Annotated in this window: 178 protein-coding genes and 1 tRNA gene; 102 read left to right on the top strand and 77 right to left on the bottom strand. The window is 68.2% G+C overall.

Translation table 11 applies throughout. The annotated features are described in order from the left end of the window. Together RAN53_RS13390 and RAN53_RS13385 are read left to right on the top strand one after the other, a co-directional pair. Positions 1–1,963 (top strand): type I secretion C-terminal target domain-containing protein (locus RAN53_RS13390; RefSeq protein WP_305797315.1); only part of this gene is annotated, 1,963 nt, incomplete at its 5' end. Positions 1,964–2,083: 120 nt separating this feature from the next. Continuing rightward, the gene (locus RAN53_RS13385; RefSeq protein WP_305797314.1) at positions 2,084–2,422 is read left to right on the top strand and encodes a tryptophan synthase subunit beta like protein; all 339 of its coding nucleotides are present in this window, start codon (positions 2,084–2,086) and stop codon (positions 2,420–2,422) included. A gap of 177 nt (positions 2,423–2,599) precedes the next feature. Here the strand turns inward: RAN53_RS13385 and RAN53_RS13380 are convergent, their stop codons facing one another. From RAN53_RS13380 to RAN53_RS13365, 4 genes are all read right to left on the bottom strand, one after another. Beyond that, positions 2,600–4,519, bottom strand: coding sequence for an EAL domain-containing protein (locus tag RAN53_RS13380; RefSeq protein WP_305797313.1), 1,920 nt, complete (start codon positions 4,517–4,519; stop codon positions 2,600–2,602). Between the two features lie 34 nt (positions 4,520–4,553). Then, positions 4,554–5,270: a transglutaminase-like cysteine peptidase gene (locus RAN53_RS13375; protein WP_305797312.1), complete on the bottom strand. Its 717-nt coding sequence runs from the start codon at positions 5,268–5,270 to the stop codon at positions 4,554–4,556. Positions 5,271–5,373: 103 nt separating this feature from the next. Next, the gene (locus RAN53_RS13370) at positions 5,374–6,582 is read right to left on the bottom strand and encodes a 1-acyl-sn-glycerol-3-phosphate acyltransferase (protein WP_305797311.1); all 1,209 of its coding nucleotides are present in this window, start codon (positions 6,580–6,582) and stop codon (positions 5,374–5,376) included. A gap of 5 nt (positions 6,583–6,587) precedes the next feature. After that, positions 6,588–7,511, bottom strand: a complete 924-nt coding sequence (locus RAN53_RS13365) for a recombination-associated protein RdgC (protein ID WP_305797310.1) — start codon at positions 7,509–7,511, stop codon at positions 6,588–6,590. A 153-nt stretch (positions 7,512–7,664) separates the two neighbouring features. On the opposite strand from RAN53_RS13365, the gene RAN53_RS13360 reads away from it, so the two are divergent. The 8 genes from RAN53_RS13360 (at position 7,665) to RAN53_RS13325 (ending at position 18,705) form a co-directional block, all read left to right on the top strand. Further along, on the top strand, positions 7,665–8,084 hold the full coding sequence (locus RAN53_RS13360) for an acyl-CoA thioesterase (protein ID WP_414842987.1): 420 nt from the start codon (positions 7,665–7,667) through the stop codon (positions 8,082–8,084). 135 nt (positions 8,085–8,219) lie between these two features. Next, positions 8,220–10,913, top strand: coding sequence for a DNA gyrase subunit A (gene gyrA / locus RAN53_RS13355; RefSeq protein ID WP_305797308.1), 2,694 nt, complete (start codon positions 8,220–8,222; stop codon positions 10,911–10,913). Next, positions 10,903–12,036 carry a 3-phosphoserine/phosphohydroxythreonine transaminase gene (serC, locus tag RAN53_RS13350; protein WP_305797307.1) on the top strand — a complete coding sequence of 378 codons (1,134 nt, stop codon included), beginning with the start codon at positions 10,903–10,905 and terminating at the stop codon, positions 12,034–12,036. Before gyrA ends, serC begins: the two co-directional genes overlap by 11 nt. 7 nt (positions 12,037–12,043) lie before the next feature. Further along, complete coding sequence (gene pheA, locus RAN53_RS13345; protein ID WP_305797306.1) at positions 12,044–13,135, top strand: prephenate dehydratase; 1,092 nt, start codon at positions 12,044–12,046, stop codon at positions 13,133–13,135. 2 nt (positions 13,136–13,137) lie between these two features. After that, positions 13,138–15,447, top strand: coding sequence for a bifunctional prephenate dehydrogenase/3-phosphoshikimate 1-carboxyvinyltransferase (locus RAN53_RS13340; protein WP_305797305.1), 2,310 nt, complete (start codon positions 13,138–13,140; stop codon positions 15,445–15,447). Then, a complete protein-coding gene (gene cmk / locus RAN53_RS13335; RefSeq protein ID WP_305797304.1) occupies positions 15,444–16,148 on the top strand; it encodes a (d)CMP kinase in 705 nt (234 codons plus the stop codon). The genes RAN53_RS13340 and cmk overlap by 4 nt, the downstream gene beginning before the upstream one ends. 180 nt (positions 16,149–16,328) lie before the next feature. Beyond that, positions 16,329–18,005: a 30S ribosomal protein S1 gene (gene rpsA / locus RAN53_RS13330; protein WP_305797303.1), complete on the top strand. Its 1,677-nt coding sequence runs from the start codon at positions 16,329–16,331 to the stop codon at positions 18,003–18,005. Between the two features lie 319 nt (positions 18,006–18,324). Further along, on the top strand, positions 18,325–18,705 hold the full coding sequence (locus RAN53_RS13325) for a histone-like nucleoid-structuring protein, MvaT/MvaU family (RefSeq protein ID WP_305797302.1): 381 nt from the start codon (positions 18,325–18,327) through the stop codon (positions 18,703–18,705). A gap of 92 nt (positions 18,706–18,797) precedes the next feature. Here the strand turns inward: RAN53_RS13325 and RAN53_RS13320 are convergent, their stop codons facing one another. After that, complete coding sequence (locus RAN53_RS13320; RefSeq protein WP_305797301.1) at positions 18,798–19,616, bottom strand: helix-turn-helix transcriptional regulator; 819 nt, start codon at positions 19,614–19,616, stop codon at positions 18,798–18,800. 351 nt (positions 19,617–19,967) lie between these two features. Here RAN53_RS13320 and RAN53_RS13315 point away from each other — a divergent pair, with 351 nt between their 5' ends. After that, positions 19,968–20,261, top strand: coding sequence for a hypothetical protein (locus RAN53_RS13315; protein WP_305797300.1), 294 nt, complete (start codon positions 19,968–19,970; stop codon positions 20,259–20,261). A gap of 11 nt (positions 20,262–20,272) precedes the next feature. Here RAN53_RS13315 and RAN53_RS13310 read toward each other — a convergent pair whose 3' ends face one another. From RAN53_RS13310 to queC, 4 genes are read right to left on the bottom strand one after another with little or no spacing between them, the layout of a single operon-like run. Further along, the gene (locus RAN53_RS13310) at positions 20,273–20,587 is read right to left on the bottom strand and encodes a YkgJ family cysteine cluster protein (RefSeq protein ID WP_305797299.1); all 315 of its coding nucleotides are present in this window, start codon (positions 20,585–20,587) and stop codon (positions 20,273–20,275) included. Beyond that, positions 20,584–21,429 carry a 6-pyruvoyl trahydropterin synthase family protein gene (locus RAN53_RS13305; RefSeq protein ID WP_305797298.1) on the bottom strand — a complete coding sequence of 282 codons (846 nt, stop codon included), beginning with the start codon at positions 21,427–21,429 and terminating at the stop codon, positions 20,584–20,586. The genes RAN53_RS13310 and RAN53_RS13305 overlap by 4 nt, the downstream gene beginning before the upstream one ends. Continuing rightward, positions 21,429–22,133, bottom strand: coding sequence for a 7-carboxy-7-deazaguanine synthase (gene queE / locus RAN53_RS13300; protein WP_305797297.1), 705 nt, complete (start codon positions 22,131–22,133; stop codon positions 21,429–21,431). The genes RAN53_RS13305 and queE overlap by 1 nt, the downstream gene beginning before the upstream one ends. Then, positions 22,133–22,960, bottom strand: a complete 828-nt coding sequence (gene queC / locus RAN53_RS13295) for a 7-cyano-7-deazaguanine synthase QueC (RefSeq protein WP_305797296.1) — start codon at positions 22,958–22,960, stop codon at positions 22,133–22,135. Before queC ends, queE begins: the two co-directional genes overlap by 1 nt. Positions 22,961–23,184: 224 nt before the next feature. On the opposite strand from queC, the gene yegQ reads away from it, so the two are divergent. Together yegQ and RAN53_RS13285 are read left to right on the top strand one after the other, a co-directional pair. After that, positions 23,185–24,609 (top strand): tRNA 5-hydroxyuridine modification protein YegQ, encoded by a 1,425-nt coding sequence (gene yegQ, locus RAN53_RS13290; RefSeq protein ID WP_305797295.1) that lies wholly within the window; start codon positions 23,185–23,187, stop codon positions 24,607–24,609. 125 nt (positions 24,610–24,734) lie between these two features. Continuing rightward, the gene (locus RAN53_RS13285) at positions 24,735–25,355 is read left to right on the top strand and encodes an anti-virulence regulator CigR family protein (RefSeq protein ID WP_305797294.1); all 621 of its coding nucleotides are present in this window, start codon (positions 24,735–24,737) and stop codon (positions 25,353–25,355) included. Between the two features lie 132 nt (positions 25,356–25,487). Here the strand turns inward: RAN53_RS13285 and RAN53_RS13280 are convergent, their stop codons facing one another. From RAN53_RS13280 to RAN53_RS13230, 11 genes are all read right to left on the bottom strand, one after another. Then, entirely contained in the window at positions 25,488–25,724 is a 237-nt protein-coding gene (locus RAN53_RS13280; RefSeq protein ID WP_305797293.1) for a DUF2789 domain-containing protein, read from the bottom strand. Between the two features lie 126 nt (positions 25,725–25,850). Next, positions 25,851–26,909 carry an asparaginase gene (locus RAN53_RS13275; RefSeq protein WP_305797292.1) on the bottom strand — a complete coding sequence of 353 codons (1,059 nt, stop codon included), beginning with the start codon at positions 26,907–26,909 and terminating at the stop codon, positions 25,851–25,853. A gap of 82 nt (positions 26,910–26,991) precedes the next feature. Then, positions 26,992–28,203: an efflux RND transporter periplasmic adaptor subunit gene (locus RAN53_RS13270; protein WP_305797291.1), complete on the bottom strand. Its 1,212-nt coding sequence runs from the start codon at positions 28,201–28,203 to the stop codon at positions 26,992–26,994. Positions 28,204–28,218: 15 nt separating this feature from the next. Then, complete coding sequence (locus RAN53_RS13265; protein WP_305797290.1) at positions 28,219–30,585, bottom strand: ABC transporter permease; 2,367 nt, start codon at positions 30,583–30,585, stop codon at positions 28,219–28,221. 4 nt (positions 30,586–30,589) lie between these two features. Then, positions 30,590–31,321 carry an ABC transporter ATP-binding protein gene (locus tag RAN53_RS13260; RefSeq protein ID WP_305797289.1) on the bottom strand — a complete coding sequence of 244 codons (732 nt, stop codon included), beginning with the start codon at positions 31,319–31,321 and terminating at the stop codon, positions 30,590–30,592. An 83-nt stretch (positions 31,322–31,404) separates the two neighbouring features. Then, the gene (locus tag RAN53_RS13255; protein ID WP_305797288.1) at positions 31,405–32,613 is read right to left on the bottom strand and encodes an MFS transporter; all 1,209 of its coding nucleotides are present in this window, start codon (positions 32,611–32,613) and stop codon (positions 31,405–31,407) included. Then, entirely contained in the window at positions 32,603–33,154 is a 552-nt protein-coding gene (locus tag RAN53_RS13250; RefSeq protein WP_305797287.1) for a hypothetical protein, read from the bottom strand. The genes RAN53_RS13255 and RAN53_RS13250 overlap by 11 nt, the downstream gene beginning before the upstream one ends. A gap of 69 nt (positions 33,155–33,223) precedes the next feature. After that, positions 33,224–34,546, bottom strand: coding sequence for a DEAD/DEAH box helicase (locus RAN53_RS13245; protein ID WP_305797286.1), 1,323 nt, complete (start codon positions 34,544–34,546; stop codon positions 33,224–33,226). Between the two features lie 152 nt (positions 34,547–34,698). Further along, positions 34,699–35,292, bottom strand: a complete 594-nt coding sequence (locus RAN53_RS13240) for a membrane integrity-associated transporter subunit PqiC (RefSeq protein WP_305797285.1) — start codon at positions 35,290–35,292, stop codon at positions 34,699–34,701. Positions 35,293–35,324: 32 nt separating this feature from the next. After that, the gene (pqiB, locus tag RAN53_RS13235) at positions 35,325–37,001 is read right to left on the bottom strand and encodes an intermembrane transport protein PqiB (protein ID WP_305797284.1); all 1,677 of its coding nucleotides are present in this window, start codon (positions 36,999–37,001) and stop codon (positions 35,325–35,327) included. Then, on the bottom strand, positions 36,998–38,362 hold the full coding sequence (locus RAN53_RS13230; RefSeq protein WP_414842988.1) for a PqiA/YebS family transporter subunit: 1,365 nt from the start codon (positions 38,360–38,362) through the stop codon (positions 36,998–37,000). The genes pqiB and RAN53_RS13230 overlap by 4 nt, the downstream gene beginning before the upstream one ends. 182 nt (positions 38,363–38,544) lie before the next feature. Here RAN53_RS13230 and RAN53_RS13225 point away from each other — a divergent pair, with 182 nt between their 5' ends. The 7 genes from RAN53_RS13225 to RAN53_RS13195 all read left to right on the top strand — a co-directional run bounded on the left by RAN53_RS13225 (position 38,545) and on the right by RAN53_RS13195 (position 48,703). Beyond that, a complete protein-coding gene (locus RAN53_RS13225) occupies positions 38,545–39,528 on the top strand; it encodes a calcium/sodium antiporter (protein WP_305797283.1) in 984 nt (327 codons plus the stop codon). 219 nt (positions 39,529–39,747) lie between these two features. After that, positions 39,748–41,160 (top strand): cytochrome ubiquinol oxidase subunit I, encoded by a 1,413-nt coding sequence (locus RAN53_RS13220; protein ID WP_305797282.1) that lies wholly within the window; start codon positions 39,748–39,750, stop codon positions 41,158–41,160. A 1-nt stretch (position 41,161) separates the two neighbouring features. Then, positions 41,162–42,163 carry a cytochrome d ubiquinol oxidase subunit II gene (gene cydB, locus RAN53_RS13215; RefSeq protein ID WP_305797281.1) on the top strand — a complete coding sequence of 334 codons (1,002 nt, stop codon included), beginning with the start codon at positions 41,162–41,164 and terminating at the stop codon, positions 42,161–42,163. Between the two features lie 3 nt (positions 42,164–42,166). Beyond that, positions 42,167–43,840 carry a thiol reductant ABC exporter subunit CydD gene (gene cydD, locus RAN53_RS13210; RefSeq protein WP_305797280.1) on the top strand — a complete coding sequence of 558 codons (1,674 nt, stop codon included), beginning with the start codon at positions 42,167–42,169 and terminating at the stop codon, positions 43,838–43,840. Next, complete coding sequence (gene cydC / locus RAN53_RS13205; RefSeq protein WP_305797279.1) at positions 43,837–45,564, top strand: thiol reductant ABC exporter subunit CydC; 1,728 nt, start codon at positions 43,837–43,839, stop codon at positions 45,562–45,564. Before cydD ends, cydC begins: the two co-directional genes overlap by 4 nt. A gap of 43 nt (positions 45,565–45,607) precedes the next feature. Continuing rightward, a complete protein-coding gene (locus tag RAN53_RS13200; protein WP_305797278.1) occupies positions 45,608–47,587 on the top strand; it encodes a DUF4139 domain-containing protein in 1,980 nt (659 codons plus the stop codon). Between the two features lie 123 nt (positions 47,588–47,710). Beyond that, positions 47,711–48,703 carry an adenosine deaminase gene (locus RAN53_RS13195; RefSeq protein WP_305797277.1) on the top strand — a complete coding sequence of 331 codons (993 nt, stop codon included), beginning with the start codon at positions 47,711–47,713 and terminating at the stop codon, positions 48,701–48,703. A gap of 150 nt (positions 48,704–48,853) precedes the next feature. On the opposite strand, the gene guaD is transcribed toward RAN53_RS13195, so the two are convergent. From guaD to xdhA, 4 genes are all read right to left on the bottom strand, one after another. After that, positions 48,854–50,170 carry a guanine deaminase gene (gene guaD / locus RAN53_RS13190; RefSeq protein ID WP_305797276.1) on the bottom strand — a complete coding sequence of 439 codons (1,317 nt, stop codon included), beginning with the start codon at positions 50,168–50,170 and terminating at the stop codon, positions 48,854–48,856. Positions 50,171–50,253: 83 nt separating this feature from the next. Further along, on the bottom strand, positions 50,254–51,135 hold the full coding sequence (gene xdhC / locus RAN53_RS13185; RefSeq protein WP_305797275.1) for a xanthine dehydrogenase accessory protein XdhC: 882 nt from the start codon (positions 51,133–51,135) through the stop codon (positions 50,254–50,256). Beyond that, positions 51,132–53,624 carry a xanthine dehydrogenase molybdopterin binding subunit gene (xdhB, locus tag RAN53_RS13180; RefSeq protein ID WP_305797274.1) on the bottom strand — a complete coding sequence of 831 codons (2,493 nt, stop codon included), beginning with the start codon at positions 53,622–53,624 and terminating at the stop codon, positions 51,132–51,134. Before xdhB ends, xdhC begins: the two co-directional genes overlap by 4 nt. Continuing rightward, positions 53,608–55,104 carry a xanthine dehydrogenase small subunit gene (gene xdhA / locus RAN53_RS13175; RefSeq protein ID WP_305797273.1) on the bottom strand — a complete coding sequence of 499 codons (1,497 nt, stop codon included), beginning with the start codon at positions 55,102–55,104 and terminating at the stop codon, positions 53,608–53,610. The genes xdhB and xdhA overlap by 17 nt, the downstream gene beginning before the upstream one ends. Positions 55,105–55,380: 276 nt before the next feature. On the opposite strand from xdhA, the gene RAN53_RS13170 reads away from it, so the two are divergent. Together RAN53_RS13170 and hrpB are read left to right on the top strand one after the other, a co-directional pair. Beyond that, complete coding sequence (locus RAN53_RS13170; RefSeq protein ID WP_305797272.1) at positions 55,381–56,055, top strand: TetR/AcrR family transcriptional regulator; 675 nt, start codon at positions 55,381–55,383, stop codon at positions 56,053–56,055. Between the two features lie 7 nt (positions 56,056–56,062). After that, positions 56,063–58,492, top strand: a complete 2,430-nt coding sequence (gene hrpB / locus RAN53_RS13165; RefSeq protein ID WP_305797271.1) for an ATP-dependent helicase HrpB — start codon at positions 56,063–56,065, stop codon at positions 58,490–58,492. A 154-nt stretch (positions 58,493–58,646) separates the two neighbouring features. Here the strand turns inward: hrpB and RAN53_RS13160 are convergent, their stop codons facing one another. The 3 genes from RAN53_RS13160 to RAN53_RS13150 form a co-directional block, all read right to left on the bottom strand. Further along, complete coding sequence (locus RAN53_RS13160; RefSeq protein ID WP_305797270.1) at positions 58,647–59,996, bottom strand: DUF3999 family protein; 1,350 nt, start codon at positions 59,994–59,996, stop codon at positions 58,647–58,649. Continuing rightward, on the bottom strand, positions 59,993–62,668 hold the full coding sequence (locus RAN53_RS13155; protein WP_305797269.1) for a DUF2339 domain-containing protein: 2,676 nt from the start codon (positions 62,666–62,668) through the stop codon (positions 59,993–59,995). Before RAN53_RS13155 ends, RAN53_RS13160 begins: the two co-directional genes overlap by 4 nt. Positions 62,669–62,757: 89 nt before the next feature. Next, positions 62,758–65,475 carry a cation-translocating P-type ATPase gene (locus RAN53_RS13150; protein ID WP_305797268.1) on the bottom strand — a complete coding sequence of 906 codons (2,718 nt, stop codon included), beginning with the start codon at positions 65,473–65,475 and terminating at the stop codon, positions 62,758–62,760. A gap of 428 nt (positions 65,476–65,903) precedes the next feature. On the opposite strand from RAN53_RS13150, the gene rluF reads away from it, so the two are divergent. Together rluF and RAN53_RS13140 are read left to right on the top strand one after the other, a co-directional pair. After that, positions 65,904–67,007: a 23S rRNA pseudouridine(2604) synthase RluF gene (rluF, locus tag RAN53_RS13145; protein WP_305797267.1), complete on the top strand. Its 1,104-nt coding sequence runs from the start codon at positions 65,904–65,906 to the stop codon at positions 67,005–67,007. A 29-nt stretch (positions 67,008–67,036) separates the two neighbouring features. Next, positions 67,037–67,642 (top strand): DUF938 domain-containing protein, encoded by a 606-nt coding sequence (locus tag RAN53_RS13140; RefSeq protein ID WP_305797266.1) that lies wholly within the window; start codon positions 67,037–67,039, stop codon positions 67,640–67,642. A gap of 140 nt (positions 67,643–67,782) precedes the next feature. Here the strand turns inward: RAN53_RS13140 and RAN53_RS13135 are convergent, their stop codons facing one another. The 6 genes from RAN53_RS13135 to nfo form a co-directional block, all read right to left on the bottom strand. After that, a complete protein-coding gene (locus RAN53_RS13135; RefSeq protein ID WP_305797265.1) occupies positions 67,783–67,995 on the bottom strand; it encodes a hypothetical protein in 213 nt (70 codons plus the stop codon). Positions 67,996–68,067: 72 nt separating this feature from the next. Further along, entirely contained in the window at positions 68,068–69,327 is a 1,260-nt protein-coding gene (locus RAN53_RS13130) for a TRAP transporter large permease (protein WP_305797264.1), read from the bottom strand. Next, positions 69,324–69,851, bottom strand: coding sequence for a TRAP transporter small permease (locus RAN53_RS13125; protein ID WP_305797263.1), 528 nt, complete (start codon positions 69,849–69,851; stop codon positions 69,324–69,326). The genes RAN53_RS13130 and RAN53_RS13125 overlap by 4 nt, the downstream gene beginning before the upstream one ends. Beyond that, positions 69,852–70,847, bottom strand: a complete 996-nt coding sequence (locus tag RAN53_RS13120; RefSeq protein ID WP_305797262.1) for a TRAP transporter substrate-binding protein — start codon at positions 70,845–70,847, stop codon at positions 69,852–69,854. A gap of 184 nt (positions 70,848–71,031) precedes the next feature. Beyond that, complete coding sequence (locus RAN53_RS13115; protein WP_305797261.1) at positions 71,032–71,535, bottom strand: GNAT family N-acetyltransferase; 504 nt, start codon at positions 71,533–71,535, stop codon at positions 71,032–71,034. After that, positions 71,532–72,380, bottom strand: a complete 849-nt coding sequence (nfo, locus tag RAN53_RS13110; RefSeq protein ID WP_305797260.1) for a deoxyribonuclease IV — start codon at positions 72,378–72,380, stop codon at positions 71,532–71,534. The genes RAN53_RS13115 and nfo overlap by 4 nt, the downstream gene beginning before the upstream one ends. A 177-nt stretch (positions 72,381–72,557) precedes the next feature. On the opposite strand from nfo, the gene RAN53_RS13105 reads away from it, so the two are divergent. Continuing rightward, positions 72,558–73,025 carry a hypothetical protein gene (locus tag RAN53_RS13105; protein WP_305797259.1) on the top strand — a complete coding sequence of 156 codons (468 nt, stop codon included), beginning with the start codon at positions 72,558–72,560 and terminating at the stop codon, positions 73,023–73,025. Positions 73,026–73,103: 78 nt separating this feature from the next. Here RAN53_RS13105 and RAN53_RS13100 read toward each other — a convergent pair whose 3' ends face one another. After that, positions 73,104–74,069 carry a zinc metalloprotease HtpX gene (locus tag RAN53_RS13100; RefSeq protein WP_305797258.1) on the bottom strand — a complete coding sequence of 322 codons (966 nt, stop codon included), beginning with the start codon at positions 74,067–74,069 and terminating at the stop codon, positions 73,104–73,106. A gap of 654 nt (positions 74,070–74,723) precedes the next feature. On the opposite strand from RAN53_RS13100, the gene RAN53_RS13095 reads away from it, so the two are divergent. The 6 genes from RAN53_RS13095 (at position 74,724) to RAN53_RS13070 (ending at position 84,103) form a co-directional block, all read left to right on the top strand. Beyond that, the gene (locus tag RAN53_RS13095) at positions 74,724–78,398 is read left to right on the top strand and encodes an ATP-binding protein (protein WP_305797257.1); all 3,675 of its coding nucleotides are present in this window, start codon (positions 74,724–74,726) and stop codon (positions 78,396–78,398) included. A gap of 56 nt (positions 78,399–78,454) precedes the next feature. Beyond that, the gene (locus RAN53_RS13090) at positions 78,455–79,081 is read left to right on the top strand and encodes a condensin complex protein MksE (RefSeq protein WP_321169825.1); all 627 of its coding nucleotides are present in this window, start codon (positions 78,455–78,457) and stop codon (positions 79,079–79,081) included. Beyond that, positions 79,078–80,313 (top strand): hypothetical protein, encoded by a 1,236-nt coding sequence (locus RAN53_RS13085; protein ID WP_305797255.1) that lies wholly within the window; start codon positions 79,078–79,080, stop codon positions 80,311–80,313. Before RAN53_RS13090 ends, RAN53_RS13085 begins: the two co-directional genes overlap by 4 nt. Before the next feature lie 112 nt (positions 80,314–80,425). Then, positions 80,426–81,328, top strand: a complete 903-nt coding sequence (locus RAN53_RS13080; RefSeq protein ID WP_305797254.1) for a hypothetical protein — start codon at positions 80,426–80,428, stop codon at positions 81,326–81,328. Positions 81,329–81,345: 17 nt separating this feature from the next. Continuing rightward, positions 81,346–82,779, top strand: coding sequence for a DNA recombination protein RmuC (gene rmuC, locus RAN53_RS13075; RefSeq protein ID WP_305797253.1), 1,434 nt, complete (start codon positions 81,346–81,348; stop codon positions 82,777–82,779). A 100-nt stretch (positions 82,780–82,879) separates the two neighbouring features. Next, positions 82,880–84,103, top strand: a complete 1,224-nt coding sequence (locus RAN53_RS13070; RefSeq protein WP_305797252.1) for a DUF4236 domain-containing protein — start codon at positions 82,880–82,882, stop codon at positions 84,101–84,103. A 9-nt stretch (positions 84,104–84,112) separates the two neighbouring features. Here RAN53_RS13070 and RAN53_RS13065 read toward each other — a convergent pair whose 3' ends face one another. Then, complete coding sequence (locus RAN53_RS13065) at positions 84,113–84,790, bottom strand: L,D-transpeptidase family protein (protein ID WP_305797251.1); 678 nt, start codon at positions 84,788–84,790, stop codon at positions 84,113–84,115. 238 nt (positions 84,791–85,028) lie between these two features. Here RAN53_RS13065 and RAN53_RS13060 point away from each other — a divergent pair, with 238 nt between their 5' ends. Together RAN53_RS13060 and RAN53_RS13055 are read left to right on the top strand one after the other, a co-directional pair. After that, positions 85,029–86,555, top strand: coding sequence for a Fic family protein (locus RAN53_RS13060; protein WP_305797250.1), 1,527 nt, complete (start codon positions 85,029–85,031; stop codon positions 86,553–86,555). A gap of 439 nt (positions 86,556–86,994) precedes the next feature. After that, positions 86,995–87,858, top strand: a complete 864-nt coding sequence (locus RAN53_RS13055) for a tyrosine-type recombinase/integrase (RefSeq protein ID WP_305797249.1) — start codon at positions 86,995–86,997, stop codon at positions 87,856–87,858. A 12-nt stretch (positions 87,859–87,870) separates the two neighbouring features. Here the strand turns inward: RAN53_RS13055 and RAN53_RS13050 are convergent, their stop codons facing one another. Next, complete coding sequence (locus RAN53_RS13050; protein WP_305797248.1) at positions 87,871–88,353, bottom strand: hypothetical protein; 483 nt, start codon at positions 88,351–88,353, stop codon at positions 87,871–87,873. 214 nt (positions 88,354–88,567) lie between these two features. Then, positions 88,568–88,644, bottom strand: a tRNA-Pro gene (locus RAN53_RS13045). 295 nt (positions 88,645–88,939) lie between these two features. Between RAN53_RS13045 and RAN53_RS13040 the strand changes: the two genes are divergently transcribed. The 3 genes from RAN53_RS13040 (at position 88,940) to RAN53_RS13030 (ending at position 90,399) form a co-directional block, all read left to right on the top strand. Then, the gene (locus RAN53_RS13040) at positions 88,940–89,206 is read left to right on the top strand and encodes a DksA/TraR family C4-type zinc finger protein (protein ID WP_305797247.1); all 267 of its coding nucleotides are present in this window, start codon (positions 88,940–88,942) and stop codon (positions 89,204–89,206) included. Between the two features lie 102 nt (positions 89,207–89,308). Further along, positions 89,309–89,668 (top strand): CidA/LrgA family protein, encoded by a 360-nt coding sequence (locus RAN53_RS13035; RefSeq protein ID WP_305797246.1) that lies wholly within the window; start codon positions 89,309–89,311, stop codon positions 89,666–89,668. Beyond that, positions 89,665–90,399, top strand: coding sequence for an LrgB family protein (locus RAN53_RS13030; protein ID WP_305797245.1), 735 nt, complete (start codon positions 89,665–89,667; stop codon positions 90,397–90,399). The genes RAN53_RS13035 and RAN53_RS13030 overlap by 4 nt, the downstream gene beginning before the upstream one ends. 100 nt (positions 90,400–90,499) lie before the next feature. On the opposite strand, the gene RAN53_RS13025 is transcribed toward RAN53_RS13030, so the two are convergent. Continuing rightward, a complete protein-coding gene (locus tag RAN53_RS13025) occupies positions 90,500–90,829 on the bottom strand; it encodes a hypothetical protein (protein WP_305797244.1) in 330 nt (109 codons plus the stop codon). 140 nt (positions 90,830–90,969) lie between these two features. On the opposite strand from RAN53_RS13025, the gene RAN53_RS13020 reads away from it, so the two are divergent. The 5 genes from RAN53_RS13020 to RAN53_RS13000 all read left to right on the top strand — a co-directional run bounded on the left by RAN53_RS13020 (position 90,970) and on the right by RAN53_RS13000 (position 95,605). Beyond that, the gene (locus RAN53_RS13020) at positions 90,970–91,143 is read left to right on the top strand and encodes a DUF2970 domain-containing protein (protein ID WP_305797243.1); all 174 of its coding nucleotides are present in this window, start codon (positions 90,970–90,972) and stop codon (positions 91,141–91,143) included. A 168-nt stretch (positions 91,144–91,311) separates the two neighbouring features. Next, positions 91,312–92,430, top strand: coding sequence for a cytochrome c oxidase subunit II (gene coxB, locus RAN53_RS13015; RefSeq protein WP_305797242.1), 1,119 nt, complete (start codon positions 91,312–91,314; stop codon positions 92,428–92,430). 59 nt (positions 92,431–92,489) lie between these two features. Further along, positions 92,490–94,124: a cytochrome c oxidase subunit I gene (ctaD, locus tag RAN53_RS13010; protein ID WP_305797241.1), complete on the top strand. Its 1,635-nt coding sequence runs from the start codon at positions 92,490–92,492 to the stop codon at positions 94,122–94,124. Between the two features lie 27 nt (positions 94,125–94,151). After that, complete coding sequence (locus tag RAN53_RS13005) at positions 94,152–94,751, top strand: cytochrome c oxidase assembly protein (RefSeq protein WP_305797240.1); 600 nt, start codon at positions 94,152–94,154, stop codon at positions 94,749–94,751. Continuing rightward, complete coding sequence (locus RAN53_RS13000; protein WP_305797239.1) at positions 94,748–95,605, top strand: cytochrome c oxidase subunit 3; 858 nt, start codon at positions 94,748–94,750, stop codon at positions 95,603–95,605. Before RAN53_RS13005 ends, RAN53_RS13000 begins: the two co-directional genes overlap by 4 nt. A 47-nt stretch (positions 95,606–95,652) precedes the next feature. Here RAN53_RS13000 and RAN53_RS12995 read toward each other — a convergent pair whose 3' ends face one another. Continuing rightward, the gene (locus RAN53_RS12995) at positions 95,653–95,844 is read right to left on the bottom strand and encodes a DUF2909 family protein (protein WP_305797238.1); all 192 of its coding nucleotides are present in this window, start codon (positions 95,842–95,844) and stop codon (positions 95,653–95,655) included. Between RAN53_RS12995 and RAN53_RS12990 the strand changes: the two genes are divergently transcribed. The 4 genes from RAN53_RS12990 to cyoE are packed head-to-tail and all read left to right on the top strand — an operon-like array spanning position 95,843 to position 99,178. Beyond that, positions 95,843–96,571: an SURF1 family protein gene (locus RAN53_RS12990; RefSeq protein WP_305797237.1), complete on the top strand. Its 729-nt coding sequence runs from the start codon at positions 95,843–95,845 to the stop codon at positions 96,569–96,571. The genes RAN53_RS12995 and RAN53_RS12990 overlap by 2 nt on opposite strands. Next, positions 96,568–97,137, top strand: a complete 570-nt coding sequence (locus RAN53_RS12985; protein ID WP_305797236.1) for a hypothetical protein — start codon at positions 96,568–96,570, stop codon at positions 97,135–97,137. Before RAN53_RS12990 ends, RAN53_RS12985 begins: the two co-directional genes overlap by 4 nt. A 27-nt stretch (positions 97,138–97,164) precedes the next feature. Continuing rightward, complete coding sequence (locus tag RAN53_RS12980; protein WP_305797235.1) at positions 97,165–98,232, top strand: COX15/CtaA family protein; 1,068 nt, start codon at positions 97,165–97,167, stop codon at positions 98,230–98,232. Further along, positions 98,225–99,178 (top strand): heme o synthase, encoded by a 954-nt coding sequence (gene cyoE, locus RAN53_RS12975; RefSeq protein ID WP_305797234.1) that lies wholly within the window; start codon positions 98,225–98,227, stop codon positions 99,176–99,178. Before RAN53_RS12980 ends, cyoE begins: the two co-directional genes overlap by 8 nt. A gap of 69 nt (positions 99,179–99,247) precedes the next feature. Here the strand turns inward: cyoE and RAN53_RS12970 are convergent, their stop codons facing one another. Continuing rightward, on the bottom strand, positions 99,248–100,708 hold the full coding sequence (locus RAN53_RS12970) for an SLC13 family permease (protein ID WP_305797233.1): 1,461 nt from the start codon (positions 100,706–100,708) through the stop codon (positions 99,248–99,250). A gap of 209 nt (positions 100,709–100,917) precedes the next feature. Here RAN53_RS12970 and RAN53_RS12965 point away from each other — a divergent pair, with 209 nt between their 5' ends. The 9 genes from RAN53_RS12965 to ihfA all read left to right on the top strand — a co-directional run bounded on the left by RAN53_RS12965 (position 100,918) and on the right by ihfA (position 109,711). Continuing rightward, a complete protein-coding gene (locus RAN53_RS12965) occupies positions 100,918–101,385 on the top strand; it encodes a DUF2489 domain-containing protein (RefSeq protein ID WP_305797232.1) in 468 nt (155 codons plus the stop codon). Between the two features lie 265 nt (positions 101,386–101,650). After that, positions 101,651–102,304: an OmpA family protein gene (locus RAN53_RS12960; RefSeq protein ID WP_305797231.1), complete on the top strand. Its 654-nt coding sequence runs from the start codon at positions 101,651–101,653 to the stop codon at positions 102,302–102,304. A 262-nt stretch (positions 102,305–102,566) separates the two neighbouring features. Continuing rightward, entirely contained in the window at positions 102,567–104,486 is a 1,920-nt protein-coding gene (thrS, locus tag RAN53_RS12955; protein ID WP_305797230.1) for a threonine--tRNA ligase, read from the top strand. 11 nt (positions 104,487–104,497) lie between these two features. Next, positions 104,498–105,040 (top strand): translation initiation factor IF-3, encoded by a 543-nt coding sequence (infC, locus tag RAN53_RS12950; RefSeq protein ID WP_305797317.1) that lies wholly within the window; start codon positions 104,498–104,500, stop codon positions 105,038–105,040. A 114-nt stretch (positions 105,041–105,154) separates the two neighbouring features. Further along, positions 105,155–105,349 carry a 50S ribosomal protein L35 gene (gene rpmI, locus RAN53_RS12945; protein WP_089725334.1) on the top strand — a complete coding sequence of 65 codons (195 nt, stop codon included), beginning with the start codon at positions 105,155–105,157 and terminating at the stop codon, positions 105,347–105,349. Positions 105,350–105,386: 37 nt separating this feature from the next. Beyond that, entirely contained in the window at positions 105,387–105,740 is a 354-nt protein-coding gene (gene rplT, locus RAN53_RS12940; RefSeq protein ID WP_013332273.1) for a 50S ribosomal protein L20, read from the top strand. A gap of 127 nt (positions 105,741–105,867) precedes the next feature. Continuing rightward, the gene (gene pheS / locus RAN53_RS12935) at positions 105,868–106,887 is read left to right on the top strand and encodes a phenylalanine--tRNA ligase subunit alpha (RefSeq protein WP_305797229.1); all 1,020 of its coding nucleotides are present in this window, start codon (positions 105,868–105,870) and stop codon (positions 106,885–106,887) included. A 40-nt stretch (positions 106,888–106,927) separates the two neighbouring features. Then, on the top strand, positions 106,928–109,309 hold the full coding sequence (gene pheT / locus RAN53_RS12930; protein ID WP_305797228.1) for a phenylalanine--tRNA ligase subunit beta: 2,382 nt from the start codon (positions 106,928–106,930) through the stop codon (positions 109,307–109,309). Positions 109,310–109,408: 99 nt separating this feature from the next. After that, a complete protein-coding gene (gene ihfA / locus RAN53_RS12925; RefSeq protein WP_132041108.1) occupies positions 109,409–109,711 on the top strand; it encodes an integration host factor subunit alpha in 303 nt (100 codons plus the stop codon). A 79-nt stretch (positions 109,712–109,790) separates the two neighbouring features. On the opposite strand, the gene RAN53_RS12920 is transcribed toward ihfA, so the two are convergent. After that, complete coding sequence (locus RAN53_RS12920) at positions 109,791–110,000, bottom strand: DUF2788 domain-containing protein (protein WP_305797227.1); 210 nt, start codon at positions 109,998–110,000, stop codon at positions 109,791–109,793. A gap of 191 nt (positions 110,001–110,191) precedes the next feature. On the opposite strand from RAN53_RS12920, the gene RAN53_RS12915 reads away from it, so the two are divergent. Together RAN53_RS12915 and RAN53_RS12910 are read left to right on the top strand one after the other, a co-directional pair. Continuing rightward, the gene (locus tag RAN53_RS12915; protein WP_305797226.1) at positions 110,192–110,656 is read left to right on the top strand and encodes a flavodoxin domain-containing protein; all 465 of its coding nucleotides are present in this window, start codon (positions 110,192–110,194) and stop codon (positions 110,654–110,656) included. A gap of 1 nt (position 110,657) precedes the next feature. Beyond that, on the top strand, positions 110,658–111,029 hold the full coding sequence (locus RAN53_RS12910; protein ID WP_305797225.1) for a hypothetical protein: 372 nt from the start codon (positions 110,658–110,660) through the stop codon (positions 111,027–111,029). A gap of 137 nt (positions 111,030–111,166) precedes the next feature. Here the strand turns inward: RAN53_RS12910 and ppnN are convergent, their stop codons facing one another. Next, positions 111,167–112,528, bottom strand: coding sequence for a nucleotide 5'-monophosphate nucleosidase PpnN (gene ppnN / locus RAN53_RS12905; protein WP_305797224.1), 1,362 nt, complete (start codon positions 112,526–112,528; stop codon positions 111,167–111,169). 171 nt (positions 112,529–112,699) lie between these two features. On the opposite strand from ppnN, the gene RAN53_RS12900 reads away from it, so the two are divergent. Beyond that, positions 112,700–113,623, top strand: a complete 924-nt coding sequence (locus RAN53_RS12900; protein WP_305797223.1) for a LysR family transcriptional regulator — start codon at positions 112,700–112,702, stop codon at positions 113,621–113,623. A gap of 90 nt (positions 113,624–113,713) precedes the next feature. Here the strand turns inward: RAN53_RS12900 and gcvP are convergent, their stop codons facing one another. After that, positions 113,714–116,608, bottom strand: coding sequence for an aminomethyl-transferring glycine dehydrogenase (gene gcvP / locus RAN53_RS12895; protein WP_305797222.1), 2,895 nt, complete (start codon positions 116,606–116,608; stop codon positions 113,714–113,716). Positions 116,609–116,713: 105 nt separating this feature from the next. Next, positions 116,714–117,106, bottom strand: a complete 393-nt coding sequence (gene gcvH, locus RAN53_RS12890; protein ID WP_305797221.1) for a glycine cleavage system protein GcvH — start codon at positions 117,104–117,106, stop codon at positions 116,714–116,716. Between the two features lie 556 nt (positions 117,107–117,662). Here gcvH and RAN53_RS12885 point away from each other — a divergent pair. Continuing rightward, positions 117,663–119,069, top strand: coding sequence for an alanine/glycine:cation symporter family protein (locus RAN53_RS12885; protein WP_305797220.1), 1,407 nt, complete (start codon positions 117,663–117,665; stop codon positions 119,067–119,069). Between the two features lie 201 nt (positions 119,070–119,270). On the opposite strand, the gene RAN53_RS12880 is transcribed toward RAN53_RS12885, so the two are convergent. The 6 genes from RAN53_RS12880 to RAN53_RS12855 form a co-directional block, all read right to left on the bottom strand. Further along, the gene (locus RAN53_RS12880; protein ID WP_305797219.1) at positions 119,271–119,885 is read right to left on the bottom strand and encodes an alpha-ketoglutarate-dependent dioxygenase AlkB family protein; all 615 of its coding nucleotides are present in this window, start codon (positions 119,883–119,885) and stop codon (positions 119,271–119,273) included. A gap of 24 nt (positions 119,886–119,909) precedes the next feature. Beyond that, positions 119,910–120,452: a phosphatase PAP2 family protein gene (locus RAN53_RS12875; RefSeq protein ID WP_305797218.1), complete on the bottom strand. Its 543-nt coding sequence runs from the start codon at positions 120,450–120,452 to the stop codon at positions 119,910–119,912. Further along, positions 120,424–121,578 (bottom strand): glycosyltransferase family 4 protein, encoded by a 1,155-nt coding sequence (locus RAN53_RS12870; protein ID WP_305797217.1) that lies wholly within the window; start codon positions 121,576–121,578, stop codon positions 120,424–120,426. The genes RAN53_RS12875 and RAN53_RS12870 overlap by 29 nt, the downstream gene beginning before the upstream one ends. A 94-nt stretch (positions 121,579–121,672) precedes the next feature. After that, positions 121,673–122,611: a LysM peptidoglycan-binding domain-containing protein gene (locus tag RAN53_RS12865; RefSeq protein ID WP_305797216.1), complete on the bottom strand. Its 939-nt coding sequence runs from the start codon at positions 122,609–122,611 to the stop codon at positions 121,673–121,675. Then, positions 122,560–123,429: an acyltransferase gene (locus RAN53_RS12860; protein ID WP_305797215.1), complete on the bottom strand. Its 870-nt coding sequence runs from the start codon at positions 123,427–123,429 to the stop codon at positions 122,560–122,562. The genes RAN53_RS12865 and RAN53_RS12860 overlap by 52 nt, the downstream gene beginning before the upstream one ends. An 88-nt stretch (positions 123,430–123,517) precedes the next feature. Continuing rightward, positions 123,518–124,420 (bottom strand): LysR family transcriptional regulator, encoded by a 903-nt coding sequence (locus RAN53_RS12855; RefSeq protein ID WP_305797214.1) that lies wholly within the window; start codon positions 124,418–124,420, stop codon positions 123,518–123,520. Between the two features lie 176 nt (positions 124,421–124,596). Between RAN53_RS12855 and RAN53_RS12850 the strand changes: the two genes are divergently transcribed. Both RAN53_RS12850 and RAN53_RS12845 read left to right on the top strand, forming a co-directional pair. Then, positions 124,597–125,298, top strand: a complete 702-nt coding sequence (locus RAN53_RS12850; RefSeq protein ID WP_305797213.1) for a CoA transferase subunit A — start codon at positions 124,597–124,599, stop codon at positions 125,296–125,298. Between the two features lie 58 nt (positions 125,299–125,356). Beyond that, positions 125,357–126,016 carry a CoA transferase subunit B gene (locus RAN53_RS12845; RefSeq protein ID WP_305797212.1) on the top strand — a complete coding sequence of 220 codons (660 nt, stop codon included), beginning with the start codon at positions 125,357–125,359 and terminating at the stop codon, positions 126,014–126,016. A 161-nt stretch (positions 126,017–126,177) separates the two neighbouring features. Here the strand turns inward: RAN53_RS12845 and RAN53_RS12840 are convergent, their stop codons facing one another. The 3 genes from RAN53_RS12840 to RAN53_RS12830 all read right to left on the bottom strand — a co-directional run bounded on the left by RAN53_RS12840 (position 126,178) and on the right by RAN53_RS12830 (position 128,288). After that, a complete protein-coding gene (locus tag RAN53_RS12840; protein WP_305797211.1) occupies positions 126,178–126,945 on the bottom strand; it encodes a DUF1338 family protein in 768 nt (255 codons plus the stop codon). Between the two features lie 112 nt (positions 126,946–127,057). Beyond that, positions 127,058–127,333, bottom strand: coding sequence for a GrxA family glutaredoxin (locus RAN53_RS12835; RefSeq protein WP_305797210.1), 276 nt, complete (start codon positions 127,331–127,333; stop codon positions 127,058–127,060). A 133-nt stretch (positions 127,334–127,466) separates the two neighbouring features. Then, the gene (locus RAN53_RS12830) at positions 127,467–128,288 is read right to left on the bottom strand and encodes an inositol monophosphatase family protein (protein WP_305797209.1); all 822 of its coding nucleotides are present in this window, start codon (positions 128,286–128,288) and stop codon (positions 127,467–127,469) included. 150 nt (positions 128,289–128,438) lie between these two features. Between RAN53_RS12830 and hybE the strand changes: the two genes are divergently transcribed. After that, complete coding sequence (gene hybE / locus RAN53_RS12825) at positions 128,439–128,897, top strand: [NiFe]-hydrogenase assembly chaperone HybE (RefSeq protein ID WP_305797208.1); 459 nt, start codon at positions 128,439–128,441, stop codon at positions 128,895–128,897. A gap of 293 nt (positions 128,898–129,190) precedes the next feature. Continuing rightward, entirely contained in the window at positions 129,191–129,958 is a 768-nt protein-coding gene (locus tag RAN53_RS12820) for a 3-hydroxybutyrate dehydrogenase (protein WP_305797207.1), read from the top strand. Positions 129,959–129,962: 4 nt separating this feature from the next. Here RAN53_RS12820 and RAN53_RS12815 read toward each other — a convergent pair whose 3' ends face one another. After that, positions 129,963–130,502 carry a response regulator transcription factor gene (locus tag RAN53_RS12815; protein WP_305797206.1) on the bottom strand — a complete coding sequence of 180 codons (540 nt, stop codon included), beginning with the start codon at positions 130,500–130,502 and terminating at the stop codon, positions 129,963–129,965. A gap of 28 nt (positions 130,503–130,530) precedes the next feature. Beyond that, positions 130,531–131,805 (bottom strand): ATP-binding protein, encoded by a 1,275-nt coding sequence (locus tag RAN53_RS12810; RefSeq protein WP_305797205.1) that lies wholly within the window; start codon positions 131,803–131,805, stop codon positions 130,531–130,533. Positions 131,806–131,974: 169 nt separating this feature from the next. On the opposite strand from RAN53_RS12810, the gene RAN53_RS12805 reads away from it, so the two are divergent. Continuing rightward, a complete protein-coding gene (locus RAN53_RS12805; protein WP_305797204.1) occupies positions 131,975–133,564 on the top strand; it encodes a peptide chain release factor 3 in 1,590 nt (529 codons plus the stop codon). A 211-nt stretch (positions 133,565–133,775) separates the two neighbouring features. Next, positions 133,776–134,549 carry a TatD family hydrolase gene (locus RAN53_RS12800; protein WP_305797203.1) on the top strand — a complete coding sequence of 258 codons (774 nt, stop codon included), beginning with the start codon at positions 133,776–133,778 and terminating at the stop codon, positions 134,547–134,549. Here the strand turns inward: RAN53_RS12800 and RAN53_RS12795 are convergent. Then, a complete protein-coding gene (locus RAN53_RS12795) occupies positions 134,544–135,578 on the bottom strand; it encodes a YgfZ/GcvT domain-containing protein (RefSeq protein WP_305797202.1) in 1,035 nt (344 codons plus the stop codon). The genes RAN53_RS12800 and RAN53_RS12795 overlap by 6 nt on opposite strands. Before the next feature lie 142 nt (positions 135,579–135,720). Between RAN53_RS12795 and RAN53_RS12790 the strand changes: the two genes are divergently transcribed. The 6 genes from RAN53_RS12790 to RAN53_RS12765 all read left to right on the top strand — a co-directional run bounded on the left by RAN53_RS12790 (position 135,721) and on the right by RAN53_RS12765 (position 142,631). After that, positions 135,721–135,918 (top strand): hypothetical protein, encoded by a 198-nt coding sequence (locus RAN53_RS12790; RefSeq protein ID WP_305797201.1) that lies wholly within the window; start codon positions 135,721–135,723, stop codon positions 135,916–135,918. 15 nt (positions 135,919–135,933) lie between these two features. After that, positions 135,934–136,350: an OsmC family protein gene (locus RAN53_RS12785; RefSeq protein ID WP_305797200.1), complete on the top strand. Its 417-nt coding sequence runs from the start codon at positions 135,934–135,936 to the stop codon at positions 136,348–136,350. A gap of 58 nt (positions 136,351–136,408) precedes the next feature. Continuing rightward, a complete protein-coding gene (gene uvrB / locus RAN53_RS12780; RefSeq protein ID WP_305797199.1) occupies positions 136,409–138,436 on the top strand; it encodes an excinuclease ABC subunit UvrB in 2,028 nt (675 codons plus the stop codon). Positions 138,437–138,629: 193 nt separating this feature from the next. Next, on the top strand, positions 138,630–140,135 hold the full coding sequence (locus RAN53_RS12775; protein ID WP_305797198.1) for a fumarate hydratase: 1,506 nt from the start codon (positions 138,630–138,632) through the stop codon (positions 140,133–140,135). 94 nt (positions 140,136–140,229) lie between these two features. Then, the gene (gene cls, locus RAN53_RS12770; RefSeq protein ID WP_305797197.1) at positions 140,230–141,648 is read left to right on the top strand and encodes a cardiolipin synthase; all 1,419 of its coding nucleotides are present in this window, start codon (positions 140,230–140,232) and stop codon (positions 141,646–141,648) included. 65 nt (positions 141,649–141,713) lie between these two features. Continuing rightward, positions 141,714–142,631: a LysR substrate-binding domain-containing protein gene (locus RAN53_RS12765; protein WP_305797196.1), complete on the top strand. Its 918-nt coding sequence runs from the start codon at positions 141,714–141,716 to the stop codon at positions 142,629–142,631. Between the two features lie 76 nt (positions 142,632–142,707). Here RAN53_RS12765 and RAN53_RS12760 read toward each other — a convergent pair whose 3' ends face one another. Next, positions 142,708–143,802 carry a bifunctional nicotinamide-nucleotide adenylyltransferase/Nudix hydroxylase gene (locus RAN53_RS12760; RefSeq protein ID WP_305797195.1) on the bottom strand — a complete coding sequence of 365 codons (1,095 nt, stop codon included), beginning with the start codon at positions 143,800–143,802 and terminating at the stop codon, positions 142,708–142,710. Between the two features lie 151 nt (positions 143,803–143,953). Here RAN53_RS12760 and RAN53_RS12755 point away from each other — a divergent pair, with 151 nt between their 5' ends. After that, entirely contained in the window at positions 143,954–144,988 is a 1,035-nt protein-coding gene (locus tag RAN53_RS12755; RefSeq protein WP_305797194.1) for a YihY/virulence factor BrkB family protein, read from the top strand. Positions 144,989–145,015: 27 nt separating this feature from the next. Then, positions 145,016–145,288, top strand: a complete 273-nt coding sequence (locus RAN53_RS12750) for an acylphosphatase (protein WP_305797193.1) — start codon at positions 145,016–145,018, stop codon at positions 145,286–145,288. A 10-nt stretch (positions 145,289–145,298) separates the two neighbouring features. Here RAN53_RS12750 and RAN53_RS12745 read toward each other — a convergent pair whose 3' ends face one another. The 3 genes from RAN53_RS12745 to RAN53_RS12735 are packed head-to-tail and all read right to left on the bottom strand — an operon-like array spanning position 145,299 to position 148,218. Beyond that, a complete protein-coding gene (locus tag RAN53_RS12745) occupies positions 145,299–146,270 on the bottom strand; it encodes a nucleoside hydrolase (protein ID WP_305797192.1) in 972 nt (323 codons plus the stop codon). 14 nt (positions 146,271–146,284) lie between these two features. Beyond that, positions 146,285–147,277 carry a ribokinase gene (locus RAN53_RS12740; protein WP_305797191.1) on the bottom strand — a complete coding sequence of 331 codons (993 nt, stop codon included), beginning with the start codon at positions 147,275–147,277 and terminating at the stop codon, positions 146,285–146,287. Between the two features lie 2 nt (positions 147,278–147,279). Then, complete coding sequence (locus RAN53_RS12735; RefSeq protein ID WP_305797190.1) at positions 147,280–148,218, bottom strand: D-2-hydroxyacid dehydrogenase; 939 nt, start codon at positions 148,216–148,218, stop codon at positions 147,280–147,282. A 173-nt stretch (positions 148,219–148,391) separates the two neighbouring features. Between RAN53_RS12735 and RAN53_RS12730 the strand changes: the two genes are divergently transcribed. The 14 genes from RAN53_RS12730 (at position 148,392) to RAN53_RS12665 (ending at position 160,034) form a co-directional block, all read left to right on the top strand. Then, positions 148,392–148,655, top strand: coding sequence for an FmdB family zinc ribbon protein (locus tag RAN53_RS12730; protein ID WP_305797189.1), 264 nt, complete (start codon positions 148,392–148,394; stop codon positions 148,653–148,655). Between the two features lie 61 nt (positions 148,656–148,716). After that, positions 148,717–150,498, top strand: a complete 1,782-nt coding sequence (gene aspS, locus RAN53_RS12725; protein ID WP_305797188.1) for an aspartate--tRNA ligase — start codon at positions 148,717–148,719, stop codon at positions 150,496–150,498. A gap of 246 nt (positions 150,499–150,744) precedes the next feature. Continuing rightward, a complete protein-coding gene (locus RAN53_RS12720; RefSeq protein ID WP_305797187.1) occupies positions 150,745–151,494 on the top strand; it encodes a YebC/PmpR family DNA-binding transcriptional regulator in 750 nt (249 codons plus the stop codon). 9 nt (positions 151,495–151,503) lie between these two features. Next, a complete protein-coding gene (ruvC, locus tag RAN53_RS12715; protein WP_305797316.1) occupies positions 151,504–152,043 on the top strand; it encodes a crossover junction endodeoxyribonuclease RuvC in 540 nt (179 codons plus the stop codon). Positions 152,044–152,179: 136 nt separating this feature from the next. Then, positions 152,180–152,791 carry a Holliday junction branch migration protein RuvA gene (ruvA, locus tag RAN53_RS12710; RefSeq protein ID WP_305797186.1) on the top strand — a complete coding sequence of 204 codons (612 nt, stop codon included), beginning with the start codon at positions 152,180–152,182 and terminating at the stop codon, positions 152,789–152,791. A 4-nt stretch (positions 152,792–152,795) separates the two neighbouring features. Next, entirely contained in the window at positions 152,796–153,833 is a 1,038-nt protein-coding gene (ruvB, locus tag RAN53_RS12705; RefSeq protein WP_305797185.1) for a Holliday junction branch migration DNA helicase RuvB, read from the top strand. Then, entirely contained in the window at positions 153,830–154,246 is a 417-nt protein-coding gene (gene ybgC, locus RAN53_RS12700) for a tol-pal system-associated acyl-CoA thioesterase (RefSeq protein ID WP_305797184.1), read from the top strand. The genes ruvB and ybgC overlap by 4 nt, the downstream gene beginning before the upstream one ends. An 11-nt stretch (positions 154,247–154,257) precedes the next feature. Continuing rightward, on the top strand, positions 154,258–154,947 hold the full coding sequence (gene tolQ / locus RAN53_RS12695; protein ID WP_305797183.1) for a protein TolQ: 690 nt from the start codon (positions 154,258–154,260) through the stop codon (positions 154,945–154,947). Positions 154,948–154,959: 12 nt separating this feature from the next. After that, positions 154,960–155,400, top strand: a complete 441-nt coding sequence (gene tolR, locus RAN53_RS12690; protein ID WP_305797182.1) for a protein TolR — start codon at positions 154,960–154,962, stop codon at positions 155,398–155,400. Between the two features lie 7 nt (positions 155,401–155,407). After that, on the top strand, positions 155,408–156,574 hold the full coding sequence (gene tolA / locus RAN53_RS12685) for a cell envelope integrity protein TolA (protein ID WP_305797181.1): 1,167 nt from the start codon (positions 155,408–155,410) through the stop codon (positions 156,572–156,574). After that, complete coding sequence (tolB, locus tag RAN53_RS12680; protein ID WP_305797180.1) at positions 156,574–157,860, top strand: Tol-Pal system beta propeller repeat protein TolB; 1,287 nt, start codon at positions 156,574–156,576, stop codon at positions 157,858–157,860. The genes tolA and tolB overlap by 1 nt, the downstream gene beginning before the upstream one ends. A 20-nt stretch (positions 157,861–157,880) precedes the next feature. Beyond that, a complete protein-coding gene (gene pal / locus RAN53_RS12675; protein WP_305797179.1) occupies positions 157,881–158,423 on the top strand; it encodes a peptidoglycan-associated lipoprotein Pal in 543 nt (180 codons plus the stop codon). Positions 158,424–158,452: 29 nt separating this feature from the next. Beyond that, a complete protein-coding gene (gene ybgF, locus RAN53_RS12670) occupies positions 158,453–159,253 on the top strand; it encodes a tol-pal system protein YbgF (RefSeq protein ID WP_305797178.1) in 801 nt (266 codons plus the stop codon). A 16-nt stretch (positions 159,254–159,269) separates the two neighbouring features. Beyond that, on the top strand, positions 159,270–160,034 hold the full coding sequence (locus tag RAN53_RS12665) for a YciK family oxidoreductase (protein ID WP_305797177.1): 765 nt from the start codon (positions 159,270–159,272) through the stop codon (positions 160,032–160,034). A gap of 127 nt (positions 160,035–160,161) precedes the next feature. Here RAN53_RS12665 and RAN53_RS12660 read toward each other — a convergent pair whose 3' ends face one another. Both RAN53_RS12660 and ubiG read right to left on the bottom strand, forming a co-directional pair. After that, positions 160,162–160,812 carry an HAD-IA family hydrolase gene (locus RAN53_RS12660; RefSeq protein WP_305797176.1) on the bottom strand — a complete coding sequence of 217 codons (651 nt, stop codon included), beginning with the start codon at positions 160,810–160,812 and terminating at the stop codon, positions 160,162–160,164. Between the two features lie 5 nt (positions 160,813–160,817). Then, positions 160,818–161,543, bottom strand: coding sequence for a bifunctional 2-polyprenyl-6-hydroxyphenol methylase/3-demethylubiquinol 3-O-methyltransferase UbiG (ubiG, locus tag RAN53_RS12655; protein ID WP_305797175.1), 726 nt, complete (start codon positions 161,541–161,543; stop codon positions 160,818–160,820). 224 nt (positions 161,544–161,767) lie between these two features. Between ubiG and galU the strand changes: the two genes are divergently transcribed. Both galU and RAN53_RS12645 read left to right on the top strand, forming a co-directional pair. Further along, positions 161,768–162,658 (top strand): UTP--glucose-1-phosphate uridylyltransferase GalU, encoded by an 891-nt coding sequence (galU, locus tag RAN53_RS12650; protein WP_305797174.1) that lies wholly within the window; start codon positions 161,768–161,770, stop codon positions 162,656–162,658. A 3-nt stretch (positions 162,659–162,661) separates the two neighbouring features. Then, on the top strand, positions 162,662–163,951 hold the full coding sequence (locus tag RAN53_RS12645; protein WP_305797173.1) for a nucleotide sugar dehydrogenase: 1,290 nt from the start codon (positions 162,662–162,664) through the stop codon (positions 163,949–163,951). A gap of 7 nt (positions 163,952–163,958) precedes the next feature. Here the strand turns inward: RAN53_RS12645 and RAN53_RS12640 are convergent, their stop codons facing one another. Beyond that, positions 163,959–164,540: a Fe-Mn family superoxide dismutase gene (locus tag RAN53_RS12640; protein ID WP_305797172.1), complete on the bottom strand. Its 582-nt coding sequence runs from the start codon at positions 164,538–164,540 to the stop codon at positions 163,959–163,961. Positions 164,541–164,725: 185 nt separating this feature from the next. Here RAN53_RS12640 and RAN53_RS12635 point away from each other — a divergent pair, with 185 nt between their 5' ends. Genes RAN53_RS12635 through msrA form a run of 4 tightly spaced genes read left to right on the top strand, consistent with a single transcriptional unit; the run spans position 164,726 to position 172,115 of the window. Further along, the gene (locus RAN53_RS12635; RefSeq protein WP_305797171.1) at positions 164,726–165,595 is read left to right on the top strand and encodes a hypothetical protein; all 870 of its coding nucleotides are present in this window, start codon (positions 164,726–164,728) and stop codon (positions 165,593–165,595) included. 53 nt (positions 165,596–165,648) lie between these two features. After that, positions 165,649–167,511, top strand: coding sequence for an autotransporter assembly complex protein TamA (locus tag RAN53_RS12630; RefSeq protein ID WP_305797170.1), 1,863 nt, complete (start codon positions 165,649–165,651; stop codon positions 167,509–167,511). Beyond that, the gene (locus RAN53_RS12625; protein WP_305797169.1) at positions 167,475–171,485 is read left to right on the top strand and encodes a translocation/assembly module TamB domain-containing protein; all 4,011 of its coding nucleotides are present in this window, start codon (positions 167,475–167,477) and stop codon (positions 171,483–171,485) included. The genes RAN53_RS12630 and RAN53_RS12625 overlap by 37 nt, the downstream gene beginning before the upstream one ends. A 15-nt stretch (positions 171,486–171,500) precedes the next feature. Next, on the top strand, positions 171,501–172,115 hold the full coding sequence (gene msrA, locus RAN53_RS12620) for a peptide-methionine (S)-S-oxide reductase MsrA (protein WP_305797168.1): 615 nt from the start codon (positions 171,501–171,503) through the stop codon (positions 172,113–172,115). An 18-nt stretch (positions 172,116–172,133) separates the two neighbouring features. Here the strand turns inward: msrA and pepQ are convergent, their stop codons facing one another. The 8 genes from pepQ to can all read right to left on the bottom strand — a co-directional run bounded on the left by pepQ (position 172,134) and on the right by can (position 181,037). Continuing rightward, a complete protein-coding gene (gene pepQ, locus RAN53_RS12615) occupies positions 172,134–173,414 on the bottom strand; it encodes a Xaa-Pro dipeptidase (protein ID WP_305797167.1) in 1,281 nt (426 codons plus the stop codon). Between the two features lie 21 nt (positions 173,415–173,435). Beyond that, positions 173,436–174,365 (bottom strand): LysR family transcriptional regulator, encoded by a 930-nt coding sequence (locus tag RAN53_RS12610; RefSeq protein ID WP_305797166.1) that lies wholly within the window; start codon positions 174,363–174,365, stop codon positions 173,436–173,438. A gap of 64 nt (positions 174,366–174,429) precedes the next feature. Beyond that, positions 174,430–175,476: an ABC transporter ATP-binding protein gene (locus RAN53_RS12605; RefSeq protein ID WP_305797165.1), complete on the bottom strand. Its 1,047-nt coding sequence runs from the start codon at positions 175,474–175,476 to the stop codon at positions 174,430–174,432. After that, a complete protein-coding gene (locus RAN53_RS12600) occupies positions 175,476–176,495 on the bottom strand; it encodes an ABC transporter ATP-binding protein (RefSeq protein WP_305797164.1) in 1,020 nt (339 codons plus the stop codon). Before RAN53_RS12600 ends, RAN53_RS12605 begins: the two co-directional genes overlap by 1 nt. Positions 176,496–176,500: 5 nt before the next feature. Next, positions 176,501–177,457 carry an ABC transporter permease gene (locus tag RAN53_RS12595; protein ID WP_305797163.1) on the bottom strand — a complete coding sequence of 319 codons (957 nt, stop codon included), beginning with the start codon at positions 177,455–177,457 and terminating at the stop codon, positions 176,501–176,503. After that, positions 177,454–178,500, bottom strand: coding sequence for an ABC transporter permease (locus RAN53_RS12590; RefSeq protein WP_305797162.1), 1,047 nt, complete (start codon positions 178,498–178,500; stop codon positions 177,454–177,456). Before RAN53_RS12590 ends, RAN53_RS12595 begins: the two co-directional genes overlap by 4 nt. Before the next feature lie 108 nt (positions 178,501–178,608). Next, positions 178,609–180,183 (bottom strand): ABC transporter substrate-binding protein, encoded by a 1,575-nt coding sequence (locus RAN53_RS12585; protein WP_305797161.1) that lies wholly within the window; start codon positions 180,181–180,183, stop codon positions 178,609–178,611. 206 nt (positions 180,184–180,389) lie between these two features. Next, positions 180,390–181,037 (bottom strand): carbonate dehydratase, encoded by a 648-nt coding sequence (can, locus tag RAN53_RS12580; protein WP_305797160.1) that lies wholly within the window; start codon positions 181,035–181,037, stop codon positions 180,390–180,392. Between the two features lie 185 nt (positions 181,038–181,222). Between can and gorA the strand changes: the two genes are divergently transcribed. The 4 genes from gorA (at position 181,223) to RAN53_RS12560 (ending at position 185,316) form a co-directional block, all read left to right on the top strand. Further along, positions 181,223–182,602: a glutathione-disulfide reductase gene (gorA, locus tag RAN53_RS12575; RefSeq protein ID WP_305797159.1), complete on the top strand. Its 1,380-nt coding sequence runs from the start codon at positions 181,223–181,225 to the stop codon at positions 182,600–182,602. A 297-nt stretch (positions 182,603–182,899) separates the two neighbouring features. Then, a complete protein-coding gene (gene ectA / locus RAN53_RS12570) occupies positions 182,900–183,478 on the top strand; it encodes a diaminobutyrate acetyltransferase (RefSeq protein WP_305797158.1) in 579 nt (192 codons plus the stop codon). Between the two features lie 91 nt (positions 183,479–183,569). Continuing rightward, positions 183,570–184,835: a diaminobutyrate--2-oxoglutarate transaminase gene (gene ectB / locus RAN53_RS12565; protein ID WP_305797157.1), complete on the top strand. Its 1,266-nt coding sequence runs from the start codon at positions 183,570–183,572 to the stop codon at positions 184,833–184,835. Between the two features lie 91 nt (positions 184,836–184,926). Next, positions 184,927–185,316: an ectoine synthase gene (locus tag RAN53_RS12560; protein ID WP_305797156.1), complete on the top strand. Its 390-nt coding sequence runs from the start codon at positions 184,927–184,929 to the stop codon at positions 185,314–185,316. An 88-nt stretch (positions 185,317–185,404) separates the two neighbouring features. On the opposite strand, the gene RAN53_RS12555 is transcribed toward RAN53_RS12560, so the two are convergent. From RAN53_RS12555 to RAN53_RS12540, 4 genes are all read right to left on the bottom strand, one after another. Further along, entirely contained in the window at positions 185,405–185,944 is a 540-nt protein-coding gene (locus tag RAN53_RS12555; protein ID WP_305797155.1) for a DUF3833 domain-containing protein, read from the bottom strand. A gap of 149 nt (positions 185,945–186,093) precedes the next feature. Next, positions 186,094–186,549: a hypothetical protein gene (locus RAN53_RS12550; RefSeq protein ID WP_305797154.1), complete on the bottom strand. Its 456-nt coding sequence runs from the start codon at positions 186,547–186,549 to the stop codon at positions 186,094–186,096. A 72-nt stretch (positions 186,550–186,621) separates the two neighbouring features. Continuing rightward, complete coding sequence (locus tag RAN53_RS12545; protein ID WP_305797153.1) at positions 186,622–187,908, bottom strand: hypothetical protein; 1,287 nt, start codon at positions 187,906–187,908, stop codon at positions 186,622–186,624. A gap of 163 nt (positions 187,909–188,071) precedes the next feature. After that, positions 188,072–190,474 (bottom strand): outer membrane beta-barrel protein, encoded by a 2,403-nt coding sequence (locus tag RAN53_RS12540; protein WP_305797152.1) that lies wholly within the window; start codon positions 190,472–190,474, stop codon positions 188,072–188,074. Positions 190,475–190,865: 391 nt separating this feature from the next. Between RAN53_RS12540 and RAN53_RS12535 the strand changes: the two genes are divergently transcribed. The 6 genes from RAN53_RS12535 to yidD all read left to right on the top strand — a co-directional run bounded on the left by RAN53_RS12535 (position 190,866) and on the right by yidD (position 195,578). Further along, positions 190,866–191,720: an ATP-dependent zinc protease gene (locus tag RAN53_RS12535; protein WP_305797151.1), complete on the top strand. Its 855-nt coding sequence runs from the start codon at positions 190,866–190,868 to the stop codon at positions 191,718–191,720. A 44-nt stretch (positions 191,721–191,764) separates the two neighbouring features. Further along, positions 191,765–193,270, top strand: coding sequence for a UUP1 family membrane protein (locus tag RAN53_RS12530; protein ID WP_305797150.1), 1,506 nt, complete (start codon positions 191,765–191,767; stop codon positions 193,268–193,270). 3 nt (positions 193,271–193,273) lie between these two features. Beyond that, positions 193,274–194,248, top strand: coding sequence for an alpha-L-glutamate ligase-like protein (locus RAN53_RS12525; RefSeq protein ID WP_305797149.1), 975 nt, complete (start codon positions 193,274–193,276; stop codon positions 194,246–194,248). A 66-nt stretch (positions 194,249–194,314) separates the two neighbouring features. Then, entirely contained in the window at positions 194,315–194,761 is a 447-nt protein-coding gene (locus RAN53_RS12520) for a transcriptional repressor (RefSeq protein WP_305797148.1), read from the top strand. Positions 194,762–194,784: 23 nt separating this feature from the next. Next, positions 194,785–195,225 carry a phosphoribosyl-AMP cyclohydrolase gene (gene hisI / locus RAN53_RS12515; protein WP_305797147.1) on the top strand — a complete coding sequence of 147 codons (441 nt, stop codon included), beginning with the start codon at positions 194,785–194,787 and terminating at the stop codon, positions 195,223–195,225. Then, complete coding sequence (gene yidD / locus RAN53_RS12510) at positions 195,225–195,578, top strand: membrane protein insertion efficiency factor YidD (protein WP_305797146.1); 354 nt, start codon at positions 195,225–195,227, stop codon at positions 195,576–195,578. Before hisI ends, yidD begins: the two co-directional genes overlap by 1 nt. A gap of 13 nt (positions 195,579–195,591) precedes the next feature. On the opposite strand, the gene RAN53_RS12505 is transcribed toward yidD, so the two are convergent. Both RAN53_RS12505 and RAN53_RS12500 read right to left on the bottom strand, forming a co-directional pair. After that, complete coding sequence (locus RAN53_RS12505; protein WP_305797145.1) at positions 195,592–196,017, bottom strand: SufE family protein; 426 nt, start codon at positions 196,015–196,017, stop codon at positions 195,592–195,594. 27 nt (positions 196,018–196,044) lie between these two features. Further along, entirely contained in the window at positions 196,045–197,184 is a 1,140-nt protein-coding gene (locus RAN53_RS12500) for a tyrosine-type recombinase/integrase (protein WP_305797144.1), read from the bottom strand. Positions 197,185–197,322: the final 138 nt, after the last annotated feature.

Raw genomic sequence — 197,322 nt, 5'->3', positions numbered from 1 at the left:
TGCGTTGCCCGACGGTGATGACCTGGCGGTGGGCACAGTGACCGGCAGCCTGCCGGGCAGCCCGGCCGAGACCGCCAGCGACAGCGTCACCGCCACGGGTGGCGTGGGCACGCTGACCTACAGCCTGGTGGGCTCTGCCACCGGCACCTACGGCCAGATCCAGGTCAACAGTGACGGCAGCTACACCTACACGCTGACCAGTCCGGTGACCGACACCACCGGGAATGATGGCACCAACGTCGTCGACAACGCCGACAGCTTCACCTACCAGGTGGCAGACGCCAACGGCAACACCGACACCGGCACGATCTACATCAACATCCAGGACGACGTGCCTTACGCGGTCGATCCAGACAAGGCATATCTCGTTAACTTAGCCGGTCAAGCTGTAACCGCTATCCCTCTCGATATCGATGGAAATATCGATGACAACTATGGGGCGGATCAGGCTGGAACGATCAGCTTTGCCGGAATCGCCGCTAGTGGAACACTATCAGAGCTCACTGCGTCTGGTTCTCTGATTTACCTATACACCGATGGGCTTACACTCATCGGCTCGACACTGGCTAATAGCAGCTTTAGTGCTGTTTCAGCTGCGATAAATTCAGGTGATAAGGTTTTCACTGTTGAGCTAAATCCCGATGCCGATGTGAATGATTCGAGCGATACGTACTCGTTTACTCTGCATCAGCAGATTGATGGTGGAGCATCATCGTTCTCTGTGGCGGATGGTGGCTATACGCCTGATGGTGGTAACTCACCGTATTTCTTCTTCGATGACACAACAGGTGATGATCGAGATATCTTGTTAACCCCGACAGAAGTTGGTTCCACCGTAAATACGAGCAATAATGATTTTGCTACGGGTACGGGAATGACGATTGGAGGTAACGAGGGTATCCGAATTGATTTCGTCCAAGGTCTGGCTGGGGATGCCAAACAAGGTCCCATTACCTACGATAGCCACTACACTGTGCAGGGAGCTGGGGCGATCATAGGCGTGAAGTCGGGAACCAGCACGGTTCGTCTTGCAGCCTATGACGATTATGATGACGGTACCAGTGCAGACCCAGATGATATTTCGATTGGTAATGGGGATGTGGATCCAATCACAGCAGTGGTGATCCAATACAATAACCAAAGTCTGACCGTCTATGCTGGTACTGAGTCTGCAACGGTGGGTGGCCAGTCGTTCACCCTCGATTGGGATAACCCCGGTTACGATGGCCAGGTTCTTATCGGTGGTGTTGTCGATGGTGCTGCCCTTGCGGCCGTGACCGATGATGGGTTCAGCAGCCTTGAGTTTCACTATGATGCTGGCACCGCTTTCACGGTCAACAGCTTCAGTGGCGTCGCCGTCACACCGGGAGAAGCGGTAGACTTCGTCCTTGATCTGAACCTGATCGACGGCGATGGTGATACGGTACTGGTAAAGGATGCCATCGATATTTACCTCAGTCCCGATGATCATGTGGTTCTTATGGGTGATGAAGGTGACAACAGTCTGTCGGCTGGTACTGATCAGGCTAGTACTCTGGTTGGATTGGGAGGTGAGGATGCTCTGACCGGTGACTCTGGTGAAGATATTCTTATCGGTGGTGCTGGCAATGACTCCCTGACAGGAGGTTTAGGAGCCGATACCTTCGTATGGAACTTCGGCGACCAGGGTACTGCGGCCGATCCAGCCGAGGACACGGTTACCGATTTCTCCGCTACAGAAGGTGATGTGCTGAACCTCATCGATCTGCTCAGCGAGATGCCGGCTGGTTCGCAGGATGCTTACATCCTGGCTGAGGATGCCGGAAGTGGTGATACGATCTTGCATATCAGTACTTCCGGTGGCTTGACCTCAGATGGAAGCGGGGTCAGTGGTGCCGACCAGACCATCCTGCTGGAAGGTATTGCCTACACCGCTACCCTAATTGAGGACCTGATCGACAGCGGCCAGCTCGACATCGAGTAAACCGTCACCACCCAACCAGCGCCCGGCCCAGCCGGGCGCTGCCTTTTCTGAAGCAGCCGCCTTGCCGTCTTATACCCCGAAGGCCTAAGCTGCCTTCATAGTCTCTTCAGGAGCTCATCCATGTACATCAAGCGCGACGGTGACGGACGCATCGAGCTGGTCAGCCGGGATAAGACGCCGGAGTGCGACGAGTTCCTGGCGGCGGATTCGCCGGAGCTTCTGGCGTTCCTGACCGAGGAGGAGGCGAGCCACGGGCGGGCCTACTTCCAGGCGACGGATCTGGCCTTCGTGCGGGTGCTGGAGGACGTGATCGAGCTGTTGATGGACAAGGGGGTGATCAGCTTCACGGAGCTTCCCGAGGCGGCCCAGGAGAAGGTGATGGAGCGCCAGTCCTTGCGTCGTCGGCTCAATGGGTTGCATCTGGTGGGGTCGGAAGACGAGGAGAGTGGGGTGATCTGAGAGGGGAAGGGAGGAGCCAGCCGGGGCGCCTGTCGGCGCCATTCGCCCGGGGGACCCGGCCTCCCACAAGGCGCCATTCGTAGAGGCGTCGAACAGCAAGGTAACCCGGCCTTCCACAACCAAAAACGCCGCCGGGTTTGTTTGCCAGGCGGCGCTTCTCGTCGTAGGGGCTGTTTCTCAGCCGCCGGGGCGGTCGAGCTGGCGGATGCCGGGGCCGGTGACGCCGTCGATGCCGAGCTCGTGGACCAGCTCGGACTCCTGCAGGCTGTCGACGCCCTCGGCGATGGCCAGGATGCCGATGGAGTGGCAGAGGGTGGCCATGCCGCGCAGCAGGGTCTGGCGTTCGGGGCTCTCGGCGATGCCCTTGACCAGCGAGGCGTCGATCTTGAGGTAGGCGAGCCCCAGGTCCTTGAGGTCGGAGATACGGCGGAACTCGCGACCGACGTGCTCGAGGCCGAGCTTGCAGCCGAACGGCTGCAGCTGGCGGCACAGGCTGCGGAAGCTCTCCAGGTCGTGGATCACCATGGCCTCGGGGACCTCGATCCACAGCTGGCGGGCGGCCTCGCGGTTGCTCTGCAGCAGGCCGCTCAGGTCCATCACGAAGCGGCCGTCGCGCACCGAGGCGGGGGAGAGGTTGATGCCCAGCGGCTTGCCGTGGCGGTTGATCTCGCGCAGCGTCTCCCGGGCAACCGCCAGGTCGAGGCGGGCGTCCAGGCCGAGGCGCGAGATCCACGGCATGAAGATGCCGGCGGGCCGCCATTCCCCCTTGAGGCGCAGGCGCGAGGGGCACTCCAGGTGCAGCAGCGTGCCCTCGGCGTCGAGCACCGGGAAGCGGCCGAGGTAGACGCCATCCTCCAGCGCCTGGGTCAGGGCCTGACGCCACTCGGTATGACTCTGGTAGAGAGGCACGCGCTGGGTACCCTCGGCCACCAGCTGGGCGAGGTCGCCGCGGTTCTCGGCGGTGGAGAGGGCGCCGTCCAGGCTTGCCAGCAGGGCACGGGGGCGGTCGCCCTGAGCGTAGGCGATCAGCGCAGAGGGCAGGGCCAGGCGGAAGCCCTGCCGCTCCTGCTTGAGGGTGGCCAGCCGTTGGGTCAGCTCCTGGCCAATGGCGGTGGTATCGGTGTCGGCCGGCAGCAGCAGGGCGAAGTCGGTGCCGGAGAGGCGCCCTGCGATGCCCTCGCCGCGGATATCACCGAGCTGCTCGAGGTCCTGGGCCAGGGCGTGCAGCAGCTTGTCGGTCTCGGCGTGGCCGAGGTGTTCGCTGACTTCGCCCAGCTGCGCGACACGCACCATCAACAGGGTGCCGGTGGCGCGGCGGCCGCTGCTCTCCAGCATGATGCGCAGCTGATGCATGAAGGTCTCGCGGTTGAGTACGCCGGAGACCGGGTCGTGCTGCAGCCGCTTGCGCAGCAGGTCGAGGCGCTCGCTCTCGCGGCCCAGCATCTCGGCCACCGAGCCGGAGAGCTGGTTCATGGCCTGCACCACCTCCTTGAGCTCGCGGGTGCGCGGTTCCGGGGAGGTGGTGAAGCGACGGTCGCCGATGTCTCGGGCCTGCTCGACCACCTGGCGCAGCGGGCGGCGGATGGTGCGCACGATCCAGGCCGCCAGCGCCAGGCTGATCACGCCGGCCAGGGCGAACCAGCCCATCAGCTCCAGGGTGCTGCGCCACAGGGAGCGATAGGCGAAGCTGTGCTGGCTCTCCAGGGTTAGAGTGCCGTACTGGTTCCAGCGATCCTGGATCACGGCGCGACCGGCGGGCACCTCGAAGCTGACCAGGTTGACGAACCATCCCGGCACGTCGGCGACCTCCTCGGGGCCCTCGCGCAGGTCGATGATATCGCCTTCGGGATCGCGCAGCTCGATGCGCCGGTAGTGGCCGGTATCGAACTGCGCTGCCAGCAGCAGGCCGATGGTGACCGGGTCCTTCTCCATCTGGCTCATGGTCAGCGCCAGGGCGTTGGCGTTGTCGCGGTTCTTGATCTCGACTTCCTGCTCGATGTAGCCACGGCTGGTGGTCACGCCGATGAACAGGCTGCCACCGAAGGCGAGCAGCAGCAGGATGATGACGGTGAGCCAGAGCTGCTTGATTAGCGACATGGTCGTTGTTCTCCCCACGGGTGTGGCACCCGGTTCAGATGAATCCCTGGTCACGCATGCGGTCGATGACCCCGCGCCAGCGCGAGAGTCGGGCCAGCGGGTCGGCGCGTGACTGGCTGCTGCCGCCGGCCCATAGCCCCTGGCTATTGAAACTGAACAGCGGGTCGAGGTCCGTGCGCTGCTCGGCGGGGGTGATCGACGGCACCAGGTTGTCGAGGACCAGCGGCTGGGCCGAGGGTGTCTCGTACCAGCCCAGCACCATGTGCGCCTGGGTGATGTTGCTGCGGCCGATACGCGCCTTTACATAGATCATGCGCAGCTGGTTGCCCGGCACCCCAAGCTGCTTGAGGGTGACGTATTTGGCGATGGAATAGTCCTCGCAGTCGCCCTTGCCCTGGCCCAGGGTCTCCAGCGGTGTGGCCCAGTGATCCACCGGCCCCCAGTTCTTGTCGTCGTCCACCCAGCGCACCCGGCGGTTGAAGAAGTCGTTGACCCCCTTGAGCTGGCTCCGCAGGTCGGCACCGGCCAGGCGGTCGAGCAGCGCGAACCACTCCTCGAGCACGGCCAGGCCGCCTTGGCCATACAGCCGCTGCATGCTCTGGCGCAGGCGGGAAGGGTCGAGGTTGGCGTCCACCGCCGGTATCCGCAGGCCAAGCCCCGCGGCCAGCACCATGCCACCCAGACCCGCCAGGAAGCGGCGGCGCGCCTGCGAGGCGAGCGGGCGGGGCGAGGCGGGCAGGGTGTCGGACATGAAGGTCTCTGGGGTGAATCAGGGTTTGCTGAAGTCTAGGTGGCCAGGCACACCATTGCGAGCCTCATGCCGGGGCTGACTCGGCACCCTCGGCGCAATTGGTCTATTCGGCTCGCTCGCTTCGCTCGGCCTCGGCAGGATCGAAGGGCTCGCGACCCGCCCTGTTGAGCACCGGATTGGCGTACTGGGCCAGCCACCAGTGGCGCAGTGTTTCGGGCACCTGCTGCAGGCGGGCCTGGAAGCGGGCTCGGTCGGCGTCGCTCACCTCGGCGAGGTCCACGAGCTCGGGGGCCACACCCAGTGTCTCCAGCGCCAGGTAGTGGCTGGGGAAGAGGTGATAGCCCTCGAGCACCTGGCGGTCGATCTCGGCGGCGACGGCGTCTGGTGCGCCGAAGGAGGCATCGAGCGGCGTCCCGAAGCTGAGCCTGACGCGGCCCTTGTGGCCGGTGATGCCGGCGACGATGGACTGGATATCCTCGTACTGCCCCTTCTCGTAGGCGCCGCTGGAGTGCACCGCATGCAGTTCGCGGGCCTTCTGCACGTCGCAGGGGTCGTACTCGTAGCTGATCGCCACCGGCACCAGGCGCAGCTCGGCGATCGCCTCGCCCAGACTCGCCTGGCGATCCTCGGCGCGCCGCGCCATGGTCATCATCTTGATGATCGCCGGGTCGGTGCGGTCGATGCCATCCTTGGCGCGCCCCTCACGCTGGGCCATCCAGATCGAGTGGTTGTCGGCGGTGATGGAGTGGCGGATATAACTGGAGAGCTTCTGGTAGGCGGCCAGCATGGCGCGCTTGCCGCGGGCGCTGCGTGGCACGATGAAGCTCTTGTTGAGGCGCATCAGGTCGGTGACGTAGGGCTTCTTGAGCAGGTTGTCGCCGATGGCGATGCGCACCGTGTCGCGCCCGGCCAGGTAGAGGGCGTAGTTGACGAAGGCCGGGTCCAGGGAGATGTCGCGGTGGTTGCCGATGAACAGGTAGGCGGTATCGTCGTCCAGGGCATCCAGGCCCTCGGTCTCGAACGCGTCGGTAGAGGTGCGGATCATCCGCTCCATGTAGCTGGCGATGCGCTGCTGGAAGTCCTTGACGCTCGCCACGCCGCGCGCCTGGCGGCGCAGCGCCAGGCTGGCCAGGGTGCGTGAGAGGCCAGGCATGACGCGCGAGAGGCGCGGCAGGCGGAAGCGGGTCAGCGCATCGAGCAGTTCCGGCTCATGGGTCAGGCGCGCCAGTACTCCGGCGACCTCGTCGTCGTTGTAGGGACGGATCTCGGCCCAGGGGTCCTGGGCGTCGCTGTGGGGTCGATTCTCGGTCATGGTGGTCAGGCGTCGCTTGAGGTGCCGGCCTCGCCGCCCAGCCAGGCGATGAGGCGCTCGGTGTTCTCGCCCAGGGCCTGGGCCATCAGCACGAAGTCGGTGTCCAGGCGCAGCAGGGCATCGTCGCCGTCGTCGCTGGCGTTGGCCTCGTCGATCAGGGCATCGCCGAAGCGCAGCGACTTAAGCGCCAGGTCGTCATGCAGCACGAAGCTTAGTCGCCCCTCGACCTCCACGGCCAGCTTGCTGGCCTGGCGGCCGCTCTCGAGCAGTTGCTGGATCTCGTCGCTGTCGAGGTCCACCTGGCGGGCCCGCAGCACGCCGTCGTCGCCCTTGGCCTTGAGCTCCACCTGGTCGCCCATCACCAGGTCGGCGGGACGCGAGGCGGGGTCGGTGAGCCACTGGGTCATGGCCCGCATGGGCAGCACCTGGGTCGCCAGCGGCGTGACCTTGAGGCTGCCCAGGGTCTCGCGCAGCAGGTCGAGGAGTTCCTCGGCGCGGGTGCGAGAGCTTGCGTTGATGCCGATCAGCCGCCGCCGGGTGTCCCACCACAGGTCGATCTTCTGGCTGCGCACGAAGGCACGCGGCAGCAGTTCCTCGACCACCTGCTCCTTGATGGCGATCTTCTCCTGGCGACGTAACTTGCGGCCCTCGCGGGCCTCCACCTCGGCGGCGCGCTCATCGACCTCCTCCTTGACCACGCTGGCGGGCAGCAGGCGCTCCTGGCGCAGTGCGCTGAGCAGGCGTTGGCCCTGCAGCTCGTGCAGGCGGGCGGTGTCGGCGCGACCGCCGGGGAAGGTCCAGCCCAGGCGGCGGGGATCCTGGCCACCCAGCGGGCGGGCGGCCTGCTCGGCCAGGGCCTCTTCCAGGGTGGCGGCGTCCAGCTCGGGCGCGTCGTGCAGCCGATAAAGGTGTAAGTGCTTGAACCACATGAAGCATTTTTCCCGGAGAAAAGGGTCGCCATTATCACCGAAGGGGCGCGGAGGTACCAGCGTCGATCCCGGGCGAGATGTAAAACGTGTGTTTGAAATCGGGGCGCGTCGATGCCTAGAATCGAGGCTTTCCCCCTGCAGGAGCGATACTCCATGGACAGCCAGATTTCCCGAACCTCGCTGCGCGTGCGCGGCTATCACCTCGACGGCTATGGCCACGTCAACAACGCCCGCTACCTGGAGTTCTTGGAGGAGGGGCGCTGGGCCTACTTCGACGATCGCCCCGAGCTGTTTCGCCGCCTGCAACGCGGCGACGTGGCCTTCGTGGCGGTGAACGTCAATATCGACTACTGCGCCGCGGCGGTGGCCGGTGACGACCTCGAGGTCGCCAGCCGGATCTGCGAGCTGGGCAGGCGCAGCGCGCGCATGGCCCAGGAGATCCGCCGGCGGGGCGATGATGCCCTGGTGAGTCGCGCCACCATCACCTTCGTGCTGCTCGACGTGGCCGCCAACCGAGCCATCCCCATTGAGGGCGAGCTGCACGACCTGCTGGCTCCGCTCGTCGTGGAGTAGGTCGATGGGCTCCAGGCTGGAACAGCCAGCTCCCTTTGCCCGTGCCGGAGTGGTATGATGTGAGGCTGTTATGGCGCCCCGGGCAACGCCACGGCGGGCGGCCAACCTCCTGCAGTGCAAAGGATTCGACGACCCATGGGTGACATCGCCAGAGAGATTCTGCCAGTCAATATCGAGGACGAACTGAAACAGTCGTACCTCGATTACGCGATGAGCGTGATCATCGGCCGGGCGCTGCCGGATGTGCGCGATGGCCTCAAGCCGGTACACCGGCGCGTGCTGTTCGCGATGCACGAACTCGGCAACGACTGGAACAAGCCCTACAAGAAGTCGGCCCGCGTGGTGGGCGATGTCATCGGTAAATATCACCCCCACGGTGACAGTGCCGTCTATGACACCATCGTGCGCATGGCCCAGGACTTCTCCATGCGCCACGTGCTGGTCGACGGCCAGGGCAACTTCGGTTCCATCGACGGCGACAGCGCCGCGGCGATGCGTTACACCGAGGTGCGCATGTCGCGCCTGGCCCACGAGCTGCTGGCCGACCTGGAGAAGGAGACCGTCGACTGGGTCGACAACTACGATGGTACCGAGCGCATCCCCGATGTGCTGCCGACCAAGGTGCCCAACCTGCTGATCAACGGCTCCTCGGGCATCGCCGTGGGCATGGCGACCAATATCCCGCCCCACAACATGGGTGAGATCATCAATGGTTGCCTGGCGCTGATCGACGACTACACCCTCTCCGTCGACGACCTGATGGAGCATATCACCGGGCCGGACTTCCCCACCGGGGCCATCATCAATGGCCGTGCCGGCATCCTCGAGGCCTACCGTACCGGCCGCGGGCGCATCTACGTGCGCGCCTGCCACACCATCGAGCATGACGACAAGAGTGGTCGCGACCATATCATCGTCAACGAGCTTCCCTACCAGGTGAACAAGGCGCGTCTGATCGAGAAGATCGCCGAGCTGGTCAAGGACAAGAAAATCGAGGGCATCGCCGAGCTGCGCGACGAGTCCGACAAGGACGGCCTGCGGGTGGTGATCGAGGTCAAGCGCGGCGAATCCGGCGAGGTGGTGGTCAACAACCTCTTCGCCCAGACGCAGCTGCAGACCGTGTTCGGCATCAATATGGTGGCCATCGATAACGGTCAGCCGAAGATCCTCAATCTCAAGGAGATCCTCGAGGCGTTCATTCGCCACCGCCGTGAAGTGGTCACCCGGCGCACCCTCTATGAACTGCGCAAGGCGCGCGAGCGGGGCCATATCCTCGAGGGCCTCACCGTCGCCATCTCCAATATCGACGAGGTCATCGAGCTGATCAAGGCCTCGCCCAACGCCGCCGAGGCCAAGGAGAAGCTGCTCGCCCGCACCTGGCCGCCGGGGCAGGTCACCGGCATGCTCGAGCGTGCCGGCGCCACCTCCTGCAAGCCCGAGGATCTCGAGGAGGGCTTCGGCCTCGACCAGGCCGGCAGCCAGTACCGGCTCTCCCCGGCCCAGGCCCAGGCCATCCTCGAGCTGCGCCTGCACCGCCTGACCGGCCTGGAGACCGAGAAGCTGCTCGATGAGTACCTGGGCATCCTCGAGAAGATCGCCGAGCTGATGGCGATCCTGGCCTCCGCCGAGCGCCTGCTCGAGGTGATTCGCGAGGAGCTGATCGCGGTGCGCGACCAGTTCGGCAACCCGCGCAAGACCGAGATCCAGGCCAGCCATCTCGACCTCTCCATGGAGGACCTGATCGCCGAGGAGGACATGGTGGTCACCGTGTCGCGCACCGGCTACGCCAAGACCCAGCCGCTGTCCGACTACCAGGCCCAGCGCCGCGGCGGGCGCGGCAAGTCGGCCACGGCCATGAAGGACGAGGACGTCATCGAGCACCTGCTGGTGGCGTCCACCCACGACACCGTGCTGCTGTTCTCCAACCGCGGCAAGGTCTACTGGCTCAAGGTCTACGAGATGCCGGTGGCCAGTCGCGGCTCGCGGGGCAAGCCGCTGGTCAACATGCTGCCGCTGGACGAGGGTGAGGCGATCAACGCCATCCTGCCGGTGCGCCACTATGACCCTGAGAACTACATCTTCTTCGCCACCGCCCGCGGTACCGTCAAGCGCACCAGCCTCGAGCAGTTCTCGCGGCCGCGCAGTGTGGGCCTGATCGCCATCGATCTGGAGGAGGGCGATCGCCTGATCGGCGCCGCCATCACCTCGGGCTCCGACCACGTCATGCTGCTCTCGTCCAACGGCAAGGCGATCCGCTTCGAGGAGGGCAATGTGCGCGCCATGGGCCGCACCGCCCGAGGGGTGCGCGGCATGCGCCTGCTCGACGATGCCGAGGTGATCAGCCTGATCATCCCCCAGAGCCAGCTGATCGATGCCGAGGCGGGCTTTGAGGGAGAGGCGGAGAGCGAGGACGAGGAGGGCACCGTCGTCGAGCACGCCAACGGTGGCCAGATCTATATCCTCACCGCCTCCGAGAACGGCTACGGCAAGCGCTCACGCCTGGAGGAGTTCCCGCTGCGCGGTCGCGGCGGCCAGGGCGTGATCGCCATGCAGACCAGCGAGCGTAATGGCGCCCTCGTCGCCGCGATGCAGGTCTACTCCTCCGACGAGATGATGCTGATCACCGACCGCGGCACCCTGGTGCGCACTCGGGTCGAGGAGGTCTCGACCACTTCGCGCAACACCCAGGGCGTGATGCTTATCCGCCTGGGCAACGACGAGAAGCTGGTCAAGACGGTGCGCATCGACGAGCCCGAGGAATCGGAGGAATCGGGGACAGACCCCCATTTCGATGGGAAGGGCAATGAAGGGGAGCAAGATGGGGAATAAGGGAAATGGGGGTCTGTCCCCGATTCGCCACCACAACTTCTGCGCCGGCCCGGCGGCGCTGCCTACCGCGGTGCTGGAGCGGGCCCGCGACGAGATGCTCGACTACCGTGGCCACGGCCTGTCGGTGATGGAGATGAGCCACCGCTCGCCGGAGTATGTCGCCATCGCCGAGAAGGCCGAGGCCGACCTGCGCGAGCTGCTGGCGATTCCCGCCAACTACAAGGTGCTCTTCACCCAGGGCGGGGCGACCCAGCAGTTCGCCGCGGTGCCCTTCAACCTGCTCGGCCAGGGGGGCAGCGCCAACTTCGTCGATACCGGCATCTGGAGCCGCAAGGCCATCGCCGAGGCGCGCCACCTGTTCGGCGACGTCCATGTGGCGGCTTCCAGCGAGGCCGGCGGCAACACCGCGGTACCGCGCCCGGAGCAGCTGGAGCTCTCCGGTGATGCCGGCTACCTGCACTACACCGCTAACGAGACCATCGGCGGGCTGGCCTTCGACTATACCCCCCGGGCGATGCGTCCGGACGGCCGCGAGGTGCCGCTGGTCTGCGACATGTCCTCGTCGATCCTCTCGGGCCCGCTGGATGTCTCGCGGTTCGGTGTCATCTACGCCGGGGCCCAGAAGAACATCGGCCCCGCCGGCCTGGTGGTGGTGATCGTGCGCGACGACCTGCTCGATCGCGCGCGGGCCGACATGCCCTCGCTGTTCGGCTACAAGGCCCTGGCCGAGGCCGGCTCCATGGTCAATACCCCGGCCACCTACAGCTGGTACCTGGCGGGGCTGGTGTTCGAGTGGCTCAAGGATGACATCGGTGGGCTCTCGGCCATGGAGGCGATCAACGCCCGCAAGGCCGAGAAGCTCTACGCGGCCATCGACGGCAGCGGGCTCTACTCGAACCCCATCGCGACGGCCAACCGCTCGCGCATGAACGTGCCTTTCGTGCTGGCGGACGACCGCCTGGACAAGCCGTTCCTGGCGGAGGCTGAAGAGGCCGGGCTGCTCAACCTCAAGGGCCACCGCAGCGTGGGCGGGATGCGGGCGAGCCTCTACAACGCCGTGCCCGAGGCCGCCGTGGATGCGCTGATCGACTTCATGGCCGATTTCGAAAACAGAAGGGGCTGATAAAACCATGAGTGACACCCCCATCGACCTCGATGCACTGCGCGACCGCATCGACGACCTGGACAGCCAGCTGCTGACGCTGATGAACGAGCGCGCCGAGTGCGCCCAGCGGGTCGCCCAGGTCAAGACCGCCGCCGACGCCGGGGCGGTGTTCTATCGCCCCGAGCGCGAGGCCCAGGTGCTGCGCCGGATCATGGCGCTCAACAAGGGGCCACTGGACAGCGAGGAGGTGGCGCGGCTGTTCCGCGAGATCATGTCCGCCTGCCTGGCCCTGGAGCAGCCCATCAAGGTCGCCTACCTGGGGCCGGAGGGCACCTTCACCCAGCAGGCCACCCTCAAGCACTTCGGCGAGAGCGCGGTCAGCCTGCCCATGGCGGCCATCGATGAGGTGTTCCGCGAGGTGGAGGCCGGTGCGGTCAACTACGGCGTGGTGCCGGTGGAGAACTCTACCGAGGGCGTGATCAACCACACCCTGGACTCCTTCATGGACTCCGGTCTGCGCATCTGCGGCGAGGTGGTGCTGCGTATCCACCATCACCTGCTGGTGGCCGAGACCACCCGCCGGGACAAGGTCTCGCGCATCTACTCGCATCCGCAGTCCTTCGCCCAGTGCCGCAAGTGGCTCGACGCCCACTATCCCCAGGCCGAGCGGGTGCCGGTCTCCTCCAACGGCGAGGCGGCGCGCCTGGTCAAGACCGAGTGGCACAGTGCGGCCATCGCCGGCGACATGTCGGCCAAGCTCTACGGCCTGACCCGCCTCGCCGAGAAGATCGAGGATCGTCCGGACAACTCCACGCGCTTCTTGATCATCGGCAACCAGGACGTGCCCATGTCCGGGGAGGACAAGACCTCCATCGTGGTGGCCATGCGCAACCAGCCGGGTGCGCTGCACGACCTGCTCGAACCCTTCCATCGCCACCAGATCGACATGACCCGCCTGGAGACGCGCCCGTCGCGCAGCGGCGTGTGGAATTACGTCTTCTTCATCGACTTCAAGGGGCACCGCGACGAGCCGCGTGTCGCCGCGGTGCTGGAGGAGGTGCGTCTGCGTGCCGCCGAGGTCAAGGTGCTGGGCTCCTACCCGGTCGGCGTACTCTAGGCATGGCGGAGAGCGTGAACCGCGAGGTCGACGAGACCCGCATCCTGATCGTCGGCCTGGGCCTGATCGGCGGCTCCCTGGCCGCGGCCCTGCGCGCCGCCGGCTTCGGGGCGAATCAAGAGAGCGCCGCCGGCTTTGGGGGCACCATTCTCTCTTGTGACCCGGACCCGGACGAGATCGCCCGCGGCATCGAGATGGGGCTGATCGACGGCGGCGACACTCGCCTCGAGAACGTCATCGACGGCGTCACCCTGGTGGTGCTGGCGGTGCCGGTGCTGGCCATGCGCGGCGTGATGACCGAGCTCGCCGGCCTGCTCGAGCGCGCCGCCCCCGGCGTGGTGATCACCGACGTGGGCAGCACCAAGGCCGCCATTCGCGACTGCGCCATCGCCGCCTTCGGCCGGGTACCGCCAAACCTGGTGCTCGGCCACCCCATCGCCGGCTCCGAGAAGAGCGGCGTGGCGGCGGCCAACCCCCGGCTCTATGTCGACCACAAGGTGATCCTCACGCCCGAGCCGGATACCGATCCGGGGGCGCTTGCCCGCGTGCGCGCCCTGTGGACGGCATGCGGTGCCGAGGTGCTGGAGATGGACGTGGCACGCCACGACCAGGTGCTGGCCCGGACCAGTCACCTGCCACACCTGCTGGCCTTCTCGCTGGTGGACACCCTGGCACGCCAGGACGAGCGGCTCGAGATCTTCCGCTACGCCGCCGGCGGCTTTCGCGACTTCACCCGCATCGCCGGCAGCGACCCGGTGATGTGGCGCGATATCTTCACCGCCAACCGCGACGCCGTGCTGGCCTCTCTCGATGACTTCGAGGCCGGCGTGGCGCGGCTGCGCGACGCCGTGGAGCGCGGCGACGGCGACGCCATGCTGGCGACCTTCGATCGCGCCAGCCACGCCCGGCACTACTTCGAATCCCTGCTCAACAAGACCAGTTATCAGGCGGAATACCAGATGCAACAGCAAGGCAAGCTGCGTTACCGGGTGAGCCCCGGCGGCGCCGTGGTCGGACGCATCCGCGTGCCCGGCGACAAGTCGATCTCCCACCGCTCCATCATGCTCGGCGCCCTGGCCGAGGGGATCACCGAGATCAAGGGCTTCCTGGAGGGCGAGGACAGCCTGGCGACCCTGCAGGCGTTCCGCGAGATGGGCGTGGCCATCGAGGGCCCCCATCAGGGCCGCGTGACCGTACACGGCGTGGGCATGCACGGCCTCAAGGCGCCCTCCGGCCCCCTCTATGTGGGCAATGCTGGCACCGCCATGCGGCTGTTCGCCGGGCTGCTCGCCGGCCAGGCGTTCGACACCGAGCTCACCGGTGACGCCTCGCTGACCAAGCGCCCCATGAACCGGGTGGCCGACCCGTTGCGCCTGATGGGGGCCGAGATCGACACCGCCGAGGGCGGCCGCCCGCCGCTGCATCTCCATGGCGGTCGTGTGCTCAAGGGCCTCACCTACGACATGCCCATGGCCAGCGCCCAGGTGAAGTCCTGCCTGCTGCTCGCCGGCCTCTACGCCGAAGGCGAGACCCGGGTGCGCGAGCCGGCACCGACCCGCGACCATACCGAGCGAATGCTGACCGGGTTCGGCTACGCGGTCCACCGCGAAGGCGACACCTGCTGGCTCGAGGGGGGCGGCAAGCTGACTGCCGCGCCCATCGACGTGCCCAGCGACATCTCCTCGGCCACCTTCTTCCTGGTGGCGGCGGCGATCACCCCCGGGTCCGACCTGGTGCTGGAGCACGTCGGCATCAACCCGACCCGCATCGGCGTGATCAATATCCTCACGCTGATGGGCGCCGACCTGCGCCTTGCGAACGAGCGCGAGGTGGGCGGCGAGCCGGTGGCCGACCTGCATATCCGCTACGCCCCCCTCAAGGGCATCGAGATCCCGGTGGATCAGGTGCCGCTGGCCATCGACGAGTTTCCCGCGCTGTTCATCGCCGCCGCGAATGCCGAGGGCACTACCCGGCTGCGCGGGGCCGAGGAGCTCAGGGTCAAGGAGTCCGACCGGCTGCAGGCCATGGCCGACGGCCTGGCCGCCATCGGCGTCGAGCACAGCCTGTATCCCGACGGCATCGATATCGCGGGAGGGGGCCGACTCGAGGGATCCAACTACGGCGGCGGTCGTATCGATAGCCTCGAGGATCACCGCATCGCCATGGCGTTCACCATCGCCGGCCTGCGGGCGAGCGCAGAGATCGTCATCGATGACTGCGCCAACGTGGCCACCTCCTTCCCCGGGTTCGTGGACCTGGCGCGCAAGGTGGGGCTGACACTGCAGGAAGAGTCGAGCGAGGAGGGCGCATGAGTGAACCCCGGACACTGACTCAGGCGCCGGTGCTGGCCATCGATGGCCCCGGCGGCGCCGGCAAGGGCACCATCAGTCGCCTGGTCGCCGAGCGGCTGGGCTGGCACCTGCTCGACAGCGGCGCCCTCTATCGCCTGACCGCCCTGGCCGCCGGCAAGCATGGCGTGGCCCTGGATGACGAGGCCGGCCTCGCCGAGGTGGCCCGCCACCTCGACGTGGTGTTCGTCGCCGAGGACGTGGCCACCCGGGTGATGCTCGAGGGGGATGACGCCACCACCACCATCCGCACCGAGCAGGTGGGCGATGCCGCCTCGCGGGTCGCCGCGCTGCGGTCGGTGCGCGAGGCGCTGCTGAGCCGCCAGCGCGACTTCCGCAAGCCCCCCGGGCTGGTGGCCGACGGGCGCGACATGGGTACCGTGGTCTTCATCGATGCGCCACTGAAGATATTTCTCACGGCGAGTGCCGAGGAACGCGCCCATCGCCGCCAGCGCCAGTTGCGAGAAGCGGGGGTGGATGCTAGTCTATCGAGTCTTTTGAAGGAGATTCAGGCGCGCGACGCCCGCGATATGCAGCGCAGCGTGGCGCCACTCAAGCCGGCCGATGACGCCATCATGCTTGATACCACGCGCCTGACGATACCGGAAGTGGTGGATCGGCTGACGGAGCTTCTGACCCAACGCGGTCTGCTCCGGGACGCCTGAAACTCCCTTGCGGCGCCTCCGGCAGCATGTGATGACGTGGCTCGGCACCGTAAGCCGAGAGCCGAGCCAGGTCGAACCAGCGCCAACATCTCCGGGGGTTTGGTGAATAAGGCCCGCACTCGCTGGTGGTGCGGAGGAAGCGGCTCCGCCGCACTTTAACGTTGATCACGTAGGAACATCATGAGCGAAAGCTTTGCTGAACTTTTTGAACAGTCTCTCCAGGACATCAACATGGAGCCCGGCGCCATCGTCGTGGCTACCGTCGTCGACATCGAGGGTGACTGGGTCACCGTCAATGCCGGCCTGAAGTCCGAAGGTCAGATCCCCTCGGCCCAGTTCCGTGACGAGAACGGCGAACTGGCCATCGCAGTCGGTGACGAAGTCCACGTCGCCCTGGAAGCCGTCGAGGACGGTTTCGGCGAGACCCGCCTCTCCCGCGAGAAGGCCAAGCGTGCCGAAGCGTGGAAGGTGCTGGAAGCCGCCTTCGAGAAGGACGAGATCGTCAAGGGCGTGATCAACGGCAAGGTCAAGGGCGGCTTCACCGTCGACGTCGACTCCATCCGTGCCTTCCTGCCGGGTTCCCTGGTCGACGTGCGTCCGGTGCGCGACACCACGCACCTCGAGAACAAGGAACTCGACTTCAAGGTCATCAAGCTCGACCCGAAGCGCAACAACGTTGTCGTTTCCCGTCGTGCCGTGCTCGAGGCCGAGAACAGCGCCGAGCGTGAGGCCCTGCTCGCCACCCTGCAGGAAGGCCAGCAGATCATCGGTATCGTCAAGAACCTTACCGATTACGGCGCCTTCGTCGACCTGGGCGGCGTGGATGGCCTGCTGCACATTACCGATATGGCCTGGAAGCGCATCAAGCATCCGAGCGAGATCGTGGCCGTGGGCGACGAGATCACCGTCAAGGTGCTCAAGTTCGACCGCGAGCGCAACCGCGTCTCCCTGGGCCTGAAGCAGCTGGGCGAGGATCCGTGGGTCAACATCAAGGATCGTTACCCGGAAGGCACCAAGGTTCACGCCACCGTCACCAACCTCACCGACTACGGCTGCTTCGCCGAGCTGGAAGAGGGTGTCGAGGGTCTGGTCCACGTCTCCGAGATGGACTGGACCAACAAGAACATCCATCCGTCCAAGGTCGTCCAGGTCGGCGACGATGTGGACGTCATGGTCCTGGATATCGACGAGGAGCGCCGTCGTATCTCCCTGGGTATCAAGCAGTGCACCGCGAATCCCTGGGAAACCTTCAGCGCCACCTACAACAAGGGCGATCGTGTTGCCGGCACCATCAAGTCGATCACTGACTTCGGCATCTTCATCGGCCTGGAAGGCGGCATCGACGGTCTGGTTCACCTCTCCGACATCTCCTGGACCGATACCGGCGAAGAAGCGGTTCGCCAGTTCAAGAAGGGCGACGAGGCCGAGGCCGTGATCCTCTCCATCGATCCGGAGCGTGAGCGCATCTCGCTGGGTATCAAGCAGCTGGATACCGATCCGGTCTCCGAGTTCCTGGCCGTCAACGACAAGGGCTCCATCGTCACCGGTCGCGTGATCGAGGTCGATGCCAAGCAGGCCCAGGTCGAGCTTGCCACCGATGTCGTCGCCGTGCTCAAGGCCTCCGAGATCAGCGCCGACCGCGTCGAGGACGCTCGTAACGTCCTCAACGAGGGCGACAGCGTCGAGGCTCGCATCATCGGTGTGGATCGCAAGAACCGCCAGATCGCTCTCTCCGTCAAGGCCAAGGATCAGGACGACACCCGTCAGAACCTGAAGAAGCTGCGTGAGGATGCGCCCGAGAGCGGTGGTCCGACCACCATCGGTGACCTGATCAAGCAGCAGATGGGTCAGGACTGATCGGAAAGCACTTTCCGGCAGACCATAACCGCCGCCCTCCGGGGCGGCGGTTTTTTAATGCGGCCTATACCCTGGCGAGTTGCTTGCCGGTGTGACGCCTGGGTTCAGGACTTTCAGGAGTCAAACAACCCGCGCAATGTTTCCGCCGGGTAGTTGATTCAGTAATGAAGTCGATGAACTTTGCCAACTTGCACTAGGTAAGCGAGTCATCCAGACTGTTGCCAGATATTGAGTAAATCGCGCATAATATCCGCCCCGTTGTTTTCTGCCATTGGCTTTTGAAACGTTTTCTGCCGAACTCACCCAAGGAATATTGCCCATGTCGCTTCTTAACGAATACATGCAGATGGAACAGCAGCTGAAGGAACTCCAGTCCAATCTGGACAAGCTGCAGAACGACAAGCGTCTGCAGAGTGAGCTCGAGTTCAAGGACAAGCTCGAGGCGCTGATGAAGGAGTTCGACAAGAGTGCCGCCGACGTCATCGCGCTGCTCGACCCGAAGCCGGCGACCTCATCTCCGAAGGCGCCTGCTTCCGCCGCCACTGGCACGCGCCGCAAGCGCAAGCTGAAGATCTACAAGAATCCCAATACCGGTGAAGTCGTCGAGACTCGCGGTGGCAACCAGAAGACACTCAAGGCCTGGAAGGACGAGTTCGGCTCCGATACCGTCGAGTCCTGGCTGGTGCGTGTCGAAGAGTAAGCCTGCGAGTTATCTTCGCTGTGCTCGGTTTTGATATGTAGACCGGCAAACATGAAAACGGCGCCTTCGGGCGCCGTTTTCATATGGCCACGTCAGCAGTGACAGCCGGTCTCGAGCAGGGGCAACTGGAGTTCGACTCCCGAAGTTCCCTTGATCAGGCGGACGGGATCGCCACTGTAGTGTTCGGACATCTCGGGCAATGTTGCCAACACTCCCGCCAGCGTGGGCTCGAGTCCGGCGGGATCGGGGAGGTCGAGGCAGGCACAGCGAGCCTCGGGCAGCCGGAGCATGCGCAGCGAGGGCGGAATGGCCAGGGAGTCTGCCGCCCGCCCATCCACCAGAACGCCGATATCGCGCCTGGGCAGGGCGGCGTCGGGACCCGGGGAATACATCAGCATGATGGCCGCTGCCCGCTCGGGGGCACCGGGCAGGGGCAGTTGATAGCCATTCAGGCACCTGTGCCAGCTATCGGGAGAAGGAAGCGTATCGGTCGCTTCATACTGGCGTGCCACTACCGCCGCACAGGATGGCACCTGCCTGATCCATGGCGAGACATCCAGGCTGAGCCCACTGGCCGCCTCGGCCAGTGCCCTGCGCCCCACCTGGCGGTGTTCCCGCGGGCTGCAGCGGAAGCGGCGCAGGAAGGCACGGCTGAAGGCCGAGTGGTTGGCATAGCCGCTGCGCCTGGCGACCTCCCGAATGCCGAGCGGCGTATGGACCAGCAGCCTGCCGGCCTTCTCGAGCCGCAGGGCCTCACGATAGGCGCTGGGTGACATGCCGAAGTACTGGCGGAAACGCCGCCTGACCTGGGAGGTGGAGTAGCCCAGTCTCTCGGCCAGCGCCGCCATGCTTTCCTGGCTATCCAGGGTGTCCTGCAGCCAGATCTCTGCTCGCACAATCTCGTTGAACATTGTCCGGCCCTGTTCCTTGCGGATGATCCCGTCCGGGCATTGGCCCGGCCCTCTTCTTTGCCAGGCAGTTGCTGAGGCCTCGCAATCCGGGGTGTGGTCGCGTGTCGTGCCTGATTCCTTTATGCGTTCTAATCAACTACAAAGGCAAGTTTGGAATACATCTTTGCGCGCTGTTGCATAGTTTCTCTGCAGGCAAGCCATGCCCGGGTCAGCGACGTAATGCCTGCGTAATTCCTTGGGAGGGGGAGAGCCCCTTAGCGATGGCGCTGCAGACGGGTATACTCGCCGTTTCCCCACTCGGGCGGCCGTGCCGCGCGCACTTCCCGTTCGCCCGCTACACGACGATCAGGCATGAAACATCACACACCACGCAACGCCATGGGTGAGCGCGATAAGCTTCGCCAGTTCCGTGAGCTCGACGACGCCTTCGCCGAGGCGTTGCGCGAGCTGGAGTCCTCTCCGGCGGCCGAGTCCAGCGTCGACCTCGAGTGCAGGCCAGCGGCGTCGGTAGAACACGCCGCAGCGGTCGAGTCTGGCGAGCCTTTCGAGCAGCGCCTCGAGGCTCTGATGACGGAGTACGAGCTCTCTGCCGAGCGCGTCAGGGAGCTGCTGCAGACCCTGCAGCGCCTCGGGCTGAGCGCCTGACGCCGGACGTCCTACCCCTCACCTGGCAGCTCCCCGGTATCCAGCTCCAGCGCGGCGATGCGGGCCAGTGCCTGGTCGCGGTGGCTGCCACATAACTCGGGATCGAAGTCGAAGCGGGCACAGACCGCCGGACGGCGCGGATCGCCGAACAGCCGGCAGAGGTTGGCGTCGTCGAGCTGCACGCAGCGCACCCCCGCGGGCTTTCCCGCGGGCATCCCCGGGATCGGCGAGGAGATCGAGGGGGCGATGCAGCAGGCCCCACAGCCCGGGCGGCAACCGTCTTTGACTGCGGCCTCTGCGGCTGAGTTGTCGATCTTGGTCGTCATGGACTGGCATGGGCAATGGCGCCCTTGTCGATGCCCTCGAAGGCCTGTACGCGGGTCGCGACTCCCGTCTCAGTGGCGATCTGCCGGGCCAGCCAGTCGGCGATCCATTCCACCGTGGTCGGCGTCGGCAGCACATGGCAGCGTTCCCTCGGCAGACTCAGCAAGAATTGACCCTGGTCCGTGCGGTAGCCGGTGGTCAGCTGCTGCTGCCATATCGATGCGTCGTCGCTGACGATATCGGCCTCGTCGAGCAGGTAGCGATCCGCCAGCCAGTCGGCCCACTGGCGCTCAAGGCCCGGCATGCGATCTCCCAGCTGCCAGATATGCAGCCGTGAGCGGTGGCCATGGGCGATGCGCTGGCAGTTGCCGGCGTGGCGGCGTAGTCCGTGGCTGTAGGTGTAGGCCGCCCCCTCGATCTCTTCTTCCCGCAGGCGCAAGCGAATGTCGCTGACCCGCGGCGGCGGCCGACGCATCAGCTCCGCCGCCAGGTGGTCGGCCAGGCGCTCTGCCCGGATCTCCTGCCAGGGCAGCAGGGTCAGCGCCTGGTGCGGCGCACGCAGCTCCATGGCCCAGGGCAGGGTGGTGCGCACGCAGAGCCCCTCGCGGCAGTCATGTAGCTCCAGTCCCGGCGCGTGGGTGGGCACCAGCAAGGTGTGGTCGGCGTCGGCGTCCAGGCGTTGCTTGATCCACGGCTTCACCTCACCGAAGTCGAACAGCATGCCGTCCTCGCCGAGCTCTCCATCGAGCTCCACGTCCACGTGCCAGCTGGCCCCGACCAGGCCGCGGGTCGGACACCACCAGGAGACGTCGAGCTGGGTCAGGCGGTTGACGAATAGCGTCATCAGTCGATCCCCGTGATCTTGTGGGTCTGCAGCGACAGCCGCCACTGGGGGTGGGCGAGGCAATAGGCCACGCTCGCGGCCATGGTGTCGGTAGTCGTGTCGGCAATAGTCTCGCCCATGGTGCTGGCCAACCTGCCGACAGCGCGCCCTGCAGGCCCGGTGTCCATGGGCTGCAAGAAGTAGTGGTCGAACGCCAGCCGGGCGAAACGCTCGGGCTTTGCATCCGCCTGGGGGTAGACCAGCTTCAGCTCATTGCCTTCGGTAATGGCCAGGGCGTTGTCGCCCTTGGGGCTGACGCAGAGCCAGTCGATGCCGTCGGGGGCGGGTAGGGTGCCGTTGGTCTCCACGGCGACCTCGAAGCCACGGTCATGCATGGCCTGGATCAGCGGCTCGTCGAGTTGCAGCAGTGGCTCGCCCCCGGTGAACACCACATAGGGGGTGGTGGCTCCTGTCTCGGGGCTGGCCGGGCTTGGCCACAGCGCCGTCAGGTGTGCGGCCAGGGTCGCGGCATCCGCGAAGCGCCCGCCGTTCTGGCCGTCGCTGCCGATGAAGTCGGTATCGCAGAAGCGGCAGGCCGCCGCGACCCGGTCCTGCTCGCGGCCGGACCAGAGGTTGCAGCCCGAGAAGCGGCAGAACACGCTGGCGCGACCGGCCTGGCCGCCTTCCCCCTGCAGGGTGTAGAAGGCCTCCTTGACGTGGTACATCAGGATTCTCCGGCGGGGTACTGTGACGAATCGGCGGTGGGTTCGGGCCGCTGCGAATAGCCGTCGGCAGGGTCGGGCCGCTGCGAATAGTCGTCGGCAGGGGCGGGCCGCTGCGAATAGTCGTCGGCAGGGTCGGGCCGCTGACAATAGTCGAGGGGATCCGTCACGCCGTTGGCGGCAAAGGCCGCCAGCCGCTCGCGGCAGCTGCCGCAGCGCCCGCAGGCAAGCCGCCCGCCCCGGTAGCAGGTCCAGGTGTCGACGTAGTCGAGCCCCATGGCCAGGCCGTCGGCGAGGATCTCCGCCTTGCTGGCATGCAGGTAGGGCGCATGGATCTCGACGGCCTCGAAGTTGGCGATGCCCGCCACGGCGTTCATCGCGTCGACGAACGCGGGGCGGCAGTCCGGGTAGAGCACATGGTCGCCGCCATGGGCGCCGTAGTCGACTCGCTCGGCGCCGATGTTGACCGCCTTGGCGATGGAAAGCGCAAGCAGGATCATGTTGCGGTTGGGCACCACCGTGGCGGTCAGGTTCTCCTCGGCGTAGTCGCCCTCGGGTAGCTCGCGGCCGGGGTCGGTCAGCGCGGAATTGTCGATCAGCCCGTGGATGGCGCGGATATCCACCACCTGGTGCGGCACGCCGAGGCCGCGGCAGACGCGCTCGGCCACCTCCAGTTCCCGGGCATGGCGCTGGCCGTAGTCGAAGGAGAGGGCATGGACGTCGAGCCCCTCGCGCAGGGCGCGGTGCAGCACAGTGAAGGAGTCCATGCCGCCGGAGTAGATCACCACGGTGGCGGGGTTGGCCGCCGTGGGGGAAGCAGAAGAAGTCATGGGGTCACTCTGGTCGGAGAATTTGTCGCGCCGCAGCGCGGCGTTCCGGGGTCCGGTCCGGAAGGGGATGCATTCTACTGGACCCTCAGGTTGAGGCAAACGGGTGCCGGCCTGTTGCCAGCGCCTTTCGCCATGGCCCTATAGCGTGCTGGTTGCTGCTATAATATGCGCCCCTCATTTAAAGCGCCCCCGTGGCGCCATCGTCCTGACAACGGTGATCCCACATGCAAGCTCCCGAACTGCTCTCCCCGGCGGGAACGTTCAAGAACATGCGCTACGCCTTCGCCTACGGCGCCGATGCCGTCTATGCCGGCCAGCCGCGCTATTCCCTGCGCGTGCGCAACAACGACTTCAAGCTCGACAACCTGCACAAGGGCATCGCCTATGCCCACGAGCGGGGCAAGCAGTTCTATGTGGCCTCGAATATCGCGCCGCACAACAGCAAGCTGAAGACCTACCTGCGTGACATGGAGCCGGTGATCGAGGCCGGCCCGGATGCGCTGATCATGTCCGATCCGGGCCTGATCATGATGATCCGCGAGCGCTGGCCGGAGCAGGTGATCCACCTCTCCGTGCAGTCCAACGTGGTCAACTGGGCGGCGGCCCGGTTCTGGCAGCAGCAGGGCATCAGCCGCATCATCCTCTCCCGTGAGCTCTCGCTTGAGGAGATCGCCGAGATCCGCGCCGAGTGTCCGGATCTGGAGATCGAGACCTTCGTCCACGGCGCGCTGTGCATCGCCTACTCCGGGCGCTGCCTGCTCTCCGGCTACTTCAACCACCGCGATCCCAACCAGGGCACCTGCACCAACGCCTGCCGTTGGCAGTACAACACCGTGGCCGCATCCCACGACGAGACCGGCGACCTGGTGCCGGCCAACTCGGCCGCGGCACATTCCGCCAGTGGCCTCTGGACCCCGGGAGAGGGAGGCGCGCAGGGTGGACTGATCGCCTCCGGCGGCGGCAGTACCCGTCACAGCACGGCCACCGCCGGCGGGGTGGAGGGCCAGGACGAGCTCTCGGCGCTGATCGAGGATGCCACGCGTCCCGGCGAGCTGATGCCGATCTTCGAGGACGAGCACGGCACCTACATCATGAACTCCAAGGACCTGCGCGCCGTGCAGCACGTACCGCGCCTGACCGAGATGGGCGTCACCTCGCTCAAGATCGAGGGGCGCACCAAGTCCCACTACTATGTGGCGCGCACCGCCCAGGTCTACCGCCGGGCCATCGACGATGCCGTGGCGGGACGCCCCTTCGACATGCGCCTGATGGACGAACTCGACAACCTGGCCAACCGTGGCTATACGGAGGGCTTCTATCGCCGCCATGTCCATGACGAGTACCAGAACTACGAGCGCGGCAACTCGGTGGGCGTGCACCAGCAGTTCGTCGGCGAGGTGATCGGCTACGATCCCGACCGCGGCGTGCTGGAGATCGACGTCAAGAACCGCTTCGAGGCGGGAGACAGCATGGAGCTGATGCTGCCGGGCGGCAATCGCCGCTTCACCCTCGAGCATATCGAGAACCGCCGCGGCGAATCCGTGGGCGCCGCCCCCGGTTCCGGACACGTGGTGCGCATCCCGGTGCCCGGTGAGGCGATCGCCCCCGAGCGCATCGAGTTCGCGCTGTTGATGCGCGACCTCGACTGATCCCGGTCGTTGGCTTGCTTGGTCCGTCGCCGCTCGTATGTCGCAGACTGCCGACATGGAATCCATACCGGCTGCATGATTGGGGACTAGGCTAGAGTCATCCACCCATGGAACCGGAGGTTCTCATGAGCAAGCGAATCGATCTGCGTACGGCCATGGCCGCATCCGGCCTGGCCCTGCTGCTGGCGGCCGGCCCGGCGCTGGCCCAGCCCGCCGACAATCCCGGCCGCGGCCAGGGCCAAGGCCAGGAACAGCGCAAGGCACCCCCTGGCCAGCAGAAGCAGAAACAGCAGCAGGAGACCCGGGAAACGCGCGAGCGTCGCGAGGAGGCCTACCGCGAGCGTCGTGACGATGACTATCGTGACCGCGAGCGCCGTGACTACGACAGGTATCGCGACCGCGATGACCGTAGGGACTATGGCGAACGCCGCGATTACGATGACCGCCGCGACTATCGCGATCGCGACGGGCCGATCATCGACGAACGTGACCTGCGTCGCCTCTTCGGCGAGCGCCGCGACTGGGTCCGTGCGGATGAGCGCGCTGGCCTGCCCCCGGGCATTCGCATGAACCTGGAGCGCGGCAAGCCGCTGCCTCCGGGGATCGCCAAGCGCTTCGACGAGCGCGCGCTGCGGGACTTGCCCCGCTACGAGGGCTACGAGTGGCGTCGCGTCGGCCCCGATGCGATCCTCGTCGATGCCGCCAATGAGATCATCTACCGGGTGATCCGCGACGTGCTCTACTAGGCACTGCCGGGTCCGGCAGCCAGCCGACAATGCCAAAAGCCCGCCCCTCGACGAGGGGCGGGCTTTTGGCTTTTAGGGCTTGGATAGGGGCATGGCCTGGATAAGAGGGCATGGTGTGGATCGTGCCGGGTGTCACCCCTTGCGCAGCGAGGTGTTGAGGTGGTCGACCACCTCGGCCCAGTCGGCGTCCTCCTCGATCGCCTCGCGCAGGAACTCCGCTTGGCCCTCGTTCCAGCAGGCGGCGTCGGGCAGGGCGACATCCTCGGGGAGCGGGGCGTGACGGTCGATGAAGCGCTTGATCGCCTCGGGCTCGGAGGCGAGCCCAAGCTGCTCGAAGAGTTCGGTGAAGGGATGGTCGGGGTGTTCCATGACGGCGCTCCTTGCGTGGGTTGGGGCGCGGTGCCTACGCGGCGACCGCAGGGAATGCCCTTCCCACCATAGCCGGTTGGTGCGGCCCTTGCCTGACCGGCGTCAACGTTTGGCCCTCGGCCGGTGTCACAACCGCTCGCCGACCAGCGGCGTAAGGAAGCGTTGCCGCCGATCGGCGTCTGCCAGCGGCTGGGCGAGCAGGTGCACGAGCTTGGTCAGGGCCGCCTCTGGCGTCATGGCATCGCCCGAGAGCACCCCGGCATCCTTGAGCCCCTGGCCGGCGGCGTAGTCCCCCGGGTTGATGGCGCCATGCGGGCACTGGCTGATGGCGGCCAGCAGCTTGCCTTCGCCGCTGGCCCTGGCCAGTACGCCCAGCAGGGCCGGATCCTCGGGCAGGTTGCCGCCTCCCCATACCTCGAGCAGGGCCCCCTTGAGGTGGGAATCCTCCAGCCAGGCCGCCAGCTGGCGGGCGGTGATGCCCGGCCACAGGGCGATGCGGGCCACCCCGCCATCGCCCAGGGGCGCGTAGTCGGGCAGCTCGAAGCGGGGTGCGCCGCGTTGCTGTCGTTCCAGCCCGCGGCCCGCATAGAGCACGGCGTCTTCTCCGACCCGTTCGCCGAGCGGCGGATAGTTGGGGCTGGTGAAGGCCGCCGTGTCTCGGGTATGCCACTTGCGGGCGCGCACGCCGCGCAGCAACCTGCCTCCGAAGGCGATGGCGACCTCCTGGAGCGCCGGGTTGGCGGCATAGCGCAGCGCCAGGGCCACGTTCTGTGCGGCGTCGCTGCCCGGTGCCTCCAGGGGCTGCATGGCGCCGGTGAGCACGACCGGGCGGTCGATGCCCTGCAGCTGATAGGCGAGGCTCGCGGCGCTCCAGGCCAGGGTGTCGGTACCGTGGAGCACCACGATGCCGGCGTGGTCGCGGTAGCGCGCGGCGATCACCCCGGCCAGCCGCGACCAGTCGCAGGGGGTGGCGGCGCTGGAGTCGATGGGCGCGTCGAAGGCGAGCAGCCGGTAGGGTGGCAAACCGGCACCACACCCCGGTGGCAGCTGCTCCAGGGCGTGCGCGAGGCGCTCGGCGATATCGCCGCCCGGCGCCAGCCCCTCGGGCGTCTCGCACATGCCCAGGGTGCCGCCGGTGTAGATCACCAGCAGGGGACGAGAAGGGTCGGATACGGGGGCGGTCATGGGCGGCTCCGGGGCGATGGCAGCGCCCAATGATACGCGGTGGTCGTGGCGTCACAACCCCAGGGTGCCAGCCCATCGGCTGTCATGGTGCCACTGCGACCCGGATGCCATCCTCGACCCGCTCCCCGGGGTGCACGATCACGCGGTCCCCGGCCTCCACGCCTGCCAGCACCTGGGTGACCAGCCCGCTGCGCCGCCCCGGCGTCACCGCGACGCGCCGGGCACGCTTATCCGCGACGCGGAACACGGACCACTGGCCATCGGCGCGGAACAGCGCGCTGGTAGGCAGCTGCAGCACCTCATCGGCCTGCCAGATCAGGAATTCGGCATCGACCCGGAAGCCGCTGCCCAGGCCCAGCTCGGCGGGAGCACTCTGAGTGGCGAAATCCACGATCACCGGCACTCGCTGCTCGTCGACGCCCAGCGCCGAGACCCGGGTGAAGCCGGCGGGCTCGATGCGCCGCACCCGGCCGTCGAGGGGAGCCTCGCCCCCCCAGCCGGTGAGGCGTACCGGCATGTCGGGACGCACCCTGACCGCGTCCATGGAGAGCAGGTCGACCTGCACCTCCAGGGTATCCAGGCTGCCGAGCTCGAGTATCGGGTCACCGGCGGCCACGCTCCCCTCGCAGCAGCGGTAGCGGTTCAGCACCGTGCCCTCTATGGGCGAGCGCACCTCGAGCTCGGGGTGCTCGATGTCGCCGCGCTGGCCGCTGTCCATCGCCAGGACGGCCCGGGCGCTCTCTACCTCGAAGCGAGCCGCCTCCACGCTGGAGGCGGCGGAGCGCTCCACGGCACGCTGGCGGTCGCGCTGGCTGCGCCGCTGATCCAGGTCGGTGCCGGAGACCAGGTTGCGCCGGTGCAGCGTCTGGTAGCGCTCGAACTCGGCCTCGGTGAAGCGTCGCTCGGCGCGGGCCGTCTCCAGGTTGGCCTGGGCGGCGCGCAGCCGCGCCTCGGCGACATGCAGGGCGTCCTCGGCCTGCTGGCGCGAGCGTGGATCGAGTGCCGGGGCGGGGCTGGGTTCCAGGCGAAACAGGACCTGCCCCCGCTCCACCGCGTCGCCGACTTCGAGAGTCACCCGCTGCAGGTAGCCGGCGATGGGCACCGAGACGTTCCAGGTATCGCGCAGCCGGGTGCGCCCCTCCTCGGTCACCGACTCGACGAAGGGCGCGACCTCGACCCGGGCCACGTTCACCGCCACCGGCGCCGGGCGCAGCGCCCAGGCCAGCAGGAGCAGCAGGACGAGGGCGGCCAGGCCCCAGGCCAGGCGGCGAATCCAGCGGTGTGACGGTCTCATCACGGTTCTCCCCGATTAAGCTGACGCCTTGAGCGAGCTGACCATGTCCAGCCGGTTCAGGCGACGTACCAGCATGATACCGACCAGCAGCGATGCCACCAGCACGCCACCGGCGGCGATGCCGAATGCCTGGGGGGTGAGGACCAGCGGGATGCGGAACATGTCGTTGCTGAAGGCCTGGTTGAGCAGGCGGCTGAAGACAATCCCGAGGGCCCAGCCCGGTGGAATGGCGACCAGCGTCACCAGGGCGATCTCGCCGAGCAGGATGCGGGCCACCTCCACTCGGGTGTAGCCCAGCACCCGCAGGGTGGCCAGCTCCCGTGCCCGTTCGGCAAGGGCGATGCGGGCATCGTTGTAGACCACGCCGAAGGCGATGGAGGAGGCAATGGCCACGAAGATCAGCGCGAACAGCAGCAGCGTCTCGTCCAGATAGTCGCGGATACCGCGTTCGGCCTCATCCAGCAGGCCAATGGCCGCCACCCCGGGCATCTCCCAGAGAGCCGCGTTGAGTGCCTCGCGGTGGGCATCATCCACCAGCAGCCAGGCCCCGCTGATCGCGGGCCCTTCATCCAGCAGGGTGTTGAGTCGTCGGCGCGGCAGATAGGCACCCACTCCCAGCGGCTCGTCCACCAGTGCGGTGAGGGTGAGCGCCAGGCGTTGGCGCCTGCCCTCCATCACCTGCACCTCCAGGGTGTCACCTACCCGGGCGTCCAGCGACTCGGCCAGCCAGCGAGTCAGCATCATGCCCGCCTCGGGCAGGCGTTGGGGGCGACCCTGAGCGTCCAGCACCTGGCGCAGCTGCGGCCTGGCCTCCATGCCCAGCAGGGCGGTGCGCTCCTCGCGATGGCCGTGTATCAGCGTCACCGGGACCCGGCGCCAGCCCTCCACCGCCAGCACGCCCGGCAGGTGGCGCAGCTCCCCCAGGGCCCGGGTCGATGTCGGCTCGTTGAAGGTCAGCTCCACGTCCATGCGCAGCACCTGACGATACTGCTGGTCGACCATCGCCTCCACCGCATCGAGCTGATAGGCCCCCATCATCAGCAGCGCCACGGAGAGGGCGATGCCGGTGACCGAGAGGCTCGCCTTGGCGGGATGGCGGCCGAGGTTGCGCATCACGATACGCCCCGCGTGGCCGAGCAGCGCCCCGGGCAGCAGGCGCTCGAGCCAGGTGCGGCGGAAGCGTTGCGGTGCCGGGGGGCGCATGGCCTCGGCGGGCGGGCGGCGTACCGCTCGCCACACCGCCCGCCAGGTGCCGAGGAGCGCTGCCAGGCTGACGATGGCCAGCGACAGGAGCAGCGCCCAGGCGGGTATCCGGAAGGGCATCTCGGGGAAGCGGAAATAGTCGCGATAGATGGTGGCCAGGCCGCTCGCGGCCCAGGCGCCGAGCGACACCCCGAGCGCCCAGCCGAGCAGCACGATCGCCCCGGCCAGCAGGGCGAAGTGGCGAGCCAGTTCACGGTCGTGATAGCCGAAGGCCTTGAGCATCGCGACCTGCTCGCGCTGGGTCTGGATCAGGCGGCCCATCACCACGTTGAGCAGGAAGGCCGACACGGAGAGAAAGATCGCCGGCAGCACCGTGGCCTGGATGCGTTGCTGGGCGAGCTCCTCCTCGATGAAGCGGTGGGAGGGCTGCTCATCCCGGCTCCAGGCACCGGTGCCGCCGTAGCGGGCCAGGACCAGGTCCAGGGCGTCGATCACCTCCTCGCGGCGGGCACCGGCCTGCAGGGTCAGGCTGAGGCGGTTGAAGGCGCCCTGCATGCCATGGGCGTTGGCCAGGGCGCGGCGGTTCATCCACAGCACGGCGTAGCGTCGATAGTCGGGCATCAGGTCGCTGGGGGCGACCTGGTAGAGGAACTCCGGGCTCAGGGCGATGCCAGTGAGCCTGAGAGGAACACGGCGCCCGTTGATGATCGCCTCCAGGCGGTCGCCCGGCACCAGGCCGTGGGCCTCGGCGAAGGCGTCCGAGACCACCGCCTGGTCGTCGCGGCCCGCCTCGGGCAGGCTACCGGCGACCAGGTGGAGGCGGTTGAGCAGTGGCTGGCGACCGTCGGGGATCGACAGTGCCAGGCCGCGGATGGGGTCCCGGAAGCCGGCCAGCGAAAGACGCATGGCGGCCTGCACCCGAGGCTCGATCAGGTTGACCCCCTCGATCTCCTGGAGGCGCTCGACCAGGCCGAGCGGCGCGCGCTTCACGTCGGCAAATACCTCGGCGAAGTGGTGACTGGCGTAGAAGCGGTCCCGGGCACCGGAGAGCGCGTCCAGGGTGGTCACGGCGATGATCAGGGTCATCACGCCGCCGGCGATCACCACGGCGATCGCCAGTGCCTGGCCCTTGAGGCGCCACAGGTCGCGCAGCAGCTTGCGGTCCAGGGTGCGGGTCATGGGCTCACCAGCGCAGCTCGCAGGCGGGGCGGCGACGGGCATTGGCCTGGATCTCGTCGACCCTGCCGTCGCGCAGGCGGATCACCCGGTCGGTCATCTCGCCGATCACCTCGTTGTGGGTGATGATCGCCACCGCGGCACCGGTCTCGCGGTTGATCGTCTCGAGCACCTCGAGGACGCGTATGCCGGTACGGAAGTCCAGGGCGCCGGTGGGCTCGTCACACAGCAGCAGCTCGGGCTGCTTGGCCACGGCCCGGGCGATGGCCACTCGCTGCTGTTCGCCACCGGAGAGCTGGGAGGGAAAGTGGTCGAGTCGCTCGCCCAGCCCCACCAGGGTCAGGGCGGTCTCGGGGGGCATGGGGTCACGGGCGATCTCGGTGACGATGGCCACGTTCTCGCGGGCGGTGAGGCTCGAGATGAGGTTGTAGAACTGGAACACGAAGCCGACATGGTGGCGACGATAGCGGGTGAGCTCACGCTGGCTGGCGCGGCCGAGATCCTGGGCGTGGCCGTGACGATCGATATGGCGCACCTCGCCCTCGCTGGCGCTGTCGAGGCCGCCCAGGATATTGAGCAGGGTGGACTTGCCGGAACCCGAGGCGCCCAGCAATACCAGCAGTTCGCCGTGATAGAGGGCCATATCCACGCCGCGCAGGGCCTGGATGGTGACCTCGCCCATGCGATAGCGGCGCGTCAGCCCCTGGGCCTCCAGGGCGATCTCCTTGCCGTCATCCACTGCGGGCCCTCCTGGCGATGCACTGCCCTCAGTCTAGCGGTGGGGCGGCATTCCGGCATTGACCCGGTGCAGGCGGCGTACCGTCAGCGGGTCACCACCTGCCCGCCGTCGTCGATCTCCAGGCGGCGATTGCGGCCGGCAAACAGCGCGAAGCCGGCGGCGAGCGCGCAGATGGCCACCAGCACGCCGGTGATGGCGGTGAGGCCCAGGCCGAACTGGAGCATCACGCCCACGCCCAGCGGGCCCATGGCGGCCAGGGTGTAGCCACCGCCCTGGGCCAGCCCGGAGAGCTTGCCGGCCAGCCGCGAGTTGCCGGTGCGCAGCACGATCAGCGTCAGGGCGAGGCTGAAACTGCCGCCCTGGCCGAGGCCGAGGAGGACCACGCCGAGCCAGCGCAGGGAGGGCGTGGCCTGCAGCAGCAGCCAGAATCCCGTGGCGCTCAGCGACAACACGCTGAGCAGGGCAGGCCGCTGGTCCCGGCCCAGGCGCGCCAGCCAGGGGGCGGCCAGGGCGGCGGGCAACTGCACCATCACCGAGGCGCCCATCATCCAGCCCGCCTCGGCCTCGCCGTAGCCACGGGCCACCAGCAGGGTGGGCAGCCAGCCGAAGACGATATAGGCCAGCGATGACTGCAGGCCCATCAGCAGCATGACCTGCCAGGCCAGCGGCTGGCCCAGCACCGAGCGCATCGAGCCGCCGCCCCCCGGCAGCGCCGCCTCGTCGCGGCGGGGGGCCAGCGCCAGCCAGGCCACCAGGGCGATCAGCGCCAGCGCCGACCAGCTGGCAAGCCCCAGGTGCCAGGCGCCCAGCCAATCGGCCAGCGGAATGCTCAGCCCCGCCCCCAGGGCCCCGCCCAGGCACAGCGCCATGGTGTAGACGCCGGTCATCAGGTCCGCCCCGGCGGGGAGTTCGCGCTTGACCAGGGCCGGCAGCAGGGTGCCGGCCACGCCGATGGCGGCGCCGACCATCAGGGTGCCGAGGAAGAGGGTGGCGATCAGCGGCACGCCACGCAGCGCAAGGCCCGCGGCCAGCAGCGCCAGGCCGGTGGCCAGGGCGCGTTCGGGTCCCAGGCGCTTGGCCAGCCAGGGGGCCATGGGGGCGAATATGCCCAGGCAGAGCACGGGCAGGGTGGTAAGAGCCCCGATGGCCAGTGGCGAGAGTCCGGTATCCTGCTGTATGCGGGTGAGCACCGGCGCCAGGGAGGAGAGGGCGGGGCGCAGGTTGAGTCCCACCAGCACCATCAGGGCAATGAACAGGGCCAGGCCGGCCTTCGGCGGACGCTCAGCCATCATCGTTGCGTCGTTCCCAGCCGGGCTTGGGTCGTGGGGCACGCTGCGGCCCCGCGTCACGGGAGGCGATCAGCGGATGGTCCTCTGTGCGGTTCTCGGGGCGGAAGACCACCTCGCCCGGCCGCCGGGGGGCCTCCTGCTCCGCCTGGCGGCGGATGCCGGAGACATCCTCGGCGCTAACCAGGGCGCCGCTGCCGCCCAGGGGGTCCGGGCGGGCCACCAGGCGACCCTCGAAGGTCCAGCAACGCTGGGGCGCCTGGGCGAGCTGCCAGTCGCGCCCCTGCCAGCGGGCCTGGCCATCGGGAAGCAGCTGCAACTCGTCGATCGACACCAGCGCCTGGAAGAGTCGCGCATTGAGCACGGCTCCGCCCGCCACCATGGTGACGGGCCCTTGATAAGCGGAGTCGGCCAGCGCCGCCAGCACCGCCTTGCGGCTGGGCTTGGCGGGCAGGGTGGCGCGCCCACACAGGTGGAGCAGGTCGTTGTCGACCTGCTTTATCACCCAGACCTCGATGGGCTGCTTGCCGAACATTCGTTTCAGCATGGTGGTGAGACATTTGGTGGAGGAGGCGGACTACATTCGCATATTGCGATGCTCTCTGCCAGTACGGCGTCAGGCCTGCTGGCGACCGCCGCCGCCGCCACGCCGGCGACGGCGGGTGGCCGAGGGCTGCTCGGCGCTCCGGCGTTGTCCCTGGCCACGATTCTGGCCGGCGTCACCGCGCTGCTGGCCATTGCCGCCGCGGCCACCGCCACCGCCGCGACGGTTGCGGCCGTTCTCGATGGGCTCGGGCTTGGCATTGGGGTCGGGCTCGAAGCCGGGCTCGATGCGCTTCTCCAGGTCGCGCTTGATCAGCCGCTCGATGCCCTTGAGCAGGCCGTGTTCGTCGACGCAGACCAGCGATACCGCCTGGCCTTCGCTGCCGGCGCGGCCGGTGCGGCCGATGCGGTGCACATAGTCCTCGGCGACGTTGGGCAGCTCGAAGTTGACCACATGGGGCAGCTCCTCGATATCCAGGCCGCGGGCGGCGATATCGGTGGCCACCAGCACCTGGAGGTCGCCGGTCTTGAAGGCGGCCAGCGCCTTGGTGCGCGCCGACTGGCTCTTGTTGCCATGGATCGCCATGGCCGGGATTTCCTGCTTGGAGAGCTGTTCGGCCAGGCGGTTGGCGCCGTGCTTGGTGCGGGTGAAGACCAGCACCTGATGCCAGTCGTGCGCGGTGATCAGGTGGGCCAGCAGCTCGCGCTTCTTCTCGCGGTCGACGCGATAGATCGCCTGGTCGACGAGCTCGGCGGTGGTGTTGCGGCGGGCTACCTCGATCATCTCGGGGTCGTCGAGCAGCTTGCCCGCCAGCGCCTGGATCTCGTTGGAGAAGGTCGCCGAGAACAGCAGGTTCTGGCGCTTCTCGGGCAGCACGCGCAGGATCTTCTTGATGTCGTGAATGAAGCCCATGTCGAGCATGCGGTCGGCTTCGTCGAGCACCAGGATCTCGACCCTGGACAGGTCGACGTGCTTCTGTTGCTGCAGGTCGAGCAGGCGCCCCGGGGTGGCGACCAGCACGTCCAGGCCGCCGCGAATGGCGTCCACCTGGGGCTGCTGGCCCACGCCGCCGAAGATCACGTGGCTCTTCAGGGTCAGGTGGCGACCATAGTCGGCCACGCTCTCGCCCACCTGGGCGGCCAGCTCGCGGGTCGGCGTCAGCACCAGCGCACGCACCTGGCGCTTGCCGGGACGCGGGCCGTCGGCCAGGCGCTGCAGCATCGGCAGGGTGAAGCCGGCGGTCTTGCCGGTCCCGGTCTGGGCGCTGGCGAGCAGGTCGCCGCCCTTGAGCACGGCAGGAATCGCCTTGAGCTGGATCGGGGTCGGGGTGGTATAGCCTTGTGCCTCGACGGCACGGAGCAGTTCGGCACGCAGGCCGAGGTCGGAAAAGGTCATGCGGTCTCCGCAGAACACCTCGGCCGTGCCACGCAGTCGCGCGTGACCAGTCCCGGGCCGGGGCGTGAAAAATTCGGGGGTCAGGGCGCGGCAGGAGGGACTCGCTTTAGTGCCGCGAGCGCCATTATGCCAGATCGCTGGCCTCGGCGCAGCTACTCTTGCCGGCGCTCCTGCTCAATGACCGTGGCGAGCCGCTCGGCCACCTCGTCCCAGCCACGGCCCAGGGCGCGCACCAGCGCCGGGTAGCCGTCGGCCGCAAGGGCGCTCTCCACGTCCAGGCTGTGCATGGCGAGCAGGCTGCCATCGGCGGCGTAGAGCCGAAAGCGCCCGCCGATCACCGCCAGACCGTCGTGGCGGCCCTGGAAGCGGTCGATCTCCAGCGTCAGGCGCAGCGCCTGGGCCTCGCGGCTCCCGGGCTCGTCGAGCATGACCCGGGTATCGGGCAGGCGATTCGCCAGGCGGTCGCGCAGGGCGCGCTGCAGCTGGCGACCCAGGGCCTCGGCCCATTGGTGACCGCGGGCCTCCACCAGGGTGATGTCGTCGACCTGCATGACGATGCCATCCACGTCGAGGTAATGGGCGAGCCGCGGCGAGGCGAGCAGCAGCTGGTGGCGGGCCTCGGCACCGGCCGCGTCCTGGACCTGGGCGGCGGGCAGGGTGTAGCGCTCGGGTGCCGGTGTGCTGCTGGCGCAGCCGCCCAGCAGCAGGCTCGTCAGGGCGGCGCCGATCCATCTCCTTGCCTTCATCTCGGGGTCTCCAGGGCGTCGGTCATAGTGGGTCAGTCCCGCGGTGCGCGGGGCGTGGGATCCTCGGCGTCCAGGCTGTCGAACAGCAGGGCGCGGGGGTTGTCGGAGAGGGTCCGGGCCACCGGCTGCAGGTCGCGCATCAGCCGCTCCAGGCGCTCCACCGCGCTCACCAGTTCCTGGTAGGCGGCGGACTCCGGCGAGAGGCCCTCCAGGGTGTCGCGCAGCTCGGCCAGGGTGGCGTTGAGGTTGGCGGGCACCTCGCGGGTGCCCGGATCCTCGAGCACTTCGCGCAGTGAGGCGGAGAGGGTGCGCACCTCCTCGAGCATCGCCTCGGAGCTTTGCAGGTTGCGGTCGAGCCCGGCGAGCAGCGGCTCCACCTCCAGGTCGTTGAGCTTGGCCAGCAGCTCGGTGATCTGCGACTCGATCAGCGCGAAGCCGCCGGAGGTGGTGGGGAAGACGCGCTGCTCGGCGAAGGTCAGCGGCGCGTACTCCTCCTCGAGGTCGCGGTGGAAGTTGAGATCCACGAACAACGCCCCGGTCAGCAGGTTGCCGCTCTTGAGGGTGGCGCGCAGCCCCAGTTCGAAGAAACGCTCATAGCGTCCTCGCCACTCGTCGATGTCGACCTCCTGGTTCTCGATGCCCAGGCGTTGGGGTTCGATGCGGATCAGCACCGGGATGGCGAAGCCACCGCGGCCGGTGGGCTGCTCGGCGGTGAAGTTCCAGGGCACGGCGGCCACGGTGCCCACGCGTACACCGCGGAACTCCACCGGCGCACCCTTGGAGAGGCCCCGCACCGAGTCATCGACCAGCAGCACGAACTCGAGGTAACGGTTGAAGGTCCCCTGGCGTGCGGTGTCCTCGTCCGGGTAGAGGTTGAAGGTGGTGTCGGCCGCCACCGTGCCGCCCAGCGGCAGGTCCTCGGGCACACCGAAGGTGACGCCACCGCCCAGCAGGGCCTCGAAGGATTCGACGTTGACCCGGAAGCCCTCGGAGTCCAGGCGCAGGTCGATGCCACTGGCCGACCAGAAGCGGGTGCTGTCGGTGACCAGGCTGGCGTAGGGGGCCTCGATGAAGACGCGATGCTGCATGCGTCGGGTCGTGGCGTCGAAGGTGGCCTCCTCGACGCGGCCCACGGTGTAGCCCTGGTAGGTCACCGGGTCGCCGACGCGCAGTGAGTTCCCCAGCTGGCTGATCAGGTTGATGCGCAGGCCAGCGGCACCGGCCGGTGCCACCGGGGCCTGGTCGCTGACCTCGAACTCGCGGGACTCGATCTCGCTCTGGCCGGGCTGAAGCTGGATATAGGCGCCGGAGAGCACGGTGCCAAGGCCACTGATGCCCTCGCGGCCGACGCGCGGCTTGACCACCCAGAACTGGCTGTCCTCGACCAGCATCGCCTCGTTGCCTGGCCCCATGCGCGCGGTGATCACCGCAGTGGAGAGGTCCTCGGAGAGGTGCACCTGCTCGACCCGGCCCACCTCCACGTTGCGGGTCTTGATCAGGGTGCTGCCGGCCTCGATGCCCTCGGCATTGCCGATGGTCAGGGTGATCTGGGGGCCGCGGCTGCGGTAGTTGTCCCACACCAGCCAGGCGCCGATCAGCAGCGCCACGATGGGCACGATCCAGATCGGCGAGAAGCGCGCCTGGGGCGTGGCCCTGGCACGCTGGAGGGGGTCGGAGGCGTCGTCGTGACGGGGTGCGTCTTCACTCATCCGGAATTTCCTTCAGGGTGTCGTCCATGGGGGAGGGACGTGCGTGGCGAGCGCTCGCTGCGGGGCAGCGGGCGGTCCCAGATCAGGCGGGGATCGAAGGTCATGGCGGCCAGCATGGTGATCACCACCACGGCGCCGAAGGCCAGGGCGGCGGGGCCGGGCTCGATGGACATCAGCGAGCCGGCGCGGATCAGCGCCACCAGGATAGCGACCACGAAGATGTCGATCATCGACCAGCGACCGATGAGCTCGGTGAGACGGTAGAGCCGGGTACGGGTGGCCGCGTTGAGCTCGCTGCTGCGGCGGACCACCAGGCACAACCAGGCGAGCGCCACCAGCTTGCCCACCGGCACGATCACGCTGGCGATGAAGATGATCGCGGCCACCGGCCAGGAACCCATCTGGATCAGCTCCACCACCCCGCCGACGATGGTGGAGGGAGAGCTCTGGCCCAGGCTGGTGGTGGTCATGATGGGGTAGACATTGGCCGGGATGTACATGATCGACGCGCCGGCCAGCAGGGCCCAGGTGCGCTGCACGCTGTGGGGGTGGCGGGCATGCAGTGTCTCGCCGCAGCGCGCGCAACGGCCATGGCCGTTGGCATCGAGTCGGCCGATCAGGCCACAGGTGTGACAGCCGGAGAGTCCCTGGGGGGCGGCGGTCTCCCCGGTTCGGGTGCCCTCCGGGGCGCGGGGTTCACCGGTCAGGGAGAACCACATCCAGTCGGCATCCAGCGACTGGGTGGTCATCAGCAGCAGCAGGGCGAAGGCGCAGAATGACCAGAACGATACGCCCAGGTCGATGTCGGCCATGCCGGCGATCTTGATCAGGCTCACCAGGGCGCCAATGATGAACACATCGGCCATCATCCAGGGGGTGAGGTGCGCAAGCGAACGGGCGATGGTGCGGCTGGCCGGCAGCGGGTCGTCACGCAGCAGCCCCAGTTGCAGCCAGATCACCCCGGCCAGGTAGACCGCCGGGAGCACGACGATGGTCATGATCACCGCACCGCCCACCACCGGCTGGTGGAAGCCGATCAGGGTGGTGGCGGTCTGGGTCAGTTCGATGCGGTTGCCGATGCCGCCCACGCTGAAGCTGAGGAAGGGAAAGGCGAGCGCCAGGCCCAGGGCCATGAGGGCCGCCAGGGCCAGGGCCATGCTGCGCTGGGCGGGTCGGAAGTGGCGTTTGACCAGGGTATGCCCGCAGCGCGGGCAGTCGGCCTTTTCGCCGGGGCGCAGCGGTGGCAGTGCCACGACCCAGTCGCACTCCTCACAGGCGCGCAGGCGCCGCCGCGCGCGACTCTCCGGCGGCGTGCGTTCCACTCGGGGCGCCTCGCCCTGCAGCAGCGGCGGGGAGGTCAGGCGGTGGCGGATGCGCAGGGGGGGCGTGGCCAAGGGGTGTCGTCTCTCCAGGGGCTCGGCTTCACTCGATGCCCGGCGCCGGCGTACACTCGCCGGGCCGTGGGCAGGTGGAAAGTGTGACACGTCCCCGCGGGCACTACCATATTCCAACATGCAAACCTGAATGTAACGGGAACGAGACGATGATCCTACCCGCGGTAGCGGTAGTGGCAGGCTTGATCCTGCTGGTATGGAGCGCCGAGCGCTTCGTCGATGGCGCGGCGGCGACCTCCGCTCGCCTGGGGCTCTCCCCCTTGTTGATCGGGATGCTGGTGATCGGCTTCGGCACCTCCGCGCCGGAGCTGGTGGTCTCGGCGCTGGCGGCGGGGCAGGGCAATCCCGGCCTGGCGCTGGGCAACGCCTATGGCTCCAACATCGCCAACATCGGCCTGATCCTGGGGCTGGTGGCACTGATCGCGCCGCTGGCGGTGCACTCCTCGGTGGTGCGTCGCGAGCTGCCGGTGCTGGGTGCGGTGACGCTGCTCTCGGCGCTGCTGATGTGGGGGGGCATGATCGGTCGACTGGAGGGCGTGCTGCTGCTGGTGCTGCTGGCGGCCTTCATGGGCGTCAGTATCTGGCGGGCCCGCGGCGAGGGCGCAGACCCGCTGGCCGCCGAGACCGAGGAGAGCCTGCAGGTTCATCCCATGAGCCTGAAGGTCGGCCTGGTCTGGACCGGCGTCGGCCTGGTGCTGCTGGTGATCAGCTCGCGCATCCTGGTATGGGGGGCGGTGGCCATCGCTCAGGGGTTCGGGGTCAGCGACCTGATCATCGGCCTGACCGTGGTGGCGGTGGGCACCTCGCTGCCCGAACTCGCCTCGTCGATCAGCGCGCTGCGTCGCCGCGAGCACGACCTGGTGCTGGGCAACGTGGTCGGCTCCAACCTCTTCAATACCCTGGGCGTGGTCGGCCTCGCGGCGGTGATCCACCCCATCGAGGTGGGCGCCGAGGTGCTGCTGCGCGACTGGAGCCTGATGACCGTCATGACGGTCATGCTGGCGGTGTTCGCCATGGGCTGGCGGGGGCGCGAGGGGCGCATCAACCGCTTCGAGGGGGCGGCGCTGCTGGCGATGTTCCTCGCCTACACCGGCTGGATGGTGAACCTGGTGATCAGCGGTGGTGCCGGCTGACGGCCGGCTGCGACAACGCGACACCCCCTCAAGGCGGGGGTGTCGCGCTAGAGTAGCGTTACATCCGACGGGCGCCTAGGCTTTGCCTGTCCCCTGGTGTCCAGGAGGAATGCGTCACGGCACCGGCGGCTGCCGGTCCCCGAGGCACAATGCGCGCCGCGGCGCGCATCCGCATCCCTTGCGACCTTCTCGAGTTACCCGTGTAACGAGGCAAGCGTCATGGAACTGGATCCTCTCCTGCTGTCGCGGCTGCAATTCGCCTTCGTGGTCTCCTTCCACGCCATCTTTCCGGTGTTCACCATCGGCCTGGCGTCCTATATCGCCGTGCTCAACGGCCTCTTCTACAAGACGGAAAACCCCGCCTGGGATCGCCTGGCGCTGTTCTGGACCAGGGTCTTCGCCGTGGTGTTCGGCATGGGCGTGGTGTCGGGCATCGTGATGTCCTTCCAGTTCGGCACCAACTGGAGCAACTTCTCCTACGCTACCGCCAACTTCATGGGACCGATGCTCAGCTACGAGGTGGTCACGGCCTTCTTCCTGGAGGCGGCCTTCCTCGGGGTGCTGCTGTTCGGCCGGGGCAAGGTCCCCCAGGGGGTGCACCTCTTCGCCTCGCTCATGGTGGCGCTGGGCACCTTCATCTCCTCGTTCTGGATCCTCTCCGCCAACAGCTGGATGCAGACCCCGGCCGGTGCCGAGCTGATCGATGGCCGCTTCCATATCACCGACTGGGCGGCGGCCATCTTCAATCCCTCCTTCCCGTGGCGCTTCTCCCACAAGGTGATGGCGTCGTTCGTCACCGGCGGCTTCGTGGTGGCGGGTGTCAGCGCCTGGTATCTGCTGATCGGCCGTGACGTCGAGGCCAACCGCCGGGCGCTCTCCATGTGCCTGTGGCTGCTGCTGGTGCTGACCCCCGCCCAGGCGGTGATCGGCGACTTCCACGGTCTCAATACCCTGGAACACCAGCCCACCAAGGTGGCCGCCATGGAGGGCAACTGGGAGACCGGGCCCAACGTGCCGCTGCTGCTGGCCGCCTGGCCCGACCAGGCGGCCCAGGGCAACCGCTTCGAGATCGGCATCCCCAACCTGGCCAGCCTGATCCTGACCCACCATGCCGATGGCGAGGTTCCCGGGATCAGCGAGGTGCCGGAGGAGGAGCAGCCGCCGGTGTGGCTGGTGTTCTGGTCGTTCCGGGTCATGGTCGGGCTGGGCTTCCTGATGATCGGGGTCGCCCTGGCCGGGCTGTGGCTGCGTCGCGGTGGCCGCCTCTATCGGCATCGCGGCTTCCTGCAGACGCTGCGCGTGATGAGCGTGACGCCCTTCATCGCGGTGCTGGCCGGCTGGTTCGTGACCGAGACCGGGCGCGCACCCTGGCTGGTCTACGGCATCATGACCCACGCGGAGGGGGTGACCCCGTCGCTGACCGGTGGCATGGCGCTGTTCACCCTGCTCGGCTACATGGCGGTCTACGCCGTGGTGTTCGCCTGCGGTCTCTATTACCTGACCCGGGTGGTGCGCCAGGGCATGTTGCCCGAATCGGGTGACGACACCGGTGAGGCCCATCACGCCAAGCGTCCCTTCTCGGCAGTCAACGCCCGCTTCGACGACGATGCGGCCCCGACCTGGAGGCAGTGACATGGAATCCTTCGATCTCTCCGTGATCTGGGCGCTGATCATCGGCTTCGGCGTGATCATGTACGTGCTCATGGATGGCTTCGACCTCGGCCTCGGCATCCTCTACCCCTTCGCGCCGAACGAGGAGGCCCGGGACGTGATGATGAACTCCGTGGCGCCGGTGTGGGATGGCAACGAGACCTGGCTGGTGCTGGGCGGGGCCGGCCTGCTGGGCGCCTTCCCGCTGGTCTACTCGGTCTATCTGCCGGCGCTCTATATCGGGGTCTTCCTGATGCTGGCCGGGCTGATCTTCCGCGGCATCGCCTTCGAGTTCCGCTTCAAGTCGCGGCGCAATCGGGTGTGGTGGAACCGCGCCTTCTGCTGGGGCTCCGCGGTGGCCGCCTTCGCCCAGGGGGCGGTGGTGGGCGCCTATATCGAGGGCTTCCCGGTGGAGGACTTCGTCTTCGTCGGCGGTGCCCTGGACTGGCTGACCCCCTTCGCGGTGCTCACCGGGGTCAGCCTGATGACGGGCTATGCGCTGCTCGGCGCCACCTGGCTGATCCTCAAGTCGGAAGGCGAGGTGCAGCGCTGGGCCTATCGCATCACCCCGGCCCTGCTGCTGGCGGTGCTCTCCGCCTTCGCCATGATCAGTTTCTGGACCCCGCTGGTGGACCCCGCGGTGTTCCAGCGCTGGTTCAACCATATCCACCTGATCTGGGTGCTGCCGACCCTGGCCCTGGCCTGTGCCGCCTGGCTGGTGATGGCCGTCTACCGTCGCCAGGAGGGCCAGCCGTTCATCGCCACCCTGGGGCTGTTCCTCTTCACCTACCTGGGCCTGGTGGCCAGCAAGTGGCCGGTGATCGTGCCGCCGAACTACACGATCTGGGACGCCGCCTCGGCGCCCGAGTCGCAGCTCTTCCTGCTGATCGGCGTGCTCTTCGTGATCCCCATCGTGCTGGCCTATACCGCCTGGACCTACTGGGTGTTCCGCGGCAAGGTCCGTCCCGGCGACGGCTACCACTAGGCGGTGGCCGGTCGCCGTAGCGTCACCGGGCGAGCGTCCCGGTGGCTGGCCGCGCATGCCGCCGCGCAGCGTCGCCGCCTCGGCCTGGCGGTCGCCGCCGGGATGGCCGCCACCCTGGCGACCATGGGGCAGCTGGCGCTGCTGGCCCGCTTCGTCAGCGAGCTGCTGGTCGAGAAGGTGCCGTCAGCCGCGCTGGTCCCCCTGGCGCTGGGCATGCTGGGACTGCTGGGGGGCCGCAGTCTGGCGCTGTTTACCCAGGAGCGACTGGGAGTCGCCGCCAGCCTGGCGTTGCGTCGTCGGGTGCGGGCCGAGCTGCTCGACCACCTGGCGCGCCTGGGGCCGGCGGGGCTCGCCGCGCGCCACTCGGCGTCGCTGGCCAGTCAGCTGGTGGAGCAGGTGGAGGCCCTGGATGGCTATGTGGCGCGCTATCGCCCCCAGCGACTACTGGCGGTCATCCAGCCGCTGCTGGTGCTCGCCGCCGTCGCCTGGCTCGACTGGCTGGCGGCGCTCTTCCTGGTGCTCTCGGCACCGCTGATCCCCTTGTTCATGGCCCTGGTGGGCATGGGTGCCGAGCGCCTCAATCGCGAACAGTTCGAGGCGGTATCGCGGCTCGCCGGCCACTTCATCGACCGCGTGCGGGCGGTCAGCACCCTGCAGCTCTTCGGTCGCACCCGGGAGGCCACCGACGAGGTCCATGCCGCCGCCGATGACTATCGCCGGCGCAGCCTGCGCACCCTGCGCGTGGCCTTCCTCTCCTCGGCGGTGCTGGAGTTCTTCGCCTCGGTGGCCATCGCCGTGGTGGCGATCTATGTCGGCTTCGGCCTGCTCGGCTATATCGGCTACGGCCCCTCGCCCGAGCTGACCCTCTACAGCGGCCTGCTGGTGCTGCTGTTCGCCCCGGAGTTCTTCCAGCCGCTGCGCGTGCTCTCCCAGCACTATCACGACCGTGCCGCGGCCCTGGGGGCGGCCGATGGCCTGGTGGCGCTGCTCGACGAGGACCCCGTGGCGCTGCGTGGCGAGTCCGAGGAGGCCCATCCGGCGCCGGCGGGCGAGCTGGTGCGCCTCGAGGGCGCCTGCGTCGACTACCCGGGGCGCGGCCGCGTGCTGGGGCCGCTGGACCTGACCCTGGTCCCGGGCGAGGTGGTGGCGATCACCGCCCCCTCGGGCGGGGGCAAGTCCACGCTGCTTTCGCTGCTCGCCGGCTTCCTGGGGCCGGGCGAGGGGCAGCGGCTGACGGCCCCGGGGCTGCGTTTCGCCTGGATGGACCAGCGCCCGCTGCTGATCCAGGGCAGCCTGGCCGACAACCTGCGCCTGGCCGCCCCCGGGGCGGATGACGAGAGGTGTCTCGAGGCGCTCCGGCGCGCCGGCCTGGGCGAGCTGCTCACACGGCTGCCCGCGGGGCTCGCCACGCCGCTGAGCGAGCGCGGCACCGGGCTCTCCGGGGGCCAGGCCCAGCGCCTGGCGCTGGCCAGGGTGTTTCTCGGCGATGCGCCGCTGGTGCTGCTCGACGAGCCCACGGCGAGCCTCGACGCCGAGACTGAAGCGCGGGTCATCGCCGCGCTGGGTGAACTCGCCGAGCAGGGGCGCTGCCTGGTCATCGCCACGCATCATCCGGCGTTGATGGCACTGGCCGACCGGCGCCTGGCACTGGATGCAAGGGGAGGGCGGTCGCCATGAAGCGCTCCGACGAGGGTCGCCGAGGCCTGCTCGCCGAGCTGGCCCCCTGGCTCGCCATGCTGGCCCGTCATCGCGGGCGGCTGGCCGGTGGCACCGGACTGATGGCGCTGACCCTGGTCGCGGCCATCGGCCTGCTGGCCCTCTCCGGCTGGTTCATCACCGCCACCGGCCTCACCGGGCTGCTGCTGGCCGCCGGCGTGGCGGCGCGGCTGGATGTCTACCTGCCCGGGGGCGGAATCCGCGCCTTCGCCGTGACCCGCACGGTGGCCCGCTACCTGGAGCGGCTCTACAACCACGACACCGTGCTGCGCCTGCTCGCCGACCTGCGCGGGCGCCTCTTCGCCGTGGTGGCCGGCCTCGACGCCCACGCCCTGGCGCAGCGTCGCGCCAGCGACTGGCTCAACCGCCTGACCGCCGATATCGACGCCCTGGACAGCCTCTTCCTGCGCCTGCTGGCACCCGCCGCGGTGGCGCTGCTGGCGATCCTGGGACTGGCGGCCTTCCTGGCCCTGTTCGCCCCGACGGTGGGACTCGCCGTGGGCGGGCTGCTGCTGGCAGGCTGGGCCTGGCTGGTGGTCGGCCAGGCGCGCCTGGGCATGGCCGCCAGCCGGCGCCAGGTCGCGGGTCGCGAGGCGCTGAGGGGGCGCCTGGTGGAGCAGCTTCAGGGGATGGCGGAACTGGAGGCCTACGGGGCCCTGGCCGATCATCGCCGACGCCTCGACGCCCTGGAGGCCGAACTCTACCGGGACCAGCGTCGGCTCGGCACCCTGGTGGCGCTGGGCAATGCCCTGTCTGTCATGCTGGTCGGGGCGGCCGCGCTCGCGGCGCTGTGGCTCGCCGCCACGGCCTGGCAGGCCGGTGGGCTCTCGGGCCCCCTGGCGGTGATGATGCCCCTGGCGGTGCTGGCCATGAGCGAGGCGCTGGCCGGCCTTCCCGCCGCCTTCACCTGGCTGGGGGCCACCCGGGGCGCGGCAGCAAGGCTCAACGGCCTGCGCCAGGCCGCGGACAAACCCGTGGCGGAGGCCGGCGAGGCACCACCCCCCGGGCCCCTCTCGGTCGAGATGGCGGCAGTATCGCTGCGCTACCCTGGCGCGCCGCTGCCGGCGCTTGAGGAGGTGTCTCTGCGTCTGGCCCCCGGCGAGCGGCTGGCGCTGTGCGGCGCCTCGGGGGCGGGCAAGTCCAGCGTGGTGGCGCTGCTGCTGCGCCAGCTCACTCCCGCCGCCGGCGAGATCCGGCTGGGTGATGCGGCGCTCTCGGCCTGGCCCGAGGCCGAGCTGCGTCGGCGCGTGGCGGCGCTGACCCAGCGCATCGACCTGCTCGACGACAGCCTGGCCGGCAACCTTCGGTTGGCCCGCCCCGAGGCCGGGGAGGGTGAGCTGTGGGCGGCGCTCGCCTGGGTGGAGCTGGCGGCCTGGGCCCAGGCCCTTCCCGAAGGGCTCGCGACAAGGGTGGGCGAGGGCGGCCGGCGCCTCTCCGGCGGCCAGGTGCGGCGCCTCGCCCTGGCGCGCCTGCACTTGATGGACCCCGACCTGGTGCTGCTCGACGAGCCCTTCGCCGGGCTGGACGCCGCCAGCGTGGCACGCCTGCGGCCGCGCCTGGATGCCTGGCTGTCGGGCCGCACCACGCTCTTCCTGGTCCATCAGCTGGATGGCGGGGCCTTCGATCCGCCGGGGATCGATCGGCGCCTGACGCTGGTCGAAGGACGCCTGGCAGGGTATACCTGAACCCGCTCAGCTTTCTTGAATCCACCTTCTCGAGGAGTCGACCATGTCTGTCAGGGATGCAGCACCGCGGCGCGGCCGCCGCCATACCCCCCTTCGCCTCGCCGTCACCCTGGCCGCCGCCTGGCCCATGGGCGCGGTCCTGGCCGAGTCGCTGCCGGTGGAGGCGGTGACCCTCTCTTCCGGTGGCCTGGCCGAGGTGCAGCGTCACGCCACCCTCGACGGCGACGGGACCCTGCTGCTGGAGGTGCCTCTCGAGCAGGTCGACGACGTGCTCAAGAGCCTGGTGGTCCGCGACCCCGCGGGGCGACTGAAGGGACTCAGCCTCGACGGCCTGGCCACCCAGGAGGAGACCTTCCGCCGGCTGCCCTTCGGGCCCCAGGACCTGGGGTCGGTGGCGCGCCTGGCCGCGACCCTCCAGGGGGTGGAGGTGCGCGTCAGCGCCGGTGGCCAGCGCCTCGAGGGGCTGTTGCTGGGCGTCGCCATGAGCAAGCCCGACGACGAGGGCCGCCGCGTGGCCACCCTGTCGCTGCTCGATGAGGCCGGCAGCGTGGCGACGCTGCGCCTGGGCGACGATGCGCGTCTGGAGATCCTCGATGCGACCCTGCGCGAGCGCCTGGGCCAGGCCGCCGAGGTCAGCGGCCGGGCACGCACCGACCAGATACGCTGCATCGCCATCGACCTCGAGGGGGAGGGCGAGCGTGAGGTGTCGCTGACCTATGTGGTGGCCGCCCCGGTCTGGAAGAGCGCCTACCGGCTGCTGCTCGAGGCCGAAGACAGGGCGCGACTGCAGGCCTGGTCGGTGGTCGAGAACGCCAGCGGCAGTGACTGGGACGACGTGGCCCTGACCCTCTCCAGCGGCGCCCCGGTGACCCTGACCCAGCGCCTGCTGGAGCGCTACTGGCCGACACGCCCGGAGGTGCCGGTCAGCGCCGATGCCACCGCGCCGGTTCGACACGACGAAGGCACCATCGCCGAGTCCCGTGCCGCCCGACTGGAGTCCGCCATGGCCTTCGGTGCCGCCGCCGAGGATCGCGCTCAGGTGGCCCCCTCGGCGCCGGCCCGGCGACCCGAGGTGCGCGAGAGCGCCACCGCCGCCACCTGGCGGCTGCCCGTCCCGGTGGACCTGGACGCCGGGCGCACCCTGTCGCTGCCCTATATCGATGCCGAGGTACCCGCGCGTCGCGTCTCGCTCTATCAGCCCGAGCGTGGCGAGCGCCATCCGGTCGCCGCGGTGCGCCTGGAGAACACCACCGACGCCTGGCTGCCGCCGGGGCTGGTCACCGTCTATGACGCCGAGGTCGGCCATGTGGGGGACGTCGACCTGCCCGGTATCCCGGCCGGCGAGTCGCGGCTGGCGAGCTTCGCCGCCGACCGCCAGGTGCGGGTGGTGGAGAGTTCACGTCCCGAGGAGCGGCTCGAGCGGATGGTGATCGTCGACGGCGCCCTGCGCCTCACCCACGTGTCGCGGCGACTCACCCGCTACGCGGTGGAGAACGACGCCCGCGAGGCCCGCGAGGTGCTGATCGAACACCCGCGCCGCGAGGGCTGGGAGTTCGCCTCCGAGGCCCTGGCCGAGAGCACGCCGAGCCATCATCGCCTGGCGCTCTCCCTGGATGCCGGAGAGAGCGGCGAGGTGGCGGCCGTGGAAACGCTGACTCGCCGCCAGAGCGTGGCCCTGGTCGATGCCGGCGAGGCGCAGCTGGTGCAGTGGCGCGAAGCCGCCGAGGGGAAGACCGCCGAGGGACTCGAGGCCGTGCTGGAGCGGCGCCGGGCCCTGGCCGAGGTGGAGCGAGAGCTCGAGCGCATCGCTCGGGAACTGGGTCGCGCCGCCGAGAGCCAGGCGCGGATCCGCGACAACCTGGCGGCGGTGGGCACCGACAACGACCTCGGGCAGCGCTACCTGGGCGATCTCGAGGCCGCAGAGGAGCGCATCGCCGAGCTGGAGGATCAGCGTCAGCACGCCGAGGCCGAGCGCGAGAGACGCCGCGAGGCGCTGGCCGAGACCCTGCGTAAGCTGCCCTGAGGGCGTCGAGAGGGTCAAAGAGGGCGTTGATACGGTCAAGAGGGCGTTGAGGCCAGGGGCTTTGCGCGGTGGCCCGCTTTCTATCAGGATGGAGTGACAGGACCGAGGAGAGCGAGACGAGCCATGCGCGATTTCCTGACCCGCCTGCCCAAGGCCGAACTGCACCTGCATATCGAGGGAGCGCTCGAGCCCGAGCTGATGTTCACCCTGGCCGAGCGCAATGGGGTCGCGCTGCCCTACGCCACGGTGGAGGAGGCGCGCGCCGCCTATGACTTCTCCGACCTGCAGTCCTTCCTTGATCTCTACTACCAGGGCATGAGCGTGCTGCACACCGCCCAGGACTTCCATGACCTGGCCATGGACTACTTCCGGCGCGCCCACGCCGAGGGAGTGGTCCACGTAGAGATGCACTTCGACCCCCAGGCCCACCTGGCGCGCGGGGTCGAGCTGTCGGTGGTGATGGAGGGGCTCTCCCTGGCGCGGCGCGAGGCGGCCCGGGAACTGGGACTCTCCACCGCCCTGATCATGGCCTTCCTGCGCGACCGCGACGCCGAGGAGGCGCTCAGGGTGCTGGAGGAGGCCGCTCCCTACTGGGAGATGCTCGACGCCGTGGGGCTGGACAGCGCCGAGCGGGGCAACCCACCGGAGAAGTTCGTAGAGGTCTTCGAGCGCGCCCGGCAACTCGGCATTCCGCGGGTGGCCCACGCCGGCGAGGAGGGGCCGCCGGCCTATATCCGCGGGGCCCTGGAGCACCTCGGCGTGTGCCGCATCGACCACGGCGTGCGCTGCCTGGAGGACCCGGAGCTGGTCGCCCGGCTGCGCGACGAGCGGGTGGTGCTCACCGTCTGTCCGCTCTCCAACGTGCGCCTCAAGGTGGTCGAGCGCCTCGAGGAGCACCCGCTGCCGCGCCTGCTGGCCGAGGGGCTCAACGTCACCCTCAACTCCGACGACCCGGCCTACTTCGGCGGCGGCATGCTGGAGAACTTCCTCGCCTGCCAGCGCGCCTTCGACTGGGACGAGGCCACCTTCCGCCGCCTGGCCGGCAACGCCATCGAGGCGGCCTTCGTCGACGAGGCCCGGCGCGACGAACTTCGCCGGCTGCTGGCCGAGGCGTAGAGCCACTCTAGGCTTTGTCTGAAAAGTCGGCGAGCGAAGGTCAGACAAGGCAAAAATCGGCGAAAAGACGGAGTTTACGGGTTGTAAATGAGTACTTTGAGTCGATTTTTAACGCCGTATGGCCGAGCGCAGCCAGTTTTCGGACAGAGCCTAGGGGCGGCGGTGCTGGAGCCGGCCGCCTGCCCAGGTCTCGGCCACGCAGCGATCGTCGCCCATCATCATCAGCGCGAAGAGGGTCTCGGCCAGGCTGCGGCAGCGCGCCGTGCGCCGCGCCAGCAGCGGCGTGGCGGCGGGGTCGAGCACCACCAGGTCGGCGTCCATGCCCGGCGCCAGGCGGCCGATGCGCTGATCCAGCGAGAGGGCCCGGGCGTTGCCCAGGGTGAGTCCGTAGAAGCCCTGCCAGGCGGTGAGCGGCTGGCCGCGCAGCTGCCCCACCTGGTAGGCGGCCTTCAGCGTGGCCAGGCCCGAGAGGTCGGTGCCGCCCCCCACGTCGCTGGCGTAGGTGACGTTGAGGGCCATCTCCCGGGCGGCCTGGCGGTCGAAGAGCCCGCTGCCCAGGAAGAGGTTGGAGCTGGGGCAGAAGGCGAGGTTGGCCCCGCACTCGGCCAGTCGACCGCGCATCGCCTGGTCCAGGTGGATGCCGTGGGCGAAGGTGCTGCGCGGCCCCACCAGGCCGGATGTCTCGTAGACCTCCAGGTAGTCGCGGCTGCCCGGGAAGAGCTCCGCCACCCAGTCCAGCTCGCCGGTGTTCTCGGCCAGGTGGGTCTGCAGCCAGAGGCTTTCGTCGTTGCGCAGCAGCGCGCCGGTGGCGTCCAGCTGGGCGCGGCTGGAGGTGGGGGCGAAGCGCGGGGTCAGGCTGTAGCCCAGACGCCCCTTGCCGTGCCAGTCGCCGATCAGCCGCTCGCTGTCGCGGATGCCGCCCACGACGTCGTCGGTGAGTCCTTCGGGGGCGTTGCGGTCCATCAGCACCTTGCCGGCCAGCATGCAGAGGCCGCGCCGGTGGCTCGCCGCGAGGAAGGCGTCCACCGAGGCGGGGTGGCTGGAGCAGAACACCTGGGCGGTGGTGGTGCCGACCCGCAGCAGCTCATCGAGGAAGGCCTCTGAGAGCGCCGCGGCGTGGTCCGGGTCGGCGAAGCGCAGCTCCTCGGGGAAGGTGTAGTCGTTTAGCCAGTCGAGCAGCTGGCGCCCGTAGGAGGCGATGATCTCCAGCTGCACGTAGTGCACGTGGCTGTCGATAAAGCCGGGGGTGATCAGCTTGCCACGATGGTCGACCACCTCGATGCCGGGGGGCAGTAGGGGGGCCAGGGTGGCATAGTCGTCCACGGCGCGGAGTCGGCCGTTCTCGATCCACACCGCGCCATCGGGGTGGTGGCGCACGCTGCCCGGCGCCGGGGTGTCGTCGTCCCCGGGGTCGGCATCGAAGCTCAGCAGTTCGGCGCGCAGCACGCGCGAGTCTGTCGTCGTCATGGTGTCGAACTCATCATCTGGTATCACCGGGGCTGATCCGGCGGCAGGCCTCCTTTTTCCTCTTCGACCTGCCCCCGGCGCCCCTAGGTTCCGGGGGTAGCCCTTTTGAAAGTGGCCCTCAGTTCGGCGGGGTCCAGGCCGCGCTGGTCGGGGCGCTCGGCCTCTGCCGTCAGTGGCAACAGCTCGGCCACGCTGGCCAGCGCGATGGCGTAGGGGGTCTTGTCGCCGCCCCTCCTTTCACTCTGATTCGGGCTCGCCGCCATGCCGATCGGGCAGCGCACCCGGGCCAGCGCCGACTCATCGTGGCCGGCGTCCCGCAGCCGCGAGCGGAAGCTCGCCCACTTGCTCTGTGATCCGATCAGGCCCAGCGATGCCGTGTCGCCGCGACACAGCAGGGCGTCCACCAGGGCGCGGTCCTCGGCGTGGTCGTGGGTCATCACCAGGGCATGGCTGCCGGCGGGCAGCTCGGCCACGGCGGCGGCCGGGTCCGTGGTGCGCCGGCACTCCAGGCGCGGGATCTCGTTGGCCCAGGCCGGGAAGGCGTCGTCGCGGCTGTCGTGCCACAGGATCTGCCAGCCCAGGGGCTCGGCCAGCCGTACGATCTCGCGGCCGACGTGGCCGGCGCCGAACAGCGCCAGGGTCACGGGGCTACCCGGGAAGACCTCCAGCAGCACATTGACGAAGCCGCCACAGCACTGGCCGCTGCGCCCGCCGAGGCTGAAGGCCTCGAGGCTCATGCCGGGCTCGTTGGCCTCGAGGCGGCGGCGAGCCGCCTCGATGGTCTGCCACTCGAAGGTGCCGCCGCCCAGGGTATCGAAGACGGCATCCGCGGTGATCACCATCCGCGCCCCGGGCTCCCGCGGGGTGGAGCCGGCGCTGGTCACCTGGGTCGCCAGTACATGGGGCACCCCCTCGCGCTGCAGCCGGTGGAGGGCGGCGTGCCAGCTCTCGGCGCGTGCGATCATGGCGTCGCCTCCCGGCGCTGGCGCTGCGCCTCGGCGGCCATCAATACTCGCTCCGGGGTGGCCGGGGTGTCGAGGCGCGGCGCCTCGCGGTAGTCGGCCAGGCTCGCCAGGGCGTCGCGCAGTGCCGACCACACCGAGATGGCCAGCATCAAGGGCGGCTCGCCCACCGCCTTGGAGCGGTAGAGGCTGGCCATGGAGTTGGGGTGGCCCTCCATCAGCGCGACGTTGAAGCGCGGCGGCAGGTCGCCGAAGGTGGGAATCTTGTAGGTGGCCGGGCCCTCGGAGAGCAGCCGCCCCCCCTCGTCCCAACGGAGCTCCTCGCTGGTCAGCCAGCCCATGCCCTGGATGAAGCCGCCCTCCACCTGGCCGGCGTCGATGGCCGGGTTGAGGGAGTCGCCCACATCGTGGAGGATATCGACCCCCTCCACCCGGTACTCGCCGCTCAGGGTGTCCACCCGCACCTCGGCCACCGCGGCGCCGAAGGCGTAGTAGTAGAAGGGACGCCCCTGGCCGGTCTGGCGGTCGTAGTGGATCAGCGGGGTGGCGTAGAAGCCCTTCTCGGAGAGCGAGACCCGCCCGAAGTAGGCCGCCTGCACCAGCTCCCCCCAGGGGATGCGCCGCTCGCTCTCGCCTTCACCCGCCACCAGGTGACCGTCCGCCAGGCGCATGCCCTCGCGGTCCAGGCCTTGGTCCGTATAGAGGTGCTCGGTGGCGAAATCGAACAGGCGCTCCTTGAGCCTCAGGCAGGCGTCCCGGGCGGCCATGCCGTTGAGGTCGGCGCCGCTGGAGGCGGCGGTGGGCGAGGTGTTGGGCACCTTGTCGGTGCGCGTGGCGGTGATGCGCACGGCGTCGAGATCGAGGCCCAGCTCCCGGGCCACCACCTGGCAGATCTTGGTGTGCAGCCCCTGGCCCATCTCGGTGCCGCCGTGGTTGATCTGCACGCTGCCGTCGGTATAGACGTGGAGCAGGGCGCCCGCCTGGTTGAGGTGCTTGGCGGTGAAGGAGATGCCGAACTTCACCGGGGTCAGCGCCAGACCGCGCTTGATCACCGGGCTCTCGGCGTTGAAGGCGGCGATCTCGTCGCGCCGCGCCCAGTAGTCGCTGCTCGCCTCCAGGCGTTCGATCAGCTCATGGAGCAGGCCGAGCTGCTCCACGCTCTGGCCATAGTGGGTGGTCTCTCGTCCGGGGCGATAGAGGTTGCGCTTGCGGATGGTCAGCGGGTCCTCGCCCACGCGACGGGCGATATCGTCCATGGCCGCCTCGACCGCCATCATCCCCTGCGGGCCGCCGAAGCCGCGGAAGGCGGTGTTGGAGGCGAAATGGGTGCGCGCACGATGGCCGGTGACCCGCGCCTGGCCCAGGGAGTAGGCGTTGTCGGCGTGGAACATGGCGCGGTCGACGATGGCGTCCGAGAGGTCCGGGGAGTAGCCGCAGTCGCCGATCACGGTGATCTCGCCACCCTGGATCACGCCCCGTTCGTCCACCCCCAGCCGGTAGCGGTTGTGGAAGGGGTGGCGCTTGCCGGTGACGCGCATGTCCTCGCCTCGTGGCAGACGCAGCTTGGCCGCGCGGCCGGTGCGCCGGCTGATCAGCGCGGCCATGCAGGCCCAGGGCGAGGCCTGGGTCTCCTTGCCGCCGAACCCGCCGCCCATGCGCCGCACCTCCACGGTGACCGCGTGCAGGGGCACCCCCAGCACCTCGGCCACCAGCTTCTGGGTCTCGCTGGGGTGCTGGTTGGAGGTGTACACCACCACGCCCTCATCCTCGGTGGGGGTGACCAGGCAGGCCTGGCCCTCCAGGTAGAAGTGCTCCTGGCCGCCGACGAACTGCTCGCCCTCCACCCTCAGCGGTGCCTCGGCCAGGCTGGCCGCCCAGTCGCCGCGCGCCTGGACATGGGTGGGGCGCACGAATTCCTCGCGCTCCGCGGCGGCCACCGCATCGAGGCTCGCCGGCTGCTCGTCGATCTCCACGACGCCGGCATCGAGGGCCGCCTTCACCGCCTCCCGGGCGGCGCGGTGGCTCTCGGCGGCCACCGCGAAGAGCACCTGGCCGGCGTAGCTGATCTCCTCCTCCACGAATAGGGGGTCGCCGGGGAAGACCGGCCCGATATCGGTGTGGCCGGGCACCTCATGAAAGCCTACGGCGTCCACCACGCCCGGCAGGGCGCGGACCCGGTCGAGGTCGAGGCGCCTCAGGCGGCCATGGGCCACCGGCGAGAGGGCCAGCGCCAGGTGCAGGCAGTTCGCCGGCACCGTCAGGTCGTCGATATAGGCGGCCCGGCCGGTGACGTGCTTGATGGCGCTCTCGTGGGCGCGGGCGCTGCCGGCGGGACCGGCGCCGGGGGCCTCCCGGGTCACGGACTCACGGGCCGCGGGGCCGTCGCCCTGGAGGCGGCCCTCGAGGTCGCGACGCGCCGCGGCGGCGTCGGGCCCCACGTCGTCATGCCGGGTGTCGGGCGCCTTGGTCGAAAGCCTAGTGAGCGTACGCATCGAGCATCACCTCCCGGGCGCTGGTGGATGGCGTGTCCTGGTCGCCGGCGGCCATCACCAGGCGCAGGCGTTCGAGCAGGTTGGCGGCGGAGAGGCGGCGGTAGTCGGCGCTGCCGCGCACATCGGACATCGGCCGGAAGTCCTCAGTCAGGGCGGCGCGGGCCGCCGCGAAGGCCGTTTCCGTCGGTTCCTGCCCCTCCAGGGCCGCCTCGGCGGCCGCGGCGCGCTTCGGGATGGCCGCCATGCCGCCGAAGGCGAGGCGCACGTCGCGCAGCACGCCTTCCTCGAGGCGCCAGGCGAAGGCGCCGAGCACCGCGGAGATGTCGTCCTCGCGCCGCTTGGAGAGCTTCCAGACCTTCAGGTGTCGTCCCGCCTCTGGCCTGGGCAGGAAGATGGCGCGGATCACCTCGCCTTCGCACTCCTTGTCCTGGTTCAGTGCGGTCTTCTTGTAGTCGAGGAAGAAGTCGTCCAGGGGCAGCTCGCGTTCACCCTTCGGTCCGGCGAGCCATAGCCGCGCGCCCAGGGCGAGCAGCACCGGCGGGGTATCGCCGATGGGGGAAGCGTTGGCGATGTTGCCGCCCAGGGTGCCGCGGTTGCGCACCTGAGCCGAGCCCAGCCGGTGCAGCAGGTGGGCGAAGGCCGGATAGTGCTCGGCGAGCAGCGGCTCGAGCCGCGCATAGGTCACCGCGCCGCCGATCCACCAGCCGGCGCGGCCATCCGCGAGGGTGGTTTCCTCGAGGGCAGCGAGCTCGGCCACCCGGGTGACGTCCACCACCCGCGGGAAGCGGGCCAGGCGCTGGGTCACCTCGAGCCACAGGTCGGTGCCGCCGGCGACGAGCGGCGCCTCGGGGTGGGCGCGACGCTCGGCGATCAGCGCCTCCAGGATCGTAGGCTGGACGAAGGCGGCCTCGGGCGCCGCCTCCTGCGGCGGGGCCGCGGCGTCCACGGCGAGGTCGAGCCACTCGGCGCGCGCCTCGGGGTAGTCGCCCATGGCCAGCGCCGCGTCGCGGATCGGACGGTAGCCGGTGCAGCGGCAGAGGTTGCCGCCGAGCGCGGCCTCGAGGCGCTCCGGGGTCAGGGGCGCCGGACGCTCTCCATCTCCCCGTCGCTGACTTTCATGCAGGGTGAAAAGCGACATCACGATACCCGGGGTACAGAAGCCGCACTGGCTGCCGTGGTGCTCGACCATGGCCGCCTGGGCGGGGTGCAGGGTCTCGCCCCGGGCCAGCCCCTCCACGGTGACCAGGGCGCGGCCCTGGAGCTGGTGGGCCGGGGTGATGCAGGCGTTGGCGGCGTGGTAGCGGGTCTTGCCCTCGGCGTCTGGCTCGCCGATGGCCACCGTGCAGGCGCCGCAGTCGCCGGTGGCGCAGCCCTCCTTGGTGCCGGTCTGGCCCAGGGTGTCGCGCAGGAGCTCGAGCACGGTGGTGTCGGGCGAGGCCTCGCACCGGCGGGGCTGCCCGTTGAGCAGGAAGTCGATCATCGTGTTGTCTCTGTTCTTGATTGCGACTCGTTGTTGCGACCGGCGATCGCGTCGGGATGCGTGTCAGGCATCAACTTGACCGCTCGGTCAGGAATGACTTCAGCATGGTCCAGACAAGGGGGCTTTGCAAGGTCCTGCTCCTCGGCCCTCTCCGCCCTGGCCCGTCGCCTCACGCTGGAGCAGCCTGCCCAGACAGCCTGTGTCGGGCCCCGTTTGCACGCCCCCGGGGCATGCGGCAAACTCGCCCCAATCTTTCCTACCGCCAGGAGGCGCTTGATGAGCCAGGGTGACGTCCCCGCGAACCCCGGGAGGGAGGGTGGTAACGGCGCCACCCGGGAGCGCAACGAGCGCGAGATCCTGGCCGCCGCCGAGCGGGTCTTCGCCGCCCACGGTTACCGCGGCGCCAGCCTGGCCGACATCGCCGAGCAGGCGGGGCTGCCCAAGTCGAACGTCCTCTACTATATGGGCAGCAAGCGGGGCCTCTACGTTCGCCTGCTGGAGCGGATGATGGCGCGCTGGAACGCCCTGCTCGACGACATCTCCGTGGAGGACGACCCCGCCGAGGTGCTGGAGGCCTTCATCCGCAGCAAGATGCGCCTCTCCCGGCGTCATCCCGAGGGGTCGCGGCTGTTCGCCGCCGAGATCCTGGGTGGCGCTCCCTTCCTGCAGGAGTACCTGCGCGGCGACCTGCGCGACTGGGTGCAGGCGCGCGCGACGATCTTCCGCCGGTGGGCCGAGCGCGGCCTGATGGACCCGGTGGATCCGGTGTGGTTGATCTTCCTGATCTGGTCGGCCACCCAGCACTACGCCGACTTCGAGGCACAGGTGCTCGGCATCACCGACCGCGATTCGCTGAGCGACGCCGACGTGGAGTCGATCACCGCCTTCCTGACCCGGGTGATCCTCCAGGGGTGCGGTGTGCGGCCGCGCACCGAGCCCGCCGCCGACTGAAGCGCCTATGTCCCTGCCCATCGACTCCCGTCTCACCGCCATCCAGGCGTCCCTGGCCGACCATCCCCGTGCGCTGCTGGTGGCCGAACCCGGCGCCGGCAAGACCACCCGGGTGCCGCTTTCCCTGCTCGAGGCGCCCTGGGCCCGCGAGGGGAGGCTGCTGCTGCTGGAGCCGCGGCGGGTAGCGGCGCGCCTGGCCGCCGGCTTCATGGCCGAGAGCCTGGGCGAGCGCGTCGGGGAGACCGTCGGCTACCGCATGCGCGGCGAGAGTCGCGTCGGCCCGCACACCCGCCTGGAGGTGGTCACCCAGGGGGTGCTGACCCGCATGCTGCAGGAGGACCCCCTGCTCGAGGGCGTGGCCGGCATCCTCTTCGACGAGTTCCACGAGCGCAGCCTGGAGGCGGACCTGGGCCTGGCGCTGGCGCTTGATGCCCAGTCGGTGCGTGACGACCTGCGCCTGCTGGTGATGTCGGCGACCCTGGATGTCGAGGCCCTGCTCGGGGTGCTGGGGGAGGCGACCCCGGTGATCGACTGCCCCGGGCGTAGCTTTCCCGTCGAGACTCGCCACCGCGCCCTCACTGCACGCGACGACACCGCCCCCCAGCAGGCCAGGGCGCTGCTCGACGCCATGGCGCAGCAGGAGGGCGACGCCCTGGTGATCCTGCCCGGGGTGGCGGAGATTCGCCGGCTGGCCCGGGAACTCGCCGGCCGGGCGCCTGAGCTTGTCGTGATGGAACTGCACGGCAGGCTGCCCCTGGCGGCACAGCGCCGCGCCCTGCGCCCGGACGCCGACGGGCGCCGGCGGGTGGTGCTGGCCACCGCCATCGCCGAATCCAGCGTTACCGTGGATGGCGTGCGCCTGGTGATGGATGCGGGCCTCGAGCGGGTGCCGGTGTTCCAGCCCCGAAGCGGCCTGACCCGCCTCGAGACCCGCCGTGTCAACCGTGCCAGCGCCGACCAGCGCCGCGGCCGTGCCGGCCGCCAGGGACCGGGCCTCTGCCTGCGGCTATGGGCCGAGGAGCAGCCGCTGGTGCCCCATGGCGAGCCGGAGATCCGCCAGGCGGACTTGGCGCCGCTGGCCTTCGAGCTGGCCCGTTGGGGCATCACCGACCCGAGCCAGTTGGCCTGGGTGACCCCGCCACCCGCCGCGGCGCTGGCCGCAGGGCGCGACCTGCTGCATCGCCTGGGGCTACTGGACGACGCCTGGCACCTGACCGAGCGGGGACGCGCCGCCGCCCGCTGGCCCACCCATCCGCGCCTGGCGACGATGCTGGAGCGTGCCGTCGAGCTCGACGCGGTGCCGTTGGCCTGCGCCCTGGTGGCGGCACTCGAACAGCGTGGCCTGGACGACGAACGCGATCTGGAACGGGCGCTGCAGGCGCGGCTCAAGGCGCCTCGGGAGCATCGCCAGTGGCGGCGCGACGCCGAGCGGCTGGCCCGCATCGCCGGTGTGCGCCTCGAGGTGGCGAGCCTGGCCCCGCTGGGGGCACTGCTGGCCGTCGCCTACCCGGAGCGCATCGCCCAGCGCCTCGACGCCCCGGGCCGCTTCCGCCTGGCTTCCGGGGGACTGGCGACCCTGCCCGAGGCGCACCCCCTGGCCCACGCCGAGCTGCTGGTGGTCGCCGAACTCTCCGGCGAGGCGAGCGGGGCGCGGATCTTCCGCGGCGTGGGGCTTTCCCGAGCGCGGCTGGAGGCGCTCTATCCCGAGTGCGGTGAGTGGCGGGCACGGCTCGAATGGTCCGACGAGCAGGGCCGCCTCATCGGCGAGCGGGTGCTCGGCCTGGGGGCCGTGGTACTCGAGCGCCGAGCGCTCCAGGCGTTGCCGCCGGAGGCGGTGCGGCAGGCCCTGCTCGAGGCGCTGCGCCGCCGTGGCCTGCCCCGGGACGAGGCCCTCACCCAGCTGCGCGGCCGCCTGGCGCTGCTGCGCCAGACCCTGGGCGAGGAGTGGCCCGATGTCTCGGAGGAGGCGTTGCTCGCGAGTCTCGAGAGCTGGGTGGGCCCACACCTCGACGGCATCACCCGCCTGGAGGCCGTGGAGCGCCTGCCGCTCTCGCGGCTGCTGCTGGACACCCTCGACTGGCCGCTGCGCGCCCACCTCGACGAGCTCGCCCCTGAGCGCCTGGCGGTGCCCAGCGGCGCCCGCCACCGGGTCGACTACGCCCCCTGCCTGGAGGACAAGCCGCCGGTGCTGGCGGTGAAACTGCAGGAGTGCTTCGGCTGGCAGGCCTCGCCCCGGGTCGCCGATGGCCGCGAGGCGGTGCTGCTGCACCTGCTCTCGCCGGCGCGGCGACCGCTGCAGGTCACCGCCGACCTGGCGAGCTTCTGGGCGGGCGGCTACCCCGAGGTGCGCCGCGAGATGAGGGGGCGTTATCCCAAGCACCCCTGGCCCGAGGATCCTACCACCGCCGAGGCCACCGCCCGCACCAAGCGCCGTTAGGCTCTGTCAGCCTAGGCTTTGTCTGAAAAGTCGGCGAGCGAAGGTCAGACAAGGCAAAAATCGGCGAAAAGGCGGAGTTTACGGGGTGTAAATGAGTACTTTGAGTCGATTTTTAACGCCGTACGGCTGAGCGCAGCCAGTTTTCGGACAGAGCCTAGGCCTCATCGCCGCGGCGCAGCAGTCGCAGCGCCAGACCGCCCACCAGCAGCGTACCCGCGACCAGCACGCCCCACAGCAGCCAGAGTGTCCAGTCCCGGGGCGGGGTCAGCGCGGCCTCGCCGGCAAGGGTCTCGCGCTCGCCCAGACGCGCGCTGGCCGGCTCCCAGCCTTGACCCTGGCGCCGTCGCAGCGAGTCGAGCATCGGCGCCACCGCGCCCTGCTGGCGTACCACCCGGGCGCTGCCGGCCACCAGCCGCCAGGGCCCCACGCCCTCGGCCAGGAACACCACCCGCTCCGGCGTGTAGCCCAGGCGAAGCGTCGGAGGGGGACCGGCGCGAGAGGCGTCGGTAAGCAGTCGCCAGTGACGGTCGCGGCGGGTAGCGAGCAGTGCCTGGGGCGGTGAGCGTAGCTCGCCAGTCTCATCCACCAGGCGGTAGCCCGTCCACGCCGGTGTACGGGCCCGCCACTCCGCATCGCCCTCTTCGCGGCTCTCCAGTCGCCAGCGTGCGGCGTAGGGGGTGTCGCTCGTCACATCGGCGAGGCTCACCGGCAGTCGTGCCGCCAGTCGGTAGTGGAACTCGCCGCCTTCCGCGCGAACGCCTTCGAGGGACTCCCAGCTCGGCTTCGCTACCGGCCCCGACTGACGCGTCACCGCCTGGATGCCAGCGAGAACCACCGCGGACTGGCCCGGCAGCGGACGCAGCCGCAGGTAGCGGACCGCCGTGTTGCCCAGTTCGAGGCGGCGGCGCACCAGATGCGCGCCGTCGTGGGTGATATCCAGCAGCCGGCCCCGGGCCAGCAGCGTCCGCCACGTCTCGAGGTCGTCGCTCCCCTCGACGCGGTAGAGGCTGTCGACCGGGGTGATGGCACCCCAGCTCAGCGTCAGGGCGCTGACCGGGCCATCAACGGCGCCCAGGTCGACCAGGGCGGCGCCAGCCCCCCGCGCCTCGGCGCCGCCACCGCGGCTCTCGATCCGACGCAGCCGGCCCTGGGCATCCGTCTCGCCGATCAGCTCCCAATGCGTGGCATCGCTCGGCGGTGGCGCCGACAGCGGAAACCAGGGCACTCGCCGGAAGCCTTCGGCCGCCGCCGGGGCGGGCGCGGGGCGCACCAGGGTGGGCACCGCCTGGCCGCGGGCGTCGACCACCTGCAGGTCGGCCAGGGTCGGGGTGTGCAGGCTGCGGTAGACCTCCGGGGTCAGTACCAGGCCGTAGGCCGCCGCCGGCTCCTCGACGATCACCGGCCAGGCGTGACGCCAGCTCTCCTCGAGCTCCGCGGTCTCGAATTCCGCGGCCGGGGCCAGCGTCGGCCACAGCAGCAGCGTCCAAACGCCGAGGCGTCTCATGTCGCCTCCTCCTGTTGCCGCGGCGGTGCCGGGGCGATGAAGCCCACGCCGATGCATAGCAGCCCGTAGCCGATGAACGAGGCGATGCCGAGCAGATTGCCCAGGTGCTGGCGATCCACCGCCACCAGCTTGACCAGCACCACCGCCATCAGCAGTGCGGAGAGTTGCCACAGGGTGCGCTGCCGGCGCCGCGAGCCCAGCACCCAGCCGATCACGCCGAGCAGGCTCCACAGCAGGGTGAGGCCGGTCTGCACCAGGCCGAGTTCGAGCATCACCGGCGACCAGGGGGCATCACCCAACAGGTGGGCGCCGCGCAGCAGTTCCAGGGAGAGTAGCGTGAAGGCCGCGGCCCCCAGCAGGGCCGGGGCGTGGCGGGCCGCCGCCGCAGGCCAGAGGCCGCTCCGCCAGAGCTGCCAGGCGACCAGCAGCGTCGCCCACTGCACCAGCGCCAGGGGATTGGCCAGCGGCAGCCAGGGCAGCGGGAAGGGTGCGCCCGGGCGCGGCAGCAGCGTCACCCAGGCCAGCGCCAGGGCCAGCAGCACGCTTGCCGCCAACGCTGCGCGCCAGGCGAGGGCGGCATCAACCAGGGGTCGCAGTACCCAGCCCGGGCGGTGGCAGAGCAGGGCGGCGAGGGCCAGCCAGGGCAGCAGCGCGGCGGCGAGCTGCCAGGCGGGCGCCAGGTTGAGAGGCAGCGGTTGCAGCAGCAGGGTGCTGAGGAAGAGTGGCGTGGAGGCGAGCCAGGCCCCCTGGGCCCAGGCGGCGGGCGGCAGGGGCTCGTCCTGGAGCGCTTTGGAGTGTCGCGCCAGTCCCTGCAGCTGGCGATAGCCGAGCACCATCACCAGGGCCCAGCCCCAGGGGGCGAGTGGGCCGGTGTCGAGAGGAGCCATGAGGACCCGCTCGAGCGCCCCGGCCAGCAGGAGGGCCGCGAGCAACAGCCCACCGGCGACGCCCCAGGCCAGCGCCGCAGCCGGCCGGCGGCGGTAGCGCTCGGCCAGGGCCAGACCGGTGAGTGCCAGCAGCGCCAGGCGCCAGTCATCGGCCATGGCCGGGGCGGCGAAGAGGTCGATCTCCCGGGCGGCGATGGAAAGCCACCAGGCCAGGCCCCAGGAGAGGGCGGCCAGCGCCCAGCGTGGGTAACCGCCTCGCCACAGGGTCTCGGCGGAGACGAGTCCCGCCGCGGCAAGGAGCACCCCGGCCATGAAGGCGGCGTTGGCGACGGGGGTGTCCACGGCCCAGGCGAAGACAAGGCTGCCAAGCAGCGTGAGGCCGGCGACCAGCTGCAGGGCCAGGCCGGCGAGGCGTGGCAGCAGGCGGTATTGGCGCAGGCCCAGCCATATCAGGGCGGCCCCCTCCACGGCGAAGAGCGCGGCGCTGACTCGGGCCGAGAGTGCCAGCGGGATCGCCAGGGTGGCGAACCCCAGTGCCAGGGCGGCGTGGGCCTCACCGAGCGGGCGCGTGCGTGTCTGGCGCAGCAGCCAGCTGGCGAGCAGGGCATAGAGCAGTGCGATGCCCAGGGCGCACAGGGCCAGTGGCAACCGCTCGCCCTCGAGCAGCGCCGCCTGGAGACCGAACGCCACCAGCGGCGTGCCGAAGACCAGGCTGCCGTCGATGCGGCTGTCCGCCCTGCGCGGCGACTCCTGCGCTTGTCGGCGTCTGGCGTGGAGGATCGGGATCAGCAGGTAGAGCAGGAAGAACAGCGCCAGGAAGGGCTGTGCCACGGCGTAGTGGCGAGGGCTGTAGTCGAGTACGCCCCAGGCGGTGGCGATGGCGAAGGTGGCCACGAAACCCAGCAGGTCGAGTAGCCGCCAGTGGCGCACCCAGGCGATGGCGAAGATGCCCAGATTGAGCAGCGCATAGTAGCCGAACAGCACCAGGGGATCGCCGGGGGCACGGGCCAGCCACAGCGGCGCGAGAAAGCCCGCCAGGCTGCCCAGCACGGCCAGTGCCAGGGCATTCTGGAGTGCGCCCAGCACCCCGAGCCCGGCCACCAGGGCCACGCTGAGCAGGCAGGCCTGCGGCAGGGGCAGCAGCGCGAAGCGCTGGGCGGCGGCGAAGATCACCATCAACAGCACGCCGATGGCCCCGCCCTGCAGGCTCAGCGCGAACACCCGCCGGGTGCGACGCTGCTGCCAGCCGAAGCCCAGGGCGGCCACCGCCAGGGCGGCGATGCCGGCCAGGCGCAGTTCGATGGAGAGGGTCAGCCAGCCCTGGGTGGAGGCGTGGCGGATCAGTGCCGCGAGTCCCGCGAAGAGCACCAGGATACCGATCTTGACCGGCAGGTTGCCCTCGCTGAGCCAGCCTGCCGCGGCGCCTCGCGCCCGGCGAGCTCCGCTGGCCAGCCGGCGGGCGAGGCCGTCGCGCCAGAGGGGGCGTCGGCTCGCGCCTGTCTCGACCTTCCCGCCCCGGGAGGTAGCGGCCGCCTCGCTCTCCCGCCAGCCGGCCGGTGCCTCGGGGGCGTCACTGGATGATGCCTCTTGCCCAGCTCGAGCCGCAGCGGGCCGAGGAGCGACCTCGCCACGCTCGGTAACCGCGCCCCCCGTGACGGGGCGGGTCAGGGCCGCCTCCAGTGATTCCACCCGACGCGTCAGACGGGCGAGGCGCACCAGGGCGACGATGGCCACCAGGCTCGGCAGCCCCAGCAGGATCAGCAGCAGTGTCAGCAGCAGCGGCATGGCCTTCCTCTCTCGCTGGGGTTACTCAGGACGCCCGCGACCTCCACAGCATGGGCCACAAGCGTGCTGCTGTCGTTGACGCCGCGGGGTCAGCGTCGCCGCCGCCGCACCCACTTCTCCCCCTCGACCACCAGGTAGATGGCCACGCTCACCAGCAGGATCGCCAGCCAGTGAGGGGCTTCGAGCCCTTCACCGCCGAACACCAGCTGCATGAACGGCAGGTAGGTCCAGCCCAGCTGCAGCAGGGCCACGGCGGCGATGGAGCCCCATATCGGCTTGCTGCCGAAGATCCCCTGGAGGGAGAGGGTGCTGGCGGTGAGGAAGCGGCTGTTGATCAGGTAGGCGGCACTGCCCGCCACCAGCATGTTCACCGCGCCGGCCCGGGCGAGCTCGATGCTGCCGCCCTGGGCGTTGAGTATCCAGGAGAAGACCCCGAACACGCCGAGCAGCAGCAGCATCGAGACGAAGCCCACCCGCCACAGCAGGAAGAGGTCGAGCAGGGCGGCGTCGGGGTCCCGGGGCCGACGACGCATCAGGTCACCCTCGCCCTTCTCGAAGGCCAGTGCCAGGCCCAGGGTCACCGCCACCACCATGTTGACCCACAGCGCCTGGACCGGGGTCACCGGCAGCTGGCTGCCGGCCAGCACGGCGAGCAGGATCGCCAGCCCCTGGGCACCGTTGGTGGGCAGCAGGTAGGTGATGGTCTTGCGGATGTTGTCGTAGACCTTGCGACCCTCGCGGATGGCGCCGACGATGGTGGCGAAGTTGTCGTCGGCGAGCACCATCTCCGCGGCCTCCTTGGCGGCCTCGGTGCCCTGGATGCCCATGGCCACGCCGACATCGGCGCGCTTCAGCGCCGGGCCATCGTTGACCCCGTCGCCGGTCATGGCACAGATGCCGCCGTGGGACTGCATCGCCTGCACCAGGCGCAGCTTGTGTTCCGGCGCCGCCCGGGCGAAGACGTCCACCTCGAGGATCACTTCGCGTAGCTCGGCGTCGGACATCGCCTCGATCTCGCGGCCGCTGATGGCGCGTTCGGTGTGCGCAAAGCCCAGCTGGCGGGCGATGGCCAGGGCGGTCACAGCGTGGTCGCCGGTGATCATCACCGGACGGATGCCGGCCGCGAGGCACTCCCGGACGGCCGCGATGGCCTCGTCCCGGGGCGGGTCGAGCAGGCCCACCAGTCCCAGCAGCACCAGACCATCCTCGGCGTGGTGATCCTCGAGCGCCTCAACGTCATGGAGGGGCTTCTCGGCCAGCGCGAGCACCCGCAGCCCCTGCCCGGAGAGGGCATGGATGCGCGCGCCCCACTCGGCGTGATCGAGTTCGCTGTCCTCGCCATCCTCCCGGCGCACCCGGTGGCACATCTCCAGCAGGCGGTCCGGGGCCCCCTTGACCAGCAGGCGGTGCCTGCCGTCGACCTCGTGGAGGGTGGCCATGTACTTGCGTTCGGACTCGAAGGGGATGGCGTCCTGGCGGTCGTGGTCGCTACGCAGGGTGCGTGCCTGAAGGCCTGCCTTGGCGGCGGCTACCACCAGCGCGCCCTCGGTAGGATCGCCGTGGATCTTCCAGTGGCCCTCCTCGCGGGCCAGTTCGGCGTCGTTGCACAGCACGCCTACCTTGAGGAAGTGACGCAGGGCATGCTGGTCATCGAGATCCAGCGCCGCCGCCTGGGGCTCGCCGTCGGCATCCACCGCGTGAAAGTCGCCCGCGGGGGCGAAGCCGGTGCCGTCGATGCGGATCTCGCCCTGGGGCAGCCAGATCGCCTGGGCGGTCATCTCGTTGCGGGTCAGGGTGCCGGTCTTGTCGGAGAAGATGGTGGAGATGGAGCCGAGGGTCTCCACCGCCGGCAGGCGGCGGATGATGGCGTTGCGGCGGGCCATGGCCTGCACCCCCAGCGCCAGGCCGATGGTGACGATGGCCGGCATGCCCTCGGGGATCGCCGCCACCGCCAGGCCCACCGCGGCCATGAACATGTCGCCGACGGGCTGGCCGTGGACCAGCACGCCGAAGGCCGCGGTGAGGATGGCGATCACCAGGATGATCAGCGCCAGCACGCGACCGGCGCGATCGATCTGGCGCAGCAGCGGGGTCTTGAGCTGCTCGACGCTGCGCAACATCTCGGAGATGCGCCCCAGCTCGGTGCGTGTGCCGGTCTCCACCACCAGGCCCCGGGCGGTACCCTGGACCACGATGGTGCCGGCGTAGGCCATCCCGGTGCGGTCGCCCAGGTCGGTGTCCTCCGCCACCGGGGCGGTATCCTTGTCCACCGCGGTGGACTCGCCGGTCAGGGAGGCCTCCTCGGTGCGCAGCCGCCTGGCCTCCAGCAGGCGCAGGTCCGCCGGCACCCGGTCACCGCTCTCCACCATCACCACGTCACCCGGCACCAGCGCCTCGGCGGGGATCGTCTGGCGCTTGCCGTCGCGCAGCACCTTGGCCTGGGGGGAGAGCATGTCACGAATGCTCTCCAGTGCCTGCTCGGCCTTGCCCTCCTGGATGAAGCCGATCAGGGCGATGATCAGCACCACGCCCAGGATGGCGATCGCATCGACGCCATGGCCCAGCCCGAGGCTCGCCACCGCGGCGCCGATCAGTACCAGCATCAGGACATTGTTGAGCTGCTCGAGCAGGCGCTTCCACCAGGGGCGGGCCTCGGCCTGCTGCAGCTGGTTGGGGCCGAAGCGCGCCAGCCGCGAGCGGGCCTCGGCGGCGGGCAGGCCGTTGCCGTCGGCCTCGAGACGTTCCAGGGCTTCCTGTTCTGGCTGGGCGTGCCAGGCGATGGCCTTCCGGGCGTGGGGTTCGGACATCCTGTGACCTCCGGCAGCGGGCGTGGTGAGCCTGTGGTGGTGAGGCTCTAGATGTAACACAGCCGATGCTGCAGTGCAGTGATCCCGGGCAAGGTTCAGCGGCAAGTCGCTGAAATCACGCTGCGCGCCTCGGTGAGCAAGGCCAGCGCGGTGATCAGGGCCCAGGGCAATCGCAGTTAGCCATGCGGTGACAGCGAAAGGCGCCGGGGACAGGTCGGAGAGGGGGTCCGAGGACCAGGGATGGCCGAGGTAGCCTACAAGGACGTACTCGTAGCGCCCCCTCGTAGGCCTGTCGCCGGGTCAGCCTTGAGCAATGCTGCCATCTGCGGTAGCGCTGGATCAGGGCCCAGGTCGGTCGAGGCCCGGGCCTGCAGTTGCTAGAATGGGCGCCCGTTGTTATCAGCCCACCTCCCTGCGGATACCACCCCATGGCCCAGACCCTCTCGAAGCGAATCAACAAGTACATCAGCGAAAGCGGCATGTGCTCGCGGCGCGAGGCCGACCGCTATATCGAGCAGGGCAGTGTGCTGATCGATGGCCGTCGCGCCACCCCCGGCGACCGGGTCGTCCCCGGCAGCGTCGTGAAGGTCAATGGCCGGGTCGTCGAGCCCCTGGCGCTGGAGGAGGAGGACCTGGTGTTTATCGCGCTGAACAAGCCGGTGGGCATCGTCAGCACCACGGATCCCGTTGAGAAGGCCAATATCGTCGATTTCGTCGGGCACGGCACGCGCATCTTCCCCATCGGCCGGCTGGACAAGGACTCCCAGGGGCTGATCTTCCTGACCAATAACGGCGACCTGGTCAACCGTATCCTGCGGGCCAGCAACCAGCACGAGAAGGAGTATCGGGTCACCGTCAACAAGCCGATCACCGACGACTTCATCGCCGGCATGGGCGGTGGCGTGCCGATCCTCGGTGAGGTCACCAAGAAGTGCCGGGTGGTCAGGGAGTCCCGCTTCGACTTCAACATCACCCTGGTGCAGGGGCTGAACCGCCAGATTCGCCGCATGTGCGAGGTGTTCGGCTATGAGGTGGTGAAGCTGGAGCGCATCCGCATTATGAACGTCTCGCTCAAGGGACTGGCCACCGGCGACTGGCGCGACCTGACGCCGACCGAGGTGTCGACGATCCTGACCATGACCGAGCACTCAAGCTCCGAGGCCGACCAGCCCGACCGCCGCTCGGCGCGGCGCAAGGCAGGCAAGGGCGCCGGGGGCGGTGCCGGCAAGCCGGGAAGCAAGGCGGGGGGCGGGCAGCGGAATTCGCCTCGCCGTGGCGTTGATGGCAAGCCCGGCGCTGGAAAGCCCGCCGGTGGAAAGCCCGCCGGTGGAAAGCCCGCGAGGCGCAAGCCGGCGGATAAGGGCGCGGTGCCCGGCAAGAGCCTGGCGGGAAAAAAGGCGGGGGCCAAGAATCTGGGAGGAAAGAGCCCGGGAGGCAAGAAGCCGGGGGCCAAGCCCAAGGGCGGGCGCCCCTCGGGCGCGCGTGCCAAGGCTGTCGCCCCGGGCGGCAAGCCCCGCGGCCGCAAGAGGTAGCGTTTCGTTTCATATCCCGAGGCACCAACATGACCGACTCACGCCGTTATTCCCCGGCGGCGGCGCGCAACCGCCAGCCGATTCTCGAGGCGCTTCGGGCAGCACTGCCCGAACGTGCGCGAGTGCTGGAGCTTGCCAGCGGTAGCGGCGAGCATGCCGTGCACTGTGCCGCCGCCATGCCGGGCTGGATGTGGCAGCCCAGCGACCCGACGCCTGAAGCGCTGGCTTCCATTGCCGCCTGGCGTGAACAGGCGGGCCTGGCCAACCTGGCCGAGCCGCTGCGCCTCGATGCCACCGCCGTCGACAGCTGGCCGGCGGGGCCCTTCGAGGCGATCGTTGCCATCAACCTGATGCATATCGCGCCCTGGGCGGTGAGCGAGGCCCTGATGGCCCGTGCCGGTGAGCGGCTCGTCCGCGGCGGCGTGCTCTACCTCTATGGGCCCTATCGTCGCGGCGGAGAGCACACCTCGGCGAGCAACGCCGCCTTCGACGCCGACCTGCGACGCCGTGATCCGCGCTGGGGCGTGCGTGACCTCGAGCAGGTAGTGGCCGAAGCCGAACATCACGGGCTTCGCCTCGAGGGCACGGTCGAGATGCCTGCCAACAATCTCAGCGTTCTGTTCGTCCGCGACTAGGCTCTGTCCGAAAACTGGCTGCGCTCGGCCATACGGCGTTAAAAATCGACTCAAAGTACTCATTTACAACCCGTAAACTCCGGTTTTTTCGCCGATTTTTGCCTTGCCTGACCTTCGTTCGCCGACTTTTCAGACAAAGCCTAGCGGGTCTCGGGTACCTCGCCGGGCTTACGGTAGCGAGGCGGGGCGTTCTCGCGCTCCTCCCGGGTCAGGGTCTCGTCCTCGGCGGGTACGCCCCAGACCGTCTCGCTCTCGCGGTCCGGGTAGGTGTAGGTGGTGCAGCCGGCGAGCAGTGCCAGGGTGACGGGGAGCGTCAGGCGAAGGGCGGCGAACGGCAGGCGAGTGGGGCGCATGGGATCTCTCCGGATGAGACGGTGAAGGGGGCCGGCCAGCGTCACCGCTGGCCGGCGAAGCGTCAAGGCCGCCTAACCGGACCAGCCGGCGAGGATCGGCACATAGACCACCAGCAGCAGCACCGTGATCAGCCCCAGCAGGTAGGGAATGATCGCCCGGGTAATGCGCTCCAGCGGCAGCCGGGTGACCGAGGAGGCCACGTAGAGGTTGATCGCCACCGGCGGGGTGATCATGCCGATGGCCAGCCCCACCACGATGATCAGCCCGAAGTGGATCGGGTCGATGCCCAGCTGGGTGACCAGCGGCAGCAGCACTGGGGTGAGGATGATCAGGGCGCTGGCGGTCTCGATGAACACGCCGGTGAGCAGGATCACCGCCACCACCAGCAGCATGATCACCAGCGGGTCGGTGGAGAGCGAGAGCACCGCCTGGGCGATGGCGCCGGGTACCTGCCAGCTGGAGAGGGTCCAGCTGAGCACCGCCGAGGTGGCAATCACCAGCATGATCACCGAGGTGGTGATGGCCGAGCGGATCAGGATGCGGTAGACGTCCCGGAGCGTCAGGTCGCGGTAGATGAACAGCGACACCAGCAGGGCGTAGTTGACCGCCACCACCGCCGCCTCGCTGGGGGTGAAGACCCCCGAGAAGATGCCGCCGAGGATGATCACCGGGGTCATCAGGCCCCAGCTGGCGCTCCTGAAGGTGCGCCAGATGGTGGCCGCCGAGAGGGCGGTGCCACGCGGGTAGTTGCGGCGGTAGGCCTGCACGATGGCGATGGCGGAGAGCCCGAGGCCCATGGCGATGCCCGGCAGGATGCCGCTCAGGAACAGCGACGATACCGACTGCTGGGCGATCACCGCATAGATGATCATCGGCACCGAGGGCGGGATCACCACCCCGATGGTGCCGCTGGCGGCGATCAGGCTGGCCGCCGAGGCGGGCTCGTAGCCCTTCTTGCGCAGCTCCGGTACCAGGCTCGAGCCCACCGCCGCGGTGGTGGCCGCCCCGGAGCCGGAGATGGCGGCGAAGAACATGCCGGCCCCCACCGAGACGATGGAGAGGCCGCCCTTGAGGAAGCCGAACAGCGAATCGGCGAAGGCCACCAGCTTCTCGCTCACCTTGCCCTGGGCCATCAGGTCGCCGGCGAGGATGAACATCGGCACCGCCACCAGGGCGAAGGAGTTGATGCCCTGGAACATCTGCTGGGTCACCACCATGGTCGGCACCCCCTGGGCATGCAGCGCCACCAGGGTGCTGGCGCCGATGGCCAGGGCGATGGGTACCCCCAGCAGCATGAAGACCAGGAACAGCACGAAGAGCAGGGCGGTCATGGCAGCTCCTCGTCGTCCACGGGCGGGCGCTCTTCACCGAGCGCCAGGCCGATGACGTCCACCAGGGCGTACCAGGCCATGATCGCCGCCGAGAGCGGGATCACCGCGTAGACCCAAGTCATGGAGATCCGCAGCGAGGCGGACTTCTGGAAGCTCTGTACCTGCATGTACTCCCAGCCGATGAAAACCAGGCCGAGCAGGAAGCCCAGCGCCACCAGCAGGGCGGCGATGCGTGCCAGGCGTCGGGGTAGCCCGGGCAGGGCGTCCACCACGAAGGTGACGGCGATGTGGCGGCTGCGGCGGAAGGCGAGGGTGGCGGCCAGGAAGGTGATCCAGACCAGCAGGAAGCGTGCCACCTCCTCGGTCCAGCCCACCGCGGTGAACAAGACCCGCGAGACGATCTGCAGGGTGATCACACCGATCAACGCCGCCATCGCCGTGAAGACCACGGGGGCGATGGCGGCGTCGAGGGTGCGCTCACTCCACCGCAGCGGTCGCAGCAGGGAATGGGCGGAGAAGGACACTTACTTCAGCGCCTCCTGGATGCGCGGCAGATAGTCGCCGAACTGCTCGCCGTACTGCTCGTAGACCGGTGCCACGGCCTCCTGGAAGGCGGCGATGTCGGGCTCCTCGACGATCTGCATCCCGGCGTCGCGCAGCTCGGCCAGCTGCTCGGCCTCCATCTCGGCGTTGACCCGGCGCTCGTGCTCGGCGGCCTCCTGGGCGGCCTGCTCGATCACGGACTGGGCGGCCTCCGGCAGCTGGTTCCACACTGGCATGCCCATCACGAAGATCGCCGGCGCATAGGTGTGGCGCGACAGGGTCATGTGATCCTGGGTCTCGTAGAGCTTGAACGAGTGGATGACGTTGACCGGGTTCTCCTGGCCGTCGATGGTGCCTTGCTGCATGGCGGTGAGCGCCTCGGTCCAGGCCATGGGCACCGCGTTGGCGCCGAGCTCGCGGAAGGTGTCGACGTAGACCGGGTTCTCCATCACGCGGATGCGCAGGCCGTCGATGTCCGCAGGCGTCTCCACGGCACGCTCGCTGTTGGTGAGGTTGCGGAAGCCGCGCTCGGCGTAGGCCAGGCCCTTGAGGTTCACCTCGGAGAGCCTGTCGAGCAGCTCCTGGCCGATCTCGCCGTCGAGCACCGCGTAGGCGGCCTCGGGGCTGGGGAAGAGGAAGGGCAGCTCGAACACCGCCATCTCCTCGAGGAAGTTGGCCACCGGACCGTTGGTGATCACGCCCATGTCCACGGTGCCGATCTGCATCCCCTCGAGCAGGGTGCGCTCGTCGCCCAGGCTGGCGTTGGGATAGAGCTCGATATCCACCTTGCCCTCGGTGCGTTCCTCCACCAGCTCCTCGAACTTCATGGCGGCGATATGGAAGCCGTCCTGCTCGTTGACCACGTGGGCCAGGCGCAGGGTGACGGGATCCATATCGGCGAAATCTGACGCGTTGGCAGCGGCCATCATGGCCAGTGAAATGCCCAGTGCCAGCGAGCTGCGTGCAAAGCCTTTCATTGTTGGTTTCCTTTTGGTGTCAGCGTGTTGCGAAGTCCAGCGTCCAAGAGCATGCACCGAGGCGGGCAAAGCGGTCAATCGATGCTGGCCGTGCCTCAGGGCTATCGAGGTTACCAGGCTTGCCCCCGGATCAGCCCCGACGATGAAAGCTATCTGCGATTGCCCTGCCCCGGGCCTGGGCGGCTTACAGCCGGCGGTACATCACATGGGCGTCCACCGCTCCGAGCGCCGGATGGCGGAAGGCGCCGGGCAGGGTGCCGCACACCGCGAAGCCGTGGGCCTGCCATAGCCGCACCGCCACCGCGTTGGTGGCCACCACCAGGTTGTACTGCATGGCGCTGAAGCCGAGCTCCCGGGCCAGGGCCAGGGAGTGCTCGCACATCAATCCCGCCACGCCACGGCCTCGCGCCTCGGGAGCGACGATATAGCCGCAGTTGGCGACATGGTCGCCGGGGCCGGCCTGGTTGGGCTTCATGTAATAGATGCCCAGCGGCCTGTCCGCCGCGTCCACCGCCACGCGAACCGCCCGCGGCAGCTCGATCCACATCCGGTGGGCCTCCTGTTCGCTGATGTCGCGGGGCACGGCATAGGTCTCGCCGGCCCGGAACACCGGCGCCAGCATCGCCCAGACCGCCGGCCAGTCGGCGGGTTCATAGGCGCGGAGGGTGATCCGTGATGAACCGCTCATGGGGCCTCCTGCTGGGCGCGCAGCCAGGCGATCTCCTCGGCCCAGATGGCGGGCTCGATGGTCTCCAGCACCAGCGGCATGTCGTCGGTGCGTGGATCCCGCATCAGGGCGGTGAAGCAGGCCGTGCCGATGTTGCCCCGGCCCAGGCTGTGGTGGCGGTCCACCCGGCTGCCGAGCTCGCTCTTGGCGTCGTTCAAGTGCATCCCCTTGAGGTAGTCGATGCCCACCACGGCGTCGAACTCGTCGAGCATGGCCAGGGTGGCTTCCCGGGTGCGCAGATCGTAGCCGGCGGCGAAGGCGTGGCAGGTGTCGAGGCACACGCCCACCCGCGACCTGTCGTCTACCTGCGCGATGATCTCGGCCAGCTGCTCGAAGCGCCAGCCGAGGTTGCTGCCCTGGCCGGCGGTGTTCTCGAGCACCGCGGTGACGCCTTGGGTCTCGGACAGCGCCTGGTTGATCGATTCGGCGATACGCGACAGGCAGTCGCTCTCGCCGATCTTGCGCAGGTGGCTGCCCGGGTGGAAGTTGAGGCGGTCGATGCCCAGCCGCTCGCAGCGCTGCATCTCATCGAGGAAGGCGGCCCGGGACTTGGCCAACCCTTCGGCCTCCGGATGCCCCAGGTTGATCAGGTAGCTGTCGTGGGGAAGGATCTGGCCGGGGCCGAAGCCGTGGCGCCGGCAGGCGTCGCGGAAGGCTTCGATCACCTCCTCGCCGAGCGGCTTGGCTCGCCACTGGCGCTGGTTCTTGGTGAAGAGCGCGAAGGCGTCGGCGCCGATCGCCACGGCGCGCTCGACCGCCTGATCGACGCCGCCGGCGGCGCTGACGTGGGCTCCGATGTACTTCATGCGGTGTCGTCCTGTGCTGTCTCGTGCGGTGTTCAAGGGTGGCGCATCACGGGAGTGTCGCCGATCCGGCCGTCGATCCCCAGCGTCGCTCCTGAGGGCCTGGGGCCGCCGTGACGGTGGACGTCACCCGAGGCGGTCCGCTAGGGTCAGGGGCCAACTCAATGATCAGGAGATCTCATGACCCTGCGCAAGTCCCTCGCCGTTTCCTCGTTGACCCTGGCGCTGGCCGTGCCGGCCTTCGCCCAGCAGATGCCTCAGGGGCAGCCGCCCAGCGCCGAGGACCAGGTGGCCCAGCTCGACCAGCTGGTCGAGCTGGACCAGGGCCAGGAGCAGGAGCTGGTGAGTCTGCTCAGCGATTCCCGCGAGCGCATCCAGTCGCTGCAGGCCGAGGCCCGCAGCGTGCAGATGCGCCTGCAGCAGAACGCCGGCCCGGAGTACGACGAGGCCGCCATCCGCCAGGATGCCGAACTGCTGGGCGACCTCACCGGCGAGATGACCGCCGAGAGCGTGCTGATGCAATCGCGCATGCAGGCGGCCCTGAGCCCGGCGCAGCGCGACGAGCTGGAGCGCCAGGTCGCCCAGCGCCAGCAGCAGATGCGCCAGATGCAGCAGCAGATGCAACAGCAGCAGGCGCCTGCACAGTAATCCCACTCGGCATAGCGTTCGCCTCGGCGGTCGACGGCGTATCCAGACGGCACCCCGCGGGGTGCCGTTTGCATGGGGTCAATGCCGCCGATTGCCGGGGCGTCCTAGCCAGTAGCGATGCCCCCGGCCCTCGGGTCGCGTCTCCACCAGCGGCTGGCTGGGTCGATAGGGGCGCGAGGAGGGCGGCCGGGGGCCCTGGCGCGAGGCCAGTGCCATCAGGCGCCGCACCCGCTCATCCGTCGGTGGGTGGGTCTGCAGGTAGTGCAGCCAGCCCGGTAGCTGCCGGCGGCCGAACAGGGTCGTCAGCCACATCCCGTTGCGGCGCTCCAGGGCCTCCAGGGCTTCGGCCAGGCCCTGGGGGTCCCGAGTCAATGCGGTGGCCTCCAGGTCGGCGGTAAACTCGCGGTTGCGTGACAGTGCCAGCTGCAACAGGGTGCTCGCCAGGGGAGCCAGGCCCACCACCATCAGCTCCAGCCAGGGCATGCGGATCTCGCCGGCCATGGCCATGGGCAGCATGGCGATCAGCGCCAGCTGGACCAGGAAGGCCCCCCATATCGTCAGTCGCGTCATGGTGGCGGCCATGGACATCACCCGAGTGTCGCCATGGCGCAGGTGGCTGACCTCATGGGCCAGCACCCCGGCCAGCTCGCGCAGCGACAGGCCGTGCAGCAAGCCTTCGGTGATGGCGATGCCACCGTCCCCGGCATCCCCCACGGCGAAGGCATTGAGGTCCGGCGACGGCACATAGAACAGCCAGGGTTGCTGGCTGAGCCCCGCCCGGCGATAGAGCAGGTCCATTACCCGGTAGAGCTGCGGCGCCTGGTGACGGTGCAGCACGCCGGCACCGGTGCGCGCCAGCACCAGCCGCGCCGGTACCCGGCCGCCGAGGTAGAGGGTCAGCATCACCAGGCCGAAGGCCCACAGCACCCCCGCGCTTCCGGCCAGCAACCAGGCCGGCACCGCCAGCAGCAGCGACATGCCGGCCAGGATCAGCAGGTGCTGAAGCGTGTTGTGCAGGCGCTGGGCGGTGAAGCGAGAGAGCATGGTCTCCTCCTGATGCCATCAGGTTACCGCGCCGGGTGCCCTGCGGGAACCGGCGTGTCGAGCCACGCGATGACGGCGTTTTGATACATTTTGTTACAGTCGCGCAAGAATTATGGAAAGCCTTACCAGATATTGCATACGCGGCCGTGATGGTTTTTTATTAGTCGGGTAAACAACACGGAGTCACACCATGTCACTGCCCATTCATGCCCCCGAAGTCATGGAATACCTGCTGCAGAAGGCCGAGTCCATCAAGGCCGCTCGCGAGGCGCTCGCCGCCTATGTCGACTGAGGCTCGTTGATCGAGTTTCCCCCCGGCCAGGGACGGCCACCCTCTATCGGCTCCCTTTTCGTTCTCCTGCTCTCTTTCTTTCCTTTCTCTGTCTTTCCGCTTCTCTGCCTTTCGCCTATCCCCCGTGTGCCGGCCCACCGCCTGGCCCAGGGCTATCGCCGATGGCAACATCGCTCAAGGCTTTCCCCGGCGCCTTTCGCTATCATCCTGTCGGTAACGGCGATGGCCCTACCGGCTGCTCCGAGTCACTTGCACCCACCGCGTCCCGCTGGCCCAATTGAGAAGCCCGCGCCGCTCCGGCACTATGTGCGCTCGCCGGGAGCGCCCCCGGTGGTTGCCATGCCAATGACCAAGGACGCGATATGGCTCACCTGCTTCGCATCGTGATGATCCACGGCCACCTCGAGGGCGTGGTCGAGCTGAGTGTGGACGGCCACACCAACATCTGCGGTACCAACGCCTCGGGCAAGACCACCCTGCAGCGCCTGGTGCCGGTGTTCTACGGCGAGTTGCCCAACAAGGTGGTGCCGCGAACCCGCCTCAAGTTCGACGCCTTCTACCTGCCGCATCGCAACAGCTACCTCGTCTATGAATATCGCCGCGAGGAGGGCGACGTCTGCCAGGCGGTGCTGACCCGCAAGAGCGAAGGGGGCGTGGAATACCGCTTCGTCGCCGCCCCCTACCGGCCGGAGGACTACCTGGTGCAGAGCGAGGGCGGCGTCACCGCCCTCGACTATGCCCAGTGGTTCAGCGGCCTGCGCCGCCAGGGCATCGCCACCTCCCACAAGCTCGGCGCCACCTCCGAGTATCGCGCGGTGATCCAGAACGACTTCACCCAGCACGGCAGCGGCCCCGGTGGCCGTCGCGAAGGCCTGCGCCTGCGCCAGGTCGCTGCCCGTTTCAGCCTGGTGCGCCCGGGGCAGCGCATCCGCCACATGGAGAAGCTGGTCTCGGCGGTGCACGCCAAGGAGGGCAAGATGGATACCCTCAAGACCATGCTGGCGGCGATCTTCGAGGAGGACGGCGTCGAGCTGCCGGTGACCCGCATCCGCAACACCAAGGCCCGGGAGTGGATCGCTCGCATGCGCCAGTCCATGCGCCTGGAGCCCCTGCAGCGCGCCGTGGAGGCCCTGCAGCGCCTCGACGGCGAGATCGCCGACCTGGAGGCCACGCTCTGGCAGCTCAGGCCCCAGCTCGAGGCCGACCGCCACCGTGCCGAGCGGGAGGCGGCCGACCTCGAGACGCGGCTCGGCGAGCACCAGCGCGACTTCCAGGCCCGGGAGCAGGCCCACGAGGAGGCCCGGGGCGAGCTCAACGCCCGGATCAGCGAGCTCGACAGCGAGCTGGACCAGGCCCGCCGGGTGCTCGACGACCTGCAGCGCCAGTTCGAGGCCTTCGAGGAGGCCGATATGCCCGGGCTCGAGCGCGACCTCAAGGCACTGCCCCAGTGGCGCGAACAGCAGCAGCAGATGCGCGAGCATCTCGAGCAGCTGCAGCAGGCGGCCCAGGCGAGCAAGGCTCGCCTGGATGCCCGCCTGGTGGAGCTCGGCGACCTGCTGGAGCGCCAGGGGGAGGAGACCCAGGCGCTGATCGACGCCCTCGGCGAGGAGAAGGAGGCCTGCCGTGAGGCCCGAGGCGAGGAGGAGCGCCGCCTGGAGGCCGACTACCAGACCCGCCGCCAGGCCCTGGACGACGGCTACCGCAGCCGCCTGGAGGAGGGGACCGCCCGGCTCTCCGAGCTCAAGGCCCGGCTCGCCCACTCGGGGCCGACCCCGGAGGAGGCCCGGGAGGCCGAACAGGCCCAGGCCCGGGTCGATCAGGCCCAGAGCGAGCAGAGCGCCGCCGCCGGCACGGCGGAGACGCTGCGCGGTGAGCTCGACGAGTGCCGAAAGGCCCGTGAGCTTGCCGAGCGCGACCTGGAACTGGCCCGGACCCAGCTCGCCCGGGCCCGTGGGCGCCTGGATGAGCTGCGGGTCCAGCGCGACCCCGCCCAGGGGAGCCTGCGCCACTTCCTGCGCCACCACCGTCCCGGTTGGGAGCAGCGCCTCGGCAAGGTGCTCGCCCCGGAGTTACTGGAGCGCCGCGACCTCGCCCCGCAGTTCAACGACGACGCCAGCGACGACCTCTTCGGCCTGGCGCTGGATCTTTCCGCCATCGCGCTGCCCGACCATGCCCAGGATGAGGCGAGCCTGCTGGCCGAGATCGAGGCCGCCGACCAGGCGCTGGCCCAAGCGGAGGAGGGGGATAAGGCCGCCGAGAAGGCGCTCAAGGCTCGCCACGACAGGGTGCAGGAGGCCGATGCCCGGCTCGAGCGGGCCCGCGCCGCGCGACGCCGGGCCGCCGAGGAGGTGGACTACGCCCTCCTGGCCCGCAGCCAGTGCCAGCAGCGCCACGATGCCGCCCGCCAGGCTCGCCAGGCCGCCGCCCGGGAGGCCCTGGAGGAGCAGGAGGCGCTGCAGCAGGCGCTGCGGGACGAGCAGCAGCAGGCCCTGGAGGCCCTGGCCGATACCCATCGCGGCCAGCGCCTGGAGCTCACCGCCGACTTCCAGGGTCGCATCGACGGCTTCGACCAGCAGATCACCCGGCACCGCGGCCAGCTGGCCGATCTCAAGGAGGAGAATCGCCGTCAGCGGGAGGAGCTCGAGGCGGCCTACGACCGCGAGCTGGCCGAGCAGGGAGTGGATACCGTCAGCCTCAACGAGACCCGGCGGCGCCTCAAGGCGTTGGAGCAGCGAATTCGCCAGACGGCCGATCGCCAGGATCAACTGGATGAGTACCGGCGCTTCATGCGGGTGGAGTGGGGCGAGCGCAAGCCCCGCCTGGTGGCCCGGGAGGCCGAACTCTCCCGGGAGCTGCAGGCCGCGGAGCGCCAGCGTGAGACCCTCAAGCAGCAGTTCCAGGCCGCCCGCCGTGAGCATCAGGCGGTGGTCGGCGAGCTCAAGGCGAAGCGCGGCGTCGAGCAGCAGCGCCTCGAGACCCTGGCACCGCTGCTCGCCAAGCTGGAGGCGCTGCCTCTCGACCGCGCCCCGGCGCCTCTCGTCGAGGCGCCGGGGGACGCCGAGGAGCGCATCGAACGGGGGCGCCAGGCCCTGACCGACCACGCCCGGCGCCTCGATGAGCTGCGTCGCGGCTGCGAGAAGGTGGAGTCCGACCTGATCAAGGGCGCCAGCGCCGACTTCCAGGCCACCCTGGAGGCGGAGCGCGGCCGGCTCGAGGACCCCAGCCCCCGCCGGCTGCTCGGCGTGCTGGCGGGCATGCTCCAGTTGCTCGAAGGCCAGCAGCAGCAACTCCTGCAGGAGGGGCGCAACCTCTCCGACGACCTCGACAAGTTCTTCACCGTGTTCCGGGACCTCAACCGGCGCATCAACGCCCAGAGCCGCCGCCTCTCCGACGAGGTAGCCGACGACCTGGTGCTCGAGGGCATCGGCCGCGCCGAAGTCAGGATCCAGTCCACCATCGACGAGCTGGGTTTCTGGGAGCCCCTCAAGCGCTTCGCCCAGCGTTACCGCGAGTGGCGCGATTCGGGCCAGCCGCTGCCCGGGGACGACTACCTGGACGCCCTGGCCGACGTGGTGGAGCTGTTGCGCAGCGACCAGCAATATAGCTTCGAGAGCCTGCTGCGCCTGGAGCTGCACCTCAACGAGGGGGGCACGGACCTGGTCATCAGGAACGACCGCCAGCTGCTCGAGTCCTCCAGCCACGGCATGGCCTACCTGATCCTGTGCAAGTTCCTGCTCGCCTTTACCCGGCTGCTGCGCGGCCAGGCCGAGATCGCCATCCACTGGCCCATCGACGAGATCGGTACCCTGGCCTACCACAACGTCGAGAAGCTGTTCGACGCCTGCGACAACAACCGTATCCATATCGTCGGCGCCTTCCCCAACCCGGAGTCGGACGTGCTGCTGCTGTTCCACAATCGCTATCTGATCGACCGCGACGAGGCGGAACCCACCAAGCGCCGGCTCAAGCGCATCGAACCGCGCCTGAGCCGGCTGGCCCAGCGCCTCCAGGCGCGTGCCGAGGAGCTGGCGCCATGAGTGAAGAGACCATGAGTGATGCGATCCCGGCCGAAGGCGCCATGGTGGAGCGATCCATGGTCGAGCTGGGCCCCCTGCTGGAGCGCCTGCTGGCCGGCGAGTTCATCTGCGCGGTGAGCGACGAGAGCGCCTTTCGCCGCCTGCAGGCCGACGAGACACGGGAGCGGATCGACGCCTACCTGCGCCCGCTCAATCGTCGCCTGGCCAGCAACGACGAGGGCAGCGTCCATTTCCTGGCCTGGCGTGCCCTCGACGAGGCCGCCCGGGAACAGCTCTCGCGCCAGCTGGCCGAGACCGTCTCGAGCCTGCTGCCGCTGCTGGAGTGGCTGCAGCTGGTCCAGGAGGCCCTGGGCCGCGACGGCCTGGCCGCCCCGGGAGACGTGCTCAAGCCCGCCGACTTCAGCTCCCGCTGCGAGGACAACCAGGGCCTGCGCGAGCGCCTCGAGCGGCTGGCCACCGACCCCTTCTTCGGCTCCCAGAGCGACCAGCTCGACGCCCAGCTCAAGCAGGTGTTCAAGCGCCTGCGTGAACACGGCTATCTGATCCAGCCCCACGCCGATCGCCAGTACTACGTGGTGACCGGCAAGATCGACTACCTGATCGACCTCGTGCGCTTCATTCGCGACGAGGAGAACCTGCCCGTGGACGACCAGGCGCCGGCCGCCCAGGAGAGCCTGCTGTGAGCGCCGACCCCCACGCCCTGGAGAGTCGCCTGGTGAGCACCGGGGTCGAGCGCCTGGCGCTGCTCGGCAAGCACGCCGAGGCGCTGATGGCGGGCTATGCCCGGGAGGAGGTGCCCCTCGAGGGGCTGAGCACCACGGCGCTCAACCGCCTGCTGGCGGCGCGTATCCTGTGGCGCCCCGATGAGCAGAGCGGGGTGAAGCTGGCCCCCAAGGTGCGCGAGCTGATCGCCGAGATGCTCGCCGACGAGAGCCGCCGCCACGTCAACGCCGACGTGGCCGAGACCCTGGAACTGCTGCGCAGCCTGGTGCAGAGCTACCGGGAGGCCCGGGATGCCGGAGAGTACTGGCGCCAGGAGCAGCAGCTCCTGCGCCTGCGCCAGGAGATCGACGACCTCAACGGCCGCTTCGCCGACGCCATCGACAGCCTGTGGCGACGCCTCAACAGCGACTTCGGTTTCGTCAGCCGCCTGGGCGACAAGATTCGCGAGAACGAACGTGCCCAGAAGCAGATCGAGCGTCTCCTCGATGGCCTGGCGCTGATCGACTTCGACGAGCTGATCGACCTGGTGGGCAGCGACGGCGCCCTGCGCAAGCTGCTGGTCAGCGGCCTGCAGCAGCAACTTACCCAGCACTTCACCAGCCTGCGCGAGGTGCAGCGGCGCCTGGTCGAGCTGATGGCGCGCTTCCGCCAGCAGCAGGCACGCAGCCGCCTGGTGGCCGGCATGGCCGGCTTCCTGCGCGAGCACCCCGGCTTCGTGCCGGGCAACTACGCCATGCGTGGCGAGGTGCCGGCACTGGTCAACCACGCCGCGCCCCTGGTCGCCGCCGGCGCCGCCGCCCTGGACCAGGACGCCGACGCCCGGAGACTCACCGAGCTGCTGCACCGCCTGCCGAGGCCCGCCCAGCGACCCGAGCCGATCACCGCCGCCGGGGCCGCCGCGCCGCAGGACGACACCCTGGTGGCCGCCCGCCAGCAGGCGCTCAAGGAGGACGTGGAACGCTTCTATCTCAGCGTGGTGGATCTCGGCGGCGAGCCTCGCAGCGCCCTCGAGCACCTGGAAGCGGCCGGCCACGACTGGGGCGCCGAGATCTGGCTCTTCCAGGTCATCGCCGAGTACCAGGGCCTGCCCAACAGCGAGCAGCGCGCCTTCCGCCTGTGCCAGCAGGAGACCCAGGCCAGCGCCTTCAACCAGTTGCGCCTGATCCACGACGTCGTCCTGCAGCTCGCCTGACGGACGGACTTGATCGCCGATACATCGGGCTCCCACAGGCGGAAGGCCTGACTGTAGGAGCGCAGATCCTGCGCGATGGCGCCGCAGGCGCCCGATATAGGAGGAGACCCCCTTGCACCTGACAACAAGCGCCCGCCGCCTGCTTCGCGATGCCGCCGAAAGGCTCCGCCGGGAGCCCCGGGTGGAGAAACCCCGGCGGAAGGTGGTCGACGAGATCGTCGCCTGGCTCGACGAGCAGCATATCGACCCCGGCCCGCGCCTCTCCCGGGACTGGCTGCGTGTCGATCGCGACCTGCTGGCGCAGATCGACCAGGCCCTGGCGCTTACCGGCGAGGCGCCTGTGGCGGTGGACCTCGCCGGGATGAGCAGCCTCGAGCAGGCCCGCCATGGCAACCCCGAGGAGAAGGGCAACCGGGAGAAGCCCCGGGAGTACCGGGTGCTGGCCAGCCTGCCCGCCGGTGCCCCGCGGCCGGGGATTGCCCAGGGCGCGCGGGAGCTGCTCGACCTGGACCGGCGCCGGCTCGATCTCGCCGCCTTCGATGTACTGGTGCAGGTCGAGAACCTCGACAGCTTCTATGCGCTGCCCGGCGAGCTCGCGGCACTGGCTAGCTGGGCGCGGCCGCTGATCCTCTACCGCGGCGATCGCCACTACGGCGGCGGCTTCGCCGACCTGGCCCGCGACTGGGCCTCCAGCGGCAAGCCGCATCTCTATCTGGGCGATTTCGATGCCAGGGGCGTCGGCCTCGCCCTGGAGAGCGGTGCCACCCACCTGCTGCTGCCAGGCCGCGAGGCGGTCGCCGCACACGCCAATGCGCAGCACCTGCCGCCCGAGCAGCTGCGCTTCCAGGCGGCGCTGCGCCGGCATGCCGCGGGATTGCCCGAGGGCCATCCCCTGGTGGGCTACCTCGCCATCCTGCTCGGCGAGCAACGCGGCCTGCGGCAGCAGTGGTTTGGCTCGAGTACCGGCCTGACACCCGTGCCGCTGCCGGCGCGTTCGACACCCTCATCCCCCTAAACCTGGATGACGCTACCGTGGAACACCTGCCATCGCTCGACACGCCCCACCTGATCACCGGCCTGGTGATGTTCCTGGTCGGCGCGCTGATCGCCTTCGCCCTCCAGCAGCGCCGCTTGGGTACCATGCGGCGCGAGCGGGATGCCCTGCGTGGCGAGCTGCATGCCCAGCAGCTGGAGGCGCGAGAACAGACCGTGGCGCTGCAGGTGGCCGAAGGCGAGGTGGAGACCCAGCGCGAGGCGAACCAGGCCCAGATGCGGGAGCTCGAGCGCTTCCGCGAGGCCTACTATGCGCTCAAGCAGACCCATGGCGAGCTGACCACCCGCCTCGAGGAGAAGGAGGCGCACTTCGCCCGCCAGCTCGCCTGGATGGAGGAGAGCAAGCAGCAGCTCAAGGTGGAGTTCGAGAACCTGGCCAACGAGCTGCTCGAGCAGAAGGGCAGGGCCTTCTCGTCGCTCTCCGAACGCAACCTGCAGGGGCTGCTCAAGCCGTTCCAGGAGGAGATCAAGGGCTTTCGCGAGAAAGTCGAGACCCTGCATCATCAGGAGACCGCCCAGCGCGCCAGCCTCACCACCGAGCTCAAGCACCTGCAGCAACTCAACCGCGACATCACCGACCAGGCCGCCCAGCTCACCGAGGCGCTCAAGGGGCAGAAGAAGGTCCAGGGCAACTGGGGCGAGCTGATGCTCGAGAACGTGCTCGACAGCGCCGGCCTGCGCCAGGGCGAGGACTACCAGCGCGAGAGGAGCTTTACCACCGAGGCCGGCAAGCGCCGCCCCGATGCGCTGGTCTATCTGCCGGAGGGGCGCCACCTGGTGATCGACGCCAAGACCTCGCTCGCCGCCTACCTGGAGTATGTCAACGCCGAGGACGAGGTGACCCGCCAGCGGGCACTGGCCGAGCATGCCCGGGCGGTGGGCGAGCGCATCGAGGAGCTGGCCGACAAGCACTACTACGACCTGCCGGGGCTGAACTCACCGGAGGTGGTGATCATGTTTATCCCGGTGGAATCGGCCTATATCGAGGCGCTGCGCCACGACAGCACCCTCTACCAGCGCGCCATCGAGCGCAACGTGCTGGTGGCCACGCCCACCACCCTGCTCACCAGCCTCAATATCGTCGGCCAGCTGTGGCGATTCGAGAACCAGAGCCGCCACAGCGCCGAGCTGGCGCGCAAGGCGGAGCGCTTCCACAGCAAGCTCTCCACCTTCCTCGATAGCATGCAGGATGTGGGGCGCAAGCTGGATGGCGCCCGGGAGAGCTACGACCAGGCACTGGGGCAGCTGGTCAACGGTCGCGGCAACCTGGTCAAGCAGGCCAGCGAGTTTCGGGAGCTGGGGGTGGCGGTGAAGAAGGAACTACCCGCCGAGTTCCTCGAGCGTGCCCGGCTGGAGGTGGGCGCCACGCCGACGGCGCCCGAGGGCGACCCGCTGGATCAGCAGCGAAGCTGACGACGCCCCGGCGTTGGAAAGCGCGCGGTTTTCTGGTCAGCTGTGGGAAGCCGGCCGTTTCCCGGTGTTGGCATAACCGTAGACAGGACAGGGAGTCAACATGGCCTTTCGTTTCCAGCGTCGCATTCGCCTGGCACCGGGGGTGCGCCTCAACCTCAGCAAGCGGGGTCTCGGCCTCTCGGTGGGACCCAGGGGCGCCAGCCTGAGTGTCGGGCCGAGCGGCGTGCATGGCCATGCGGGAGTGCCCGGCACCGGCCTCGCCTATCGGCAGAAGCTGAACGTAGGCGATGGTCACTCCCCCCGGGGCGGGGGAGCCGCGGGCGGCGATGCTGCCGCCCTGGAAGCGTTGCTGGTCGAAGGGGATAGCCTGCCGCTGCGGCTCGAGATCGACGAGAGTGGCCAGGTCAGCTACTTCCATGCCGACGGCACGTCGATGTCGGACGGCGAAGCGCGGGTGGTGCGCCGCCACGCCGAGGCGAGCCTGCGCAGTGAGCTGCAGGCTCACTGCGAACGGCTCAATGCCGACCTCGACCGCCTGGGGCGGCTGCATGAGGAGACGCCGCCCCCGGAGGTCGCCGGCTACGAGATGCGCGACTTCGAGGAGCCGCCTCCGCCGCCGTTCCGGCCATTGGCCCCGCGCTGGTGGCAGGTGTTCTGGCCGCCGGCCAGGCAACGCCGCGAAGCGCAGAGCCGGCGCCTGAGGGCCGAGTTCGACGAGCGCTACCGCGCCTGGGAGTGGCGCAAGGCGGAGCATGATGCCGCGGAGTTCGCCCGCTATCAGCGTGAAAGCGATGGCGTCTGGGATGACCCCGATGCCATGCAGGAAACGCTGCGGGAGCGCCTCGAGGAGATCGACTGGCCCCGGGAGACGCTGATCGACTTCGACCTGGGCAGCGACGTCACGACCATCGCCGTGGATGTCGAGCTGCCCGGCGAGGAGGAGATGCCGGGCCAGACCTGGGGCATGCCGCCCAAGCAGCTCAAGCTCTCTCCCCGCAAACTCAGCGCCACTCGCCAGCGCAAGCTCTACCGCGACCATGTGCACGGCATCGCCTTTCGTGTGCTGGGGGCGGTGTTCGCCCGCCTCCCCGGGGTCCAGGAGGCGCGCGTGTCCGGCTATCGCCAGGTCACCGACCCGGCCACCGGTGGTCGGCGCGACCAGTACCTCTACAGCGTCAAGGTCAGCCGGGCGCAGTGGCTGAAGATCCACTTCGATCGACTCGACGAGATCGACCCGGTGGCTGCCCTGGAGGCCTTCACCCTGCGCCGCGACATGACCAGGACCGGCATCTTCCGCGATATCGAGCCGTTCAAGCTGGTGTAGGGGCCAGGCCTACTGGATCAGCACGGGGGTATCGATCTCCACCAGCGAATGGAGCAGGCGGACCTGATCGTTCTCGACGGCCAGGCAGCCCTCGGTCCAGTCCACGCGCCGGTTGAGGAAGGGGTCGCGGTTGCCCAGGCCGTGGATCCCGATGTTCCCCCCCAGGGTGGTGTCGGGGTAGGAGAGGCGGTGCTGCCGGTAGTGGCGGTGAATCCGCTGCGCCTCCTCCATGGAGATCACCCCCTGGGCCAGCGCCTGGTCGGCCACCCGCGGGTTCGGGTAGTTGATGCCGATGAAGGTGGCGAACCGGCTGTTGGGGTTGATGCGCTCGACCCGGAACACTCCCTTCGGCGTCATCGCACTGCCGCGGGTGCGCAGGTCGACGGCGCCGTTGATGCCGATGGCGAAGTGCGGGATCTCATGGATGACGCGGTGGCCTCGCACCACCGAGAGCCGGCGATCCTTCACGCTGAGATGCAGCCAGACCACGCCATCGTCGACCGGCAGCAGGCTGATCCCGGTGTCGACCTCATCCAGGAAGTGCGGCCCCGGCGAGCTCGTCACGACGCTCGAGGGTGGCTCCGCCGTGTCGATCAGCGATGCGACGGCAGGGCCGGCGGCCAGCATCAGTGTCAGAGAGGTGAGGGCGCAGCGCTTGAGGGTGCGAAAAAGTCTGGACGGCGGCATGGTGACATCAAGGCAGGCTGTGGGGAACGGTGGGGGACTCTACCACGCCCCGGCGCCTGCGGGCAGGAGGCTTCCTCGAGCCCATCGAGGACGAGGCCAGCTAGTCGCTACCGGCTCGATGCGCTGCTCTTCGTGCCGGTAGGGTAACCGGCAGGGTAGGTGTCAAGAAAAAAGCCAGTCTTTGTTGAGAACTGAAGATTTTCCTGCTGTAGTCAACGAAATATCTCGCTAACCGGGCATGGTGATGAAAAACGTTGGCTATGCGCACCTTCATCAGCACCTGGCGCTGGGTGTCCTGCCGCCGCGATGCCCGGCGAGAGTGCGCCCGGTGACGCGCTTGATGCGGCTCGAGGAAGAACTTGCCGTGCCGGCGGAGCGTGCGCCATCAGATGATGACGTGCTTTCGCATCTGTTGTTCGCCCTGAAGCATGAGGGCGTGGACTTGGCCATTCTTGCCGAGACGCTGCCACACCTGCCGGTCGAGACGCTTGTTGCGGCCCTGGAGGCGTCACCCAACGGCATCTATCTGCGTCGAGTGGCTTGCCTGTACGAGAGCTTCGTGGAGCTGCTGCCGCTGGAGCCTTCGGTCAAGGGCAGCGCCGTACCGCTGTTCGACCCTGAGCGCTACGTGACGGGCCCGGCTAGGCGTAACAGCCGCTGGCGTGTGGACGTCAATGGCCTGGGCACCCTCCAATACTGCCCAGTGGTGCGTCGGACTCCCGAGATCGAGGCGCTACTGCGGGAGGATATCCTAGCCGAGGCGCGTGCCTTCATGGCGTCTCTGCCGCCAGGCATGCTGGATCGCGCCATCCAATGGGCCTATCTCAGCGAGACGCAGTCCTCGTTCGAGATCGAGCGCGAATCGCCATCCCCCGACAAGCAGCACCGCTTCATGCAACTGCTGCGCAAGGCACATGATGGCCAGCCACTGGATGAAGACTATCTGGTGGCCCTTCAGAACAGCGTTGTCAGCAATCCCTTCGACAAGGCGGCCGCCTTTCGGCATGAACAGAACTATCTGCATAACGGGCTGCCGGGTGCCATCGGTATCAGCTATCTGCCGCCACCTCCCGGGCTCTGTGAGACCCTGATGGAAGCGCTCATGGGATGGGCCAATGGGCTGCCCGAGGGGCAGGACGGCTCTTCCGTCGAGCGTGTGCCGGCACTTGTCGCCGCCACCGTGATCTCGTTTGGCTTCGTCTTCCTGCACCCCTTCATGGACGGTAATGGCCGCATCTCCCGGTTTCTGTTGCACCATACGCTGTGCCGGCTGGGCGAGTTGCCGCGTGGCAATCTGCTGCCCATTTCCATCGCCATGAAGCGGCATGAAGGGGACTACCTCGCGGCACTCGAAGCCTTCTCGACACTGGCTCGGGAGCAGTGGCGGGTCAACTGGATCGATGCCGACCACCATGATTTCCACTTCGAGGGGAGCGAAAACCTCTATCGCTACTGGGATGCCACCCAGGCGGTGGCCTTCACGCTGCGTATGGCGAGGGAGGCACTGAGGGAGGACCTGAAGGCGGAAACTCGCTACCTGGCCTGCTTCGACCGCGTCTATCGCGCCATCGACACGCGTTTCGATGTGCGCGGCAGCGATCTGTCACGGCTGGTGATGATGTGCCTGAGCCATGACGGCGTGCTTTCGAAGAATCGCCGCAAGCAGTTTCGCTACCAGGTACCCGAAGAGGTGCTGGACGCCATCGAAGCGGAAGCCCGGAAGGCGCTTGGTGAGGCTGCTGAGGAGAAGCCCTCTGCCCGGTAAATATTCTGCCCAGATAATCCCCATCACTTATTCTCTCCAGCAATATATCATAATTATGGAAAGAAAAAACGATGGGGGTGGGCGGACAGTCCGTCCTATTGTTATTGAATTGTGAAGTCTTCGAACTCTATCTTCTTTCCTTGCTTTACTGCTTGTAAAAGCATGAAGAATTCACCTCTTATAATGAGACCATCCTTGCAGCTCAACCCATCCCCTACTTTATCCAGCTCCTTATTACTCTGTATGAACCATTCCACTCGTCGAGCAAGCGGCCAAGGAGGCTCAGCAACGTCAAGAGGAACAGCGGCGACGTGAGGATGCCACTATTATCGAAACCTTCCTCGACACCGTCTACCGGCCACATAAGGAGCGCATGAAGCGCGGAAGCGAGGATCTGGATCGTCTCGATCGACACTTCAAGAAGTGGTATCGGAAGCGCATGACCGAGATCACCAAGACCGATGTGACGCGCTGGCACCATGCGCTCGAGTCGCAAGGACTGGCGTTCCTGACCATCAAGCGGTCGTATGACGTCTTGCAGGGGATGCTGAACATGGCGGTGGAGGAGAGGTTCATCGACCAGAATCCGATCAAGGGGGTGCGGCTCAGGAAGCCCGTGGCCCAAGACGATCACGGTGTCGATATCATCAAGCCGCGTCGCGCGTTGACGAAAGAGGAGGTGTCGGGGCTGTTCAGAGGGCTTGAGCGATACACACAAGACCGCAAGGACATGCGGCGGCGCTCGAGAGAGAAGAAGTCCAATCGGCACCTGCCGGACTGGGATCAGGTCACCTACGTCGACTACGTGGTGCCCGCGATCCTCGTCATCTACTACGCTGGCTTTCGCCCTGGAGACGTCTATGGGCTCCGCTGGGAGAATGTGAACCTCGACCTGGGCACGATCACCAAAGTGATAGAGAAGACCGCGCATCACAGCACCAAGCCCAGCAGTTTCCCGATGTCGGATCGGCTGGTTGATGTGCTTCAAGTCTGGTGGCAGGAGAACGGGTGCCCCAAGACCGGTTATGTCTTCCCCTCGCAGCGGACAGGGCGCAGGCTTTCAGCAGGGGCGCTCGGCAGGCGTCCCTGGCCGCTTATCAAGAAGCTCGGTGGTCTCGATCCCGATTTGGATCTCTACACGCTTCGGCACAATTTCGCATCGCAGCTCATCTTGTCGGGAGCCGACTTGATGACTGTCATGAAGTTGATGGGGCACCGCGACATAGCAACTACGATCGAGCATTACGGCCACCTAACCGCGGAGCACTTGCGCTTAGCACTGTATGCCCTTGACCCTGAATAGCGGGGTGTCCAGTTAAAGGTCGACCATGGCTTTAGCTCCAATGGTAGTCGCCGTGACTAGCGAGTGAGTGACAATCTGCTTTACCGACTCCCATGCACCTTCTTGTATTTGTTCTTTAAGCCTATCGGCTAGTGTAGAGTAGTTCGGATGACCCAAGAGTTCTTCAGGAGTACTTCCAAGAACAGTATGGCCTTTAGCGGTTAACACTATCGGCGGCTCCATGCCGGGAAGAGATCCCCCCTGGCGAAGAAAGTTCTCATCAACCAACCATTGCCGCGTCGACTCGATCAGGCTTAGTCTCGAACTTTGTTCTTTTGAAGGCTCGCTCTCATACCTACCCGTAAGAGGATCTAGTTCACCCATCTCTGGAAGCTGGTCATTCCAAACTGCGAGAAAAATTCTTTGTTCGTTGATGCAAGTGGCGTTGGGGAAGGCATCCAGCGCCTGTTCGAAGATCAGGCCGGTGATTAAGCGGAACTCTTCCATGTTCTGCATGAACATCCCCCTCCAGGCTTATTGAGCAGAAGGGTAGCGTGGCATGCGATATGCCTGAAATCCAGTTTGATTGCTATGGTGTGAGCATACGAAAACGGCCCTCCGTGCAGGTTCTGACACCTGTCTGGAGAGCCGTTTTATGGACTAGCTTTGGACCAACGACCTTTACGTAGGTTGCTAACTGCTGGTATTGGGCTATATGTCCTTGAAATCGTGGTCGGAGCGACAGGATTCGAACCTGCGACCTTTGCAACCCCATTGCAACGCGCTACCAAGCTGCGCCACGCTCCGACTCTGTTTTCGGGTTTTGTGGCCATCTGGCCTGTCCCCCGAGAACGAGGCGTATACTAGCGCTTTCGCGGGCAAATGAAAAGCCCCTTTTGCACTTTCGATTCAGTCGCTTGGCTCGGGGCCGCTGGGGCCGGCCCGGGTTATGCACTATGATGTGACGCAATCACCAGAATCTAGCGCAAGCGGTGGCGTGGTTCGCCGCGCAGAGGTGTGTCCGGCAACCCGGTTCGGGACCTTCCCGCACTGGCCGGGCGTGAGTAGGCGTTGCCGGCCTGATGGCCGGGAGGAGAGGGAGATGGCGGGCGGATGGAGCAAGGATGGTGCGGTTCAGGATCAGATCGATGCCAGCGTTGAGGATGCGGTATCGCTCGCGCGCAGCCGGCTGCCGCATGGCGAGAGCCTTACGCACTGCGAGGAGTGCGATGACGAGATACCGCAGGCGAGACGCGAGGCGATTCCCGGGGTGCGCCTGTGCGTCGCCTGCCAGGCAGAGCGCGACAAGCGCGGGGGTGGCGCCGTGGGCTACAACCGTAGGGGCAGCAAGGACAGCCAGCTGCGTTGAGCCGTGCGGCCCGTCGCTGCGACGGTTCGTCAGGAGGCGGCCGCACGAGGGCAGCCAGCCCGGCGGGAAAGCGAGCGTGGCAGCGACGGGAGGAGGCGCCGGATGCCGTTGATCATGGGGATGAGCGTTTTGCTCGCCTGTCAGTTCCTGGGCGAACTGCTGGCGCGTGGCCTGACCATGCCGATACCGGGGCCGGTGATCGGCATGGTGATCCTGCTGGCGGGGCTGATGGTGAGGGGCAAGGTGCCCAGCAGTCTCAGGCTTACCGGCGAGGGGCTGTTGAACTACCTGACGCTGCTATTCGTGCCGGCCGGGGTGGGGTTGATGGTCCACTTCGCGTTGATCGGTCGCGACCTGTTGCCGATCGTGGTGACGCTGGTGGTGTCCACGGCACTGACCCTGGCGGCCACGGCCTGGGCGCTGGATCGGCTCAATCGTCGGCGCGGAGGGCAGGGGCGATGAACGTCGCGACACTCGACCAGTTGTGGGTCTATCTCTCCGGGAACCCGTTGCTCTCGCTGCTGGCGACGCTACTGGTATTTATCCTGGCGGTGCGCATCAACCGGGCGCTGGGCGGCACGCCGCTGGTGCACCCGGTCACCCTCTCCATCGCCATGCTGATCGCGCTGCTGCTGCTGGTGGACATGGATTACGCCACCTACTTCGAGGGGGCGCAGTTCATCCACTTCCTGCTGGGGCCGGCCACCGTGGCGCTGGCGATTCCGCTTTACGATCACCGGGAGCGGGTCCGGCGCCTGCTGGTGCCGCTGCTGCTGGCTTGCCTGGTGGGCATCGGGGTGGCGGTGACGAGTACCGTGGGACTATCGCTGGCGCTGGGGGCGCGGCTCGAGACGGTGCTCTCCCTGGCGCCGCGCTCGGTGACCTCGCCCATCGCCATGGGTATCGCCGAGCAGATCGGCGGCATTCCCTCCCTGGCGGCGGGCCTGGTGCTGCTGACCGGGTCCATCGGCTGTGCGCTCTCGCCCTGGGTGTTCCGCCTGCTCAGGATCGAGGACCCCGCGGTCAAGGGCTTCGCGCTGGGGCTCTCCGCCCATGGCTTCGGCACCGCCCAGGCCTTCGCGCGCATCGGCGCGGTGGCCGGGGCCTTCTCGGGGCTGGCCATGGGCCTGACGGGCCTGCTGACGGCCTTCCTGCTGCCGCTGATCACGCGACTGTTCGGGCTGGGCAACTGACAAGGCGCCCCGAGAGGCGCCTTGATCTCGTCACTTGCTTGTTCTCGTCACTTCCTTGGTGCGGTGCGTGCTTGGCGTGAGCTCGCCCGGGGTTCGCCGGTTAGATCTCTTCCCACAGTCGCTTGCGGAAATCGTGGGTGAGCTGTGAGGCCTGCTCGAGCCGCTTCATCTGGGCGTCGCCCACCTCCTTGACCAGCTTTTCGTAGCAGGCCTGCACCTCTTCCGGGGTGGTGGGCTGCTTGCCGTCGAAGCACTTGGCGATGTGTTCACCGCTCTCGGCGATGGCCTTCAGGAACTGGGCCTCCAGCTGCAGGGCCTCGGCCATGCTCTCCATCCAGGCCAGCTGGGTGCGAGCCATGGGGGTGGCGCCCTTCGTCCACTGCTGTTGCCACCACTCGAACATCGGGTTGGCAAAGGGGTTCTGGGACATGATGGCCTCCTGTTGAACGGATCACCGGATCGATGAATGCGGCATGTGCCGGGGTGTCTTGACTAGAGTGTAGGAGAGCCATCCTGGTAGGACCTACGGTGAATCGGTGCATCTTTGATCCTTGTCATGGAGAGAGTGCGATGTGGAGCGTGGTCAAGTCGGTACTGGCGGCCTTCTTCGGCGTGCAGAAGGATGTGCGACGGCGCGAGGACTTCGAGAAGGGGCATCCTGTCGCATTCATTGCCGTTGGCCTCCTGATGGCGCTGCTGCTGGTGGTGCTGGTGGCGGCGGTCGCGGTAACGGTGGCCCGTTGAAAGTGCCGTTGGCGAAACCCGGCCCGGCGACAGTCGGCCACAGGCGGGGCGTCTACACTCCTTTTATGAGGCGTATCTGAACTGATCGACCAGCAGCGTGCGCCCGTCACGCGATACGACAGCTCACGACAACAATAAGCCACGACAACTAGCAAGGAGGAGGCGCCGATGCGCACGTTCATCGTGTGGATGGCAGGTTGCCTGGTCGTCCCCCTGATGACGACGTTGGCCATGGCCAATGGCTGGAACATGCCGGTGGGTGTGACCGACGTCAGCCGCGAGATTCACTCGCTGCACATGACCATCTTCTGGATCTGCGTGGTCATCGGCGTGGTGGTGTTCGGGGTGATGTTCTATTCCCTGTTCCGCTTTCGTCACTCCAAGGGCGCCAAGGCGGCTCACTTCCACGAGCATACCCTGGTCGAGGTGATCTGGACGGCGATCCCGCTGCTGATCCTGATCGGCATGGCGGTGCCGGCGACCGCCACCCTCAAGAAGATGTATGACCCCTCCGACGCCGACCTCGATGTGATGATCACCGGCCAGCAGTGGCGCTGGCGCTACGAATACCTGGGCGAGGACGTCGCCTTTACCTCCAACCTGGGCACGCCGCGGGAATCGATCCGCGGTGATGCTGAGCGGGGCGAGCACTACCTGCTGGAGGTCGACGAGCCGCTGGTGCTGCCGGTCGGGCGCAAGGTGCGTTTCCTGCTTACCTCCGATGATGTCATCCACTCCTGGTGGGTCCCGGACCTCGCCGTGAAGCAGGACACCATTCCCGGCTTCGTCAACGAGAACTGGGTGCGCATCAACGAGCCCGGCATCTATCGCGGCCAGTGCGCCGAGCTGTGCGGCATGGATCACGGCTTTATGCCTATCGTGGTGCATGCCATGGAGGGCGAAGAGTTCGACACCTGGCTCGCAGAACGCAAGGAGGCCAGTGCCCAGGAGGCGCAGGGTGTCGACCGCGAGTGGTCCATGGACGAGCTCATGGCCCGCGGCGAGCAGAGCTACAACGCCGTCTGTGCCTCCTGCCACCAGCCCGATGGCAGCGGCAACCCGCCGGCCTTCCCGGCGCTGGCCGGCAACCAGGCGCTGATGGACGACCGGGAGCGGCACATCGACGTCGTGATCAACGGCGTGTCGGGCGCGGCCATGCCGGCCTTCCGTAACACCTTGAACCCGGTGGAGATCGCCGCCGTGATCACCTACGAACGCAACGCCTGGGGCAACGACACCGGTGACCTGGTGCAGCCGGCAGAGATCGCCGAGCGGCTGGCCGACTAGGCCGGCCTGCACTGCCCCGAGCGATGAGATAAGAACAGCGAAGATCAGGGAGATACACCATGGCGCCCAAGCTGCCCTTGCATCACCCCGTCGAGCAGAGTTCCACCGCCAGTGCCGGTGGCCAGGCGGCGGCGCATCCCGCGCCGCCGCGCGGCCTGATGCGTTGGCTGCTCACCACCAATCACAAGGAGATCGGCAGCCTCTACTTGATCTTCTCGCTGACCATGTTCTTCATCGGTGGAATCTTCGCCCTGGTGGTGCGCGCCGAGCTGTTTCAGCCGGGGCTACAGCTGGTGGTGCCGGAGTTCTTCAACCAGATGACCACCATGCATGGGCTGATCATGGTGTTCGGGGCGATCATGCCGGCCTTCGTCGGCCTGGCCAACTGGATGGTGCCGCTGCAGATCGGCGCACCGGACATGGCCCTACCGCGGCTCAACAACTTCAGCTTCTGGTTGCTGCCGGTGGCCTTTACCCTGCTGCTCTCCACCCTGCTGATGCCCGGGGGCGGACCCAACTTCGGCTGGACCTTCTACGCGCCGCTCTCCACCACCTATGCGCCGCCGTCCACCACCTTCTTCATCCTCTCGCTACATATCGCCGGCATCAGTTCGATCCTCGGGGCCATCAATATCATCGCCACCATCCTCAACCTGCGCGCGCCGGGCATGCGCCTGATGGACATGCCACTGTTCTGCTGGACCTGGCTGATCACCGCCTTCCTGCTGATCGCGGTGATGCCGGTGCTGGCCGGGGCGGTCACCATGATGCTGATGGACATCAACTTCGGCACCAGCTTCTTCAACGCCGCCGGGGGCGGCGACCCGGTGCTCTTCCAGCACCTCTTCTGGTTCTTCGGCCATCCCGAGGTCTACATCATGATCCTGCCGGCGTTCGGCATCGTCTCGGCGATCATCCCGACCTTCTCGCGCAAGCGCCTGTTCGGCTACGCCTCCATGGTCTATGCCACGGCCTCCATCGCCATCCTGTCGTTCATGGTGTGGGCGCATCACATGTTCACCGTGGGCCTGCCGCTGGCCGCCGAGCTCTTCTTCATGTACACCACCATGCTGATCGCCGTGCCCACCGGGGTGAAGGTGTTCAACTGGATCGCCACCATGTTCCGCGGCTCCATCAGCTTCGAGCCGCCCATGCTCTTCGCCCTGGCCTTCGTGGTGCAGTTCACCGTCGGCGGCTTCTCGGGGCTGATGCTGGCCATCTCGCCGGCGGACTTCCAGTACCACGACACCTACTTCGTGGTGGCGCATTTCCACTACGTGCTGGTGCCGGGCGCGCTCTTCGCGATCCTCGCCGCGGCCTACTACTGGCTGCCCAAGTGGACCGGCCACTATCCCAACGTCAAGCTGGCCCAGTGGCACTTCTGGCTGTCGGTGATCGGCGTCAACCTGACCTTCTTCCCCATGCACTTCTCGGGGCTGGCCGGGATGCCGCGACGCATCCCCGATTATGCGCTGCAGTTCGCGGACTTCAACGTGGCCTCGAGCCTCGGGGCCTTCCTGTTCGGTGCCTCGCAGCTGCTCTTCGTGATACTCATCATCAAGTGCGTGCGGGGCGGCGAGAAGGCCCCGGCCAAGGCCTGGGAGGGCGCCGAGGACCTCGAGTGGAGCGTGCCGAGCCCCGCGCCGCTGCATACCTTCGAACATCCGCCCACCTTCCGGCGTGAGTCGGAGTGACCCGGCGGTCATCGCCAGGAGGAGACGATGCGCAACGAGGCAGGCCGTGATCACGACAACCGCCAGGGGGTGCGCCGTACCGTGTCCAAGACGCTGTTCGCCCTGGCCGGGATGTTCGCCTTCGCCTTCGCCCTGGTGCCGCTCTACGACGTCTTCTGCGAGGTGACCGGGCTGAACGGCAAGACCAGTGCCTCGGCCCAGGCACTCGTCCACGAGGAGGTCGATACCTCACGCATGGTCACGGTGCAGTTCGTGACTCGGGGTAGTGCGGGACTGCCGTGGAACCTGGAGGTCGAGACGCGCCAGATCCGCGTCCACCCGGGGCAGAGCGCCGAGGTCGGCTTCGCCTTCCACAACACCGGGGACAGCGCCATCTGGGGGCGGGCGGTGCCCAGCGTGTCGCCGTCGCGTGCCAACCCGCACCTGCGCAAGCTGACCTGCTTCTGCTTCCAGGAGCAGCGCCTCGAGGCGGGTGAGAGGATGTCGGCGCCGCTGGTGTTCCAGCTGACCCGCGATCTGCCCGAGGACGTCAATACCGTAACCCTGGTCTATACCCTGTATCCGGTCACCCGCGATGAAGCGGCGCTTCAGGCCCGGGCGAGCGGCGGCATAGGAGATGAGGCATGAGTGGTGGCAGCTATTACGTTCCCGCAAACAGCAAGTGGCCGATACTGGGCTCCCTGGCGCTGGGCACGATGATGATCGGGGCCGGCATGGTCATGGTGCACGGCCGCGGCAGTGCGCTGCTGGCGGCCGGCATGCTGGCGGTGCTGGCGGTGATGGGGCTGTGGTTCCGGGATGTGATCAAGGAGTCTCGCGGTGGCCTCTACGATGCCCAGATGGATCGCTCCTTTCGCCAGGGCATGGCCTGGTTCATCTTCTCCGAGGTGATGTTCTTTGCGGCCTTCTTCGGCGCGCTCTTCTACGTACGGACCTTCGCGCTGCCGTGGCTGGACGGGGAGGGGGCCAAGGGCGTGGCGGCGCTGCTGTGGCCGGAGTTCACCGCCAGCTGGCCGCTGCTCGAGCCTCCGGGTGACGTGGCCGGCCCCCGCGATACCTTCAGCCCCTGGCAGCTGCCGCTGGTCAACACCCTGATCCTGGTGGGCTCGAGCATCACGCTTACCGTGGCCCACGAAGGGCTCAAGGAGGGCATGCGCGAGACCACGCGCAACTGGCTGCTGGTCACCGTGCTGCTGGGCTTCACCTTCATCATCATCCAGGGCGTGGAGTACTACGAGGCCTACCACCACTACGGCATCACCCTGGAGGCGGGGATCTACGGGGCGACCTTCTTCCTGCTGACCGGCTTCCACGGGGCCCATGTGATCATCGGTGCCACCATCCTGACGGTGATGCTGCTCCGTATCCTGCGGGGGCACTTCGCCCCGGAGAATCACTTCGGCTTCGAGGCGGCGGCCTGGTACTGGCACTTCGTGGACGTGGTATGGATCGGCCTGTTCCTGTTCGTCTATGTGTTTTGACGCTCAGCCAGGGGTGTTTTGAGGCTCAGCCCGGGATGATTTGAGGGTCAACCCAGGCTGCCGGCATAGAAGCCATAGAAGAGCAGGGCCAGCAGGGTGGCCGCCAGGGCCACCCGCAGTTTCAGGGAGACGAGCAGGCGCCGCGAGGTGGCGCCGTCACGCAGCAGGAAGCCGGCACCGGCGGCGAGGCTCGTCAGCATGGCCAGGAACACCAGAGCGATCAGGACCTTGAGCAGCATGGCAGACTCCTTGGGTATCACGTCGTCCCAGCATGCCCGCCCCGGACGGTGGCGGCAACGCCTGTGGTACGCGCTGGGGTCGGCACTGGTGGTGCTGGGCCTGGCGCTGGGCCTGTGGCAGTGGGAGCGGGCCACGGAGAAGCGCGCCTATCTGGAGCGCCTGGCGAGCGCCCCCACCCTGACGGCCCCCCGGGAGGCGCCACCCGAGGGCAGCCGCCTGACCCTTTCCGGCGAGTACCTGGCCGACGCGACCCTGTTTCTCGACAACCGCATCCACGCGGGGCGCCTGGGGGTGGCGCCGCTGACCCCGCTGCGTGGCGATGATGGCCGGCTATGGCTGGTGCAGCGTGGCTTCCTGGAGACCGGCACCAGTCGTGCCGATCCCGATGTGGCCACGCCGCAGGGCAGGGTCACCCTGCGCGGGCGCTGGCAGGCGGCGGGCGAGGGCGCGCCGCTGTTCGGCCCCAATCATGAGGGGGCCAGGCTGCAGCGTATCCAGCTGGATGCCTGGCCGCTCGATTTCGCCCACCCCGGCTGGCTGCACCTCGAGGAGGGCCCCGGCGTGCTGCCTGGCTGGTGGTCCCCTAATGTCATGCCGCCGAGTCGCCATGTCGGCTATGCCGTCCAGTGGTGGGGGCTGGCGCTGGCGGCGCTGGTGGTGATGGTGGTCGGCGGTCGGCGGATGCTCCGCGACCGCGACGACGTGTCCTCGGAGGGCCCACGATGACGAAGACCCATGCCCATGCTGCGCGCTTCGGGCGATTGAAGCTGCTGGCGCTGCTGCTGTTCCTCTCCCTGCCGGTGCTGGTGGCCACGGTCATGGCGCTAGGGCGAATCGGTATCCCCGAGGGGCGCACGGCCCATGGCGAGCTGGCCCCGGATATTCCGGCCCTGGCCGACTGGCCGCTGGACGCGCCAGCGGAACCCTCGGTGTCCGGCGACTGGGTGCTGGCCTTCGACTGCGGGCAACGCTGTGCCGAGCTGAGCGATCAGTGGTGGCGCCTGCATCGCGCGCTGGGCCGTGAGGCGCCGAGGGTCAGCCGGCTGCGCGTGGGCGGGGATGCCGAGGCCCTGCCCGGCGAGGTGGTGGCGCACTGGGCCGAGCGTCCCGCCTGGCTCGAGCCGGATCGACTCTGGTTGCTAGACCCGCGTGGACAGCCGGTGCTCGGTTACGATCCGGGGGTGGATCCCTATGCGGTGAAGAAGGACCTGGGGCGCCTGCTGCGCATGAATCCGGAGGCGCCCTGGCAGGGTGGTCAGGAATTGGCGGGCCAGGAGCTGGCGGGACGCTGATCCCGCAATGGCAAGGGAGGTGGGGCGATGCATGCAGCACGGCGGCGACTGGCTCTGCTCAAGACGCTGAGCCTGTTGGGAGTGGTGTTGACGGTGATGGTGATCCTGCTGGGCGCCTGGACGCGGCTGGTGGATGCCGGCCTGGGCTGTCCGGACTGGCCGGGATGCTATGGCGCCCTGGTGGTGCCCGACGAGGCGCGGGCCCTGGCCCACACCCCGGAGTCGCCGCTGGAGAGCGCCAAGGCCTGGATGGAGATGATCCATCGTTACGTGGCCTCCGCCCTGGGACTGCTGGTGATCGCCCTGCTGGTGCTGGGCAGGCCGCTGCGGCGCCATGCCGACTATCCCTGGCGCCTCAATCTGGGGCTGCTGGCGCTGATCCTGGTGCAGGGGGCGTTCGGCGCCTTCACGGTCACCCTCCGGCTGTGGCCCCAGGTGGTCACCCTGCACCTGCTGGGAGGGCTCGGCGTGATGCTGGTGTTCCTGTGGCTGCATCTGCGCCTGCGGCGTTGCGACAGCGGCAGCCTGACGCCCGGCGGCGTGGCACCACCGCGCCGGGCGCTGACGCCACTCTGGGGGCTGGCCGGCGTGCTGCTGGTGGCGCAGCTGGCGCTGGGCGGCTGGGTGTCGAGCAACTACGCCGGCATCGCCTGCCAGGGGTTCCCCACCTGCAATGGCGAGTGGTGGCCCGGCCTGGACTGGAGCGAGGGCTTTCACCTGACCCAGAGCGTCGGCCCCAACTATCTGCATGGCCAACTGCATGCCGAGGCACGCAGCGCCATCCAGGTGGGCCATCGTCTGGGCGCGCTGGCGCTGGGCGCCGCCATCCTGGCGCTGCTGGTGTGCTATCGGCGTGAGACGGCGATGCGCCCGTGGCTCGTGGCCCTGACCCTGGCCTACGGACTGCAGTTCTCGCTGGGGGTGGCCAATGTCCTGCTCTGGCTGCCCCTGTGGCTGGCGCTGCTGCATACCGCAGGCGCCGTGGCGCTGGTGCTGAGCCTGGCGATGGCCGCCTGGCGATGGCGCTGCCTGGCGCCATGCTCGACCCCTTCACAACAATCATCGCGACACAAGAAGGAGTGGCTCCATGTCTGATGCGCTGACGTCCGAGGTCCGCGTCACCGAACTCTCGTCCCCGGCGCTGGGTGACTGGGGGTGGCGAGACCTGGTGACCCTGTGCAAGCCGCGGGTGGTGGTGGTGATGCTGGTGTGTGCCCTGGTGGGCATGGCGCTGGCGCGGCCGGTGCTGCCGTCGCTCGCGGTCGTGCTGTTCGGCCTGATCGGGATCGGCCTGACCGCCTGCGGGGCGGCGGCCTTCAACCATGTGGTGGACCGGCGCCTCGATGCCATGATGCTGCGTACCTCACGACGCCCACTGGCGGCACGCCGCATGCCCGGCAGCATCGCCCTGGGCTGGGCCACGCTGCTCTCGCTTTCCGGCCTCGGCCTGCTGGTGTGGCAGGTCAACGCCCTGACCGCCTGGCTGACCCTGGGGTCGCTGATCGGCTACGCGCTGGTCTATACCACCTTCCTCAAGCATGCCACGCCGCAGAACATCGTGATCGGCGGCCTGGCCGGTGCCGCGCCACCGTTGCTGGGCTGGACGGCGGTCACCGGCGAGGTGGGCCCCGAGCCGCTGCTACTGGTGCTGATCATCTTTGCCTGGACGCCGCCGCACTTCTGGGCGCTGGCGCTGCACAAGCGCGATGAATATGCCCGTGCCGGGGTGCCGATGCTGCCGGTCACCCACGGCGAGGCCTTTACCCGCCTGCAGGTGTGGCTCTACGGCTGGCTGACCGTGGCGGTGACCCTGCTGCCCTTTGTCATCGGCATGAGCGGTGCGGTCTACCTGGTCGGGGTGATGGCGCTCAACGCGCGTTTCATGGTGTGGAACTACCGGGTATGGCGGGGGCAGGATCCCAGGGCGCCCCTGGCCGCCTTCTGGTTCTCGATCCGCTATATCCTGGGGCTGTTCGGGGTGCTGCTGCTGGATCACTACGCCCAGGCCTGGTCGTTGTGGATGGCGCCGGGGATCCAGTAGCGGGCGCCAGTGCCTCGCTACAAGGACGCGGGCCCGGCAGCTGCCGGGCCCGCGGTCGTTTCGGGTGGGTCACCAGAACAGAACGATCAAGCCGTAGGCCATCAGCGTCACCAACACGGTACTGATGAGGTTGAGGGCGAAGCCGGCCCGGATCATCGACTGGATCTTCATATGGCCGGTGCCGAAGACGATGGCGTTGGGGGGCGTGGCCACCGGCATCATGAACGCGCAGCTGGCGGCGATGGCGGCCGGCACCGTGATCAGCAGCGGCGAGATATCCAGCGACAGCGCCAGGGCGCCCAACAGCGGCAGGAAGGCGGCGGCGGTGGCGGTGTTGGAGGTCACCTCGGTCAGGAAGATGATCACCAGTACCACGATACCGATCATGGCCAGCAGCGGCAGGCTGCCGAAGACCCCCAGCTGGTTGGCGATCCACTCCGCCAGTCCGGTCCGGGTGATGGTGCCGGCCAGGGCCAGGCCGCCACCGAACAGCAGCAGGATGCCCCAGGGGACCTTCTGGGTGTCGTCCCAGGTCAGCAGCCGCTCGCCGCTTCGCCCGCCGCTGGGGATCAGGAAGAGGGCGATGCCGGCGGCGATGGCGATGCCGGTGTCGGTCAGCCAGGGCAGGCCGATGTCATTGAGCAGCGGACGTCCCACCCACGCCAGGGCGGCGAGGGTAAAGAGCGTGGCGACCCGGCGCTCCGCCGAAGACATGCGACCGAGCCGTTGCAGTTCGGCGTGGATCATGTCGCCGCTCTGGTCGGCGGCATTGAGGGCGAAGCCCCGGCGGGTCAGCCACCACCAGGCAGCCACCATCATGGCGATGCTGATCGGCAGGCCCACCGCCATCCACTGGGCGAAGCCCAGATCGATGCCGCGGTCCTCGGCCAGGTAACCGGCGAGCAGGGCGTTGGGGGGCGTGCCGATCAGGGTGGCCACGCCACCGATGCTGGCCGAGTAGGCGATGGCCAGCAGCAGGGCGGTGGCGTAGCGACGCAGCTCCTGCGGGTCGTTGTCGCCGAGCAGGCTGATCACCGACATGCCGATGGGCAGCATCATGATCGCCGTGGCGGTGTTGGAGACCCACATGCTGAGGAAGCCGGTGGCGACCATGAAGCCGGCGATCTGCCGCCGCGGCTGGTGGCCCACCAGCGTCAGCACATGCAGGGCGAGGCGGCGATGCAGCTCCCAGCGCTGCATGGCGATGCCGAGCAGGAAGCCGCCCAGGAACAGGTAGATGATGGGGTTGGCGTAGCTGCCGGTGGCCTCGCCCATGCTGCCCAGGCCGAGGGCCGGTACCAGCACCATGGGCAGCAGTGAGGTGGCGGGAATCGGGATGGCCTCGGTGGACCACCAGGTGGCCATCAGCAGCGCCATGCCCACACAGGCCCAGGCCGCCGATGACATCTCCGCCGGTGGCGGCATCAGCAGGGTGGCCAGCAGCAAGGCTGGGCCAAGCCACAGCCCGATCCGGGCGGCGGCAGAGGGGGACGCCGGCGCGTCGGGAGGGGTGGGGTGGTCATCAGGCATGGTGGACTCCATCGGTTTGGGGGACACAAGGGTGGAAAGCCGTCCGTATTATACTTAAGTAGGCGTCTCTGCGTCAGCGTCGGGCCCCATGGACATCCTGCCTGTGTCCCGGCGGCGTCGCCCCGAGACTGTTGGCACGACGTTGGGGTGGCGGCGCACAAGCGGGTAGAATCGATGGCCCATTTCCTGTGATACCACGGTGATCCCCGATGAGTACCACCACTGCCCTGATCCTCGCCGGCCTCGCCCTGGTGATCATCGCCGGCCTCGGCGCCTATGCCTTTACCCTGTGGCGTGAGGTGCGCCGGCGTCGGGCCAGCCAACAGGAGGAATTGCGCCGCGCCCACCAGAACTGCCTGGAGAATCTCGAGCTGGTGGCCTCTGCGCTGCTCCAGGAGCAGGTCGATATCACCGAGGGCGCCTGGCGCTGCAAGGTGCTGCTGGAGATCCTCGATTCGCGTCTGCTGGAGCGCGAGAGCTTCCGCCCCTTCGGCGAAGTGCACGCCCTTACCCGGCACCTGCACACCCACGAGGCGCGCAAGGCGCTCAGCCCCAAGGAGCGTTTCAAGGAGGACAAGGAGCGCCTCGCCGTCGAGGAGGAGCATCGCCATGCCGTCATCGAGGCGGCGCGTGCGGCGCTGGACTTTCGACGCGACTGGCCGGCGAGCCTGCACTGAGCACCCGCCTCGATCGGTCTGTTTATCGAACACTGTGCGCTTTCGCCGCGACTCTGCTAATCTAGGCATGCGCGATTGAAACATCTGCCGGGCTACTGCAAGCTTGGCAGCGTGTCGAGGCCAGTGAACATTTGCATGACGTCGCTGAGTCACGGCATGGATGTTGCGGCGTAGATCGCAACATCCGATCGTCGGGATCATCTGGGAAGGCGGCAAAGCGGTTTGCCTGCCCTGGAGCGATAAAAGAAAAGAGAAGGAGTTTCATATGAAGAAGTCCACGACTGGCTTGCTGCTCGGTTCTGCTCTGGTGGTCGGCCTCTCCGGCTGCGCCACTTCCAACACCTCGTCCTCCGTCGACAAGCCCTGGTATCAGCACCCGATGGTGTGTGGCCTGGCCGGTGGCGTGATCGGTGGTGGCATCGGTTACGCCACCAGCGGTGAATCAGATGAGGACACCGGCGCTGCCATCGGCGGCACGGCGGGTGCCACCATCGGTGCCATGCTGTGTGCCGACGCGCCGGAGCCGGTGGCCGAGCCCGCGCCGATGCCGGAGCCCGAGCCCGAGCCGGAGCCCGTGTTCGAGCCGGTGACCCTGTCCAGCGATGTCACCTTCGCCTTCGACTCGGCCGAGCTGCGCCCCGGTGCCGCCTCCGAGCTGAATGAGGTGGCCTCTACCCTGAACAACAACCCCGAGGTTCGCGTGACCATCGCCGGTCATACCGATGCCGTCGGTTCCAACGAGTACAACCTGAACCTCTCCCAGGAGCGTGCCGATTCCGTGGCCAGCTACCTGATGAGCCAGGGTGTCGCCGGTAACCGCATGCGCACCGTGGGTTATGGCGAGGAGCGTCCGGTCGCCACCAACGAGACCGACGCAGGCCGTGCCATGAACCGTCGTGTGGAGATCATGAGCCAGTAATCTGCGGCTCAACCTCCCCGCGGGCCCACCGGGCTCGCCAGCAGGGGCGCCTTCGGGCGCCCCTGCTGCGTCTGTGCTGTGGCGCCTGGCGCGGCGCTTTGCTATCGTAGCGCGTCATCCGGCTCGGACCGACACCGTCTCGCCTGGCGCCCGCCGCGCCTCCGGCGATGGTCGGGCTCCGGCTGACAGTTCGCTTCCATTCTTCGTTCACTGCGACATGTGGTCTTTCGTATGGGCCACCACTGCGCGAAAGGACCCCTGCATGCCCATCGTGACCCTGCCCGACGGCAGCCAGAGACGCTTCGACGAACCGCTTACCGTGATGCAGCTGGCCGAGGATATCGGCCCCGGACTCGCCAAGGCCTGCGTGGCCGGCAAGATCGATGGCGTGCCGGTCGATGCCGCCGACATCATCGATCATGATGCCGAGGTGGCCATCCTCACCGCCAAGGATCCCGAAGGCCTGGAGGTGGTGCGTCACTCCTGCGCCCACCTGATCGGTCATGCCGTGAAGCAGCTCTATCCCGAGGCGAAGATGGCCATCGGTCCGGTCATCGAGGATGGCTTCTACTACGATATCGATTTCGGCCGTTCGGCGACCCCCGAGGATCTGGAGGCCATCGAGAAGCGCATGAAGGCGCTGATCGACAAGGGCTACGACGTGGTCCGTGAATATGTCGATCGCGACCGGGCGATGCTGACCTTCCTGCACCGGGACGAACCCTACAAGCAGGAGATCGTCCGCGAGATACCGGAGGGCGAGAGCATCCGCCTCTACCATCACGAAGAATATATCGACATGTGCCGGGGCCCCCACGTGCCCAATACCCGGCACCTGAAGGCGTTCAACCTCACCAAGCTGGCTGGTGCCTACTGGCGGGGCGACGCCGAAAACCCCATGCTGACCCGCATCTACGGCACCGCCTGGCCCGACAAGAAGCAGCTCAAGGCCTACCTCAAGCGTCTCGAGGAGGCGGAGAAGCGCGATCACCGCAAGCTGGCGCGCAAGATGGACCTCTTCCACCTCCAGGAGGAGGCGCCGGGCATGGTGTTCTGGCACCCCAACGGCTGGACGATGTACCAGGCGCTGGAGCAGTACATGCGTCGGGTGCAGATCGAGAACGGCTACCAGGAGATCAGGACGCCCCAGGTGGTGGATCTCTCGCTGTGGAAGAAGTCCGGCCACTGGGGCCACTACAGCGAACTGATGTTCACCACCGAGTCGGAGAAGCGCGACTACGCCATCAAGCCCATGAACTGTCCCTGTCACGTGCAGGTGTTCAACCAGGGGCTCAAGAGCTACCGTGACCTGCCGCTGCGCCTGGCCGAGTTCGGCAGCTGTCACCGCAACGAGCCCTCCGGTTCATTGCACGGGCTGATGCGGGTTCGCGGCTTCACCCAGGACGACGCCCATATCTTCTGCAGCGAGAAGCAGATCCAGTCCGAGGCCGAGGACTTCATTGCCCTGACCCTCAAGGTCTATAAGGATCTCGGCTTCGAGGACGTGGAGCTCAAGCTGTCGACGCGTCCCGATGACTTCATGGGCGAGGCGGAGCTGTGGGATCGTGCCGAGGCGGGCCTCGAAGCGGCCCTCGACGCGACCGGCCTCGAGTGGGAGCTGCAGCCGGGCGAGGGGGCCTTCTATGGACCCAAGATCGAGTTCTCGCTGCGCGACTGCCTCAATCGCGTCTGGCAGTGTGGCACCCTGCAACTCGACTTCAACCTGCCGGGTCGCCTCGGCGCCCAGTTTGTCGATGAGGACGGCGCCCGCAAGACGCCGGTGATGCTGCACCGTGCGATCCTCGGCTCCTTCGAGCGTTTCCTGGGGATCCTCATCGAGCACTACGCCGGTGCCATGCCGCTGTGGCTGGCGCCACAGCAGGCGGCCATCCTCAATATCACCGACTCCCAGCGCGATTTCGTGCTGGATCTGGAGCGACGGCTGCAGAAATTCGGCCTGCGCGTCAAGGCGGACTTGAGGAATGAGAAGATCGGCTTTAAAATCCGCGAGCATACCTTGCAGAAAGTTCCCTATCTCCTGGTGGTGGGAGATAAGGAAGTCGAAGCCGACTCGGTTGCCCTGCGCACGCGCAGCGGCGAGGATCTTGGTACCATGAGGGTCGATGAGCTCATGGCCCGCCTTGCTGATGAGCTCGGTGAGAGACATTCGTCAATTGCCTAAGGAGACGGAACATCAAGCGTAGCAACCCAAGAGGGCGCGTCCAGGATAAACGCCCCCCGATGAACGAGCGTATTACCGAGGATCAGGTTCGCCTGATCGACAGCGACGGCGAGCAGCTGGGGGTTGTACCTACCAGCGACGCTCTGGAGCGTGCCGAAGCCGCCGGTATGGATCTCGTGCAGATCTCCAATGCCGATCCGATCGTTTGCAAGATCATGGATTACGGCAAGTTCGTCTTCGAGCAGAAAAAGCAGAAGTCTGCACAGAAGAAGAAGACGAAGCAGATTCAGGTCAAGGAAGTCAAGTTCCGGCCTGGCACCGACGAGGGCGACTATCAGGTCAAGATGAAGAACCTGACGCGTTTCCTCGAAGGGGGCGACAAGGGCAAGGTCACGCTGCGTTTCCGTGGTCGTGAGATGGCGCACCAGGACATCGGTCGCAAGCTGATGGAGCGGATCGCCGCCGACCTCGAGGAGCTCGGGACCGTGGAGTCCTTCCCCAAGATGGAAGGTCGCCAGATGATCATGATCATCGCCCCCAAGAAGAAGCAGTAAGCGGTACCAGCAGTACCAAAAGAAGTGATCCGTTGGCCGGTCAAACGGGCGGGAGGCGTCAGCGTCTCGCGTCGGCCTCGGGTTTTCTGAAGAACCTCGAGCGGAGTTATTCTCATGCCGAAGATCAAGAGCAACAGCGGCGCTGCCAAGCGCTTCAAGAAGACGGCCAACGGCTTCAAGCACAAGCAGTCGTTCCGTAGTCACATCCTGACCAAGAAGTCCACCAAGCGTAAGCGTCAACTGCGTGGCATGAAGCAGATCCACGACGCGGACAAGGCGCTCATCCAGCGGATGCTGCCCAACCTCTAAGCACTTGGTAGAACCCATTTTTCGTCAGGAGTAAGCCATGACTCGTGTCAAGCGGGGCGTCGTCGCCCGTCGCCGTCACAAGAAGATTCTCAAGCAGGCCAAGGGTTACTATGGTGCCCGCAGCCGTGTCTTTCGCGTTGCCAAGCAGGCGGTCATCAAGGCCGGCCAGTACGCTTATCGCGACCGTCGCCAGCGCAAGCGCCAGTTCCGAGCCCTGTGGATCCAGCGCATCAACGCCGGCGCACGCCAGCACGGCCTGTCCTACAGCCGCTTCGTTGGCGGCCTGAAGAAGGCCGGCATCGAGATTGACCGCAAGGTCCTGGCGGACCTGGCCGTCAACGAGAAGGCAGCCTTCGCTGCCATCGTCGAGAAGGCCAAGGCTGCCCAGTAAGAGATAGCGTCATTTCCGGCCGTCTGGTATCTGTCGGATGGTCGCAGACGTCGCAGGGGAAGAGCAGCCGCTCTTCCCCTGTTTTTTTTAGCCCTGTGTTTTACGTATCGAATTCGGAGCGCAACGGATGGACCACCTTCCCAACCTGGTCACCGAGGCCCGCAAGGCGATCCAGGCCGCCGACAGCATCGCGGCCCTGGAAGAGCTGCGCGTGCGCTACCTCGGCAAGAAGGGCGAGATCACCGCGCTGCTCAAGGGGCTGGGCAAGCTGCCCGCCGCCGAGCGCCCGGCCGCCGGCGAGCGTATCAACGAGGCCAAGCAGGCCCTGACCGGCGAGCTCGAGTCGCGCAAGGCCAGCCTCGAGAAGGCCGCCCTGGAGGCGCGCCTCGCCGCCGAGCGACTCGACGTGACCCTGCCCGGCCGGGGGCAGCCCAGCGGTGGCCTCCACCCGGTGACTCGTACCCTGGAGCGTATCGAGGGGCTGTTCACGCGCATCGGCTATGACGTGGCGGTCGGACCCGAGATCGAGGACGACTACCACAACTTCGAGGCCCTCAACATTCCCGCCCACCATCCGGCGCGGGGCATGGCCGATACCTTCTACTTCGATGCCACCCGGCTGCTGCGCACGCATACCTCGCCGGTGCAGGTGCGGACCATGAAGGAAGGCAAGTTGCCGATCCGCATCGTGTGCCCGGGGCGGGTCTATCGCAGCGACTCGGATCTCACCCACACGCCCATGTTCCACCAGGTGGAGGGGTTGCTGGTGGACGAGGACGTGAGCTTCGCCGACCTCAAGGGCACCATCGAGGACTTCCTGCACGCCTTCTTCGAGCGTGACGACCTCTCGGTGCGCTTCCGGCCCTCCTACTTCCCCTTCACCGAGCCCTCTGCCGAGGTCGATATCCAGTGCGTGATGTGCGGCGGAGACGGCTGCCGCGTGTGCGGCCACAGCGGCTGGCTGGAGGTGATGGGCTGCGGCATGGTCCATCCCGAGGTGTTCCGCCACTCCGGCATCGACAGCGAGCGCTACACCGGCTTCGCCTTCGGCATGGGGGCCGAGCGCCTGGCGATGTTGCGCTATGGGGTCAATGACCTGCGACTGTTCTTCGACAACGACCTGCGCTTCCTGCGCCAGTTCGCCTGATCGTCCACCGGATAAGCAGAACACAGCGATAGGATTTGCCATGAAATTTTCCGAACAGTGGCTGCGCGAGTGGGTCTCGCCTCAGCTCGGAACCCAGGCCCTGGCCGACCAGATCACCATGGCCGGCCTCGAGGTGGACGCCGTGGAGCCGGTTGCCGCGGCCTTCGAGGGGGTGGTGGTCGCCGAGGTGCTGGACAAGGCTCAGCACCCGGACGCCGACAAGCTCAGCGTGTGCCGGGTCGACGACGGCAGCGGCGAGCCGGTGCAGGTGGTCTGCGGTGCGCCCAACGTGGCGGCGGGGCAGAAGGTGCCCTTCGCGCGGGTCGGTGCCGTGCTGCCCGGTGACTTCAAGATCAAGCGGGCCAAGCTGCGCGGCCAGGAGTCCCGCGGCATGATCTGCTCCGCCTCGGAGCTGGGCCTGGAGGAGGAGGCCTCGCCGGGGATCCTCGAGCTGCCCGGCTCGGCGCCGGTGGGCGAGGACTTCCGTGCCTGGCTGGGCCTCGACGACCACACCATCGAGGTGGACCTCACCCCCAATCGCGGTGACTGCCTGAGCCTCAAGGGCCTGGCCCGGGAAGTCGGCGTGCTCAACCGCCTGGCGGTCCAGGCCCCGGCCATCGCCCCGGTGGCCGCGACCCATGCAGAGACCTTCCCGTTGCGCGTCGAGGACGCCGATCGCTGTCCGCGCTATATCGGGCGGTTGATCACGGGGGTCGATGTCGGCGCCGAGACACCGCTGTGGATGGTGGAGCGCCTGCGTCGCGGCGGGGTGCGCAGCATCGACCCGGTGGTGGATGTCACCAACTATGTGATGCTCGAGCTGGGCCAGCCGCTGCATGCCTTCGACCGCGCGAACCTGCAGGGTACGGTGATCGTGCGCCTGGCCCGGGAAGGGGAGAGCCTGGTGCTGCTCGACGGCCAGGAGGTCAGCCTCGACGACTCCACCCTGGTGATCGCCGACGAGAGTGGTCCGTTGGCCATCGCCGGCGTCATGGGCGGCGAGCACTCCGGGGTCAGCGAGCAGACCCGGGACATCTTCCTGGAGTCGGCCTTCTTCACCCCCCTGGCGGTAGCCGGTCAGGCGCGTACCTATGGCCTGCACACCGATGCCTCCCACCGCTTCGAGCGTGGCGTGGACCCGCTGCTGGCCCGCGAAGCCGCCGAGCGTGCCACCGCGCTGCTGCTTCAGATCGTCGGTGGCGAGGCCGGCCCCCTGGTGGAGGTGGCAAGCGAAGATCACCTGCCGGTGGCCCGCCGTGTCGTCCTGCGCAGCGCGCGCCTCGAGCAGGCGCTGGGCAAGCCGCTTGCCGGCGAGGAGGTCGGCGAGATTCTCGAACGCCTGGGCATGCAGGTCGAGACCACCGAGTCGGGCTGGCGCGTCGTGGTCCCCAGCTGGCGGTTCGATATTGCCATCGAGGAGGACCTGATCGAGGAGGTGGCGCGTATCCACGGCTACAACCGCCTCCCCGTGCGCCGTCCCCAGGCGCGGCTGGGCCTGAGACCGGATCATGAGGCACGTACCCCGCTGGGCAGGCTGCGTCGCCAGATGGTGGCCCGCGGCTATCAGGAAGCGGTGACCTACAGCTTCGTGGCGCCCGAGCTGCAGAAGACGCTGCTGCCCGAGGCGGTATCGCCGATGCTGGCCAACCCCATCTCCGCGGATCTCTCGGTGATGCGGGCTAGCCTGTTTCCGGGGCTGGTGCGGGCCCTGCAGCACAACCTCAATCGACAGCAGAGCCGGGTGCGGCTGTTCGAGACCGGTCTGATATTCCGCGGCGAGCTGGACGACCTGGCCCAGATCCCGATGCTAGGCGCCCTGGCCTGTGGCTCCCGCGAGCCGGAAGGCTGGGCCGGCAACCGCGAGCCGGTGGACTTCTTCGATCTCAAGGGCGATCTCGAGAGCCTGCTGGCCATGGGCGGCGATGGCGAGGCTTGGCGCTTCGAGCCCGCCGAGCATCCCTCGCTCCACCCGGGTCAGTGTGCCCGCCTCCTGTACCGTGGCGAGGAGGCCGGCTGGATCGGTACTCTGCATCCGGCGGTGCGCGCCCAGCTGGGGCTCAAGGCAGAGGCGGTGCTCTTCGAGGTGCGCCTCGATGCCCTGACCCACGGCCGCGTTCCGGCGTTCATGCCGCTGTCGCGCTATCCCGAGGTTCGCCGCGACCTGGCCTTCCTGGTCGATGAGGACCTGCCGGTGCAGGCGCTGCTGGACACCCTGCGCGCAGAGGCCGGCGAGTGGCTCATCGAGTGCCGACTGTTCGACGTCTACCAGGGCAAGGGTGTGGTGGAAGGGCGCAAGAGCGTGGCCCTGGGCTTGACCTGGCAGCATCCTTCGCGCACGCTTAATGACGAGGAAATCAACAAGTTGGTCGATGCCATCGTCAACGAGTCCCGTCAGCACCTGGGTGCCGAGCTACGCGGTTAGCGGCAGCTCGTTGCGGGAAGCGGCAGGCGGGTGTCGGCCGTCTATCGGACCCAAGTTGGGCCGTGATGGGCCTGGATGGGCCTGGATGGGAGAGTGACGATGGGCGCACTGACCAAGGCGGAGCTGGCCGAACACCTGCATGCCGAACTCGGCCTCTCCAAGCGGGAGGCCAAGTCCATGGTGGAGGCCTTCTTCGAGGAGATCCGCGGCTGCCTGCGCGAGAACGAACAGGTCAAGCTTTCCGGGTTCGGCAACTTCGACCTGCGCGACAAGCGTGAGCGGCCCGGCCGCAACCCCAAGACGGGGGAGGAGATCCCCATCTCCGCCCGGCGGGTGGTGACCTTTCGCCCGGGCCAGAAACTGAAGAGCCAGGTGGAGGGCTACCGCGGCGAGCATCACTGAGTCGCCTCCTCCGGCGTGACACGCAACAGGGCCACCCCCACGGGGGTGGCCCTTCTCGTGGGCGGCGTGTGGGGCCTGGCTAGACGGCTCCGCCGTTCTCCAGCATCCAGGTGATCACCACCTTGAACACATAGCCGAGCATGCCGGCGCCCAGTACCACGAACAGCATGATGGTGCCGAAGCGCCCGGCGTTGGACTTCTTCGCCAGGTCCCAGATGATGAAACACATGAACACGATCAGGCCGCCGATCATCAGCGGGGTGATCCACGCCTCGAATGTCTGCTGCATGCTATCTCCGTCAGGGGGCCAAAACCCAGTATTCTAGTCGGATATTCGCCCTGGCTGCAGCGTGACACCTGCGACGAAATGCCACGCTCTTGATCCAGGTCCAGACGAGACGGGCGGGCCGTGCGCGATGGATGCGAGGCGGCAGAGAGACATGTTATTATTCGCGTATATTTCTCAGGTAAATCCGTGACATGCCCATGCTGAAGATCTTCGTTGGCACCATGTATGGCGGCGCGCTGGACGTCGCCGAGCAGGTCAAGCCGCTGTTCGAGGAGGCCGGTTACGAGGTCGCTATCCTCGAGAACCCCACCCTGGGCGATCTCGACGCCGAGGCGACCGACCTGGCGTTGTTCTGCGTCTCCACCACCGGCAGCGGCGACTACCCCGGCACGTTCGCCTCCTTCGCCAATGCCATCGCCGAGAAGAGCCCCGGCCTCGGCTGGCTGCGCTACGGGCTGATCGCCCTGGGCGACAGCTCCTACGGCGAGACCTTCTGCGGCGCCGGCCGCCAGCTCGACGAGCTGCTTGCGGGGCAGGGCGCCCAGCGGCTGGGCGAGCGCCTGGAAGTCGATGCCATGGAGACCTTCATGGCCGACGATGCGGCGCTGCCCTGGGTGGAGGAGTGGATCGAGTCGCAGCAGCTGAAGGTCGCCTGAGGTGGGCGCCCAGCCGACCCCGGAGCGGCTCAGCCTGTTGCTGGGCCTCGCCCTGCTGATGCTCGCGACCCTGCCGCGTTACCTGGTGGGGGGGCATGAGAACCGCTTCAACCTGATCCTGGTGGCGCTGGTGGTGGTGTGCCTGGTGGGGGGGCTTCAATGGCGCCTGCTGGCCGCCGAGCAGCGGGCCCGGCTGCCGCGTCTGTTGGGGCGCCTGGGGCTCTGCCTGGTGGCCGGCCTGGCCGGCATGGGGGCCTGGCACGCACTCTTCACCGACTTCATCGGCTGGGAGCTGCTGGTCGCCCACGGCGCCACCCTGGGGCTGCTGATGCACGCCCTTGGCTTGTGGATGAAGCCGCTTTCTAGCGGATGACCCACGGGGACAGTCCCCCATACCCACGGGGACAGTCCCCGTGGGGTTTTAGCTACAAGCCACAAGGAGCAAGCGACAAGGAAACTCCTTGGCTTGGCCCTTGCGTTCGTGAACCCTGATGTATTGCCGCTTGCCGCTCAGCCCAGCGTATAACAGGGCTCGTAGTCACCGGATAGCTTCATCCGCCCCTGGGCGACGAAGGAGTCGAGCAGCGCATCCAGGCGTGCCATCAGCTCGGGCTCGGCGCTGAGTCGGAAGGGGCCGTGGGCCTTGATCGCACGGATGCCGTGCTCCTTGACGTTGCCGGCGACGATGCCGGAAAAGGCGCGGCGCAAATTGGCCGCCAGCTCGTGCACCGGCTGGTCGCGATCGAGCGTCAATCCCGCCATGGCCTCGTGGGTCGGCGCGAAGGGGGCCTGGAAGGGACGGTCGATGGTCAGTCGCCAATTGAAGTAGAAGGCATCCTGGCGCGCGCGGCGGTACTCGGCTACCTCGTCGATCCCCTTGCGCATGGTGCGCGCCACCTCGGTGGGGTCATCGATGATGATGCGGTAGCGGCGACGTGCCTCGTCGCCGAGGGTATAGGCCAGGAACTCGTCGATGCGCTCGAAATACGCCGCACTGCTGGCCGGGCCGGTGAAGATCACCGGCAGGGCCATGTCGGCGTTGTCCGGGTGCAACAGGATCCCCAGCAGGTAAAGGATCTCCTCGGCGGTGCCCACGCCGCCGGGGAAGACGATGATACCGTGGCCGAGGCGCACGAAGGCCTCCAGGCGCTTCTCTATATCCGGCATCACCACCAGCTCGTTGACGATGGGGTTGGGCGCCTCGGCGGCGATGATGCCGGGCTCCGAGACCCCCAGGTAGCGGCCCTGATGGCGGCGCTGCTTGGCATGGGCCACGTTGGCCCCCTTCATCGGCCCCTTCATGGCACCGGGGCCGCAACCGGTGCAGATGTCCAGCTCGCGCAGCCCCAGGTGGTAGCCCACGTCCTTGCTGTAGTCGTACTCCTCCCGGGAGATCGAGTGCCCGCCCCAGCACACCACCAGGCTGGGGTCGACACCCGGTTTCAAAGTGCCGGCCTTGCGCAGGATATGGAACACCGCGTTGGTGGTGCCCTCGCCGGTGGTCAGGTCGAAGCGCTGGTGGCCCTGGATCTCGTTGTAGACGTAGACGATGTCACGCAGCACGGCGGAGAGATGCTCGCGGATGCCGCGGATCATCTTGCCGTCGACGAAGGCCTCGGCCGGGGCGTTGGTGAGCTTCAGGCGGATGCCGCGGTCCTGGGGTACCACCTCGATATCGAAGTCGGCGTAGGCCTCCATCAGCGCCAGGCCGTCGTCGGTGGGCGAGCCGCAGTTGAGCACCGCCAGGGCGCAGCATCGCAGCAGGTCGTGCAGGCCGGCGCGGGAGGTGTCGTGCAGGCGAGCCACCTCGTGCTGGGAGAGGATCTCGAGGCTGCCTTCCGGCGAAATGGTGCTGGAGATGGTGTCGGGCATGCGGGCGTCCTTGTCGTGCGGAAAAGTGCCCTTCGATGCTATCACGCCGCCTGCGGCGGCGGTGATAGAATCCACCTTCCTGGGTTATCGCAGTTGGCCATGTGGCCGGGAAAGCCTCGAGCACTATTGCCTTCTGCGATGGCTCTGCTCCCATCTGTTATGTGGCACGCCATGTTCAACGCGCTCTACTTTCGTACCTTCATCACCCTGGTCGAGACCGGCAGCTTCACCCAGACCGCGCATCGGCTGGAGATGACCCAGCCCGGGGTCAGCCAGCACGTGCGCAAGCTCGAGCGCTACCTGGACAAGCCCCTGCTGGAGCGACACGGTCGACGCTTCACCCTCACCGAAGCGGGCCGGCGGGTCTATGACTACGCCCTCAAGCTGTTCGCCGAGCACGAGCAGTTCCGCCACTCGCTGGACGCCGACTCTACCTACTCGGGCGACTGTCGGTTGGCCTCGCCGGGCAGCGTCGGCAGCATGCTCTATCCCTTCCTGCTCGGCCAGCAGCAGATGTATCCGGGGCTGACGGTGAGCTACAGCTTCGCCTTCAATCAGGAAATCTCCCAGGATGTGCTGGCGGGACGCTATGACCTGGGTATCGTCACCGAGCCCATGCGCCATCCCGATCTGGAAGTGACCCCCTGGCATCGCGAACCGCTGTGCCTGGTGGTGCCGGCGGACTTCACCGGTATCGGCCTGGCCGACCTGATGGGAATCGGCTTCATCAGCTACTTCGACGGCCTGAACCACGCCAGCGCGCTGCTGCGCGGCAACTTCCCCCGGGAATTTCGTTCCATGAGCCACTTCCGCCGCCAGGGCTTCACCAATGAGGTGGGCATGGTGCTGGATGCCGTGGCCCGCGGCCTGGGGTTCACGGTGGTATCGCGACCGGTGCTTGAGACCTCGCCCTGGCAGCGTCAGGTCAAGGCGATGGAGCTGCCCGTGGCGGTCCATGAGACCCTGTATCACGTGGCCCGGGCGGGCAGCGAGATGCCGCGGCGCTACGTACGCCTGCTGGACGACTTCCGTGAGCAGCGGCGCATGGCACTGCACGGCTACGGAGAGCCTCCCGAGGTGGGGCCGTCGCTCTAGCGGCGCCTATCCAGCGCCGCGCCTATCCCGGACACGAAAGGGCCCCGCCATGGCGGGGCCCTGTCATATCGTGGCGTCGGCGACGCGGCGTCAATCACGATACTCGTCGATGCTCGGGCAGGAGCAGATCAGCTGGCGGTCGCCGAAGACGTTGTCGACGCGATTGACCGCCGGCCAGTACTTGGCCGCCTTGACCGACTCGCTGGGGAAGGCGCCGAGTTCGCGGGAGTAGGGGCGCTCCCAGGCCTCATCCATGAGGTCGGCCATGGTATGCGGTGCATTGACCAGCGGGTTGTCGTCGGCGGGCCACTCGCCGCCCTCGACCCGGGCGATCTCCTCACGGATGCTGATCATGGCGTCGCAGAAGCGGTCGATCTCGTAGCGAGACTCCGATTCCGTGGGCTCGATCATCAGCGTGCCGGGCACCGGGAAGGACATGGTGGGGGCGTGGAAGCCATAGTCCATCAGGCGCTTGGCGATGTCCTCCTCGCTGATGCCGGAACTCGCCTTGAGCGGGCGGATATCGATGATGCACTCGTGGGCCACGGTACCGTTCTCGCCCTTGTAGAGCACCGGGTAGTGCTCGCCCAGGCGTTTGGCGATGTAATTCGCATTGAGGATGGCGAGCTCCGTGGCCTCGCGCAGGCCGCGGGCGCCCATCATCTTGATGTAGGCCCAGGAGATCGGCAGGATCGAGGCGCTGCCGAAGGGGGCCGCCGCCACCGCGCCACACTCGGCATTGACGCCGTCGATGGACGTCACCACGTGGTTGGAGACGAAGGGTGCCAGGTGCGCCTTGACACCGATCGGCCCCATGCCCGGGCCGCCGCCGCCGTGGGGGATGCAGAAGGTCTTGTGCAGGTTGAGGTGGCTGACGTCGCCGCCGAAGTCGCCGGGGCGCGAGAGGCCCACCTGGGCGTTCATGTTGGCGCCATCGACGTAGACCTGGCCGCCGTGGGCATGCACGGTATCGCACACCTCGCGCACCCCGGCCTCGAAGACGCCGTGGGTGGAGGGGTAGGTGATCATGATCGCCGAGAGGGCCTCGCCGTGCTTCTCGGCCTTGGCGCGCAGGTCATCGATGTCGATATTGCCGTCGGCATCGCACTCCACCACCACGACCTTCATGCCCACCATGGCCGCCGAGGCGGGGTTGGTGCCGTGGGCGGAGCTGGGGATCAGGCAGACATCGCGATGCCCCTCGCCGATGGAGGCCTGGTAGCGGCGAATGGCCACCAGGCCGGCGTACTCGCCCTGGGCGCCGGAGTTGGGCTGCATGGAGATGTGGTCGTAGCCGGTGATCTCCACCAGGAACGCCGAGAGCTCGTCGATCATCTGCTTGTAGCCGGCCACCTGGTCGCGGGGCACGAAGGGGTGCATCTCGGCGAATTCCGGCCAGGTGATGGGGATCATCTCGCTGGTGGCATTGAGCTTCATGGTGCACGAGCCCAGCGGAATCATGGCGTGGGCCAGCGACAGGTCCTTGTTCTCCAGGCGCTTGAGGTAGCGCAGCATCTCGGTCTCGCTGCGGTAGCGCGTGAAGGTGGGATGGGTCAGGAAGTCGCTGTCACGACGGCAGGCCGCGGGGATGCCGCTCGCGCCCTCGGCCACGGCGCGCTCGTCCAGCTCGCGCACCGAGAGGCCGTGCTCCTCGCCCAGCAGCACGTCGAAGAGGACGTCGAGGTCGTGGGCGGTGGTGGTCTCGTCGAGGCTGATGCCGACATCGCCGTTGTCGAAGAAGCGGACATTGATCTCGTGGGTGAGGGCTCGGCCATGGATCTTGCCCGCATCGATGCCGGTCAGGCGCAGGGTATCGAACCAGCTGTCGTGGGCCAGGACGATGCCCTTCTCCTGCAGGCCCAGGGCCAGCAGGGTGGTCAGGCGATGGATGCGACCGGCGATGGTGCGCAGCCCTTCGGCGCCATGGTAGACGGCGTAGAAGCCGGCGATATTGGCCAGCAGCGCCTGGGCGGTACAGATGTTGGAGGTGGCCTTCTCGCGGCGGATGTGCTGCTCGCGGGTCTGCATCGCCATGCGCAGGGCCTGGCCGTCACGGCTATCCTTGGAGACGCCGATGATGCGCCCCGGAATCGAGCGCTTGAGCTTGTCGGTGGTGGCGAAGAAGGCGGCATGCGGACCACCGAAGCCCATGGGCACGCCGAAGCGCTGGGTAGTGCCGACGACCATATCGGCACCCAGGGCGCCGGGCTCCTTGAGCAGCACCAGGCCCATGATGTCGGCGGCGACGCAGGTCATGATGCCGCGCTCGCGGGCGTTGGCCAGCAGCGGGGCCAGGTCGTTGACGCGGCCACTCTCGCCGGGGTACTGGAGCAGGGCGCCGAAGGCGTCGACCTCGGCCAGCTGTTCCGCCGGCGCCACCACCAGCTCGAAGCCGAAGTAGGCGGCGCGGGTGCGGACCACGTCCAGGGTCTGGGCCAACACGTCGTCGGCGACGAAGAAGACGTTGCTCTTGGCCTTCTTGTTGGCGCGCTTGCACAGCGCCATGCCCTCGGCGGCGGCGGTGGCCTCGTCGAGCAGCGAGGCGTTGGCCAGCTCCATGCCGGTCAGGTCCATGACCATCTGCTGGAAGTTGAGCAGCCCCTCCAGGCGACCCTGGGAGATCTCGGGTTGGTAGGGCGTATAGGCGGTGTACCAGCCGGGATTTTCCAGCACGTTACGCTGGATCACCGTGGGCAGGTGAGTGCCGTGGTAGCCCTGGCCCAGGTAGCTCTTGAAGGAGCGGTTCTGGGCCGCCAGGCGCTTGAGGTAGTCGAGCGCCTCGGCCTCGCTCCTGGGCGGGTCGAGGTCGAGTTCGCGGCCCAGGCGGATATCGGCGGGCACGGTGCGTTCGATCAGGGTGTCCAGGCTCGCCATCTCGAGGTCGGCGAGCATGGCCGTCACGTCCTGCTCGCGGGGCCCGTTGTGGCGTTGGATGAAGGCATCATGAGCGGCCAGGTCGGCCAGGCGGCGGTTGTCGAGAGACATGTAACACCCTATCGAAGGAAGTGGGGGCCGATCGCCGGGGGGCGATACGGCAGATCATCGGAACCCCGACCCGCAGGTCGGGGCCATCCAGATTGACGCGGCGATTCAGTCGTCGGCGCTGGCCACGGCCTCGTAACCGTCGGCGTCGAGCAGGTCGTCGAGCTGAGTGGCGTCCTCGAGGCGCACCTTCATGATCCAGCCATCCTCGTAGGGTGACTCGTTCAGCGTCTCGGGGGCATCTTCCAGCGCCTCGTTGACGGCGATGACCTCACCGGCCACCGGAGCGTAGAGGTCGGAGGCAGCCTTGACCGACTCCACAACGCCGAACTCATCCTTGAGCTCGAGGGCGCGGCCGACCTCGGGCAGTTCGACGAACACCACGTCACCCAGAGACTCCTGGGCGTGGTCGCTGATGCCGATGGTCACGGTACCGTCGCCGTTGTCGAGGACCCACTCGTGGCTTTCGGCGTAGCGCAGATTGGCAGGAATAGAGCTCATCGAAATTTCCTATAAGAAAAGTTTTTCCAGGTAGAGCGAATGCTACCGCCATTGGCGGCGTTTGGCGAGTCCCTCACCGTTAGTCGGACTCGCCGGGCGGGGGCTCGCCATTCAGGGTGGCCCGTCGCGGCGTATCCGTCCAGCCCGGGCGACCCCATGACCCGCCTGGCAGGAGTCCGGCGGCGGCGATGCCGCGAGCCAGGCCGGCCTCGGATCGCGCAGGCGACGTCGGCGGCCGGCGCGTCTATGCTGACAGGCGTCACCCTGCATGGCAGGCTCTACGAGTTTCCGATCGGAAACCGGTGCCCGGCATGCGCGGCCAGTGTTGAACCTGCGTCGTTCGTCTGGGTGGTGTCATGGCCATAGAATCCGCTATGTTACGCGGGCTTGCGTTGTGGTTTGCGCGCCCGGATAGCCGTATCTCGGTGGATCATGCGCCGATGTTGCGGCTGTTGCGGCAGCGGGGGCTCGCTCCGCTTCCTCGTGGCCGTTGGTTGATAGATCGCAAGGGCGGTGAACCGCAGCGCACAACAATAAATCGCTTAGGGAGATTCACGTGGAAACCTTGAACAGTATCTTCGGCGCCATCAATGGCGTGGTATGGGGGCCGCTGATGCTCATCCTGTTGCTCGGGGTGGGGATCTATCTGCAGGCCGGCCTCAAGCTGTTGCCGATCCGCAAGCTTGGCACAGGCTTCAAGCTGATGTGGCAGGGGCGCGATCGCAAACTCGCACCCGGCGAGGCGAAGACCAAGGAAGAGGAGGGCGAGATCTCGCCCTTCAACGCCCTGATGACGGCCCTCTCCGCCACCATCGGTACCGGCAACATCGCCGGCGTGGCCACCGCCATCGCCCTGGGTGGTCCCGGCGCGGTGTTCTGGATGTGGATCACCGCCCTGGTCGGCATGGCCACCAAGTTCGCCGAGGCCGTGCTGGCGGTGCGCTACCGCGAGACCGACAGCACCGGCTACCACGTCGGCGGTCCGATGTTCTATATCAAGAACGGCCTGGGGCGTAAGTGGCTGTGGCTCGCCGGCGCCTTCGCCTTCTTCGGCGCGGTGGCGGCCTTCGGCATCGGTAACACCGTGCAGTCCAACTCCGTGGCGGATGCTCTGGACTCCACCTTCGGTCTGCCGCACTGGATCACCGGGGTGGTGATCATGGTGCTGGCAGGTGCGGTCATCCTGGGCGGTATCAAGCGTATCGCCAAGGTGGCGGGCAAGCTGGTGCCGGTCATGGGCATCCTCTATGTGATCGCCGGCCTGATCGTGCTGGCCATCAATGCCGGCCAGATCGGTGATGCCTTCGGCATGATCTTCTACTACGCCTTCAACCCCCATGCCGCCATGGGTGGCTTCGCCGGTGCGGCGGTGATGGCCGCCATCCGCTTCGGCGTGGCCCGCGGGGTGTTCTCCAACGAGGCCGGCCTGGGTAGTGCGCCCATCGCCCACGCCGCGGCCCAGACCAAGAACCCGGTGCGTCAGGGTCTGATCGCCATGCTGGGCACCTTCATCGATACCATCATCGTCTGCTCCATCACCGCCCTGGTGATCCTGACCGCCGGTGTCTGGGAGACCGGTGAGGCCGGCGCCTCGCTCACGGCGCTCTCCTTCGATGAGGCGTTGCCGGGCATGGGCAACCAGATCGTCTCGCTGGCCCTGGCGGTGTTCGCCTTCACCACCATCCTCGGCTGGTCCTTCTACGGTGAGAAGTGCTTCCAGTTCCTGTTCGGCACGCGCTCGATCATGCTCTACCGGGTGCTGTTCGTGCTGGCGATCCCGCTGGGCGCCATGGCGCAGCTGGGCTTCATCTGGCTGATGGCCGACACCTTCAACGCCATGATGGCCATCCCCAACCTGATCGCCCTGGCGCTGCTGTCGCCGGTGGTCTTCAAGCTGGCGCGGGCCTACTTCAACGGTGAAACGGTGCTGCCGGGCGAGGAGCTGGATCACGACAAGTCGTGATGCCCCGATCGGCATGCTGCTACGAGAGGCGCCCCACGGGGCGCCTCTTGCATGTGCGCCAGCCGGTGACGGCCGGTGACCCACCCCTTTTCCGCTTTCCCTTGTTTTCCGACCCGGGCACGCCGTCCATCCGGGAGATAAATATACCGTTATCTTGCCTGTGACGAATCATCGCTTCCGGTGGCGGCCCCGTGCGAGGGATCAGCCACCGCGCGCCGTGCTCGGCAGCACCCGGCGAAAGGTCAGGCTGATCCGCAGCCCCGGCAAGCGACGCGGCAGCAGGGCATGCTGCAGCCGTTCCTGGGTACCGGGTCCCATCACCAGCAGGCTGCCGTGGGGCAGCCAGACATTGAAGGCCGGGGCCTGGCGGTGCTTCCAGCGGAAGCGCAAGGGTCGCTCGGCACCGAGGCTCAGCGCGGCGATCAACGGCTCATGGCCGAGTTCGGGTTCATCATCGCTGTGCCAGCCCATGCGCTCCTCCCCGTCGGCGTAGCGGTTGAGCAGCACGCTGTTGAAGCGGGCATCGACGCCTGCCGTGGCCAGGGCGGCGATCACCCGGTCACGGAGGTCGGCGACCATCGGATGCCAGGGCTCGGGGAGGAACTCACGGCCGGAGTAGCGGTAGCTCGCCTCGGGGGCCCCCATCCAGACCTGGTGGCGCGGGATGGGGTGTTCGCGACCATAGAGGCGCAGGGTGGGACGCTGCCAGGGCAGCTGGGCATCCAGGGTAGCGAGTACCGCACTGGCATCGGGCTCCCCCAGCAGGGGATCCACGAGCCATACGGGCGGGTCGGCTAGCAGGGTCTCGATCAGCATCTACCCAGGATGCCATGGGGGAGATCAGCCGACGAGGGCCAGGCTGCCCCACGCGAACAGCAGGCCGATCAGGCCACCGGCCAGTACGTCGCTGGCATAGTGCAGGCCGAGGCCCACGCGGGAGAGGGCGATCAGGACCACCAGCGGCACCAGCCAGGGTGCCAGCCCGGGCAGGTGGCTCGAGGTCAGGGTCAGGAACATCACGGCGTGCATGGTGTGGCCGCTGGGGAAGCTGTAGCGGTCCCTGGCCGGCGCCTGACGGCTGACGTTGCCGACGAAGGTGATGAAGGGGCGTTCACGACACAGCCGCGTCTTGAGCAGCCGATAGACGCCGATCGCGATCAGGGCGGTCAGGGAGTACTGGATCAGGTAGTGCCAACCCGACTCGGGATGCAACAGGGGCAGGGCGGCGATCAGTGCCACCCATGCCGGCCAGTCGCCCAGGCCGCTGGCCAGGCGCAGGGTGGTCAGCCAGGGACGGTAGAGGTTGTAGCGTCCCAGGCGTCGACAGAGCTGCCATTCGAGCATGTCGAGGCGTTCAAACACGGCAGGGGCGAGTGGTCTCATGGCGGTTCTCCCGGGCATCCTCGAGGGTGGAGAGGAAGGTGTCGGTGATGGCAGGCCAGGTGTAGTCGAGGGCCCGGCTTCGGGCGGCTCGTCCCAGCTGTGCCCAGCGGGCTGGGTGTTGACAGAGCGCCACGGCGGCGTCGCGGAAGCCGGCCTCGTCACCGGCGGCAAGCGAGATGCCGTTGTCTCCATCGTCGATCAGCTCGGCGCCGGCGGCGTGGCGAAAGGCAATCACCCCCAGGCCGCTGGCCATGGCCTCCAGCAGCACGTTGCCCCAGGTCTCCGACAGCGAGGGAAACAGGAAGAAGTCGGCGCTGGCGTAATGTCGAGCCAGCTCCTCGGGGGGCACGAAGCCGGTAAAGTGGGTCTCCGGCAGGCTGCGCTCCAGGGAGCGCCTGGAGGGGCCGTCACCGACGATGACCAGGCGCAGCTCGGGATGTGCTGCGTGCATGGCCCGGAAGCTATCGCGCAGCAGGTCGAGGTTCTTCTCGGGAGCGAGCCGGCCGACATGCAGCGCCACCGGGGTATGCGGACCCGCGCCCCAGCGTTCCCGCAGGGCCTCGTCGCGGTGGCCCGGGGCGAAGCGCATGCCATCGATACCTCTGGCCATGCAGCGCAGGCCCTGGAAGCCACGGCGACTAAGGTCATCGCGCTGGGCGTGGGTCGGCACCAGGGTCGCCGCGCAACGGTTGTGAAAGGTGCGCAGGCGCGCCTCCACCAGCGGTGCCAGCCAGGAGATGCCGTAGTCCCGGCAGTAGTGGTCGAAGTTGGTGTGCCAGCCCGCGACCACGGGCAGGCCGAGGCGGCGCGCGGCACGCTGGGCGGACCAGCCCAGTGGTCCCTGGGTCGCCAGGTAGACCACATCGGGTGGCGTCTCGCGCCACCACTGGGCGATGCGCCGACCGGCGGGAAGTCCGATGCGTACCTGGCGATAGCCGGGTACGGAAAGCCCCGGTACCTGAAGCTCGTGGGTCACCCCCTCGGCGGATCCCGTTGCCGGCGGTCGCGGGCGGATCAGCTGCAGGCAGTGGCCGCGGGCGAGCAGTTCGCCGCTCAGCTGTGCCAGGGTGTGGGCGACGCCATTGATCTCGGGCGTCCAGGTCTCGCTGACCAGGCAGATGCGCATCACCATCCTCGTTGCAGGCGGGCTTGCGCCCGGTTGTGGTCAAGGATGGTCGAGGCGGATGACAGGTCGGCGACAGGCGCGTTAAGGGGTCATGTCAACGCAGCACGCCGCGGGGATTCACCGGCTTGCCGCCGTGGCGCAGGTCGAACAGCAGGTCGTGGCGCTCGGTGGCATTGCTGTACCCCACCTCGCAGAGAGCCGCGCCGCGCGCCACCGACTGGCCATTCTCCACCAGCAGTCGGTCGCACAGGGCATAGACGCTCTGCAGGTTGTCGGGATGGTGGACGATCACCACCTTGCCGAGCTGACGCATGCTGCCGGCATAGCGCACTTCGCCGGCGGCCACGGCCTTGGCCCGCGCGCCCGCGTCGGTGGCCAGCAGCATGGGTTGCAGGGTGCCTCGGCTGTCGGTGCCGTAGGAGCGCACGATGCGATAATCGTCCAGCGGCCAGGGCCAGCGGCGCGCCGAACTCGGCAGGTTGCCCGGGTCCGGCAGACTGGCGCGGCGGGGCGATGCGCTGCCGGACGAGCTCGAACCGCTGCCGCCCGCCGCGCTCGCGGCGGTGCGGGAGCCTCCCGAGGCCAGGGGAACCTGGATCAGCTGGCCCACCGCGAGGCGGGTGGGGGCAACGCCCGGGTTGGCGGCCTGGAGTCGCGAGGCTTGGGTGTGGAAACGGCGGGCGATGCTCGAGTAGGTGTCCCCGGGACGCACCTGGTAGCGGTAGGGCCCGCGGTAGGGGGCGCGTTCGCGCTGGGTCGGCATCAGCAGGCGCTGGCCCACCGCCAGGCCCCTGGCATCGACGTCGGGGTTGAAGCGCTGCAGGCGCTCCAGGGGCACGCCGCCCCGCCGGGCCAGCTCACCCAGGGTGTCGCCACGCTGCACGATGACCCAGCCGCCGACGCGGGATGCCTCGGCGGCATCCCGCGTCGTCCTCTCCGACTGCTGTGAGGCGCAGCCGGCAAGCATCAGCAGCAGGCCGATCAGGAGCGCGAGAGCCTGTCGTCCTTTTGGTGCCAAAGCGCATTGATCCATGAGTGGAAGCGTTCCTTGTCGCTGGCGTTATCCTGGTAGTTGCCACCCTGCATCCAGCCCTCGACAGGCAGGAGGCGGGCGTGCATGACGATGCGACCCTCGCGGCCGCACAGGTAGCCCCAGAAGGTGGGGCGCGGGTTGTCGTAGTGGAGGGTGACATCGAGAATGCCGGCGAGCTGGTCGCCGAGCAGGCCGAGGACCTGGGCGACGCCACCGGCGCGGGGCCTCAGCAGATGCCGATAGGGCGAGTCCTGGACGGCATGCTTGGCCGGCGTGAAGCGGGTACCCTCCACGAAATTGAAGATGGCGATGGGCATCTCCCGGGCGCGTTGGCACATCCGCTCCGTGGCCTCGCGGTCGCGGCGGGCCAGGTGCGGGTGGCGGGCACGCTGCTCGGCGGTCAGGCGCCGCATGAAGGGGAACTCCAGCGCCCACCAGGCCAGGCCCACGATGGGGATCCAGATCAGCTGTCGCTTGAGGAAGAAGCGGGGCATGGGGATGCGTCGGTGCAGGGCGAAGAACAGCACGAAGATGTCGGTCCAGCTGCGGTGGTTGGAGAGCACCAGCCAGCCCTGCCGGCGAGAGAGGCCCTCGGGTAGCTCGATCTCCAGGCGCGGCTTCAGCCAGTGCCGCATCCACCACAGGTTGAGTCCGATCCAGTTGAGGGCTATCGCATTGAGCACCCTGAGCACCGCCAGGCGCAGGCGGTGGCCGGGCGTGACCAGTTTCACCACCGTCATCAACAGCAGGGGGAGGCCCCACAGCAGGGTGGTCAGGGTGAGCAGCAGCAGGCTGACGATGCCCCGGAGGGTCGACATGCCGGTCTCCATTGGTTGCCTGTGGAATGTCGGCAATGCTAAAGGATCCCCCGACGCCTGCCCAGCGCCTGCGACCAACGCCCATGGCTCAACGGCCCGTGGGGGGGCCCGCGGCGGGCCCCTGGGTCTCGAGGATCACCTCCTTCAGGGCCAGGGCCGCGGTGGAGAGCTCGCCATGGGTGAGGATGCCCACGGCGCGCTGGATGGCGGGGGCCTCCAGGGGCAGGCAGCGGGCACCGAGCTCCTCCATCTGGCCGCGGCACAGCGAGGGCACCGCGCTGACGCCCAGCCCGCTGGCCACCATGCGCCCCACGGTGGCCAGCTGGTGGCTCTCGAAGGCGCTGGGCAGTGCCATGCCTTCTGCTTCCAGCTGCTGCTCGAGCAGGCGGCGCACCATGGAGGGGCGCTGCAGGGCAATGAAGTCGTGGGTGAGCAGCATCTCCCAGCGCAGCGCCGGGTGTCCGGCCAGCAGCGAGCGGGGCGGTACCACGGCGACGAAACGGTCGCTGAACAGGGGCGTGAAGGTGAGGCTGCCCACGGCCTCTGGCTCGAAGGCGATGCCCAGCTCCACCTGGCCGTTGCGCACCATCTCGATCACCTGCTCATTGATGACGTCGTGCACGGTGACATTGATGCGCGGATAGCGCTGTCGAAACGCCATCAGCGCCGGGGGCAGCAGGTTGCCGGCGAAGGAAGGCATGGCGGCCACCCCGAGCCGGCCCATCTGCAGGGTGAAGCGCTGGCGCATCGACTCCTCGGTGTTGTCCCAGTCGGCCAGCAGCCGCTTGGCCAGGGGGACCAGCGACTCGCCTTCGGGGGTCAGGCGAACGCTGCGTGTGGTCCTCGTCAGCAGCCGACCGCCAAGGCTCTCCTCGAGCCCCTTGATCGCCAGGCTAAGCGCTGGCTGCGAGAGGTGCAGATGCTCGCAGGCCTGGGTGAAGCTGAGGGTCTGGGCGACGGCGAGGAAGGCGCGAAGCTGCTTGGCGGTCATGAGAAGGCTACCCGTGGCGTAGATGCGACGAAGGTATAATTAATAACATTTTCCGATTAAATGATAAGAAAAACAAACTTAACAAATATATCGCCAGGGCCAACACTGGTGCCACGAGTCTCCAAGACCCGCTATTCTTCCTGAGTACTTCAGCTCACAACAACATGAGGCGTCCTATGTCCGGATTCGACAAGCGCGTTAACACCTATGCAGAGGCGATGGAAGGCATCGACAGCGGCATGACGGTCGCCGCCGGTGGCTTCGGCCTGTGTGGCATCCCCGAGAACCTGATCGCCGAGATCAAGCGTCGTGGCGTGAAGGACCTGACCGTGCTCTCCAACAACTGCGGCGTCGACGGCTTCGGCCTGGGCGTGCTGCTGGAGGACAAGCAGATCTCGCGCATCTATGCCTCCTACGTAGGGGAGAACGCGCTGTTCGAGCAGCAGATGCTCAACGATGAGATCGAGGTGATCCTCACCCCCCAGGGGACCCTGGCCGAGAAGATGCGCGCCGGCGGCGCCGGTATCCCGGCCTTCTATACCGCCACGGGCTACGGCACGCCCATCGGCGAGGGCAAGGAGGTGCGCGAGTTCAACGGTCGTCCGCATATCCTCGAGGAGGCGTTCCACGCCGACTTCGCCATCGTCAAGGGCTGGAAGGCCGACCGCTACGGCAACGTGGTCTACCGCGATACCGCCCAGAACTTCAACCCGCTGGCGGCAACCTGCGGCAGGATCACCGTGGTCGAGGTCGAGGAGATCGTCGAGCCGGGTGAGCTGAAGCCCGACCAGATCCACACCCCGGGTATCTACGTCGACCGCATCATCCAGGGCACCTTCGAGAAGCGCATCGAGAAGCGCACCGTGCACGAGGGGTGATCTCCTCGCCGCTGACGTTTCTCACCGACCGTTTCTCATCGAACAAAGAGGCAACAAGATGGCACTGACTCGCGAACAGATGGCAATGCGCGTGGCGCGTGAACTGGAAGATGGCTTCTACGTGAACCTGGGCATCGGCATCCCGACCCTGGTGGCCAACTATATCCCCGACGGCATCGACGTGATGCTGCAGTCCGAGAACGGTCTGCTCGGCATGGGGCGCTTCCCCACCGAGGAAGAGGTCGACCCGGACATGATCAACGCCGGCAAGCAGACCGTCACCGCCCGTCCGGGGGCGGCGATCTTCTCGTCGGCGGAGTCCTTCGCCATGATCCGCGGCGGCCACGTCGACCTGACCGTGCTGGGGGCCTTCGAGGTCGACCAGAACGGCAATATCGCCTCCTGGATGATCCCCGGCAAGCTGATCAAGGGCATGGGCGGCGCCATGGACCTGGTGGCCGGCGCGGAGAACATCATCTGCACCATGACCCACGCCTCCAAGCACGGCGAGTCCAAGCTGCTCGAGAGCTGCAACCTGCCGCTGACCGGCGCCGGCTGCATCAATCGCGTGCTGACCGACCTCGCCTACCTGGAGATCAAGGACGGCGCCTTCCACCTCAAGGAGCGCGCCCCGGGCGTATCCGTGGAGGAGATCCAGTCGCTGACCGCGGGCAAGCTGGTGGTGCCCGACCACGTCCCGGAGATGACCTTCGACTGATGCGGGACCTTCCCCGCTGATACCGCGGCCCGGACGTCAAGCGTCCGGGCCGCGTGCGTTCGGGGATGGCGATTTTATGACCATCGCGCCTCGCGGCCGATGGTGAGGGGCCGGGTCGCCAATGTTGCACAGCGTTATCCACAGATTCTGTGGATGACGGATCAGGAGAGCTGGCAGCGGGTGTGGTGGGGCAGCAGCAGTTCGACCACTCGCTCCTGGTGGGCACTCACCGATTTCTGCACCAGCGCGATGCCACCGGTCTCCACACGGTGCTCGTCACCCTCGGCGAAGGGCAGCCGCCGCGAGCCCGTCGGGTAGAAGCGATAGTCGACCAGCGGCGAGATGGGGAAGAGGCCGTGATGACGATCGGCGGTGCCGGCGAATCCGGCCTCTTCCATCCCCCGGTGCAACTCCTCGAGGGGGGCATCGAGGTACTGGCAGTCGTAGCCCACATGGTGCAGCCGCGGCCCGTTGACGGCGAGCAGGGCGGCCAGGGGATGCGCCTGATGCAGGGCCTGGTAGCTCTCCCAATCAGGCATCGGCCAGGGCCGACCCCGGCACAGGCGATTGGGGCCTCGATGGGCCGCCTCCGGGGCCTGGTTGACCAGCCCCTCGAGCAGCGCCCTGGGCCGCCTGGCCAGGGTGCCCATCTGGAGTTCGGCGACGGCCAGCCAGGGGCCTTCTCCCGGCGGTGCCAGCAGGTTGACCAGCAGCCCGCGGTCGGCCATGGCATGGCGGTGGCGGATGCGGTAGCCGAAATGCGCAAGCGAAGGCAGCAGGGCATCCATGCCGTGATGGCGGTGGTTGAGGGTCAACAGGGCCAGATATTCCACCGGGGCATCCAGCGGCCAGAGCCGCAGCCCGCCGATCTCCGGATGCTGGTGGATGAAATCCAGCCATAGCTGCTGAATGAACTCTTCCCTCTGCATCGAAAGTGCTTCCCTTGTCGTCGTGACTGGCGGGAAGTATAGGCATCGACGACGGGAGGGCTTTCAACGCCAGGACCACGCAGCCGAGCAGGGCGTGGTCAGTGGGCAGCGGTCAGTGGGGCTGGGCGGCCGCCAGCAGGCCCTCGACGCGCACGAACTGATCGAATTCCGAGAAGCCGCCGATGGGCGTGGCATCCAGGAACACCTGGGGCACCGTATGCACGGTCTGGCCGACCTTCTGGGTCAGGTCGGCCTTGGTCAGCCCCTCGGCATACATGTCGATATAGCGATAGCCCTCACTGGCTCCGGCGGCCTCGAGGCGCTGGGCAAGGTCCTTGGCGAACACGCAGAAGGGGCAGCCTGGACGGCCGTAGATGGTGATGAACATGGGCTCTCCTCGGCGCCTGGGGCGCTGGCTGGCAAATGGATGGCGCCATTGTCCGTGATAGCGGACGCCGTGGCCAATAGGCCCTGGCGAGCCGGGCCATTGTCAGCCGCTATGGGTTGTCAGCCGCCACGAGTCACGGCGCGTCGAGTTCACCGGCATCGGCGCGCCGCAGCAGCTCGCCCAGTTCGGCGTGGATGCCCGGGCTCGAGGCAAGCAGATTCTCCCCGTAGAGAGCCGCGGGGATCCCCTCGGGGCAGGGGTAGAGATGCCCCGTGCGGGCGCCGGCCTCGCTGGCGATCAGCCAGCCGGCCGCGAAGTCCCAGGGCGAGACGCTCTCGTAGTAGGCATCCAGTCGGCCGCAGGCGACGTCGCACAGGTCGAGAGCCGCCGAGCCGTTGCGGCGCACGTCCTGGCAGTGATCGAGCACCGCGGCGAGGCGGCGCATCAGCGGTGGTCGGCTGTCGCGGCGGTAGGGGAAGCCGGTGGCGACCAGGCTGCGATTCAGGTCGTTGCGGCGGCTGGCGTGGATCGGCTCGCCGTTGCGCCAGGCCCCCGCGCCGCGGATGGCGGTGTAGGTCTCGCCCAGGAAGGGGGCGTGGACCACGCCGATGCGCGCCTCGCCATGCTCCAGCCAGGCGATGGAGACCGCCACGTGGGCGAGCCCGTGGGCGAAGTTGACGGTGCCATCGATGGGGTCGATGACCCACAGCGGCCCGTCCACGGCCAGCGCGCTGCGGTCGGGTGAGAGCTCCTCGCTGAGGCGTGCCTCCCCCGGGAAGCTCGATTCCAGTCGGGCGTCGATCAGGCGGTCCACCGCCACGTCGATATCGGTCACCAGCTCCTCGCCACCCTTGTAGCGATGACCGAAGTCCCGGTCATGACGGGCATCGCGGATGCGCGTTCCCGCTTCCCGGGCGATCTCCAGGGCATGCTGCAGGCGTTCGTTGTCGGTCATGATGGGCTCCCTCGGAATGGGCTGGACGGGACGGGTCCGGCATGGCGCGTGCCGATAGCCTAGCAGCTCGACGGCAGGGCGCCGATGTCCGGCTGGGACCGGCGGCCCGCTGCGCCTATACTGGCGCCGCCCGTCATCATGGAGAGACTCATGCATGCCCTGACCCCGGAACAGTACCAGCGCCTGCGCCGGCTTGCCGAGGCCTGGACCGCCAGCCACCTGCGCGAGTCCAAGTCGCTGTCCCAGTTCAATCCGCGACTGGCCGCCGATGCGCTCTGCTTCCAGTCTTATCGCCTGCCCGAGCACGGCGAGCAGCTGGTGGGTGCCCTGGTCACACCGGTATCGCTGTGGCTGGTGATGCTGCCCGCTACCCAAGACGAGCCCATGCCCGGCGCCGGGGAGCGCTGCACGCTGTCATTGCCCTCGGGTCGCTACCCGCTGGAAGCCGTGGCGCTGGGGGAGTCGCTCGCCTGCTGGCGCCTGGTGCTGCTCGATGATCTCGCCGATGTCGTCACGCGACAGGACGCCAGCCGCCTCGCCCAGCAGCTGATGGAGCGGGTGATGGCCCCCGCGCAGGAGCCCGGCGAGGAGTCTCCTCGCGAAGGGTGACGAGGCATCCGAAGACCATCGCAGATGGCAGTCCCTCTCAAGGCTTTTCCGGCGACAGGCCCCGGAGCGCCGGACCGTCGATGGGGCGCTACGAGTACTTCCTTGTAGGCTACCTCGGCCATCCCTGGTCCTCGGACCCCCTCTCCGACCTGTCCCCGGCGCCTTTCGCAATCAACCTGTCGGTAACTGCGACAGCCCCGAACCGAACCCCTCGAGGTGGCGCGGCATGCCGACATCCCCTTATGCTGGTGGCTTCGCGTATTTCGACAATCTACATCAGCAAGGAGTCGTCAATGTCAGCGTCCGTCACCCCCCGCGTCGCCCTCGTCACCGGTACCAGCAGCGGTATCGGCGAGGCAGTGGTGCGTCACTTCTGTCGCCTCGGCCACCAGGTGCTGGCGGTGGACTTCAATCCCGCGGGCCGCGAGGTGGCCGAGGAGGCCGGTGCCAGTTTCTTTCAGGCCGACCTCACGGACGGGGAGGCCTGCAAGGCCGCCGTTGCCGAGGCGATCAAGCGCTTCGGGCGCGTCGATATCCTGGTCAACAACGCCGGCATCCAGCATGTCTCGCCCATCGAGGAGTTTCCCGAGGCGAAGTGGCGCCAGATCATCGACCTGATGCTGACCGCTCCCTTCCTGCTGAGCCAGGCGGCATGGCCCTCCATGCGCGAGAATGGCTGGGGGCGCATCGTCAACATCGCCTCGGTACACGCCCAGGTGGCCTCGCCGGGCAAGTCGGCCTATATCAGTGCCAAGCATGGCATGATCGGCCTGACCAAGACCGCGGCGCTGGAGGGCGGCGCCCAGGGCATCACCGCCAACGCCATCTGTCCCGCCTACGTGAAGACCCCGCTGGTCGACAACCAGATCGCCGACCAGGCGAAGATGCACGGCATGGACGAGCAGGAGGTGATCGAGCAGATCATGCTCAAGAACGCCGCCATCAAGCGCCTGATCGAACCCAACGAGGTGGCCGAGCTGGTGGCCTACCTGGCATCCGACTCGGCCGGTGCCGTCACCGGTGCCAGCTGGAACATGGACCTGGGGTGGACGGCTCAGTAAGGGGCTAGCGTCGCACCGGCCGCTTCTGCAGCTTGCGCTGCAGGGTGCGGCGGTGCATGCCCAGGGCCCGGGCGGTGGCGGAGATGTTGCCGTCGTGCTCCTGGAGCACCTTCTGGATATGCTCCCAGGCGATGCGGTTGATGGAGGGGGGCTGGTCGGCCAACTCGATCTGCGGGTCGCCATCATCCTTGTCGAAGGCGGCCAGCACCTCGTCGGCATCGGCCGGCTTGCACAGATAGTTGACCGCCCCCAGCTTGATCGCCTCCACGGCCGTGGCGATGCTGGAGTAGCCGGTCAGGATCACCACCCGACACTCAGGGACCACCTCGAGCAGTTCCGGCAACAGCTTGAGCCCCGATTCATGCTCCAGCTTGAGGTCGAGGGTGGCCAGGGTGGGGCGGTGCCGACGGGCCAGGGAGAGCGCTTCCTGGGCATCCCGGGCGACCACCACCTCGTAGCCGCGGCGGGTCATGGCACGGTCAAGCACGTGGCAGAACATCTCGTCGTCGTCGATGATCAGCAGGCGTTCGGGCGTCTCTTGCATGGGTCTCTCGCTCGGGTGGTGGGTGAGCTCATTCGGCGGCGGGGGCGAGGGGCAGCACGACCTCGGTCAGGGTGCCGCCCTGGGGGTGATTGTAGAGGCTGACGCCGCCGCCGAAGCGGTTGATGGTGGCATGGGTCAGGAACAGGCCGATGCCCATCCCCTTGCTCTTGGTGGAGACGAAGGTCTCGCCGAGCTGGTCGGCGATCGACAGGGCCACCCCGGGGCCGTGGTCGCGGATGTCGATGATCACCTCGTCGTCGTGCCAGTCGAGGCCGATGGCGATGTCGTCGGGGTTGGCGTCGGCGGCGTTGTTGAGCAGGTTAGTCAGCGCCTGCTCGAGGGTCGTGTCCACCGCCAGCCAGGGGCGGCTGCGGTGTTCTGCCACCGTCATGTGATGGCTGACGTCCGGGCGCAGCACCAGCCAGCGCTGTACTACCCCGGCCAGCCACACCTCGGCATCGGTGATCTGCGGCTCGCCCATGCGGCGACGGTCGGCGCTCTCCACCAGCTGCTGCAGCCGTGACTTGCAGGTATCCACCTGCTGGCGGAGCAGTTCGATATCCTTCTGCAGCATGGGGTTGTCCCCGCTCTCCTCGCGCATCTCGGAAAGCAGCACCGCCATGGTGGAGAGCGGTGTGCCCAGCTCGTGGGCGGTACCCGCGGCCTGGGTGGCCACGGCGAGCACCTGTTCGTTGCGCAGGGCGGATTCGCGGGTCCGTGACAGCGCCTGCTCCCGGCTGCGCAGGGCATGGGCCATCTTGTAGATGAAGAAGGTGACCAGGCCCGCCGAGAGGGCGAAGTTCAGCCACATGCCCAGCACGTGGAGGTTGAGCCCGGGGCTCGGCCCGTGGCCGCCGGTCAGCTGGGGGACCGGGTGATGGAAGGCCAGCAGCGTGCTGTAGCCGAGCATGGAGGTGGCGGCGATGATCCAGGCGCAGCGCCAGGGCAGGGTGGCGGCGGCGATGGTCACCGGGACCAGGTAGTAGGTGATGAAGGGGTTGCTGGCGCCGCCGGTGAAGTAGAAGAGCAGCGTGAGCCCGGCAACATCGGCCAGCAGATGGAGCAGGTATTCGCCGTCGGTCACCGCGCGGTGGCGTCCCAGGCGCCACCAGGTGGCCAGGTTGATCACCGCCATCACCAGCACCACGCCGATCACCGCGGTGACCGCAAGCTCGAAGCCCAGCACCTCGACCCCGAAGATGATGGCGGCGAGGAAGCCGGTCCAGGTGATGCCGCGCACGATGGTCAGGCGCACCAGGTTGCGGTTGGGGGTGGAGAGCGGCAATGGCTGGGTGGTCGGCATGTTGGCTCCTGTATCGACCGCCCCATGATAGCGCGGCAGCGCCGCCGGGTGGCGTACGCGGCCTACATTTCGGCCCGGCGAGGGCGTAGAATAGGCGCCAAACTCCTCTCTCGACCCGGCGCTGCTCTCCTCGAGTACAAGGTTGAGTACAAATTGGCGAACCCAACGCATGTCAGACCAGAAACAGGCCCATGAGACCGGGCTTCGACGCACCTTCGCGATCATCTCGCACCCGGATGCCGGCAAGACCACCATCACCGAGAAGATGCTGCTGTTCGGCAACGCCATCCAGATGGCGGGGTCGGTGAAGAGCAAGCGCAACGACCGCCACGCCACCTCCGACTGGATGAAGATGGAGCAGGAGCGGGGCATCTCGGTGACCACCTCGGTGATGCAGTTCCCCTATGGCGGGCGCATCGTCAACCTGCTCGACACCCCGGGCCACGAGGACTTCTCCGAGGACACCTACCGTACCCTGACCGCGGTGGACTCGGCGCTGATGGTGATCGACGGTGCCAAGGGCGTCGAGGCCCGCACCATCAAGCTGATGGAGGTGTGTCGCCTGCGTACCACGCCGATCCTGACCTTCATCAACAAGATGGACCGCGACATCCGCGACCCCATCGAGGTGATGGACGAGGTCGAGGAAGTGCTCAATATCCAGTGCGCGCCGATGACCTGGCCGATCGGCATGGGGCGTCACTTCAGGGGTGTCTACCACCTCTACAACGACACCATCCATCTCTATACCCAGGGGCAGGGCAGCCGCATCCCCGATGACCGCCGCATCGAGGGGCTCGACAATTCCGAGGTGGACGCGGTGCTCGGCGAGGAGCAGGCCGAGGAGCTGCGCATGGAGGTGGAACTGGTGCGCGGGGCATCCCACGAGTTCGACCACGAGGCCTACCTGCGGGGCGAGCTCTCGCCGGTCTACTTCGGTACCGCCATGGGCAACTTCGGGGTGCGCGAGATGCTCGATGGCTTCGTGGAATATGCGCCGCCCCCGCAGTCCCGCGAGACCGACACGCGGGTCGTGGAGGCCGAGGACGGTCGCTTCACCGGTTTCGTGTTCAAGATCCAGGCCAACATGGACCCCAATCACCGCGACCGTATCGCCTTCCTGCGGGTCTGCTCGGGCAAGTACGAGAAGAACATGAAGATGCGCCATGTGCGGATCGGCAAGGACGTCAAGATCGCCGACGCCCTGACCTTCATGGCGTCGGACCGCGCCCAGGTAGAGGAGGCCTGGCCCGGTGACATCATCGGCCTGCACAACCACGGCACCATCCAGATCGGTGACACCTTCACCCAGGGCGAGGACATGCGCTTCACCGGCATCCCGCACTTCGCCCCGGAGCTGTTCAAGCGCGTGCGCCTCAAGGATCCGCTGAAGATGAAGGCGCTCCAGAAGGGCCTGCAACAGCTCTCCGAGGAGGGCGCCACCCAGGTGTTCATGCCGCTGGACAACAACGACCTGATCCTCGGCGCCGTGGGGACCCTGCAGTTCGACGTGGTCGCCCACCGCCTCAAGGAGGAGTACAAGGTCGACTGTGTCTACGAGGGGGTGAACGTCCACACCGCCCGCTGGATCTACGGCGACGACGCCCGCAAGCTCGAGGAGTTCAGGCGCAAGGCCAGCACCAACCTGGCCATCGACGGCGGCGGCTATTTGACCTATATCGCCCCCACCCGGGTCAACCTGCAGATGACCCAGGAGCGCTGGCCGGAGATCCGCTTCCAGCCGACCCGCGAGCACTGAAACGTTGGTTGCATGTCGCCGGATCGCTCGCGGCTGATCCGGGGGCGGGCCTTCGAGGAGGCGCTGTGAACCCATCCCTGGGCGCTACCGATGCCATCCCTGGCATAGGACCTCCTCTTCGACCCGCCCCCGGCGCCCCTCGCTTCGAGCGCTCAGCAAGGCTGGTATGTTTTCCTTGCTCCTTGCTCCTTGCTCCTTGTAGTTTGTCTCCATGCTTATCGACGCCCACTGCCATCTGGACTTCCCCGACTTCGATGCCGACCGCGAGGCGGTGATCGAGCGGGCCAGGGCGGCCGGCGTCGGCCATTTCGTGGTGCCGGGCACCACGCGCAAGCGCTGGCCCGGCGTGCTGGCGCTGGGGGAGCGCGACGACGTCAGCGTCTGCCTGGGGCTTCACCCCTATTTCATGGATCAGCACCGCGAGGGGGACCTGGCGGCGCTGGAGGCGGCATTGGACGAGCATCCTGACGTGGTGGCGCCCAGGGTCGTGGGAATCGGCGAGTGCGGCATCGATGCCCGCTTCGCCGAGACCCTGGCGGCCCAGTGGCGTCGGTTCGACGCCCAGTTGCGCCTGGCCAAGGCGCGCTCCCTGCCGGTGGTGATCCACTGTGTGCGCGCCAACGATCAGGTCGCCAAGCGCCTGCGCCAGCTGGCGCTCCCCGCCGGCGGGCTGATCCACGCCTTCGCCGGCTCGCCCGAGCAGGCACGCGCCTTCCTGGATCTCGGCTTCACGCTCGGACTGGGTGGGGCGGTGACCCATGAGCGGGCCAGGCGACTGCATCGCGCCGTGGCGTCCCTTCCGGACGATGGCTACGTGCTGGAGACCGACAGCCCCGACATGCCGCTGGCCGGCCACCAGGGCGAGCGCAACGAGCCGGCGCGTGTCGTCGAGGTGTGTCGGTCGGTGGCGGCGCTGCGTCACCAGGCACCGGAAACGGTGGCGGCGAACAGCACCGCCAACGCCCGGCGCCTGTTTCGGCTATGACGCCGTCAGGCTTTCCGGATCGAGACGCTCGACGGGGTAGGGCAGCTTCAGCAGCTTGAAGGCCTGCCCGGCCACGCTGAGGGGCCCCAGGTCCTCCTTGGTGCTCAATACGGCGAGCACCTCGGCCTGGTCGTAGGCGTCCAGCTCCGCGGCGAGCACCTCGCCCACGCCCTTGCCGTCGGCGGTCTCCACCGGACTGCCCAGGGCGGGCAGCTCGCTCCCCTCCAGCTGGGCGCGCATCAGGCGGCGCTTGACCTGACCGCGGAAGTGGGCGCGTGCGACCACCTCCTGGCCGGTGTAGCAGCCCTTCTTGAAGCTGATACCGCCCAGCGCCTCCCAGTTGATCATCTGCGGCAGCAGGGCGTCGCGGTGAAGCGAGGTCAGCCAGCCCAGTCCCGCCTGGATATCGTGCAGGCTCCAGACGGCATTGCCCACCGGCGTGGCCTGATCGGCCAGGGCCGACCAGACATCCTTCGCCCGCGTCGCGGGGAGGATGGCCAGCAGGCGCGGGCGTGGCCCCGGGTGTGCCAGCAGCTGGGTGTCGGCGTCGCCGGCCTGGTGCCAGATCGCCGGCGGGGGGATATCCAGGCGCACCTCGGCCAGGGCCCCGGCTTCCTGGCCGATCAGGCCGATCAGGGCCAGGTCGCTGCGGGTCTTCAATTCGACCTTGTAGAAGGGGGCGAACTTCTTCAGGTGTTCGGCCAGGGAATCGACCAGGTCGCGGTGCAGGATCAGTCGGTAGTGCTCCTCGGCCACGCGCAGCAGCTGGGCGTTGGCGAGCATCCGCCCCTTGGGGGTACAGAAGACGGTCAACGGTGCGACGTCACCATCGACCAGGGTGAGCTGGGCACTCGCCTGGCCCTGCAGAAACGTCTCGGCATCGGCGCCCACCACATCGAGCACACCGAACTGGACGAGGGGCGTCACTACCGTGGCATCCAGGGCCTGGCGTGCGCCATCCGGGGCGTCGAAGGTGATGCGGTCGTCGGCGAGCGAGCTTGCGCCCAGCTGGGTGAGCCAGTCGTGCATGGGGTGCCTCGTCGTGTCGGGAAGGGTGTCGGGATATCCGGAGAGATGTGGGCGCCGCCGCGACATTGCAACCGCTGCCGGTCCGGGTGGCACATGCTAGACTCCCGAATTCATCCATGCCAGGCAAGCCAGGAGTCACGTCATGGCACATCAGTCGCTGAGCTTCGAGGGTGTCACCGACGCCGACCAGGTCAATCGCATCACCACCGCGCTGATGATGCTCGATGGCGTCGATAGCGCCGAGGTAGGGCGCCACGGCGCCGAGGTGGAGGGTCGCGCCCGGCGGGAGGCGCTGATCAAGGCGATCGAGGCCCTGAGGCTGCCGATCGAGGTCAAGTGAGCAGGGAGTATCCGCATGAAGAAGACCATTGAGATCCAGAGCGTACGCAACCATATCTTTCGTCAGCGGGTCGAGCTCGACGGCTTCGAGGACCTGTTCGTGGATGTGCCCGAGGCCTACGGCGGCGAGGAGTCCGCCCCCGACCCCCACGACTACTTCGATCTGTCGCTGGGTGCCTGCAAGGCGATCACCTCGATGATGTATGCCCGGCGCAAGAAGTGGCCCCTGGAGGGCGTCAGCGTCACGGTGCACCGTGACGACAGCGAGGAGCGCCACGGCACCTACCGCCTCGACGTGGCGATGACCTTCCACGGCATCGGCGACCCGGAACAGGTCGCCCGCCTCGAGGAGATCAGCCACAAGTGCCCCATCCATCGGCTGATGACCAGCTCCACGGTAGAGGTGAGCACCCGCGCCGTGACCCCGGCCTGATCCGGGGCAAGACCTCGAGCGGCGGCTGCGTCGGCCGCCGCACCAACCCGGAGAGTTCATGAGCAAGCCCTTTCGCCTCGCCTCGAAGTTCCAGCCCGCCGGTGATCAGCCAGCGGCCATCGACGGCCTGGTGGGTGGCCTGGAGGCGGGTCTGGCCCACCAGACCCTGCTCGGGGTCACGGGCTCCGGCAAGACCTTCACCATGGCCAACGTGGTCGAGCGCCTGCAGCGCCCGACCATCGTCATGGCGCCCAACAAGACCCTGGCGGCCCAGCTCTACGGCGAGTTCAAGGCGTTCTTTCCCGACAACGCCGTGGAATATTTCGTCTCCTACTACGACTACTACCAGCCCGAGGCCTATGTGCCCTCGTCGGACACCTTCATCGAGAAGGATGCCTCGATCAACGACCATATCGAGCAGATGCGCCTCTCCGCCACCAAGGCGCTGCTCGAGCGTCGCGACGCCCTGATCGTGGTCTCGGTCTCCGCCATCTACGGCCTGGGCGACCCCGATCAGTACCTCAAGATGCGGCTGCACGTCACCCGCGGCGAACTGATCGACCAGCGCAAGCTGCTGCGCCGCCTGGCGGAGCTGCAGTACACCCGCAACGACATGGACTTCAAGCGTGGTACCTACCGGGTACGCGGCGATGTCATCGATGTCTTCCCGGCCGATGCCGAGGACGAGGCGGTGCGCGTCGAGCTGTTCGACGACGAGATCGACTCGATCCGGCTGTTCGACCCGCTCACCGGCGAGGTGCGTGGCGAGGTGCCGCGCATGACCATCTATCCCAAGTCGCACTACGTGACGCCCCGGGAGACGATCCTGGGCGCCATCGACGAGATCAAGGCGGAGCTCGTCGAGCGTCTCGCGTGGCTGAGGAAGCACGAGCGGCTGGTAGAGGCCCAGCGGCTGGAGCAGCGCACCCTCTACGACATCGAGATGATGCTGGAGCTCGGCTACTGCAACGGCATCGAGAACTACTCCCGCTACCTCTCGGGGCGCAACCCCGGTGAGCCGCCGCCCACCTTCTTCGACTACCTGCCCGACGACTCGCTGCTGTTCATCGACGAGAGCCATGTCAGCGTCCCCCAGGTCGGTGGCATGTACAAGGGCGACCGCTCGCGCAAGGAGACCCTCGTCGAGTACGGCTTCCGGCTGCCCTCGGCGCTGGACAACCGCCCGATGAAGTTCGAGGAGTGGGAGGGTATCTGCCCCCAGACGATCTTCGTCTCCGCCACTCCCGGCCCCTACGAGGCGGAGCACGCCGGTCAAGTGGTGGAGCAGGTGGTGCGCCCCACCGGCCTGCTCGACCCGGAGCTGGAGGTGCGTCCGGCCACCACCCAGGTGGATGACCTGCTCTCCGAGATCCACCTGCGCGCCGGGGCCGGCGAGCGCGTGCTGGTGACCACGCTGACCAAGCGCATGGCCGAGGACCTCACCGAGTACCTGGACGAGCACGGCGTGCGAGTGCGCTACCTGCACTCGGATATCGATACCGTCGAGAGGGTGGAGATCATTCGCGACCTGCGCCTGGGCAAGTTCGATGTGCTGGTCGGCATCAACCTGCTGCGCGAGGGCCTGGATATCCCCGAGGTCTCGCTGGTGGCCATACTCGACGCCGACAAGGAGGGCTTCCTGCGCAACGAACGCTCGCTGATCCAGACCATGGGGCGGGCCGCGCGCAACGCCCATGGCAAGGCGATCCTCTATGCGGACCGGATCACCGACTCCATGCGTCGCGCCATGGACGAGACGGAACGCCGTCGCGCCAAGCAGATCGCCTTCAACGAGGAGCACGGCATCACCCCGACCACGGTGACCCGCTCGGTGGCGGATATCCTCGAGGCGGCCCAGACGCCGGGGAAGAAGGGCAAGGGGCGCCGCGGCGATCGCAAGGTGGCCGAGCCGGCCGGGGCCTACGATCCCGCCGACCTCTCGCCCCAGGAGCTGGTGCGCGAACTCACCCGGGTCGAGGATGCCATGTTCGAGGCCGCCCAGAACCTGGAGTTCGAGGAGGCCGCGCGGCTTCGCGACCGGCTTCATCAACTCCAGGAGCGTCAGCTGGCGCTGGGTGCCGTCTAAGCGGCTATGGAAGAACCTACCCATCTACTTTATACCGTTACCTAATTTAACAGGCATTAGGCGAAGGCCTGGTGCCGGTCGATGTCAGCAGCTCACGGGGTAGGGTATAATTCCCCCGATCGAGCCCGCCTGCGCGGCCGCGAGGTGGTCGCACTGGAGCGGGCATGCCGACAAGCCAAGGAGCCCCTTGCCCATGACCGTGATTCGTCAGGACGACCTGATCCAGAGCGTCGCCGATGCCCTGCAGTACATCTCCTACTACCACCCCAAGGACTTCATCGACGCCATGGCGGCCGCCTATGAGCGCGAGGAGAACCCCGCCGCCAAGGACGCCATCGCCCAGATCCTGATCAATTCGCGCATGTGCGCCATGGGCCACCGCCCGATCTGCCAGGACACCGGCATCGTCACCGTCTTCCTGCACGTTGGCATGAACGTGCGCTGGGAGGCCGACATGAGCCTGGACGACATGGTCAACGAGGGCGTGCGCCGCGCCTACCAGCTGCCCGACAACGTGCTGCGTGCCTCCGTGCTGGCGGACCCGGACGGTGCCCGCAAGAACACCGGCGACAACACCCCGGCGATCATCCACCACAAGATCGTCCCCGGCGACACCGTCGAGGTCTACGTGGCCGCCAAGGGCGGCGGCAGCGAGGCGAAGTCCAAGTTCGCCATGCTCAACCCCTCCGATAACGTGGTCGACTGGGTGATGGAGCAGCTGCCCAAGATGGGCGCCGGCTGGTGCCCGCCCGGCATGCTGGGCATCGGCATCGGCGGTACCGCCGAGAAGGCCATGGAGATCGCCAAGGAGGCGCTGCTCGACCCCATCGACATCCAGGAGCTGCAGGCGCGTGGCGCCTCCACCCGCGCCGAGGAGCTGCGCCTGGAGCTGTTCGACAAGGTCAACAAGAGCGGCATCGGCGCCCAGGGCCTGGGCGGCCTGACCACGGTGCTGGATATCAAGGTCAAGGACTATCCGACCCACGCGGCCAACAAGCCGGTGGCGATCATTCCCAACTGTGCCGCCACCCGCCACGCCCACTTCACCCTGGACGGCTCCGGCCCCGCGGCGCTGCCGGCGCCGAAGCTTGAGGACTGGCCGGAGATCACCCGCGAGGCGGGGGACAACGTCAAGCGCGTCGACCTCGACAGCGTGACCCCGGAGGAGGTGCAGTCCTGGCAGCCCGGTGACACCCTGCTGCTCAACGGCAAGCTGCTCACCGGCCGCGATGCCGCCCACAAGCGCATGGTGGACATGATCGCCAAGGGCGAGCCGCTGCCGGTCGACATGCGCGGCCGCTTCATCTACTACGTGGGCCCGGTGGATCCGGTGGGTGACGAGGTGGTGGGCCCGGCCGGACCGACCACCGCCACCCGCATGGACAAGTTCACCCGCACCATGCTCGAGGAGACCGGCCTGCTGGGCATGGTCGGCAAGGCCGAGCGCGGCGAATCGGCCATCGAGGCGATCCGCGACAACAAGGCGGTCTATCTGATGGCCGTGGGTGGCTCCGCCTATCTGGTGGCCCAGGCGATCAAGAAGGCCCGGGTGGTGGGCTTCGAGGACCTGGGCATGGAAGCCATCTACGAGTTCGAGGTGGAGGACATGCCGGTGACCGTGGCGGTCGACAGCCAGGGCACCTCGGTGCACCAGACCGGTCCCGCCAAGTGGAAGGAGATCATCGCCGAGCGAGCGTGATCCCGTCGCTCCAGGCGCTACCGCGGCCCCGCCTCCTGGCGGGGCCGCTGCCGTTTGGGTATGCTGCAGATCACTGTTTTTGCAGGGAGCGCACATGACGTCCTGGCTGATCGGTCTGGCGATCTTCACGGTGCATCTGCTGGGCATCCTCTCGGCGGTCCTCGCCCTGCTGTCCAGCCGGACCTCCCAGGGGGCCATCGCCTGGATCCTCTCCCTGGTCACGCTTCCCTACCTGGCGGTGCCCGCCTACTGGATCTTCGGGCAGCCGCGCTTCTACGGCTATGTCTCGGCCCGTGGCGAACGCGACAGCGTGCTGCGCCGGGTGCTGGCCCGCTACCGCTCCCAGGTCGAACCCTTCCTCGCCGATGCCCAGGACCCGGATATTCGCGCCGTGGAGCAGCTGGCCCAGATGCCGTTGACCAGCGGCAATCGTGCCGAACTCCTGATCGACGGCCAGGCCACCTTCGACAGCCTCTTCGACGGCATCGACAGGGCCCAGGAGTATGTCCTGGTGCAGTTCTTCATCGTGCGCAACGATGCCCTGGGGGTCGAGCTCAAGCGGCATCTCAAGCGTGCCGCCGAGCGCGGCGTGAGGGTCTATTTCCTGTACGACGAGGTGGGTAGCCACCAGCTCAACGAAGGCTACCTGCGCGACCTCGCCGAGGAGGGCATCGAGGTCAGTGGCTTCCGCTCCTCCCGCGGATTCAAGCATCGCTTCCAGCTCAACTTCCGCAATCACCGCAAGGTGCTGGTGGTCGACGGCAGGGAAGGGTGGCTCGGCGGCTTCAACGTCGGCGTCGAGTACCTGGGGCACCATCCCCGCCACGGACCCTGGCGCGACACCCACCTCAAGCTCACCGGGCCCAGCGTGCTGGGGCTGCAGGAGGCCTTCTGGGAGGACTGGCACTGGGCCACCGGTGAGCTGATCAGTCTGGCCTGGCAGCCCACGCTGACCTGCGAGGAGTGTCACCGCGTGGTGATCGTGCCCTCGGGGCCGGCCGACCCGCAGGATACCGCCAGCCTGCTGGTCCAGCACGCCATCCACAGCGCCCGGGAGCGTTTCTGGGTCACCAGCCCCTACTTCGTTCCCGACCAGGGCGTGCAGGACGCGCTGCGCCTGGCGGCCATGCGCGGCGTGGACGTGCGCATCATGATGCCCGAGCGGCCCGATCACTTGCTGGTGTTCCTGTCGGCCTTCTCCTTCCTGCCCGACATGCTGCGAGCCGGCGTCAAGGTCTTCCGCTACCAGCCCGGCTTCCTGCACCAGAAGGTGATGCTGATCGATGACGAGGCGGCCAGCGTCGGCACGGTCAACCTCGACAACCGCTCCTTCCGTCTCAACTTCGAGATCACCGCCTTCCTGCCGGACCGCCAGTTCGCCGCCCAGGTTCGCCTGATGCTCGAGAAGGACTTCAGCGACTGCCGCCGGGTCGACATAGAGGAGATCACCTCGCGGCCACTGTGGCGCAAGCTGGTGTCCCGGGCCGCCTACCTGCTGGCCCCGGTTCAGTGATATATTAAGCGCTTGCGATGACCGGCGTGGCCGGTCGTTACGCCCACCCTGGATCGGGAGTCGCGGTGAACCTCGAGACCAAGTGGCTGGAGGACTTCGTCGCCCTGGCCAACACGCGCAGCTTTTCCGCCTCGGCGCGCCAGCGCCATGTGACCCAGCCCGCCTTCAGCCGCCGCATCCGTTCCCTGGAGCAGGCGGTGGGTGCCACCCTGGTGGATCGCTCCACCACCCCGGTCGGGCTGACCCCGGAGGGACAGCTCTTCCTGGTCACCGCCCGCAACCTGGTGGAACAGCTCAACGAGAGCCTGGGCCACCTGCGTGGCCTGGCCATGGCCAACGAGGCGCTGGACATCGTCGCCGCCCACTCCCTGGCGCTGAGCTTCTTCCCGCCCTGGATCTCGCGTCTGCAGCAGGGCGTCGGCGAACTGCCCACCCGCCTGGTGGCCATGAACGTGGGCGAGGCGATCCACGTGCTGCGCGAGGGCAACTGCGACCTGATGCTCGCCTATCACGACTCCCACGCCACCATGCAGCTCGACTCCGAGGTATTCCCCTCGTTCTCCATCGGCCAGGTGAAGATGCTGCCGGTCTGCCTGCCGGACGAGGATGGCGAGCCACGCTTCCCCCTGCAGGGGGAGGAATCCATCCCCTATCTCGCCTACACCCAGGGCGCCTTCCTGGGGCGCAGCGTGCGCATGCTGCTCAAGAACGACCCGTTGCGTCTACGCCTGCGCACCGTCTACGAGACGGCCATGGCCGAGGGGCTCAAGGGCATGGTGATGCAGGGCATCGGCATGGCCTGGATTCCCGACTTCTGCATCCGCGAGGAGCTCAAGGATCGCCGCCTGGTACGCGCCGGTGACGAGAAGTGGGATATCCCCCTGGAGATCCGCCTCTACCGCTGCTCGCTGGTCCACAAGCCCGGCGTCGAGAAGCTCTGGAAGCAGATGCAGAAGCTGCCCCGCGACTTCCTCCAGGCTTGAAAAGGCGCGATTTCCTGCTGCACTCGACAGCCCGGCCCCCTTCGTATCATCGTCGCTATCCTCATGCGGGCGAGGGCTAGGCGCCGCCGAAATCGGCGGGTAGCCCAAGGAAATCCTGGATGATGAAGAAGTGGTCCTCGAAGAGGCTCTCGGGGTCGAGGTCGGCCAGCGCCACCCAGCGCGCGTGATCGCCGCCCTGGACCGGCTTCAGGCGCGGCAGCTGCTGTTCCGGACGCAGGGCGAAGTAGAAGGCCTCGGCGAGGGTGCGTCCCCGCCAGCTGCGATGCGGCTCGTCGAAGAGGCGCTGGCCGCGTAGCGAGCCCTTCAGCACCGGTTCCGGCACCTTCAGCCGCACCCGCTCGCGCAGCTCCCGCAGGCAGGCATCCAGCAGGCGTTCGTGTGGGTTGATGAACCCCCCCGGCAGGGCGTAGAGCCCCTTGCCCGGGGCGGCGGTGCGCCGCACCAGCAGCACATGGCCGGACTGCACCACCACCGCATTGACCGTGACGAAGATGGGCGGGTAGGGCGCCTGGGCCCAGGCGCTGCGGTACTGGTCGAGCAGCTCCTGCTCCTCGATCAACTGGCGGTAACCCTCGCCGGCACAGAAGTCGCGCAGGGTAGCGACGACCCCGGGAGGCAGGTCGTGGGAGGCGCCGGTACTCAGATAGTCGCCGGCCGAAGGAGGCGAGTGGAACAGCCGTTCACGGATCTGGCTGGCGGAGATGCCTTCCACCAGCGGCACGCTCACCGATTCCCACTGAGGAAACAGTGACAGGTAGTAGCTGGACTGCCCGCGGCTGGCTCCGATCAGGCCGATGCGTGGCAGCCGCGCCCCGAGGGGGCTTGCGATATCCCGTACCTTGCGCTGTACGTCGCGCACCCAGACGTCGTTGTTGTAGAGGGCATCGAGCAGCGGCACCACGGCGAGGCGCTCATTGTCCTCGGCATCGAAGGCGCTGCGCAGCATGGCCCGACGCTCGTCGAAGCGCCAGGGGTTGCGCAGCGAGCGGGCCTGCCAGGCCGACCCCACCATCACGATCACCTTCCGGGCGCGCTTCAGGGCCTGGTGGATCACCGCGAGATGGCCCAGGTGGGGCGGCTGGAAGCGTCCGATGAAGACCAGACAGTCGAAGTCCGGGCTCTCGGCGGTGGTCTCCGTGCAAGGGCTCATGGCATGGCCTGCTGTGAAATGGCCGCCCCATTATGTGAGTGACGACAGGGGCTTGCAACGCGTCCGTGGGCACCGACGAGACGGCCAAGCCGGGCGTCGGGTATGCTGTGGCTAAACCATCGTGACAAGACACAGGGAAGCGGGGAGCTCGATGTTCGATCCGAGGAAGCTGTCGCCGGCCCGGCTCAAGGCCGGCATGCAATTCTGGTGGCGGGTGGTACATGGCGCCATCCGTCTGTGGCTGGAACGCAACGCCTTCAGCTACGCCGGCTCGCTGGCCTTCTACACGCTGTTCTCCCTGGCGCCAACGGTGATCATCGCGGTCACCGTGATCGGTCTGGTGCTGGGGGAGGAGGCCGCCCACGGCCAGATCGTCGCCCAGCTGCAGGGCACCATGGGCCAGGACGCCGCCGCGGCCATCGAGGCCGCCGTCGCTCAGTCGCGTATCGAGGAGTCGGGGCTGCTGCCCACCCTGCTGGGCTTCGGGGCGCTGTTGGTGGGTGCCACCACGGTATTTGCCCAGATGCAATTCTCCCTCAACACCATCTGGGGAGTGACCGCGCGCCCCAGCGCCAACAGCGCCCTGGTGTTCATCAAGAATCGCCTGCTGTCGCTGACCGTGGTGCTCTCCATCGGCTTCATCCTGCTGGTCTCGCTGGTCCTCGGCGTCATGCTGCGCGCCACCCTCCAGGCCGCCGACAGCCTGCTGCCCTATGTGGGGCTGCTGACCACGGGGGCCGAGTTCCTGGCGTCGCTGGTGGTCATCGCCGCGCTCTTCGCGACCATCTTCAAGGTGCTGCCGGATGTGGTGCTGAGCTGGCGGGACGTGGCGGTGGGGGCCGTGGTGACCGCGCTGCTGTTCGCGGTGGGTCGCTCGGTGATCGCCCTCTACCTGTCGCATACCGCCACCGCCTCCACCTACGGGGCGGCGGGCTCGGTGGTGATGATCCTGCTGTGGGTCTACTACTCGTCATTGATCCTGCTGCTCGGCGCCGCCTTCACCCGCTGCCATCTGGCAGAGCGTGGCAAGCCGCTGGTACCCCGCAACACCGCCGTGGTGGTCCGGCGGGAGCTGCTCGATGATCGTCAGCGGAAGGCGTCGGTGCCCGGAACCGCTGGGAGCACCACCTCGGCGGTGGCAGACAGCGACCCCGGCCCGATAGAAAGGGATGTGATAGAAAGGTAGGCATCATTTTGCGAGGAGGATTGCGTCATGCAGACGACTTGCCTGAAGGCCCTGGTGACCGGCAAGGTCCAGGGCGTCTGGTATCGCCGCGCCACCCAGGAGCAGGCGCTCAGGCACGGCCTCACCGGCCATGCCCTCAACCTGCCCGACGGTCGCGTGGAGGTACTGCTGTGCGGCCGCCGCGACGCCGTGAAGGAGGTCGCCGAGTGGCTGTGGAAGGGGCCGGAGAACGCCCGGGTCACCCATGTGGAGTTCGAGGTCCTCGAGACCCACGTCCCGGACGATTTCCGTACCGCCTAGGGGGCCCGCCTTAGCCAGAACCAGGCCCGTCGCCATCTCGGGCGAGCACGTCGGCGATCCACTCGCTGACGGCCGCGCCGTCGACGCCCAGGCAGACATCCACCGGCGGGGTGCGCGACCAGCGTTGCTCGATGAAGGCGCGCCCCTCGGGGGCGAAGATCGTCTGCCCCTCGGCGTCGCCCTCGGTGGCCACGGTGAGGTGCCCGCAGGCCGTGGTGAACAGCTCCGGGCGCAGCAGCCAGGCCAGGGCGCAGCTGTCGTGAGGGCAGCAGCCATCGATGCCCAGGAAGTCGTGATAGAAGTCGCGGTAGAAGGCATAGCTGCCCGCCAGCACTCGCCCGAGTTCGCCCTGGCCGGCCTCGATGCGCGCCATGTGCGCCGGGGTCAGCACGCAGCGATGGGTCACATCGAGCCCCACCAGGGTCAGCGGCCAGCCCGCGGTGAGCACCCGCGCCGCGGCATCCGGGTCGTTGAACATGTTGGCCTCGGCCACGGGGGTGACATTGCCCCCCTCGCGGACCGACCCGCCCATGATCACCACCTGTTTCACCCGGTCGATGATGCCCGGGTCGAGCTGCAGCGCCGCCGCCAGGTTACCCACCGGGCCCACCGCCACCAGGGTCACCTCGCCGGGGCGGGCGTTGACCGTATCGACGATAAACTGCGCCGCACCCCTGGGCTCCGCCCTTCCGGTGACCTCGGGAAGGGCGATATCGCCCAGGCCGTTGGCGCCATGGATATGCGCGGGGGGCGCATGCCGCGCCTTGACCAGGGGCGCGGCGGCGCCCTGGGCGACCGGGACATCGTCGCGCCCGGCGAGCTGGGCGAGCAGCAGGGCATTGCGGGTGGCGACCTCCACGTCGACGTTGCCATAGGTGGTGGTCATGCCCAGCAGCTCGATCTCGGGGTGGCGCAGGGCGATGGCGATGGCCTGGGCGTCATCCACGCCCGGGTCGGTATCGAAGATGATGGCTTGTGTCACGATGCTCTCCGCGGTCAGGGGGCTTCAGGGTTGACGGGGGCACCGGGTGTCCCGGGGCCCTGCTGCAGGGCTCGCTCCACCTCATCGAGGGCAGGAATGCTCTCCGCGGCGCCGGGCCGCTGCACGGTCAGGGCCGCGGCGGTGGCGGCACGGCGCAGGCACTCGGCGATGGGCAGGCCCGCCTGCAGCGCCGCCAGGTAGTAGCCGATGAAGGTATCGCCGGCGGCGGTGGTGTCCACCGCCACCACCGGCAGCGCCGGCTGGTGGCGGCGGGTGTCGCGGTGCTGATGCCAGGCGCCTTCGCCGCCCAGGGTCAGCACCACCTCGGTGTCGGGCAGCCGGGCGGCCAGGGCGTCGAGCAGCGCCATGGCCTCGGCATCCGGCGCCAGATCCACTAGCGCCGCAGCCTCGGTGCGGTTGACGAAGAGCACGGAACACAGCGGCAGCGGGAGCCGCGCCGCCTGGTCATCCATGGGCGCCGGGTTGAAGGCCACCTTCAGGCCGCGCTCGACGGCCAGCGGGATCAGCGCCTCCAGGCCGCTGCACTCGTTCTGCAGCAGCAGCCAGTCGCCCGGGCTGGCGGCGGCGACGAGCTCGGCCAGCTCCTCACGCGAGGTCCCGTGATTGGCGCCGGGGAACAGGATGATGGCGTTCTCGCCGCTGTCATCCACCTGGATGATGGCATGGCCGCTGGGCCCCTCCACCAGGGTGACCCGGCTGACGTCGACCCCGGCCTCGGCCAGGGCGTCCCGGGCCCAGGCGTCCTGTCGCCCGACACGCCCCCAGTGATTCAGGCGGCCACCGGCCCGGGCCATGGCAAGCGACTGGTTGGCGCCCTTGCCACCCAGGCCCACGCGGTAGTCGCGGCTGGCCAGTGTCTCGCCCGGCGCCACCAGGTGGGGTACCCGATAGAAGTGGTCGAGGTTGATGGAGCCGAAGTTGTGGCAGTGGAAACCCTGGCCGATGTCTCCGGCATCCCGGAGGGGGCGGCTGTCCAAACCGTGCATCGTCACTTCCCCCGTGCCCAGTCACGCAGGTTATCGGCCGTCAGCGCCACCACATTCTGACGCGCCTCGGGCGTGATCCAGGCGTTGTGGGGCGTGACGATCAGGTTGAGTGGCTCGCTCAGGGCATCGATCAACGGGTGACCCTCCCGCGGCGGCTCCTCGGGCAGCACGTCCACTGCGAGTCCTCCCAGGCGCCCCTCGCGCAGGGCGGCGAGCGCCGCGGTCTCGTCGATGATGCCGCCCCGTGCACAGTTGATCAGCAGGGCGCCAGGCTTGAGGCGTGCCAACAGGTCGGCGTCGACCAGGTGGTGGGTGGCCTCGTTGAGCGGGCAGTGCAGGCTGATCGCGTCCAGCGCCGGGGCCAGCTTTGTCAGGCCCGGGCGCTCGTCATGGGCCTCGTTGCCGGGGCGGGCGGTGAAGGTCACGCGCATGCCGAACGCCTCGGCCAACTGTGCCACGCGGCCACCCAACTCGCCCTGGCCGACGATCGCCAGGTGCTTGCCCTCGAGCTGCAGGGTGCGATGATCCATCAGGCAGAAGAAGGGGCTCTCGCCCCAGCGGCCCGCCGCCACGTCGCGCCGGTAGCGCGGCAGGCGATTGGCCAGGGCCAGCAGCAGCATCAGGGTATGCTGGGCGACGCTGGCGGTGCCATAGCCGGTCACGTTCTTCACCGCGATGCCCAGGCGCCGGGCCGCGGCCATGTCGATGTTGTTGGTGCCCGTGGCCAGCACGCAGATCAGCCTCAGGGAGGGCAGGGCCTCCAGGGTCGCGGCGTCCAGTACGACCTTGTTGACGATGGCGACCTCGGCGGTCGCCAGGCGCTCCCGGGCCTCGTGAGTGGTGCTTCTGTCGTGGACCACCAAGTCATCGAGCTGCTCACGCAGGGGGGCCAGGTCGACATCGGGACCGAGGCTTGCGGCATCGAGAATGACGGCTTTCATCGAAGGTTCCTTACTGTGTGAGGTGCGCCTTGCCCGCACTGGTATGAGGCGCGCTATAATACCCGGCTTTGGCAGGCTTGGAAGTTGCCACGGCCGGCCGCATATTCGCCTGTGTCGGGCCTGGCCCGACCGCGTCCTTGACCCGGGTGATGACGATCTGGAGTGCTCAAACCATGCCCATCTACGAATACGAGTGCAAGGCCTGCGGCCACCGCCTGGAGAAGCTTCAGAAGCTCAGCGCAGAGCCGCTGACCGACTGCCCCGCCTGCGCGGCCTCGGCGCTGTCGCGCCTGGTCTCCGCCGCCGGTTTCCGACTGGCCGGCGGTGGCTGGTACGAGACCGATTTCAAGTCCGGCAGCAAGAAGAACCTCGCCGGTGACGGCGCAGGCGCCGCGCCGGATGGCAAGACCAGCAAGAAGGATGGAGCGGTGGCCTGAGGGCCGCCCCTCGTCGTTTCACGTTATTCGACTCACACCACGCAACAGAACAGGACACGACATGCGCAGCCATTATTGCGGCCAGCTCAACGAGACCCTGGTGGACCAGACGGTCACCCTGTGCGGCTGGGTACACCGCCGCCGTGACCACGGGGGCGTGATCTTCCTCGACATGCGCGATCGCGATGGCATCGCCCAGGTCGTAGTCGACCCCGACACCGCCGAGGCCTTCGCCAACGCCGACCGCGCCCGCAGCGAGTATGTGCTGCGCATCCAGGGCCGCGTCCGGCTGCGCCCCGAGGGTACCCAGAACCCCAACATGCCCACCGGCATGATCGAGGTGCTGGCCAAGCAGGTGGAGGTTCTCAACACCGCCGCCACGCCGCCGTTCCAGCTCGACGAGCATGGCAAGGTGGGCGAGGAGGTGCGTCTCAAGCACCGCTACATCGACCTGCGCCGCCCGGAGATGATCGACAAGCTACGCCTGCGCTCGCGCATCTCCCACAGCGTCCGTGCCTTCCTCGAGGGCCAGGGCTTCCTGGATATCGAGACCCCGATCCTGACCCGGGCGACGCCCGAGGGTGCCCGCGACTACCTGGTGCCCAGCCGCACCCATGCGGGCAGCTTCTTCGCGCTGCCCCAGTCGCCGCAGCTGTTCAAGCAGCTGCTGATGGTGGCCGGCTTCGACCGCTACTACCAGATCGCCAAGTGCTTCCGCGACGAGGACCTGCGCGCCGATCGTCAGCCGGAGTTCACCCAGATCGACCTCGAGGCCTCCTTCGTGGAGGAAGAGGACATCATGGGCATCACCGAGGCCATGATCCGCCAGCTGTTCCAGGAGGTGCTGAGCGTCGAGCTGCCCGAGTTCCCGCGCATGAGCTGGCACGAGGCGATGAACCGCTACGGCTCCGACAAGCCCGACCTGCGCATTCCGCTGGAGCTCACCGACGTCGACGACCTGATGAAGCAGGTCGACTTCAAGGTATTCTCCGGGCCGGCTAGCGCCGACGACGGTCGCGTGGCCGCCCTGCGGGTGCCCGGTGGCGCGAAGCTCTCGCGCAAGGAGATCGACGAGTACACCAAGTTCGTCGGCATCTACGGTGCCAAGGGCCTGGCCTGGATCAAGGTCAACGAGCGCGCCAAGGGGCTGGAGGGGCTGCAGTCGCCCATCGTCAAGTTCATGGAGAACGTGGTCGAAGAGCTGCTCGAGCGGGTGGGTGCCGAGGATGGCGACATCATCTTCTTCGGCGCCGACAAGGCGCGCATCGTCAACGAGGCGATCGGTGCGCTGCGCGTCAAGCTGGGCGAGGACCTCGACCTCTACACCCGGGAGTGGGCACCGCTGTGGGTGGTGGACTTCCCGATGTTCGAGGCCGACGACGATGGTCGCCTGAGCCCCTTGCACCACCCCTTTACCTCGCCGGCGTGCAGCCCCGAGGCACTCAAGGAGAATCCCGCCGAGGCGCTCTCGCGGGCCTACGACATGGTGCTCAATGGCACCGAGCTGGGCGGTGGTTCCATCCGTATCCATGACCAGGCGATGCAGCGTCGCGTGTTCGAGATCCTCGGCATCGGTGAGGAGGAGGCGCGCGAGAAGTTCGGGTTCCTGCTCGACGCCCTGCAGTACGGCGCACCGCCCCACGGCGGCCTGGCCTTCGGCCTCGACCGCCTGGTGATGCTGATGACCGGCGGGCGCACCATCCGCGAGGTGATCGCCTTCCCCAAGACCCAGAGCGCGGCCTGCCTGATGACCGACGCCCCGGGCGAGGTCAGTGGCGACCAGCTCAAGGAGCTGAATATCCGCCTGCGGCAGAAGGCCAGGGCCGAGTCCACCGGCGAGTGACGACGCCCCCGACCCGATACACCTCACCGGCGCCCCAGGGCGCCGGTGTTGTGTCCTGCACACTCCGCCATGCGGGATTACCCGGCCGGCGAGGGGCGCCGGGGACAAGCCGGAGAGGAGGTCCTACGCCAGGGATGGCGTCGGTAGCGCCCAGGGAGGGGTTCACAGCGCCTCCTCGCAGGCTTGTCGCCGGAACAGCCCCGAGCCTTGAGGTAGCCAGCGTGGCCTACTCGTTCAGGAGGTAACATGGCCGGCCATAGCAAGTGGTCCAATATCAAGCACCGCAAGGCGGCCCAGGACGCCAAGCGCGGCAAGATCTTCAACAAGCTGATCCGTGAGCTCACCGTGGCCGCGCGCCAGGGTGGCCCCGATCCGGCAGACAACCCGCGCCTGCGCACCGCCGTGGACAAGGCGCTCTCCAGCAACATGCCCAAGGACACCGTGCAGCGCGCCATCGACCGCGGCGCCGGCAATGCCGATGACGACGCCATGGAGGAGTGTGTCTACGAGGGCTACGGCCCGGAAGGGGTGGCGGTGATGGTCGAGTGCCTCACCGACAACCGCAATCGGACCGTCTCGGAAGTGCGACACGCCTTCAGCAAGTGCGGCGGCAACCTCGGCACCAGCGGCTCGGTGGCCTTCATGTTCCACAAGCAGGGCCGCCTGGCGCTGCCTGCGGGAATCTCGGAGGAGGCGGTGATCGAGGCGACCCTGGAGGCCGAGCCCGAGGATATCGTGACCCTCGAAGACGACACCCTGGAAGTGGTCACTGCCCCCGACGCCTACCATGAGGTGAAGGAGGCGCTGATCGCGGCGAACATCGAGCCCGAGCGCAGCGAGCTGGGCCTGTTCCCCGAGACCACCACGCCCATCGCCGACGAGGAGCTCGCCCGCAAGGTGATCCGCCTGATCGACATGCTCGAGGACCTGGACGACGTCCAGAACGTCACCACCAACGCGGAGTTCGACGATGCCGTTCTCGACGCTATCGAGTGAATGGCCGACATGCTGATCCTGGGCATCGACCCCGGCTCGCGGATCACCGGCTATGGCGTGCTGGACGTGACCACGGCCACGCCGCGCTACGTGGCCAGCGGCTGCATTCGCATCCGCGCCGACGACCTGGCCCAGAAGCTGGCCCAGGTCTATGCGGGGGTGAGCGAACTGATCGCCGTGCATCGCCCGACGGAGTTCGCCATCGAGCAGGTGGTGATGTCGAAGAATGCCGACTCGGCCCTGAAACTGGGCCAGGCCCGCGGCACCGCCATCGTCTGCGCCGCCAACCACGGCCTGCCGGTGAGCGAATACGGCCCGCGCCAGATCAAGCAGGCGGTGACCGGGTCGGGGCGCGCCGACAAGCTGCAGGTGCAGCATATGGTGACCGCCATCCTCGGGCTCTCGGCGACGCCCCAGGCCGATGCCGCCGACGCCCTGGCCATCGCCCTGACCCATGCCCATGCGCGCCGGGGACTGGTCACCAGCGGCAGCTTCGGCGGCCATCGCAGCCGACGCAAGGGCGGCTCCTGGCGCGATTTTCGCCCCTGATCCTGTCGCTCCCATGCGACGCTTTCGGCGTTCTCGAACGCCGTTCTACCGGGCTGGCCAGCCCCGCGGCCGACCAGTATAGTGACGGCATCGGCGGCGCCTGCCGCCCCCCCTGACGCAAGGATACGGACTTCCCATGATCGGACGCCTGAGAGGCACGCTTCTCGACAAACAGCCCCCCTGGCTGGTGGTGGATGTGGCCGGCGTCGGCTATGAGCTGGAGGCCTCCATGACCACGCTGGTGGCCCTGCCGGCCACCGGCGAGATGGTCTCGCTCTACACCCATCTCACGGTGCGCGACGATGCCCACCTGCTCTATGGCTTCCTGCGCGAGCAGGAGCGTACCCTGTTCCGCGCGCTGATCAAGGTCAACGGCGTGGGCCCCAAGCTGGCCCTGGCGATCCTCTCCGGCATGGACGAGGCGGCGTTCCGACGCTGCGTGCTGGATGATGACGCCAAGTCCCTGACGCGCCTGCCCGGCGTCGGCAAGAAGACCGCCGAACGGCTGATCATCGAGATGCGTGACCGCTTCCCCCACTGGGAGTCGCCGGAGCCCGCCCTGTCGGGACTCGAGGGCAGCAGCCACCCGGACGCCTCGCGACAGGATCCGCTGGCCGACGCCGAGGCGGCGCTGGTCAGCCTCGGCTACAAGCCGGCCGAGGCGGCCAGGATGCTCAGTGGCCTCGAGGACGAGGGCAGTACCGAGGCGATGATCAAGGCGGCCCTGAGCCGCCGGATGGCAGGGTAGCACCATGCTCGAGAGCGACCGCCTGATCGCCGCCGACGTCCGCGAGGGGGAAGAGCCCGTGGATCGCGCCATCCGCCCCAAGCGACTGGCCGACTATATCGGCCAGCCCCGGGTGCGCGAGCAGCTCGAGATCTTCATCGGTGCCGCCCGCGGGCGCGGCGAGAGCCTCGACCACACCCTGGTGTTCGGCCCCCCGGGGCTCGGCAAGACGACGCTGGCCAACATCATCGCCGCGGAGATGGGGGTCGGGCTCAAGTCGACCTCCGGGCCGGTACTCGAGCGTGCCGGCGACCTGGCCGCCATGCTCACCAACCTCGAGCCCGGCGACGTGCTGTTCATCGACGAGATCCATCGCCTCTCGCCGGTGGTGGAGGAGATCCTCTATCCCGCCATGGAGGACTTCCAGCTCGATATCGTCATCGGCGAGGGGCCGGCGGCACGCTCCATCAAGCTCGACCTGCCGCCGTTTACCCTGGTGGGGGCGACCACCCGGGCGGGCCTGTTGACCTCGCCGCTGCGCGACCGCTTCGGCATCGTCCAGCGCCTCGAGTTCTACGCCATCGAGGAACTCACCGAGATCGTCACCCGCTCGGCGCGCCTGATGGGGGTCGATACCGACTCCCGGGGGGCGCTGGAGGTGGCGCGGCGCTCGCGGGGCACGCCGCGCATCGCCAACCGCCTGCTGCGCCGGGTGCGCGACTACGCCGAGGTGCGCGGCAGCGGCCATATCGACGCCGCCATCGCCGACCGGGCCCTGGACATGCTCCACGTGGACCAGCACGGCCTCGACCATATGGATCGCCGCCTGCTGCTGGCGATGATCGAGAAGTTCGACGGTGGCCCGGTGGGGGTCGACTCCCTGGCCGCCGCCATCGGCGAGGAGCGCGACACCATCGAGGATGTCATCGAGCCCTACCTGATCCAGCAGGGCCTGATGATGCGCACCGCCCGCGGCCGGGTGGTCACCCGGCAGGCCTGGCAGCATTTCGGCCTGGCGCCGTCGGCAGGCGCCGAGGATGCGGCGGGGGAGACGCGACCATGAGCGAGTTTCGCTTCCCGGTTCGCGTCTATATCGAGGACACCGATGCCGGCGGCATCGTCTACTACGTCAACTACCTCAAGTATATGGAGCGGGCACGCAGCGAATGGCTACGCGCACGGGGCATCACCCAGCACGCGCTGTTCGAGAGCGGGGTCCAGCTGGTGGTGCACCGGCTGGAGTGCCGCTACGCCAAGCCCGCCAGGCTGGATGACGCGCTCGAGGTGAGCGCGGAGGTCCTGTCAGCGGGTCGTGTCCGGCTGCAGTTCGGCCAGGTGGTGACCCGTCGCGGGGAACCCCTGTGCGAGGCGCGGGTCGACATCGCCTGTATCGATGCCCGGCGCCTGCGCCCCATGCCCTGGCCGCCGGCGCTCGCCGAGCTGCTGGCTCACCCAACTGTTCAACCGCAAGCCTGACGAGGATGCCCGTGAACGACGCCATGTCCATTCCCCATCTGATCATGAACGCCAGCACCGTGGTGCAGCTGGTCATGCTGCTGCTCACGGTGGGCTCGATTCTCTCGTGGATCGTGATCTTCCAGCGCACCTTCATGATGCGCCGCGCCCGCAAGGCCCACCGTGGCTTCGAGGACCGCTTCTGGTCCGGTGTCGATCTCAACGAGCTCTACCGCGAGGTGCCCCCGGAGCAGGAGACCCAGGGCGCCGAGCATATCTTTCGCGCCGGCTTCCGCGAGTTCAACCGGCTGATGCCCAAGACCCGCAGCCCCCAGGCGATCCTCGAAGGCGTGCAGCGCAGCATGCGGGTGGCCTGGTCACGGGAGGAGGAGCGCCTCAACCTGCACCTGGTGTTCCTGGCCACCGTGGCCTCGGCCAGCCCCTATATCGGCCTGTTCGGTACGGTGTGGGGCATCATGGGCTCCTTCCAGTCGCTCTCCATGGCCCAGCAGGCGACCCTCTCGACCGTCGCACCCTGGATCGCCGAGGCGCTGATCGCCACCGCCATGGGCCTGTTCGCCGCCATCCCGGCGGTGATCTTCTACAACCGCCTGTCCGCGGAGTCCGGCCGCCTGCTGGGCAAGTACGAGGACTTCGCCGAGGAGTTCCACTCCATCCTGCACCGAAACCTGCAGGGCCGGTCCGACGCCGGCGGCGCCTGAGGGAGTCACGTCATGCATGGACCCTTTCATCGCGGGGGAACCCGCAAGCCCATGGGCGAGATCAACGTGGTCCCCTTCATCGACGTCATGCTGGTGCTGCTGGTGATCTTCATGATCACCGCACCCATGCTGACCCAGGGGGTGAACGTCGATCTTCCTCAGGTGACCTCGGAGCCCATCGATCCCCCCGAGGACAGCGATCCCATCATCGTGTCGGTGGATCGCGACGGCCAGTACTACCTCTCCATCGGCGGTGACGAGACCGTCATGCCCCTGGAGGAGGTAGCCGATCGCGTGATCATCCTGCTCGAGCGCAAGCCCGGCACACCGGTGATGGTGCGCGGCGACCGCAGCGTCGCCTATGGCCAGGTGGTGACCCTGATGGGCACGCTGCAGACCGCCGGCGTCGCCAACGTGGGGCTGATCTCCGAGCCGCCGAGCGGGGGGGAGTAAGCGCACCATGGCCAGACGACACGCCCGGGTAGGCTATGGGCTGCCGACCCTGCTCGCGGTGGGGCTGCACGTCCTGGTGTTGCTGATCAGCGTGATCAGCCTGCCGACCAGCGACCACGAGCCACAACCGTCCTCCATCGTGCAGGCGACCCTGGTCAGCACCGAGACGGTCACCGACCAGGCCCAGCGGGCCGAGGCGGCGCGTCAGCGTGCCCTGGCCCGTCAGGCGGAGGAGCAGCGCGCCGCCGAGGAGCAGGCCCGTCAGGCGGAAGAGCAGGCCGCCGCCCGGGAGGCGGCGCGCGAGTCCCAGCGGCAGGCCGAAGAGCAGGCCCGCGAGGCGGCACGCCAGGCCGCCGAGGCCGAGGCAGCCAGGCGTAGTGAGGAGGCCGAGGCCGAGGCGCAACGCCGCGAGCAGCAACGTCAGGCAGAGGCCGAGCGCCAGGCCCAGGCAGAAGCCGAGCGCCAGGCCCAGGCAGAAGCCGAGCGCCAGGCCCAGGCAGAAGCCGAGCGCCAAGCTCAGGCAGAGGCCGAGCGCCAGGCTCAGGCAGAGGCCGAGCGCCAGGCCCAGGCAGAGGCCGAGCGCCAGGCCCAGGCAGAGGCCGAGCGCCAGGCCCAGGCAGAAGCCGAGCGCCAGGCCCAGGCAGAGGCCGAGCGCCAGGCCCAGGCAGAGGCCGAGCGCCAGGCCCAGGCAGAGGCCGAACGCCAGGCCCAGGCAGAAGCCGAACGCCAGGCCCAGGCAGAGGCCGAACGCCAGGCTCAGGCCGAAGCAGAGGCCCAGGCAGCAGCAGAAGCCGAGCGCCAGCGCGAGGAGGCCGAGGCCCAGATGCAGCGGCTGATCGAGGGGGCAGATGAGCGTGTCGCCAACGCGCAACAGGGGCAGCAGGCGGCCAACGATTTCATCGCCCTGGTACGCCAGGCCGTGGAGCAGTCCTGGCGCATTCCCCCCAATGTCGCCTCCGGGGCCACGGCCGAGATCGCCGTGCGGCTCGGCCCCTCCGGAGAGCTGTTTGTCGCCGAGATCTCGCGCTCCAGCGGCGACAGTGCCTTCGACCGTTCCGCCGTTCAGGCCGTGGAGGCCGCGGCGCCGTTCGCCGAACTGCGACAGTTGCCAGCCGGCGTGCAACGGGACTACCGTCAATTCAATCTGCGCTTCAGACCGGGAGACGTACGCTGATGAAATCCCTGATGACCGCCTGGCTGACCGCCGCCTTGCTGCTGGTGAGTCAACTCGCCCAGGCCGACCTGACCATCGAGATCACCCGTGGCAACGAGAGTGCCACGCCCATCGCCGTGGTGCCCTTCGCGGGTGGCGAGGCGCTGCCCGAGGACGTGGCCCAGGTGGTCCACGACGACCTCGAGCGCAGCGGCTACTTCGAGCCGCTGCCGCGCCGCCAGATGATGGATGAGCCCGGCAGCGCCGATGAGGTGCGTTACGGTAACTGGAAGGCGCTGGACGTCCGCTACCTGGTGGTGGGCAGCGCCGAACGTGACGGCGACGGTTATCGGCTGCGCTTCGAGCTGATGGATGTGAGTGGCGAGAAGCGCATGCTCGGTGAGGTGGTGACCGCCGATCCCGGCGAGCTCCGCGGCGCCGGTCACTACATCAGCGACCAGATATTCGAGGCGATCACCGGTATCCGCGGCGCCTTCTCCACGCGCATCGCCTACGTCACCTCCCAGGGCGTCGGCGACGACATGCAGTTCGCCCTCTACGTGGCCGACGCCGACGGCCACAACAGCCAGCAGGTGCTGAGCTCGCGGGAGCCGATCCTGTCGCCGGCCTGGTCCCCTGACGGCCGCAAGCTGGCCTATGTCTCCTTCGAGACCGAACGCCCAGCCATCTACGTCCAGGAACTGGGCTCCGGCAAGCGGGCGCGCATCAGCTCCTTCCAGGGCCTCAACGGGGCACCGGCCTGGTCACCCGATGGTCGTCGGCTGGCGATGTCGCTCTCCAAGGATGGCCAGCCGGAGATCTACGTGATGGATGTCGGGTCCCGCGACCTGCAGCGCATCACCAACGATTCGGCCATCGATACCGAACCCTCCTGGGCGCCGGACGGGCGCAGCCTGGTGTTCACCTCGGATCGCAGCGGCGGCCCCCAGCTCTATCGCCACGACCTGGTCAGCGGCGAGCAGAAGCGCATGACCTTCACCGGCAACTACAACGCCCGCGGCCGCTTCTCCCCGGACGGCGAGGCACTCTTCCTGATCCATCGCTCGAACAACGGTTTCCAGGTCGCCCGACAAGACCTCGACAGTGGTCGCCTGGTGACCCTGAGCGATTCACGCTGGGACGAGTCGCCCAGTGTTGCACCCAACGGGACCATGGTAATCTTCGCCACCCAGCAGGGTAACAGCGGGGTGCTGGGGGCAGTGACCGCCGATGGACGCGCGTCCTTCCGGCTGCCCTCTGCTCAGGGTGATGTGCGCGAACCCGCGTGGTCACCTTTCACCAACTGATCCTTCAGGAGTATGAAACGATGCAATTCAAGCCCTACGCCCGCTCCCTGGCAGTCGCCCTGTCGCTGGCCCTGGTGGCCGGCTGTTCCAGCACCGGCGGCAGCCAGGACGGCTCCATGGACGGAACTCGCGACGGCAGCGGTGCCAGCAGCACCGGCGTGAGCGATGGTCGGGCCAGCGGCTCCGGCTACGGCGGCACCGCAGGGGCTTCCGGCCAGCAGGCGGATGGTCGTATCCCCCAGCAACGCACCATCTACTTCGAGTTCGACAGCGACCGCATTCGCACCGAGTTCGAGCCCGTGCTGGCCGCCAATGCCCGCTACCTGCGCGACAACGGCAATGCGCGCGTGGTGCTCCAGGGTCACACCGACGAGCGTGGCACCCGCGAGTACAACATGGCACTGGGCGAGCGACGCGCCCGCTCGGTGGAGCAGTTCCTCTCCGTACAGGGCGTTTCCCCCTCCCAGGTCGAGGTGGTCAGCTACGGCGAAGAGCGTCCTGCGGCACGCGGCCTGAACGAACAGGCCTACGCCCAGAACCGTCGGGTCGTGTTCGCCTACTGAGGCGACACCCCGTGTCCAGGGAGACACAGATGAAACACGGTCTGAGAGGACTGTGCGGTGCGGGAGCCCTGGTGCTCCCGCTCTCCGTAGGGTTCCCCGCACTGGCTCAACAGCCGGTGGTCGAGGACCTGACCGCGCAGCCCAGCACCTTCTACCAGCAGACGGAGACCCGGGAAGCGGCCGGCGGCAGCCTGGTGATCTTCAACCAGGTCCAGGAACACCAGGAGGAGCTCCGCCGCCTGCGAGGCCAGGTCGAGGAGCTGCGCCATCAGCTCGAACAGCTGCGCGGGCAGACCCGCCAGCAGTACATGGACCTCGAGGATCGCCTCGCCGCGCTGTCGACCGTCCCTGCAGGCCCCGCCCGCAATGACCAGGGCGGCGAGAGAGTCGACGAGCAGGCCGCGAACCGCGTGGCCGACGAGGCCGAAGCCCCGGCCCCGAGAAGCGATGACCCCGATGCCCAGGCGGCCTACCAGCAGGCCTTCGCCCACGTGCAGGCCCGCGAGTTCGATGCGGCCATCGCCGCCTTCGAGGGCTTCGTCGGCGACTATCCCGACAGCCGGCTGACGCCCAACGCCCACTATTGGCTGGGCGAGCTGCATGCCGCGGAGGGGCGCCTGGAGCCCGCCGAGGCGGCTTTCCGCACGGTGCTAAACGACTACCCCGAGAGCAACAAGGTACCCGACGCCCTCTACAAGCTGGGCCTGCTCAAGGCGCGCCAGGGCCAGCCGGACGAGAGCCGGGAGCTGCTCGAGCGGGTGCGCGAGGCACACCCGGAGAGCACCGCGGCGGGGCTGGCAGGGGACTTCCTGCGCGAGTCCGGCAACTGATCATCGAGGAGACCCCATGACCACCTGCAAGATCGACTACCAGGCGCCGAGCGAGCTGCTGCACGACCGCGTGATCCTGGTCACCGGTGCCGGCGACGGCATCGGCCGGGCCGCGGCGCTTGCCTATGCCCGACACGGCGCCACGGTGATCCTGCTGGGGCGTACCACCGCCAAGCTGGAGGCGGTGTACGACGAGATCGAGGCCGCCGGTGGACCGCAGCCGGCGATCTTCCCGCTGAACTTCGAGGGCGCCACCCTCAAGGATTACCACGACATGGCCGAGACCCTGGATCGGGAATTCGGTCGCCTGGACGGCATCCTCCACAATGCCGGGCTTCTGGGGCGCATCATGCCCTTCGAGCAGTACAATCCCGAGCTCTGGGAGCAGGTGATGCAGGTCAATATCAACGGCCCGATCTGGATGACCCAGGCGCTGCTGCCGCTGCTCAAGAGCTCGCCGGATGCCTCGGTGATCTTCACCTCGTCGGGCGTGGGCAGGACGGGGCGCGCCTACTGGGGGGCCTACGCGGTCTCCAAGTTCGCCACCGAGGGCTTCGTGGAGGTACTCGCCGATGAGCTCGAGCACCTGGGCAGCGTCCGGGTCAACAGCCTCAACCCCGGCGCCACCCGCACCCAGATGCGTCGCACCGCCTATCCGGGCGAGGATCCCGATGCCCTGCGCACCCCCGAGGCGATCATGCCCACCTACCTGTGGCTGATGGGTCCGGAGAGCCGCGGTCACAATGGCGAGAAGTTCGACGCCCAGCCGCCGAAGGCCTGAACCTGCCGGCTTGCGCGGCGACAGGCCCGTACGGGGGCGCTGTAGACCCATCCTTGGGCACTACCTCGGCCGTCCCTGGTCCTCGGACCCCCTTCAGACCTGTCTCCGCCGCCGCTCGCGTGAATTCTCAACTCAGCGCCGCCGCCAGCGCCTCGCCGGTCTCGAACCAGAGGTCGGCGGGCCAGGCGCGATAGTCGTCGCCTTCCTCCACATAGCCCCAGCCTACCGCTATCGCGGGCATGCCGGCGGCGCGGGCGGCCTGGATGTCGCGCAGGTGGTCGCCCAGATACCAGCACGCCGGTGGGGCGACGGCGAGGCGGCGGGCGGCCTCGAGCAGCGGGGCCGGGTCGGGCTTCTTCACCGGTAGATCATCGGCGCAGAGCAGCGCTCCCGGCGACAGCCCCAGGGCGGCCACCAGGGGCTCGGCGTAGGCCCGTGGCTTGTTGGTGACGATGCCCCAGGGGCGCTCGGCCGCCTCCCAGCCCGCCAGCAGCGGCACCAGCTCGGGAAAGACGCGGCTCTCCTCGGCCACCGCCTCGCCGTAGGCGGCGAGCAGGAAGGCCCGCGCCGCGTCGTGTCCCGGCACGTCGCGGGCCAGGCCCAGGGCGAGTTCGACCAGAGCACTGCCGCCGTTGGAGACCTGGGCGCGGATCACCGCATAGGGCAGGGCGTCGAGACCATGGTGGGCGCGCAGGGCATTGGTGGCCCGGGCCAGGTCCGGCGCGGTATCCACCAGGGTGCCGTCGAGATCGAAGAGCAGGGCCGCGGGGCGGGGCATCGGCGTCACGCTTCCTCGCGTCGGCAGTGCATCAGGTAGTTGACCGAGACATCGGTCGGATGCAGCCGGTAGCGGCGACTCAGGGGGTTGTAGACCAGGCCGCTCTGTTCACGCACCTCCAGGCCGGCCTTGCGGCACCAGCCGGCCAGCTCGGCGGGACGGATGAACTTGGCGTAGTCGTGGGTGCCGCGGGGCAGCATGCGCAGCAGGTACTCGGCCCCGACCACCGCCAGGGCCAGCGCCTTGGGATTGCGGTTCAGGGTCGAGAAGAACACCTGACCACCGGGCTTGACCAGGGTCGCGCAGGCGCGCACCACCGAGGCCGGGTCGGGCACATGCTCGAGCATCTCCAGGCAGGTGACCACATCGAAGCTCCCCGGCGCCTCATCGGCCAGGGCCTCGACGCTGACCCGGCGGTACTCGATGGCAAGCCCGCTCTCCTCGGCATGCAGGCGGGCCACGCCCAGCGGCGCCTCGCCCAGATCGATGCCGGTGACCCGGGCGCCGCGATGGGCCATGCCCTCGGCGAGGATGCCGCCGCCACAGCCCACATCCAGCACCCGCCGCTCGGCCAGGCCGGCGCGCGCGTCGATGAAGTCCAGGCGCAGCGGGTTGATCTCGTGCAGTGGCTTGAACTCGCCGGTGGCGTCCCACCAGCGTCCCGCCAGGGCCTCGAACTTGGCGATCTCGGCGGGATCCACGTTGTCCGCTGTGGTTGATGTTGCGCCCATCTGCGCTCTCCGTTGCTGGTTCATGGTACAGGCCTCGGCCAGGTTGTTGGCGTGACGCTACAGTCGCTGTCGTCGTGACGACACAGTGGCAGGCCTGGTCGCGTCCGGTATCATGCCCATGATACCCGTTCCCGGGGAGGCATTCCCACGTCTCTCACCCGGGAAGGAACGCCGCAAGTCGCGGTGACACCCACTGATGCTGAGAGATCGACAAGGACTTCACCATGATTCGCAAGGCCGTGCTTCCCGTGGCCGGTTTCGGCACCCGTTGCCTGCCCGCTTCCAAGGCGATTCCCAAGGAGATGATCACCATCGTCGACCGCCCGGTGATCCAGTACGTGGTCCAGGAGGCGGTCGCCGCCGGCATCCGCGATATCGTGCTGGTGACCCACGGCAGCAAGGGGGCCATCGAGAACCACTTCGACAAGCACTTCGAGCTGGAGGCGAGCCTCGAGGCCAAGGGCAAGCACGAGCTGCTCGAGGAGCTGCGCGCCATCGTCCCCGATGACGTCAATATCATCAGCGTGCGCCAGCCGGAGCCACTGGGGCTGGGGCATGCGGTCCTCTGTGCGCGCCCGGTGATCGGCGACGACGCCCCCTTCGCCGTGCTGCTCCCCGATGTGCTGGTGGATGACGAGGGCCTTTCGCGCAACGACCTGGCCGGCATGCTGGAGACCTTCGAGCGCAGCGGCCACGCCCAGCTGATGGTCGAGGAGGTGCCCCACGAGATGACCTGCAAGTACGGCATCGTCGACACCGGCGGCGAGATTCCCGCGCCGGGCGAATCACGGCCGCTGGCCGGCGTGGTGGAGAAACCGCCGGTGGAGGAGGCCCCCTCCGACCTGGCCGTGATCGGCCGCTATGCCCTGCCCGGCAGCATCTTCGCGCTGCTCGCCGAGACGCCCCCCGGTGCCGGCGGCGAGATCCAGCTGACCGATGCCATCGAGACCCTGCGTGCCCGGGAGGGCGTCGACGCCTACCGGATGCGCGGCAAGACCTTCGACTGCGGCCATCAGCTGGGCTATCTCGAGGCCATCCTCGCCTACGGCCGTCGCCATGCCCGCTTCGGCGAGGGCTTCCGCGAGCTGCTCGCCCGCTACGCTGGGGAGGCCTGAGCCATGCGTGTGCTGGTCCACGGCAGCGAGCTCTCCGCCGCCACCGCCGCCGCCGCCCTCAGCTGGGTAGGCCATGAGGTCACCTGGCTGCCCCATGCCGACCAGTCATGGTCGACCCTGCGCGGGGCCGACTGGCTGATCCGTGAGCCGCGCCTGCTCGACCAGCTCGAGGCGGGGCTTGCCGACACCAGCCTGCGGCTGGCGACGAGTGCCGAGGAGGCCCTGCAGACCACACAGGAGGTGGTCTGGCTGTCGCTCTCGCCGGAGCAGCGCGGTGACCTCGATGGCCTGTTCGAGGCCCTGGGGGCCAGCGGCGGCCAGTCACGGCTGCTGGTCAACCACTCGACCTTCCCGGTGGGGGAGACCGAACGGCTGGAGAGCCGGCTGGGGCAGGGCAGCCACGCCGTGGCCCTGTCGGACATGATCGAGGAGGGGCGCGCCTGGGAGACCTTCACCCGGCCCGGTCGCTGGCTGCTGGGCTGCGACGATGCCGGGGCGGAGGCACGGGTGCGCGAGCTGTTGCGCGCCTTCAACCGGCGCCGCGAGGTGATCCAGCGCATGCCGTGTCGCGCCGCGGAGCTCACCAAGCTGGCCATCAACGGCATGCTGGCCACCCGCATCAGCTACATGAACGAGGTGGCGGGGCTAGCCGACAGCCTGGGCGTCGACGTCGAATTCGTGCGCCAGGGAATGGGCTCCGATCCGCGCATCGGTTACGAGTACCTCTATCCCGGCTGTGGCTTCGGCGGCCCCAACTTCTCCCGCGACCTGATGCGCCTGGCCGACGTGCAGTCCGCCAGCGGGCGGCGCTCGGCACTGCTCGATCAGGTGCTCGACATCAACGAGCACAAGAAGGAGACGCTGTTCCGCAAGCTGTGGGCCCACTTCCACGGCCGCCTGGAAGGGCGCTGCGTGGCCATCTGGGGCGCCGCCTTCAAGCCCGGTACCGCGCGCATCGACCACGCCCCGGTGCTGACCCTGCTGCGGGCGCTGTGGGCCCAGGGCGTGCGCGTGCGCCTCCACGACCCTGCGGCGCTGCCGGCGCTGCGCGAGGAGGTGGGGGATCACCCGTTGCTGGCGACCTTCGACGACGACCCGCTGGAGGCGTGCCAGGGGGCCGACGCCCTGATGCTGGTCACCGAATGGAAGGCCTACTGGAACCCCGACTGGCGACGCTTGGCCACGCTGCTGGATGAGCGTCTGGTGCTGGACGGACGCAACATCTATGACCCGGCCTGGGTCGCCGCCCAGGGACTCACCTACCGGGGCATCGGCCGCCGCGCCGATCCCTGAGCGGGGGTTACCTGCTCGGCGCCGCCGGCCCCGAGAAGTGGGTGCTGGCGAATCGCCAGTTGGCCAGCGCCCGGAAGGCCGCGAGCCCCGCGGCGGCCTCCTCGGCCTCGGGCGCCACGTAGTGGGCCAGAAGCGGGATGACCCCTGGCGCCAGCGGCAGCTCGCCGTCGGCCGTGGTCACCACGGCCAGTTCTCGCGCCTCCCCCCGGGCGACCAGCCACACCCAGCCCCCCTCACTCGCCTGCGCGGCGGCCGCCTCGAGGGCGTGGCGGAGTCCCTCGAGGTCGCCGAAGGCGTCGCCGATGGCGGCGGCCAGCGCCTCCGACGGGGTGCTGGGGCGCGGCGCCAGGCTGTGCCAGTGGAAGGTCAGGGCCCAGGCCCGCGCTGCCTGGTGCACGATCTCGCCTTCGGCGCCGACGAGAATGGCCTCCAGGGAGCTCTCCGCCCAAGGCGTGCCGGCGACCCGCCGATTGAGGCGAGATACACAGGCCCGCTGGAGCTCGCCGTGACGCTGCTGCACCGTCGCGCGGGAGAGGTACGGCTCCAGGGCCTTGGTATCGTAGGGCAGGGCGGGCAGTTCGAATGACATCGGGCTTCCTTGGCGGCCAGGGCGATGGGCAATGGGAGGGGCTGCGTTGGCGGCGCCCCGTGTGCCGGGGACCGTAAACCCTTTACACTGTTCGTCGTAGCATGGGCATGCCGCCGGGCGCCGCGGCATGATATCAGGCGTCCCGCCTCCCGGCATCCCAGCCCCGGCCACACAAGGAGTAGAACATGGCAGAGCGTCCGGAACCGCGCCGCTACGCCGGACCGATCGTCCCGGATCCCGAGGCCAGCCTGACGACACACCGCCCCCGTTACCCCCAGCCGCCGCGGGTCTGGCCGCTGTGGCTGCTGGTGCTGATGCTCGGCGGCGCCCTGGGGGCCATGGGCTGGTTCGGCTGGCAGGAGCGTCAGCGCCTGGAGGCCGAGTCGGCGCGGCTGAGCGGAGAGCTCTCCAATGTCCATGCGCGCTTCGATGCCGCCATCGGTGAAGGCGATGGCCTAGAGCGCCTGGAGACGCGGCTCGAGGCCCTGGAACGTCAGGACGCGACCCAGCAGCGCCGCTTCGGCGTGGTGGAGGAAGACCTCGCCGCGGGGCTCGAGCGCCTGAAGGGCCTGATCGATCGCCAGGCGACGCGCCTGACCCGCATGGGCGAGGCCGCCGCGACCCGCGAGGCGATGCTCGTGGCCTTCCAGGACTCCCTCGATGCCCTGGAGCGGGCCGGCGAGGAGGGGCGCGGCGCCCTCGAGGGGCGCCTCGACCTGCTCAGCGAGGCCCGCGAGCAGCATGACCGACGCCTCACCGAACTCCAGGAGCGGGCCATCGACGATGATGCCCTGGATGCAGTGCGGGAAAACCAGGCGGCGGTCGAGGAGCGTCTCGCCGATGGTCAGGCGGAGCAGCGCTCACGCCTCGAGGAGTTGCAGGCGCGCGTCGCCGCGCTTGCCGAGACGCTTGAAGGCGTCGACGAGGCGCGGGAAGATGACCGCCAACAATGGGATGCCCTGCGCCAGCGCCTCACCGCGCTCGAGGCCGAGGCGGGCGAGCTGCGGCGCAGCCAGCTTGCGCTCAGCGCCCGTCTCGAGGCGCTGCGGCCTTGAGGCTTGCGCGGGCAAAGCATCCCCACGAGTCGCACACGGCAGGGCGTAGGGATATGGAGAATCGCGTGGGAGTGCGCCTGATCGCGGCGACTCTGGTGCTGGGCCTGCTGCCCGCCCCGGGCGTGCTGGCCATCGAGGCCCGCATCGATGGTATCGAGGGCAGCGTGGCGGATAATGTGCGCCACTACCTGGAGGGCCTGGACGAGACCCAGTACAGCCGGACACGGCTGGAGGGGGAATCGCTGCGCCGCGCCAGTGAGGCGATGCGCGTCTATGGCTACTACGAACCGCAGATCGAGGCCCGCCTGGCACAGGGCGAAGCGCCCGGGTACGTCGAGCTCGATATCGAGCCGGGCCCGCGGGTGCGGATCGAGACCCTCGACTTCCGCCTCGAGGGGGATGCCCGGGAGGATCCCCCCTTCCAGGCGGCCATCGATGCCTTCCCCCTGAGCGTGGGAGAGCCCCTGGTTCACGCGCCCTACGACAGCCTGCGCGGCCGCCTGGCCAACCTGGCCCTGGAGCGCGGCTACTTCCAGTGGCGCTACGTCGACCGTCGCTTGGAGGTGCGCCCCTTTGATGAGAGCGCCAGGCTCTACCTGACCCTGGACAGCGGCCCGCGCTACCGCTTCGGCGACGTCGCCATCTCCGGCAGCCATATCGAGCCCGAACGCCTGCGCCGGATGCTGCCCTTCGCCCCCGGTGATCCCTACCTGGCCGGTGACCTGGCAACCTTCAACCAGCGCCTGGGAAAGACCGAATGGTTCCGTTCCGTCACCGTAAGGCCGCGGCTGCAGCGTCCGCCCCTGGCCCTGGATGAGGCCAGGCCGGGCTGGTCCCAGGCGGTGGCCACCGAAGGCGAAGGGCGCTACGACGTGGCGCCGCGCGTCTCCGGGGCGGCCCTGGCGGGCGCGGCGGCGCTGATGGCGCGCCAGGAAGCGATCCCCTCCGTCCCCATCGACGTCAGCGTGGCGCCGGCCGACCGCCACCAGTTCGAGGCGGGCGTCGGCTACGCCACCGACGTGGGGCCGCGGATGCGCTTCGCGTGGGAGCAGCCGTGGATCAACCGCTACGGCCACGGTCTCGACCATGACCTCTACCTCTCCGCTCCCGAGCAGCGCTTCGGGGGTGTCTACACGCTGCCGCTCGACAACCCCCTGCGCGACAGCTATCGCTTCCAGTACGGGCTCAGCCACAAGGACAACGACGATACCCGTTCGCTGGAGGCCACCGTGGAGGGCGCACGCCGCTGGGAGTTCGAGAACGGCTGGGTCCAGCACCTCTATTTGCGCACCACCTACGAGGACTTCACCCAGGGCAACGACAGCGAGCAGGTGCTGCTGCTCTACCCCGGTATCCGCTGGTCGCGCACCCGCACCCGCAACCCGACGTTCCCCACCTGGGGCGATCGCCAGCGGCTGAGTCTGGAGGTCTCCGACGGCCTGTGGGGCTCCGACGCCGATTTCCTGCGCCTCACCGGCGAGTCGCGCTGGATTCGCAAGATCGGTGCCAACAACCGCGTGGTGACCGGCGTCGGCGTCGGCGCCATCGAGACCGACGACTTCTCGCTGATCCCCCCGTCGCTGCGCTTCTTCGCCGGCGGCGACAACAGCGTGCGTGGCTACGGCTACGAGAGCCTCTCGCCGCGTGACGACGAGGGCAATCTCACCGGGGGGCAGCAACTGCTCACCTACAGCCTCGAGTGGCAGCACCGCGTGACCGGCGACTGGTGGGGGGCGGCCTTCATCGATACCGGGGACGCCTTCGACGATTGGGGTCCCGACGACCTCAATACCGGCGCCGGCCTCGGCGTGCGCTGGATCTCCCCGGTCGGCCCGATTCGCCTGGATATCGCTCATCCGTTCGACGACGAGGACAATTCGTGGCGCCTACACTTCGCCATCGGTCCAGAGTTCTGACCCTGCTCTGGGCGCTGATTCGCCTGCTGATCCTGATCCCCCTGTGGCTGTTCGGCCTGGTGTTCTTCGCCCTGGGGCTGGGGCTCTCGCCCTGGGGCACCGGCCTGCTGCTCGACCAGGGCCAGCGGATGGGGGTCTTTACCCTCGACGCCTACGAGGGCGCGCCCCTCGACCGCCTGGTCCTCGAGGGCTTCGCCATGCAGGCCGGACCGGCCAGCGTGGCGGTGCGTCGCCTCGAGCTTGCCTGGTCGGAGGAGTGCGTGCTCTCCGGCCGGCTGTGCCTGGAGGTGCTGGGCGTGGAGGGTGCCCGGGTGCGCCTGGCCGAGAGCGAGGCGGAAGACGAGGAGCCGTCCCCCTCCGCCGTCCCCCCGGGAGCCATCGAGCTGCCGTTTCCCATCGAGGTGCGGCGTGTCTTACTCGACGACGTCGAGGTACTGCTTGCCGACGGTACCCGGCTGCGCTGGGATCACTTCAGCACCGGTGCCGTGGCCGAGGGCGATACCCTCAGGCTGCTGCCCACCCGCCTGGTCGGCACGCGCCTGCTGCTGCCGCTGTCCCCCGGGGCCCGGCTGGCACTGGGCGAGGGTGAACACGAGGGGCCGCGCCTCGCCGCCGAGGCCATCGATGCCGCCATCACCGTGCGCTCGCCGCTGCCCGACGAGGTGGCCGCACCCGCCGAGGGGCTGGCGGCCAGCGCCCTCGAGGAGCAGCCGCGTCGCGAACTGCCCGAGGTGACCCTGCCGCTGCGTGTCGAGGTGCCGGAACTGCTGGTGGAAGACACTGCGGTGGAGGGCGCCGTGGAGTACGGGGTCGAGCGCCTTGCCCTGTCGCTGTTCGGCGAGGGGCACTCCCTGGAGGTGCGCCCGCTGGAACTCTCGACGCGTGATGGCGACGCCAGCCTCGAGGCCGCCATTGCCCTGAGCGGTGACTACCCCCTGGAGCTGCGCCTGGAGAGCGCCCTGTGGCTGCCCGATATCATGCCGGCGCTGGCCGGACAGCGCATCGAATTCGGCCTCGATGGCAGCCTCGCCGACCTGCTGGTGCGCCTGGACCTCAGCGGCCCGGTCGACCTGGCCCTCGACGCCCGCCTCGACGCTTTGGAACCGACCCTGCCCTTCACCGCCAGCCTGTCGAGCGAGCTGGTCCAGTGGCCACTGCCGGGCAGCGTGGATGAGCAGGGCGATGCCATCGACCCCTGGTTGGTCGAGGATCTCGCGCTGCGCCTGGAGGGCAGCCTGGTCGACTACCGGATCGCCACCTCGCTCAACGCCGAGGGCCCGGGGCTCCCCTACACGCGGCTCGCCCTGACCGGCAGCGGTGATCTCGGCCAGTTTGCCTGGACACCGCTGTCGCTCTCCCTGGGCGACGCCTCCGTGGTCAGCCGCGGGCAGGTCGCCTGGGACGATGGCCTCGCGGTGGATGCCGAGGCTCGCCTCGACAACGTCGACCCCGGCCGCTTCGTGGAGGGCCTGCCCGGCCGCCTAGACGGCGACGTGGAAGCGCGTTTCCGCCAGACCGAGGAGGGCTGGACCCTGGCGGTACCGACCCTGGCCATCGACGGCGAGCTGCAGCAGCGGTCACTGGCGCTGCGTGCCGAGCTCGAGGGCGACAGCCAGATGCGCTGGGACATCACCACCCTGGATTTCCGCCAGGGTGAGAACCGCCTGCAGCTGGCGGGACAGGTAAGCGAGCCGAGCATCGATCTCTCGGGCGAGCTCGACATGCCGGACCTGGCCAGCCTCCACGAGGCCCTGTCGGGCCGCATCGGCGGCCGGATCGAGGCCGACGGTAGCCTGGCGGCGCCTCGCCTGGACCTGGATCTCGCCGGGGAGTCGCTGGCCTTCGCCGACAATCGGCTGCGTCGGCTCAGCCTGGTCGGTCGGGTCAGCGGCCTGGAGGATCCGGCCATGGAGGTGACGCTTGACCTTGCCGGCCTCGAGGGTGGCGGCCAGCGCCTCGACGAGGTCGCCCTGGCCCTGAATGGCCGGCTCTCCGAGCACCGCCTGACCCTGGACGCCGCGGCGCCGGCTGGCATGCCGCTATCGCGCGCCGCCCTGGTACTCGACGGGGGGCTCGACCCGGCGCGCACCCGCTATACGGGCCAGCTCTCCAGCCTCGAGGTCGATGCCGAGCAGGGCGATCTGCGCCTCGACGGCCCCGCGCTCTTCGCCGCCGACCTGGAGCAGGGCAGCGCCCGGGTAGAGCCCTTCTGCCTGAGTCGACGCCAGGGCGGCAGCCTGTGCCTGGTCGAGCCCATGGCCGCCTCGGCGGAGGGCGGCGAGCTCAGCCTCAGGGTCGCGGAGGTGCCCATGGCGCTTCTCGATCCCTTCCTGCCTGAGGCCTGGTCGGCCGACGGCGTGACCGAGCTGGAGCTCGATGCCGGCTGGGGCGCCGGCGGGAGCTGGCGGGCCGATGGTCGCCTGCAGAGCCGCCTGGCCCTGGATGGCCAGGATGCCTACGGCCAGCCCTGGTCGCTGCCGGAAGCGCGCCTCGGCGGCCAGATCCGTGCCGATGACCAGGCCGCCGAACTCACCCTGGAGCTCGGCCTCGAGCAGGCCGGCAGCCTGGCGCTGGAGGCGCGCATCGACGATCCCGCCGGGGAAGGGCGCCTGACGGGCAACCTGGCCCTCGATGGGCTGCGCCTGGCGCCCTATCGCAGCCTGGTCACCGGCATGGAGACCCTGGAGGGGAGCCTCGATGGCCGCGTCGACCTGGCGGGGCGCCTCGCGGCGCCGGAGATGCGCGGGCGTATCGCCCTGAGTGGGCTCGAGGCCAGCGGTGCCGACGTACCCGTGGAGGTGCGAGACGGTGAGCTGGGCATCGAGCTGGCCGGCACGGCGGCCACCATCCAGGGCTACATCGACGCCGAGGAGGGACGCCTTGCGATCGACGGCACCGCCGCCTGGCCCTCACCGGACGACTGGCGAGCCGACGTCTCGCTCAATGGCCGCGATCGGCCGGTGCTGGTGGTGCTGCCCGAGTTCGGTCAACTTCGCATCGCCCCCGACCTGCAGATTCGTGCACGGCCGACCCTGCTGCAGGTGCGTGGTGACGTCCAGGTCCCCTGGGCACGCCTGGAGGTGGGCGAGCTGCCCGCCTCGGCGGTGGCGCCCAGTCCCGATGAGGTGATCATCACCCGAGAGGACGATGAGCGCGCCCGGCGCGAAGCCGAGCGGGCCGCGGCAGGGGATGACGACGGCGAGGATACCGCCGAGGCCATGGCCAGGGCGGGCATGGCACTGGACGTGCAGATCGGGCTGCGCCTGGGGCCGGACATGCAGCTCTCCGCCTACGGGCTGGAGTCGGGCCTCTCCGGCACCCTGGAGGTGCGTCAGCAGGACGGCCCGGTGCAGCTGTTCGGTGACGTCAGCCTGGTGGACGGGCGCTTCCGCGCCTACGGCCAGGACCTGCTGATTCGCGAGGGACAGCTGCTGTTCAGCGGCCCGCCCGGCCAGCCACTGCTAAACTTCGAGGCGGTACGCAATCCCGATGCCACCCAGGATGGCGTGGTCGCCGGCCTGCGCGTGACCGGCACCGCCGCCTCGCCGCAGCTCACGGTGTTCTCGGAGCCGGCCATGGACGAGGCCAGCGCGCTCTCCTATCTGCTGCGCGGGCGTGCCCCCAACGACAGCGACAGCGACGGCGCCCTGACCTCGGCGCTGGTGGGGCTCGCCGTGGGTCAAGCCGGCGGCGCCGTGGGCGGCATCGGCCAGGCCTTCGGCGTCTCCGACCTCACCCTGGATACCGCCGGCAGCGGCGAGGACAGCCAGGTGACCCTCAGCGGTCAGCTGACCGACGACCTCGAGGTCCGCTACGGCGTGGGGGTCTTCTCGCCCATCGCCGAACTCACCCTGCGCTACAACATCTGGCGCAGCCTCTACCTCGAGGCAGTCTCGGGGGCCGCCCAGGCGGTCGACCTGGTCTATACCTTCAGCCGCCCGGGCAACCCGCGGATCCTCGACGACGACCAGTAAGGAAAGGAGAACGCCATGACGCTCGATCCCAGCCGGGCCCTGCCCGGACGCGATACCCCGCTTGCCATCGGCGGCGTGCATGCGGTCAACGGCCGCGCCATGCTGCCGCCCTTTCCCGACGGCATGCAGCAGGTGGTGCTGGGCCTAGGGTGCTTCTGGGGCGCCGAACGGCTCTTCTGGCAACTGCCGGGCGTCCACGTCACCGCCGTGGGCTACGCCGGTGGCAGCACCCCCAATCCGACCTACGAGGAAACCTGCACCGGGCTCACCGGCCACGCCGAGGTGGTGCGGGTGGTGTTCGATCCCGCCGAGGTCGATCTCGACCGCCTGCTGCAGGTGTTCTGGGAGGCCCATGACCCCACCCAGGGCAATCGCCAGGGCAACGACATCGGCTCCCAGTACCGCTCCATCATCCTGACCCTGGATGAGGCCCAGCGGGAGGTCGCCGAGCGCACCCGGGACGCCTACCAGCAGGCGCTGACCCGGGCCGGCGGGGGCACCATCACCACCGAGATCGCGCCCCTCACCGCCTTCTACTACGCCGAGGAGGTCCACCAGCAGTACCTGCACAAGAACCCCGGCGGCTACTGCGGCCTGCGGGGCACCGGGGTCGCCTGCCCGATCGTCTGAGCCCCCGGCGAGGCAGGCTCAATCGGGGAGGACGGGCGTGAGGTTGTGCGCCCCTTCGGCGGTGACCGCCAGGTTATCCTCGATGCGGATGCCGCCGTGGTCGGCCAGGCGGTCGACCACTCCCCAGTCGACATCGTCCCGCCCGCGGTGGGGGGCGAGCAGCATCGGGATCACATAGAGCCCGGGCTCGATGGTCACCACCATGCCGGGCGCAAGCGTGCGGGTCAGGCGCAGCGCCGGATGCGCCTGTGGTGGCGGCAGGGGACGGCCAGTCGCGTCGACGCGGCCGGCGACGTCGTGGACCTGAACACCCAGCAGGTGCCCCAGGCCATGGGGGCAGAAGGCGCGGGTCAGGCCGCTCTCCACCGCCGCCTCCGGCGTGCAGCGCACGACGCCCTGGTCCACCAACAGCGCCCCGAGCAGCTGGTGCATCCTTTCCTGCAGCACGACGAACTCGACCCCCGGGGCCAGGGCCGCCGCCAGGCGCTCCTTGATGGCGGTGACCCCGTCGATCAGCGGCTGGAAGGCCGGGTCGGCGTCCGGCCCGGCCCAGGTGCGAGTGATATCGGCGCAGTAGCCGCGCTGGCGATGGCCGGCATCCACCAGCAGGCTGCGGCGCCGCACCGGCGCCTGTCGGTCGTAGTGCTGGTAGTGCAGCACGCCGCCATGGGCGTTGGCGCCGATGATGTTGGCATAGGGCAGTTCGTTCTCGCGCTGCCGGGAGGTGCCCAGGTAGGCGAGCTGGATATCCAGCTCGGCGCCGCCGTCGAGAAGACAGCGCCGCGCCGCGGCGTGGCCCTGCAGGGCGCGGCGGTTGGCCTCGGCGATGCAGGCCATCTCATACTCGCTCTTGCACACCCTGAGTTCATTCAGCGCCGCCACCAGCCCGGGGGGATTGGCGTCGGCGGCGTCGACGTCGCCGATCACCGCGAAGCGCCCGGCGGGCAGCGTCGGTGGCGTCTCGAAGCGGCCTCGCTCGACCTCGAAGCGGGCCACCCAGGCCTCCTCGGGCAGGGTGGCGGGCAGGTGCCAGAAGTCATCCGGGGCGTGCAGGTAGAGGCGCGGTGCCCGGCCGGGGCGCACCAGCAGCCAGCTATGGGCGAGCTGGGCCTGGCCGGTCCAGTGCATGAAGTGGCCGAAGGCGGCGAAGCTCGCCTCCTGGTCGTCAGCGAAGTGGCAGCGCGGTCGGCCGCTGTGGATCAGCACGCCGTCGAGGCCCAGGCGCTCGAGCACCTGGGCATAGGCCGCCTCGAGGGCCTCGAGGTGGCGTTGCTGCAGGGAGTCGAGAGAGTCGGTCATGGGTGGGATTCCGGTGATGGGTCAGGGGGGGGAGGCGAGGGCCGGCGGGCGCGTCGCCAGGGCCTCCCAGAAGGCCTCCACGGCGGCCTGGCCGTTGCCTCGTCGGCGGTAGAGGCGGATCTCCAGGGGTACCTCCCAGCGGGCGTCGCCGGCGCGCACCAGGGTGCCCGCGTCCAGGGCGTCGCGCACGGAGCGCTCGGGTAGCCAGCCGAGGCCGTACCCCAGGCCGACCAGCTCACGGATGTTGCCGCTCTGGATGCTCTCGTGGAGCACCCGGAAGCGCGGTGCTCCGGGCAGCTTATCCAGGTGGCTGCGCAGGGCCAGGTCGATCAGCCCGCGGGGGTGGTAGGCGATCAGCGGCAGCGTGAAGCGTGCGCCGGCCTCCAGGGCGAAACGGGGCCGGCCGTCTTGCTCGGGCAGCGAGACCGGCACCATCCGCTCGGCCCCGAGGCGGCGATGCTCCAGGCCTTCGGTCTCCAGCATCAGGGGATCCTCGGCCTGGGGCCAGTAGGTGAGCACCAGGTCGCACTCGTCCCGGGACAGACCCTCGAAGAAGTCACTGGCAAGCCAGCCGGTGGCCCGCAGGTAGGGCGTCAGCGGTGGCGGCGAGGCCCAGCCGGCCAGCCACTCGGGCAGGAAGTGCGCCAGCAGGCTCTGCGGCGCCGCCAGCCGCAGCTGTCCGGCCTGCTCCTCGGCCAGGTGAACCAGCCGCTGCCGGGTCGCCGCCACCCGCCGGGTGACCTCCTGGCAGAGGCCGAGGAACTCCTCCCCGGCCGGTGTCAGCGACAGCGGCAGGGTCTGGCGGTTGATCAGGGTGGTGCCCATCTCCTCCTCGAGCAGCTTGATGCGTCGCGAGAAGGTCGGCTGGGTGACGTTCTGCTCCTCCGCCGCGCGCGAGAAGTGCTGGGTCCGGGCCAGGGCGATGAAGTCTTCCAGCCAGCGCAGTTCCATGTCGATCCTCGTGCGTGCCGCGGCCGTGTCTCGGCCCCGGCATTGTGCCATAGCGTGGCGGGGCTCAGTCGATGCGCCCTTCCTCCACGGCGTGACAGGCCACCTGGCCGCCGTCGTCGCTGGCGATCAGCGAGGGGATCTCGCGGCGACACCGCTCGTTGGCATGGGGGCAGCGGCCATGGAAGACGCACCCCGAGGGCAGGTTGACCGGCGTGGGCACCTCGCCCTGCAGGCGGATGTGCTGCGGCCGGTCGTCCTCCAGGCGCGGGATCGCCGACATCAGCGCCTGGGTGTAGGGATGTCGCGGCCGGGCGAAGAGGGTCGCCGTGGGCGCCACCTCGCAGACCCTTCCTAAGTACATCACCGCCACCCGGGTGCCGAAGTGCTCGACCACCGCCAGATCGTGGGTGATGAACAGGTAGGTCAGGTTGCGCTGCTGCTGGGCCTCCATCATCAGGTTGAGCACCTGGGCCTGGATCGACACGTCCAGCGCCGAGATCGGCTCGTCGGCGACGATGAACTCCGGGTCCACCGCCAGGGCCCGGGCGATGGCGATACGCTGACGCTGGCCGCCGGAGAACTCATGACCATAGCGTGCGCCCCAGTCGGCGGCGATGCCCACCGAGGTCATCACCTCGGCGACCTGGTTCCTGACCCGCTGGGGCGACCAGTCCGGGTGGTGCAGGCGGATCGGCTCCTCCAGGGTCTGCTGGATGGTCATGCGCGGGTTCAGCGACGCATAGGGGTTCTGGAAGATCATCTGCATGCGCCGGCGGTAGGGCATCAGCGCCTTGTGGGAGAGGTCGTCGATGCGCTTGCCGTCGTAGCGGATCTCGCCGGCGCTGGGATGCAGCAGGCCCATCACGGTGCGCGCCACGGTGGACTTGCCGCAGCCGGACTCGCCGACCACGCAGAGCGCCTCGCCGCGCTGGATGTCCAGGTCGACCCCGTTGATGGCGTGCACGTGCTTCTGCTCGCGGACCAGCTTGCCGCCCTTGAACTTGAGCTGCTCGAGGAAGTCGCCGGAGAGCGAGAAGCGCTTCTCCACGCCGCGAATCTCCAGCAGCGGGGTGGCGGGACCGGCGGCGGTGGCGTGGGCAGTCGAACTCATCAGCGGATCTCCTCGGCCGGAATGCGCTCGCGATCGAGCATCTCGGCGACCATGTGGCAGGCGACCCGGCAGTTGCCAGAGGTCACGAAGTCGGGCACCTCGTCGGTGCAGGCGTGGCGAGTCGAGCCGTCGGCACGCGTCACGAACCCGCAGCGCGGATGGAAGGCGCAGCCGCTCGGCAGGTTGTCAAGCGAGGGCATGCTGCCGGGGATCTGGTTGAGGCGTGCGCCGGGCGTAGCCATCTGCGGCAAGGCGTTGATCAGCCCCTGGGTGTAGGGGTGCTGCGGGTCGTTGATGATCTCCCGGGTCGGGCCCTGCTCGATCACCCGGCCGGCATACATCACCAGCATGCGCTGGGTGACCTGGCTGACCACACCCAGGTCGTGGGTGATCAGGATCAGGCCGACGTTGTGCTTCTCGCAGAGCTCGAGCAGCAGCGCCATGATCTCGGCCTGGATGGTCACGTCCAGCGCCGTGGTCGGCTCGTCGGCGATGATGATGTCGGGGTCGAGCAGCAGCGCGATGGCGATGATCACCCGTTGGCGCATGCCGCCGGAGAGCTCGTGGGGATACTGGTCCAGGCGCGCCGCGGGGGAGGGGATCTGCACCTGCTCGAGCTTGCGCAGCGAGATCGCCCGGGCCTCCTTGCTGGAGATGCGCCGGTGCGCCTTGAGGCACTCGACCATCTGCTCGCCGATGGTCAGCACCGGGTTCAGGGTCATCATCGGATCCTGGAAGATCATCGACATGCGGTGCCCGCGTACATGCCGCAGGGCCCGGTCGCTCATGGCGGTGAGTTCCTGACCATCGAAGGTGATGCTGCCGCCGGCGATATAGCCGGGCTTGGCGATCAGGTTGAGCAGGCTGAAGGCCGCCACCGACTTGCCGGCGCCGGACTCGCCCACGATGCCGAGGCGTTCGCCGCGCTCCAGGCTGAAGCAGACATCACGCAGGGCCTGCACGTCGCCGCGGCGCAGGGCGAAGCGCACGTCGAGGTTGGTTACGTCGAGGAGTGCCATGGGAATCAGCCCTTGTAGAGTCGCGGGTTGAGGACGTCGCGCAGCCAGTCGCCGAGCAGGTTGATCACCAGCACGAGAATGACCAGCACGGCCCCGGGGATCAGGGTGATCCACCAGGAGCCCGACTGGATGTAGTCGAAGCCCGACTTGATCAGCGAGCCCAGCGACGGGTGCGTTTCGGGCATGCCGAGCCCCAGGAACGACAGCGCCGCCTCGGAGATGATGGCGTTGGCCACCTGCACCGTGGAGATGACGAAGATCGGCGACAGGGTGTTGGGCAGGATGTGGCGAAACATGATGCGCCGGCTCGTGAAGCCCATCACCCGGGCGGCGTCGACGTACTCCTTGCTGCGCTCGGCGAGCACCGAGGCGCGCACCGTGCGCGCGTACTGCGGCCACTCCGCCAGGCCGATGATCAGCACCAGCAGCGGCACCGCGTAGTCACTGTAGGTGGCGCCCCCGAAGACCGCCTTGACCAGGGCACCGACCACGATGGCCACCATCAGGGTGGAGAACGACAGCTGGATGTCGGCCAGGCGCATCAGGAAGGCGTCGACGCGCCCACCGAGGTAGCCGGCGAGCAGCCCGAAGCTGACGCCGAGCAGGGCCTGCAGCGCCACGGCGCCGAAGCCGATGATCAGCGACACCCGGGCGCCGTAGAGGATGGTCGAGAGCAGGTCGCGGCCCTGGGCGTCGGTGCCCATCAGGTAGGCCGGATCGCTGCCGTCGATCCAGAAGGGCGGCAGCTCCGAGGCGAGGATGTCGATCTGCGCCAGGTCGTAGGGATCCATCGGCGCCAGCCACGGGGCCAATACCGCGACGCCGACCAGCATGATGAACACCGCAAGGCTGAGTTGGGCGACTGGATCGCGCTTGAAGCTGTAGAGCAGGTAGGAGCCGCGGAAACGCGACCAGCGGCTCGCCACCGGGGCGACGTCCATGGAAGAGTTCGTGGTAGTCATGCGGGTTTCCCTGTCAGCTTGACGGTGGGATTGACCAGGCCGTAGATGAGGTCGACCAGGGTGTTGGTGATCACGAAGATCAGCCCCACGATCATCAGGTAGGTCACGATCAGCGGCACGTCGGAGCGCTGGATGGCGTTGAGGAACATCAGCCCCATGCCCGGCCACTGGAAGACCGTCTCGGTGAGGATGGTGTAGGCCACCAGGGTGCCGATCTGCACGCCGCCCACGGTGATCACAGGCAGCATGGTGTTCTTCAGCGCGTGGATGAAGTAGATCCGGCGCAGCGAGATGCCCTTGGCGCGGGCGAACTTCACGTACTCGGACTGCAGCACCTCGAGCATCTCGGCGCGGATCAGGCGGATGAACAGCGGCAGCATGATGGAAGCCAGCGAGACCGCCGGCAGCACCAGGTAGGTCAGCCCGGTCAGCGAGGCGAAGTTGGTGTCCCAGGTGCCGAAGACATGGACCGGGTCGCCGCGGCCGTAGGCCGGCATGCCGCCCTCGGTGGAGAGCACCCCGTTGAGCCAGGCGCCCCAGCCGGTGTCGGCGGGGAAGGGCGCGACGCTCACCCCGATGGCGAATATCTGTATGAGCACGATGGCGGTGAGGAACACCGGGATCGAGATGCCCACGATCGACACCCCCATGAAGAAGCGCGACAGCCAGGCCCGGGGCCGGATGGCGCTGTACACGCCGATCGGCACCGACAGCGCGATGATCAGGAAGGTACTGGCCGCCACCAGCTCCAGCGTCGCCGGCAGGTGGCGCATGATGACCTCGGTGGTCGGCTGGTTGAAGGTATAGGAGTAGCCGAAGTCGAACTGGACGGCGTTCCCGGCGAAACGCAGGTACTGGACCAGGAAGGGGTCGTTGAGCCCCAGTTCCTCGCGCAGGGCCTCGCGCTCGCTCTCCGGTACCGACTGGCCGACCATCTGCTGGATGGGGTCGCCCAGGTTATCCTGGATGGCGAAGGCGATGAGGCTGATGACGAACATCACCAGCAGGGCATGGTAGAGGCGCTTGATCAGGAAGGCGATCATGGCTGGCGTCCCGTGTGCAACACGCGGTGACGCACTCGAGCATCGAGCGCGTCACAGGGGTCATGGTTTCGGAGCGCCGACCCGCGAGGGGCCTGCGCGCGGCGGGGGTTACTCTTCGTGGATGACCAGGTCACCGAGGTAGGGGAAGTTCATCACGTTGAGCACCGGCTCGATGTCGACGTTGGCGGCCGAGGCCCAGGCAAGGTCCTGCCAGTGCAGCGGCACGAAGGCGGCATCGTCGTAGAGCGCCTGCTCGACCTGCTGAAGCATCTCGGCCCGCTTCTCCAGGTCGACCTCGAGGTTGGCCTCGGCCACCAGCTTGTCGAGCTCCGGGTTGCAGTAATTGCCGGCGTTGTACTGGCCGGCCCCGGTGTCGGCGTCCGGACAGGCGGTAAGGTACTCGTGGAAGTTCGCGCTGTCCTCGGTGTCGGCGTGCCAGCCGATCATCATCATGTCGGCGACGCGGTCGTCGTACTCACCCCAGTACTGGGCCTTGGGCAGCGTCTTGAGATCCACCGTCACGTTGATGCGCGCCAGCATGGCGGCGACCGCCTGGGCGATCTTGGCATCGTTCACGTAGCGGTTGTTGGGCGCCATCATGGTGATCTCGAAGCCGTCCGCGTAGCCGGCATCGGCCATCAGCTGCTTGGCCTTCTCCAGGTCATAGCGGAGCTCCAGGCTGTCGACATGCCCCGCGTAGCCGTCCGGCGAGAACTGGGCCGCCGGGGTGGCGAAGCCCTTCATCAGGCGATCGGCGATGCCTTGCTGGTTGATGGCATAGGCGAAGGCCTGGCGGACACGCGGGTCCTGGAAGGCCTCGACGCGCTCCTGGTTCATGTGGAAGAGGATGATCCGAGTGCCGGACATGGTCACCAGCTGGACGCTGTCGTCCTCGCGCACCCGATCCAGGTCGTTGGGTGGCACCGGGGCGATGAAGTCGACGTCGCCGGAGAGCAGGGCCGCCACGCGGGTGGCGTTCTCGCTGATCGGGGTCATGACGATGTTGTCGACGTTGCCCGGGGAATCCTCGTCCCAGTAGTCGGCGAAGCGCTCGAAGCCGATCCGCACCCCCTGCTGGCGTTCGGTGACCACGTAGGGGCCGGTGCCGGAGAGGTGGGTCGAGGCATAGGAGTTGCCGTTCTTGACGATCTCGTCCTTGGGGTCGCCATCCTCGTCCGTGCCGCTGTAGAAGGCGCTGTCCATCGGGAACACGTAGGTCGCGAGGTTCAGCAGCAGCGGGTAGGGCTTGGTGGTGGTGAACTCCACCGTGGTGTCATCGACGGCGGTGACGCTCGCGATGGGCTCGAAGATCGCCTTGAAGTCCGGGCTGCGCTTGAGGCGCTCGACGGTCCAGACCACGTCCTCGGCGCTGAAGGCGTTGCCGCTGTGGAAGGCCACGTCATCACGCAGGGTCATGCGCATGGTGGTGTCGTCGACCTGCTCCCAGGCGGTGGCCAGGCGCGGCTCGAAGGAGAGGTCCTTGTTCCAGCGCACCAGCGGGTCGAAGGTCATGTGGGAGAGCTGGAGGATGCCGCCGGAGAGCTGCTCGTGGATGTCCAGCGAGACGGGGTCGGCGTCGTAGGCCATCCGCAGGCTGGTCTCGGCGCTGGCCGCGGCGGGCAGCAGGGCGGTGGTCATGGCGGCGCCGACGGCGGCGGCCAGGAGGGTACGCTTGAACATCATGTCGGGTTCCCTTTCGAGGTTGTTGTTGGTGCACGGTCACCGCACACGGTTGTGGCAACCTTCAACATAGAGACCCGGCGGGGCCCCGCACAATCGAAATTCCGACTGGCGTCATGCGCGGGGTGAATCAAGAGGCATGAAATAATACGAAAGTGGAATATCCGCCGTCCGGCCACCCGGGACGGGCAACCGGACGGCGGCGGCGCTCAGCCGGCGGGGGTGGCGCGCCGGATGCGATAGAGGTCGGCCGCCTCGTCGAGGCCGGCGATGGTGCACTCGAGATCCTTGACGCGGCCGTCGGCCAGCCCGTAGACCCAGCCGTGGAGCCAGATATCCTGCCCCCGCTGCCAGGCGTGCTGGATGATCTTGGTACGGCTCAGGCGGGTCACCTGGGCGCGGGCATTGAGCTCGCACATGCGGTCGACACGCTCGTCGATCGGCAGCGGTGCCAGCTCGTCGCGATGCTGGTAGTAGAGTTCGCGCACCGAGTGCAGCCAGTTGTCGACCAGCCCGTTGTCGCCCCCCTCGATGGCGGCACGCACGCCGCCACAACCGTAGTGGCCCACCACCATGATATGGCGCACCTGGAGGACGTCGACGGCGTACTGCAGCACCGAGAGGGCGTTGAGGTCGTTGTGGTGCACCAGATTGGCGACATTGCGGTGCACGAACACCTCGCCGGGCGGCAGGGCGATGATCTGGTTGGCGGGAACCCGGCTGTCCGAACAGCCGATCCACAGATAGTCGGGATTCTGCTGGTTGGACAGCCGGGTGAAGAAATCGGGATCGTCTCGGCAGACCTTATCGGCCCAGGCGCGGTTGTTCTCCAGCAGGGTCTCGATTTCCTTTCTCATGGGGGGCTCTTCGTGGGAGTGGAGTCGCGCCTTTTTTACTCTCGCCCCCCACCGGGGTCAACCGCGGACATCGCCGGGACAGGGCTATCGCGGCGGCGACACCGCGTCATGCCCCATACGCCCCGCGGCTGCTATCATCGCCGCATCCGACCTCGGGCCTTGGGCCCACGACAAGGAGCGAGACCGTGTCCGACCTAGAACCAACCGCCTACGACTGGGACCTCTTCGTGATCGGCGCCGGCTCCGGTGGCGTGCGCGCCGCGCGTACCGCCGCCGCCACCGGCGCCCGGGTGGCCGTGGCAGAGGACCGCTACCTGGGCGGCACCTGTGTCAACGTGGGCTGCGTGCCCAAGAAGCTCTACTCCTACGCCGCCCACTTCCGCGACGCCTTCGAGGACGCCGAGGGCTTCGGCTGGCGACTGTCCGAGGCGCCGAGCTTCGACTGGCCGACCCTGCGCGACAACAAGGTGGGGGAGATCAAGCGGCTCAACGGCATCTATGGGCGGCTGCTCGACGGCGCCGGCGTGCGCCTGATCAATGGCCGCGCCCGGGTGCTGGATGCCCACCGTGTCGCGGTCGGCGATGAGGTGCACAGCGCCGCGAAGATCCTGGTCGCCGTGGGCGGCTGGCCGTGGATCCCCGAGTTCCCGGGCAGCGAGCTGGCCCTGAGCTCCAACGAGGTGTTCGACCTCGAGACCTTCCCCGAGCGCTTCCTGGTGCTGGGCGGCGGCTATATCGCCGTGGAGTTCGCCAGCATCTTCAACGGCCTGGGCAGCGACACCCACCTGATCTACCGAGGCGAGCTGTTCCTGCGTGGCTTCGACCACGAGGTGCGCGAGTTCACCCGCGACCAGATGGCGGAGAAGGGCGTCGACCTGCGCTTCGACACCAACATCGAGCGTATCGAGCGCGTCGACGGGGGGCTGGCGGTGACCCTGACCGACGGCGAGATCCTGGAGGTGGATGCCGTGCTGGCCGCCACCGGGCGTCGCCCGCACCTGGAGGGCCTGGGACTGGACGCCCTGGGCGTGGCCCTGGATGACGGCGGCTATCTCGAGGTCAACGAGCGCTTCGAGAGCTCGCTGCCCTCGCTGCTGGCCCTGGGCGACGTCATCGGCGGGCCGGAACTCACCCCGGTGGCGCTGGCCGAGGCGATGCACCTGGTGCGCTGCCACTTCGAGGACACGCCACCATCCGCCCCGCTGGACTACCGCAACATCCCCACCGCGGTGTTCTGCCATCCCAATATCGGTACCGTGGGGCTCTCCGAGGAGGAGGCCCGGGAGCGCTACGGCGAGATCCGCGTCTACAGCGCCGACTTCCGCCCCATGAAGCACACCCTGTCGGGGAGCGCCGAGCGCTGCCTGATGAAGCTGATCGTCGCTGACGAGAGCGACGTGGTGGTAGGCGCCCATATGGTGGGCGAGGAGGCCGGGGAGGTGATCCAGGGCATCGCCATCGCTGTGAAGGCGGGGCTCACCAAGGCCGACTTCGACGCCACCGTGGGCATCCATCCCACCGGCGCCGAGGAGTTCGTCACCATGCGGTCGCCGACCCGGCGCTGAGCCAGCAGCCCAGATCAAGCCTCGAGCACAAAAAGGTTAGAACCTTCGAGTCGCTCGAGGCTTTTCCGGCGCCTCTTCCGGCGCCTCTCGCTTCAGTCCAGCGGCAGCTTCCGTGGGAGCCGAGCCCGTGCTCTTGGACTAGACTGAAACAACCGACGAGACAGCGAGATCCACTGGCCTGGGCAGGCTTCACATAATTTTTTATTATGGATTGCGTCCCACGAAATAATGGCAAATTTGAGATTTGTTGGATGCTTGGTATAATCCCTCCCGACATCGCCGAAGCGAACACCGCCCATGATGACAACCACCGAGCCCTTCACGCCCTCCGCCGACCTCGCGAGGCCCACCGTCGCCGACGAGGTGATCGACGCCGAGGCCAGCGATCTTTTCATTCGCAAGCCCAATCCCGATGACGGCTGGGGCATCTACGAACTGGTCAAGTCCTGCCCCCCGCTCGACGTCAATTCCGCCTATGCCTACCTGCTGCTGGCCACCCAGTTCCGTGATAGCTGTGCGGTGGCCACGGACGAGGAGGGCGAGATCGTCGGCTTCGTCTCGGGCTACGTGAAGAGCAACGCGCCGGATACCTACTTCCTGTGGCAGGTTGCCGTGGGCGAGAAGGCGCGCGGTACCGGCCTGGCCCGACGCCTGGTCGAGGCGGTCATGACACGCCCGGAGCTCGCCGAGGTTCACCACCTCGAGACCACCATCACCCCCGACAACCAGGCCTCCTGGGGCCTGTTCCGCCGCCTCGCCGATCGTTGGCAGGCGACGCTGAACAGCCGTGAATACTTCTCCACCGACCAGCTCGGTGGCGAACACGACCCCGAGAACCTGGTCAGGATCGGCCCCTTCCAGACCGATCGTCTCTGACTCTCGTCACCTATCGTTTGCGCGCGAGGTCGTTCACACGCCTCGCGCTGCCCTCACGCACATTCATTCTCCCTCAACAGGAGGTCTCTCGATGCAGACCCAGATCCTCGAACGCATGGAATCCGACGTTCGCACCTATTCGCGCTCCTTCCCGGTGGTCTTCACCAAGGCGCAGAACGCCCGCCTGACCGATGAGAACGGCCGCGAATATATCGACTTCCTCGCCGGTGCCGGCACCCTGAACTACGGGCACAACAACCCGAAGATCAAGCAGGCCCTGCTCGATTACCTGGCCGAAGACAACATCATTCATGGCCTGGACTTCTGGACAGCCGCCAAGCGCCGTTACCTCCAGGCTCTCGATGAGATCATCCTCAAGCCGCGCGGCCTGGACTACAAGGTGCAGTTTCCCGGGCCGACCGGGACCAACGCCGTCGAAGCGGCCATCCGCCTGGCGCGCAATGCCAAGAAGCGTCACAACATCGTGACCTTCACCAACGGCTTCCACGGCGTGACCATGGGGGCACTCGCCACCACCGGTAACCGCAAGTTCCGCGAAGCCACCGGCGGCGTGCCCACCGTGGGCGGCACCTTCATGCCCTATGACGGCTACCTGGGCGATGGCACCGATACCCTGGACTACTTCGAGAAGCTGCTGACCGACAAGTCTGGCGGCCTCGACGTGCCGGCCGGCGTGATCGTGGAGACCGTGCAGGGCGAGGGCGGCATCAATGCCTGTGGCCTCGACTGGCTCAAGCGTCTCGAGCAGATCTGCCGCGCCCACGACATCCTGCTGATCGTCGACGACATCCAGGCCGGCTGCGGGCGTACCGGCAAGTTCTTCAGCTTCGAGCACGCCGATGTGGTGCCGGACATCGTTACCAACTCCAAGTCCCTCTCCGGCCTCGGCCTGCCGTTCGCCCAGGTGCTGATGCGCCCCGAGCTCGATATCTGGAAGCCGGGCCAGTACAACGGCACCTTCCGCGGCTTCGCGCTGGCCTTCACCACCGCCGCCGCCGCCATCGAGAACTTCTGGGGCGACGACAGCTTCGCCAAGGAAGTGCAGCGCAAGGGCGATATCGTCGCCGAGCGCTTCGGTCAGATTGCCGCCTGGATCAGCGAGCAGGGTATCGAGGCCTCCGAGCGTGGCCGCGGCCTGATGCGCGGCATCGATGTGGGCAGCGGCGAGATCGCCGACAAGATCACCCACCAGGCGTTCGAGAATGGTCTGGTCATCGAGACCAGCGGCCAGGACGGTGAGGTCGTCAAGTGCCTCTGCCCGCTGACCATTCCCGAGGAGGATCTTCTGAAGGGCCTGGATATCCTCGAGCAGAGCGCCAAGCAGGCGCTGAGCTGATATTCTGAACGGGCCGCTACGGCGGTCCGCTCGGTTCTGGGCGCGATCGCCTTTCCGGATCTCGCCGCCACTGAATTGCAGGAGATATCTTATGATCGTTCGCAATCTCGAGGAGTGCCGCAAGACCGACCGTCTGGTGACGGCGGAGAACGGCAACTGGGACAGCACCCGCCTGTCGCTGGCCGATGACGGCGGTAAATGCTCCTTCCATATCACTCGGATCTTCGAGGGTACCGAGACCCATATCCACTACAAGCACCACTTCGAGGCGGTCTACTGCATCGAGGGCGAGGGCGAGGTGGAGACGCTGGCCGATGGCAAGATCTGGCCGATCAAGCCAGGCGATATCTACATCCTTGACCAGCATGACGAACACCTGCTGCGGGCTACCAAGACCATGCACCTGGCCTGCGTGTTCACGCCGGGCCTTTCCGGCAACGAAGTGCACCGCGAGGACGGCTCCTACGCGCCTGCCGAATAACTCGGCAGCGTCTCGGCGCCGCCGAGAGCCGAGATAAGCCTGCAGCGGGCCCCGGCAGCGATGCCGGGGCCCGCTGCGTTTCGGGGTGTCACTCGACGGGCGTGAAGACGATGGTGATCTCGGCCAGGGTCAGGCCGAACTTCTTCATCGCCGTGCGATTGATCAGCCGCCCATCCGGCTGCAGGTACATCCAGTCATCCAGGGTAAAGGTGATCTCGCGGCCAGAGACCTCCACCGGCAGCCGGTAGGTCATGTTGAAGACATGCCCCGCCTGGCGAGCCGTCACGGGCCCCTCGACGTCGTTGGCGGTGCCCAGCCAGCGATCCTCGCCGTCGCGCTCGAAGGTCCAAACCCGGCGATCGGTCTCGCCGTCGTCATAGACGAAGTGCTCGTCCAGGGTCAGGGTGTCACCTTCGACACGCCCCTCGATCTCCACCGTGAAACGGCGCTGCACCTCGCCGCTGTAGTCCTGCACCATGCCCCAGGCGCGGGTCTGGCCGACAAAATAGTCGGCGATATCCAGGCGCGGTTGCGTCCCGGCGTAGCGATCGATATCGACGCTGGTACAGCCGGCCAGCAGCAGGGCGGCTCCCAGCAGTGCCAGGCGTGACAGCCATTTCCTATACATTATCAAAGCCTCTGTATGATATGCGTACAGCAACAGGCTAGCCGACCCGTGCCGGCGTGACCAGCGCGGTCCCTGGTATCTGCCTGGACGACGGAGGCCGGGATCGCTGATCCCGGCCTCCGGCTCTGCATGCCAGGCTCGTCGCTGTCTCAGGCGGTGTGGTCGTGTTCCTCGCCATCCTCGTGCTCGCCACGCCCCTCGGGCGGGCCGCCGCCCTCGTCGCCGTCCTCGTGGTCTTGTTCGTCGCCATCCTCATGCTCGCCACGTCCCTCGGGCGGTCCGCCGCGTGACGGATTACCCTGTCCGAAGCCCGTGTCGCGGAAGATGTCGGACTCCACCGAGCGACCGCCCCGGGCCTCGCCGGTGCCGGCGCCCTTGCCCTGACGCTGCCCACGGTTACCCTGGCCGCCGGCGCCCTGGTAGCCGCCCGTGCCATGGTCGCCATCGACGTGGCTATCGGTGTCGGAATGCTGGGCGAGCAGCAGGGTATCCGCAGGCGCGGTGAAGGGTGAGGGGGCTGCCTGGGCCACGGAGACGGCCAGCGCCAGGGGGAGCAGGGCGGCCAGCAGGCGAGGGCGTACTATCGAGACGATGTGGTATTTCATGACAGTGTCTCCTGGGGAACCGAAGGCGGCCCCGCATGGGGGGCCGCCATGGTCACACTCTGTGCTTACAACCTATTCGACGTCGAGGCTGAAGTCATGGACGTACTCCAGGACCTGCACGGCGTCGTCGGCCTGCTGGGTGAAGGTATCGATGCCATCGCTGTCCACATCGATGCTCGGCACGGTATTGAAGGGCACCACCTCCAACAGGTTGACCTGGACCTGCTCGAAGTAATCGGTACCCTCGACCGGCGCCAAAACCCAGATCATGGTGTCGTAGAGGGACTCGCGTGTGGAAGTCACGTCGTCGTCCGGATCGATGGTGGTGGTGTACTCGTACCCGGAGCCGTCGACCAGAGATGACAGCGCAGCGTCCAGACCCACGAAGCTGGTGATATTCATGATCTCGTCGACGGTCAGGTCGCCGTACTTGTCCGAGGCGGCCGAGAAGGCCGAGGCGGCAAGGGTCAGCACCACGTCCGCATCTACCGTCATGGAGAAACTTTCCACAGGGTCATCGCCCATGGGGCTCGTGGTGATCGACAGGGTGTAACTATCGGCGGTGGGATCACTGCCGGCGGCGTCGATCAGCGCCACATAGAAGGCGAAGTTCTCCAGCGGCGAGTCGATGGTGGAGACGGTGCCGTCGTCGTTGGTGACCAGCAGGCGTCCGGCCTCGTCGGTCATGTCGGCAAGGGTCTCGGCGGTGATGGCCTCCCCATCCAGCTTGGAGAGCAGCTCGGTCAGGGAATGCTCGACCACGCTCTCCGGCGAGCGCGCCACGTTGAGGCGCCCGAATTCCACCGGGATGATGCCCTCCGGCATCTCGAAGTCGCCTTCCTCCACCTCGACCAGTTGGGTATAGGAGTCGGTGTCCTCTTCGGTGCAGCCGATCACCAGGCAGGGTTGGACATTGCCGTTGTCGTCGAGGATCGGGGTGCCGTCGTCGTCGCGCAGGATCACCACGATATCGCCGTAGTCGTCGCCCTTGGCATTGTCCCCGCCACCGCCGCCGGTGCCATCGGGCTTGCCGCCACGGTCGCTGCTGCCGCCTTGACCTTGACCTTGACCTTGACCGCGGCCGGAGCCGCTGGCCGCATCGCGGAAGATATCGGACTCCAGCGTGCGTCCCTCGCCGCCGGCGCCGAAGCCGTTGCCCTTGCCGCGGCCGATATTGAGCAGATCACGCCCGCCGCCCTGGCCTTGCCCCTGGCCCTGCTGGGCCTCGGCCGTGTCGATCAGGAAATTGGCCTCGACCGGCGAAGGCGCCAGGCCGATGGCGACCACCAACGGTAGCAGGGCGGTGCCGGCCAGGGTGGCGATATGACGGGTCGTGAGGGTCTTGTATTGTGTGCTCATGAGATTCTCCTCCCAGGAGAAAGGTATTGCGAAGTCGGTGGTGCCGGCTGGGCCGCCTCGACGGCTACCAGTGACTTCAAGGTAGTCCCGTCAGTGCTAAGCATATTTGATATACGTCAAACTGCGCGGGTTATCAGCACGCTGCGACAAACCGCCGCATGGACTACCAGCGGTAGCCGAGGCCCAGGCGCGTCAGGGTCTCCTCGCTGTCGTAGCGCTCGACGCCGCGACCGGTATCCAGCGCCAGGGTGTCGTGGTCGATGCGGCTGACCTCCATGCGCAGGTGGAAGCGATCGTGGAGGGGCAGCTCCATGCCCGCGCCGAAGCGCCAGGCCTCCTCGGTCTCGCCCTTCACGATTCGCTGGTTGCCCCGGGCGTAGTTCACCTCGAGGTCGGTCCAGCTGGGACCGGCCAGCAGGTAGAGCAGGGCGCCGCTGTCGATGATGTAGCCGGCACGCAGGGCCAGGTCGAGGCTCGACTCGCGGTCCACCGAGTAGGTGCGCCCATTGGGCCGACGCTCATGGTTCCAGGTAATGTCGCTGGCCTCGGCGGCGATCTCGGCGCCCAGGTAGACGCGGTCGAGGGTGACGCCGTAGCCGAGGTGGGCACCAGCCAGGGCGCCGCTGTCGCCGAACTCGGCATCGAGCACGCTGTCGGTGCGCGGCCCCGAGACCTGGCTGACCAGGCTGCCGTAGCCGGTGTGCAGGCCGACGTAGGGACCAGCGTAGGCCTCCGCCGGGGCGGCCGGGCGCGAGGCCAGCTCGCGCCACGGGTGCCAGGCCACGCCCAGGCGCAGCAGGCTCTCCTCGAAGGTGAAGTCGTCGGGCTCGGCGGAGGGGCCGATGTCGATGTCGTCGTAGTTGGTGTAGCTGTAGTCCATGCGCAGACCGACAGTGTCGGCCAGCGGCACCTCCATGCCGCCACCCAGGCGGAGACCGTCGTGCCACTCCTTGTCGCTGATGCGCTCGCCGCCCTCCGTGAAGTCCGCGGCGAAGCGGCCACGCACCACGCCGAAGCGCCCGTAGACGGCGTTGTTGCCGGCCAGCAGGCGGTCGACGCGCACGCCGAGCCCGATGTCCTGGTCCTTCTCCACGCCGAACTCGCGGCCGTCGCCGGTGCGCAGGTGGTTCCAGCCGGCGCCGGTCTGGTCCGCCTCGAGCTCGAGGGCCAGGCGCCAATCCTCGAAGGTCAGGGCGTAGCCACCGAACAGCCCCAGGGTCTCGCCGCTGTCGCGGAAGTCGGCTCTCAGGCTGCCGTCCTGGCCGCTGGCCCGGGGGCCGGCCTGGGCGGTGCCGGTCTCGCCGAGGCCGCCCTGGATACCCAGGTAGATCCCGCCCAGGGTGTCGGTATGGCGCGCGGCATTCAGCAGCGCCTCGTCCTCGTAGCCGCGGGAGAGCTGGGTGCCGAGGCTGACCATCAGGCGGTTGTTATCGAAGTCCTCCGCCGGCTCGCTGGAGTCGCGCTGCTGGAAGTCGTAGTCGACGCCGACGTAGAGGTGCGGGTTGACGTAGTGGCGAAGCCCCATCCCCACGCCGAGGAGGTTGTCGTTGCGCGGGGTGCCGCGGTAGTCATGGTCGCTGTAGCTGGCCCGGGTGGTGAGCAGCAGGTCGGGGCGCAGGGCCGAACTCGCCTGGAGGCCGACCCCGGTGCGCACGCTGCCCGAGGCGCCTTCCACGGTGGTCTCCTCGATGCTGCGATCGAGCCTGGCGGTGACCCGACTCGCCGAGTCCTCCGGCTGCCAGCGCAGCTCGCCGCCGACGTCCCAGGTCTCGATATCCGCAAGCTCGGCATCGTCGTAGTCCTGCTCCATCCAGCCGCCCAACACCTCGGCGGTGAGGTCCGGCGCCGGCCGGTAGATCAGGCCTGCGGCGGCGTTATAACCCGCGGAGTCGCGGTCGATGGCGCCCGGGTCGTCGTAGTCGCGGTGGTCGATGGCGGCCTGGACGAAGGGCTCCAGGCGATCGGATACCTGGTAGCCGAGGCGGCCGCCGAAGGTGGTCTTCTGGCGGTCGCGGTCGTCCTGGAGGATGGTACCGCCGCCCAAACGAGGCACGTTTTTGAAGTCCAGCGACTCCCAGGTGCCGCCGATGCGGCTGGTGACGCGCCCGAAGGTGTGGTTGACACCGGCGAAGGTACCGAGGCGGTCATACTCGGTGGGTTCCTCGCCGTTGACCGCATCCGGCGACGAGCGCTCTTCGTGGCCGCGGGCCAGGGAGACGCCGCCGAACAGGCTACCCTGGGGGGCATAGGCCAGGCGACCCTCGGTGGAGAGTCGCCAGTCGGTGAAGTTCTCGCTGGTATAGTCGTGGTAGCGGCCGCGCTGGGCATCGCCGCGCAGGCGCACCTCGTGACGCTCGCCGGTGCCCACCAGTTCGGCGAAGGGCGATACCAGGGTCACTGTGTCCGAGACGCGATTCTCGCGCTCGAAGAAGACGTTGTCGTTGTATTCGTTGGCGACGCTGACGCCGACGTCATGGGTCCAGTCGGCGTGCACCGGGGTGGCGATGGCGGCGATCGCCGCTGCCAGGGGCAACAGGGCAAAGCGTGGGGCCAGGGTACTCGTCATAGGGGGAACCTCACGACAGACAGACAGAACGACAGAGGATGGGGACATGGCACTGGTCAGTGGGAAGCATGGTAGCGGCTTGGTAACGCCGCCTTGTTTCAGGTCAATATAGTCATTGATTCTTAAGCGCAACCAATTTGATCTTAAAAGTGGGGTTGCCGGTCCGACGGCGGCGACAGATGGTCACCGCATGTGACCATTCCAAGATGGCGATAAAGCCTGGGCATCATCAATTGCGCATAATGTATATTATGTTAAATGGTGCATATCGAGACGCACTTCGGCAGGCCCTCTGTCCGCACTCTCGAGCGCCCCGTAAGCCCGCGGGTTGGACAAGCTGCTTGGCGACTCCTTATTATCCCCGCACTGTTCAAAGGAATTGCCCTGCCCCATGCCCCATCCCCTGTTGAACGCCACCCTCGCGGTGTCCGCCGTCCTGCTCTCCGGCTGTGTCGCCCTGACCGACAAGCCCGCGCCCCCTGCGCCGCTGACGCCGGCGGACTTCCATGTGCGCATGGACGCCCTGGAGGATGCCCTGGGCGCCCGCTGCGATGCCCAGTCGCGACTGGGCAATGATGTCGCCTCGGTCGCGCGCCGCCAGGATGCGCTGATCGGTGACGTGCGCGAGGTGGGTTCCCTGCTGCGCGGGGTGAATGCCCGGCTGGACGACATCGCGGTCGACGAGCCCGAGCAGGTCGTGGTCCGGCGCGAGTGCGCCGCCGACGAGCTGGGCCTGGCCAACAAGGCGGTGCTGGGCCGCAGCGAGTGGATCGGCCTGCCCGACGTGGGCACCTACCTGAAGGCACGCATCGACTCCGGCGCCAACACCTCGTCGCTCTCGGCCCGCGAGATTACCCGCTTCGAGCGTGACGGCGAGAACTGGGTCCGCTTCAAGCTGGGCCTGGCCGACGACGATGTGGTCGTCGATGCGGTGCGTGACGAGTGGATCGAGGCGCCCATCGACCGCCGGGTGCGTATCATCCAGGCCACCGGCGAGGAGTCCCGCCCGGTGGTGACGCTGATGATGACCCTGGGCGCGATACGCGAGCCGGTGGAATTCACTCTCAGCGATCGGACCCACCTCGATTTCCCGGCCCTGCTGGGCAGGCGTTTCCTGCTGGATATCGCGGTGGTGGACGTGGCCGAGCGCTATCTCCACGAGCGCCCCGAATACCCCGGTGGGCGTCCGGCAGCGGAAGCCGAACGCGATCAGGATGACGCCGATCTCGATAACGAAGAGCGCTGAGCCACGCCTCAGCGGCTCTCTGTCCTCTCTGCCAAGGAAGACCCATGTCACGACTGCCCTTCTATCTGCTGGTCGGCGTCCTGTTCCTGGCCGGCGTGGCCATGAGCCTGCATCGTCACTACCAGCTCGAGGTGCCCTGGACCCCGGGCGAACAGCGCCAGGTGTGGGAAGTGGAGGCCCAGGTCAACTTCACCGCGCTGGGCGACCCGGTGCTGGTGGACATGGCGCTGCCCTCGACCCAGGAAGGCTTCCGGCTGCTCACCGAGCACACCGCCTCGCCGGGCTTCGGACTGGCGTTCGTGGAGGAGGATGGTGCCCGACGTGCCCAGTGGTCGATTCGTGAGGCCAGCGGCTCCCAGCAGCTCTATTATACCGCCCAGGTGCTGGTGGCGCCTGACAGCCGCCCGCCTCGCCTCGATGCCCCGCCGGTGCGCCGCGATATCGTCTGGGAGCGGCCCTACGACACCGCCGCCGCGCAGCTGATCGAGCGGGCCTGGAGTCGCAGCGCCGACCCCTACACCTTCGCCCGCGAGCTGTTCCAGGAATTCAACGAGGAGCGCCAGGGCGAGAACGCTCGCCTGCTGCTCACCCAGTTCGACCGCACCCCCCTGCTGGTTCGCCTGCTCAACCAGGCCGGCGTTCCGGCGCGGGAGGTCAGTGGCCTGCTGCTCGAGGATGGCCGGCGGCGCCAGTCGCTGACCAGCTGGATTCAGGTATTCGACGACCAGCATTGGGCGCTGTTCGACCCCGCGACCGGCGAGCAGGGGCGCCCCGAGAACCTGCTGATCTGGGAGGGAAGCGGCCAGGCGGTGCTCGAGGTGGAGGGCGGTACCAACTCGCGGGTCAACTTCTCGATGCTCTCCCGCAACCAGCCGGCGGCCGCGGCGGTACGCAACCAGCTGGCCGAGGACACCCTGCTCAACTTCTCCATCCACAGCCTGCCGCTGGAGGAGCAGGCGCTGTTCCAGACCATCCTGCTGATCCCCATCGGCGCGCTGGTGGTGGTGCTGCTGCGCATCCTGGTGGGGATCAAGACCTCGGGCACCTTCATGCCGGTGCTGATCGCCCTGGCCTTTATCCAGACCAGCCTCGCCACCGGCCTGATCGGCTTCCTGCTGGTGGTGGCCGTAGGCCTGGTGATCCGCAGCTACCTCTCCTACCTCAACCTGCTGCTGGTAGCGCGGGTCACGGCGGTGATCATCACGGTGATTGGCATCATCTCGGTGTTCTCGGTGCTCGCCTATCGCTTCGGGCTCAACGCCGGTCTGACGATCACCTTCTTCCCGATGATCATTCTCTCCTGGACCATCGAGCGCATGTCGATCCTGTGGGAGGAGGAAGGCCCCAAGCAGGTGCTGATCCAGGGCGGCGGCAGCCTGGTGACCGCGGTGCTGGCCTTCCTGGCCATGAACAATCCCTGGGTGCGCCATATCACCTTCAACTTCCTGGGGGTGCAGCTGATCCTGATGGCGCTGATCCTGATGATCGGCAACTACACCGGCTACCGCCTGCTGGAGCTGCGTCGCTTCAAGCCGGTCACCGAGGACTGAGCCATGCTGGAATGGACGACCCCCGGCAAGCTGCGCGCCAAGGGCATCATCGGCATGAACCGGCGCAATATCCGCTACATCGGCCGCTACAACAACCGCCGCCTCTACCCGCTGGTGGATGACAAGCTGCAGACCAAGCTGCTCGCCGAGCGCTTCGGTATCACCACGCCGGCGCTGATCGGTACCGTCACCACCCAGTTCGGCGTCAAGCACATCGGCGACCTGCTCGCCGGCCACGACGGCTTCGTGATCAAGCCGGCCAAGGGCAGTGGCGGCAAGGGCATCCTGGTGATCGAGCGGGTCGAGGGTGACGACTTCATCAAGCCCAGCGGTGCCCGCATGCGACTGGTCGACGTCGAACGTCACGTCTCCAATATCCTCTCGGGGCTCTACTCGCTGGGGGGTGCCCCCGATGTGGCACTGGCCGAGGCGCTGATCAACTTCGACGAGAGCCTCTCCGAATACACCTACGAAGGGGTCCCGGATATCCGGGTCATCGTGTTCAAGGGCTACCCGGTAATGGCCATGATGCGTCTCTCCACCGCCGCCTCGGACGGCAAGGCCAACCTGCACCAGGGCGCCGTCGGAGTGGGCCTGGATATCGCCACCGGTACCGCCATCCGCGGCGTGCAGTTCGACCGTACCCGCCACGACCATCCCGATACCGGCCATGAACTGGCAAGCCTCGCCATCCCCGACTGGCCTACCCTGCTGCTGCTCGCCGCCGGCTGCTTTGAAATGACCGGCCTCGGCTATCTGGGTACCGACATGGTGCTCGACCGCGACCAGGGCCCGATGCTGCTGGAGCTCAACGCGCGCCCGGGGCTTGCCATCCAGATGGCCAACGGTGAGGGACTCAGGCGTCGCCTGGATCTGGTCGAGAAGCAGCCGGACGGGGTGTCGCCCGAGGCGCGCGTGGCCTTCGCCCGCGAGCATTTCGCGCGGCGCAGCGAGCTCGAGGCCACCGCCGAGGCCTGAGCCTCGGTGGCCCGCCCTCGCCCACCCGCGTAGAATGGTGCCTGACTTCTACAGCCGACGGGCCCCATGACCGATTCCCGCAACCTGCTGCTTCAGGCGGAGCGACAGTGCCAGCAGCGCGGCGCGCGCTTCACGCCGATACGCCGCCGCGTGCTCGAGATGATCGCCGACGCCCCCGGGGGGCTGAAGGCCTACGACCTGCTCGACCGCCTGGCGGCCGAGCACGCCGCGGCCAGGCCGCCCACGGTGTATCGCGCCCTGGAGTTCCTGATCGATCAGGGCCTGGTGCATCGCATCGAGTCGCTCAATGCCTATGTCGCCTGCCCCTGCCCGGAGCACTCCCACGGCTTCCAGCTGCTGATCTGCCGCGTCTGCGGACGCGTCGAGGAGCTGCACCTGGATGACGTCAATGCCCAGCTCTCCGGCTGTGCCCGCCAGCTGGGCTTCCGGGTAGAGCGCCAGACCATCGAGCTGCTGGGGCGCTGCGACGCCTGCTGCGCTGCCGGCGGCTGATCCCCATCTTGCGGAGACCCCCCATGTCCGACACCTTCAAGGCCCTGGAACGGGCCCCCGCCGACAGCCGCCACGAGCTCGCGGGCGTACTCGCGGCCATCCGCTTCAACGCCGACGGCCTGATCCCCGCCATCGCCCAGCAGCACGACAGCGGCGAGGTGCTGATGATGGCCTGGATGAACCGGGAGGCGCTGGAAGAGACCCTGAACACGGGCCGGGTCTGCTACTGGTCGCGCTCCCGGGGCAAGCTGTGGCGCAAGGGCGAGAGCTCGGGCCAGCAGCAGTACCTGAAGAGCGCCGCCCTGGACTGCGACGGCGACACCCTGCTGCTGCAGGTGGACCAGACCGGACCGGCCTGCCACAGCGGGCGGCGCAGCTGCTTCTACGTGGCCCTGGAGAAGGAAGCGGCGCGCATCACCGACGCCCCGCTGATCGACCCCGACACCCTCTACGGCAAGGCCTGATGCCCTGCCTGGCGGCCTGGCTGGCCAAGCTGGCGCGACTGCTGCGCCAGGCCACGGCCTGGCTGATGATCGGCCTGGTGAGGGTCTACCAGGTCACCCTGAGCCCCCTGCTCGGCCCGCGCTGCCGCTACTGGCCGAGCTGCTCCGGCTATGCCGTGGAGGCCATCCGGGTGCATGGCCCCCTCAAGGGTGGGCTGATGGCCGCGCGGCGCATCGCCCGCTGCCACCCCGGCTGCGAGGGCGGCATCGACCCGGTGCCCGGCGGCCCCAGCGAGGCGCTGTGCCGCGAGGATCCCGAGCTCGACGAGCACTTCCGCCCCCGGGCGCCGGAGCATGACGGTCGGGAACGCTAGCGAATCGAGGCTCTCAGGCGGCCTCCTGCTCGGCCACCTCGTAGATGCGCTTGAGCATGGCGTTGAGGCCGTTGCTGCGCGTGGGCGAGAGATGCTTGTCGAGCCCCAGGTCGCCGAGGAAATGCGGTGAGGTATCGCGGATCTCCGCGGCGGGCCGGTCGCTGTAGATCCGCATCAGCACGGCGATCAGCCCCGAGACGATGGCGGCATCGGAGATGGCATCGAAGTGCACCACGTCGCCGCGGCGCTCGTGGTGCATCCAGACGTTGGACTGGCAGCCCTGGATCTTGAGCTCGTCGCGCTTCCACTCCGCGGGGAAGTCGGGCAGCGCCTTGCCCATGTCGATGATGTACTGGTAGCGATCCATCCAGTTGTCGAACATCTCGAACTCGTCGATCAGTTCCTGCTGGGCCTGTTCGGCGGTGATGTCGGTCGTCATAAGGGCTCCTTGTGGTCGTTGCCGCGATTATACCGGCTCGTCCCGGGTGGCGTCCGCCCCCTGTCGCGTCCCTCCGCGTTCGGCAAGGCCATGGCGGGACTGCTGGCGGTGCCACGCCTCGTCCTCGGCATGGAGGTAGCGAGCGGTGGTATCCAGCCGGGCGTGGCGCGCCGTGGCCGCCAGGTAGCGCAGCTCGACACCGGCCTGGGCCTGGTGGGTCAGCGCCGTATGGCGCAGCCAGTGTGGGGTCGCCTGGCGCAGGCGCAGCGCCCACGCACGAGCGCCCTCCCCCTGCTCACTCTCCAGCTCATCGGCGGCGCCGCGGAAGGTCTCGCGGATCAGCCTGTAGAGGCGGTTGTCGCCGATGCCCCGCTTGCCATCCAGGGCGCGCAGCAGCGGGCTGGCATCATCGGGCTGCGGCTCGCCGGCCAGACCCAGGCTGGCACGCCACTCCTCGAGCAGCTTCGCCATGTCCGGGGGCACCGGGATGCGCGCCGACTTGCCGCCCTTCCCCACCACCTGCCACCACCAGCGCCCCTCGCGGCGGCGGAAGTCGCCCATGCGCGCCGCGCTCATCTCGGCGATGCGTGGGGCCAGCAGGTAGGCGAAGCCGAATACGAAACGCCGCCGGGCCTGCTCGAAGCGATCCCGTGCCGAGGCGCCCTGTTCCGGCGGCCGGTCGAGCCAACCCCACAGCCACCCCCACAGCGGCGCCTCCAGATAGCGCTCGATGCCGCCCTGGCGGTTGTCCAGGCGTCGTCGCTTGTCGCGCATCAGCCTGAAGGGGTTGTGGGTCACCCAGCCCGCCTCGACGAGCCAGGCAAACATGCCCTGCAGGATCACCAGGCTCTGGCGGCGACTCGCCGGCGACAGCGGCCCGCGGAACGGTCGCCAGTCGTCGGCCCGGCGTGGCCGTGGCGGCCCCACCCAGCGCGAGCTTGGCTGTGGGTCGGCGAGGAACGCCTCGAAGGCCTCCAGGTGGTCGCGGCGCATCTCGGCAAGCGTCATGTCCCGCTCGCCGAGCCACAGCAGCAAACGCTCGGCCTCGCGACGATAGGCGGCGAGGGTCTTCGGGCTTCCCCGGTACTCGGCCAGCCACCGGGCCACCGCCTCGGCGTCGCTGCCCGCGGCGATATGGGCGCCCTGCCCGACCACTGCACGCTCCACAAGGCTCGTCCCGATGCCGACCGGCAATTCATCACTACCTATTATCTTTTGCACTCTTCACCCTTGCTCCTTGCTCCTTGCTCCTTGCTCCTTGCTCCTTGCTCCTTGCTCCTTGCTCCTTGCTCCTTGCTCCTTGCT

The sequence above is a fragment of the Halomonas sp. SSL-5 genome (genome assembly GCF_030708455.1).
Taxonomy (GTDB): domain Bacteria; phylum Pseudomonadota; class Gammaproteobacteria; order Pseudomonadales; family Halomonadaceae; genus Halomonas.
Note: the sequence above shows the minus strand (reverse complement) of the source record. Positions and strands in the feature narration are given on the sequence as shown.

What these genes read in the sequence shown, in the direction of transcription:
- RAN53_RS13385 (WP_305797314.1), top strand. Translation starts at nt 2,084, where the DNA reads ATGTACATCAAGCGCGACGGTGACGGACGCATCGAGCTGGTCAGCCGG.
- RAN53_RS13380 (WP_305797313.1), bottom strand. Translation starts at nt 4,519, where the DNA reads ATGTCGCTAATCAAGCAGCTCTGGCTCACCGTCATCATCCTGCTGCTG.
- RAN53_RS13375 (WP_305797312.1), bottom strand. Translation starts at nt 5,270, where the DNA reads ATGTCCGACACCCTGCCCGCCTCGCCCCGCCCGCTCGCCTCGCAGGCG.
- RAN53_RS13370 (WP_305797311.1), bottom strand. Translation starts at nt 6,582, where the DNA reads ATGACCGAGAATCGACCCCACAGCGACGCCCAGGACCCCTGGGCCGAG.
- RAN53_RS13365 (WP_305797310.1), bottom strand. Translation starts at nt 7,511, where the DNA reads ATGTGGTTCAAGCACTTACACCTTTATCGGCTGCACGACGCGCCCGAG.
- RAN53_RS13360 (WP_414842987.1), top strand. Translation starts at nt 7,665, where the DNA reads ATGGACAGCCAGATTTCCCGAACCTCGCTGCGCGTGCGCGGCTATCAC.
- gyrA (WP_305797308.1), top strand. Translation starts at nt 8,220, where the DNA reads ATGGGTGACATCGCCAGAGAGATTCTGCCAGTCAATATCGAGGACGAA.
- serC (WP_305797307.1), top strand. Translation starts at nt 10,903, where the DNA reads ATGGGGAATAAGGGAAATGGGGGTCTGTCCCCGATTCGCCACCACAAC.
- pheA (WP_305797306.1), top strand. Translation starts at nt 12,044, where the DNA reads ATGAGTGACACCCCCATCGACCTCGATGCACTGCGCGACCGCATCGAC.
- RAN53_RS13340 (WP_305797305.1), top strand. Translation starts at nt 13,138, where the DNA reads ATGGCGGAGAGCGTGAACCGCGAGGTCGACGAGACCCGCATCCTGATC.
- cmk (WP_305797304.1), top strand. Translation starts at nt 15,444, where the DNA reads ATGAGTGAACCCCGGACACTGACTCAGGCGCCGGTGCTGGCCATCGAT.
- rpsA (WP_305797303.1), top strand. Translation starts at nt 16,329, where the DNA reads ATGAGCGAAAGCTTTGCTGAACTTTTTGAACAGTCTCTCCAGGACATC.
- RAN53_RS13325 (WP_305797302.1), top strand. Translation starts at nt 18,325, where the DNA reads ATGTCGCTTCTTAACGAATACATGCAGATGGAACAGCAGCTGAAGGAA.
- RAN53_RS13320 (WP_305797301.1), bottom strand. Translation starts at nt 19,616, where the DNA reads ATGTTCAACGAGATTGTGCGAGCAGAGATCTGGCTGCAGGACACCCTG.
- RAN53_RS13315 (WP_305797300.1), top strand. Translation starts at nt 19,968, where the DNA reads ATGAAACATCACACACCACGCAACGCCATGGGTGAGCGCGATAAGCTT.
- RAN53_RS13310 (WP_305797299.1), bottom strand. Translation starts at nt 20,587, where the DNA reads ATGACGACCAAGATCGACAACTCAGCCGCAGAGGCCGCAGTCAAAGAC.
- RAN53_RS13305 (WP_305797298.1), bottom strand. Translation starts at nt 21,429, where the DNA reads ATGACGCTATTCGTCAACCGCCTGACCCAGCTCGACGTCTCCTGGTGG.
- queE (WP_305797297.1), bottom strand. Translation starts at nt 22,133, where the DNA reads ATGTACCACGTCAAGGAGGCCTTCTACACCCTGCAGGGGGAAGGCGGC.
- queC (WP_305797296.1), bottom strand. Translation starts at nt 22,960, where the DNA reads ATGACTTCTTCTGCTTCCCCCACGGCGGCCAACCCCGCCACCGTGGTG.
- yegQ (WP_305797295.1), top strand. Translation starts at nt 23,185, where the DNA reads ATGCAAGCTCCCGAACTGCTCTCCCCGGCGGGAACGTTCAAGAACATG.
- RAN53_RS13285 (WP_305797294.1), top strand. Translation starts at nt 24,735, where the DNA reads ATGAGCAAGCGAATCGATCTGCGTACGGCCATGGCCGCATCCGGCCTG.
- RAN53_RS13280 (WP_305797293.1), bottom strand. Translation starts at nt 25,724, where the DNA reads ATGGAACACCCCGACCATCCCTTCACCGAACTCTTCGAGCAGCTTGGG.
- RAN53_RS13275 (WP_305797292.1), bottom strand. Translation starts at nt 26,909, where the DNA reads ATGACCGCCCCCGTATCCGACCCTTCTCGTCCCCTGCTGGTGATCTAC.
- RAN53_RS13270 (WP_305797291.1), bottom strand. Translation starts at nt 28,203, where the DNA reads ATGAGACCGTCACACCGCTGGATTCGCCGCCTGGCCTGGGGCCTGGCC.
- RAN53_RS13265 (WP_305797290.1), bottom strand. Translation starts at nt 30,585, where the DNA reads ATGACCCGCACCCTGGACCGCAAGCTGCTGCGCGACCTGTGGCGCCTC.
- RAN53_RS13255 (WP_305797288.1), bottom strand. Translation starts at nt 32,613, where the DNA reads ATGATGGCTGAGCGTCCGCCGAAGGCCGGCCTGGCCCTGTTCATTGCC.
- RAN53_RS13250 (WP_305797287.1), bottom strand. Translation starts at nt 33,154, where the DNA reads ATGCTGAAACGAATGTTCGGCAAGCAGCCCATCGAGGTCTGGGTGATA.
- RAN53_RS13245 (WP_305797286.1), bottom strand. Translation starts at nt 34,546, where the DNA reads ATGACCTTTTCCGACCTCGGCCTGCGTGCCGAACTGCTCCGTGCCGTC.
- RAN53_RS13240 (WP_305797285.1), bottom strand. Translation starts at nt 35,292, where the DNA reads ATGAAGGCAAGGAGATGGATCGGCGCCGCCCTGACGAGCCTGCTGCTG.
- pqiB (WP_305797284.1), bottom strand. Translation starts at nt 37,001, where the DNA reads ATGAGTGAAGACGCACCCCGTCACGACGACGCCTCCGACCCCCTCCAG.
- RAN53_RS13225 (WP_305797283.1), top strand. Translation starts at nt 38,545, where the DNA reads ATGATCCTACCCGCGGTAGCGGTAGTGGCAGGCTTGATCCTGCTGGTA.
- RAN53_RS13220 (WP_305797282.1), top strand. Translation starts at nt 39,748, where the DNA reads ATGGAACTGGATCCTCTCCTGCTGTCGCGGCTGCAATTCGCCTTCGTG.
- cydB (WP_305797281.1), top strand. Translation starts at nt 41,162, where the DNA reads ATGGAATCCTTCGATCTCTCCGTGATCTGGGCGCTGATCATCGGCTTC.
- cydC (WP_305797279.1), top strand. Translation starts at nt 43,837, where the DNA reads ATGAAGCGCTCCGACGAGGGTCGCCGAGGCCTGCTCGCCGAGCTGGCC.
- RAN53_RS13200 (WP_305797278.1), top strand. Translation starts at nt 45,608, where the DNA reads ATGTCTGTCAGGGATGCAGCACCGCGGCGCGGCCGCCGCCATACCCCC.
- RAN53_RS13195 (WP_305797277.1), top strand. Translation starts at nt 47,711, where the DNA reads ATGCGCGATTTCCTGACCCGCCTGCCCAAGGCCGAACTGCACCTGCAT.
- guaD (WP_305797276.1), bottom strand. Translation starts at nt 50,170, where the DNA reads ATGACGACGACAGACTCGCGCGTGCTGCGCGCCGAACTGCTGAGCTTC.
- xdhC (WP_305797275.1), bottom strand. Translation starts at nt 51,135, where the DNA reads ATGATCGCACGCGCCGAGAGCTGGCACGCCGCCCTCCACCGGCTGCAG.
- xdhB (WP_305797274.1), bottom strand. Translation starts at nt 53,624, where the DNA reads ATGCGTACGCTCACTAGGCTTTCGACCAAGGCGCCCGACACCCGGCAT.
- xdhA (WP_305797273.1), bottom strand. Translation starts at nt 55,104, where the DNA reads ATGATCGACTTCCTGCTCAACGGGCAGCCCCGCCGGTGCGAGGCCTCG.
- RAN53_RS13170 (WP_305797272.1), top strand. Translation starts at nt 55,381, where the DNA reads ATGAGCCAGGGTGACGTCCCCGCGAACCCCGGGAGGGAGGGTGGTAAC.
- hrpB (WP_305797271.1), top strand. Translation starts at nt 56,063, where the DNA reads ATGTCCCTGCCCATCGACTCCCGTCTCACCGCCATCCAGGCGTCCCTG.
- RAN53_RS13160 (WP_305797270.1), bottom strand. Translation starts at nt 59,996, where the DNA reads ATGAGACGCCTCGGCGTTTGGACGCTGCTGCTGTGGCCGACGCTGGCC.
- RAN53_RS13155 (WP_305797269.1), bottom strand. Translation starts at nt 62,668, where the DNA reads ATGCCGCTGCTGCTGACACTGCTGCTGATCCTGCTGGGGCTGCCGAGC.
- RAN53_RS13150 (WP_305797268.1), bottom strand. Translation starts at nt 65,475, where the DNA reads ATGTCCGAACCCCACGCCCGGAAGGCCATCGCCTGGCACGCCCAGCCA.
- rluF (WP_305797267.1), top strand. Translation starts at nt 65,904, where the DNA reads ATGGCCCAGACCCTCTCGAAGCGAATCAACAAGTACATCAGCGAAAGC.
- RAN53_RS13140 (WP_305797266.1), top strand. Translation starts at nt 67,037, where the DNA reads ATGACCGACTCACGCCGTTATTCCCCGGCGGCGGCGCGCAACCGCCAG.
- RAN53_RS13135 (WP_305797265.1), bottom strand. Translation starts at nt 67,995, where the DNA reads ATGCGCCCCACTCGCCTGCCGTTCGCCGCCCTTCGCCTGACGCTCCCC.
- RAN53_RS13130 (WP_305797264.1), bottom strand. Translation starts at nt 69,327, where the DNA reads ATGACCGCCCTGCTCTTCGTGCTGTTCCTGGTCTTCATGCTGCTGGGG.
- RAN53_RS13120 (WP_305797262.1), bottom strand. Translation starts at nt 70,847, where the DNA reads ATGAAAGGCTTTGCACGCAGCTCGCTGGCACTGGGCATTTCACTGGCC.
- RAN53_RS13115 (WP_305797261.1), bottom strand. Translation starts at nt 71,535, where the DNA reads ATGAGCGGTTCATCACGGATCACCCTCCGCGCCTATGAACCCGCCGAC.
- nfo (WP_305797260.1), bottom strand. Translation starts at nt 72,380, where the DNA reads ATGAAGTACATCGGAGCCCACGTCAGCGCCGCCGGCGGCGTCGATCAG.
- RAN53_RS13105 (WP_305797259.1), top strand. Translation starts at nt 72,558, where the DNA reads ATGACCCTGCGCAAGTCCCTCGCCGTTTCCTCGTTGACCCTGGCGCTG.
- RAN53_RS13100 (WP_305797258.1), bottom strand. Translation starts at nt 74,069, where the DNA reads ATGCTCTCTCGCTTCACCGCCCAGCGCCTGCACAACACGCTTCAGCAC.
- RAN53_RS13095 (WP_305797257.1), top strand. Translation starts at nt 74,724, where the DNA reads ATGGCTCACCTGCTTCGCATCGTGATGATCCACGGCCACCTCGAGGGC.
- RAN53_RS13090 (WP_321169825.1), top strand. Translation starts at nt 78,455, where the DNA reads ATGGTCGAGCTGGGCCCCCTGCTGGAGCGCCTGCTGGCCGGCGAGTTC.
- RAN53_RS13070 (WP_305797252.1), top strand. Translation starts at nt 82,880, where the DNA reads ATGGCCTTTCGTTTCCAGCGTCGCATTCGCCTGGCACCGGGGGTGCGC.
- RAN53_RS13065 (WP_305797251.1), bottom strand. Translation starts at nt 84,790, where the DNA reads ATGCCGCCGTCCAGACTTTTTCGCACCCTCAAGCGCTGCGCCCTCACC.
- RAN53_RS13060 (WP_305797250.1), top strand. Translation starts at nt 85,029, where the DNA reads ATGGTGATGAAAAACGTTGGCTATGCGCACCTTCATCAGCACCTGGCG.
- RAN53_RS13055 (WP_305797249.1), top strand. Translation starts at nt 86,995, where the DNA reads ATGACCGAGATCACCAAGACCGATGTGACGCGCTGGCACCATGCGCTC.
- RAN53_RS13050 (WP_305797248.1), bottom strand. Translation starts at nt 88,353, where the DNA reads ATGCAGAACATGGAAGAGTTCCGCTTAATCACCGGCCTGATCTTCGAA.
- RAN53_RS13040 (WP_305797247.1), top strand. Translation starts at nt 88,940, where the DNA reads ATGGCGGGCGGATGGAGCAAGGATGGTGCGGTTCAGGATCAGATCGAT.
- RAN53_RS13035 (WP_305797246.1), top strand. Translation starts at nt 89,309, where the DNA reads ATGCCGTTGATCATGGGGATGAGCGTTTTGCTCGCCTGTCAGTTCCTG.
- RAN53_RS13030 (WP_305797245.1), top strand. Translation starts at nt 89,665, where the DNA reads ATGAACGTCGCGACACTCGACCAGTTGTGGGTCTATCTCTCCGGGAAC.
- RAN53_RS13025 (WP_305797244.1), bottom strand. Translation starts at nt 90,829, where the DNA reads ATGTCCCAGAACCCCTTTGCCAACCCGATGTTCGAGTGGTGGCAACAG.
- RAN53_RS13020 (WP_305797243.1), top strand. Translation starts at nt 90,970, where the DNA reads ATGTGGAGCGTGGTCAAGTCGGTACTGGCGGCCTTCTTCGGCGTGCAG.
- coxB (WP_305797242.1), top strand. Translation starts at nt 91,312, where the DNA reads ATGCGCACGTTCATCGTGTGGATGGCAGGTTGCCTGGTCGTCCCCCTG.
- ctaD (WP_305797241.1), top strand. Translation starts at nt 92,490, where the DNA reads ATGGCGCCCAAGCTGCCCTTGCATCACCCCGTCGAGCAGAGTTCCACC.
- RAN53_RS13005 (WP_305797240.1), top strand. Translation starts at nt 94,152, where the DNA reads ATGCGCAACGAGGCAGGCCGTGATCACGACAACCGCCAGGGGGTGCGC.
- RAN53_RS13000 (WP_305797239.1), top strand. Translation starts at nt 94,748, where the DNA reads ATGAGTGGTGGCAGCTATTACGTTCCCGCAAACAGCAAGTGGCCGATA.
- RAN53_RS12990 (WP_305797237.1), top strand. Translation starts at nt 95,843, where the DNA reads ATGGCAGACTCCTTGGGTATCACGTCGTCCCAGCATGCCCGCCCCGGA.
- RAN53_RS12995 (WP_305797238.1), bottom strand. Translation starts at nt 95,844, where the DNA reads ATGCTGCTCAAGGTCCTGATCGCTCTGGTGTTCCTGGCCATGCTGACG.
- RAN53_RS12985 (WP_305797236.1), top strand. Translation starts at nt 96,568, where the DNA reads ATGACGAAGACCCATGCCCATGCTGCGCGCTTCGGGCGATTGAAGCTG.
- RAN53_RS12980 (WP_305797235.1), top strand. Translation starts at nt 97,165, where the DNA reads ATGCATGCAGCACGGCGGCGACTGGCTCTGCTCAAGACGCTGAGCCTG.
- cyoE (WP_305797234.1), top strand. Translation starts at nt 98,225, where the DNA reads ATGTCTGATGCGCTGACGTCCGAGGTCCGCGTCACCGAACTCTCGTCC.
- RAN53_RS12970 (WP_305797233.1), bottom strand. Translation starts at nt 100,708, where the DNA reads ATGCCTGATGACCACCCCACCCCTCCCGACGCGCCGGCGTCCCCCTCT.
- RAN53_RS12965 (WP_305797232.1), top strand. Translation starts at nt 100,918, where the DNA reads ATGAGTACCACCACTGCCCTGATCCTCGCCGGCCTCGCCCTGGTGATC.
- RAN53_RS12960 (WP_305797231.1), top strand. Translation starts at nt 101,651, where the DNA reads ATGAAGAAGTCCACGACTGGCTTGCTGCTCGGTTCTGCTCTGGTGGTC.
- thrS (WP_305797230.1), top strand. Translation starts at nt 102,567, where the DNA reads ATGCCCATCGTGACCCTGCCCGACGGCAGCCAGAGACGCTTCGACGAA.
- rpmI (WP_089725334.1), top strand. Translation starts at nt 105,155, where the DNA reads ATGCCGAAGATCAAGAGCAACAGCGGCGCTGCCAAGCGCTTCAAGAAG.
- rplT (WP_013332273.1), top strand. Translation starts at nt 105,387, where the DNA reads ATGACTCGTGTCAAGCGGGGCGTCGTCGCCCGTCGCCGTCACAAGAAG.
- pheS (WP_305797229.1), top strand. Translation starts at nt 105,868, where the DNA reads ATGGACCACCTTCCCAACCTGGTCACCGAGGCCCGCAAGGCGATCCAG.
- pheT (WP_305797228.1), top strand. Translation starts at nt 106,928, where the DNA reads ATGAAATTTTCCGAACAGTGGCTGCGCGAGTGGGTCTCGCCTCAGCTC.
- ihfA (WP_132041108.1), top strand. Translation starts at nt 109,409, where the DNA reads ATGGGCGCACTGACCAAGGCGGAGCTGGCCGAACACCTGCATGCCGAA.
- RAN53_RS12920 (WP_305797227.1), bottom strand. Translation starts at nt 110,000, where the DNA reads ATGCAGCAGACATTCGAGGCGTGGATCACCCCGCTGATGATCGGCGGC.
- RAN53_RS12915 (WP_305797226.1), top strand. Translation starts at nt 110,192, where the DNA reads ATGCCCATGCTGAAGATCTTCGTTGGCACCATGTATGGCGGCGCGCTG.
- ppnN (WP_305797224.1), bottom strand. Translation starts at nt 112,528, where the DNA reads ATGCCCGACACCATCTCCAGCACCATTTCGCCGGAAGGCAGCCTCGAG.
- RAN53_RS12900 (WP_305797223.1), top strand. Translation starts at nt 112,700, where the DNA reads ATGTTCAACGCGCTCTACTTTCGTACCTTCATCACCCTGGTCGAGACC.
- gcvP (WP_305797222.1), bottom strand. Translation starts at nt 116,608, where the DNA reads ATGTCTCTCGACAACCGCCGCCTGGCCGACCTGGCCGCTCATGATGCC.
- gcvH (WP_305797221.1), bottom strand. Translation starts at nt 117,106, where the DNA reads ATGAGCTCTATTCCTGCCAATCTGCGCTACGCCGAAAGCCACGAGTGG.
- RAN53_RS12880 (WP_305797219.1), bottom strand. Translation starts at nt 119,885, where the DNA reads ATGCTGATCGAGACCCTGCTAGCCGACCCGCCCGTATGGCTCGTGGAT.
- RAN53_RS12875 (WP_305797218.1), bottom strand. Translation starts at nt 120,452, where the DNA reads ATGAGACCACTCGCCCCTGCCGTGTTTGAACGCCTCGACATGCTCGAA.
- RAN53_RS12870 (WP_305797217.1), bottom strand. Translation starts at nt 121,578, where the DNA reads ATGCGCATCTGCCTGGTCAGCGAGACCTGGACGCCCGAGATCAATGGC.
- RAN53_RS12865 (WP_305797216.1), bottom strand. Translation starts at nt 122,611, where the DNA reads ATGGATCAATGCGCTTTGGCACCAAAAGGACGACAGGCTCTCGCGCTC.
- RAN53_RS12860 (WP_305797215.1), bottom strand. Translation starts at nt 123,429, where the DNA reads ATGTCGACCCTCCGGGGCATCGTCAGCCTGCTGCTGCTCACCCTGACC.
- RAN53_RS12855 (WP_305797214.1), bottom strand. Translation starts at nt 124,420, where the DNA reads ATGACCGCCAAGCAGCTTCGCGCCTTCCTCGCCGTCGCCCAGACCCTC.
- RAN53_RS12850 (WP_305797213.1), top strand. Translation starts at nt 124,597, where the DNA reads ATGTCCGGATTCGACAAGCGCGTTAACACCTATGCAGAGGCGATGGAA.
- RAN53_RS12845 (WP_305797212.1), top strand. Translation starts at nt 125,357, where the DNA reads ATGGCACTGACTCGCGAACAGATGGCAATGCGCGTGGCGCGTGAACTG.
- RAN53_RS12840 (WP_305797211.1), bottom strand. Translation starts at nt 126,945, where the DNA reads ATGCAGAGGGAAGAGTTCATTCAGCAGCTATGGCTGGATTTCATCCAC.
- RAN53_RS12835 (WP_305797210.1), bottom strand. Translation starts at nt 127,333, where the DNA reads ATGTTCATCACCATCTACGGCCGTCCAGGCTGCCCCTTCTGCGTGTTC.
- RAN53_RS12830 (WP_305797209.1), bottom strand. Translation starts at nt 128,288, where the DNA reads ATGACCGACAACGAACGCCTGCAGCATGCCCTGGAGATCGCCCGGGAA.
- hybE (WP_305797208.1), top strand. Translation starts at nt 128,439, where the DNA reads ATGCATGCCCTGACCCCGGAACAGTACCAGCGCCTGCGCCGGCTTGCC.
- RAN53_RS12820 (WP_305797207.1), top strand. Translation starts at nt 129,191, where the DNA reads ATGTCAGCGTCCGTCACCCCCCGCGTCGCCCTCGTCACCGGTACCAGC.
- RAN53_RS12815 (WP_305797206.1), bottom strand. Translation starts at nt 130,502, where the DNA reads ATGCAAGAGACGCCCGAACGCCTGCTGATCATCGACGACGACGAGATG.
- RAN53_RS12810 (WP_305797205.1), bottom strand. Translation starts at nt 131,805, where the DNA reads ATGCCGACCACCCAGCCATTGCCGCTCTCCACCCCCAACCGCAACCTG.
- RAN53_RS12805 (WP_305797204.1), top strand. Translation starts at nt 131,975, where the DNA reads ATGTCAGACCAGAAACAGGCCCATGAGACCGGGCTTCGACGCACCTTC.
- RAN53_RS12800 (WP_305797203.1), top strand. Translation starts at nt 133,776, where the DNA reads ATGCTTATCGACGCCCACTGCCATCTGGACTTCCCCGACTTCGATGCC.
- RAN53_RS12795 (WP_305797202.1), bottom strand. Translation starts at nt 135,578, where the DNA reads ATGCACGACTGGCTCACCCAGCTGGGCGCAAGCTCGCTCGCCGACGAC.
- RAN53_RS12790 (WP_305797201.1), top strand. Translation starts at nt 135,721, where the DNA reads ATGGCACATCAGTCGCTGAGCTTCGAGGGTGTCACCGACGCCGACCAG.
- RAN53_RS12785 (WP_305797200.1), top strand. Translation starts at nt 135,934, where the DNA reads ATGAAGAAGACCATTGAGATCCAGAGCGTACGCAACCATATCTTTCGT.
- uvrB (WP_305797199.1), top strand. Translation starts at nt 136,409, where the DNA reads ATGAGCAAGCCCTTTCGCCTCGCCTCGAAGTTCCAGCCCGCCGGTGAT.
- RAN53_RS12775 (WP_305797198.1), top strand. Translation starts at nt 138,630, where the DNA reads ATGACCGTGATTCGTCAGGACGACCTGATCCAGAGCGTCGCCGATGCC.
- cls (WP_305797197.1), top strand. Translation starts at nt 140,230, where the DNA reads ATGACGTCCTGGCTGATCGGTCTGGCGATCTTCACGGTGCATCTGCTG.
- RAN53_RS12760 (WP_305797195.1), bottom strand. Translation starts at nt 143,802, where the DNA reads ATGAGCCCTTGCACGGAGACCACCGCCGAGAGCCCGGACTTCGACTGT.
- RAN53_RS12755 (WP_305797194.1), top strand. Translation starts at nt 143,954, where the DNA reads ATGTTCGATCCGAGGAAGCTGTCGCCGGCCCGGCTCAAGGCCGGCATG.
- RAN53_RS12750 (WP_305797193.1), top strand. Translation starts at nt 145,016, where the DNA reads ATGCAGACGACTTGCCTGAAGGCCCTGGTGACCGGCAAGGTCCAGGGC.
- RAN53_RS12740 (WP_305797191.1), bottom strand. Translation starts at nt 147,277, where the DNA reads ATGCACGGTTTGGACAGCCGCCCCCTCCGGGATGCCGGAGACATCGGC.
- RAN53_RS12735 (WP_305797190.1), bottom strand. Translation starts at nt 148,218, where the DNA reads ATGAAAGCCGTCATTCTCGATGCCGCAAGCCTCGGTCCCGATGTCGAC.
- RAN53_RS12730 (WP_305797189.1), top strand. Translation starts at nt 148,392, where the DNA reads ATGCCCATCTACGAATACGAGTGCAAGGCCTGCGGCCACCGCCTGGAG.
- aspS (WP_305797188.1), top strand. Translation starts at nt 148,717, where the DNA reads ATGCGCAGCCATTATTGCGGCCAGCTCAACGAGACCCTGGTGGACCAG.
- RAN53_RS12720 (WP_305797187.1), top strand. Translation starts at nt 150,745, where the DNA reads ATGGCCGGCCATAGCAAGTGGTCCAATATCAAGCACCGCAAGGCGGCC.
- ruvC (WP_305797316.1), top strand. Translation starts at nt 151,504, where the DNA reads ATGCTGATCCTGGGCATCGACCCCGGCTCGCGGATCACCGGCTATGGC.
- ruvA (WP_305797186.1), top strand. Translation starts at nt 152,180, where the DNA reads ATGATCGGACGCCTGAGAGGCACGCTTCTCGACAAACAGCCCCCCTGG.
- ruvB (WP_305797185.1), top strand. Translation starts at nt 152,796, where the DNA reads ATGCTCGAGAGCGACCGCCTGATCGCCGCCGACGTCCGCGAGGGGGAA.
- ybgC (WP_305797184.1), top strand. Translation starts at nt 153,830, where the DNA reads ATGAGCGAGTTTCGCTTCCCGGTTCGCGTCTATATCGAGGACACCGAT.
- tolR (WP_305797182.1), top strand. Translation starts at nt 154,960, where the DNA reads ATGCATGGACCCTTTCATCGCGGGGGAACCCGCAAGCCCATGGGCGAG.
- tolA (WP_305797181.1), top strand. Translation starts at nt 155,408, where the DNA reads ATGGCCAGACGACACGCCCGGGTAGGCTATGGGCTGCCGACCCTGCTC.
- tolB (WP_305797180.1), top strand. Translation starts at nt 156,574, where the DNA reads ATGAAATCCCTGATGACCGCCTGGCTGACCGCCGCCTTGCTGCTGGTG.
- pal (WP_305797179.1), top strand. Translation starts at nt 157,881, where the DNA reads ATGCAATTCAAGCCCTACGCCCGCTCCCTGGCAGTCGCCCTGTCGCTG.
- ybgF (WP_305797178.1), top strand. Translation starts at nt 158,453, where the DNA reads ATGAAACACGGTCTGAGAGGACTGTGCGGTGCGGGAGCCCTGGTGCTC.
- RAN53_RS12665 (WP_305797177.1), top strand. Translation starts at nt 159,270, where the DNA reads ATGACCACCTGCAAGATCGACTACCAGGCGCCGAGCGAGCTGCTGCAC.
- RAN53_RS12660 (WP_305797176.1), bottom strand. Translation starts at nt 160,812, where the DNA reads ATGCCCCGCCCCGCGGCCCTGCTCTTCGATCTCGACGGCACCCTGGTG.
- ubiG (WP_305797175.1), bottom strand. Translation starts at nt 161,543, where the DNA reads ATGGGCGCAACATCAACCACAGCGGACAACGTGGATCCCGCCGAGATC.
- galU (WP_305797174.1), top strand. Translation starts at nt 161,768, where the DNA reads ATGATTCGCAAGGCCGTGCTTCCCGTGGCCGGTTTCGGCACCCGTTGC.
- RAN53_RS12645 (WP_305797173.1), top strand. Translation starts at nt 162,662, where the DNA reads ATGCGTGTGCTGGTCCACGGCAGCGAGCTCTCCGCCGCCACCGCCGCC.
- RAN53_RS12640 (WP_305797172.1), bottom strand. Translation starts at nt 164,540, where the DNA reads ATGTCATTCGAACTGCCCGCCCTGCCCTACGATACCAAGGCCCTGGAG.
- RAN53_RS12635 (WP_305797171.1), top strand. Translation starts at nt 164,726, where the DNA reads ATGGCAGAGCGTCCGGAACCGCGCCGCTACGCCGGACCGATCGTCCCG.
- RAN53_RS12630 (WP_305797170.1), top strand. Translation starts at nt 165,649, where the DNA reads ATGGAGAATCGCGTGGGAGTGCGCCTGATCGCGGCGACTCTGGTGCTG.
- msrA (WP_305797168.1), top strand. Translation starts at nt 171,501, where the DNA reads ATGACGCTCGATCCCAGCCGGGCCCTGCCCGGACGCGATACCCCGCTT.
- pepQ (WP_305797167.1), bottom strand. Translation starts at nt 173,414, where the DNA reads ATGACCGACTCTCTCGACTCCCTGCAGCAACGCCACCTCGAGGCCCTC.
- RAN53_RS12610 (WP_305797166.1), bottom strand. Translation starts at nt 174,365, where the DNA reads ATGGAACTGCGCTGGCTGGAAGACTTCATCGCCCTGGCCCGGACCCAG.
- RAN53_RS12605 (WP_305797165.1), bottom strand. Translation starts at nt 175,476, where the DNA reads ATGAGTTCGACTGCCCACGCCACCGCCGCCGGTCCCGCCACCCCGCTG.
- RAN53_RS12600 (WP_305797164.1), bottom strand. Translation starts at nt 176,495, where the DNA reads ATGGCACTCCTCGACGTAACCAACCTCGACGTGCGCTTCGCCCTGCGC.
- RAN53_RS12595 (WP_305797163.1), bottom strand. Translation starts at nt 177,457, where the DNA reads ATGACTACCACGAACTCTTCCATGGACGTCGCCCCGGTGGCGAGCCGC.
- RAN53_RS12590 (WP_305797162.1), bottom strand. Translation starts at nt 178,500, where the DNA reads ATGATCGCCTTCCTGATCAAGCGCCTCTACCATGCCCTGCTGGTGATG.
- RAN53_RS12585 (WP_305797161.1), bottom strand. Translation starts at nt 180,183, where the DNA reads ATGATGTTCAAGCGTACCCTCCTGGCCGCCGCCGTCGGCGCCGCCATG.
- can (WP_305797160.1), bottom strand. Translation starts at nt 181,037, where the DNA reads ATGAGAAAGGAAATCGAGACCCTGCTGGAGAACAACCGCGCCTGGGCC.
- ectA (WP_305797158.1), top strand. Translation starts at nt 182,900, where the DNA reads ATGATGACAACCACCGAGCCCTTCACGCCCTCCGCCGACCTCGCGAGG.
- ectB (WP_305797157.1), top strand. Translation starts at nt 183,570, where the DNA reads ATGCAGACCCAGATCCTCGAACGCATGGAATCCGACGTTCGCACCTAT.
- RAN53_RS12560 (WP_305797156.1), top strand. Translation starts at nt 184,927, where the DNA reads ATGATCGTTCGCAATCTCGAGGAGTGCCGCAAGACCGACCGTCTGGTG.
- RAN53_RS12555 (WP_305797155.1), bottom strand. Translation starts at nt 185,944, where the DNA reads ATGTATAGGAAATGGCTGTCACGCCTGGCACTGCTGGGAGCCGCCCTG.
- RAN53_RS12550 (WP_305797154.1), bottom strand. Translation starts at nt 186,549, where the DNA reads ATGAAATACCACATCGTCTCGATAGTACGCCCTCGCCTGCTGGCCGCC.
- RAN53_RS12545 (WP_305797153.1), bottom strand. Translation starts at nt 187,908, where the DNA reads ATGAGCACACAATACAAGACCCTCACGACCCGTCATATCGCCACCCTG.
- RAN53_RS12540 (WP_305797152.1), bottom strand. Translation starts at nt 190,474, where the DNA reads ATGACGAGTACCCTGGCCCCACGCTTTGCCCTGTTGCCCCTGGCAGCG.
- RAN53_RS12535 (WP_305797151.1), top strand. Translation starts at nt 190,866, where the DNA reads ATGCCCCATCCCCTGTTGAACGCCACCCTCGCGGTGTCCGCCGTCCTG.
- RAN53_RS12530 (WP_305797150.1), top strand. Translation starts at nt 191,765, where the DNA reads ATGTCACGACTGCCCTTCTATCTGCTGGTCGGCGTCCTGTTCCTGGCC.
- RAN53_RS12525 (WP_305797149.1), top strand. Translation starts at nt 193,274, where the DNA reads ATGCTGGAATGGACGACCCCCGGCAAGCTGCGCGCCAAGGGCATCATC.
- RAN53_RS12520 (WP_305797148.1), top strand. Translation starts at nt 194,315, where the DNA reads ATGACCGATTCCCGCAACCTGCTGCTTCAGGCGGAGCGACAGTGCCAG.
- hisI (WP_305797147.1), top strand. Translation starts at nt 194,785, where the DNA reads ATGTCCGACACCTTCAAGGCCCTGGAACGGGCCCCCGCCGACAGCCGC.
- yidD (WP_305797146.1), top strand. Translation starts at nt 195,225, where the DNA reads ATGCCCTGCCTGGCGGCCTGGCTGGCCAAGCTGGCGCGACTGCTGCGC.
- RAN53_RS12505 (WP_305797145.1), bottom strand. Translation starts at nt 196,017, where the DNA reads ATGACGACCGACATCACCGCCGAACAGGCCCAGCAGGAACTGATCGAC.